Here is a 229205-nt window from a genome sequence, read left to right as displayed (position 1 = left end):
CCGGTTCCGCCGCGGGCACCCGGTTGGCGGTATCCGCCACGGCCGCGGGGCACAGGCGCGTGCCGGACCGGGAACGGGACACGGACCGGGAACGGGACACATGGTGGGCCCGGCCGCCGTGTTCACGGGGGAGTGACCCGGGCCCGATGGTGCGGGCGGCCGTCGCGCACTCCCGCGCCCCCGCTCCACCCGGACGAGGATGAGCGGCGCCGACCCCGCTCATCCCTGCGGCGATCTCCGTTCACCGCGAGCACACCGTAGGCGTCGGGCGCGTCCGGGACACTCCGCAATGCGTGGCCGTTGTCCGCACTCCGTACGGCGCCCATGACCCGTCTGCGGTGCTCCCCGAGTCCCCGGAGCCGGGCGCCGTTCAGAATGACCGCATGGCATGGATCTCCGGCGCGGCCGGGGCGCTGGTGCTCGCACTGGTCCTCAGCAGCATCCTGCGCACCCTGGTGGTGCCCCGCGGGCTGTACTCCGGGCTGGTGTTCCGCCTGTGGTGGGTGCTGCGCAGACTGCTGCGGCTCACCCAGCGAGGGGGCGGATACGAGGCCGTCGACCGCGCGCAGACCTGGCTCGCCCCGCTGATGCTGATCGGGATGCTCACCACCTGGCTCGGCGGGGCCCTGCTCGCGTTCGGGCTCCTGCTGTACGCGCTGTCCCCGCTGTCCTGGGCCTCGGCCTTCCGGGAGGCGGGCAGCAGCCTGTTCACCCTCGGCTTCGCCAGCGGGGCCCGGCTGAAGCTGTCGGCGCTCGACTTCGCCGCCGCGGCCACCGGACCCGTCGTCATCGCCCTGCAGATCGCCTACCTGCCGACGCTCTACAGCGCCTACAACCGGCGCGAACTGGAGGTCACCCTGCTCCAGTCCCGGGCCGGCGAGCCCGCCTGGGGCCCCGAGGTGCTGGCCCGGCAGTGGCTGGTCGACACCGAGGGCGCGCTGCCCGAGCTGTACCGCGCCTGGGAGCGGCTGGCCTCGGACATCGGGGAGAGCCACTCCACGTACCCGATCCTGCTGACCTTCCGCTCCCCGCGCCCGCACCGCAGCGCACTGGTCGGGCTCGTCGCCGTCATGGACGCGGCGGCCATGCAGCTCTCCCTGGCCCCGCGCGTCGCGCCGCCGGAGGCGCGGCTCGTGCTGCGCGCCGGGTTCACGGCCCTGCGCGACATCGCCCGCGCGCTGCGCATCCCCTTCGACGCCGACCCGGCACCGGACGCCTCGATCCTGCTCACGTTCGGGGAGTTCGAGGAGGCGGTGGCGAGAGTGGAGGCGGCCGGTTTCCTGGCCGAGCGGCCGGCCAAGGACGCCTGGCCGCACTTCCGGGGCTGGCGCGTCAACTACGAGGCGATCGTCTACGAGTTGTGCCGCCGCTGCGACGCGGTCCCGGCCCTGTGGACCGGCCCGCGCGACTTCGTGGCCGGTCCGATCCCGCCCCGGCGTCCGGTGGACCGGCGTCCCGGCGAAGGTCGGCCGGAACTGCCCCCCGCCGAGGGGTAGTCCACCGGCCTCCGGAGGGAAGATCCCAGCGGAGGGACCGGGAGAGCGAGAGGAGCGGATGGTCGTGAGGGTCGTCCTGCTGGGCACGGCCGCGGGCGGTGGCTTCCCGCAGTGGAACTGCGCCTGCGCGCTGTGCACGGCCGCCCGGGACGGCAAACTGCCTCCCCGCACCCAGGAATGCCTGGCCCTCACCGGCAACGGGCGCGACTGGTGGCTGCTCAACGCCTCGCCCGACATCGGCACCCAGCTCACCGCCACCCCGGCGCTGTGGCCGGGCCTCGGCCCCCGCGACACCCCGCTGCGGGGCGTGCTGCTGACCGATGCGGAGGCCGACCACGTCACCGGTCTGACGGTGCTGCGCGGCGCCGTGGACCTGAAGGTGTACGCGGCCCCGCCGGTGCGTGCCGTGCTCGCTCCGGCCCGCGCGGCACTGGACCGCTATGCCCCCTGGGAATGGGCCGACAGCCTGGCCGACGGCGGATTCGTGCTGGCCGGCGGCCTGGTCGTCACGGCCCACCCGGTGGGGGACAAGATCCCGAAGTATGTACCGGCCCCCGTGCGGGAGCCGGACGACCGCTGGGTGACGGCGTACCGCGTGGAGGACCTGGCCACCGGGGGAGTCCTGGTCTACGCGCCCTGCGTGGCCGCCTGGTCGCCCGTCCTGGACGAGCTGTGCGCGTCGGCGGACTGTGTGCTGTTCGACGGCACGTTCTTCGCCGCCGACGAGATGGGTGCGGCGGTGCGGTCGGGTGCCGGGCAGGGGGCCATGGGGCACCTTTCCGTCACGGGTCCGCGCGGCAGCCTCGCCGCCCTGGCCCGCCATCCCCGCCTGCGCCGGATCTACACCCACCTCAACAACACGAACCCGCTGCTCGACCCGGCCTCACGGGCCCGGTCGCGGGTGGCCGAAAAGGGCGTCGAAGTGCTGCCGGACGGTGCCGAGTTCGTGGTCTAGCCGGTGCTCTCCTCGGCGCCCTCCAGGGTGCGGGCCAGCGCGGCACGTTGCAGTGGCAGCACTTCGGTGTGCAGGTCACGGCCCTTGCGGGTGAGCGTGACCCAGACCCCGCGCCGGTCCTCGGCGCAGACGGAGCGCTCCACCAGGCCGTCCTTCTCCAGGCGGGCTATCAGCCGGGACAGCGCGCTCTGGCTGAGATGGACCCGTCCGACGATGTTCTGCACCCGGCACTGGTCGCCCTCGCGGGGCGCCTCGGAGGCCAGGATGTCGAGCACCTCGAAGTCGCTCGCGCCCAGGCCGTGCGGGTGCAGGGCCCGGTCGATCTCGCACATCGTGCGCGCGTGCACGGACAGGATGTCCCGCCAACGCTCTTCGAGCCGGGACTCGGCCGTTGTGACTGCCATACCCGCACGGTAACACCGATTCGGCCAATCGTTGAGTGTGCAACTAGTGCGGGTGCAAGCAGATTGTCCGACGGGCGCAAGCAGTCGTCCGACGCCCGGCCGGCCGTCCGGACTCAGGCGGCCGCGTCCTGCAGGAGCCCCACGAGGTTGCCGTCGGCGTCCTTCACCGAGGCGATCAGCCGGCCGCCACCGACGTCCTGCACGTCCTGCAGCAGCTCGGCGCCCGCCTCCAGCAGGCTCGCGAGCCGGGCCCGGATGTCGGAGACGTGCCAGTACGGCACGGGCCCGGTCATGCCCTTGGCGTGCCCGTTCGGGTCGAGACCGACGTCCTGCCCGGCGTCCTTGAAGCCGACGTAGTACGGCTCGTCCGCATAGGGCTCGACTTCGAGCAGGGCGCTGAACAGGGCCTTGGCCCGGGCGATGTCCTTGACGGGGTAGATGATCGTCTGGAGGCCGGCGGTCATGGTGAACTCACTCCTTCGTGGTGCGGGACCGACGTGATCCGTCGGTGGTCCCACGCTAGAGCCGGGGAGCGCGGGGCCGCTTCTCCGATCCTGACCGGTTCCCGCGTTCGCCCCTGACGGGCCGGGGCCGCTGGTGGACCGGATATCGTTCGCCGGACTGCCCGTCCGGGTCCGGGTCTCCGGCGACCCGCGCCCCCTCCCGCGGGGCGGCGACGGCGGCAGGGCGGAGGTGGGCGTGCGCTACGCCGACCACACCCTGCGCGTGGAGGTCCTCAGCACCGGCACCAGCGTGCGGACCGGCTGCGCTGCCGTGCGGCCGCCCGTGTCTGGACGCCACGAGGGCGCGGGGCGCGGCCGGTCGGGCCTGCGGGAGCGGGTCGCGGTGTACGGCGGCGACTTGGACGCCCGCCGACGCCTCGGCGGCTACCGCGTCCGGGCACGCATACCTCTGGACCGCCCATGACAGCCGCCGCGTAATCGGAGGGCCCGCCGGGCGGCCGGAGGCCGGGCCCGAGCGGGTGCCGCGTGTGCTGATCGTCGACGACCGGACGCTGATCGGGACCGGCTTCCGGCTGATTCTGACGGCCCGCAGCATCGACGTGGCGGCCGGACGTCGTCCCGATGGACATACGCATGCCGGCCATGGACGGCCTGGAGGCGATCCGGCGCATCCTCGAACAGGACCCGGACTGCCGGGCACCGATGTTGTGACGACCTTCGACCTGGACCGCTACGTGTACACGGCACTCTCGCTCGGGGCGAGCGGCTTCCTGCTGAAGGACGTGACCCCGGAACATCTGGCGGCGGCCGTACGGCTCGTCGCCACCGGCGACGCCCTGCCGGCCCCGTCCAGCACCCGGCGGCTCGTCGAGCGCCGTGCTGCGAAGGACGACCGCGGGCCCACCGTACCCACCGACCTCCGACACGGAACCCGCGCGTCAGGTCGACTCGCGGCGCACCAGTTCCGTCGGCAGGATCACCGCCGCCGGGTCCTCGCCCCCGATCTGGGCGAGCAGCACCCGGACCATCTCGTTGCTGATCCGGTCCCACGGTTGGCGGATCGTGGTGAGGGCCGGGTTGACCGCGGTGGCCGCCGGGGAGTCGTCGAAACCGCCGACGGCGATGTCGTCCGGCACCCGCCTGCCCGCCCGCTGCAGCACGCTGAGCACGCCCTGCGCCATCAGGTCGGACGCGACGAACACGGCGTCCATGTCCGGCGCCCGGTCGAGCAGCCGCTCCGCGCCCGCCGCACCGCTGGCCCGGCTGTAGTCCCCGGAGACGATGAGCCGCTCGTCGGTCTCGATGCCCGCCTCGGCGAGCACCTCCTTGTACCCGGCCAGGCGCTCGACACCGCCCGGGGTGTCCAGCGGGCCGGTGACCACGCCGATCCGGCGTCGGCCCAGCGACAGCAGATGGCGCACCATGTCACGGGCGCCGTCCCGGTCGTCGGCCGCCACATAACTCACCTTGGAGCCCAGCCCGATCGGCTTGCCGCAGGCGACCAGCGGCACCCCCGCCTCGCGCAACTCCTCCGCGACCGGGTCGCCGGAGTGGCTGGAGACCAGCAGCACACCGTCGACATGCCCGGCCGTGATGTACCGCGTGATGCGCCGCCGTTCGTCCTTCGTGCCCGCCAGCATCAGCAGCAGCGGGATGTCGTGCGCGGCCAGCGCCTGGGTGCAGCCGCTCAGCAGCACGTTGAAGTTCGGGTCCTCGAAGAACCGCTCCTGCGGCTCGGTCAGCAGGAAACCGACCGAGTCCGAGCGTCCGGTGATCAGGGAGCGGGCGTGCCGGTTCACGACGTACCCCGTCCTGCGTATGGCGGCGTTCACCGCCTCCTGCGCGGCGGGGCTGACGTAGTGCCCACCGTTGAGCACACGCGAGACGGTGCCCCGCGAGACGCCCGCCTCGCGCGCCACGTCGTGGATCGTCGGCGGTTTCCGCCGGCCCCCCGGATTGCCCATGGTCATGACTTTACGGCTCCGGACAGCAGATCCAGACTCCAGAACCGCTGAATGACCAGGAAGAGGCCGATCAGCGGGAGGACCGCCAGGAAGGCGCCCGTGATCACCAGCGTGTACAGGGCCGGGGTGTTGGAGCCCTGCTCCAGGAGCGTGTACAGACCGAGCGTCAGCGGGAACCGCTCGTCGTCGCTGAGCATGATGTACGGCAGCAGGAAGTTGTTCCACACGGCCACGAACTGGAACAGGAACACCGTGACCATGCCGGGGATCATCATCGGCAGCGCGACCCGGGTGAAGATCCGCCACTCGCTCGCTCCGTCCATCCGCCCCGCCTCGACCACATCGGCGGGCACCGCGGCGGCCGTGTAGATCCGCGAGAGGTAGACGCCGTACGGCGAGAGGATCTGCGGCAGCAGCACGGACAGGTAGGAGTCCGTGAGACCGGCCTTGGCCAGCAGCAGGTACTGCGGAACGGCGAGGATCACCGGCGGCATCAGCACGCCGGCGAGCAGCACGTTGAACATCGTCTCGCGGCCCCGGAAGCGGTAGGTCGCGAGCGCGTAGCCGCTGAACGCCGACACGGCGGTGGACAGCAGGGCGCCGAGCCCGGCGTACAGGGCGGAGTTGCCCATCCACTGCCAGTAGATGCCGTCGCGGTAGGCGTCGAGGTCCTTGATGTTGTCGGTGAAACCGGTGCCGGGCAGGAAGGTGAAGGTGGAGAACAGCTCGCGCCCGGACTTGGTGGACGCGATCACCACCCAGGCGACCGGCAGCAGCGTGTAGACGGCGCCGATCAGCAGGGTGACGGTCGGCACCAGCGCGATCCGGCGGCGCAGCGGCGGGCCCTGTGCGGTGCCGGGGGTGGTGCCGGCGGCCGGGGCCGCCTTGCGGACGGCAAGAGAGCTCATCGCGCTGCCTCCTGCTTGTTGCGACGGTTCGCGGCCCGAAGGAACCCGAAGGACAGCACCAGCGTGGCCAGCGCGATCAGGGTCGCCTCGGCGGCGGCGGAGTAGATGTCACCGCGGTGGAAGGCGTCCTGGTACACCTTCATCAGCGGACTCCAGCTCGTGTTGACGGAGTTGGTGAGCGGCTTGAGGGTGGTCGGCTCGTTGAACACCTGGAGCGTCGCGATGATCGAGAAGAAGAAGGTCAGCACCAGCGAGGGCGCCACCATCGGGATCTTGATCTTCAGCGCGATCTGCAGCGGGGTGGCGCCGTCCAGCTTCGCCGCCTCGTACACCTCGGCCGGGATGGCCTGCAGCGAGGTGTAGATGACGATCATGTTGAAGCCGGTGCCGCCCCAGACAGCGATGTTCGACAGGGCGAGATAGAGCGGACCGCCGTCGAGCAGGTCGGGCTGCGGCAGGCTCAGCCTGTCGAGCACGTAGTAGAACGGGCTGACGTCCGGCAGGTACAGGAAGCCCCACATCAGCGCGGCCACCACGCCGGGGATGGCGTACGGCAGGAAGATCGCGAGCCGGGTGAACGGGGCGAGCCGCACCTTGTCGGAGTCCAGCATCAGCGCGAACAGCAGCGCGAGGCCGAGCATCACCGGGACGACGATGCAGCCGTAGCCGAGCACGCGCAGCGCGCCGTGCAGCAGTTCGCTGTCGTGGAACGCCCCGGTGTAGTTCTCGAAGCCGGCCCAGATCTCGCTGCGGGCGTGCGCCCCGAGGCCGAGGCCGGAGACGTGCACCTTGCGGAAGCTGAGCCAGACCGCGTACCCGATGGGCAGCGCGAAGAACAGCGCGAAGAGGATCGTTGCGGGGAGGAGGAAGGCATACGGGGCCCCCTTGACCCCGTACGCCTTCCGGCTTGCGGCGCGTGTCACTGAGAGACCCCGAAGCCCTGCTTCTTCATGTCGGCGACCGTGGCGTCCTGCATCTTGTCCAGGGCGGCCACGAAGTCCGACTTGTCCTTGGCGGCGACACCGAACGCGTCGTTGAAGGTCGCGTAGGCGACGTTCACGTTCGGGCCCCATGCGGACGGCGCGGTGGTCTTCGCGATGTCGGCCGCCTTGGTGTAGAAGTCCGCCTGGTTGGAGAAGAACTCCGGCGGGCTGGAGAACGCACCGCTGAGCTGGGCGGAGGTGGAGGCCGGGTAGATGCCGCCCTCCTTGGCCAGGGCGTTGAGTGCCTCGCCGTCCGTGTTCAGCCAGGCGGCGAACTTGGCGGCGGCGGCCCGGTGCTCGGAGTCGGTGGTCACGGCCGTGGAGGAGCCGCCCCAGCTGCCCGTGACGTTCTCGGTCCCGGACCACTGGGGGAGCGGGGTCATGGCCCACTTGCCCTTGGTGTCCGGCGCGGCCGTGGTGAGCGTGCCCGGTGCCCACACGGCGCTGACCCAGCCGATCTCCTTGCCCGTGTTGAGCGCCTTGTTCCAGGCCGGCTGGTACATCGGCTGGTTGTCGATGACACCGTCCTTGACCAGCCCGCCCCAGAACGTGGCGACCTTCTGGGTGGCCGCGTCGTTGATGGCGACCTTCCACTTGTCGCCGGAGGTGGTCCACCACTTGGCGCCGGCCTGTTGGGCGAGCCCCGCGAAGAGGCCGGAGTCGTTGGCGGAGAAGGTGGTCAGGGCCTTGTCCGGGGCCTTCTTCTTCAGCGCGCGGGCCGTCTCGGCGAACTGCTCCCAGGTGGTGGGGACCTTGAGGCCGTACTTCTTGAACAGGTCCTCGCGGTAGTAGAACATCATCGGGCCGATGTCCTGCGGCACCGCGTAGACGGCGTCCGTGCCCAGTGTGGTCTGCTGCCAGACGCCGTCGGCGAACTTGCTCTTCGCGTCGCCGACGTCCTTGGAGATGTCCGCCAGCGCGTCATTGCTCACCAGGGTCGGCAGCGCCTGGTACTCGGCCTGCACCAGGTCGGGCGCCTTCTTCGCCTTGTGCGCGGTGAGGATCTTGGTGACCAGCGAGTCGCCGGAGGCCTGCTTCTTCACCGTGACCGTGATCCGGTCCTTCTTCCCCGGCCCCTTGTTCCACAGGTCCACGACCTTGTCCATGCCGGGCGTCCAGGTCCAGTACGTCAGTGAGACCGGACCGGACTCGGTCTTGCTGTCGCTGTCGGACGAGCCGCAGGCGGCGAGGGTGGTGGCGCCGAGCGAGACGGCGACGGCAGTTGTCACGAGGCGACGGCGCTTCGTGTGCGGCATGGATCTCTCCCCTGACCTGGGTCCCCGCCCGCTGCGGAGACCTGCCATGCAGATGTGAGCGTTCACATGAGACGGGTCCTCGCCTGCCGCGAGGCCCTGCCCTGCGTCTGTGAGCGTTCACAGTAGAGAAACATCCAAGACACTTGTCAATGGTTGTTGCTGTGCGGTTATGTTGGGCTCGCGCCGCCAACGATGTGTGTGCACGTTCCCAAATGATCGATTAAGCGGGAGAGATCCATGCCGGAGACCACCCCCAGGGGCCTCACCAGGCTCGCCTTCGGTGGGGACTACAACCCCGAGCAGTGGCCGGAGAGCGTCTGGCAGGAGGACGTCCGGCTGATGCGGGAGGCCGGCGTCACGATGGTGAGCGTCGGGATCTTCTCCTGGGCGCTGCTGGAGCCCTCACCCGGCGCGTACGACTTCGGCTGGCTGGACCGGATCCTCGGCCTGCTGCACGAGAACGGCATCCGCGTCGACCTCGGCACACCCACCGTGGTGCCCCCGGCGTGGTTCTACCGGGCCCACCCCGAGGCGCTGCCGGTGACCGCCGAGGGCGTGCGCTACGAGTTCGGCTCCCGCGGCGCCATCTGCCACAGCAACGCCGACTACCGCGCGGCCGCCGCGAGCATCACCACGAAGCTCGCCGAGCGCTACGGCGACCACCCCGCGCTCGCGCTGTGGCACGTGCACAATGAGTACGGCGTCCCCGTCTCGGCCTGCTACTGCGACTCCTGCGCCGCCCACTTCCGCCGCCGGCTGGCGGACACCTACGGGAGCGTCGAAGGCGTCAACGCGGCCTGGGGCACCGCCTTCTGGGGACAGCACTACACGGACCTGGAGCAGATCAACCCGCCGCGCGCGACCCCGACCGTCGGCAACCCCGCCCAGGCGCTGGACTACCGGCGGTTCGCCGACGCCACCGTCCGCGAGAACTTCCGCCGGGAGCGGGACATCCTGCACCGGCTCTCGCCCGGCATCCCGGTCACCACCAACTTCATGACCGCGCTCAGCCAGTGCGACTCCATGGACTACTGGGCCTGGGGCCGCGAGGTCGACCTCGTCACCAACGACCACTACCTGATCACCGACGGCCGTCGCACCCACGTCAACCTGGCGATGGCCGCCGACCTCACCCGTTCCGTCGCAGGCGGCGCACCCTGGCTGCTGCTCGAACACTCCACCTCGGGCGTCAACTGGCAGCCCCGCAACCCCGCCAAGGCCCCCGGCCAGATGGCCCGCAACTCCCTCGCCCATGTGGCGCGCGGCTCCGACGGCGCCATGTTCTTCCAGTGGCGGCAGTCGCGGCGCGGCGCCGAGAAGTTCCACTCCGCGATGCTGCCGCACGGCGGCACCGAGACGCGGGTGTGGCGCGAAGTGGTCGAACTCGGCGCCGCTCTGGACTCATTGGCGCCGGTCCGCGGTACCCGCACGCGGGCCGACGTCGCCGTCCTGTGGGACTGGCAGTCCTGGTGGGCGCAGAACCTCCAGTGGCGCCCCAGCGAGGACCACGACCCGCGCGAGCGCGCCGACGCCTTCTACGAGGCCCTCTACGACCGCCACCTCACGGTCGACTTCGCCCACCCGGAAGCCGATTTGTCGGCCTATCCCCTTGTCGTCGTTCCCGCGCTGTACCTGATGACGGAGGCGGCCGGGAACAACCTCCGGGAGTACGTCGAGAACGGCGGCACGCTCGTCGTCTCCTACTTCTCCGGCATCGTCGACGAGCACGACGCCGTGCACGCGGGCGCCTACCCGGGCGCGCTGCGCGAGGTCCTGGGCCTGACCGTGGAGGAGTTCTCGCCGCTGCTCCAGGACGAGCGGGTGCGGGTCACCGGACCCGACGGCTCCGAGCTCACGGCCGACGTGTGGACGGAGTTCGTGGTGCCGCGCGGCGCCGAGACGGTGTGGACGTACGCCGACGGGCTCGCCGCAGGTCACCCGGCCGTCACCCGGCACCGGCTCGGCGAGGGCACCGCCTGGTACGTGTCGACCCGACTCGACGCGCACGGCCTGGACGCCCTGATCGGCTGGGCCGCCGAGGACGCGTGCATCGCCCCGTGCGCCGATCTGCCCCGCGACGTCGAGGTCGTGCGCCGCGCCGGCGAGTCCGGCAGCTTCTTGTTCGCGATCAACCACACCGCCACCGACGCCAAGGTGCCGCTGGACGCGCACGGCACCGAACTGCTGACGGGCGAACGCGCCGCGGGCCGCCTCGCCGTTCCCGCGGGAGCCGTCCGGGTCGTACGCCTCGACGGCTGAGCCGGCTTCCCTCCGCCCGCGTGAGCCGTCGAGCCGCGGGCGGAGGGGCTTGTCCTCCGGCCCCCATCGGAGGACCGATCAAGGTGACCAACAACCAGTGCACCATCAGCGTCAACAGTGACGCGAACGCGGGCAACTGGATCAATGTTGACGATCTGACCTTCACGTCCGGTACGACGAGTACGTCGATCCACGGTGCCGACATCTCCTCCCTCGCCAAGAGCGAGGCCAAGGGCGGCGTCTACCGGACCGGTTCCGGCAGCACCGGGGACGCCCTCGCCGTCCTGAAGTCGTACGGCATGAACTACGCCCGGCTGAAGGTCTGGGTGAACCCGGCCGACGGCTACAACAACAAGACGCGCGTGCTGGCCATGGCCAAGCGCATCAAGGCCCAGGGCATGAAGCTCCTGGTCGACTTCCACTACTCCGACACCTGGGCCGACCCGGGCGCACAGACCAAGCCGGCCGCCTGGGCGAGCCACTCGTACAGTCAACTCAAGACAGACGTGTACAACCACACGTACGACGTGTTGAACGCCTTGAAGGCTCAAGGCACCACCGCCGACATGGTCCAGGTGGGCAATGAGATCAATGGCGGCATGTTGTGGTCCGAGGGGTCGACCGGCAACTGGACGCAGCTCGCCGGTCTGCTCAACTCCGGCTACGACGCGGTCAAGGCCGTCAACTCGTCCACGGTCGTCGCGCTGCACCTGGCCAAGGGCGGTGACAAGGCCGGCACCGAGTGGTGGTTCGACAACGCGGTCGCCAAGGGCGTGAAGTTCGACGCGATCGGCCTGTCCTACTACGGCTACTGGCACGGCCCGCTCTCCGACTTCCAGACCACCCTGGACGACGCCGCCGCCCGCTACGGCAAGCCGGTCTTCGTCGCCGAGACGGCCTACCCCTTCCGCCTCGACAGCGACGACTCGCTCACCAACCAGATCGACACCACCGGTGAGCTGGTCTCCGGCTACCCGGCGACCGTGGCCGGCCAGACCAGGTGGATGAACGACGTGGCGAGCATCGTGGAAGCCGTCCCGAACGGCCGCGGCCTCGGCGTCTTCTACTGGGAGGCCACCTGGACCGCCGTCACCGGCAACGGCTGGGACCCGACCGACGCCACCTCCGGCAACGGCTGGGAGAACCAGGCGCTGTTCGGCTACGACGACAAGGCGCTCTCCTCCATGACGTGGTTCGGCCACCGCTGAGCCATCGCCGGCCGGGCCCGGCCGTAATAGGGGACGGCCGGGCCCTTCGGTGCCCTCCCGGGTACCTGCGCCCGTCCTGGGTACCAGGACAGAACAGCTTTCTGTCGTACGACGGTTCGGTACCGGACAAGGGTCGCGCAGTCCCGGACACGGCGGACCCTGCTGCGGGACAGTGGGACAGGCGCGTACCAGGCCAGGACGGAGGCGACGAGTTGCTGAGGAATCCCGTCGGCGTAAGGCGCCTGGACATCCTTGAGTGGCTGAAGGACCCGGCCGCCCACTTCCCGCCGCAGCGCCACGGTGACCCCGTCGAGGACGGAGTCACCGCACGAGCCGTCGCCGTCAAGCTCGGCGTGCCCCGCCGCGTCGCCGTCACGCACCTCGGGCTCCTCACCCGCCTGGGCCTTCTGCGTACCAAGAGACTCCGGTACCGCACGTACTACCGCCGCGACGACGTCCGTGTCGCCGAGGTGGCCCGCATCTTCGAGAAGGGCTGGTAGCCGTCGGCCGCACGGATCGGCTGCCAGGATGGGCGGACTTCCTACCGTGAAGGGCAGGCGCACATGGGCCAGGACCGTCCCACCGCACTCGTCCCCCGCCACCATGTCGCGATCGGCGGCCACGGCCCCGAGGACGTGGTGGCCGATGCCCGCGGCCGCGTCCTCACCGGTGTCGAGGACGGCCGCATCCTGCGCCTCGACGGACTCACCGACCCGGCCACGGCCCGCGTCGAGGTGCTCGCCGAGACCGGTGGCCGTCCGCTGGGCCTCGAACTCCTCCCGGACGGAGACCTGTTGGTCTGCGACGCGGAACGCGGCCTGCTCCGCGTAGGCCTCGGCGACGGCGTCGTGCGCGTCCTCGCCGACTCGGTCGCGGGGGAGCGGCTGCGGTTCTGCAGCAACGCCGTCGCCCTCTCCGACGGCAGCGTGTACTTCACCGTCTCCAGCCGCCGTCACCCCCTGGAGCACTGGATCGGCGACGTCGTCGAGCACAGCGGCACCGGACGCCTGCTGCGGCTCCCGCCCGGTGGCAAGACCCCCGAAGTGGTGCTGGAGGGGCTTCAGTTCGCCAACGGCCTCGCGCCCGCCGCCGACGAGTCCTTCCTGGTCGTCGCCGAGACCAGCGCGTACCGCCTGACCCGTTACTGGCTCACCGGACCCCACGCCGGACGCGGCGAACCCTTCGCCGACGCCCTGCCGGGCATGCCCGACAACCTCTGGCGCGACCGGCGGGGCGGCCCGATCTGGGTGGCCCTCGCCGGACCGCGCGTACCCCCGCTGGACCTGCTGCACCGGACCCCGCCCGCCGTGCGCCGAGCCGCGGCCCGGGTCGCCGTACGCGCCCCGTACCGCCCGACCGGCACGATCGGCGTCCTGGCGCTCGACGACGAGGGCCGGGTCGTCCACCACCTCGCCCGCCGCCACTCCGGCTACCGCATGGTCACCAGCGTCTGCGAGACCGACGGACAGCTGATCCTGGGGAGCATCTGGGAACGCGGTGTGGCGGTGTGCGAGGGTCCCCTCGCGAAGTGACCCGGCGCAGGCCGGGCGGTACCCTGTTCACCCACCGTGATCACCCGGCAGTGGGGCCGAACAGGAGACGAACGACCATGACCGCCCCGGAAGCCGAGAGCCTCCGTGTCCGGCCGAGCCCCGCGAGGCGTTCGGCCCGGCGCGCCCAGGTCCCCGTCGTCGCGGTGGTCGCGCTCGGCGGCGCGCTCGGCGCGACGGCCCGTTACGCCCTGACGCTGTGGTGGCCCACGCAGTCCGGGGGCTTCCCCTGGGCGACGTTCGTGACCAATGTCGTCGGATGCGCCGTGATAGGCGTGTTCATGGTGATCATCACGGACGTCTGGGCCGCCCATCGGCTGGTGCGGCCCTTCTTCGGTACCGGAGTGCTCGGCGGCTTCACCACCTTCTCGACGTACGCCGTCGACATCCAGAAGCTTGTTGACAGCGGCCACTCCGCCACGGGGCTGGCCTATCTCGCCGCGACCCTGGTCGCGGCCCTCGCGGCGGTGTGGCTCGCGTCCGCCGCGGCCCGCCGTGTCCTGACCGGGAGGCAGCGATGACCAGGCTCACGGGCCGCGCCCTGCGCGTGACCGTCTACATCGGCGAGAACGACACCTGGCACCACCGGCCGCTCTACGCCGAGATCGTGCACCGCGCCCGCGCGGCCGGTCTCGCGGGCGCCAGCGTCTTCCGCGGCGTCGAGGGCTTCGGCGCCTCGTCCATGATCCACACGTCACGGCTGCTGTCGCTGAGCGAGGACCTGCCGGTCGCGGTCGTGATCGTGGACACCGAGGAGCGGGTGCGGGCGTTTCTGCCGCAGCTCGACGAACTCGTCGGCGAGGGGCTGGTCACCCTCGACGACTGCGAGGTCATCCGGTACGTCGGCCGTGCGGACAGTCCGGGCGAAACGGACTCGAAGGGTAAGAAGTAGTTGTGAACTGGCTGCTGGTCGCCCTCGGGGCCGTGGTCGGAGCTCCGCTCCGCTATCTCACCGACCGGGCCGTGCAGTCCCGGCACGACTCGGTCTTCCCCTGGGGCACTTTCGTGGTGAATGTCACGGGCTGTCTGATTCTGGGCCTGCTGACCGGCGCGGTCTCGGCGGGCGCCGCGGGCCCGCACCTGCAGCTGCTGCTGGGGACGGGGCTGTGCGGGGCCCTGACGACCTATTCGACCTTCTCCTACGAGACCCTCAGACTTTCCGAGGCGGGTGCGGGGCTCTACGCTGCCGCCAACGTCGTCGCGAGCGTGGTGGCGGGTCTCGGAGCGGCCTTCGCCGGAGTGTGGATCGCCGGAGTGCTGTGGGCGTAGGCATTTGTCATTCGCCCGCGCGCAGTGAGACTGTCTACAGCACTGTCGACCAACTCCTCAGAACTGGATCCCATGAGCGCCATCTCTGTCGGTCAGGCCGTCGTCCTCGGAGTCGTCGAGGGGGTGACCGAATTCCTTCCCGTGTCGTCCACCGGTCATCTCAAGATCACCGAGGGGCTCATGAACATCCCCGTCGACGACAAGTCCGTCGTCGGTTTCTCGGCGGTCATCCAGGTCGGTGCCATCGCCGCCGTGCTCGTGTACTTCTTCAAGGACATCGTGCGGATCGTCTCCGCCTGGGGCCGCGGTCTGCGCAATCCTCAGGAGCGCTACCACCACGACTACAAGTTCGCCTGGTGGGTGATCTACGCGACGATTCCGATCGTCCTGGTCGGCCTGGCGGCCAAGCCTCTCATCGAGGGTCCGCTCGCCTCGCTCTGGGTGGTCGCGGGCTCCCTGATCGTCGGCAGTGGTGTGATGTGGGCGGCGGACCAGATGGGCCGCCACAAGCGCGGTGAGGACGACACCTCGTTCAAGGACGCGATGCTGGTCGGCTGCTCGCAGATCCTCGCCCTGCTCTTCCCCGGCTTCTCCCGCTCCGGCGCCACCATGTCCACCGCGCTCATCCTGGACCTGGACCGGGTGGCCGCCACCCGGCTGTCCTTCTTCCTCGGCATCCCGGCCCTGACCGGCGCCGGCATCTACGAGCTGAAGGACGCCCTGGGCGCCGGCGTGGGCGCCGCTCCGCTGGTCGTCGGCACGGTCGTCTCCTTCGTCGTCGCCTACGCCTCCATCGCCTGGCTGCTGAAGTTCGTCGCCAAGCACTCCTTCAACGCCTTCGTGCTCTACCGCATCGTCGTCGGCGCGGCGCTGTTCGGCCTGCTCGCGGGCGGCGTCATCGACAGCTGATCCGCGGCCGCCGGATCCGGTCGGCCCCTGGGCCCTGTCGTCAAACTCCCGCCTGCCCCGCGAGGCCATGCACGCTCCCCCAAGCTCTTCGAGCAGGGGGGACCCCCACTCGCCGCACCGGCCCCTGACCCACGTACATCCAGTACGAGGGCCAGGACCCGGCACCCCGAGAGCACGCTCCCCCAAGCTCTCGGCTTCGCTCGAGCAGGGGGACCCCCATGACGCCGCAAGGCCCGCCCTTCGGGCGGACGACGCGAGTTTGACGACAGGACCCAGCCCCGGGCGTGAAGTCTGCTTACAGGCTTCACGCCCGTTGAATTTTTCCTTTCGGCTCCCTTGACATCAGCCGTCGCTCACCCGGAACATCTCTCTCGTGAACCTGTCAGACAGCCAGACAGGTGGAGCGGGGCCGCGGCGCGTCAGCGCCATGGAAGCGGTCCTCGCCCACCTCCGCGGTGCCATCGAGCGCGGCGACTACGCCATCGGAGACAAGCTCCCCTCGGAGGCGGAGCTCTGCCGCACCCTCGAGGTCTCCCGCCCCGTGCTCCGCGAGGCCCTGCGGGCCCTGCAGACGATGGGCCTGACGGTCTCCAGGACCGGCAAGGGCACCTTCGTGGTGGCGAGCGCCGTCGAAGACCCCACCTTCGGCGACTACGCGGCCAGCGACCTGCTGGAGGTGCGCCGCCACATCGAGGTCCCGGTCGCCGGGTACGCGGCCCTGCGCCGCACCCCCGAGAACCTGGACCACCTGGCCCACCTGCTGGACCGCATGGAGCGGGAGACGGACACCACCGCATGGGTCGCGATGGACACCCTCTTCCACCTGGCCGTGGCCGAGGCCGCCCAGAACCCGGTGTTCCGCCGGGTCATCGAGGAGATCCGGGACGCACTGGCGCGTCAGTCGGCCTTCCTCAACCAGCTGGGCGGCCGCCGCGAGCAGTCCAACCGGGAGCACCGGGCCATCGTCGAGGCGCTGACCGACGGTTCGGAACTCGACGCGGTGGAGGCCATGTCCCACCACCTCGACCGCGTCGAGACCACCCTGACCGACATCGTGCGCTCCGGGCGCACGGACACCCCCACGAAAGGCGGAGCCGAGGCGTGAGCGAGCAGCACCTCAAAGACGAGACGCGCCCGTCGTCCGGTCATGTCGACGCCGGAGACACCGGCTACAGCAAGTCCCTGAAGTCCCGGCACGTCAACATGATCGCCATCGGCGGGGCCATCGGCACCGGCCTCTTCCTCGGCGCGGGCGGCCGGCTCGCCGACGCGGGACCCTCCCTCTTCATCGCGTACGCGGTCTGCGGCATCTTCGCCTTCCTCGTCGTGCGGGCCCTCGGCGAACTCGTCCTGTACCGGCCCTCCTCCGGCGCCTTCGTGTCGTACGCCCGGGAGTTCCTGGGGGAGAAGGGCGCCTACACGGCGGGCTGGATGTACTTCCTCAACTGGGCCACCACCGGCATCGCCGACATCACCGCGGTGGCCACCTACACCCACTACTGGGGCATGTTCTCCGACATCCCGCAGTGGGTGATCGCGCTGATAGCCCTGGCCGTGGTGCTCACCGTGAATCTGATCTCGGTGAAGATCTTCGGCGAACTGGAGTTCTGGTTCGCCATCGTCAAGGTCGGCGCGCTCGTCGTCTTCATGGCCATCGGCATCTTCCTGCTGGTCACCCAGCACCCCGTCGACGGCGCCACCCCCGGCCCGTCCCTGATCACCGACAACGGCGGCGTCTTCCCCAACGGCCTGCTGCCCATGCTGCTGATCATCCAGGGCGTCGTCTTCGCCTACGCCTCCGTCGAGCTGGTCGGCATCGCGGCCGGTGAGACCGAGAACCCCGAGAAGATCATGCCTAAGGCGATCAACTCGATCATGTGGCGAGTCGGCCTCTTCTACGTCGGCTCGGTCGTCCTCCTCTCGATGCTGCTGCCCTGGAACAAGTACACGGCCGGCGAGAGCCCCTTCGTGACGGTCCTCTCCCACATCGGTGTCCCGGCGGCCGGCGGCGTGATGAACCTGGTCGTCCTGACCGCGGCGATGTCGTCCCTCAACTCCGGCCTCTACTCCACCGGTCGCATCCTGCGGTCGATGGCCGTCAACGGCTCCGCCCCGCGGTTCACGGCGCGGATGAGCCGCAGCCAGGTCCCGTACGGCGGCATCCTGCTCACCAGCGGCATCTGCGTCCTCGGTGTCGGCCTCAACTTCGTGGTCCCCGCCGACGCGTTCGAGATCGTGCTGAACCTCGCGGCGATCGGCATCCTCTCCACCTGGGGCATGATCATGCTCTGTCACCTGCTGTTCTGGCGGAAGACCCAGAACGGCGAGCTGACCCGGCCCGGCTACCGACTGCCGGGTTCCCCCTGGACCGAACTCGTGACGCTGGCCTTCCTCGCCTCCGTCCTGGTCCTCATGTACGCCGACGGCGGCGCCGGACGCACCACCGTGCTGTGCCTGCCGCTGATCGTCGGGGCGCTGGTCGCGGGCTGGTACGCCATCCGCGGCCGCACGGCGCGCAAGTCCGCCGGAACCGGCGCGTGAATCCACGCCGGTCCACTCCAACCCACCAGTGATCCGGGCAGTCATGTACAGCAGTTCACCCGCGGACGCACCCCTTGTCCGTGAGCCCCTCCACGCTCCCGTCGCCCACCTGATACGCGGCGGGGTCGTGGAGGGCATCCACTACGGTTCCGTCGTCGTCCTCGGCGCCGACGGCGAGGTCCAGTTCCAGCTCGGCGACATCGAGGCCGCCTTCTACCCGCGCTCGGCGCTCAAGCCCGTCCAGGCCGTGGCCATGCTGCGGGCGGGGCTGCCGCTCGACGGCGACCTGCTCTCGCTGGCGGCCGCGAGCCACTCCGGCGAGGAACTCCACCTCGCCGGTACCCGGCGGATGCTCGAACTGGCCGGCCTCGCCGAGGACGACCTGCGCAACGTGCCCGACATGCCCTACGACCCCGTCGTCCGGGACGCCTGGGTGCGCGAGGGCCGGCTGCCCTCCCGGCTCGCCCAGAACTGCTCCGGCAAGCACGCGGCGATGCTCTGGACGGCCAAGCTCAACGGCTGGTCCCTGGACGACTACCTCGACCCGGCCCACCCCCTCCAGCAGGCCATCGCCGAGATCGTCGAGGACCTCACCGGCCAGCGCATCGCCCGCGTGACGGTCGACGGCTGCGGCGCCCCGCTGTTCTCCGTCTCCCTGCACGGCCTGGCTCGCGCGCTCGCCCGTATCACCACCGCGCCGCCCGGCACCCCCGAGGCCCGGGTGGCCGACGCGATGCGCGAGCACGCCGAGATGGCCTCCGGGTCCGGCCGGGACGTGGCCGCGCTGATGCGGGCCGTGCCCGGGCTGCTCGCCAAGGACGGCTTCGAGGGCGTCCAGGTCGCGGCGCTGCCGGACGGCCGGGCCGTCGCCGTCAAGATCGCCGACGGCGCCAACCGCGCCCGCGTTCCCGTCGCCGCGGCCGCCCTCGCCCGCGCCGGGGTCGCCCCCGCGCTCCTCACCGAGTTCGCGGGCGAACCGCTGCTCGGCGGAGCGGAGCCGGTCGGCTGCGTACGACCGGTGCGGGCGCTGGATCCGGTCCAGCTGCCGGCCTGCGCGTAGCGCTCCGCCGGAAACGACAGCCACCTTCTCGACTGCGGGCCGTCCAGGGACGGTGTCCCTGGCCGGTCGCGCAGTACCCCGCGCCCCCTCCGGGGCGCTCGTTCCCACCCCTCAGAAAGAGGCCGCACCACCATGACGACCGTCGCCACCCGAAGCGAACACGACCTGCTCGGCGACCGTGACGTCCCCGCCGACGCGTACTGGGGCGTCCACACCCTGCGCGCGGCCGAGAACTTCCCCATCACCGGCACGCCGATCTCCGTCTACCCGCATCTGATCGACGCGCTGGCCGCGGTCAAGGAGGCCGCCGCCCTCGCCAACGAGGAACTCGGCCTGCTGGAGCCGAAGAAGGCGGCCGCGATCGTCGCCGCCTGCCGCGAGATCCGCGGCGGCAAGCTGCACGACCAGTTCGTCGTGGACGTCATCCAGGGCGGCGCCGGCACCTCGACCAACATGAACGCCAACGAGGTCGTCGCCAACCGGGCGCTGGAACTGCTCGGGCACGAGAAGGGCCAGTACCGCCACCTGCACCCCAACGAGGACGTCAACCTCGGCCAGTCGACGAACGACGTCTACCCGACCGCCGTCAAGATCGCGACCGTCTTCGCCGTCCGCGGACTGCTCAAGGCCATGGCCCTGCTGCAGGACTCCTTCGCCCGCAAGGCCGTCGAGTTCCGGGACGTCCTGAAGATGGGGCGTACCCAGCTCCAGGACGCGGTGCCCATGACGCTCGGGCAGGAGTTCTCGGCGTACGCCGTCATGCTCGACGAGGACCGCAGCCGGCTCGCGGAAGCGGTCGAGCTGATCCATGAGATCAACCTGGGCGCCACCGCGATCGGCACCGGGCTCAACGCCCCCGCCGGATACGCCGAGTCCGCCCGCCGGCACCTCGCCGACATCACCGGGCTGCCCCTGGTGACCGCCGCCAACCTGGTCGAGGCCACCCAGGACTGCGGCGCCTTCGTCCAGATGTCCGGCGTGCTCAAGCGGATCGCCGTCAAGCTCTCCAAGAGCTGCAACGACCTGCGTCTGCTGTCCTCCGGGCCGCGCGCGGGCCTCGGCGAGATCAACCTGCCCCCGGTGCAGGCCGGTTCGAGCATCATGCCCGGCAAGGTCAACCCGGTCGTTCCCGAGGTCGTCAACCAGGTCGCCTTCGAGGTGATCGGCAACGACGTCGCCATCACCATGGCCGCCGAGGCCGGCCAGCTCCAGCTGAACGCCTTCGAGCCGATCATCCTGCACTCCCTGTCGGAGAGCATCACCCACCTGCAGAGCGCGTGCGTCACGCTCGCGGAGCGCTGTGTGGACGGGATCACCGCCAACACCGAGGCGCTGCGCGCGAGCGTCGAGAACTCCATCGGCCTGGTCACCGCCCTCAACCCGTACATCGGGTACTCGGCGGCCACCGACATCGCCAAGGAGGCCCTCGTCACCGGCCGGGGCGTGGCCGAACTCGTCCTGGAGAAGGGACTGTTGCCCGCCGAGACCCTCGCGGACCTGCTGCGTCCCGAGATCGTCGCGGGTAGCGGCGCACCCCGCCCCTGACCTGCTGATTCACACCGGCGACTACGCGCCCGGACCGGCCCGGAGGCACAATAGTGATCATGACAACGACGTCGTCCCGCACCTTCCTGCCGGTCCTGGAGCGCATCGCCGAGGAGATGGAGCGGACGCCCGGCCGCGGGCGTCCCGCCGACTACATCCCGGTGCTCGCGGCCTGCGACCCACGCCGTTTCGGCATGGCCGTGGCCGAGCTGGACGGCATGGTCTACGGGGTGGGGGACTGGCGGCAGCCGTTCTCGGCGCAGTCCATCACCAAGGTCTTCACCCTCGCCCTGGGCCTGGCCCGAGAAGGTGACGAACTCTGGGAGCACGTGGGCCGCGAGCCCTCCGGCAACCCGTTCAACTCCCTGGTCCAGCTGGAGTACGAGAACGGCATCCCGCGCAATCCCTTCATCAACGCGGGCGCCCTGGTGGTCACCGACCGCCTCCAGACCCGTACCGGAGACGCGGCCGGTGAGCTTCTGGCCTTCCTGCGCGCGGAGAGCGGCAACCCCGCCCTGGACTTCGACAAGGAGGTCGCCGCCTCCGAGACGGCACACGGCGACCGCAACGCCGCCCTCGCCCACTTCATGGTGTCGTACCGCAACATCGACAACCCGGTGCCGGTCCTGCTCGACCAGTACTTCCGGCAGTGCTCCATCGCCGCTTCCTGCGCCGACCTCGCCCTGGCCACCGGCTTCCTGGCCCGCCACGGCATCCGCGCCGACGGCACCCGGCTGCTCACCCGCAGCCAGGCCAAGCAGGTCAACGCGGTGATGCTCACCTGCGGGACCTACGACGCCGCGGGCGAATTCGCCTACCGGGTCGGCCTGCCCGGCAAGAGCGGTGTCGGCGGCGGAATCATCGCGGTCGTACCGGGCCGGTGCACGCTGTGCGTATGGAGCCCGGGGCTCGACGAGCGCGGCAATTCGGTCGCGGGAGTGGCGGCCCTCGACCGCTTCACGACACTCACCGGACTGTCGGTGTTCTGATCCACGAGCGTTTCCGTTGCGGCGTTCCAGCCGTTTTCCGTCGCCGATCACGCTCCGGTCACGTGCAGGCCGCCCGCCGGAGGGTGGGGCGTCGCCTTCCCGCCATTCGGCGTTGACACGCTTCCCCAGTGTTGGCCATGGCTTTTCCCGTCGATCTCCGCCGCTGCCGGATACTCGGTCTGGCCGGCACGGCCTTCCTCGCGCTGGGGGGTGAGACCGCCGGCGCCCTGCCCGTCCGGGAACTGCTGGCCCCCGCCTCGGCGCAGGCGGCCCTGGGCCTGGTCGGGGTGTACTTCGGCGTCGTCCTGCTGATCGCGGCCTGGTTGCTGCTCGGCCGTCTCGTCCGCAGCCCCGAGCCGCCGGCCCCGCGCGCCCTGCTGCTCGTCCTGGCCGTCTGGGCGGCCCCGCTGCTGCTCGCACCGCCGTTGTTCAGCCGGGACGTGTACAGCTATCTCGCGCAGGGTGCCATGGTCGACGCGCACATGGACGTGTATGCGCACGGGCCCGCCGTGCTCGGCGGTCCGCTGGCCGACGAGGTCGCCCCCGTGTGGCGCAACACCGGGGCCCCGTACGGCCCCGCGTTCCTGGCCGTGGCCTCGGCCCTGTCCGGACTGACCCGCGGCGAACTGCCCGCCGGGCTCGTCGGGATGAGGCTCGTCGCCCTGCTCGGGGTGGCCCTGATGGCGGCCGCGCTGCCCCGTCTGGCCCGGCACAGCGGCGCCGACCCGGCCGCGGCCCTGTGGCTGGGCGCCCTCAACCCGCTGGTCCTGCTGCACCTGGTCGCGGGCGCCCACAACGACGCCATCATGCTGGGCCTGCTCGGGGTCGGCCTGGTCGCCGCGCTCGGCCGGTGGCCCGTCCTGGGCGCCGTGCTCGTCACCCTTGCCGCGCTGGTCAAGGCACCCGCCGCGCTCGGCCTGCTGGCGATCGTGGTCGTCCAGGTGCGGGCGGGCCGAAGTCCGGCGCGGGCGGTCCTGACGACGAGCGCCGCGGCCGGTGCCACCACGGTCGCCGCCACAGCCGTGGCCGGCACGGGCTACGGCTGGATAGGCGCCCTGGACACCCCGGTGTCCGCGCACAACTGGGCGCTCACCAGTCTGCTCGGCCGGGCCACCGGCGCCCTGCTCGACCACCTCGGCAGCGATCTGGCGCCGCTGGCCATTCCCGTCTGGCACACGCTCGGCCTCGTGGTCACCGCCGTCGCCGTCCTGTTCATCTGGCTTCGGCTGCGTCCGCGGCCGGTGTACGCGCTCGGGCTGAGCCTGCTGGCGGTGGCCGCCTTCGGTCCGGCGATCCGCCCCTGGTACGCCCTGTGGGGCCTGTTCCTGATCGCGGCCGCCGCGCCGAGTACGTCGGTACGGCACCGGGTGGCCGCCCTGGCAGGGGTGCTCGCGCTCGCCGTCCTGCCCAGCGGCGGGCCCGCGGACATCGGCCAACTGGTGCTCGCCGTCTCAGGCGGCGTGCTGGCGGTGGTCGTCCTGTGGCAGGCCCACCAGGCGGCGCAGGCCCCGGCGCTGGGACGTACGGCATGAGAGCGCCCCGGACCGAACGCGGCCGGCTGGTCCTGATCGTCGTCCTCGCCGCCGTCGTCACCGTGTTCACGGCGACCGTGCCGCTGCTGCGCGACTGGTTCGACCTGCGGGTCTACTACGGAACGGTGAACACGTGGGTCCACCACGGCGGCCGGATCTACGACTACCTGGTGCCCGGGACGGCCTACGGCTTCACCTACCCGCCGTTCGCCGCCCTCGTCATGCTGCCGATGGCCTTCGTGGGACTGCGCACGGCGATCGTCGCCTCCGTGCTGCTCAACCTGGCCGCGCTGGCCTTCGTGCTGCGCATCCTGGCCGGAACCGAGTGGCGGCGCTACGGCTGGTACGGCTGGGCGCTGGCCGCCTGCGGGCTCGCGCTGTACGAACCGCTCCGTGACACCTTCAGTTTCGGCCAGGTGAACCTCCTGCTGCTGGCACTCGTGCTGGGCGACGGACTGCTGCTGGCGACCGGCCGCAGCCGCTGGGCGGGTGCCGGGATCGGCCTCGCCGCCGCGATCAAACTCACGCCCGCCCTCTTCATCGGGCTGCTGCTGCTCGCCCGCCGGTGGCGGGCCGCGGGTCTGGCCTCCGGGGTCGCCGTGGCCGCGACCGCGCTCGCGGCCCTGGCCGATCCCGGGGCCTCGCGCTTCTACTGGACCGAGGCGCTGTGGGACACCGGCCGGGTGGGCCGCCTCGACTATGTGTCCAACCAGTCGCTGCAGGGCGTACTGGCCCGGCTGGGCGCCGCGGACCGCCCGTTGTGGGCGACGGCGGTCCTGCTCGTACTGTGCGTGTGGGCGTGGCGGACGCGCCGGGCCGTCGCGGCGGGGGACTGGACGGCCGCCTTCGCCCTCACCGGTCTCGCCGCCTGTCTGGTCAGCCCGATCACCTGGGTGCACCACCTGGTGTGGCTGCTGCCGTCCTTCGCCGTGCTGGTCCGGTCCGGGCACCCGCGGGTGGCGGGCGCCCTGTACGCGGTGCTGTGCACCAGCGTCGTGTGGCTGTGGTTCGAGGACGCCTCCGGCATCGACGGATTCCTCGGCAGCAACATCTATACGTGGATCACACTGGGCCTGCTCCTCGGGCTGCCGTCCGGTCAGCCGCGCGCGGACCGGCCGCCCTTGACCCGCAGCGCCAGCGCCAAGGCCCCGGCGCCGAGACCGGCGGCGCCGGCGATGACGCCGGTGCCGGGCCAGTCGGAATCGCCGTCGGGAACCGAGGACGCGGCCGCCGCCACCGCGCCCGTGGCCGAGAAGGACTTCGCCCGCAGCCCGTCCAGCGAGCCCACCGGATCGACCCGCCCGGCGGCCGCGAAACCCCAGTCCAGCAGTGCGCGCGCCTCCTCGTACACGGCGAACCCACCGCCCTCCTGAGGGTTCATCACCGTCACCACGAGCGTGCGGCCGCCCTGGTGGGCGGCGGCGACCAGAGTGTTGCCGGCGTTGCTGGTGTAGCCGTTCTTGACGCCGATCAGACCGGGGTAGCGCGCCACGCCGTCCTCGCCGGTGAGCAGCCGGTTGGTGTTCTCGATGTCGAAGGACCCCGCGCCGTCCGGGAACCGGGCGTCGACGGTGGAGCAGTACCGGGCGAAGTCGGCGTTGTGCAGTCCGGCCCGGCCGAAGACCGCCAGGTCGTAGGCCGAGGACACCTGGCCGGGCGCGTCGTAGCCGTCGGGCGAGACGACATGGGTGTCCAGGGCGCCCAGGGCGCGGGCCTTGGCCTGCATCCCGGCGACGGTGCCGCGCACGCCGCCGTTGAGCGAGGCCAGCACGTGCACGGCGTCATTGCCCGAGCTGAGGAAGACCCCGCGCCACAGGTCGGCCACCCGGTACGTCTGTCCCTCCACGACCCCGACCAGGCTGCTGCCCTCGCCGACGTCCGCCAGTTCCTCCGGCCGCACCGTGTGCTGGATGCCGCCGGGCAGGACGGGCAGCACGGTGAGGGCGAACAGCGTCTTCAGGGTGCTGGCGGGCGGCAGTTTGCGGTGCGCGTCGCTCGCGGCCAGCACCTCGCCGGTGCCGGCGTCGGCCACCAGCCACGACAGCGCGGAGACCGCCGGGACCTCGGGCACCCCGGGGTGCGCTCTGACCTGTGTGCCGGACCGGTACAGGACCGCCGGCTGCGGTACCACCGTTCCGGTGCGGGAGGCGGCCGCGGCAGGCGTGAGCGCCAGGACGCCCGCCACGCACAGGGCACAGGTCGACACGGCCACCCGGGATGAGAATCCGATAGTCATATGGTCAACGTAGAAACGGTACTGCTGTTCAGCGCGCTGCCAGGGCCGGACGGTGTCAGCGACAACCCGGATGCCGCACGGGCCGTACGGCGAACCCGCGCGCTAGCCCGCCGGCAGCGTCGGCTGGACGCGGCGCAGGAAGGTCGCGTTGTCCGGGGTCTCGCGCATTCGCTCCAGCAGGGTCTCCAGGTTCGCCGGACCGCCGTCCCGGGACTGCAGGGCCCGGCGCAGACCCCGTACGGCGGTCAACTCGGCGGGGGAGAGCAGGAGTTCCTCGCGGCGGGTGCCGGACGTGCCGAGTTCGACGGCCGGGAACACCCGCCGGGAGGCGAGCTCCCGGTCCAGGCGGAGCTCCATGTTGCCGGTGCTCTTGAGCTCCTCGAAGTAGTAGCCGTCGGCACGGGAGCCGGTGTCCACCAGGGCGGTGGCGAGGATGGTGAGCGAGCCGCCCTCCTCGGCCCGGCGCGCGGCGCCGAAGAACCGCTTGGGGCCGAGCAGCGCCGCCGCGTCGACGCCGCCGCTGAGGGTGCGGCCACCGGAGGCCGCCGCGTTGTTGTGGGCCCGGCACAGCCGGGTGAGGGAGTCGAGGAGGACGACGACGTCCTCGCCGTCCTCGACGAGCCGCTTGGCCCGTTCGATCACGAGTTCCGCGAGCGCGATGTGCTGCTTGGGTGCCCGGTCGAAGGTCGAGGCGTACACCTCGCCGCGCACGGAGCGCCGCATCTCGGTGACCTCCTCGGGGCGCTCGTCGAGCAGCACCACCATCAGGCGGCACTCGGGGTGATTGCCGGCGACGGCGGCCGCGATCTGCTGGAGCAGTACGGTCTTGCCGGTCTTCGGCGGGGCCACGACGAGCCCGCGCTGGCCCTTGCCGACGGGCGCGAACAGGTCGGTGACGCGTCCGGCCAGGCCGGAGGCCGGGTGTTCGAGGCGGATCCGCTCGCGCGGGTGCAGGGGAGTGAGGTCCCGGAAGTGCCGGCGGCCGCGCAGCTCCTCGGGCGTACGGCCGTTCACACGCCCGACCTCGGTGAGCGAGCGCTGCGCTCCACGGACGCCCTCGACGAGGTCGCCCTTGCGCAGACCGTGACGGCGGATCAGTGCGGCACCGACCTGGGGGTCGGAGGCCGAGGGCAGGCAGCTCTCGGCGCGCAGGTACCCCTTTCCGCCGGCGTCGATGTCGAGGACACCGGTGACGGTCCGGGGTGTCGCGGGCTGCTGCTGTACAGGGGGCTGTTCGAGTGTGGTGGTCATCGATGGTCCTTTCACGGACGGAAGACATGAGGAAAGGGGGGAGAGGGCCGCGAGCGGGAGGCGTACGCCCATGCCTCCGGGCGGCGGGAACAGCACCTCGGACGCGCTCGGACACGCTTGGCCACGAGAGACGCGAGGTGGCGCTGGGAAACCGATGCGCGCCGACCGGAATCGACGGACGGATCGGGGCGATGAAGGGAAACTGGCACCGGCGCCCCAAAGGGGGCGTACACAAGTGCTGACCGCAGAGTACCACTCGACGCGGCGGCGCGCCGGTCGGTTGTCTCAACGCGCTGTCGGCGCGAGCTGTTCCGCCGTCGGCCGGATGAGACAGGCGCAAGATCGCGCACGCAGCCGAAGCACTTGCGAACCGGCAGGTGACGGCGTGGCCGTCCTGAGCGCGAGTTGACGTGAATCCCGGTTCGGAAACAGGTCGGGTGAGCTTACGATCGGGCACGTCGCGTCCGGTCGTACGGCCCTCAGGAGAGCACCCGGTGGAGACCTCGCCCGCCATACCGCCGCACCGTATGAACCCCGGCGGCGGCTGCCCGCACGCCGACAACGCGCGGTTGCTGGCGCGCGGTGCCGTGGTGCCGGTCGTGCTGCCGGGAGACATCGAGGGGATGGCCGTACTCGGGCACGAGGCGCTCAAGGAGTTCCTTCAGCACCCCGATGTCGCCAAGGACGCACGGCACTTCACCGCACTGCGCGAGGGACGGATCACCGACGGTTGGCCGCTCGCGACCTTCGCCACCGTGCGGGGCATGACCACCGCCGACGGCGACGACCACCGCAGGCTGCGTTCGCTGGTGAGCCGGGCCTTCACGCCCCGCCGGGTCGAGGAACTGCGGCCCCGGATCGAGAAGTTGACGGCCTCGCTGCTCGACGACCTTGCGCGGGCCGCGGAGGCGGGTGACGGCGTCGCCGATCTCAGGCGGCACTTCGCGCTGCCGCTGCCGATGGGTGTCATCAGCGAACTCCTCGGCGTCGAAGCCGAGTTCCGGGACCGGCTGCACCAGCTGTGCAGCCAGGTCGTGGCCACCGACATCGGCCCTCGCGAGGCCGTCGCCGCCAACCGTGAACTCGTCGGCACCCTGGCCGCCATCGCCGCGGCCAAGGCCGAGCGGCCCGGCGACGACCTCACCAGCGCCCTGATCGCCGTCCGCGACGAGGACGGCGACCGGCTGGGCCAGGAGGAGCTCATCGGCACTCTGGTGCTGATGATCATCGCCGGGCACGAGACCACGCTGAACCTGATCACCAACGCCGTACGGGCCCTGTGCGGCCACCCCGGTCAGCTCGCGCTCGTCCGGAAGGGGGAGGCGAGCTGGCTGGACGTCGTCGAGGAGACGCTGCGCTGGGACGCTCCCGTCAGCTACTTCCCGTTCCGGTATCCCGTACGGGACCTGACCCTGGACGGCACCCTCATCCCCCGGGGCACGCCCGTGCTGGCCGGGTACTCCGCCGCAGGGCGCGACCGCGCCGCGCACGGGCCGGACGCCGACCGGTTCGACGTCACCCGCGCCGCCCGCCCGGACGCTGTACGGAACCTCTCGCTCGGGCACGGCGCCCACTACTGTCTGGGCGCGCCGCTGGCCCGGCTGGAGGCCACCGTCGCACTGGAGCGGTTGTTCAACCGCTTCCCCGGCCTGGACCTCGCCGTGCCCGAGCGCGAGCTCTCCCGTCACGCCAGTTTCGTCGGCAACAGTGTGCGGACCCTTCCTGTGCGCGTCCGGTGAGTATCCGAAGAGCACGCTGCCCTTACCAACTGTACGAACCCTCGATGGCCTCTTCCTGACGCATTTCTTGTTCCATCGCCTTCATCAGTGGCACGGGAGCCGGAATAGGCCGGGCCGTGGCCGAAACCGTTGAACTCGTGGAGAAGGCCGGGGGGAGTCATGCGCTCCCTCGCGCCCGTCGGCCTGTCCACCGATGCCGGCGCGCGGGAGTGGATCGAGGCCGGGATCCAGGCATTCGGCGGCATCGACTCCGAGGCGACGGGGGCCGACGCCCCAGTCTCCTGACTTTTCGCCCGGACGGAGTTTCCGGTGCCGCTCGGTCCTATGCGCCGGTATAGACGAAGGCCGCCCAGTGGCCGATGCCGGCGAAGGGCGTGACACGGGCCCACCGCGCGCGTGACCCGGGTGACATAGGTGTGCTGCCCAACTCCGGGAGACGCTCGACGAGCTGTTCGTTCGTGGCGTTCCGAAGGCGGAGTTGTGCCGAACGCAGCGCCTCGGCGGGGGAGTGGGACTTCCACTCCTCGTAGAAGAACGCGGTCAGGAGCCGGGCGACCCGGTTGCCCGGCTGCCACAGAGGTGCCACGCACCCCTTCGCCCCTGAGATGACGAGCGAATAGGACAGCGGAAGCGGGTTTGGTGGGGCCAACCCGCCGGAGGATCCGGCGTGACAGCTGTCGACGATGACCAAAGGGGAGCGGATCCCGTCGGCGAGCATGCCTCGGACGGTGACGCGCTCGTCGCCGAGGCTGATCCAACTGTCCAGAGGAGAAAGGGGATTGGCTGTACCGTGTCCGGTGAAATGGAGCGCGGTGGTCTCGCTGCCGAGAACCTCGGGCAGGGACGTCCGGTCGAACCTGTCGTCCCACAGATCGCCCAGGGGAATGCTCGGCCACCCGTGCACCTCGGTCTCCGGCCCACCGCCGTAGACACGCACTCCCGCCTGGGACCGGTCCGGCGACGCGGGTGCCGTGACACGCGAGGCGCTGGGAGCGTAACTCAGACGCCATTCGTCGAGGAGATAGCGGCGTGCTGCGGGTGTTTCCGGGTCTCGCCGGAAGGCGGAGTGCAGGGGAAGCAGGCGGAGTTGTCCGGTGGGCACCAGGACGACAGGGCGTCCCGGGTCCACCGCCGGCATCACGTGCCGCATGCACAGCTTCCACAGTTCGGCGCAGGTCTCCTCGAGAAGACTCGCCCCGGTCAGCGAGATCCGGTCTGCTCCGGTCGCGGTCTGGATCCTTCGGGACAGCTCGATGACGCGCTCCGTGGTGAGGGCGGGCAGCAGTACGTGGCGGACGCTCGTCGCGTCCGTGATCAGGGCCGCTCCGCCCTCGACGGTTGCCAGCAGATGGATGGTCTGCCGGTCGCCCAGCCGTTGCTGCACCTCGTCCATGGGCGCTGCCGCGACCAACTGTGCCTTGGTGCCCCAAGGAAGCGTCGCGCCGAGCGATTCCGGGCTGGAGCACAGCTCCTCCAGAGCCGCGAACGCCTCCGGCAGACGCTCCCGCCGCAGCAGGGAGTAGGCCGTCATGGTGCTGTCGAGGCGTCTCGCCTGATGCCGGAGCGCGGAAAGGTAAGGGTACGTCTGCGTGTGCTGTTCGTCGAGGGGCGGGGTATCCGCGGGGGCGCTGTCGAACAGGTCCGGGTTGAGCCCGTGCCCCAGATAGAACGCCACGTGCTGTTGTTCCGCCTCGCCTTCGACAGGGAGATCGGTGTCCGAGGAGGCCTGTGCGGTCTCGTGGTGTTGAAGTGTCGTCGGCGCGGTCCCCGGCAGGTGGGTCTCCACGAAGCGGCGCGCCTCTTCCAGGGCGTGGGCGTCGCCGCTGAACGCTCCGTAGTCCACGAGGCAGAAGAGCAGGTGGCGCAGCGCCGCCCGGCCCGCCTCGTGTTGCCCTTCGGCCCGGCGGAACGCCTCGTCGAAGGAGGCCAGCGCGGTATTCAGGTCCGCGGCCGTGTTCTCCCGTTTCGGCCCCTCCATCGCAGCGTTGATGCGGAGTCTCATCATGAGGGTGTCGGCGAGCGCCCGGAACGGCCTCGATGCGTCCGCCCGGCCTCTGACCGCCAGCATGGCGGCGTCCCGCCACAGGGCGATCGACCGGTCGATGTGGGTGCGCTCGGCGGTCCGTACCAGCAGCGCCGAACGCAGCTGTGCCACCCATTCGAGCGCCTCCGGATAGACCGTGCTTGTCAACGGAACCACGCCCAGGGCCAGTTCTCCGGCGGACAGCGCCCGGTCCAGGGCGCCGCGATCGCCACGGACGTCGTACTGCACGATGCTGACGTCGGCCAACAGCTGGAGCATGTTGCGGCGTTGCGTGGGCAGACAGTCGATCAATCCCGTCTGGAGGACACGGACCACCGAATCCAGGTCGGCGGACCGCCGGCTGCGCAGGGCCCGGTGGTACAGGGCCTCGGCGAGATTGAGACGCGTGTCGGGCACGACATCGCCCAGCAGGAGGAAGGGGGTCGGCTCGACGGAGCCGGAGTCGGCGGCCTCGGTGAGCACCCGGACCGCTTCGGCCAGGTCGTCCTCGCGGCCCTCGACATCGAATCCGATCAGTAGCATCCAGCCGTGGGTGTTGGCCAGTTGCCGCCACGGGGCCGAGGCCCTTGCCTCGTGGGCGCGGTAGCGGGCGAGCAGCGACAGGGCGTCGCGGAACTCTCGTGCCGCGCGACGCTCACCCTGCCGTGACCGGTACCGGAACGACTGGGCCACGGCGAGTAGCCGTACCAGGTCGGTCCTGCGCGTGAAGCGATTGAACCCCTGGCTGAGTGCGACGTCGAGCAGCCGGATGACCTCCTCCACGGAGGACTCCTCCGCCTTGCCCGCCTCGTACGCCGTCAACAGGGCGTGCGCGAGCGTGTAATACGTCAGACCGGTCTCGAACCCGGGCGCCACATCGCTCTTCGCATCACGCAGCCCCTCCAGCGCCCGGGACAGGTCGGTGATGTCCCGGCGGACTCGGAAGGCCTCCAGGAACGCGATCCCGTACCCGAGGGAGACATAGCGGTACAGCCGTCGGTCGGGAGACCTCTCCAGTGTCCGTTCCAGGATGCGCAGGGCCTCGTCGATGTCCCAGGAGGACTGCGCCGCGTGCAGCCTGTCCACGCAGATCCTGGTGATGTCCAGGACCAGACGCAGGACTTCCTCACCTGGGTCGTGGGCCCGGGAGTAGAGCTCCTCCACGAGCTCCTCCGGATCCCTGACGCTGCGCGGAACGTCCCGTGCCGCCCTCTCGGCCGTGTCGCCGCGCGGGGGTTCGTGACTGTTCGGGCTCACGCCGCATCCCCCTCGGTGCCGCAGAACTGACCGACGCGCTCCACCTGCATATGAGGATGCCCGAAGAACTGGTACGCCATGGCACTGAACGCGAGTTCGCCGTCGTCACGCGCCGCGGCCCGCAGCGACCGCATCACCTCGGCCGGCCTCTCGCCCTTCAGGACTCGTCGGTAGAAGGCCAGCGCCACACACCGCGCGTCCCGGTCGTCCAGCGCCCACAGCGGCGACACCACGGCGCTGGCTCCGATGCCGAGGAAGGCCTGCACGAGCCCCGCGTAGCCGCCGAACACACCTTGGACGGCGGCTGCCTTGCACGCGTTGAGGAAGACGAAGGTCTCGCCCGGGAAGTCGTATGCCTTGACGGTCGTCGGATCGAGCGTGTGTCCGTCGATCATCACCAGCCCGTTGTCCCAGCCGTCCGTACCGTGCTGCCCGTGGCCCGCGAAGTGGACGATCCCCGCGATCGGTCCGTCCTTGAGGTGGCTGACGACCTCGGTGAGGCGTGCCTCGATCTGGGTGGCGCCGTAGCTGTCGATCAGCGTCGCGGCCTCCAGCTCGGCGTCGACGAGCCGCTGCCAGCCGCCGCTCTCGTAGACACCGGAGATCACCTCCATGGAGGCGGCCCGGACGACCATCGGGGGCGGCACCATGATCCGGCGGTCGGCGAGCACCCAGCGGCCCAGGGCGACCTGACAGCCGAGGAACGCGGGCGCATCCGCGGGCAGCGTGTCGGGCGCGTCACCCAACAAGGGCTTCGGAAGGACGGCCAGTTCCCACGGCATGTACGCTTCGGCCGACTGGATGAGCACCGCGGGTACGCGCGGGGACACGGCCTCGGCGACCGCGTCGAGGACGGTCCACAGGCCGGTCGGCATGACATCGGTGATCTCCCGGCCCAGTCCCGTCATGAAGGCCATCAGGTCGGGGCGCTTTTGGCGGTCGGCCATCCGGCTGATCACGGAGAAGGCGTAGTCCGGTGCGTCCGCGCCCACGTCGCACTGCTCCTGCAAGCCGGGCCACCGTACGTGCGGCGACATGTAGGAGAACAGGAAACGCCCGGGACGGTCGGCCCGGACGATGGTGACGGTGAGGTCGGCAGGCTCGTCCCCGCGCGGCAGCAACAGCGCCCGGGACGTGCCGTCGGCCGTGTCGGGGCTCTCACCGAGCATTCTCGGGTCCTTCACGACGGCGATGGACCTGTAGCCCATCCCCACCACTTCCCCGTCGATGCTGTAGACCACCTGCAGCATGCCGGCCCGCACCGGGCGCCCGTCCGGGTCCGCACGGACCTTCAGCACGTGCAGGGGGTAGCGCTCCGTCTCGGTTACCCGCAGGTCGGCGACCCAGGAATCCCCGTCGACCAGCGTGAACCCGTCCGCGATGGTCTGCACGGTGACCGTGAGTGGACAACGGGAGTCCGCGCCCCGCACGGCACCGCCGGAGACGGAACCGATGATCTCGGGGGACAGGCCGACGACGACGTGGAAGGGCCATTCCGCGACGACTTCACCGGGGGCGTCGATCCGAGGGAAGCCGCAGCACTCCGACGGGCTGCCCGAGCCCGGTGGGGCCTGGGCCGAGACAGCCGGCACTCCCGCCAGCTCCGGGAGCGGTGCCGCGTGAAGCTCCTCCTGGGGCAGCAGCAGTTCCTCGAAGCGCGCCAGCGCCTCCGGATGGGCCAGCACCGCGGTCACGACATTGTCGGCAAGTGCCTCCTGGTCGACGCCCTCCCGGTCCTGCAGGATCTGGACGAGATCCGCGCGGAGCCCCGCCGTCTCACTCAGCTCGGTCAGCAGCACGTCCGCTGCGGCCAACACGTTCTCCGGCTCCATCGCACCCCACCGCGTGAACTCGTCCCCCCGGGGCAGCAACCCCGCCCACACGTGCGCCGGCGGCCGTCGCCGGCACGTGGTCCGTCGACCGTAGCAAGAGGGGAGGCCCGCGGTGTATCGGAAGCGCGCAACTCGTGTGAGGCTGCGAGGACATGACGGCAACTCCGGTGCCGGATTCGCCAACACCGTTCACACCAGCCACGGTTGTGGCACCCTGAGCCCGTGCGGTACGAGGATATTGCCCCTGACGCTCCGAACGTCCCGGATCCGGGAGTGGTCCTGGAGGCCGCGCGGGCGATCCGGCCCTATCTCCCCGAACTGTTCTCCCACGCTCCGGAACGGGCCGCGCGGCTGGACACTGAACTCGCCCGGCTGCTGGATCCGGGCGCCGGATCGGGGGCGGCGGAGAGCGTGCTCCGGGTGCTCGAAGGCAACCCGATCACTCAGGTGTGGGCGGCCCAGTTCATTGATTTCGGGGTACCGCCCGAGTTCGCCGGACCCGGCACGCGGGGCCCCGCCGGGCCGGTACCGTCCGGGGACGGCGAGGCCCTGCGCCCGGGACCCAAGTACGTGTGCCCGGTCGGCGGGGACGTCGTCTGGTGGCGTCGCCACATCGGACAGGAAGTGCCCCGCTGTGCCACGCACGGCCGCACGCTGGTCAAGGCCTGACGGGGGCCGGGCGTGCTGGGTAAGTTCTGGGAGAGCGTCGGCTCGAAACTCGGCGAGAAGTGGCTCGTGGCCGCCCTCCCCGCACTGCTGGTCTGGGCACTGGGCGCCGTCGCGTACTCCCACGCCCACGGCACCCGGTGGATCGCGGACAGGTCGGCATGGCTGCGGGGGCAGCCGGTCGTCGTCCAGGTCGCGGCGCTGGCGGCCGGGCTGCTTGCCGTCGGCACGTCGGGCCAGGCCGTCGAGCGGATCTCCGCCCCGGTGCTGCGTGGTCTGGCGGGCTACTGGTGGCCCTGGCTCGATCCCCTGCGCCGCCAACTGAGCGATCGGCAGACCGGACGCGTGAGCCGCCTCCAGAAGCGCTACGACGACCTGGCACCGCTGATCGACAACGGTGCGGCGGACGCGGACCAGGAACGGGAGTACCAGCGGCTCGACGCGGAACTGCGGCGCAACCCGCCGCGAAAGGCACAGCACATGCCCACACGCCTGGGGATGTGTCTGCGCGCGGCCGAGAGCGAGGCGAGGGACAAGTACGGCCTCGACGTGGTGAAGTGCTGGCCGCATTTGTGGGCGGTACTCCCGGAGCAGTCGCGGAACGACCTGACGGCCGCCCACACGGCACTGCGGCGTTCGGCCGAGTGCGTCGTGTGGACCGTGCTCGCCCTGGCCTGGGCGTGCTGGGCGCCCTGGCTCCTCGTGGGGCTGGTGCCTTTGATGTGGCTGGTGCACCGGTTCTGGGTGCTCTCGAACGCCATCGCCTACGGCGACCTGTTCCGGGCGTCCGTGGATCTGCACCGCCGTGCGCTGTACACCGCGTTGTCCTGGCCGCTGCCCGCGAACCCGGCTGCGGAACGCAGGGCGGGCGAGGAGCTCACGGAATACCTGTGGCGGGGCAGCGACCGCGACGACGTGCAGCTCGCTCCTTGACGCGGCAGATCACCGGCCGTTGTCCGGCGCGCGACCGCCTTCACCCCGTCGTGGGCCGTGTGTCCGCCGTCGACCGTGGTCTCCGCCCCGTTCACGTACGACGCCTCGTCGGGCAGCTGACAGACCACCAGCGGCGCCACCCCGCCCACGGTCCCCGCCCGGCCCTGCGGGGTCGGCGCGAGAGGGGCCCGGACGAAGGGGCATGAGGCGGGCCGCACGATCCGAGGCATCGGGTCCGGCATGCGCACACCACACGCCTATTCCCTTGTGCGCGCGGCTGATTCACTCCTTAGTGCGCACCACCGGCACGCGAATCATGGTCGCCTCTGGCGAGACGTACGAGCCTGGGACGGCTGCTCACCGCGACCGGCGGCACCGCGACCCTGATCCAGGCCGACACCTACCGCGGCGACGTCGTGCTCACCGTGGCCGCCGCGAACGAGGTCACCCACGAGACGCTCGGCTTCCCCTTCCGGCGCGTACACGCTGGTCCGGCCCGCCATCTCCCTGACCGGCAACGGCCGTTGCGACTTCGCCGGGTACGGAGCCGCCGTCGTCGGAGGCACGTCGCTCAGACGGCCCGCGCCTCAGCCTCCTCCGCCTCCTTGGCTATGCGGTCGAACTGCGCGCCCATGGCCTCCGCCAGGGCCTGGGCGCCCGACAGCGGGCGCACCATGACCATGAACTCGTCGATCAGGCCGTCCTCGTTCACATGGATGAAGTCGCAGCCGTTGATCTCCCGGTCGCCGACTCGGGTGGTGAACACCAGCGCGTGGTCGCGGCCGTCGGCGCCGGCGAGCTCACGGTCGTACCGGAAGTCCTCGAAGACCCGCAGGACCCCGCGCAGGATCGCCGCCGTGATGGCCTTGCCGGAGTACGGCTTGAACACGACCGGGCTGGTGAAGACGACGTCCTGCGCCAGCAGCGCCTCGACGGCATCGAGATCGCGGGCCTCGACCGCCTCACGGAACGCTCGCATCGGCTCACCTCATAGTCAATTAATTGATTAGATGTCGATGAGAATAGGCTGCGTCCGTTACCGTGTCCACAGGAACAGCACCGCTCCCCCTAGGCTGGCCGAATGTTCAGCCCCGAAGGACCCAGCCTCCGCGAGCTCGCCGTCCAGGCACTGTCGTCCGTCGAGCGCGGCTACGACCTGCTGGCGCCCAAGTTCGACCACACCCCCTTCCGTACGCCGGACTCGGTGCTGGAATCCGTCGCCGAGGCGCTCACCCGGCTCGGCCCCTTCGCGGACGGGCTCGACCTGTGCTGCGGCACCGGCGCCGGGACGGACGTGCTGGGGCGGGTGTGCCGGGAGAGCATCACGGGCGTCGACTTCAGCGCCGGGATGCTCGACGTCGCCCGGCGGCAGCCCCGTCCCGAGGAACCGCGGATCGCCTGGGTGCGCGGGGACGCCCGCGCCTTGCCGTTCGCGTCCGCCTTCGACCTGGTGGTGAGCTTCGGGGCCTTCGGTCACTTCCTGCCGCGCGAGCTGCCGGGGCTGTTCGCCCAGGTCCGCTCGGTCCTGCGGCCGGGTGGTCGTTTCGCGTTCCCCGTGCTCGCCCCGCCCCGTCCGTCCCGTCCGGGATTCTGGATCCTGCTCGGCTTCGACGCGGTCATGCGGGTGCGCAACGCGGTGTGGCGGCCGCCCTTCGTCATGTACTACCGGGCGTTCCGGTTCGGGAGTGTGCTGCGGGAGCTGGAACGCGCCGGCTTCGCGGTGGACCTGTACCCCCTGCCCGAGTTCGGACGGCGCGACGACGGCAGCCCCCGCGCCCGGCTCGTGGCGGCGCGACGGCTGCCCTAGCCTCCAGGGAGCCTGGCGCGGGCGTGGTCAGCCCGCCGCCGGCAGCGTGAACTCGTAGATCAGCGCGTCCTGTTGGGCGTCCACCACCAGGTCGGTGATCTCCAGCGGGCGGGCGTACTGGTCGTGCACGCGCCGGGTCACCCGGACCGAGGCGGCGTCGGTGGCCTGGGTGATGGAGTCCCGGTGGTGCAGGGCCAGGCCCGCCCTGCGCATCCAGTCGTAGGCCCGTCGCAGCTGCGCGGCGGCCGACCCGTCGGCGCGGTCGCGGTACCGGCCCAGCTCCTCCACCTCGGACAGCGCCACCGCCGAGAAGGACGTCACCGCGGCACGCAGGGTGCGTCCGTCGGGCGCGGCGGACTCGTAGCGGTGCACCAGGGTCGGCCGGTGCGGGGCGAGCCCCAGGGCCGCGGCATGCTCCGGCGGCGGGGCTTCCCAGGTCACGGTGGCCCGGTCGACCGCACACGGGTCCGCGCTCCGGACGCCCACCGGGAAGGCGAGGGACACCGGGTCCTCCACCGGGCGGCCGGGAAGCGTGGCGTGGCTGCCCCGGCGGTCGGTGGCGACCAGACCGTCCCGCCGCAGCACCTCCAGCGCCTGCCTGACGGTCTCCCTGCTGACCCCGAAGTGCTCGGCCAACTGCCGCTCGCCCGGCAGCCGTTCACCCGGCGGTACGGTTCCGTCGCGCAGCTCCGCCAGGAGCTTCGTCGCGATCCGCCAGTACAGGGGCTGGTCGTCGGTCTGCGGGTGGTCGTGAGGGGTGGTGCGGGCCATGCCGCGCCTCCTGTTGGTCACAAGACGTAGCCGTGCGGGCTCATTGCGCGACCACATCTAGCATTGGTCTAAACCATCAGGGAAGAGCGGCCCGGCGGTTCGGCCGAAACCGAACCGCGCGCGGTCGCGGGTCAGAGCGCTCGGTACAGGGCGTCGACCAGTGCCATCTTCCGTGGGTCGTCGGCGATATGAGGCCCCATCCGGTTCATCGTGTAGCCCATCGACACCCCGGCGTCCGGGTCGGCAAGACCGCAGGAGCCGCCGAAGCCGTCATGTCCGAAAGCCCGCGGATCGGGTCCGTACGAACCGTTCGGTCCGCTGAGCCACAGGCCGAGCCCGACCTCCGTCTCGTGCTCGAAACCGGCCCCGAGTACGAGGTCGCGGCAACTGCCCTGCCCCTCGCGCACCCGCTCGGCCGCCTCGGCGGACAGGATGCGCCGGCCGCCGTAGCTGCCCCGTCCGGCGAAGACGCCGTACAGCGCGGCCACGGCCCGCGCCGTGCCGTGGCCATTGGCGGCCGGGATCTCGGCCGCTCGCCACGCGGGCGTGTTGGCCTCGGCGGCGCCGGCGAGTGGATTGGTCAGCGCCGCGATCGCGGCCGGCGTCAACTGGCTGAAGATCGCGGCCTGTTCGCTGGAGCTCACGGCCCGTGGGTGCACCAGCTCGGCCGCCCGCCCGGACTCCCTCGGCGGCAGGCCGATGGTGAAGTCGATCCCGAGCGGCCCGGTCACCTCCCGCTCCAGGAAGGCCCCGGGACGCAGCCCCGAGACTCGCCGTACGACCTCGCCGACGAGGTGGCCGTAGGTCAGGGCGTGGTACCCGGACACGGTCCCCGGCTCCCACCAGGGCTCCGTCGCCGCGAGTCGCGCGGTCGTCAGCTCCCAGTCGTAGAGCTGCTCCAGCGAGTGCGGTTCACGCAGGCCGGCCAGCCCTGCCCGGTGCGACAGCAAATGCCGTACGAGGACCTTCTCCTTTCCTGCGGCGGCGAACTCGGGCCAGTACGCGGCCACCGGCGCGTCCAGGTCGACGAGTCCCCGGTCGGCGAGGATGTGCGCGCACAGCGCCGTCGGTCCCTTCGTGGTCGACCAGACGTTGACCACGGTGTCCCGCTCCCACGCGCGCGTGCGTGCCGCGTCCGCCCAGCCGCCCCACAGGTCGACCACCGTCTCGCCGTCGACCGTCACCGCCACCGCGGCACCCAGTTCGTCCCGGTCCCGGAAGTTCTCCTCGAACGCCAGCCGCACCGCCGCGAAGCGCGCGTCGCAGTGACCGTGAACGTCTGGCTCGTGCTCGGACATGGGCCCTCCGTCGTCGCAGGGGGAAACCCGGGCCGCGCTGCTGCGGTCCGGGCCCCCTGAACGTACCGACTGGTCGGACTGGAGGGAAGTCGTCGGCCGGTCAGAGGAACACCTGCTCCCCTGCCCGTCGGGCGCCGCTCAGGCGTGCGACCGCAGCCAGCGCATCTGCTCGGCCTGGTGGAAGGGGCCGCCGCCCTCGTGGTCGTTGAAGTCGTACACCTCGATCGCCTTGTCGTCGTGCGCCCAGGCGTTGAACGCCGCGAAGACCGTCGACGGCGGGCACGTCTGGTCCTCCAGTGCCGTCGAGAACAGCGCGGGGGTGCGGCCGCGGGACGCGAAGTGGACGCCGTCGAAGTAGGAGAGCGTACGCAGCACGTCGTCGAACCGGCCGCGGTGCGTCTTGAGGTAGAGGGCTATCTCCCGGTACGGGTGACGGTCCGTCAGCGTCGTCGCGCGCGGGTAGTCGCACAGGAACGGCACGTTCGGGGCGACCGCCACCAGGTCGGGGACCAGACCGCCCACCGCGAGGGTGATCCCGCCGCCCTGGCTCGAACCGAGCGCCACGGTGCGCGCGGCGTCCGTCAGGGGGTGCGAGCGGGCCGCCTCGACCGCGCGCACCGCGTCCGTGAACACCCGCCGGTAGTAGTAGTTCTCGGGCGCGTCGATGCCCCGCGTCATGAATCCGGGGTACGCCGGAGCGCCGCCCACCGGGTCGGCGGTGCCGCCCCCGCCGCCCCAGGCGCTGCCCTGGCCGCGGGTGTCCATCACGAAGTGCGCCCGGCCCGTCGACGCCCACAGCAGGTGCTCGTGCGGCAGCCCGCGCCCTCCGCCGTAGCCCACGAACTCCACCACCAGGGGCAGCGGCTCCTCGGCCCCGGCGGGCAGGAGCAGCCAGCCCTTGACCGGGTGGCCGCCGAACCCCGCGAACGTCACGTCGTACACCCGCACCGTGGCCAGACCGGCGTCGACCGGTTCGAAGCGGGCGTCCAGGTCGTGCTCGCGTGCCTCCTGGAGCGTCTTGGACCAGAAGGCGTCGAAGTCCTCGGGCTCCGTGGATTCGCTGCGGTACTCACGGAGCTCGTCGAGAGGAAGGTCGAACAGGGCCATCGGCAACCGCCTTTCAGGAGTGATCCTGCGGATGATCACACCGTACGTGGGTGGTCGGAGGAGCCGAAAGGCCCGGGTCGCCCGCGTCGGCGAGGGCCCCGGTTCCTCCGCCTCGGCTCATACGCCCCGGCTCATGCCGTCCAGCGGGTCCACTCCGGGCCCGTGCGCGCCCACTCGCGTTCCCACTCGGACATCCGGTGGCGGAGCGAGATCCGGCGTATGACGCCGTGGCCGACGAGGGTGACGGCCGCCGCGCCGCCGGCCGCGCACACGCCGACGGAGACGGTGTGCTGCCAGACCGCCACGTCGTTCGGCGGTGGCGCGACACCGCGCCCCCGGGAGTCGAACCACACGTCCACCACATCACCCTGGCGCGTGCCCGCCGGGACCCGCGCCACGGCCGTGCGGGCCGCCGCGCCCGGCTGTTCCGTCCAGCGCACCGTCGCCCGGTAGGGGTGGTGCCGGCCGGTCTGCACCGAGGGGAGCTGCCGGGGCGTGCCGCCGATCACCTCGGCACGGACGCGATGCCTCTCGGCCCGCTGCGCCGCGGCCACCGTCCGGGCCCCGTCGTGGGCCCACAGGCCCACCAGCGCACCGGCCAGGGGCGCACCGACCAGCAGCAGCACGGCGACGGTCAGCGCGGTCCACGCCTCCACGACGTCCGACCGGCGCCGCAGCGGGTTGTACCGCCAGCGCCAGCCGCGAACCCGGGTTCGCATGTCGACCTCCTCGCAGTCACCCATGCGAGCGTCCACACCGGAGTGGTACCCCGTACGGCGCAGTCGGCTCACCTCGCCGGAGGGACCGAGCGTGACAAGGCCGTCCACAGCGACGCTCGACACCCACTGGCATCCCGGCGTGCCGGCCTGCGGGTCTGCGGGTCTGCCGGAAACGGCGCGAGGTCAGCCGAAGCGTTCGATGCGGATGCGGTCCACGGGCTGGCCCGCCGCCACGAGCAGCCGTGACGCATGCTCGGCGAACCCGTTGGAGCCGCATACATAGGCCTCCCACCCACCGGGAGGCTGCTCGGCCAGGAGCGGCGCCACATGTGCGGCGGCCATACGTCCCACCGGCACACCGTCCGGCGCGCTACGGGTGAACACCGGTGTCGTCTCCGCGCCGAGCTCGCGCGCGTAGATCAGCTCCTCGGGGCCGCGCGCGGACACCAGCAGCCGCAGCGGCACGGTGAGGCCGCTCGTGCGGTGGTGCCGCACCATCGACATCAGCGGTACGACTCCGGAACCGGCGCCGATCAGCAGCGCGGGCCGGTCGCCGGGCCAGGCGAAGAAACCGCTCAGCGGGCCGCGCACCTCGACGGTGTCGCCCGGCCTGGCCACCGTGTGGAACCAGCCGGAGACCTCGCCGCCCTCGACATGATCCAGGGTCAGCTCGATGTGCCCGGAGTCGTCGGGTGCGGACGCGATCGAATAGTGGCGCTGCGCCACATAGCCGTCCTCGGCGGTGAGCCGCAGCATCAGATGCTGCCCGGGCAGATGCCCCGCCCAGTGCGGCACCGCGAACCGGAAGGTGGCGGCGTGCGGGGTCTCGCGCCGGATCTCCGTGAGGGTGGCCGGCTGCCATGCCGTCGCGGCCTGGCCGCTGACCGCGATGCGCCCCGGCACCGCGAAACGGGTGGGGGGAGTGAAGGTCTCAGTCACCGGAGTACCGCTGCTCCTCCCAGGGGTTGCCGCGCGCGTGGTAGCCGTGCTGCTCCCAGAAGCCCGGCGCGTCGTGGTCGAGCAGGGTGAGGCCCGCGATCCACTTGGCGCTCTTCCAGAAGTACAGGTGCGGCACCAGCAGCCGCGCCGGCCCGCCGTGCTCGGCCGCGAGCGGCCTGCCGTCGTACTCCCAGGCGATCCAGGCGTGCCCGCCGGTGAGGTCCGCGAGCGGGAGGCTGGATGTGTAGCCGGTGTGCGAATAAGCCACGGCATGTGTGGCGGACCCAAGGGGCCGCACCACACTGAGGAATGCGTCCAGCGAGACACCTCCGAACCGCACCCCGAACTTCGACCAGCTCGTCACGCAGTGGATGTCGCCCTCGTACGCCGACCCGGGCAGGGCGTGCGCCTCGTCCCAGTCCCAGGTCCGCGGCTCCGCGACCAGTCCGTCCACGCGGAAGGACCAGTCGGCGGGCGCGAGGTCGGGGGTGACCTCGGCGGACAGGACGGGCCAGTCGTCGCCCGCGTCGTACTGGCCGGGTGGCAGCCCGGCGTTGGCGACACGGGGGCGCCCGGTGAAGCCTCGGGTGACGTTCATGCTTCAACCGTACGCTGTCGCCGCCGCTGCTCCGTCCCTGGTCAGCGGCCCGCTCACGGCGGCTGTACGAAGTCTGCACGGGGCCGGGAATAGCCCTCGCGCGTTCGTCCTTGGCGCTGACTGCCGGGATCGACCGCCCCGGCGGCGGCGTGGGGAGAGTGAGGAAGCAGATGCCCGAGGCGTATGTGTGCACGCGGTACGGCGGACCGGAGACCGAGGCGGCCGACGGGGGCTCCGGTGCGGCCGGGGAGGTCGCCGCATGAGCGACCCCGGCTGCGGCGGCGGTGCCCCGCACGTCCTCGACAATCCCGCCCTCGCCTCCCTGACCGGCCCGCACGCGCAGTTCGCCGAGCGGCGCGGGCGTGTGCTGCGCTACCCGGTCGACGTGTCCCCGTGGCTCGCGCTGCCCGCCGAGCCCGACGCGGACGACTGGGCCGACCTCGCCGCGCTGGCCGGGCCGGGCGCCGAGGTACCGCTGCCGGGCTTCCGGGGGCGGGTCCCCGCCGACTGGGAGATCACCTTCCGGGTGGAGGGCGTACAGCTCGTGGACGACGGCGTGGTCGCCGCGCCGGACGCGGAGGCGGTCCGCCTCGGTGCCGCCGACGTGCCCGAGATGCTCGATCTGGTCGAGCGCACCCGGCCCGGACCGTTCCTGCCCCGCACCATCGAACTCGGCACCTACCTGGGCATACGCCGCAGCGGCGCGCTGGTCGCCATGGCGGGGGAGCGGCTCCGTCCGCCCGGCTGGACCGAGATCAGCGCGGTCTGCACCGACCCCGACTTCCGCGGCGAGGGCCTGGCGACCCGGCTGATCCTCGCCGTCGCGCACGGCATCCGGGAGCGCGGGGAGACGCCGTTCCTGCACACCGGTGCGCGCAGCACCCACGCCATCCGGCTCTACGAGTCCCTCGGCTTCCGGCTGCGCCGCCGCACGGCGTTCCTCGCGGCGCGGGCGCCGGAGCGGCTTGCGGGCGGTCGGGAAGCCGTACCGGTGTCGTAGGGCGGGCGTCCGCTCAGTCGGGGCCGGCGGCCGGCGCCGGCCCCGCGTTGTACCGCTCCAGATACCCGGCGAACCGGATCAGGTCCTCCGCGGGCCAGTGTGCGAGCCGCTCCCGGAAGGCGGCCCGGCGGCTCCGGGTGACCTGGGCGAGGATCTCCTCGCCTGCCTCCGTCAGATGCAGCACCTGGACGCGGTGGTCCTCCGGGTCCGTACGGCGCTCGATCAGCCCGGCCCGCTCCAGCGCGGCCACCTGGCGGCTGACCGTGGACTTGTCCAGGGCGTAGTGCGCGGCCAGGTCGGTGGCCCGGCAGCCGCCGCTCTCCTCCAGGTGCCCGAGCAGGGTGTACGACACCAGGGACAGCTCCGGGTGCAGGCGTCCCGCCGAGGCGCGGGCCCGGCGGGCGAAGATCGTCATCTCGCGCTGGATGGTCTCGACGGCCGTCTCCGCTGCTGTCACGCGAATACCTCCTCCACGTCCTGGTTGTATAGTACAACTTAAGGGGAAGGTTGTATAAGCCAACTAATGGAGGTCGCCCCCGATGAGGTCACCAGCGCTCCGCCATGTGCTCACCCACCTGATCACCCCCCTGCTGCTGTGCCTGGGTATGGGGCTGGCATACATGGGGGCGTTCGTGACCCCGGAGCCCCACCACTTGCCCGTCGCCGTGGTGGGCTCCGGGCCCGAGGTGAAGGTGTTCGCCCAGACGCTCAAGGACACCGCGGGGGACAAGCTCGACGTCCGCACCGTCGCCACCCGGACCGGGGCCGTCGACCTGCTCAAGTCCCGTGACATCACGGGTGCTTATGTGCCGGGCGGGAAGGCGCCGCAACTCCTGGTCGCCAGTGCCGCGTCCGACATGGACGCCACGGCGGCCGAGAAGGTCTTCATCCCTCTCGTCGCGAAGGAGGGCGCGCCGCTGAAGGTCACCGACGTGGCCGCGCCGGTCGCCGACGACCCCACCGGGCAGGGCCTGTTCTTCCTGCTGATCGCGCTGAGCATCGGCTCGTACGCCTCGGTCGCCGCGCTCGGTGCCGCGGGCTCAGCGCTGCCCATGCGGGTGCGGGCCCTGCTGGCGCTCGGCGTGTCCGTCGTCGTCGGCGGCATCGGCGCGCTGCTCGCCGGACCCGTGTTCCGCCTCGCCCACCACGACCTCGCCGGTCTGTGGGGGATCGCCTGGCTCTACTCCGCGGGCATCCTCTTCATCGGTGTCGGCCTGCACACCTTCCTGAAGCGGTGGACCACGCTGACCATGATGGTGCTGTTCGTGATGCTCAACTTCACCAGCTCCGGCGGTTTGTTCCGGCCCGAGCTGCAGAACGGCTTCTTCGGCACCCTGCACGCCTTCTGGAACGGCGCCGGGTTCGTGGAGGGCATCCGCGGCCTGCTGTACTTCGGCGGCGACGGCCTGGGCCGCACCGTGGGGACGCTGGCGGCCTGGCTGCTGGCCGGCCTTGCCCTGACCGCGATCGCGGCGGCGTACGAGCGGGCCGGGGCGTCCGCGCCGGCGCTCGCCGTGCCGGGGCCGGCGGCCGCGCAGCGGGCGGTCGTCCCGGACGAGGCCGAGGTGGAGGTCGAAGAGACCGTCGGCGTCTGACCGTTGGGGTAGGGTTGCGGTCGGCCGCGGACCGTCCCGGCCGTGCGCCGCGAGGAGGTGGGACCCATTACCGCTGTGTCAGCTCGGGTGCTCTCTCCTCGACGTATTGCGGGTCACCGGCAGTAGGTGACCACGAGAGCATCCTTCGGCCCCAGGTCTCCGAAAGGCTCTCGGCTCTCATGCCCCCGCATTCCCCTGCCACCGTCGTCTCCACGCTGCGCGCCGCCGGGTGTGTCTTCGCCGAGGACGAGGCGGAACTGATCCTCGCCACCGCCCGCACGCCCGACGAGCTCGCCGCGATGGTGGACCGGCGCGTCTCCGGACTGCCCCTCGAACACGTCCTCGGCTGGGCCGAGTTCCACGGACTGCGCATCTCGGTGGGACCGGGCGTCTTCGTCCCCCGCCGCCGCACCGAGTTCCTGGTCGACCAGGCCCTCGCCCAGGCCCCGCACGCGTCCGTCGTCGTGGACCTGTGCTGCGGTTCCGGAGCGGTCGGCGCGGCCCTGGCCGCCGCGCTCGGCCGGGTGGAGCTGCACGCCGCCGACGTGGATCCGGCCGCAGTGCGCTGCGCCCGACGCAATATCGCCGCCTTCGGCGGTCATGCCCATACGGGCGACCTGTTCGACGCGCTGCCCGGCGACCTGCGCGGCCGGGTCGGCATCCTCGCGGCGAACGTGCCGTACGTCCCCACCGACGAGGTGGACCTCCTGCCGGCGGAGGCCCGCGACCACGAACCCCTGGTCGCCCTCGACGGCGGCGCCGACGGCCTGGGCGTCCTGCGCCGGGTCGCCGCCGGGGCACCACAGTGGCTCGCCCCCGGCGGCTGCGTCCTGGTGGAGACGGGCGAACGCCAGGCGCCGGGCGCCGTCGAGGCGTTCACCGAGGCCGGCCTGAGCGCCCGCCTTGCGGTGTCCGAGGAGCTGTACGCCAACGTGGTGATCGCCGTCCGGCCGTAGGCGCCACCCCGGTCGAGCCGTGTCGGCTCAGGTCGTCGCCCCGCTGCCCGTCGGACTCGGTGACGCGGTGCGGTCCGGGTGGCCCCACCGCGGACCGCCGTGGCCGGGGAAGCCCCAGCGGCCGTCGTGCCGGCCCTCGCCCGGGCCCCCGCGGTCGAAGGTGCCCGCGATGGCGACCGCGGCGGTCCTCGTGCCGTTGTCGGAGCGCGTGCCGGCCAGGAACGCCTTGTCGCCCTTCTTCAGAGCGTCGGCGCCCTTGCCGGACGAGCCCTCGCGGTGCACCTTGGCGTCCGAGCCCACCGTCCAGGTCCACCGGGCGCCGTCGTCGCTCTTCACGGTGACCTGGTCGCCGTCCACCTTCTCGACCGTGCCCCGCTGCCAGGTCCGTACGACCCACTTCCCGGTGTTCCGGTCCTTGACCGTCGCCTCGCCGTGCACGCCGCCCCCGCCGAGGCCGAACCAGCCGAAGCCAGGGCCGTGTCCCTGGCCGTCCGGCGACGGTGACCCGGAAGGGGAGCCGGCGGCAGCGGGTACGACGCCGGCGCCCGGCCCGCCCGAGGTGGCGGCGTAGGCGACGGTGCCGCCGAGGGCCAGTGCCACGACCGTGGCCGCCACGGTCACCGCCCGGACCCGGGCCGACTGCCTGCGCCACCGTGCCCGCAGCGGCAGACCCGGCTCACGGTCCTGTCCCGGTCCGGCGATCACTTCCCATTCCCCGGCCGCCCGCGGCGGATGCGGGGGCATCGGCGGGATCGACTTCGCGGGCCCGTCGCCGGAGCCGTGCCCGTGATCCGGTTCGTGCGTCACTGCTCGCTCCCATCGGCCATGACACGCGGCATCCCGTGCGCATGCCTCCCAGTGATTGTCCGATGGCGCCGATAAGGACCTGGTAACGAGTTGCTGTGAATCGGGCGGTCGGGCCGGTGCCCGCGCAGCTCAGGGCAGTTCCTGCGCCCGCGCCATCAGGAGTGCCACGTCGTCGTGGTTGTCGGGGTGGTGCAGGGTGCGCAGCAGCAGGTCGCAGGCCTCCTCCAGGGGCCGGGCCGGGTCGTCGAGGAGGGAGAGGAGGAAGTCGAGGCGTTCGTCGAGCGAGTGGCTGCGCGTCTCGACCAGCCCGTCCGTGTAGAACACCAGCTCGTCGCCGGGGGCGAAGTCGACCGTGGTGGTGGAGAACGGGACCCCGCCCACCCCGAGCGGCACGCCCGTGGGCAGGTCGAGCAGCTCGGGCGGGTGGCCGACGCGGACGCGGGCCGGGGGCAGATGCCCCGCGTTGGCGATGCGGCACTGGCGCAGCCGGGGGTCGTGGACGGTGTACACACAGGTCGCGATGGAGTGGTCCAGGCCCGAGGCGATCTTGTCGAGATGCTCCAGGAGCACCGCGGGATCGAGGCCGAGCGAGGCCAGGGTGGTGGTCGCCGTGCGCAGCCGGCCCATGGTGGCGGCCGCGTTGATACCGCTGCCCATCACGTCGCCCACGACCAGCGCCGTCCTGCCGCCCTCCAGCGGGATGACGTCGAACCAGTCACCGCCGACCTCGGTGGTGGCTCCCGCGGGCTGGTAGCGCGAGGCGACCTCCAGGCCGGTCGTCACCGGCGGATGGCCGGGCAGCAGGCTGCGCTGCAGGGTGAGCGCGGTGTTGCGGGCGTTCTGGTACCAGCGCGCGTTGTCGATCTGCACGGCCGCGCGGGCGGCCAGCTCACGGGCGAGCACCAGGTCGTCCTCGCCGAAGGGCGCCGGATTGCGGGTGCGTTTGAGGTCGAGCGCGCCGAGCACCTCGCCGCGCGCGATCAGCGGGACGGCCAGGTAGGAGTGGACGCCTGCCCGGCCCAGCAGCACGGCCGACTCGGGGGAGCGGGCGATGCGGGGCAGGTGCTCGTCCTTCACCTGGGGTACCACCACCGGGCGGCCGGTCCGTACGCACTCGGTGATCAGGCGGTCGGGGGCGTACCGGACGAGCTGCCCGGGCGGGTCGGCGGCCTGGAGGGCGTCCTCGCCGTCCTCCGCCCGTACGGCGAGGGCGCGGATCACCGCGGGCTCGGACGGGCCGAGCGTGCTGCGGCGCCCCTCGACCACCGCGTCGAGCAGGTCGACGGCTGCCACGTCGGCAAGTTCGGGCACGGCGACGTCGGCCAGCTCGCGGGCCGTGCGGTCCAGCTCCAGGGTGGTGCCGATCCGGGTGGAGGCGTCGGCGATGACGGCGAGGCGGCGCCGCGCGGTTTCGGCCTCGACCTCGGCCCGGTGCTGCTCGGTGATGTCCACTATGGAGGCCGCGACGCCGAGGACCGTCCCCATGGCGTCCTCCAGCCGGTACAGCGACACCGACCAGGTGTGGTCCTCGTCCGGATCCGCCGGGGTCCGGCCGACGGTGGTCCTGTCGACGAACGGCTCTCCCGTCTCCAGGACCCGGCGGGCCGCCCCTTCCAGGGTGTCGGCGTCCACCAGCGGCAGCACCTCGGGGACCGTCCGTCCGACGTGGTCCCCGGCGGGAACTCCGTTGATCTTCGCCAGTGCCGGGTTGACCGAGACGTACCGCAGCTCGGTGTCCAGCACGGCCAGCCCGATCGGCGACTGGTTCACGATCCGCTCGGACAGCGCCACGTCCTGCTCGAGACGGCGCACCGTCGACCGGTCGGCCGCGAGACCCAGCGCGTACACATCGCCCTGGTCGTCCAGCAGGCGCATGTTGCGGAACTCCACCAGCCGGGTGCCGCCGTCCTTGATCCGGACGGGGAAGGCGCCGGCCCAGCTCTGCCCGGTGCGCATCACGTCGGCGAACAGCTTGCCGACCAGCTGGATGTGCTGCTCGTGCACCATCAAACGGGCGGCGTACTCGCCGAGCGCCTCCTGGGCCGAATAGCCGAACAGCTCCTCCGCCTGGGGGCTCCACAGCACGATGCGCCCTTCGGCGTCCAGCACCACCGAGGCCACGCCCAGCACGTCGAGCAGGCCGCTCGGCCGCACCGGCCCGCCGTCCTGGGCCACCGGAGCCTCGGCTGCATTCATTCCACGCACCGCCTTCGACGGACCGCACGGCACGCCGTCCCGTGTGCCGACTCCCCTTGTTCTACCGCGCTCACACCGAATCTCCGACGCCGCCGACGAGTGTCTCCACCATCCCTCAACACGACGGCGGGCGTCCGGAGAAGCCGCGAGGACGCGGCCACGCGGGCGTATGACCTGTGCCACGCCGCGGGGCGGGCAGGTCCGGCCTGTTCATCCGCCGTTCCGCTATTGGTCTGTACATGACTAGCAAGCGCCGCCAGACTGTCGGCCGAACGCGCCCCCACCCCCGGATCCGAGGAGCAGCCCCCCATGCCCGCGTCCGCCGTCCGGCAACGTTGTCACCGGGTCCTGACCGGACTCGTCACCCTCGCCACCGCCCTCGTCGTGTCCCTCACCGCACCCGCCACGCCCGCCTCCGCGGCCGACACCTGGACCGAGGCCGGCTCCGACCGCGCCGACCCGCTCACCGAGAGCCAGGGCCTGACCTCGGTGGAGGTCCCGGCCGGCAGCCCCAACCGGTACACCGGCATCGGCACCATCCCGTCCGGCGTGAGCGGCCGCGGCTGGAACCATGTGGGCGACCCCGACGCCTCCTACGACGGCTACTACGTCGAGCCGTACCAGCGGGACTCCGGCAGCACCAAGATGTTCCGCGCGCAGGCGCCGGGCGGTGCCTGGTCGGAGTACGTCCACACGCTCGGCGCCGGGGAGGCCCTGAACAACTCCTGGGTCGCCATTTCCCCCGACGGCCAGTGGATGCTGGCGGGCGAGTACGGCACGATGAGCCGGTTCCTGGTCTTCCCCACCCCCGGGGCGAACCCCGCCACCTCGCCCTCGGCGAACCTGCCGCAGGTGTCCACCGTCAACCTGGACCATGCCGTGCGCGACGTCCAGGGCTGCGACTTCTCGGGCCCGACGACCCTGCTGTGCTCCTCCGACGACCCCGCCGGCACCCTGTTCGGCATCACCAAGCCCCTCCTGCAGATCGACCTGTCCGGCCGGCCGAACGGCACGGCGGACGTCTCCGGCCATGTCACGGCCCTGCGCCAGCTCCCGCTGCGCAGCTCCTGCTCGGGCACCTTCGAGGCCGAAGGCATCGACTACGACCGCCGCACCGGCACCCTGCGGGTGATCGTGATGTCGCCGGGCTTCTGCGTGCTCACGGACAGCAGGACGTACCGGTTCACCCGCGGCTGAGTCCGCCGGCGGAGTGTCGCGACGGGTGGTGCGCGCCCGGAAAATGGTGGTTTTCTTGGGGTGTGGCGCGGTTCGCGGGGAACCCGCGGTACCGCGCCGTCGCCATGAGAGGAGCGATCACGATGGCCCCTGAGCGAACGCACGACGAGTCCGTCTCCGTCGAGATCAGCGGATGCAGCAAGGAAGACGCCCGGATCGTGTTCGACGCGCTGTGCACGTGCTTCGAGTCCGACCGGTGCGCCGAGGACGTGCCGCAGCAGCTCCATGAGACGCGTCCGATGGTGTGGCTCGGCACGTTCGAGGTCACGGACGCGCACGAGTGCGCGATTCCCGCACGGCTCTCGTCCACCGTCGAGGCCGACGCGCATGGCGGCTACTGGGCGATCGACCGGTTCCGCACGACCCTGGACTCCCTCTTCACGGTGAGCAACCTGTCCTCCGCCTCGGGCGACCAGGAGAAGGAGCTGCACGTCCTGCTCGGAAGCAGGTGACGCGGGCCCGGCCGCACCGCGTGCGCAGTCGCGGAGTGGCCGGGCTCACCTCCCTCCGTTTATGCAACTAGTTGCAAAAGGCGGCCGCCGTCCTCTACAACAGAGGCGACGACACCGCGCGCACGGAGGGCCCGATGAGCCGCTACCCGCACCTGCTGAACCCCCTCGACCTGGGCTTCACCACCCTGCCCAACCGTGTGCTCATGGGCTCCATGCACGTGGGCCTGGAAGAGGCCGAGCGCGGGTTCGAGCGCATGGCGGAGTTCTACGCCGCCCGCGCGCGCGGGGGAGTGGGACTGATCGTCACCGGCGGCATCGCACCCAACGACGAGGGGCGGCCGTACGAGGGCGGGGCCAAGCTCACCACCGAGGCGGAGGCCGAGCAGCACGCCGCGATCACCGAGGCGGTGCACCGCGAGGGCGGGAAGATCGCGATGCAGATCCTGCACTTCGGTCGGTACGCCTACCACCAGGACCTGGTCGCACCGAGCCCCGTCCAGGCGCCGATCAGCCCCTTCCCGCCGCGCGAGCTCACCGACGCCGACATCGAGCGGACGATCGAGGACTACGCCCGTGCCGCCCGCCTCGCCCGGCAGGCCGGCTACGACGGCGTCGAGATCATGGGCTCCGAGGGCTATCTGATCAACGAGTTCATCGCCGCGCAGACCAACCACCGCACCGACCGCTGGGGCGGATCGTACGAGAACCGGATGCGGTTCCCCGTCGAGATCGTCAAGCGTGTGCGCGAGGCGGTCGGCGAGGACTTCATCATCATCTACCGGCTGTCCATGCTCGACCTGGTCCCGGGCGGCTCCTCCTTCGACGAGGTGATCACGCTCGCCAAGGCCGTCGAGACGGCCGGGGCGACGATCATCAACACCGGCATCGGCTGGCACGAGGCCCGCATCCCCACCATCGCCACCTCCGTCCCGCGTGGCGCGTACACCTGGGTCACCAAGAAGCTCATGGGCGAGGTGTCCGTACCGCTGGTGACCACCAACCGCATCAACACCCCTGAAGTCGCCGAGGAGTTGCTCGCAGGCGGGGCCGCGGACATGGTGTCCATGGCCCGTCCGATGCTCGCCGACCCCGACTTCGTCAACAAGGCGGCCGAGGGCCGGCCCGAGGCCATCAACACCTGCATCGGCTGCAACCAGGCCTGTCTCGACCACACCTTCAGCGGCAAGATCACCTCCTGCCTGGTCAACCCGCGCGCCTGCCACGAGACCGAACTCGTCCTCTCCCCGACCCGGCTGCGCAAGCGCGTCGCCGTCGTCGGCGCGGGACCGGCCGGCCTGGCCTGCGCGGTGAGCGCCGCCGAACGCGGCCACGAGGTGACGCTGTTCGACGCCGCGAGCGAGATCGGCGGGCAGCTCAACGTGGCCCGCAAGGTCCCCGGCAAGCAGGAGTTCGACGAGACGCTGCGCTACTTCCGCCACCAACTCGACGCGCACGCGGTGGACGTACGCCTCGACACCTGGGTCACCTCCGCGGAGCTGACCGACTACGACGAGGTCGTCGTCGCCACCGGCGTCATCCCGCGCACCCCCGACATCCCCGGCATCGACCACCCGCGCGTCCTCGGCTACCTCGACGTGCTGCGCGACGGCGCCCCCGTCGGCGACCGGGTCGCGATCCTCGGTGCCGGCGGCATCGGCTTCGACGTAGCCGAGTACCTCACCGACGGCGGCGACAAGGCGAGCGAGGACCCGGCGACGTACTTCCGCAACTGGGGCGTCGACATGGACTACCGGGCACCCGGCGGCCTGGCGGCGCCGCAGCGGCCCGCCCCGCCGCGCACCGTCCACCTGCTCCAGCGCAAGCCCACCAAGGTCGGCGCCGGCCTCGGCAAGACCACCGGCTGGATCCACCGCACCGAGCTCAAGCACCGCGGCGTCAGCATGGTGCCGGGCGTCCGCTACGACCGGATCGACGACGCGGGTCTGCATGTCACCGTGGGCGAGGAGAGCACGGTCCTGGAGGTCGACACCATCGTCCTGTGCACCGGTCAGGAGCCGCGCCGCGGCCTGTACGAGGAACTGGTCGCCGCCGGGCGCAGCGCGCATCTGATCGGCGGCGCGGATGTGGCGGCCGAGCTGGACGCCAAGCGCGCCATCAAGCAGGGCACGGAACTGGCGGCGGCGCTGTAGGGGCCCGTGCGGCACGTCCGCGCGTCCCTAGGATGAGGCCATGTCACTCCCGCACGCGATCCTCACCGCCCTGCTTGAGAAGCCGTCGTCGGGGCTGGAGCTGACCCGCCGGTTCGACCGGTCGATCGGCTACTTCTGGTCGGCGACGCATCAGCAGATCTATCGCGAGCTGGGGAAGCTGGAGGCCGAGGGGTACATCCGCACCCTGCCGGCCGAGCAGCCGGCCCGTGGGCAGAAGAAGCGCTACGAGGTCCTGCCCGCGGGCCGCGCCGAACTGGCCCGCTGGACCGCAGCGTCCCAGGAGCCCAAGCCGCAGCGCGACGTCCTGCTGCTGCGGCTGCGCGCGGCGGCGGTCGTCGGCACGGCGGGCCTCGGGGCCGATCTACGCCGCCATCTCGACCTGCACCGGCGCCAGTTGGCCGAGTACGAGGAGATCGAGCGGCGCGACTTCCCGCCCGACCGCGACACCCCGCAGGACCGGCTGCGCCATCTCGTCCTGCGGGCGGGTATCGACCTGGAGACCTTCTGGACGCAGTGGCTCACCCACGCGCTGAAGGAGTTCGACGAACTCCCGGACACGGCCGGGGAACGGCCGGGCGACGGGGCCGCCGAGTAGGCGAACAGGGTTCGCAGCACTGCACGAGCCGCCCGCGGACCCCGTGCGGTCAGAGCCGGTACGGCTTCGAGCGGCGGCGCAGGTACCAGCCCGTGGCGATGACGCCGCCGCCCACGAGGGCCGCGCCCACACCGATGGCGACCGGGCCGTAGTCCCGGGCGGCGCCGCCGAGTCCGCCCGCGACACCGTGGGTCGGGGCGGAGGTCGAGGACGTCTTGGCGGTCGACGAGACGGTCGGGGCATTGGCGGGGGAGACGACGATGGACTGCGTGCCCGCGGTGCCGCCGTTCGAGCAGACGACCACGACGGTGTACGTCCCGGGGGTGATGCCCGACCAGGCGGCCGACTGGCTGACGGTCGTGCCCGCGAGCGCCGCCTGACGGCCCTGCGCGAAGTTCGCCTGATTGCTGCCCAGCAGGGACGCGTTGCCCCAGCTGCCGTTGATCTGGGTGCAGGCGCTGGTGACGACCGACACGGTCGACCCGATGGTGCTCACGGAGATCCCCGAGGCCGCGGCGGTCGGCCCGGCGAGCGTGGTCGGAAGGGCGGCGGTGGCCGCCAGGGTCAAGCCGGAGCGGAGGAGAAGTCGAGTAGTGCGCATTGGGCTGCCCTCCGGCGGCACGGTTGGCGGAACGTCCCATGCGCCGCCGAGGGTCGGGAAACGCCCGTGCTGCCTCGTCAGTAGCCAATGCGCCCCCGGCCTGTCCCGCATGCGGACCGCCCCCGACCGGGTGACGGATGCCTCCGTCCGGGGGCGGGCGCAGTGGCCGGGGACGCCGGGGGAGGGCCTCCCGCCGTCAGGACCCGGCGCCGCCGCGCGCCCCCGTCGTCACCGTCCGCTCCGCGGAGAACCCGCCCCATGTGCCGTCCGGCAGCCGCGCACGGATCCGCACCCGGTGGACGGCTCCGGCGTCCTGTCCCGCGTAGAAGCTGTACGTCGCCCGGCCACGTGGTGGTGTACCGCCCCAGACCAGGGACGTCGCCGGGCTGCCGTCGAGTTGGATCTGGTACTCCGTGATCACTCCGTCCGTGCGGGGCGGGAGCCAGGACAGGTCGATGTAGTACGCGCCGTCGGCGCGGTGGGTCGTCGCACCGAATCCGGTGGGTGCCGTGTTCCGGCCGTCGTCGGTGCCCGGTGTGGTGAGCCGGACCGGGGCGCTCGCCGGGGAGAGGTTGTCGGCGGCGTCGCGGGCGCGGACGGTGAAGGTGTAGCGGGTTGCGGGGCGCAGCCCGGTGACGACCGTCGCGGTCTGGCCGCCGCCGACGCTGTGGATCCTCGTCGAGCCCTGGTAGACGTCGTACGAGACCACCGCCCGGTCGTCCGCCGACGCCGCCCAGGACAGCTGGACCGCCCGGGCGGCGACCGTGCGGCCCGTCGCATTGCGCGGGAGGGTCGGCGGTGAGTGGTCCGCCGTGACGACGGCCGGGGTCCTCGCCCGGACCACCCGGCTGCCCGGTCCGAGGCGCCCGTCCTTGTCCCGGGCGCGCACGGTGAAGACATACACGGTGGACGGCCTGAGCCTGATGACGTCCACCATGTGTTCCGAACCGGGCACTTCCCGGACCTTTGTGGTGCCGCGATATACCTCGTACGCACGGATGCCGGGGCCGTCGGTCACCGCGTTCCACATGACGTGGACGCTGGTCGCACTTCCGGCCGTGGCGGTGACGCCCGTCGGCGCGCCGGGCATCCGCCCGCTCTCGCCGTCGGCCGCGCCGCCCCATCCACAGGACGCGACCAGCAGCAGGACGCCGGCGGCCACGAATGGCGGAACGTCAACGCGTCGCACCGCTCTGCCTCCCAAAGGACGGCATGATGACTGTGACAGCAAAGGTCCGGACCAATATGACCCCGTCGATGCGATCGCAGCAAGAGGGCGGCCGCATTGGTGACGACCCGGGAAAGTTACGTATGCTGAGGTTCCTCTCGGCTGAACTCCCCCAGAGGACAGGGGAGTTCATGCCTGTGGCGCGGAACGCTGTCGTCGCTGATCCCGCGCCGACGCGGGTGGCCGGGGTGGCCTGGGCCGACATCGGCTCAGCTCCCCGGCCCCTGTCGTCCATTGACAGGACGTCAGATCTTTTGGCGCCGGATCGGGCCGGGTGGCCGTCTACGTCCCCAGGAGAGGTTCCCGCATCGTGCGTGTCCAGTCGCTGACGCTGGCCGCGGCCGGCGCCGTCCTGCTCGTCCCGGCGACGCTTCCCGCCCCCGCCTCCGCCGGCCCGCGCCGGGAGCCGGCGGTGCGCGGCGAGGGCCGGGTCCGCGCCGCCGACCTGCTGGCCCGGGTCCGGCAGTGCACTCCCGTCTCGCGCGGCCGCTACCGCACCGACGAGGGGGCGTCCGCCACCGTCCGGGTCTGCGGCACCCGCGGTGCCGTGTTCTGGAAGGCCGACATGGACATCGACTGCGACGGGCGGACCACCGCCCGCTGCAACCGCCGCACCGATCCGATGTTCTTCGCGGCCACCGCCTTCCAGCAGTCCGACGGCCGCCATCTGAACGCCGAACGCCTGCCGTACATCGTGGTCCCGGCCCCGAGCGGTGTGTGGGACTTCCGTGCGCACGGCGTCCGCGGCGGTGCCGTCGTCGCCGTCGTCTACCGGGGCCGGGTCCAGTACGCCGTCGTCGGGGACACCGGCCCGCGCGGCATCATCGGCGAGGCCTCCTACGCCACGGCCCGGGGCCTCGGCATCAGCCCCGACCCGCGCCGGGGCGGGGTCCCCTCGGGCGTGACCTACATCGTGTTCAAGGGCTCCCGGGTCAGGCCCATCGAAAGCCATGCGGCGGCCGTGGCGACCGGCCAACGGCTGGCCGGGCGGTTCGTGCGGGGCGGCTGAACCGCCCCGGTCGCCCCGGTCCGGCGGACCCGTGTCGTCGGACGGCCGCCCGGCCGTTGTCCACGCGCAGGAGCACGCCGTTGACGGTGCTCGCCGGCATCACACCTTGCGGTAGCTGTAAGCCTCCGTGGCCGCCGCCTCAACCGCGTCGAGGCCGGCCCCGGTGGCCGCCGTGACGACCGCGGCCACCGCGCCCTCCACGAACGGGGCGTCCACCAGACGTGTGCCGTCGGGCAGTTCGCCGCCCTCCGCGATCAGTGCCTTCACGGTGAGCACCGCGCTGCCCAGATCGGTGAGCACGGCGATGCCGGCGCCCCGGTCGACCGCGGCGGCCGCGGCGGAGATCAGCTCGGCGCTGGTACCGAGCCCGCCGCCCTCGGTGCCGCCCGCCGTCGCGACGGGCACCGCCGCGGCGCCGCCCGCCAGGCCCTTCGCCAGTTCGGCGACGGACGAGGCCACTTCGGCGCTGTGCGACACCAGCACGATCCCGACCAGCTTCTCGTCACTCACCTGCGGCCTCCGCGAGCGCGGCGATGAGCAGCGCCGAGCTGGTGGCTCCCGGGTCCTGGTGTCCGATGCTGCGCTCGCCGAGATAGCTCGCCCGGCCCTTGCGGGCCTGCAGCGGGATCGTCGCCACGGCCCCCTCCTCGGCCGCGGCCCGCGCCGCGGCGAAACCGTCGCCGAGCGCGTCGACGGCCGGCACCAGCGCATCGATCATGGTCTTGTCGCCCGGCGCGGCGCCCCCGAGGGCCATGACCCCGTCCACGCCCGCCCGCAGCGCCTCGGCCAGCTGCCCGGCACTGACCTCGGAATCATCCCCGAGCGCCTTGCCCGTACGCCGCAGCAGCGTGCCGTACAGGGGCCCGGACGCGCCGCCCACCGTCGAGATCAGCAGGCGTCCGGCGAGGGTCAGCACGGCACCCGGCGTGTCCGGCGCCTCCTTCTCCAGCGACGCCTTCACGGCGGTGAACCCGCGCTGAAGGTTGCTGCCGTGGTCGGCGTCCCCGATGGGCGAGTCGAGAGCGGTGAGCCGTTCCGCCTCGCGGTCGACGGACGCGGCGGTCGCCACCATCCAACGGCGGAAGAAGTCGGCGTCGAGCACTGGGTCTCCTTGCGTGGTAGGAACTGGTCGCTGCTGCCGCCGTGTCACATGCCCCAGCGCAGGGCCGGGGTCTTCACCGGCGCGTCCCACAGCCGCAGCAGCTCCTCGTCGACCTGGCACAGGGTGACCGAGGCGCCCGCCATGTCCAGGGAGGTCACGTAGTTGCCGACGAGCGTGCGGGCGACGGTCACGCCGCGCTCGCCGAGCACCCGCTGCACCTCGGCGTTGAAGCCGTACAGCTCCAGCAGCGGGGTCGCGCCCATGCCGTTGACCAGGACGAGGACGGGGTTGCGCGGGGGCATGTCCTCCAGGATCGCGTTCAGCGCGAAGTCGGCGATCTCTCCGGAGGTCATCATCGCCCGCCGTTCCCGGCCCGGCTCACCGTGGATGCCGATGCCCAACTCCAGCTCGCCGGGCGGCAGATCGAAGGTGGGGGTGCCCTTCGCCGGGGTGGTGCAGGCGCTGAGGGCGACACCGAAGCTGCGGGAGTTCTCGTTGACCTGGCGCCCGACGGCCTCCACCCGCTCCAGCGGCTGCCCCTCGGCCGCGGCGGCGCCCGCGATCTTCTCGACGAACAGCGTCGCACCGGTGCCGCGGCGTCCGGCCGTGTAGAGACTGTCGGTGACCGCCACGTCGTCGTTGACGAGCACCTTGGCGACCTGGATCCCCTCGTCCTCGGCAAGCTCGGCCGCCATGTCGAAGTTGAGCACGTCGCCGGTGTAGTTCTTCACGACGAACAGCACGCCGGCCCCGCTGTCCACGGCCGCCGCCGCACGCGCCATCTGGTCCGGCACGGGGGACGTGAACACCTCGCCCGGACATGCGGCCGACAGCATGCCGTGACCCACGAACCCGCCGTGCAGCGGCTCGTGCCCGGAGCCGCCGCCCGAGACGAGTCCCACCTGCCCGGCCACGGGGGCGTCCCGTCGTACGATCACCCGGTTCTCGACGTCGACGGTCAGATCGGGATGTGCGGCCGCGATTCCCCGCAGCGCGTCTGCCACCACGGTTTCCGGAACGTTGATGAGCATCTTCATCGGTACCTCCTGGTGGGCCCGGCAGGTAGGACTCCGGCCCGTGTTCTAACAGGACCGATGCCGACCTGTTGCCTACTCTCGGAAGTATCGACCTTGTGCGGGTGATCGTCACCCGCCCTGGCGCGCCAGGACGCTCTTGAGGCTGAACCAGGTCGTCTTGCCCTCGTCCGTCGGGCGCACGCCCCAGTCGTCGGCGAGGGCCCGTACGAGGAGGAGTCCCCGGCCCGACTCCGCGTCCTCGGCCGCCGTGCGGGGCTGGGGCAGCTGAGGACTGCGATCACCGATCTCGACCGTCAGTTCGATGTCGGTCCGGCAGATGTGCAGTCCGATCGGCCCCTGGGCGTGCTGTACGGCATTGGTGAGCACCTCGGACAGCAGGAGGCACGCGTCGTCCGCCCGGTCCGTGAGGTCCCACTCGACGAGCACGCGGCCGAGGAAGTCCCGGCCCACCGACACGGACTGCGGCAGGGCGGGCAGGCCGGTGGTGGCCGTGGCCAGTGGGGCCGCCGGCAGCTGTGTCAGCAGCAGGGTGACGTCGTCGTGGCCGTCGGCGTCGGGCAGCAGGGTCGCCAGTACGTGGTCGGCGACGACCTCGAGGTCGGGAGAGCCGGTCGCGAGCTTGTCCAGCGTGTTGATCAGCTCGGTGAGCTGGTCCTCGATGTCACCACCGGGAGTCTCGATCAGACCGTCCGTGTAGAGCACGAGGGTGGCACCGCGCGCGAGCGTCGTACAGCACTGCTCGTAGACGACGTCGCCCACGCCGAGGGGCGCGTTCACCGGCGCGGGGAGCGTCTGTACGCCCTCGACCGGGACGGTGACCAGGACGGGCAGATGGCCCGCGGAGCAGACGGTCACCTCCCCGGTGTCGGCGGCGATGACCAGATAGCAGCAGGTGACCAGCTGGTCGGGGACGCCCAGGTCGGCGACGACGGTGTCGAGGGCCTGCATGAGCTGACGGGGCTGCATCCCGGTCTTGGCCAGCGCGTGCGCGGCGGACCGGAGCTGACCCATGACCGCGGCGGCCTCCAGGCCGCGGCCCATCACGTCGCCGATCAGCACGCCGACCCGGCCGGCCCCCAGCGGGATCAGGTCGAACCAGTCCCCGCCCACGCCGGCGCCCTGGGTGGCGGGCAGATAGCGGCTCGCGGTGGCGAGGCCGGGTATGGCGGGCGGGGTGCCCATGAGGCTGCGCTGCAGGGTCAGGGCGATGTGCCGCTGCTGCTCGTACAGCTCCGTCAGTTCCGCCTCGGCGCGCTTGCGGTCGCTGATGTCGCGGACGATGGCGCACGCCCCGATCACCGTGCCGTCCGGGGCCCGGGTGGGCCACAGGGTCACGTCGACGTCCAGCATCGCGTCCGAACGGGTGACGCGCAGGGTCTCGAAGTGCTCGACCTTCTCGCCCCGGCGCAGCCCCTCCAGGAGCTGACTGATCTCGTCCCCCTGGTCGGGCGGGGCGAGCATCGACACATGCCGACCGACCGCCTCCGCCGCGGTATAGCCGTACAGCCGCTGGGCGGCGGCGTTCCAGTACGTGATCCGGCCGTCCAGGGTCTTGGCGAGGATCGCGTCCTGGGAGGACTCGACCAGCGCGGCGAGTTCGTTGATGCGTTCCTCGGCGGCCTTGCGTTCGCTGACGTCGCGGACGGCGGCGGAGACGAGGAGGCCGTCGGCGGTTTCGAGGGGGCTGAGGCTGATCTCGACGGGGAACTCGGTGCCGTCCTTGCGCAGGCCGTAGAGGTCGAGTCCGGCGCCCATGGGGCGTACCTGCTGGTTGTGGGCGTAGTTGTTGCGGTGTTCGGTGTGGTGGGTGCGGAAGCGGCCGGGGACGAGGAGTTCGACGGGGCGGTCGAGGAGTTCTTCGCGCTGGTAGCCGAAGAGCGCTTCGGTCTGTGCGTTGACGAGTTTGATCGTTCCGGTGTCGTCGACGATCACCATCGCGTCCGGAGCCGCCTCCAGCAGTCCGCGGAAACGTTCCTCGGCGGCCTTGCGTTCGCTGACGTCGCGGACGGCGGCGGAGACGAGGAGGCCGTCGGCGGTTTCGAGGGGGCTGAGGCTGATCTCGACGGGGAACTCGGTGCCGTCCTTGCGCAGGCCGTAGAGGTCGAGTCCGGCGCCCATGGGGCGTACCTGCTGGTTGTGGGCGTAGTTGTTGCGGTGTTCGGTGTGGTGGGTGCGGAAGCGGCCGGGGACGAGGAGTTCGACGGGGCGGTCGAGGAGTTCTTCGCGCTGGTAGCCGAAGAGCGCTTCGGTCTGTGCGTTGACGAGTTTGATCGTTCCGGTGTCGTCGACGATCACCATCGCGTCCGGAGCCGCCTCCAGTAACCCGCGGAAGCGCTCCTCCGCCGCGCGCGGGCCGGTCGCCGCCTCGCCCGCGCCGCACCGGCACCCCGCCTCGACCACGTCGGTGCAACCGGGCGGCACCACTTCGGCCAAGTCGCTCATGTTCATCCTCGATCCGCGGCTCACGATGAGAGGGGCCATCTCAGCGCAACTCGGGCGCATCCGCACCGACATGTCGTCAAGTGGCCACAGCACGCTCGAACCTGCCCACCTGCGATGCCGTCCATGACAGCTCCGCCGCCAATGGGGCGCCGTCTGCGGGACCGGGTACGCGGGGGACCGGCCCGGGTCGTTCTCCGGCCCGGTGGGGACCGATGGCCCTCGTATCCGCTGTCGGCCGTGGCGAGGATGGAGTGAGGCAGTACCGCTGCACCAGGCGAGGGACGGGATGGCTGATGTACCCCAACGACGGATTCCGCGAGCTGGGCCGGGAGGAGTGCCTGCGGCTGCTGGCGAAGGCGCCCGTGGGCCGCATCGTGCACACCCGACGGGCCCTGCCCGCCGTGCTTCCGGTGAACTTCGCCCTGGACGCGGACGGCGCGGTCGTGCTGCGGACCTCCGCGGCGTCGGAGCTGGTGCGGGCGATCGAGGGGACCGTGGTCGCGTTCGAGGCCGACGAGGTCGACGCGGTCGCGCAGTCCGGCTGGAGCGTGGTCGTCACCGGCCCGGCCACGGTGGTCACCGACGCGGCGGAGCACGAGCGGCTGATGCGCGGCGGGCCGCGCTCCTGGGTGCCCGCGCCTCGGGAGGTCTTCGTCCGTATCGAGCCGGAGCTGGTCACCGGCCGGGAGCTGGTCGGCGGCCGCACCCTGTACGGAGTGGACCTGCCCCGTACCGGCCATGGAGTGGACCTGCCCCGTACCGGCTAACTCGCCCTCACACATCCTCCGGCCCCTCGTCGGGGACGAGCCGGATGCCCGTGACCAGGTCGGGGCGGATGCGGACCGCGTAGTCCATGGCCTGTTCCACCCAGGGGCGCAGCAGCGCCCGGTAGCGGACCAGCTCCCCCGGGTCGGTCACCAGCCGCGCGTAGCCCGTGACCACCACGCTCCAGCCGAGGTGGGTGTCCGGGTCGATGGCGTCGGCCTCGTAGGCGACGACGACCCCCGAGCCCTCGCCCTGCCGGGCGTGCGAGGTCAGGGCCGCTCCCTCATGGGTGCGGATGACGATGTCGCCGTCGGTCAGAACGTGGTTGACCGGGCGGACGGTCGGCAGCGCGTGCCGGGTGAACACGACCCTCCCCAGCGAGACACTGCCCAGCAGGCGCAGTGCCTCGGCACGGCCGATCTCGACGCTCCGGTGCGGCCTTCCGGCCGCCGACGGGGCGTGGTCGGCGGGAAGTACGGGGCTGGGTCGGGATGTGTCACTCACGTCTCTGCGTCTCCGGAAGCCACGGGCGGGCTCTGCCAGGTCATTGCAGCCGGACGGGCGGCCGTCGCGCTAGGGCCGTTCGGCCTCGGCGGACGTCCGGCCGGACCGGGCCGCCGCCGGGGAACGTGCGAGGGGCGCCGTACGGCACCCGCGCCCACCGGCCGACCGGGCGCATACGGGCGGAGCGACACCGCGGGGGATCGGTGCCGCTCCTGATCCCACTGTGCCTCGGTCCGCGCTCGAACGGGAGTGCCGATCGGTCCGCGGGAAGGGCCGAACGGCCCACGCAAGATCGGGAACCGCGGTACCGGGGACCTGCCGGAACCGGTGCAGGCCGCGGTCGTCGGCCATTACGGTGGCACATGACCGGACCGGACCATGTCCATGAGCAGAGGGGACCGGGAGGAGCGCAGGTGGGAAGCCCCGAGGAGGCGCGGATACGGCTGCCGCAGCTGAGGCTGGACGAGTTGCTGGAGGAGCTGCAGGCCCGTCTGGACGCGGCCCGCGGCACGCGCGACCGGGTGCACAGCCTGCTGGAGGCGGTCCTCTCGGTCGGCCGGGAACTGGACCTGGAACAGGCCCTGAAGAGCATCGTCGAGGCCGCCGCGGCCCTGGTCGACGCCCAGTACGCGGCGCTCGGGGTGATCGGGCCCGACGGCAGACGGCTGTCGGCCTTCTACACCGTCGGCGTCACCGAGGAGCAGATCGCGAGCATCGGCCCGTATCCGGAGGGCCACGGCATCCTGGGTGAGCTGATCCGCCACCCGGAGCCGCTGTGCCTGGCGAAGCTCTCGGAGCACCCGGCGTCGTACGGCTTCCCGCCCCACCACCCGGCGATGAACACCTTCCTCGGCGTCCCGATCCGCGTGCGCGACGAGGTCTTCGGCAATCTGTATCTGACCGAGAAGCGGGGCGGCGGCCAGTTCGACGAGGAGGACGTCTCGGTCACCCAGACCCTGGCCGTGGCGGCCGGTGTCGCGATCGACAACGCGCGGCTGTACGCGGAGTCGCGGTTGCGCGAGCGCTGGCTGCGGGCCAACGCGGAGATCACCAACAGCCTGATGTCCGGGGCCGGTCAGGCCGAGGCCCTCGCCCTGATCGCCGAACGCGCCAGGGAGATCACCGGCGCGGCCCTGGCCGTGGTCGCGACGCCCATGGCGGACACCGACCAGCTCGGCGTGGAACTGGCCGTCGGCCGGCAGGCGGAGGCCCTGCGGGGGCTGGTGCTGCCGCAGGGCGGCACCCTGATGGGCGAGGCGGTCACCGGCGCCGCCGCCGTCACCAGCGACGACGTCACCCACGACGCACGCGTCTCGGCCGGCCCGCTGCGGTTCACCGGGCTCGGCCCGGCCGTGGCGGTCCCCATCGGCACCGGCGAGGGCGGCGTCCGCGGCGTGGTCATGCTGGTCAGGGAGACCGGGCGGACCCTGTTCACGGGCAAGGAGACCGAGCCCCTGCAGGTCTTCGCGGCGCAGGCGGCGATCGCCATGGAGCTGGCGGAGCGCCGCCGGGACGCGGAGACGATCGCGGTGCTCAAGGACCGGGACCGGATCGCCCGGGACCTGCACGACCTGGCCATCCAGCGGCTGTTCGCGACCGGCATGACGCTGCAGAGCGCGGGCCGTTTCATCGAGCACGCGGGAGCCAACGAGCGGGTGCTGCGGGCCGTGGACGACCTGGACGAGACCATCAAGATCATCAGGTCGACGATCTTCGGCCTCCAGGCGCGCGAGGGCACCGCGGGGACCGGTCTGCGGGCCCGTGTCGTAGGGGTGGTGGGCGAGGCGACGCCCGTGCTGGGATTCGCCCCCAGCGTGCGGATGGAGGGCCTGGTGGACACCGACGTGCCGCGGGAGACCGCCGACCACGCGGTCGCCGTCCTCTCCGAGGCCCTGACCAACATCGCCCGGCACGCCCGTGCCGACCGCGCCGATGTGATCCTGAAGACCGACGGACGCGAGCTGTGCCTGACGGTCACCGACAACGGCGTGGGCATCTCGCCCGAGGGCCGGCGCAGCGGGCTGCGCAACATGCAGGAGCGGGCGCGGCAGCTCGGCGGCCGTCTGGAGTTGCGCAGCCCCGAGGACGGAGGTACCACGCTGGTGTGGCAGGTGCCGGTGGCCGGGCAGGAGGGCCACGACACCCCCGACCAGGAGGCGTAACCGTCGGGCGGCCGACCGACGGGGCCGTTCGGACTATGCGCTCGGCGGACTTCTGCTCCAAGCTGAAGATGAAGATGTCGTACGCGGGCACCTGAGCACCCTGGAGGTCGCCATGCACGACACTTGGTACGTCGTCGGCGCGCCTGCCGTGCCCGGCGGCGTCGTGACGGCGGCCGGTCCCTTCCGTGAGACCCCATGCACCGGACCGAACCGCCGCCGGGACCTCGACCCCGACCTTCCGGACACCGAAGGAGCCCGGCCCGTCTGACACACCGAGGACGGCCGGAGCGCGGGAAGGAGGCGACGGCCGATGGCGAGGACACGTCGCAGGAAAGCGATCGGGGTGTGGTTCCGGCGCTGGCGCTGGAGGTGGCGGAGCAATCCGCTCCACCGTCGCAGCGACACCGTCGAGGCCTGGGTCGTGCTCGCCACCTGGATCCTCGCCCTCCTGGGCGCGGTGTTCGGAGGCGTGGCGGCCGCGATGGTGGTGGACGGCAACCTCAGCGCACGCCGCGCGCAGGTCCACGCCGTCTCGGCCGAGCTGGCCGAGAACTCGGCGGACGCCGCACCCGCGGCCGGCGGATACGACGACAGCAGGGTGTGGGCGACGGTGCGCTGGAAGGCGGCGGACGGCTCCGTGCACACCGATCGGGCGAAGGTCGCCCCGGGCATCGCCGCCGGCTCCCGGGTCACCATGTGGACGGACGGTACGGGCCGGCTCGTCTCCAAGCCCCTCGACGCCACGGAGTCCTGGCTCCAAGCGGCCGTCACCGGTGCGCTCGTGGCACCGGCCGTCGGGTTCGCGGTGTGGGGCGGCGGCCGGCTGGTGTGCGTACATCTCCTGCGGCGACGCCTCGCGGAGTGGGACGAGGAGTGGAAGCGGATCGGTCCGCAGTGGCGGAACCTCAGCGGGGGGCGGGGCTGACCCTGTCGACACGCCGTCCTGACCGCCCCCGAACAGGCAGAACCCGTTGCCCTCGGGGTCGGCCAGGACGGTGTGGTCGGCATGGCGCACGAAAAAACGACGTGCCGAGCCCGATCAGCCGGTCGGTCTCGGCCGCGACGTCCGCGGCGCGCACGTCCGGATGCACCCGGTTTTTCACCCGCACGGGGCCACGGCGCAGCCGTCGAGGGCGGCCGCCCGGAAGCGGCCCGTGGCGGCGAGGCGGGCGGGGCCGAAGACGATGCCGTGAAGGCGGGCCATGGCGCCCAGGCCTACCGTGCGCGGGCGAGGAGGCGCGAGGCTCTGGACCTGGCGACGGTGCCGTGGATCGAGCGGGCGGAGGCAGCGGCGCCGAAGCGGCCCAGAGGCGCGCAGCCGGTACCTCCGGCCGTGCGGCGGCGGGGGAGTCGATGCGCGGCGTCGGCGACACGCGGCCACGCCGCGGACAGCCGGACGAGGTGCTCGCCCCCCATTCGTGGCAGGCGCCGCCGCACAGGCCGTAGGCTCCGGGAGTATGCGGATCTCCGTCTCCTCCGACATGGACGAACCCGTCGCCCGGCAGTTGGTCGGGGAGTTGCGTCGGCGCGGCCACGAGGTGCGTACGTACGGCGCGCTGGAGCCGGGGGCGGATCCGCAGTGGGCGGTCTGTTCCGAGGCGGCGGCCCGTGACGTGGCGGCGGGGAGGGCGGATCAGGCCGTCGTGTGCTGCTGGACCGGCACGGGCGCGTCGATCGCCGCCAATAAGGTGCCGGGTGTCCGGGCAGCGCTCTGCACGGACGCGTACACGGCGGACGGCGCGCGTCGCTGGAACGACGCCAACGTCCTCGCCCTCGGTCTGCGTCTGACCTCGGAGCCGGTCCTGAAGGAGATCCTGGACGCCTGGTTCACGGCCTCGCCCAGCGAGGATCCCGAGGACCGCGGCAACGTGGCCCACGTCGGACGTCTCGATGGCGACCGGACGGGTTCGCCCCGGGCCGGCCGCCCACCGGGGTCGTGACGGGGGTCAGGTCACCCGAGTCGTCACCGGGTCAGTGGGCGCCCAGCCCGCCGCCGCCGAACGAGCCGCTCGAACCCTTGCTCCAGCGCGGGCGGTCCTTCGACGCGCTCGGCCGGGTGTCCATGTTGCTCAGTTCGTACGGGGTCAGTGGGCGACCGCCCTCGGGCATCTTGGGTACCTCCTGGGACTCCCGGTTCTCCCGGACTTCGTGCACCGCGCCCTCGGGCGGCAGATGCGGCTGTTCTTCGGGACGGGGTCGGGGCGACTCCTGGTACTTGACCCGGGAGTTCAGCCAGAAACCGCCGGCGAGCAGCGCCAGGACGGCCAGGGCCACCAGGAAGAGCACAAGACTCATGAGGCCGCTCGCCGCGGCCAGCTGCATGGATGCGGTACTCATAGCACAGGAATACCCCGCCCAGAACGGGGTGAACCAGACACCTTCCGTGACCGTCGGTCGCCTATGGCGACATCGGGTCCGGGGTTTGATCCGACCGGTCCCGGTTACCCGCCGGGTGTGACACCGGCGAATTTCCGCCAGGAGCCCTACCGATTCCTGGAGGACCGTTTCGCGTGCGCGCAGGCGTGCACGGAGTGCGCGAGGGTGTGCGCACTGGGCGCGAGCGCCACGGTCCCCGACGGGACCGACGGGGAGGAGCGGATACGGCGGCAGGCCGTCATGTGCGCCGAGGTGTGCGACGCGACCTGCCGGGTGCTCGCCGAGAGCCAGGAGGAGAAGGCCATCCGCATCCAGCTGGAGTGGTGCCGCTCGGTCTGCCTCGAATGCGCGCGTGCCTTCGAGGGGCGCCTCGACGCCGCCGGGACCGCCGAGGCGTGCCGGGCCTGCGCCCGGGCCTGCGCGGACTTCATCGAGACGCTCGCCTGAGCCATCTGACCGGTGTGCGCCGGGTGCTGCCGGGTTTCCGGCTCGGCATTCCCTATTTCTGGAACACGTTCTACGGTGTGCGCCGTCAGGACCGGCCATCGCGAGCCTGGAGGCGCCGTGCATCTCGACCACACGCCCGAGCAGCAGCGACTGCGCACCGAACTGCGCGCCTACTTCGCCGATCTGGTGCCGGACAACGCCTACGCCCTCCCCCATGGCCCGAAAGGCATGGGAGGTGCCCCCATCGCCGACCCGGCCGCGCAGAAGCGGTTCTACCGCGACACCATCCGGCGGCTGGGCACGGACCGCTGGCTCGGTGTGGGCTGGCCCGAGGAGTACGGCGGGCGCGGCCTGACGCCCATCGAGCAGTTCATCTTCTTCGACGAGGCCGCGCAGGCCGGCGTACCACTGCCGCTGATGGCGCTGAACACCGTCGGCCCGACGATCATGCAGTTCGGCACCGACGAGCAAAAGGCCTACTTCCTGCCGAGGATCCTGTCCGGCGAGATCGACTTCGCCATCGGCTACAGCGAGCCCGACGCGGGCACGGACCTGGCCTCCCTGAAGACGCGGGCCGTACGGGACGGCGACGAGTACGTCGTCAACGGCCAGAAGATATGGACGACCAACGGCGACACCGCCGACTGGGTGTGGCTGGCGGTGCGCACCGACCCGGACGCCCCCGCGCACAAGGGCATCACCATGCTCCTCGTGCCGACCTCCGACCCCGGCTACTCCTGCACCGTCATCAACACCCTCGCCTCGCACGACACCACGGCCAGCTACTACGAGAACATCCGCGTCCCCGTCTCCCGCCGGGTCGGCGAGGAGAACCAGGGCTGGCGGCTGATCACCAACCAGCTCAACCACGAACGCGTCACCCTCGCCGCCCACGGCACCATGGCGATCCGCGCGCTGCAGGACGTCCAGCGCTGGGCGATGGAGACCAAACTCGCCGACGGCCGCCGGGTGATCGACCTGCCGTGGGTGCGCGTGCGGCTCGCCCGCACCCACACCCGGCTCGACGCGATGAAGCTCCTCAACTGGCGGATGGTCACCGCCGTCCAGGAGGGCACGCTCACCCCGCAGGACGCCTCCGCGGTCAAGGTGTACGGTTCCGAGACCCGTCGGGACGCGTATGCCTGGCTCATGGAGATCGTCGCCGCCGCCGGACCACTGAAGGAGGGCTCCGCGGGCGCCGTCCTCCACGGTGACCTGGAACGCGGCTACCGCTCGGCGGTGATCTTCACCTTCGGTGGCGGCAACAACGAGATCCAGCGCGAAATCATCTCCTGGATCGGTCTGGGGATGCCACGGGTACGGCGCTAGCCTGCGGGTATGTCCGCGGCAGGGGGAGACCTCCGGCCGGGTGACCCGGGGCTGTTCACCCCGCGGTCGGTGACCTGGCAGATGCACGGCGACCCGATGATGTGGGTCGCCGGGATACGCGCGCTCTATCTGCAGGCGCTGCACCCGCGCGCGGTGCGCGGTGTCATGCAGAACTCCGACTTCCGGCAGGACGCCTGGGGCCGGCTGATGCGCACCGCCAACTTCGTCGGCACGACGACGTACGGCACGACGGAGGCCGCCGAACGGGCGGGCGCCCGGGTGCGGAAGATCCACAGCAGGCTGGGGGCGACGGATCCGGACACCGGGGAGCGGTACGGCGTCGACGAACCCGAGCTGCTGCTGTGGGTGCACTGCGCCGAGATCGACTCCTATCTGCACGTGTTGCGCCGCTCCGGCTACCCGCTCACCGACGCGCAGGCCGACCGTTACATCGCCGAACACCGCATCAGCGCCCGGCTGGTGGGCCTCGACCCGGACGCCGTACCGGCCGACCGGGCCGAGATGGCCGCGTACTTCGAGAAGGTGCGGCCCGAACTCGCCGCGGGACCCGAGGCACGCGAGGTGGACGACTTCCTGCTCCGTCCGCCGACGCATCCCCTCCTGGTCCCGGCGCGCGAGGTGCTCTGGCGGCGCGTGGCCCATCTGGCGTACGCCTCCCTGCCGCCGTACGCCCACGAGCTGTACGGCAGACCGGCCCCCGCACCCGCCACGGTCACCCGCCGACTGCGCGCCACGGGCCGTCTGCTGCGCTGCATGCCCGCACGTCTGCGCTGGCAGCTGCCGCCCAAACACATCCTGCGCGCCATGGCCCGGCTCGGCCCCGACTCACGCCCGGCACCGTACAAAGTCGGACGATAAGCCGCCATACTGGACGAGCAGGGGGGTGTGTCACGGATCGGACCGACTTGGCGCGGCCGCACCTTGACGGCAACCCCAGGGGAGGGGCGGACGGCGACGGGGGCGACGGCGGACGATGGCGGACACCAGACTGGTCCAGGGCCGGTACCGGCTGCTCGATCTGATCGGGCGGGGCGGGATGGGCGAGGTGTGGCGGGCCCGGGACGAGTCCCTGGGGCGGCATGTCGCGGTGAAGTGCCTCAAGCCGCTCGGCCCGCACCACGACCACTCCTTCACCCGCGTCCTGCGGGAACGGTTCCGCCGTGAGGCCCGGGTGGCCGCCGCGCTCTCGCACCGCGGGGTGACCGTCGTCCACGATTTCGGCGAGTACGACGGCATCCTCTACCTCGTCATGGAGCTCCTGGAAGGCCGCAACCTCAGTCAGCTCCTGGAGGACAACGAACACCACCCGCTGACCGTCCCCGAGATCGTGGACATCGCCGACCAGGTCGCCGCCGCCCTCGCCTACACCCACCAACAGGGCATCGTGCACCGCGACCTGAAACCCGCGAACATCATGCGGCTCACCGACGGCACCGTGAAGATCTGCGACTTCGGCATCGCCCGCCTCGGCCACGACATCGGCTTCACCTCCCGGCTGACCGGCACCGGCATCGCGATGGGCACCCCGCACTACATGTCGCCCGAGCAGATCAGCGGTTCCGAGGTCGACCACCGCAGTGACCTGTACTCGCTCGGCTGTGTGCTCTACGAAATCGCCACCGGCGCACCGCCGTTCGACCTGGACGACGCCTGGGCCATCCTCATCGGCCACCGCGACACCCCGCCCCGCCCGCCACGCGGCCACCGCGCCGAGCTCCCCGAGTACCTGGAGAAGGTCATCCTCGACCTCCTGGCCAAACGGCCGGAGCAACGCCCGTACGACGCACGTGAGTTGGCGCGCCGTATCACCGCCGGCCGTACGACACCCGCGTATGTGCCGACCGTGGTGAGCCCCCAGCCCCGACTGCTGCCCGTCGAGCCCCTGTCCCGCGAGGCCCGCCTGCCCTCCTGGACCCGGGGCATGACCACCGGCCACAAGGCGACCGGCGCCGGGCTGCGCACCACGCCCCCGGACGCCGCGGCCGGGCTCACCGGCGAGTGGATCGCCCGGCCCGCTACCGGCCCGGCACCCCTGCCGGTGCCGTCCGCCCCGCCCCACGAGGCCGTCACCGCCCTCGCCGGACGGCACAACGCGGGCCTCAGCCTGGGGCGGCTCGGCCGCTGGGCCGAGGCGGGCGAGGTGCACCGCGCGGTCGCCGCCGAGCGCACCCGCCTGCTCGGCCCGGACCACCCCGACACGCTCGCCAGCCGCTACGAGATCGCCTTCACCCTCAGCCGCACCGGCCGCGCCGCCGACGCCCTGCGCGAGTACACCGAGGTCGCCCGCGCCAGAGAGCGGGTGCTGGGTGCCGACCACCCCGACACGCTCGCCGCCCGTCAGGAAATGGCCTATGTGCTCGGCCAGTTGGGCCGCCACTTCGACGCCCACCAGACATACACGTCGGTGCTGGCCGCCCGGGAGCGCACCATGGGCCCGGACCACCCCGACACCCTGCGCTGCCGCCACAACCTCGCCTTCAACCTCAGCAGACTCGGCCGCCTCGACGACTCGTACCGCATGGCCCACGAGGTGGCCGCCGCACGCGCCCGGGTGCTCGGCCCGGACCACCCCGACACCCTGGTGACCCGCTACGAAGTCGCCTACGCGCTCGGCCAGCTGGGCCGCTGGGAGGAAGCGCTGCGCACCTACCGCGAGGTCGCCGAGGCCCGCGCCCAGGCCCTCGGCCCCGACCACGCCGACACCCTCGCCGCCCGCTACGAGGTGGGCATCAGCCTCGGCCGCCTCGGCCGCAGCGCGGACGCCCTCGAGCTGTACCGCGAGCTGATCGACGACCGCACCCGTGTCCACGGCGCCGGGCACCCGGAGACCCTGCGCGCCCGCCACGGCCTCGGGGTCAACCTGGGCCGCCTCGGCCGCTGGGAGGAGGCGCTCGCCGAGTCCCGCGACGTCTGCGCCATCCGTGAGCGCGTCCTCGGCCCCGACCACCCCGACACCCTCGTCAGCCGCCGCGAGGTCGCCGTGAGCCTCGGCTGGCTCGGCCGCTGGCCGGACGCGCTCAGTGAGTACCGCCGGGTCGCCGGCGCCCGCGAACGCGTGCTGGGCCCCGACCACCCCGACACCCTGGCCAGCCGCAACGACGAGGCCCACTGCCTGGAGCAGCTCGGCCGCGGCGCCGAGGCCGTCGCGCTGTACCGCCAGGTGGCGGTGCTGCGCCAGCAGCGCGCGTCCGGCGGACGCTGAGCGGGGCAGGCACGGCATGCCTCTGGCAGCCGTAGATCATCACGTGTTACGAAGAACCATGCCTGCACACGAGGGATCCCGGACGTACGACGCCGTCATCGTCGGCGGCGGCCACAACGGCCTGGTCGCGGCCGCCTATCTGGCCCGGGCCGGCAAGTCCGTGCTCGTACTGGAGCGCCTGGACCACACCGGCGGCGCCGCCGTGTCGACCCGCCCCTTCGCCGGTGTCGACGCCCGTCTGTCGCGCTACTCCTACCTGGTCAGCCTGCTGCCCAAGAAGATCGTGCGGGACCTGGGCCTCGCCTTCCGGGTCCGTGGGCGCACCATCTCGTCGTACACCCCGGTCGAACGGGACGGACGGCCGACCGGACTGCTCGTCGGCGGCGGCGAACGGCGCACCCGCGAGGCCTTCGCCCGGCTGACGGGCGGCAGCCGCGAGTACGAGGCCTGGCAGCGCTTCTACGGCATGACCGGCCAGGTCGCCCAGCGGGTCTTCCCCACCCTGACCGAACCGCTGCCCACCCGTGACGAACTGCGCCGCCGCATCGACGACGAGGACGCCTGGCGGGCCCTGTTCGAGGAGCCGATCGGTGCCGCGATCGAGCGGAACTTCACCGACGACCTGGTGCGGGGCGTGGTCCTCACCGACGGCCTGATCGGCACCTTCGCCGACGCGCACGACCCCTCCCTGCGGCAGAACCGCTGCTTCCTGTACCACGTCATCGGGGGCGGCACCGGCGCCTGGGACGTGCCCGTCGGCGGCATGGGCGCCCTGACCGACGCGCTGGCCGCCGCCGCGCGCGCCGCGGGCGCGGTCATCGCGACCGGACACGAGGCGGTACGGATCGCGACGGACGGGCAGAGCGCCGAGGTCACCCACCGCACGGCCGACGGCGAGGGCATCGCCACCGCCCGGCACGTCCTCGTGGGCGCCTCGCCGCAGGAACTCGCCGCGCTGACCGGCGACCCGGCGCCGACGCCCGCCGAGGGCGCCCAGCTGAAGGTGAACATGCTGCTCAAGCGGCTGCCGAGGCTGCGTGACGGCTCCGTCGACCCGCGCGAGGCCTTCGCCGGCACCTTCCACATCGCGGAGGGCTACGAACAGCTGGCCGCCGCCCACGCCCAGGCCGCGTCCGGCGAGCTCCCGACGGCACCGCCGTCCGAGATCTACTGCCACTCCCTCACGGACCCCACGATCCTCGGCCGGAACCTGGTCGACGCGGGCTACCAGACCCTCACCCTCTTCGGCCTCCACACGCCCGCACGGCTCTTCGACCGGGACAACGACGCGGTACGCGACGAACTCCTCAAGTCCACGCTCGCGCAGCTCGACGCCCATCTCGCCGAACCGATCACCGACTGCCTCGCGACCGATGCCGAGGGCCGGCCCTGCATCGAGGCGAAGACCCCGCTCGACCTGGAGCGCGACCTGCGGCTGCCCGGCGGCAACATCTTCCACCGCGACCTGTCCTGGCCCTACGCCCAGGAGGAGACCGGACGCTGGGGCGTGGAGACCCGGCACGGCAACGTCCTGCTGTGCGGGGCGGGCGCGGTGCGCGGCGGAGGGGTGAGCGGGGTGCCGGGGCACAACGCGGCGATGGCAGTGCTGGAGCGGGAGTGACGGCACATGTCCGACACCCCCTCGCTCCCGCCCTCGGTCCGTGACTTCTACGACCGGCTCGCCCCCGACTACCACCTGATCTTCCCGGACTGGGACGCGAGCATGGCCCGTCAGGCCGCCGCGCTGGACGGTCTCGTCCGCGCGCGGCTGGGCCCGGGGCCGCACCGGATCCTGGACTGCGCCTGCGGGATCGGCACGCAGGCGATCGGGCTCGCCCGGCGCGGCCACCACGTCATCGGCACCGACCTGAGCCCGGTCGCCGTCTCCCGGGCCGCCGTCGAAGCCGCGGCCCGTGGCGCCGCGCTGCCGGCCGCGGCGGCCGACATGCGCGCCCTGCCGTTTTGCTCCGTCGCCTTCGACGTGGTCGTGTGCGCCGACAACTCGCTCCCGCACCTGCTCACCGACGAGGACCTCGACGCGGCCCTGGCGGGCATACGACGGGTGCTGCGCGACGAGGGACTCGTGGTGATCACCGTGCGGGACTACGACGAACTCCGCCGCGACCGCCCGGCCTCGACGCCGCCCCAGGTCTCCGGGACGGGTGACGACCGGGTGGTCACCTTCCAGCTGTGGCACTGGCACGACGACGGTGAGCGCTACGACCTGGAACACTTCCAGCTGCTGCCCGCCGGAACCGGCTGGGAGGTCCGGGTCCGGCGCACCGCCTACCGGGCCCTGACCCGCACCCGGCTGACGGAGGCGCTGACCGCCGCCGGCTTCACCGACGTCACCTGGCTCGAACCGCCCGTCACCGGCTTCTACCAGCCGGTGCTCACCGCCGTGTCCTAGTCGGCCGAGGGTGCCCACCCGGCCGCGGTGATGCGTGCCGCGTCCGCGGGGCGTGCCTCGTCGAACAGCACGGTTCCGGCGGCCTCCACGCGCAGGGTGTCGACGTACGCGCCGCGGCCGACGTAGAGCCGGTCGGTGGCGTAGCGCCAGCGCAGGACGAGCTGCCGGTCCGCCGGGAGGGGCGCGGTCAGCCGGTGCCAGACACGGCCGGACCAGCCCGTGGCCGTACCGGCGGGGTGGTCCTCGAGGTCCTCGCCGTGGCGGGTGGTGGTGAACGGGACCGGCTGCCAGGTGGCGCCGCCGTCCGTGGTGGACTCCAGCACGAGCACGTCCGAACCGGGCTCGGTGTCCCACCACAGCGCACAGCGCAGGCGGGCGGTGCCGCGGGAGGTGTCGAGCGCGGGGAGGGCGAGCGTCGCGGTCGCGTTGCTCGCCATGCCGGAGAACCATGCCGTACGGCCCTGCGCCGGGCGGACCGGGACGGCACGCGCCAGGTTGTTGCCGGCGGCCACCCGGGGAGCCGAGCCGGAGCGCCAACTGCGCACGGGGTGCACCGAGTTGCCGAGCACGACCAGGAAGGAGTCGGTCGTGGGGTCGAGGACCAGCGAGGTGCCGGTGAAGCCGGTGTGGCCGGCCGTGTGCGGGGTGGCCAGCGCGCCCATGTACCAGTGCTGGTAGAGCTCGAAGCCGAGCCCGTGCTCGTCGCCCGGGAAGGCCGAGTTGAAGTCGGTGAACATCAGGTCCACCGACTCGGGGGCGAGGATGCGCGTGCGCCCGTACACGCCGCGGTTCAGCAGCGTCCGGCCGAGGACCGCGAGGTCCCAGGCGCAGGAGAACACGCCCGCGTGGCCCGCGACACCGCCGAGGCTGTACGCGTTCTCGTCGTGCACCTCGCCCCACACCAGCCCCCGGTCGAGGCCGGACCAGGGCCTGCGGGCGTCCTCCGTCGCCGCGATCTGGGGCCTCCAGGAGGCGGGCGGGTTGTAGCGGGTGCGGTTCAGGCCCAGCGGGGCGGTGATCTCGTCGTCGAGGAGGACGTCGAGGGCGCGGCCCGTGACGCGTTCCAGCACCAGCTGGAGGGAGATCAGGTTCAGGTCCGAGTAGAGGTACTTGGTGCCGGGCGGGTTGAGCGGTGCCTCGTTCCAGATGAGCCGGAGCTGCTCCTCGTGGGTCGGCGCGTTGTAGAGCGGGATCCAGGCGCGGAAACCGGAGGTGTGGGTGAGGAGTTGACGGATCGTGATGTCCTGTTTGCCCGCCGCCCCGAACTCGGGGACGTACGAGGCGACCGTCGCCTCCAGCTCCAGCGTGCCCCGCTCCATCTGCTGCACGGCGAGGAGCGAGGTGAACAGCTTGGAGACGGAGGCCAGGTCGAAGATCGTGTCCTCGGTCATGGGGATCTGCTGTCCGGGCGGGAACTCGACGCCCGTGTCGGTCTTCTCGTCGTACGCCGCGTAGCGCACCGCCATGCCGATGGGCCGATGCAGGGCCACCGTGCCGCCGCGCCCGGCGAGCAGGACGGCGCCCGCGTACCAGGGGTGCTTGGGGGAGGGGCCGAGGAACGCCTCGGCGTCGGCGACCAGTTGACGCAGATGCTCCGGGAGCAGTCCGGCGCGCTCCGGCGATCCATGGCGCAGGGTGGGACGGTGGCCGCCGGACGCGGGGACGGCTTCGGCCGGACCGGCGGGTAAGGACGCGAGGGCGAGGGCGCCGCCGAGGGTCAGGGCGCCGAGTCGACGGCGGGTGAGTCTGTGGGCCACCTCATCGGTCATCGTGAAACCTTCCTGTCGGGGGCGGGATGTGTCAATGAGGCGTGCGTGTACCGCGGCAGCGCGGGAGCCGGAAGGAGAAATCTGACGGAGCATCAGAAAACCTCTTCCGTCGTCCGCAGGACTGCGGCATCCTGCGCCCATGCAGACGGAGCTGAGCAAGCAACTGGGAGTCGAGCACGCCGTCTTCGGCTTCACGCCGTTCCCCGCCGTCGCCGCGGCCATCAGCCGGGCCGGCGGCTTCGGAGTGCTCGGCGCGGTCCGCTACACGGCCCCCGACGACCTCAAACGCGATCTCGACTGGATCGAGGCGCACATCGACGGCCGGCCCTACGGCCTGGACGTCGTCATGCCCGCGAAGAAGGTCGAGGGCGTCACCGAGGCGGACGTCGAGGCGATGATCCCCGAGGGACACCGGCAGTTCGTCCGGGACACCCTCACCAAGTACGGCGTGCCCGAACTCGCCGAGGGCGAGGCCTCCGGGTGGCGCATCACCGGCTGGATGGAGCAGGTCGCCCGCACCCAGCTCGACGTCGCCTTCGACTACCCGATCGGACTGCTCGCCAACGCCCTCGGCTCCCCGCCCGCCGACGTGGTGGCCCGCGCCCACGACCGGGGTGTGCTCGTCGCCGCGCTCGCGGGCAGCGCCCGGCACGCCCGCAAACACCAGGAGGCGGGCATCGACATCGTCGTGGCCCAGGGCTACGAGGCGGGCGGCCACACCGGCGAGATCGCCTCCATGGTGCTGACTCCCGAGGTAGTCGACGCCGTCGACCCGCTGCCGGTGCTGGCCGCGGGCGGGATCGGCAGTGGACAACAGGTGGCGGCCGCCCTGAGCCTCGGCGCCCAGGGTGTGTGGCTGGGCTCCATATGGCTGACCACCACAGAAGCCGACCTCCACTCGCCCGCACTGACCCGTAAGCTCCTCGCCGCCGGGTCCGGCGACACCGTCCGCTCGCGCGCCCTGACCGGGAAGCCCGCACGTCAGCTCCGTACCGAATGGACCGACGCCTGGGACGACCCGGGCGGGCCCGGCACGTTGCCCATGCCCCTGCAGGGTCTGCTGGTCGCCGAGGCGGTCTCCCGCATCCAGAAGCACGAGGTCGAGCCACTGCTCGGCACACCCGTCGGCCAGATCGTCGGCCGGATGACGAGTCAGCGCAGCGTCCAGGCCGTCTTCGACGACCTCACCCGGGGCTTCGAGCAGGCCGTCGACCGCATCAACCGCATCGCCGGAAGGAGCGGCCGGTCGTGAGCACACCCCCCGTCGGCTTCTGGGCCCAGGCCGCCCAGGACCCCGACCGCATGATCCTGGTCGCCCCCGACGGCGAGCAGTGGACCGCCGGCCGGCTGCACGCCGCCGCCAACCGGCTGGTGCACGGCCTGCGTGCCGCGGGCCTGGAACACGGCGACGCCTTCGCGGTCGTGCTGCCCAACGGCGTCGAGTTCTTCATCGCCTACCTCGCCGCCAGTCAGGCCGGGTTCTATCTCGTCCCCGTCAACCACCACCTCGTCGGCCCGGAGATCGCCTGGATCGTCTCCGACTCCGGCGCGAAGGTGCTGATCGCCCACGAACGGTTCGCCGGACCCGCCCGGCACGCCGCCGACGAGGCCGGCCTCCCCGCCACCCACCGGTTCGCGGTCGGCGACGTGGAGGGTTTCCGGCCGTACGCCGAACTCCTCGACGGGCAGCCCGGGTCGGCGCCCGCGGACCGCACCCTCGGCTGGGTCATGAACTACACCTCGGGCACCACCGGCCGCCCGCGCGGCATCCGCCGCCCCCTGCCCGGCAAGACCCCCGAGGAGGCCTACCTCGGCGGCTTCCTCGGCATCTTCGGCATCAAGCCGTACGACGACAACGTGCACCTCGTCTGCTCACCGCTCTACCACACGGCCGTGCTCCAGTTCGCTGGCGCATCCCTGCACATCGGCCACCGGCTGGTGCTGATGGACAAGTGGACCCCCGAGGAGATGCTCCGTCTCATCGACGCCCACCGGTGCACGCACACACATATGGTCCCGACACAGTTCCACCGGCTCCTCGCACTCCCGGAACGCACCAGGCAGGCGTACGACGTCTCGTCCATGCGGCACGCCATCCACGGTGCCGCCCCCTGCCCCGACCATGTGAAACGGGCCATGATCGACTGGTGGGGGCACTGTGTGGAGGAGTACTACGCGGCCAGCGAGGGCGGCGGTGCCTTCGCGACCGCCGAGGACTGGCTGAAGAAGCCCGGCACCGTCGGCAAGGCCTGGCCGATCAGCGAGCTCGCGATCTTCGACGACGACGGCAACCGGCTCCCGCCCGGTGAACTCGGCACCGTCTACCTGAAGATGAACACCGGCGGCTTCTCGTACCACAAGGACGAGGCCAAGACGAGGAAGAACCGCATCGGTGACTTCTTCACCGTCGGCGACCTGGGCTGTCTCGACGAGGACGGCTATCTCTTCCTGCGCGACCGCAAGATCGACATGATCATCTCGGGTGGGGTCAACATCTATCCCGCCGAGATCGAGTCCGCGCTGCTCGCCCATCCCGCCGTCGCCGACGCCGCTGCCTTCGGCATCCCGCACGACGACTGGGGCGAGGAGGTCAAGGCCGTCGTGGAGCCCGCCCCGGGGCACGAGCCCGGACCGGATCTCGCCGCCGCCCTCCTCGGCCACTGCGCGCAGCGGCTCGCCGGCTACAAACGGCCCAGGAGCATCGACTTCATCGCCGAGATGCCGCGCGACCCCAACGGCAAGCTGTACAAGCGACGGCTGCGGGACCCGTACTGGGAGGGCCGCACACGACCCGTGTGAGCGGCACCAGCTGTCAGAAGAAAGGGTGTGGCCCCGCCCCATGGGGGCCGGGACCACACCCTCGGGGCCGTCAGTGGTCGGAAACCCTCACCACGTTCAGCGAGGGCGACGACAGGATGTCCTTCTCGCAGAACCGCGACGTCACCCACCGCTCCTGGGAGTACAGGCGGGTCTGGTCGCTGTAGTGGGACGACTTCGGGTTCGAGGACTGGGAGTACGTCAGCAGCGTGCGGGCCACCGGGCAGGGACCGCCGTCCCAGCCCACCGCCTGGATGTAGCTGGAGCCGAAGCTCACCTCGGTATAGGCCTCCTGGGCCGCGTCCCACACGGGCTCGACCTTGTTCCACACGCCGAGCGACTCGGTGCCGCCCGGCACCGGTATGTGCCGCCCGTCGCGCACGACGTACTGACGCTCGCTCAGCGGGGAGTCGAGGGCGACACCGGCCGCGCGCAGCTCGGCGACCGTGTCGGCGAGGGCCGTGGTGAAGCCCGGCGCGGCCGTGTTCAGGGTGTTCGGCGAGTGCACCGGGTCCGCCGTGGAGAACGGCACCTTCCACAGCTGCGCCGGCGGCACGTCCGCCGTCAGGTTCCTCCAGAACCGGTCGAACAACAGCGCGCCCCGGCTCCCGCTGTGCGCCGTGCGGTCCCAGGCCGCCAGCACCCCGCACGCCTCGCTCACGTCGACGGCCTTGCCGGAACTGCCCGTCGCCGTGCCGCCGGGCAGCGCGGCGCACGCCTTCGCCGTGTCGTTCGCGATCAGGTTCCCCGCGGTCACCCGGTTCGCGAACTCCTGCCGCTGCAGGTCGGCCACGGTCAGACGACCCCGTCGGGCCAGCGCGGCAACGTCGTCCAGCGCACCGCGCGTGCGCAGCGAGCGGGGCGTGCCGGTGTCGCCGAAGATCCGCTCGTACCCGGTCAGCGGCCGGTCCGGATTGGTCAGCCAGGCGCTGTTGTTCGAGTTCTCCGCGTACGGCGCGTCGCGGAGCGCGGGCATGCGCGCGGGCCCGAAGATCCCCGGCTGCACGGCGTCGGCGTCGCTGCCGAGCGCGCAGTCGCCGCGCGAGCCGTCGAGGACCGCGAGCCCGGACGAGGGGTAGGTGACCTTGCCGAGCGCCGTGGAACAGCGCCGCGCCAGCTCGTCGGTGATGCGCGGGAGCACCTGCGCCTGGGTGAACAGCGTGTGCCCCGCAAAGTCGGCGGCGAACGTGTTCACCCAGGGCAGGCCCTGCGTCCGCTCGACCGCCGCGAGGACGTCGGCCGTGCTGCGGGCCTTGCTGAAGCCGAGCCCCGTGTCGGGGAAACGCAGATTCTCGGCGTTCGGGTCGTTCAGCGCGTACGCCGTCGTGGACGTCCAGGGCAGGGGCACCGTGGGGCCGAGCGAGGTGACCACCGGGCCGTACCGCGTCCACCACTGGGTCCGGGTCACCGGCGCTCCGCCCGCGACCGGGACCGTGACGGTCCGCCGGGTCATGTGCTCCCGGGTGCCGTCGACGTGATAGACCGTCGGGTCGGACGGATCCAGGGTGAGCTGCTCCAGATCGAGCGGGACGCCCGTGGAGACGGTATGGCTCCAGGCCACATGGGAGTTGTGCCCGATGGAGATCGTGGCCGAGCCGAGCAGCGAGCCGCCCATGACGTTCAGCTTTCCGGGGATCGTCTGCTGCGACTGCCAGAAGCGGCGTCCGCCCTGCCACGGGTAGTGCGGGTTGCCCAGGAGCAGCCCACGGCCGTTCGCCGTGGTGGCTCCGTCGAAGACGACCGCGTTCGAGCCCATGTCGGCGTTGTCGGCGGACAGCAGCGCACGGGCGGCCCGGGCGGTGGCGGCCGCGTCCGGGGCGCCGGTCGTGGGCGTCGTGCCGGCCGGTGGCTGTGCGGCGGTGATCCCGTCCACGGCGCGTCCCCGGCCGCCGAGGACGGCGAGGGCGTAGCTGCGGGTGGCCACGTCGAGCGTGGTGACCGGTCTGACCCATGCGGCGCCCTTGCACGCCGGATCGCTGATCCGGTGCTTCTTCAGCCAGGCGTTGTAGCCCGCCGCGAAGCCGCGCATCAGGTCCTTCACCTCGCCGGTCGGGCCGAGCGGCGCCGGCTCGGCGAACAGCCTGGGTACCGTCCCGGCGTCCCGCACCCCGCGGAAGTAGAGGTCACTGGCGAGGTTCGTCGTGGCCGAGGAGAGGGAGAGATCGGTGGCCGCGTCCGGTCCGAAGTACCGGGAGCGTTCCCCGCGCAGGGTCACGAAACCGTCCGCCAGCGTGCACACCTGGTCGGCGGCCTGCGCCCAGCCGGTGCCGAAGCCCAGGCCGGCGTAGTTCTTCGCGAGGATGTGCGGGATGCCGTACTCGGTGTAGCGGATGACGGCGGACAGGCCGCCGTGCGACGGGTGTTCCTGTCGCTGCACCGGCTGCGCGGCCGCCGCCGGCAGGGCGGCGGTCGCGGTGAGCAGGGCGGCGGCCGTGACGGCGAGCCGTTTCAAGCGGATGCGCATCGTGCCTCCCAACGTCATTGAGGGAAGGAGCGGTTGAGCGTACCAACGGGTATGTGTCCGGGCTCCCGGGTTCTTGACCTCCTCGAGCGGGGGACAGAGGATCATGTGCCATGACGCAGGGACAGGGCAGCACGGTTGACGGGGTGCTGCGGCGCAGCGCCCGGCGCACCCCCGCGCGTATCGCGGTGGAGTACCGCGAGCGCAGATGGACGTACGAGGAACTGGACGACGCCGTCTCCCGCGCGGCGGGTGTGCTCCTCGCCCAGGGCCTCGCCCCCGGCGACCGGGTCGGCGCCTACGGCCACAACTCCGACGCCTACCTCATCGCCTTCCTCGCCTGCGCCCGGGCGGGCCTCGTGCACGTGCCGGTGAACCAGAACCTGACCGGCGACGACCTCGCGTACATCGTCGGCCAGTCGGGCAGCACGCTCGTGCTGGCCGACCCCGACCTCGCCGGCCGACTGCCCGAGGACGTATGGGTGTTGCCGTTGCGGGACGCCGACGACTCGCTCCTCGCGGGACTCGCGACGGCACAGCCGTACGACGGTCCCGAACCGCGCACCGAGGACCTCGTGCAGCTGCTGTACACCTCGGGCACCACCGCGCTCCCCAAGGGCGCGATGATGACCCACCGGTCCCTGGTGCACGAGTACCTGAGCGCCATCACCGCCCTCGACCTGAGCGCCGGCGACCGGCCCGTGCACGCGCTGCCGCTGTACCACTCGGCCCAGATGCATGTGTTCCTGCTGCCCTGCCTGGCGATCGGCGCGACCAACATCATCCTCGACGCACCGGACGGGGACACGCTCTTCGACCTGATCGAGGACGGGCGCGTGGACAGCCTGTTCGCGCCGCCCACCGTGTGGATCGCGCTGTCGAACCGGCCCGACTTCGCGACCCGGGACCTGAGCGGTCTGCGCAAGGCCTACTACGGGGCGTCGATCATGCCGGTGCCCGTGCTGGAGCGGCTGCGCGAACGGCTGCCCGCGCTCGCGTTCTACAACTGCTTCGGCCAGAGCGAGATCGGCCCCCTGGCCACGGTGCTCGCGCCCGACGAGCACAAGGGCAGGCTGGACTCCTGCGGCCGCACCGTGCTGTTCGTGGACGCGCGGGTGGTGGACGAGGACGGCGAGGAGGTGCCCGACGGCACGCCCGGTGAAATCGTCTACCGCTCACCGCAGTTGTGCGAGGGCTACTGGGACAAGCCCGAGGAGACCGCGGCCGCCTTCCGCGACGGCTGGTTCCACTCCGGCGACCTCGCGGTGCGGGACGCGCACGGCTACTTCACGATCGTCGACCGGGTGAAGGACGTCATCAACTCCGGTGGTGTGCTGATCGCTTCACGGCAGGTCGAGGACGCCCTGTACACCCACGAAGCAGTCGCCGAGGCCGCCGTGATCGGCCTCCCCGACGAGCGGTGGATCGAGGCCGTCACGGCGGTCGTCGTGCCGCGCGGCGAGGTCACCGAGACCGAGCTGATCGCCCACGCACGCGAGCGGCTCGCATCCTTCAAGGCGCCCAAACGGGTCCTGTTCGTGGACGCGTTGCCGCGCAACGCGAGCGGGAAGATCCTGAAGCGCGAGCTGCGCGACCGCTTCGGCGGCTGACCGCCGACCCGCGACGGCACCTACCGCGGACGCAGGTCCACGATCCGGCGGATCTTGCCCACCGAGCGCTCCAGCGACTCCGGTTCGACGATCTCGACGCCCACGGACACGCCGATCCCGTCCTTCACGGCCGCGGCGACGACCCGCGCGGCCTCCTTGCGCGCCTCGGGTGTGGCGCCGGGACGCGCCTCGGCCCGTACCGTGAGCGCGTCGAGGCGGCCCTCCCGGGTGAGGCGCAGCTGGAAGTGCGGCGCGACGCCCGGTGTGCGCAGCACGATCTCCTCGATCTGGGTCGGGAACAGGTTGACCCCGCGCACGATCACCATGTCGTCGCTGCGCCCGGTCACCTTCTGCATGCGCCGGAACACCCGCGCCGTGCCCGGCAGCAGCCGGGTCAGATCGCGGGTCCGGTAACGGACCACCGGCATGGCCTCCTTGGTGAGCGAGGTGAAGACCAGCTCGCCCTCCTCGCCGTCCGGGAGCACCTCGCCCGTGATCGGGTCCACGACCTCCGGGAAGAAGTGGTCCTCCCAGATGTGCAGTCCGTCCTTGGTCTCCACGCACTCCTGGGCGACACCCGGCCCGATCACCTCGGAGAGCCCGTAGAGGTCGACGGCGTCGATCGCGAACCGCTCCTCGATCTCGCGCCGCATCTCCTCCGTCCACGGCTCGGCACCGAACACGCCGACCCGCAGCGAGGTCCCGCGCGGGTCGACGCCCTGCCGTTCGAACTCGTCGAGCAGGGTGAGCATGTACGACGGGGTGACCATGATGATTCCGGGCCGGAGGTCCTGGATCAGCTGGACCTGGCGGGCCGTCATACCACCGGACGCGGGGACGACCGTACAGCCCAGTCGCTCGGCACCGTAGTGGGCGCCCAGACCGCCCGTGAACAACCCATAGCCGTAGGCCACATGCACCGTGTCGCCGGGGCGGCCGCCCGCCGCCCGGATCGAGCGCGCCACCATGTCCGCCCACATGGAAAGGTCGTTCTCCGTATAGCCGACCACCGTGGGGCGTCCCGTGGTGCCGCTCGACGCGTGGATCCGGCGAATACGGTCGCGGGGCACGGCGAACATCCCGTACGGATAGTTCTCCCGCAGGTCGGCCTTGGTGGTGAAGGGGAAGCGGGCCAGGTCGGCCAGGGATCGGCAGTCCTCCGGCCGGACTCCGGCCTTGTCGAAGGACTCCCGGTAGAAGGGCACGTGCTCGTAGGCGTGCCGCAGGGAGGCGCGCATCCGCTCCAGCTGCAGTGCCGCGAGTGCCTCCGCGTCGAGCCGTTCCCCCGCGTCGAGCAGCTCCGTCGCACCATCAGCCATGGGGCACCTCTCCCTCGCCGAGCACATCGATCCGGGCGACCGATCATTCGGTCGCCCCACCCGGGATCAGTAATCCAGGCCGCCGAAGCCGGGGCAAGAGCTCCACCAGGATTTTCCGCCCGGTCGGGCTCCGAGGGAACTCCGTTGCGACCGGTCCCGGTCCACCCCGATGATCGACGGCATGCCGACCTTCACCGCACCCGACGGGACCGAGCTCGCCCACCACCTGCGCGGCGAGGGCGAACCCCTCGTCGTCCTGCCCGGGGGACCGATGCGGGCCTCCGTCTACCTGGGAGACCTGGGGGGACTCACCGCCCACCGCCGACTGATCCTGCTCGACCTGCGGGGGACCGGCGACTCCGCGGTCCCGGCGGATCCGGCGACGTACCGCTGCGACCACATGGTCGACGACGTGGAGGCATTGCGCGCCCACATGGGGCTGGAGCGGATGGATCTGCTCGCGCACTCGGCGGCCGGGAGCCTGGCGATCCTGTACGCGGCACGGTATCCGGCACGGGTGCGGCGGCTCGCGCTGATCACTCCCAATCCGTCGGCCCTCGGTATGCGGACCACCGTCGACGACCGGCTGGCGGCGGCCCGGCTGCGCGCGCACGAGCCGTGGTTCGAGAAGGGGTTCCCGGCGCTGGAGGCCTGGCTGACGGGGCAGGCCGACTTCGACCCGGCGCTCGCCCCCTTCTACTTCGGCCGCTGGGACGATGCCGCCCGTGCCCTCGACGCGGCGACCGAGGAACAGACCAACGAGGAGGCGGAGGGCCGCTACTTCGCCGACGGCGCCTTCGACCCGGACGCGACCCGCGCCGCACTCACCGCCCTGACCGCCCCGGTCCTCGTGCACGCGGGCGAACTCGACGGCGGCCCCCGCCCCGACCTCGCCCGCCGCACCGCCGAGGCCTTTCCGAACGCCGAGCTCACCGTCCAGCCCGGCGCCGGGCACCACCCGTGGCTGGACGACCCGGAGTGGTTCGTACGCCGGGTCGTCGCCTTTCTGGACCGGTGAATGGTCGTTCCTGGACCGGTGAGCCGTCGCCTTCCTGAGCCGGTGAGGGGGATCAGCCGGCGTTCGGGCCGTACGCCGTCATGAAGCGGTCGCGGAACTTGTTCATCGCCCAGATGGGCGCGTCCTTCGCCGGCTTGAGCCCCTCGGTCCAGCCCCAGTCGGAGATCCGGTCCAGGACCTTCGGGTCATGGGCGACGATCGTGACCGGCACCTCGCGGCTGGTGCTGCCGGCGGTGACGGTGGGCACGGGCTGGTGGTCGCCGAGGAAGACCAGGACCGTGTTCTTGTCGCCGTACCGCTCCATGAACTCGGTCAGGCTGCGCAGCGAGTACTCGATGGCGCCCCGGTACTCGGTGCGCACGCTCTCCGCGTTCTTCCAGACCTCCTTGGGGTCCTTGCCCTCCTTCTTGATCTGCTCGAAGACCGAGCCGTCGCCGAGGTCGTTCCAGTCGATCATGTGGGCGACGGGCGCCCAGGGGTTGTGGCTGGAGGCGAGGATGATCTCCGCCATCAGCGGGCCCCGGTCCTTCTTGCCGAACTCCAGCCGCTGGAACGCCTCCAGGCTGAACTGATCGGGCACCGGGGTCCAGCTGAAGTACGGGCCGTGGTAGCCGAGGTGCTCGGAGTCGTAGATGTGGTCGAGGCCGAAGAACTTCCCCTCGGGCCAGGCCCGGCGCACTCCGGGCACGATGCCGACCGTGTTCCAGGCACCCGTCTTGCGGAAGTAGCGGGTGAGGGTCATGCGGTCGCTGGACGTCAGGTTCCGGTAGCGCTGCTGGTTCTTGATCCACAGGCCGGACAGGAACGTGGAGTGGGCGAGCCAGCTGCCGGCTCCCGTCACCGGCGACCTGAGCCAGCCGCTGCGCGACTCGAACCCGGCCGCCTTGAGGCCGGCGGTGCCCTCCTTGAGGACCTCGTCGATGCGCGGGGCCATCGCCGGGTCGTCGATCGCCGTACGGCCATAGCTCTCGATGAAGGTGAACAGCACATCCTTGCCGCGCAGTCCGGTGAGCAGCTGGTCGGGCGGTGTCTTCGCGAAGGCGTCGACGGCTGCCTGCCGCTGGAAGACACGGGCGTCCTGGAGACCCGCCTGCACCTGCTGGACGCGGTTGTCGATCAGCTCGGCGTCGATCTTGGCTGCGACCGGAGTGTCGCCGAACTGCAGGCCGACGGTGACGCAGGTGATCCATGCGGTGCCGAGGATCAGTGTGGTGCGGGCGGCCACCGGGCGGTGTCGGACCATCAGGTTCGACAGGCGCACCATCGCGAGCGTCGTGAGGACGAGGACGGCGACGACGAGGACGAGCACCGCGGCGATGGCGAACAGTTCGCCGGTGCGGCCGAAGGACTCCCTCATCCACTCCGCGGCGGCGTCGAGCAGGATCCAGTCGAGGACCAGGTCGAAGGGGCGCACCAATACCTCGTAGAAGCCCATGTCGATGCACTTCAGGATGGTGAGCAGGCCCAGCAGCACGCCCGCGGCCACCGCCGTGATCCGCCTCGGCCGCGGCGGCAGCGCGAGCAGCAGGCCGGCGAGGAGGATTCCTTCCGCGGGGATGCGCAGGAACGCGGAGACCGTGAGCCGGTCGAGCTGGTTCGGCAGCAGCAGCGCGCCGAGCACGAGGGCGGCGGCGAGCACCGTGGTCCCCATGTACACGCCGCGCGCGACCCGCGGGTACTTGCGGCGCCAGCCGAACCAGCCGGGGGATACGGGGTCGCTCTGCGGGGTTGTCGAGTCCTCCGGGCCTGCTGAGTCCTGCGAGGCGGGCTCGGCCTCCGGGGTGCCCCCGGTGTCCGGTGTGTCGCTCCCCTTGGCGTCCGTGCCCGTGTCCGCGTCCGGCTCCGATTCCGTATCGGCGTCCGGCAGTTGACGAGGAGGCGTGAGGTGCGACACCCGAAGGTCCTTCCGTGCGTGGCCCGGTGCTCGTGCGGTGGACCAGGCTCGGGATGCCGGGCCCGTCATCACCCGTACGGCCGACCGTCACCGTTTGTTCAACACCGGGTCGACCGCCCGCACAGAGTACGCTGCTCAGGCCCGCCGTACGCCGCCCTACCGGTCCGCGGCCACCGCCACCTCCCGCGCCCACCGGTAGTCCGCCTTGCCGCTCGGCGACCGCTGGATGGACTCGGTGATCACGAGCTGGCGCGGGATCTTGTAACCGGCCAGCTGCGCACGGCAGTGATTCTGGAGGTCGGTCAGGGACAGCCGGTCCGCGCCCTTGCGCAGTTGCACCACCGCCGCCACATGATTGCCCCACCTGGTGTCCGGCACCCCGGCCACGAGCGCGTCGTACACGTCCGGATGGGACTTGAGCGCCTGCTCGACCTCCTCCGGGTACACCTTCTCGCCGCCGGTGTTGATGCACTGGGAGCCACGGCCCAGCACGGTGACGACGCCCTCTGCGTCGACGGTCGCCATGTCGCCCAGCAGCACCCAGCGCCGGCCGTCCTTCTCGAAGAAGGTCTCCGCGGTTTTCCGGGGGTCGTTGTAGTAGCCGAGCGGTACGTGACCGCACTGGGCGACCCGGCCGACCTCGCCCACCGCGACCGGCTCGTACGTGGCCGGGTCCACCACCTGCGTACGGGAGTTGACGCGGATGCGGAAGCCGCGCTCGGGACCGGAGTCGTCCGTGGCCGTGCCGTTGAAGCCGGACTCGGAGGAGCCGAAGTTGTTCAGCAGCAGGGCGTTCGGGACCAGCTCCCGGAACTGCCTGCGCACCGTCTCCGACATGATCGCGCCCGACGAGGACACGCTGAACATGGAGGAGCAGTCGGTGCCCTTCATGGGCCCGCTCAGGGCGTCGATCAGCGGCCGCAGCATCGCGTCGCCCACCAGCGACATGCTGGTGACCTTCTCCCGCTCGACGGTCCGCAGCACCTCCTCCGGCACGAACTTGCGGTGGAGCACGATCCGTTGCCCGAAGTGGAAGCCGATGAACGCGGTGAGGGTGGAGGTGCCGTGCATCAGCGGGGGAGTGGGGAAGAAGGTGATCCCCGAACCGCCGGCCGCGACCCGCTCGGCCAGCTCCTCCGGCTTCTTCACCGGCTCACCGGTCGGCGCCCCGCCGCCCAGCCCCGCGAAGAACAGGTCCTCCTGGCGCCACATCACGCCCTTGGGCATCCCGGTCGTGCCGCCCGTGTAGATGATGAACTGGTCGTCCGCCGAGCGCGCGGGGAAGCCGCGCTCGGGCGACCCCGCCGCCTCGGCCTGTGTGAACGCCACGGCCGGCACCTCGCGAGCCCCCGGCGCCGGGCTCCCCACCCGCACCACGTGCCGCAGCTTCTCCGCCCGCGGCAGCGCCGCCGCCACCCGGTCGGTGAACTCGGCGTCGAAGACCAGGGCCGCCAGGTCCGCGTCGCGGTAGAGGTACACCAGCTCCTCTTCCACATAGCGGTAGTTGACGTTGACCGGGACGATCCGCGCCTTCAGGCAGGCGAGCACCGTCTGCAGGTACTCGATCCCGTTGTAGAGGTGGAGGCCGAGGTGCTCGCCGGGGCGTATCCCGCTGTCGATCAGATGGTGGCCGATGCGGTTGGCGGCGGTGTCCAGCTCCGCGTAGGTGAGCCGGCGCTCGGCGCCCGTGCCGGGGTGGTCGATGTACACGAGCGCCTCGCGGTCCGGGACCACGTCGACGACCGACTCGAACAGGTCGGCAAGGTTGTACTCCACCGCTCCTCCTGACCCTGTTGCAGCGCGCGGGCGTGCCTGGCATCCGACGGTTCGCCGGTCATCAGAGCAAAGGGCGCGGCAACTGGGAAGGGTCCGTGCCAAGAAATCTGACTGTCTGTCAGAAAACCCTTGAAGTGCCCACGCGCCTACTGCAACCTGTTCTCGTTCTTTCAGAGGGGAGACGGTCGATGGGTGGGACGGAACACCTCACCGTGCGGCGCGAGGGCGCCACACTGGTGCTCACGCTCAACAGGCCCGACGCCAAGAACGCGCTCTCGTTGCCCATGCTCGTCGGCCTGTACGACGGCTGGCTGGAGGCCGACGAGGACGACACGGTCCGCTCGATCGTGCTCACCGGCGCGGGGGGCGCCTTCTGCGCCGGGATGGACCTCAAGGCACTGGCCGGCCGGGGCATGGCGGGGGAGCACTACCGCGACCGGCTCAAGGCCGATCCCGACCTGCACTGGAAGGCGATGCTGCGCCACCATCGCCCGCGCAAACCCGTGATCGCCGCCGTCGAGGGGTACTGCGTCGCGGGCGGGACGGAGATCCTGCAGGGCACCGACATCCGGGTCGCGGGCGAGTCCGCGACCTTCGGCCTGTTCGAGGTCAGGCGCGGGCTCTTTCCGATCGGCGGCTCGACCGTCCGGCTGCAACGGCAGATCCCGCGCACCCACGCACTGGAGATGCTGCTCACCGGAAGGCCCTACAGCGCCCGCGAGGCGGCGGACATCGGGCTGATCGGCCATGTCGTCCCCGACGGCACCGCGCTCGACCGGGCCCTGGAGATCGCCGAACAGGTCAACGCCTGTGGCCCGCTGGCCGTCGAGGCCGTCAAGGCCTCGGTGTACGAGACCGCGGAGTTGACCGAGACCGAGGGGCTCGCCGCCGAACTGGGGCGTGGCTGGCCGGTCTTCGACACCGCGGACGCCAAGGAGGGCGCCCGTGCCTTCGCGGAGAAGCGATCCCCCGTCTACAAGCGTGCCTGACCCGCGAAGGAGAGAGCCTTCGATGCCCGAAGTCCTGAGCGCCCCCCTGGTCGTGGAGTTCCCCTTCACCCGTTCCCTCGGCCCGGTCCAGAGCGCCTTCCTCACCGGCCTGCGCGAGCGCGTCGTCCTCGGCGTGAGGACAGGCGACGGCCACGTCCTCGTGCCGCCCGTGGAGTACGACCCCATCACCGCGGAGGAGATACGCGACCTCGTCGAGGTCGCCCCGACGGGCACCGTCACCACCTGGGCCTGGAACCACGAACCGCGCCGCGGCCAGCCCCTCGGCACCCCCTTCGCCTGGGTCCTGGTCCGGCTCGACGGCGCCGACACCGCCCTCCTGCACGTCCTGGACGTGCCCGGCCCCGACTCCGTGCACACCGGCATGCGGGTGCGCGTGCGCTGGGCCGAGGAGCGCTCCGGCGCCATCACGGACATCGCCTGCTTCGAGCCGTACGAGGGTGATGCGGGACAGGTGACCGAGGCGTGCGAGAGCGCCGAAGCCGAGGCGCACAGCGGCGAGTTCGAGGACCCCGTCACCGGGATCGTCGCCCCCGCCCGCCTCGACTACACCTACTCGCCCGGCCGCGCACAGTCCGCCTACATCGCCGCCCTGTCCGGACGGCGGACCGTGGGCGAGCGCTGTCCGTCCTGCCGCAAGGTGTACGTCCCGCCCAGAGGTGCGTGCCCCACATGTGGTGTCGCCACAGCCGAACAGGTGGAAGTGGGTCCCCGCGGCACGGTCACCACCTTCTGCATCGTCAACATCAAGGCGCGGAACCTCGACATCGAGGTGCCCTACGTCTACGCGCACATCGCCCTCGACGGCGCCGGCCTCGCGCTGCACGGCCGTATCGGCGGCATTCCGTACGACCAGGTGCGGATGGGTCTGCGCGTCGAGCCGGTGTGGACGGACGGGGCCCGCCATCCCGACCACTACCGGCCCACCGGCGAACCCGACGCGGACTACGACGCCTACAAGGAGCTGCTGTGACGCAAGGAGCCGCCCTGACGCGGGACATCGCCGTCGTGGCCTTCGCGCAGACCGGGCACCGGCGCACCAGCGAGGAGCTCTCCGAGGTGGAGATGCTCATGCCGGTGCTGCACGAGGTCCTCGGCGAAACCGGCCTGAAGACCGCCGACATCGGCTTCACCTGCTCCGGCTCCAGCGACTATCTGGCCGGCCGGGCCTTCTCCTTCACCCTCGCCCTCGACGGTGTGGGGGCCTGGCCGCCCATCTCCGAGTCGCACGTGGAGATGGACGGCGCGTGGGCGCTGTACGAGGCGTGGACCAAGCTGCTCACCGGGGACGCGGACACCGCTCTCGTGTACGCGTACGGCAAGTCCTCGCCCGGCTCGGTCCGTGACGTGCTCTCCCGGCAGCTCGACCCGTACTACGTCGCCCCGCTGTGGCCGGACTCCGTGGCGCTGGCCGCGCTCCAGGCGCAGGCGCTCATCGACGCGGGGGACACCGACGAGCCCGCGCTCGCCGCCGTCGGGGCACGCGGCCGGGCGGCCGCCGCGGACAACCCCCATGCGCAGCTGCGTGGCCCGGTGCCCCGGGGCGACTACCTGGTACGGCCCCTGCGTACCGGCGACTGTCCGCCCATCGGTGACGGCGCCGCCGCCGTGATCCTCGCGGCCGGCGAGCGGGCCCGGGACCTGTGCGCGCGGCCCGCCTGGATCCGGGGCCTCGACCACCGCATCGAGGCGCACGCACTGGGCGTGCGCGACCTGACCGACTCACCCTCCACGCGTCTGGCCGCGGAGCGCGCGGGTGCCTTCGAACGGCCCGTCGACACCGCCGAGCTGCACGCGCCGTTCGCCTCCCAGGAGGTCGTCCTGCGCAAGGCGCTGCGGCTCGACGACGGCGTGTGCGTCAACCCGTCCGGCGGCGCCCTGGCCGCGAACCCGGTCATGGCCGCAGGTCTCGTCCGGATCGGCGAGGCGGCCGCCCGGATCCACCGTGGCGAGTCCGACCGGGCGCTCGCCCACGCCACGTCCGGCCCCTGTCTGCAGCAGAACCTGGTCGCCGTACTCGAAGGGGATCCACGATGAGCAAGGAGCCCGTGGCCGTCACAGGGATCGGCCAGACCAAGCACGTGGCGGCCCGCCGGGACGTGTCCATCGCCGGACTCGTCCGCGAGGCCGCCCGGCGGGCCCTGGACGACGCCGAGCTGACCTGGTCCGACATCGACGCCGTCGTCATCGGCAAGGCGCCCGACTTCTTCGAGGGCGTCATGATGCCGGAGCTGTACCTGGCCGACGCGCTCGGCGCGGTCGGCAAGCCCATGCTGCGGGTGCACACGGCCGGCTCGGTCGGCGGGTCCACCGCGCTGGTCGCCGCGGGCCTCGTCGCGGCACGCGTCCACGGTACGGTCCTCACCCTCGCCTTCGAAAAGCAATCCGAATCCAACGCCATGTGGGGCCTGTCCCTGCCGGTCCCCTTCCAGCAGCCGCTGCTCGCGGGCGCGGGCGGCTTCTTCGCGCCCCATGTGCGCGCGTACATGCGGCGCAGCGGCGCCCCCGACACGATCGGCTCGCTGGTCGCCTACAAGGACCGGCGCAACGCCCTGAAGAACCCCTACGCCCATCTCCACGAGCACGACATCACCCTGGAGAAGGTCCAGGCGTCCCCCATGTTGTGGGACCCCATCCGCTACTCGGAGACCTGCCCGTCCTCGGACGGCGCCTGCGCCATGGTCCTGACCGACCGGGCCGGGGCCGCCCGCGCGCCCCGGCCGCCCGCCTGGATGCTGGGCGGCGCGATGCGCAGCGAGCCCACGCTGTTCGCCGGGAAGGACTTCGTCTCGCCGCAGGCCGGCAAGGACTGCGCCGCCGACGTCTACCGGCAGGCCGGGATCGCCGACCCGCGCCGGGACATCGACGCCGTCGAGATGTACGTGCCCTTCTCCTGGTACGAGCCCATGTGGCTGGAGAACCTCGGCTTCGCCGAGGAGGGCGAGGGCTGGAAGCTCACCGAGTCCGGGGTGACGGAGCTCGACGGGGACCTGCCCGTCAACATGTCCGGCGGTGTGCTGTCCACCAACCCGATCGGCGCCTCGGGCATGATCCGCTTCGCCGAGGCGGCGCTCCAGGTCCGTGGACAGGCGGGAGAGCACCAGGTGGACGGGGTCCGCAGAGTGCTCGGGCACGCGTACGGCGGCGGCTCCCAGTTCTTCTCGATGTGGCTCGTGGGATCCGACGCGCCCGACACCTGAAAGGTCCTCCTCATGTGGCCTGTCGGCGGTCGGAGTCGATCGCTAGGCTGACCGCGGACGACGAATCGGGAGGAGCACGGACGTGGCCGAGAGCACCATCCAGCAGCAGCCGCTCGTGGGCTGGGACAAGCCGGAGCTGGACCTGAGCGGGGCCGAGTGGCAGTCCAGCAGCCGAGGCCTTGGGGATGTCCAGATCGCCTTCGTCGAGGGATTCATCGCGATGCGCAACAGCGGCCGGCCCCAGAGCCCTTCCCTGATCTTCACACCCGCGGAGTGGGGCGCTTTCGTGTCCGGGGCGAGGGAAGGGGAGTTCGACCTGACCTGAGCCCGGGGCGCCGCGAGCGGCGCCGACGAGCCGACCGGTGGGTGTTCCGTTCCCGTTTTCCGGACACGCGACCTGTAGTGCCCCTCCGGGGCGGCTGCCTCGGCGAGGCTGGCCCCGGACAGGGGAGGTCGCCTTCCGGAGGTGAGGAACGATGAACACTGCGCCGGTCGTCGCCGCGGTCGACGGTTCGGACGACAGCCTGCGTGCCCTGGACTGGGCCCTCGCGGCCGCCCGCAGACGCTCCGCCCCGCTGCGGGTGGCGCACGCGTGGCAGTACGCCGCCTGGGCCCAGCCCGACGTTCTGGTCGTGGGGCCGCCCGGACCGGACGACGACTCCGTCCTCGACCAGGCGCGCGACCATCTGGCGGGCCGCGGCGAGGGCCTCGACGTGGAGTACACCGCCCCGGTGGGGGCGCCCGCCGTCGTCCTGCCCGAACTCAGCGCCACCGCACAGCTGTTGGTGCTGGGCTCCCGGGGGCGCGGCGGCTTCGCCAGCCTGCTGCTCGGCTCCAACAGCCTTGCCGCCGCCCGGGACGCCGAGTGCCCCGTCGTCGTGGTGCCGCGGCCCGGCCGCGAGGTTCACGAGGGACTGCCGGCCGAGCCCGGCCCCCGGGTGGTCGTCGGCCTGCACGTGGACAGCCCCGACGAGGCCGCCCTGGCCTTCGCCTTCACCGAGGCCGCCCTGCTCGGCGCCCGCCTCCGGGTGATCGCCGCCTACCCGTGGCCGGTGACGAGCCTGGCGGCCCCCGGTGAACTGCTCCCGCCCGCCGTCGACCGGAGCGCCGTCGAGCACGAGACACGGATCCTGGCCGAGGGCTTCCTCGCCCCGCACCGCAAGGCGCGCCCGGACGTCCGCTGCGACGTCCACGCGCTGCCCGGCGACGCGGCCGGCCACCTCGTGGCCGCCTCCGGGGACGCCGTGCTGGTCGTCGTCGGGCGCCACCGCCGACGCCTCCTCGCGCCGGCCCGCATGATGGGCTCCGTCACCCAGGCGGTCCTGCTGCACGCGGCGAGCCCGATCGCGGTGGTACCTCCCGCACCCCCCGAGGAGTGAGCCGCGACCGCTCCGTACGGGGGGACCGGAAGCCCGCGCGGACCTGTTTCGAGCAGTACCCGCCGATCATGCTCACGCGGTCCCGGCGAGGCGTACGCTGGGGTGCCTGACAGCCACGCTGCGTGCCCGCTCTCCGCGCGGGTGCGACTGTGGCGGGGGGTAGTGATGGAACAACGGATCGTTCGGAACAGGCGAACGCTCCTCGAACGGGAAAGCGAACTCGCCGCGATCGACGAGGCGTTGGGCGAGCTCACCGGTCTGCGCGCGGACGGCGCCGAACAGCCCGCGCCGCCGCGCGGCGCGTTGCTGGCCTTCGCGGGCCGCGCCGGAATCGGCAAGACCACCCTCCTCGCCGAGGTCCGCCGCCGCGCCACCGCACAGGGCTGCACGGTGCTGTCCGCCCGCGGCGGCGACCAGGAACAGCGCGTCGCCTTCCACGTGGCCCGCCAGCTCCTGCAACCGCAGCTCGCGGGCGTGCCGGAGGCCGAACTGCGCTCGTCACTGGGCAGTTGGTACGACATCGTCGGCCCCGCCCTCGGCCTGTGCGCCCCCACCGAGGGCGCCCCGCCCGATCCGCAGGGCCTGGGCGACGGCCTCGACTGGGTGCTCACCCACCTCGCCGTGCGCCGCGCCCCGATGGTCCTGGTCCTCGACGACGCGCACTGGGCCGACCCCGAATCCCTGCGCTGGCTGGCCGCGTTCGCACCCCGGGCCGAGGAACTCCCGATGCTGGTCGTCGTCGCCTACCGGCCCGACGAACTGCCCGACCACGCCGAGTCGTTCCGCCGACTGCCCGGACGCGCGGGCGGACGCCCGCTCGGCCTGGAGCCGCTCAGCGTGGCCGCCGTGACCCGACTGGTGCGGGAGACCCTCGGCGCGCACGCCGACGACGCGTTCTGCCGCGAGTGCTGGGCCGTCACCGCGGGCAACCCGTTCGAGACCGTCGAGCTGACCGCCAAGGTGAGCGACCGCGGCCTCACCCCGACCGAGGCCGGGGCACCCCTGCTGCGCGACCTCGCCGCCGCCGTCAAGGGCAGCGGTCTGATCACCCGGCTCGAACGCCTCGGCACCTCCACCGTCCGCTTCGCCTGGGCCTGCGCCGTCCTGGGCACCGAGATCCATCCGGCGCTCGCCGCCGCCGTCGCCGGACTCGGCCCCGAGGAGGCCGCCGACGCCGCGGACGCGCTGCGCGGCGCCCGCATCCTCACCGGCGACGTGACCGCCGAGGGCACCCTGGAGTTCGTCCACCCGCTGATCGCCACCGCCGTCTACCGGGCCATCCCGACCGGCGTCCGGGTCGCCCTGCACGGACAGGCCGCCTGGTGCGTGATCAACGACGGACAGGGGCCGTCCGCCGCCGGCCGTCACCTCCTGGAGACCCACCCCGACGGCGACACCTGGGTCGTGCAGCAACTGCGCGCCGCCGCCGGCGAGACCCTCAGGGCCGGCGCCCCCGACGCCGCCCGCGGCTACCTCGCCCGAGCGCTGCGCGAACCCCCGCTCCCGGCCGACCGGGCCGCCGTCCTGTACGAGCTGGGCTCCGCCTCCCTGCTCACCGAACCGGCGACCACCGTCAACCATCTGCGCGCCGCCCTCGACGAGCCCATCGCCGACCCCGAGCTGCGGCACAACATCGTCTACCGCCTCTCCCAGGTCCTCGCCCACAGCGACCACCTCGCCGAGGCCTCCGACACCCTCGCCCGGGAGATACGGCTGACCGGCGACGCCCGGGTCAGGCTGCGCATGGCGGCCGAGCAGTTCATGTGGGACGCCTTCCGCGCCGACGAGCCCGACCATCCGGCCCGCTCCCGCCGCCTCGCCCGGCTCGCCGACCGGCTCAAGGGCCGCGACCTCACCGAGCGCTACGTCATCGGACTGCGCACCTGGGACGCGATCCTGCGCGGCGAACCCGCCCCCGTCGCCATCCGCCACGCCGAACGCGCCCTCTCGGGCGGCCTGCGCTGGGCCGAGCCCGACCGCGGATTCGAGGTCCCGGTCCTGGTGGCCCTGGCCTTCATGTACGCCGACCGGCCCGGCCGCACGGAGGAGCTCTTCGCCGCCGGGATCGCCGACTACGAACACCAGGGCTGGCGCGGCGCCCACCTCTCCTTCGCCTACACCCTGCTGGCCTACGTCCGCTATCGCCGCGGGCGGCTCGCCGAGGCCGAGGACTTCGTCCGCGCGGGCCTCAGGCTCGCCGAACGCGTCGGGCCCGGCACCCCCGCCCACTGGTACGCCATGGGCATCCTGATCGAGGTCCTGCTGGCCCGGGGCCGGGTCGCGGAGGCCGCCCAGACCGCCGACGCCTTCTGCTTCGGGGAACCCTTCCCGGCCGCCGTCGTCTTCCCCGACGCCCAGACCGTGCACGGCGAACTGCTCCTGGCCCGCGGCCTGCCCAAGGAAGCGGCCGCCGCGCTCACGGCCGCCGGACGCCGCCTCGACCCCCGGGGCATCCGCAATCCGGCCTGGTGCCCCTGGCAGGTGCACCTCGCCCGCGCACAGAGCCACGACGACCCCGAACGGGCCCTGGACACCGCGCTGGAGGCGGTCGGCCGCGCCCGCCAGTTCGGCGCCCCGTCCGCCATCGGACAGGCCCTGCGGACGGCCGCGGAGGTGTCCTCGGGCTCCGCCCGGGTCAAGTACCTGGAGGAGGCCGTCACCCATCTGGACCGCTCCCCGGCCGCCTACGAGCTCGCCTGCGCACTGGTCGCCCTGGGCACCGAATTGCGCCGCAACGGCCGCACCAGGGAAGCCGCCGACCATCTCTACCGAGGCCTCGACACGGCGGCCCAGTGCGGCGCCGACGGCCTCGCCGAGACGGCCCGCGACGAGCTCGCCGCCGCCGGACTGCGCCCCCGCCGTCTGCACAGCGCCGAGACCGACACCCTCACCACACACGAGCGCACGGCCGCCACGCTCACCGTCGCCGGCCGCACCGAGCCGGAGATCGCAGCGGAACTCCACACGGACGAGCAGACCGTCATATGCCTGCTGTCGGCGGTCTACCGGAAGCTGGGCACCGACCCCTCGGGGCTGGCGCCGGCCCTGGGGCGGGGGAGGGGATCCGGCACCCGTTGAGACGGCTCCCGCACATCACCGATCGCGTCCATGCACGTACCATGGCCGCATGTCGTTCCTCCGCCGCCGCAGCGCCACTCCCGCCGGGCCCGACTTCGACGTTCTGGCCATGGATCCGGGCGACTGGCCCGGCAATCTGGGCGCGGGTCTGCTGCCCGCCCCCGACGGCAGCTGCCAGGGCGTCTTCCTGCGCTACGACCTGTTCGGCGGCCGCGGACCCGCCATGATCATCGGCAATCTGCCCGAGGGCTCCCCGGCGCGCGAGGTGGCCGAGGGCGAGATCCCCTTCGAGGTGGCCCAGCTGCTGCTGGCGCTGGAGAACGACGAGGAGGTGACCGTCACCGATGCGGAGGACATGCCGGTGCTGCAGGGCGACAACCTCCTGATCGTGCGGCGCCTGAAGCTCTCCGAGGGCCGGATCTCCTGTGTCCAGTTCGACCGCAGCGACGGCGTCCTGGTCACCATCGCCGCCTGGGACCGCCCCATTACCGACGACCTGTACGCCCTGCTGAAGCCGCTCCCGGCAGAGCTTTTCCAGCAGGGCTGACGGCGGGCGGCTAGGGGGCCGAGGAGGCCTCGACGCGGACGTCCGCCGCACGGACGAACGCCACCCGGTGGCCGTACTGGATCTCGTAGTACAGGTCCTTGCCGACCACGACCTTGTGCGAGTCGGTGGTGAAGGTGACCGCGTAGTAGTACTCGCCCGGCACCTCGTCACCGACCACGTACTTCTGGTTCGCCGGCACGGTGTACGGCAGCGGTGCGACCGTCTGGGCGGGCACTCCCGTCGGATAGGCCTCCTTCTCCGGGTACGCACGGCCGTACACGGGGATACTCGTCAGTCCGTACTTCGGCGTGATCACCAGGCCGGAGGCGTTCACCGCCGTCGGCGCCTTCTGCGGGTTCCTGAACCACGCCTTCTGGCCCAGGTACCAGATGGCCGTCCAGTCGCCCCAGCGGTCGGCGACCGCGTACTGCTGGCCGGTGGAGACCCGCGAGGACAGATCGTTCACCCCGGTGGTCGGGGTCCTGCCCAGCCCGATGTCCTTGATCAGGGCCGAGTTCTCGTCGTGGTCGGAGTACAGCCGCACCTCACTGGAGCCGTGGGCCGCGCAGGGCTCGCCCTTGGTGGTGCAGTCCGTGTACTCCGGCCGGTTCGACGCGTAGTCCGGCCGGATCGTCACCAGGCCGCCCTTCTTGCCCGCGGTGCGCTTGAAGGGGCGGCCCAGCAGGTCGAAGTAGTGCCGCCAGTCCCAGTACGGGCCCGGGTCGGTGTGCATGCCGGGGATCGTCGACGTGGTCGGGCCCGGCACGTTGTCGTGGCCGAGGATGTGCTGCCGGTCCATGGGGATGCCGTACTTCTTGGCGAGGTACCTCACCAGCCGGGCCGACGACCGGTACATCGCCTCCGTGTACCAGGCGTCCGGCGCCGCCAGGAAGCCCTCGTGCTCGATGCCGACCGACTTCGCGTTGATGTACCAGTTGCCCGCGTGCCAGGCCACGTCCTTGGCCTTGACGTGCTGGGCGATCAGACCGTCCGTGGAGCGGATGGTGTAGTTCCACGACACATAGGTGGGGTCCTGCACCAGGTTCAGGACGCCGTCCCAGGTGCCCTCGGTGTCATGGACGACGATGTACTTGATGCTCTGCGACGCCGGCCGGTCACCGAGATCGTGGTTGCCGTAGTCGTTGTCGCCGAACTCCGCGTACGGCGCCGGGATCCACTCGCAGGACACCGACGCCGGGCACTCCGTCCCGTCGGCGGACACCGTGCGCAGACCCGTGCGCCGCAGCTGCGCGGTGTTCGCCCGCAGCCGCGGCTGCGCGGCCAGTGCGACCTGCTGCCCCTCGTCCGTGGTGCGCGCCTCGCCGGTGCGCAGCACGTCGTACACGTCGTTCGCGTACGCCGCGGCGGTCGCCGTGTCGTCCGCGCCGGAGAACCGGGCCACCGCGCCGTACCAGTCGGCCGGGTCGGAGCTGAGCGGCTCGCCCAGGGCCTTCTGGGCGGCGGCGAGCAGGGCGGCACCGCCGGACACATTGGCCGTGGGGTCGGTGCGCAGCTCCGCGGCCGGCAGTCCGGTCAGCCCGGCCGCTCTCGGCAGGGTCCTGAGGCGGGCCGGGAGCGCGGAGCTGTCCGGCACCGCGGTGTGCGGGTGCAGGGCCGCGCGCGCGTCGTCGCCGCGGGCGTCCTCGGTGCCGTCGGCGAAGTGCTCGGCCGTGGTCAGCGCGGTGCGCGCGTCGGTGAGGTGCATCGGGCCGTAGCCGCCGGTCACACTCGGCGCCCCGGCGTGGGTGTCCCAGCGGGACTGGAGATAGGAGACGGCCAGCAGAACGCTCTGCGGCACGTGGTACTCGGCGGCCGCGCCGGTGAAGGCACGCTGCAGCACACCGGTGGAGGACTCGGCATCGGAGCCCGGGGCGGGGGCCGCACCGAGCAGGGGGAGCAGCAGGGCCGCGGAGGCCACTGCGCCGGCCGTCCTCCGGGCGCGTCTGCTGCCGGGAGTCGAGGTGGGGTCGGTGGCGGATCCTCGCAATGCGGCCTCCTGTGACGGGCGGGCGTGGCGGGGCGTGCGGCGCCGAGCTGGGTCAGTGGTACCGGCTTGCCGACGATCCGTCAATGATGCCCGGAGGAGGGAGACTTCCCATGTCAAGAAGGTGTTCGGCGAGTTTCGTGGCGGCGGCTCGCGGGCCTGCGGGGCGTCAGTGGCGTACACCAATGGCCGCCCACCGACCGGCCCGCGCACATACGAAGATCCGCGGTGCGCCCGGCCTGGGCGCACCGCGGACCGACATCCCCGTCAGCGAGTGCCGACCGCCGCGCGTACCGCCCTGCGGGCCAGCTGGCAGTCGTCGTGCAGCCGCCTCAGCAGCAGCCGCTGTTCCTCGCCGGTCGACACCGCGGCCGGATGGGCCGCGCCCGGCGCCGCCGGGGCCGGGTCGTGCATCGAGCGCTGCACGGCCGTCTCGTAGGTACGGATCTCCCGGGTGAGGACGAGCATCAGGTTCACCAGGAAGGCGTCACGCGCGGCGGGACCCGCCGACTGGGCGATCTGGCTGATCTGCCGCCGTGCCACCGGCGCGTCGCCGAGGACCGACCACAGCGTGGCCAGGTCGTAGCCCGGCAGGTACCAGCCCGCGTGCTCCCAGTCCACCAGCACCGGACCGGCCGGTGAGAGCAGGATGTTCGAGAGCAGCGCGTCGCCGTGGCAGAACTGGCCCATCCCCTGCCGGCCCGCCGCATGCGCGATGCCGTGCAGCAGCTTCTGCAGGTCGCCCATGTCCCGGTCGGTGAGCAGCCCCAGGTCGTGGTAGCGGGAGATGCGGGCCGCGTAGTCCAGCGGGGCGTCGAAGGTGCCCGCCGGCGGCCGCCAGGCGTTCAGCCGGCAGATCGCGCCGAGCGCCGCCCGGATGTCCGCGCGCGGCGGGGCCTCGGCCGGGTGCCGCTGGAACGCCGCCACCCGGCCGGGCATGCGTTCCACCACCAGAGTGCAGTTGTCCGGGTCCGCCGCGATCAGCCTCGGCGCCCGGACCGGCGGCCGGTGCCGGACGAACGAGCGGTAAGCGGCTATTTCGTGCCGGTACCGCTCGGCCCACGCGGGGGAGTGGTCGAGCAGACACTTGGCGACGGCCGTGCTGCGCCCCGTCGTCCCGACGAGGAGCACGGACCGTCCGCTGCGGCGCAGCACCTGCACCGGAGCGAACTCCGGACAGATGCGGTGCACCGAGGCGATCGCGGTGCGCAGCTGGGCGCCCTGGGGGCCGGACAAGTCGAGTCTCCCGCTGAGCGGTTGGGTACCGGCCCCCGCGGCACGCCGGGGCCGGCCCACGACCGGCACGGGCGCCCCCGGACGCGCGGGGTCGAGGTAGGGGCCGCTGCCCGCCGGACGGGTGCGCAGCGACCGGGGCGGGGCGGACACGGAGGACGATGCTGCGTACATGGGCGATACCCATCCCTTCGTGTGCCTGCATGCCTGCCTGGTGAGTCCTCGCGCCCACCCGGCCCGGCCGCCCGGGCGCATCCTGGGGAATGTGCCCGTTGTGACGAGTGGCGACCGGGTCGGGGTGGCGCGTTCCTACCTTACACCCGATGCCCAGTGGCACACCATCTGGCGCACCCTGGCGAACCGTGGCGAATAGTCGCCCGGCAACTCTCACCGGGCTACTGTCAACTCAGCCGAGAACCTGGGGGCTTGACGTGAGCGGACAACCCAACACCCGGCTCGCGGATCTGTTCGGCCTGGCCGGCTGGTCCAAGGGCGAACTCGCGAGGCTGGTCAACAAGCAGGCGGCGGCCATGGGCCACCCCCAGCTGGCGACCGACACCTCCCGGGTGCGGCGGTGGATTGACATGGGAGAGATCCCGCGCGATCCGGTGCCGCGGGTGCTGGCGGCTCTGTTCACCGAGCGTCTCGGTCGTGTCGTGACCATCGAGGACCTCGGTCTGGTGCGGCACGGGCGTACGGGGAAACGGCCGGGCGGCGGGATTGCGGAACATCCCGACGGCGTGCCGTGGGCGCCCGAACGTACCGCCGCGGTCCTCACCGAATTCACGGGAATGGACCTCATGCTCAACCGACGCGGCTTGGTGGGCGCGGGTGCCGCGCTCGCCGCAGGATCCGCACTCAGCAGCGCCATGTACGACTGGCTGCACAACGACCCGACACTCAAGGCCGACGCCCCTGCCCTCGACGACCCCCTGCACGCCGAACCAGCCGGGTTCGACCGCTACGAGGCCGCCCCCATCGGCTCGCAGGAGATCGAGGAACTGGAGCGCTCGGTCGAGGTGTTCCGGGCCTGGGACGCGGCCCGCGGCGGCGGGCTGCAGCGCAAGGCTGTGGTGGGTCAGCTCAATGAGGTGGGCGGCATGCTCGCCTACCGTCACCCCGACCATCTCCAGCGGCGCCTGTGGGGCGTCGCGGCCAACCTCGCCGTCCTCGCGGGCTGGATGTCCCACGACGTCGGCCTGGAACCCACGGCCCAGAAGTACTTCGTCATCGCCGCCCATGCGGCCCGTGAGGGCGGTGACCGGCCCCGCGCCGGGGAGGCGCTCTCCAGAGCGGCTCGCCAGATGGTGCATCTGGGCCGGCCGGACGAAGCACTCGACCTGATGAAGCTCGCCCAGTCCGGCTCGGGCCACGAGGTGCTGCCGCGCACCCGGGCGATGTTCCACACCATCGAGGCCTGGGCACAGGCGTCGACGGGCAAGGGCCAGGCGATGCGCCGCACCCTCGGCCGGGCGGAGGACCTCTTCGTCTCCGACCGGGGCGACGTGCCGCCGCCGAGCTGGATGCAGATGTTCAACGAAGCGGATCTGTACGGCATGCAGGCCCTCGCCTACCGCACACTGGCCGAGCACGACCCGAGCGCGGCCGCGCACGCCCAGCACTACGCGGAGAAGGCCCTGACGCTCAGGGCCGGCAGCCGGCAGGAGCGGTCCCAGATCTTCGACTTCCTGTCCATGGCCTCCGCCTGCTTCATCGCGGACGACCCCGAACAGGCGGGCCACTACGCGCGGCTGGCCCTGGTGTCGATGGGATCGAACTCCTCCCACCGCACCTGGGACCGGCTGCGCCAGATGTACCGGCTGACCGCCGAGTACTCCAACTACCCGAAGATCCAGCAACTGCGGGAGGAGATCAGGCTCGCCCTGCCCAAGCCCAAGAGCAGGGGCGGCAACAGCGCACAGGCATAGGGGGCCCGCGCGCTCGCCCCGTCCTGAACCAGCCGTCCGTCTCGGCTGTCCTTATTCACTCACCTTGGCGACGAGCACGCAGGCCTCGTCCTCGCGCCCGCTCTCGCCGAACTCCTCGACCACCGCCCGTACGCAGTCCTGAGCGGTGCCCGCCGTCCCGAACCGCGGGGCCAGGCCGAGGAGACGGTCCAGGGAGTCCGCTCCTCCCCCACTCTCGGCTTCGCTCGAGCGGGGGGACCCCCACCGCCCGGGCACCAGTCCGTCGGTGTGCAGCAGAAGCAGGTCGCCCGGTTCCAGAGTCACTTCGGCTTGCCCATAACCGGCTCCCGAGGTGGCGCCGAGCAGCACGCCGTCCGGCGCGCTGAGCACGCACCCCGTCCCGTCGCGGAACAGCAGCGGGGCGGGGTGTCCTGCTTGCGCCCATACCAGGGTGCGGGTCGCGGGCCGGTAGCGGCAGCAGACGGCGCTGCCCAGGGCCGGCTGCACGGTGGCGTCCAGTAACTGGTTGAGCCAGACCATCAGCTGACCGGGCTGGGTGCCCGCCATCGCCATGCCGCGCAGGGCGCCCAGCAGCATCGCCATGCCCGAGGTGACGGTCACGCCGTGCCCCGTCAGATCGCCGACGCTGAGCAGTGTGTCGCCGTCGGACAGATCGATCGCGTCGTACCAGTTGCCGCCGATCAGCTTGCCCGTCTCGGACGGCAGACAGCGGGCCGCGAGGTCGAGGGTCTGCGGCCCCCGTCGCGGGAGCCGCAGGGAGCCGCGCCACGGCGGCAGCACGGCTTCCTGCAGCTCGACCGCAAGCCTGTGCTCGGTCTGGGCCTGGTGCCGGTGGCGCTGCAACGAGTCACGGGTCTCGCGCACCGTCCGCTGGCTGCGGCGCAGTTCACTGACGTCACGCAGCACGGCCCACATCGAGGCGGTGCTGCCGTCGGCGGCGAGCACGGGCTCGCCCATCATGTGCACGGTCCGCAGAAGTCCGTCGGGCCGTACCACGCGGAACTCCCCGTCGATCGGCTTGGCGTCGACCAGACAGTCCGTCACCATCGCGGTCAGCTGCGCCCGGTCGTCGTCGAGCACCAGGGACGGCAGTTCGTCGAGGGTGAGCGCGGGTGTGTCCGGGACGAGGCCGAGGATCTGGTAGAGCTCCCCGGACCAACTGGCCTCGTCCGTCAGCAGGTTCCACTCGGCGCTGCCGACGCGGCTCAGCAAGGAACCGCGGTCCGCTTCACCGGACGCCACGGGCACGGCGGCTGACGGTAACGCCTCGGCCGTGGCCGGCGCCACCGGCAGCGGTCCGTCCCGCAGCTGCGCCAAGTGCTGGTCCAGATCGTCGAGTTGGTGCAGCGCGAGGTCGTACAGCGCGCGCTGCCATCGCTCCTCGGGGTCCGGACCGTCGCTCTGCGCGTCCCGCCGTACGGCGTCCACATCGCCCTTGAGCCGCCGCGTCTGCGTGATCAGCGCCTCGACCGAGCCGCGCCCGGGTGGCTGGGCGGCTGGTCGGTCCGCGGAGAGATGGGACGGCATGACGCACTCCGATGCGGGGACGGGACGGCCAAGGGGGACGGAGGGACCGGTTACGACTGTTGCACAGCCCGCGACGCCCTGTAAGGGATTTGGCAACACACGATCCGGTGGTGCTTCTGGCATATGTCAGAGTCTTCAATGCGTGGTCGGCCGGTGCGAATGGCGTACTTGGCGTGGTGGACAAGTCGTAGACGGCATACGCGCGTTGACCGATCGGGAGCAGCCCGGATGTAGCGTTCAGGCGTCTGTTCGACGTGCCCGTGTTCTATGCCGCCTGCCATCTCGGCGGGCCATGGCGCGGTCCGCACCAACTATGTCCGAATTTCGCGCCATGCGAACGGCCGCTGCGGACTCGTAAAGGCATGGACACCACGTTCGAGCAGCCCGCCCGTGCCCGGCTCGTCACTCCCGAGGACCGCGAGGTCCCCGTGCCCGCCATGCTGCGGTACACCTCCGAGGATCCGCTGGCCCTGTTCTTCGACTTCCCGCCCGAGTCCACCCTCGACGGCGCCTGCGTCACCTGGACCTTCGCGCGCTCCCTCCTCGACGAGGGGGTGCACGCCCCGGCCGGACGCGGCGACGTGCACATCTGGCCGTGCGGGCGCACGCGTACGGTCCTTGAGTTCCACTCGCCGTACGGCATCGCCATGCTCCAGTTCGACACCGCGGTGCTGCGCCGCTTCCTGCTGCACACCTATGCCCTGGTGCCGGCCGGGCAGGAGGACGTCGGGGCGGTGGTCGAGCGCGGGCTGAGCGCCCTGTTCGGCGGCGTCTGACACCACCCCGCCACCCCGGCGGGGACTTTGACTTCTCTTCACCTCCGCCTCACCGCGCGGGTATGGACCTCGACGAACACCCCATGCACCCTTGCGCGCGGTGTGCCACCGGGGCACCCCTGTGACGAGGACGGGGCGAATGACACCGATCAGCCGAAGAGGCTTCGTTGGGCTCGGCGCTTCCGTGGCGGCGGGCATGGCGGTGGGCGCCGGTACCGGTACGGCGGCCGCGGCCCAGAGCGCGGCGACCGGCACGATCAAGGACGTGAAGCACGTGGTGATCCTCATGCAGGAGAACCGCAGCTTCGACCACTACTTCGGGCGCCTCAAGGGCGTCCGCGGGTTCGACGACCGCAGCGGCATCATGCTGAGCGGCGGCCGCTCGGTCTTCAACCAGCCGAACGGGCTGGGCCGGCAGTACCCCTGGAAGCTCAGCGCGACCCCGGCCGCGGGCGGCAAGGACGGCGAGACCCTCGCCCAGTGCAACGGCGACCTCCCGCACTCCTGGTCCTCGCAGCACTCCGCCTGGAACAAGGGCCGCCTCGACAACTGGGTCCTGGGCGTGGGCAACGTCCGCTCGCTGGGCTATCTGGACCGCTCCGACATCCCGTTCCACTACGCGCTGGCCGACAACTACACCATCTGCGACGCCTACGCCGAGGCACTGCAGGCCGCCGGGGTGACCTGGAAGGTCTACCAGAACGCGACGGACAACTACGGGGACAACGGCTGCGCCTACTTCAAGAACTTCGCCAACGCCAAGGCCGGCGACCCGCTCCACGACCGGGGCATGTCCTCCGTGCCGAAGGTGACCGGCTCGACCCCGGACGACATCGCCGCCGCAATCAAGGCCGACGTCCTCGCGGGCACGCTCCCGCAGGTCTCCTGGGTGGTCCCCAACCAGGCCTTCTCCGAGCACCCGTACGCCCCACCCGGTGACGGCGCCCACTTCGTGAACCTCGTCTACCAGGCCCTGGCGGCGGACCGCGACGTCTTCGACTCGACCGTCCTGTTCCTCAACTACGACGAGAACGACGGCTTCTTCGACCATGTCCCGCCGCCCGCCCCGCCCGCCGGAACGGCCGGAGAGTTCCTGAACGGCGTGCCGTACGGCTTCGGCTTCCGCGTCCCGATGCTCGTCGTCTCGCCCTGGACGCGCGGCGGCTGGGTCTCCTCGGAGGTCTTCGAGCACACCTCGGTGCTGCGCTTCCTGGAGACCTGGACCGCGGCCATCGGCAGGCCCGCGAACTGTCCCAACATCAGCGCCTGGCGGCGCTCGGTCAGCGGCGACCTGACCGGCGTCTTCGACTTCGCCAACCCGGTCTACGGCCCGGTGTCCCTGCCCGCGACCGGCGTCATCGGCATCAACACCTGCGGCCCGCTGCCCAACCCGGTGCCGACGAACAACGCCCTGCCCGCCCAGGAACCCGGAACCCGCCCGGCCCGCGCGCTGCCCTACCAGCCCAACGGATACCTGGACCGTCTGGAGTTCGGGTCGATGGGCCAGATCCTCGCCTGGTTCACCATGGCCAACCAGGGCGCCCCGGCGGCGCGGGCGGCCCACTTCTCCGTCCATCCGAACGCCTACCGCGACACCACGCCCTGGCAGTACACGGTCGACGCCGGCGGCACCGCCTCCGACTACTTCAACATCGGGCTCGGGTACGGCGGTGGCAAGTACGACCTCACCATGGCCGGTCCCAACCGCTTCCTGCGCCGCTTCCAGGGCGACGCGACGAAGGCGGGCAAGTCGGCGGAGGTGAGGACGCGTTACGCCGTGGAGCCCGGCACCGGCAAGCTCGCCGTCTACTTCAAAATGACCAACTCGGGTTCCTCGTCGGTGAAGTTCACCATCACCTCGAACCACTACCGCGGTGACGGTCCCTGGACGTACACGGTCGCCGCGGGCGCGTCGACGGAGGACTGGTTCAACGCGGTCGCCTTCCAGCAGGGCTGGTACGACTTCACGGTCACCGTCGACTCCGACACGACCTGGTCACGCCGGTTCACCGGGCACCTGGAGACCGGCGCGCCGAGCATCAGCGGTTGAGTCACGCGTACAGGTCCGGGCGCGGCGCGAGTTCGACGACCGCCCGGCGGCCGCTCTCCAGCGCCCGGACCCCCGCCTCGGCGACCACGGAGGCCGCGTACCCGTCCCAGACGCCGGGGCCGGTGACCGTTCCCCGCCGGGTGGCGTCGACCCACGCCTGCACCTCGCGGTCGTACGCGTCGGCGAACCGGACGAGATAGTCCTGCGCCACCTCCTCCCGCGCTCTGCCGTGCGCGGTCACGACCATGGTGTGTTCGTCGCCGATCCGGGCGCTGCCCGCCTCGCACACGGCCTCGCAGCGCACCTGGTAGCCGAAGCCGCAGTTGACGAAGACCTCGACGTCCACCAGGGCCCCCTGCTCCGTCTCGAACAGCACGAACTGCGGGTCGACCAGGCCCTTGGGGGCGCCGGGCGAGGACGCCGGACGCAGCACGGTCACGGCGCTCAGCTCCTGGCCGAGCAGCCAGCGAGCCGCGTCGATCTCGTGCGAGACCGAGCTGTTGACCAGCATGGCGCTGGTGAAGTCGGGCGGGGAGGAGACATTGCGGTGGGTGCAGTGCAGCATCAGCGGGCGCCCCAGGGTGCCGCCGTCCAGCAGGGCCTTGAGACGCCGGTACTCGCTGTCGTAGCGGCGCATGAACCCGATCTGCGCCAGCCGCCGCCCGAGCCTTGCCTCCGCCTCCATGACGCGGAGTGCTCCTGTGGAGTCCGGCACCATGGGCTTCTCGCACAGCACCGGCAGTCCGCGTGCGAACGCCGCGAGCAGTGCCTCCTCGTGCGCGGGGCCGGGCGAGGCGATCAGGACGGCCTGCACACCGGGCGCGTCCAGCGCGGCCACCGCGTCCGTGTGCACCGAGGCGCCGTCCAGTCCGGCGGCCGCCTCCTCGGCGCGTGCGGCGTCGGGGTCGGCGACCGCGGCGACCCTGGCTCCGCTCACCACGTGCTGGAGGCGTCGTATGTGATCGGCCCCCATGTGGCCGGCACCCAGTACGGCCACGCCCAGCAGGTCACCCACGTGCGCACTCCCTCTCAGCCGACGATCACGCCGTAGCGTACGCCGCCCAGAAGGCGTCCTCAGTAGCGCAGTACTCCGGCGATCCCGTCCTCGTCGCCCAGGGTGCCGTCCGGTACGAAGCGGACGTCGGCGCCGGTCTCCAGGCACTGCTCGACGATCTCGTCCACGATGTCCTCGCGGGCGTCGAGGTCGCCGCTCCTCGCCGGGATCAGATGGTCGCCGTCGTCACGCACGGTGATGCGGTAGTTCTCCTCGACGGCGAGCAGCCGGATGCGGCCCTCGCGGGCGCTCTGCCAGACCTCGTCGACCCCGGCGGCGAACTCTTTGCGTCCCCGGGCGGTGGACAGCTCCCGGGCCACGGCGTCGGTGTTCCTGCGGGCCTCCGCGGCGACGATCGGCCGGATGGCCTGCCACACCGCGTCGGGGGTGCCGTTCGCCAGTCCGCCGTGCGGGACGTGCACGGCTTCCCTGATCACCGTGCCGACCTCGTCCATCGCGGACAGGGCCGCCTGCTCGCCGGTGACGTAGAGCGGCCGCGGGTCGTTGCGCAGCACGGTGGTCAGCGCCGTGTCCGCGTCGCGCAGGAAGTGACGGGTGTCCTCGTCACGGAACGTGCTCGGTGTGTCGCCGATCTGTTCCCGGCGCTCCGCATCGAAGTTCTCGCGCGTCCTGGTCAGCGGGAAGCCGCCGGAGTGGTCCTCGGTGACGCGTTCGGGTCCGCCGTTCCACAGCGTGACGCGGTCCGTGGAGACCGAGAGCACCCAGAACGGCCGTTCGGCGGCCTGCGCGGAGACGAGGTTGCGGGTGAGGAAGGTGTCCGAGAGGACGACCCGCTCGGGCACGGTGCGGCCGAGGGACCACACCTGGTGCTCACCGGGTGCGGCGAAGATCACCAGGCCGTCCTCGGCGTGTGCCAGGTCCACCTCGGACAGGGCCCGGTCGAGCTGGTCGACGACGTCGACGCGCCGCTCCCGGGTGACCGAGGGATCGGACTCCAGCTGCTTCTTGGCCTCGGCCACGACATTGCGCAGCCGGACCGGATCCTGGGCGTTGTAAGGCTCTCGGCGATGCGTCGGCGTCAGCACGGACACCGCGGGATACGGGCGCGGACGCCGCAGCTCTGCGAGGGTCACGGGACTGAGTGCGTGCTCCATAACAGCACGATAGGGCCGATTCACCGATCGGGCATTTGGGGTATCGACGACGTTTCCGGTCGGATCTACGGTCGGCCATGGGCACAGATACGCCGAGGAGGTGGTCGCGGTGGCCCGGCTCGTCGTCGACGGGGAGGACGTGGTCCTCCGTCTCGCCCTGCCCGAGCGCCTGCTGGCCCGGCGCCGCGAGGTCCGCCTGCCGCTCGCGGCGGTCCGTGCGGTGAGCGTCGAGCCGGACTGGTGGCGCGGGCTGCGCGGGCTGCCGCACTCCGCCCGGTGGCTGCCCGACCGGTTTTGTCTGGGCGAGTGGCGGCACGCCGAGGGCCGGGACTTCGTCGCCGTGCGCGCGCACGGTCCCGTCGTGCTCGTCGATCTGCGGCCCTCCGCGCCCTTCGACCGCCTGACCGTGTCCACGCCCGATCCCGAAGGAGTCGTACGGGCCATCCGTCAGGTGGCTCAATCCCGTTGTCACGCCGGGCGCGTTCACCTGGCAGTCATGTACCGTCGGCCCACCGAGGCCCCGAGTACACAAGCAATTTACCCGCGTTCGGCATTTCGATCAGCTGAGAGTTGCTAGGGTGCTACTCGTCGGTAGCAAACCGAAGCGGGGATCACCTGGAGTCGCTCGACCCGCGACTCCGTCGACGGGGGTGCCGAGCCCGACGACCTGGCAAGGGGGCCTGGTCGGGCAGGGCTTGTGCGGTTACGCGAGACGCGTCCCTCGAGCGCAGTTCCCTGCTCACCAATTCAGACAGGTGAGACTCGTCAAAATGGCACGTTCCCTGGTCGATTTACTGACCACGCACGCCTCGACCCACCCTGAACGGACCGCTTACCGCTACCTCGTCACGGGCGACAGCGACGGACAGACGCAGGAGCTCACCTACGGGCACCTCGCCGACCGGTCGCGAGCGATCGCCGCCTGGCTGCAGGAGCGCGGACTCGCCGGGTCCCGCGCCATGCTGCTCCACCCGCCCGGTCTGGAATTCATCTGCGCCTACCTGGGCTGCCTCTCGGCCGCAGTGGCCGCCGTACCGGGCGTGCCCCCGCAGGGCCGGGCCCAGAACCACCGTGCGCTGACCCGTATGAAGCGCCTGATAGCCGACGCGGACGCCAAGGTCATCCTCGGCGGCCGCGAGGTGATCGCCGCCCTGGACGCCATGGCGGAACACCTCCCCGAACTGGACGGCATCGCCCGCGTCGCCACCGAGGACATCCCCGACGAGGCGGCCGCCGCCTGGCGCGAACCCGAACTCACCGCGGACTCCGTCGCGTTCCTCCAGTACACCTCCGGCTCGACCTCCGCCCCGCGCGGAGTGGTCGTGACCCACGGGAACCTGCTGGACAACGAACGGGTCATCACCGAGCGGATGGGCCACACCCCCGACACGCTCGCGGAGTACGACCACGAACTGATCGTCAGCTGGCTGCCCGTCTACCACGACATGGGCCTGATGGGCCCGGTCCTGAACACGATGTACCTCGGCGCCACCGCCACCCTCTTCTCACCGCTGCACTTCCTGCAGCAGCCCGCGCGCTGGCTGAAGGCCGTCAGCCGCTTCCGCCCGCACACCAGCGGCGGCCCCAACTTCGCCTACGAGATGTGCCTCAAGCACGCCGGCCCGGACCTGCTTGACGGCCTCGACCTCAGCTCCTGGAAGGTCGCCTTCAACGGCGCCGAACCGGTCCGCGCGGCCACCCTGCGGCGCTTCGCCGAGACCTTCGGCGAGGCCGGCTTCCGCCGCGAGGCCTTCTACCCCTGCTACGGCCTGGCCGAGGCCACCCTCATGGTCACCGGCGGCTCCGTGGACACCCCGCCCACGCTGCTGGAACCCGCCGGGAACGGGCCGCACGCCGGTGAGGCGGACGCCGCGGCCGTGAGCTGCGGACGTCCCGGCCCCGGTGTGACCGTGGTGATCGCCGACCCCGAACGGCGGGAGGAACTGCCCGAGGGAGAGGTCGGCGAGATCTGGGTCGGCGGCGCGAGCGTCGCCAAGGGCTACTGGCGCAACGCCCTCGCCACCCGTGAGACGTTCCGCGCCACACTCCCCGACGCCCTCACCGGCGAGGAGCGCCGCTTCCTGCGCACCGGTGACCTCGGATTCCTGCGCGACGGCGAACTGTTCGTCACCGGCCGCCTCAAGGACCTGATCGTCATCGACGGCCGCAACCACTACCCGCAGGACCTGGAGCTGTCCGCCGAGCTGTCCCACCCGGCGCTGCGGCCGGGCTGCACCGCCGCGTTCTCCGTGGACTCCGGGACGGAGGGCGAACAGGCCGTCGTCGTCGCCGAATTGTCCCCGGACGCGGTCGGCGAGGCCGAGAAGGTCATCGACCTCATCCGCAGCGCGATCGGCGAGGCCCACGGCCTGTCGGTGCGTGACGTCGTGCTGGTCCAGCCCGGCACCATCCCCAAGACTTCCAGCGGGAAGATCCAGCGCCGCGCCACCCGCGCGGCCCATCTCGACGGCACCCTCGCCGTGATCGGCGAGCCGTCCGCGGTGTGACACCGCCCGCCGCCGGCGCGCCCGTTCGCGCCGGCGGCACGGCCGGTCGTCGATGCCCGCCGCCAATCCGCTGACCGTCGTACGTCCCTCGTACGACGGTCAGCCCTGCCCCCATGCCGTCGCCTGCGCCGTAGCGCGCGGCCGTACGGCATCCGCCTGAGCCCGAGTTCACGAGGACACCTGCCCAGATGCCTGCGAACGAGTCCCCGAAGCAGTCCCCCGAGCCGTCCCCGACGACCTCCGAGGGCGTGCGGGCCTGGCTGGCGTCGGCCGTCGCCGAGGCGGCCGGGATCGACCCGCCGGCCGTCGACCCGGACCGGCCCATCGCCGAATTCGGCATCGGTTCACGCCAGTTGGTGACCCTTGCCGCCGAGCTCTCCAAGCGGATCGGCCGGCCCCTGGAACCGTCCCTGGTCTTCAATCACCCCACGATCTCCGCGATCGCCGAGGCTGTCCTCGAAGCGCAGGAACCATCCTTCGGCGCACAGGCGTCGACGCCCCCCGAGCCGGCCCGGGCCACCACGCGTCCGGACGACGACGTGGCCATCATCTCCATGGCCTGCCGCTTCCCCGGCGGTGCCGAGGACCCCGAGGCGCTGTGGCGGCTGCTGGCCACGGGCGAGGACGCCATCTCCGAAGTCCCCGCGGGCCGTTGGGACACCCGCGGGCTGTACGACCCGGACCCGGAGGCCGGCGGAAAGGCCTACACCCTGCGCGGCGGATTCCTGGACGGCATCGACCGCTTCGACGCGCCGTTCTTCGGGATCTCCCCGCGCGAGGCAGCGGCCATGGACCCGCAGCAGCGGCTGCTGCTGCAGACCGCCTGGGAGACACTGGAGCGCGCCGGCATCCTCCCGGACACGCTGAACGGCAGCTCCACCGGCGTCTATGTCGGCCTGTACGACAGCGGCTATCTGGCCGCCGCCTCGCTCGGCCAGCTCGACGGGCACGTCGGCACCGGCTCGGCGGCCAGCGTGGCCTCCGGGCGCATCGCCTACACCCTCGGCCTCCAGGGCCCCGCGGTGACCGTCGACACCGCCTGCTCGTCCTCCCTCGTCGCGCTGCATCTGGCGGCGCGGGCGCTGGCGAGCGGCGAGTGCGACCTGGCGCTCGCCGGTGGCGCGACACTTCTCGTCACGCCGCGCGGGCACGTCGAGTTCAGCAGGCTGCGCGGGCTGTCGCCGTCCGGGCGGTGCAGCCCGTTCTCGGCCGACGCCGACGGGGTGGTGTGGGGCGAGGGCTGCGGACTGGTCCTGCTCAAGCGGCTCTCGGACGCACGCCGGGACGGCGACCGCGTGCTGGCCGTCGTCAAGGGCTCGGCGATCAACCAGGACGGCCGCAGCCAGGGCCTGAGCGCGCCCAACGGCCCCGCCCAGGAGCGGGTGCTGCGCGCCGCGCTGGACGCCGCCGGACTGACCCCGCACGACCTGGACTACGTGGAGGCGCACGGCACGGGCACCCGTCTGGGCGACCCGATCGAGGGCCGGGCGCTGGCCAATGTGTTCGGGCCGGGCCGCCCCGCCGACCGGCCGCTCGGCGTCGGTTCCCTCAAGTCCAACATCGGCCACACCCAGGCCGCGGCGGGCATCGGCGGCGTCATCAAGACGGTGCTGGCCCTCGGCCACGAACACATTCCGGCCTCGCTGCACGCCGAGACCCTCACCGAGCACATCGACTGGACGGACAGCGGCCTGCGTGTCCTCGGCGACGCCGAGGCATGGCCGCGCGAGCCGGGCCGGGCACGCCGGGCCGGGGTGAGCGCCTTCGGCATCAGCGGCACCAACGCCCACGTGGTACTGGAGGAGGCGCCCGAGGAGCCGGCCCGGGACAGCAACGGGTCCGGCGCGAGCCCCCTCGTCGGCGAACCGCACGGCACCGGTCTCTTCCCGCTCTCCGCCCGCGGTCTTCTCGCCCTGCGAGGACAGGCCGCGCGCCTCCTCGAAGCACTGGAAGCGCGGCCGCAGTTGCCGCTGCCCGCCGTGGCGGCGACGCTCACCCACCACCGCACCCACTTCGACCACCGAGCTGTCGTCCGGGCGGGCCACCGCGACGAGTTGCTCACCGCTCTGCGCTCACTCGCCGAAGGACAGCCCGACCCCGACCTGACCGTCGGCCCCGAGCAGACCCGGCCCGTGGGCAAGGTGGCCTTCGTCTTCCCCGGCCAGGGCGCCCAGTGGACCGGCATGGCCCGCGACCTGCTCGACAGGGACCCGGTGTTCGCCGACGAACTCGACCGCTGCGACGCCGCCCTGCGCCCGTTCACCGAGTGGTCGGTGACCTCGGTGCTGCGCGGTGAGGCGGGCGCCCCGTCCCTGGACCGGGTGGACGTGGTCCAGCCGGTGCTGTTCGCCGTGATGGTGTCGCTGTCCGCCGTGTGGCGGGCCCGGGGCATCCGGCCCGACGCCGTGATCGGGCACAGCCAGGGCGAGGTCGCCGCGGCCTGTGTCGCGGGGGCGCTCAGTCTCAACGACGCGGCCGCCGTGGTCGCCCTGCGCAGCCAGGCCCTGACCGGGCTGTCCGGCACCGGCACCATGGCCGTCGTGGCCCTGCCCCACACCGAGGTGGAGACGCGGCTTCCCGACGGAGTGAGCGTCGCGGCCGTCAACAGCGGCCGGTCCACGGTGATCGCCGGCGACGTGGCCCCCCTGGAGGCCTTCCTCGCCGACCTCGAAGCGGAGCAGGTCTTCGTCCGCCGTCTGGAGGTCGACTACGCCTCCCACAGCGCCCAGGTCGAACCGGTCCGCGCGACGATCCTCGACGAACTCGACGGCGTCATCAGCAGCCCGACGTCCGTCGCCTGGTACTCCACCGTCACCGGCGAACCGGTCACCGAGGAGCTGGAAGCCGACTACTGGTACACCAACCTCCGGGAGACCGTGCGCTTCGCCCCCACCGTGGAGCGCATGGCCGCCGACGGCTACCGCCACTTCGTCGAGCTCAGCCCGCACCCCTCCCTGCTCACGGCCCTGCGCACCGTCGGCGAGGACTGCGGCCACGACCTGCTCGCTGTCGGCTCGCTGCGCCGCGACGAGGACGCCCGCGCGTGCCTGGACCGGGCCGCCGCCGAACTCCACGTCCACGGACGGCGGATCGACTGGCGCCGCCTGGTCGCCGGCACGGCGCCCGTGGACCTGCCGACGTACGCCTGGGATCCGCAGCGCCACTGGACCGAGCCCGAGTCCGGCACGGGCGGGCCCGGACTGTTCGACCGCGCCGCGCACCCGTTGCTCGGCATCCAGCTCCAGTCGGCCGACGAGACCCGCTGGACCTTCCGCAACGAGTGGTCCCCGGCCACCGCCGACTGGCTGCCCGACCACGCCGTGTTCGGCCGGACCGTGGTGTCCGGCACGACCCTGGCCGAACTGTGCCGCGCGGCCCTCGCCGCGGCCCGCCCGGACACCCCGGCCGACGTCACCGGACTGCTTCTGCTCAGCCCGCTGGTGCTGCCGGACTCCCACACGGTCGAGGTGTCCGTCGAGGTGGTCACCGCCGGTCCCGTACCGGAGATCACCGTGCACAGCCGCCCGCGCGGCCGGGACGCCACCGGCTGGACCCTGCACGCCACCGCGTCCGCGGCCGGGTCCGCCCCCGTAGCGGCCGGTCAGCCGCCGGTGTGGCCGGAGAGGGCCGAGGAGGTCTGGACCCCGAAGACCTACGAGCGGCTGGGCGCGCTCGGGCTCGGCTACGGTCCCGCCTTCCAGGGCGTGCGGTCGGTGGTCGCGACCGACGACGGCGCACTGCTGGCGCGCCTTTCGCTGCCGTCCGCCGCCCGTGACATGGCCGATCCCTACCCGCTCCACCCGGCGCTGTTGGACGCCGCACTGCAGGTCGCCGCGGCCTTCGACATGAACGGCGGGCGGGTGTTCCTCCCGGTCGCCGTGGGCCGCTGTGTGCTGCCGCCCGGCGGCGCCGGCGACCTGACCGCGTCCGTACGGCGCACGGGCGGCTCGGCCACGGACCTCACGCTGGACGTGGCGCTGTGGGACGCCGACGGACTCCCGGCCGGCCGCCTGGAGACCGTACGGCTGCGCGCCGCCGACCCGGCCGACCTGGGCGGCGGCTCGGAGAACGGACGGCACCTGTACGAGGTCGCGTGGACGGCCCTGCCCGAGGAGCCCCCCGCCGCACCGGGCACCGCGTGGGCGGTCGTCGGCGACCGGTCCGACCCACAGGTCGCGGCCGCCCGGCAGGGCCTCGGCGCGGCGGGGGCCGAGGTGCGCGACACGGGCGCCGACGTCGTCGTACGCATCTGGCCGCGTCCGGCGAGGGACGCCGAACCGGCGTCCGTGGCACAGGAGTTGGCCGCCGCGGCGCTGGAGGAGCTGCACGCTCGGATCGCGCTGCCCGGGGAGGAGGCCACGTCCCGGACCGTCTGGGTGACCCGCGGCGCGGTCGCCGCCGCCGACGGCGACCGGGTGACCGGCTTCGCCCAGTCGGTGCTGTGGGGCCTGGCGCGCAGTGCCCGCGCCGAGCACCCGGACCTCGGGCTGACCCTGCTCGACCTCGACGACCTCGAAGACCTGGAAGACATCGAAGACCGCGACGATCTCGGCGATCTCGGCCACGCGGCGGACATGGCAGTTGCTCTGCTCGCCGCCGCGGCCCGTCCCGACGAGCCCGAACTCGCCCTGCGCGCAGACACGTTGCTCGTTCCGAGGCTGGTGCGCGCCCGCCCCGCGGACACCTTGCGCGTGCCGCCCGGTGACCACTACGAGCTGGTCCTCGCCGACGATCCGGCCCTGCGCACCGCCGAGCCCCTGCCGCTGGGGCCCGGCCAGGTCCGGATCCAGGTGCACGCCCTCGCGCTCCCGGCCCCCGGAGCGGCATCCTTCGTGTGCGCCGGTGTGCTCACCGAGGTCGCGGCCGATGTCGAGGGACTCCTTCCCGGCCTGCGGGTGCTCGGCCCGGCCGACACCGCGCCGGGCTCCGAGGCGGTCACCGACGCGTCGCGGATCACGGTGGTCGCGGACGAAGTACCGTTCACCGCCGCGGTGGCGTCAGTCGAACACCCGCGTGTCCTCCATGTCACCGACGCCCGCGAGGCGATCCGCCACCGGGCCGTGTCCGACCGCCCCGTGGTCCTGGACCTGGCCGGCACCCCCTCCCCGGTCCCCACCGACGGCACCGTCCTGATCACCGGCGGTCTGGGAGCCGTCGGCCGGCACATCGCCCGCCTCCTCGCCGAACACGGCGTTCCCCGACTGCTCCTGACCTCCCGTCAGGGGCCTGACGATCCCCGCGCCGCCGAGGTCACCGCCGAACTGGCCACGCTGGGCACCGAGGTCGAGGTGGCGGCGTGCGACGTGGCGGACGCGGCGGCCTTGGCGGACGTACTCGCCGGGATCGGTGAGGAGTCGCCGCTGCGGGGCGTCGTGCACTGCGCGGGTGTCCTGGACGACGGCGTGGTCGCCGAGCTGACCCCCGAGCGGCTCGCACGGGTGCTCGGCCCGAAGGCCGACGGCGCCGCCCATCTGCACCGGCTCACCGCGGACGCGCCCCTCGACCTGTTCCTCCTGGTCTCCTCGGCCGCCGGTGTCGTCGGCAACCCGGGCCAGGGCGACTACGCGGCGGCCAACGTCTTCCTGGACCAACTCGCCCACCACCGGCGCGCCTTGGGCCTGCCCGGCGTTTCCGTCTCGTTCGGCGCGTGGGCGGGCGAGGGCCTCGCCGCCGCACACGCCGACCTGGACCGGATGGCGCGTCTCGGCCATCGCGCGCTCACCGCGGACCAGGGCCGCGACCTGGTCGAGCTGTCCCTGCGGCGGAACGCGCCGCACCTGGTCGCCTGGGTCCTGGACCTGCCCCGGCTGCGCGAGCACGCCGGCGGGTCCGCGCTGTGGCGCTCGCTGCTGCCCGCGCCCCGCGCCCCGCAGCACACCGGTGACGCCCTGGCCGACCGCCTGGCCCGGCTGCCGGAGCCGGAACGCGCCGAACGCGTCCTGGCCCTGGTCCGCGACGAGGTCTCCCGCGCCCTCGGCCTGCGCTCGGCGGAGTCCGTCCGCCCCGACCAGCCGCTGCGCGACCTCGGCATGGACTCGGTGACCGCGGTCGAACTCCGCAACCGCATCGGCACCCGCATCGGTGCCCGGCTCCCCGCGACCCTGCTGTTCGACCACCCCACCGCGGACCGGCTGGCCGCCCATCTGCTGTCCCACGTCCTCGTCACGGACGGCGACCGTGCCGCCCGGCGCACCGCGTCCGCCCCGGTACGCCTCGCCGCCCCGGCGACGGACGAGCCGATCGCCGTGGTCTCCATGGCCTGCCGGCTGCCCGGCCAGGTGAGCGACCCGGAGGGGCTGTGGCGCCTGGTCGCGGACGGCCGCGACGCGGTCGGCCCGTTCCCGGCGGGGCGCTGGGACGTGGAGTCGCTGTACGACCCCGATCCGGACGCCCTCGGCAAGACATACGCCCGTGAGGGCGGCTTCCTGGACGACATCGAGTCCTTCGACCCGGGCTTCTTCGGCATCACCCCGAAGGAGGCCGCCGCCATGGACCCGCAGCAGCGGCTGCTCCTGGAGACGTCCTGGGAGGCGCTGGAGCGCGCCGGGATCGTGCCCGCCGAACTGGCGGGCAGCACCACCGGTGTGTACGTCGGCATGTTCGGCAGTGACTATCTGTCCGGCTCCCGGCTGGACCAGCTGGACGGCTACGTCGGCACCGGGTCCGCGCTGAGCGTGGCCTCGGGCCGGCTCGCCTACGCCCTCGGTCTGCACGGCCCGGCGATGACCGTCGACACCGCCTGCTCCTCCTCCCTGGTGGCCACCCACCTCGCGACGCAGGCGCTGCGGACCGGAGAGTGCGATCTCGCGCTGGTCGGCGGAGTGACCCTGATGGTCACACCCCAGACCTTCGTGGAGTTCAGCCGGCTGCGCGGACTCTCCCCGACCGGCCGCTGCCGCTCCTTCTCCGACGACGCGGACGGCGCGATCTGGGCCGAGGGCGTCGGCATGCTCGTACTGAAGCGGCTGAGCGACGCCCGGCGCGACGGGGACGAGGTACTGGCCGTGCTGCGCGGCACGGCCGTCAACCAGGACGGCCGCAGCCAGGGCCTGTCCGCGCCCAACGGCCCCGCGCAGGAGCAGGTGATCCGGCGGGCGCTGGAAGTGTCCGGACTGGAACCCGCCGACATCGACTATGTGGAGGCCCACGGAACCGGAACGACGCTCGGCGACCCGATCGAGGCCAACGCGCTGGCCGAGGTCTTCGCCGACTCCCGCCCCCAGGACCGCCCGCTGTACCTGGGCTCCCTCAAGTCCAACATCGGTCATGTGCAGGCGGCTTCGGGCGTGGCCGGGCTGATCAAGGTGGTCCAGTCGCTGCGTCACCGGACCCTGCCGCGCACCCTGCACGCCGACACGCCCAGCCGGCACGTCGAGTGGGACGGCAGCGGGCTGCGACTGCTCCAGGAGGCCGTGGACTGGCCGTCGACGGGGGAGCGGGTCAGGCGCGCCGGGATCAGCGCCTTCGGCATCAGCGGCACCAACGCCCATGTGATCGTCGAGGAGGCCCCGCGCGTCGAGACCTCGGCCCCCGGTGAAACACCGCCGGAGAAGCGGCTGTTCGTGCTGTCCGGACGCGGCGAGACCGCGCTGCGCGGACAGGCCGCGCGGCTGGCCCAGTACGTCACCGACGACACCTCGCTGTCGGACGTCGCCCACACCCTGGCCCGGCACCGCAGCCACTTCGAATGGCGCACGACCCTCGTCGCGGGCGACCGCGAGGAACTGCTCTCCTCCCTCAAGGCGTTGAGCAGCGGGCGCAGGCCCCTGACACCGCCCCGCGAGGAGCAGACCGGCAAGGTGGCCTTCGTGTTCGCCGGGCACGGCGGCCAGTGGACCGGCATGGGCATGGAGCTGCTGGCCCATTCGGCGGCGTTCCGCGAGGAGCTGACCCGTATCGACGAGGCCGTACACCGGCAGGTCGGCTGGTCCGTGCTCAATGTGCTGCGCGCACCCGAGGAGTTCACCCCGCTCGACCGCACGGAGTACCTCCAGCCGGTTCTCTTCGCGGTCAACACGGCCCTGGCCGCCGCCTGGCGCGAGCTAGGCGTCACACCGGACGCGGTCGTCGGACACAGCCTGGGCGAGATCGCCGCCGCCTACACCGCGGGCGCCCTGACACTGGACGAGGCCGTGGCCGTGGTGACCGGGCGCGCCCAGGCGGTCGTCCCCCTGGTCGGACAGGGCGGCATGCTGGCCGTGGAACTGCCCCCCGCGGACATGGAGCAGCTGCTCAAACCGTATGCCGACCGGCTGTTCGTCGCGGCCCTCAACAGCGCCCGGAGCACGGCCGTTTCGGGCGACGCCGACGCACTGGCCGAGCTGCGCCGGAGCCTGGAGGAGCGGGAGATCCCCGCGCGCGTCCTGTCGACACCGTTCGCCTCGCACACCCCGCTGATGGAGCCGCTCCGCGACGAGCTGCTCGACCGCTTCTCCGCCGTCCGCGGCACGGGCACGCCCACCCCGTTCTACTCGTCGGTGCTGGCCGAACCGGTGCCCGGGGACCGGCTGGACGCCGCCTACTGGTTCGCCAACCTCCGGCAGCCCGTCCGCTTCGCGGACACCGTCCGGCGGATGCTCGACGACGGCTACCGCTACTTCGTCGAGCTCAGCCCGCACCCGTCGCTCACCTCGTCCGTCGAGGCGGTCGCGGCCGAGGCCGGGATCGACGCGGTCGGCGTCGGTTCGCTGCGCAGGCAGCGCGACGGGCGGGACCTACTGCTCGGCAGGGTGGGCGAGTTGTATACGGCCGGGCACACGCCCGACTGGGCCGCGCTGTTGCCCGAGGGCCGCAGGGCGGACCTGCCCACCTACGCCTTCGCCCGCGAACGGCACTGGCTCGCCCCGGTCCGGACCGGCGGCGCGGCCGGGGGTTCGCCGCTGCTCGGCACCCACGTCGAGGCCAGCGACGAGCCGGACAAGGACATCTTCCAGAGCGAGATCGACCTGCGCGACACCCGCTTCACCTATCTGACCGACCATCGGGTCACCGGTGAGGTGTGGCTGCCCGGTGCGGCCTTCCTCGACATGGCGCTCGAAGCCGCGACCGCGGTGACGGAGGGCGGCGAAGTGCGGCTGGCCGACGTCGCGTTCGTCCAGCCGCTGCGCCTGGACGAGGAACGGCCCGTACGGCTCCAGCTCGTGCTGCGGCCCGCCGAGAACGGCTTCCGGGACTTCACTGTCGCGTCCGCCGCGATCGGCGAGCGCTGGCAACGGCATGTCACCGGCCGGATCGCCGTTGCCGACGCCGTACCGGAGCCGGACCGGGGTGAGGACCTGGCCGCGCTGCGCGAGCGGTGTGCGGAGCGCGTCGACGTACCGGCCGTGTACGCCGGACTCGCCGCCCTCGGCATCGAGTACGGCCCCTTCTTCCGCGGCCTGGAGGAGGGCCACCGCAGCGATGCCGCCGCGGTCGGCCGGCTTGCCGCCAGGCCCGCCGCCGGTCATCTGCTGCACCCCGCCGTCCTCGACGCCGCCTTCCACTCGGCCGCGCTCCCCGAGAACGCCCCGCAGGGACGGGCGTTCGTGCCCGCCGGGGTCGGACGGCTGCGGTTCACCGGGCTGCGCACCACACCGGCCTGGGTGAGCTGTGCCCTGCGCGGCGTGGACGGCGACACCGCGACGCTCGACCTGCGGCTGTGGGACGAGGACGACCAACTCGTCCTGGAGGCATCGGAGTTCCGGCTTGCCGCGCTCTCGCCGCTGGACGGTGCGCTCTTCGAGACCCGCTGGCAGCCCCGCCCCGAGGCACAGGAGGCGCCCGACGGCGGCAGTTGGCTCATCCTCGCCGACGGGACCGGAGTGGCCGAGGAACTCGCCGACCGGCTAGGCGATTTGGTGCCGCACGTCATCGCCCGCAGGGGAGAGGCGTTCGGCGTCGAAGGGCCCGGACGCTATGTGCTCGACCCGGCCGATCCGGCCCAGCTGGCGCGTCTGCTGGACGAGGCCTACCCGGACGGGCCGCCCGGACGGGTGGTCCAGCTCTCCGCGCTCGACGCCCCGGCGATCGGCGACGCACGCACCGCCGAGGAGGCGGCCCGCCTGTGCTGCCTGAGCACCCTGCATCTGGTGCGGACCCTCGCCGACCGGCCGAGGGGACGCACGCCCCGCCTGTTCGTCGTCGCACGCGGCAGCCAGGCCGCCGGTGGCAGCGGCCGGGTGACGCACCCCCAGCAGGCGCTGGCCTGGGGCTTCGGACTCGCCGTGGCGCAGGAGTACCCCGAGCTGGCGACCACCCTCGTCGACCTGCCGCCGACGGGCGGCGCCGGGGAACTGTGGACCCAGCTGTGGCACGCGGACGACGAACGGCTGGTCGCGCTGCGCGAGTCGGGCCGCCTGGTGCCGCGCCTGGCCCGTACCCGCCCGGACGACGCCGCTGACGCCGGCACCGACGGCGTGCACTTGATCACCGGCGGTCTGGGCGGCCTCGGCCGGGTCGTCGCCGAGCGGCTGGTCCGGCGCGGCGCCCGACGGCTCGCCCTGATGAGCCGGGGAACGCCCGGCGCCGACACCGCCGCCTGGATCCGGGGACTGGAGGAGCGCGGTGTCACCGTGCACCTGCCCCGCGCCGACGTCGCCGACCGCGCCGGCCTCGCGGCCGCCCTGGACGCCGTACGCCACGATGCGGGCCCGATCACCACGGTCGTGCACGCGGCCGGTGTCCTCGACGACGCCACCGTGGCCAACCTGACCGACGAGCGCGCCCTGCGCGTCCTCGCCCCCAAGGTGCTCGGCACCGCCCTGCTCACCGAACTGATCCCGGAAGCCCGGAGCCTCGTGCTGTTCGCCTCGGCGGCCGGACTCCTCGGCTCGGCCGGTCAGAGCCCGTACTCCGCCGCCAATGCCTTCCTCGACGCCTGGGCGCATCACCTCTCCCACGCCGACCGGCGGGCGCTGAGCCTGGACTGGGGCGCCTGGGCCGGTGTCGGCATGGTCGCCGAGTCCGGCACCCGGGCTGCCGAAACCAGCCGCTCCGGACTGATCGCCTTCTCCCCGCAGGACGGCGGTGAACTGTTCGAGCGGGTGCTGAACACCGGCCGCCGTCAGCTCGCGCCCATCGCCCTCGACTGGGAACTGCTCGGGCTCGACCCCGACGCGGTGCGCAGCCGCCCGATCCTGGGCGACCTGATCACCCTTCCGACGGGCGGCGCCGACACCGACGACCTCGTCAGGAAGGTGTTCGCCGCCACCACGGAGCACGACCGCGCCGAGTGGCTGGAGGCGTACGTACGGGCCCGGGTCGGTGAGGTCTCCGGCGGTGCCGTGGACGTGTTCGCGACCACGGCCCTGAAGGAACTCGGCCTGGACTCCCTGATGCTGGTCCGGCTGCGCAACGCCTTCGCCCGTGAACTCGGGGTCGAACTCCCGGCCGCCGACGTGTTTTCCGCCGCCGACATCCGCGGCCTCGCCCGCGCCCTGGGCGCGGCCCTGCCCGAGCGGGAGACGGCGGCGCGCGAGGAGAAGCAGGAGCGGGCGGCGGACGTACCCGAGACCGAACTGCGGCCCGCCACCCGGGACGTCGTACGGCTCCTGCGCAGCGCCCAGCCGGGCATGCCCGACGCGGCCCACGGCGTCGGCCTCGCCGTACGCCTCACCGCGCCCGCCGGCCGCGAGACCCTCACGGACATCGTCGACCGGCTCGCCGCACGGCACGCCGCCCTGCGCACCGCGATCGTCACCGGGCCCGAGGGCGGTCGGCAGCTGCGCGTCGACCGCGCGTTGACGCAGCCGCTGCTGCGCTGGACCGCCGACCCGGACGCCGATCCCGCCGACCGGCTGCGCCGGCTGCTGGAGCCGCCGTTCGACCTGGCGAGCCCGTCGCTGTGGCGCTTCGAACTGCTCGACGGCGGCGCCGGCGGCCAGGTCCTGGTCTTCGGCGCGCACCACGCGGTCAGCGATCTGCAGTCCCTGCTGCTCGTGGCCGGGGAGATCGACGCCGAACTGTCCGGCACCCCGCTCGGCGGCACCGTCACCAACCGGGACATCGACCTGCTGATCGAGGCCCAGGAAGGCGGTGAGGGGGCCGCCGCCGAGTGGCGCGAGGCCTTCCACGGCAGCGAGCGGCTGGACCTGACGCTCACCCATGACCGGCCCGAGGACCGTTCGTACCGGGCCGGAAGCGTGACCGTCTCCCTCCCCGACTCACTCATGGAGCGCGTCTCGGCGGCCGCGAGCGGTCTGGCCGTCACCCCGGCCGCCTTCTGCCTCGGCACGCTGACCGTGCTGCTCGCCAGGAAGCGGGAGCGCGAGCGGTTCGTGTTCGCCGTGCCCGTCGACACCCGCATCCACGCCGACGCGTTCGGCGCCGTGGGCTTCTACGGCGTGCCCGTGCCGTTCCCGGCGCAGGCCGCCGCGGGCGAGACGGTCGAGGAGGTGCTGCGCCGGACCGACGGCCGGCTGGAGAAGATCCTCGCGAAGGGCGCCATGTTCTCGGACGTCCTGGCCACGCTCGCCAAGCAGGGGCTGTACCGGGCGAACGCGCCGCTCGTGGAGGTGTACTTCAACTTCGTCCGCTTCTCCGGCCGGCTGAACCGGCTGGAGGTGCTGCCCGCCGGGATCGGATACACCGACCTCGACCTGATGGTCACCATGACTCCGGACGCGGGCACGGTCCGGCTCGACCACAACCTGGACATCCTGGACGCGGCGACCGCCGCCGCGCTGGGGGAGGAGTTCGTACGGCTGCTGGAGGAGACGGCGCGGGACGCGACGGCGGTCGTGCGGGAGGGCAGTACGACCGCGACCGTGGCCCGGGAGGGCGATGCGACCGCGGTCGTGGCCCGTGAGCAAGGGCCCGTCGCAGTACGGCGGCCGTCCCTCGCCCTCGCCGCCACCTTCGCCCTCGGCAACCTCCCGCTGATGTGCGGGGCGGCACTGGAGGAGGACGGCGTCACGGTCGCGGAGGCCCCGTACCACCAGGTCCTGGCGAGCCTCCAGGACCCGTCCGGTGTCCTCGCCGACCCGGCCACCGCGGTGGGCGTGGTGCTGTTGCGGGCCGCGGACCTGGAACGGTTCGGCCCGGTGGACGACACGCTCCTCGCCGAGCTGCGCACCGCCTACCCGGCCGCTCTGAAGGCCCTGTCCGAACGGACCCGCAGGCCGCTCGTCGTCGGCTTCCTGCCCGCCACCCGCGAAGAGGAACGCTTCGTCGAATGGGAGCGCGGGATCGCCGCCGACCTGGCCGACCTGCCCGGCATCGCGGTCCTCGGCCCCGACGAGTGGACCCGCCACCACCCCGTCGACGAACGCTTCGACGCCCGCACCGAACGGCTGGCCCACCTCCCCTTCACCCCGCAGTTCCAGGCGGCCGTCGCCCTGCGCCTCGCCGAGGTCGTACGGGCCGTGCTGCGCCCGGCGCCCAAGGTCATCGCCGTCGACGGCGACGAGACCCTGTGGGGCGGCGTCGCCGGGGAGATCGGCCCGGAGGCGGTGGACCTCACCGGACCGCGTGCCCTGCTGGCGCGCAGGCTGCTCCAGTGGCGGGCGGCGGGCGCCCTGCTGGCGCTGGTCAGCAACAACGACGAGGCCACGGTCCGGGCCGTCCTGGACCGCCCCGACAGCCTGCTGAAGGCCGAGCACTTCAGCGTGCTCTCCGCCGCCTGGGGACCGAAGCCGGCCCGGGTCGCGGACGCGGCCCGCACGCTCAACCTCGGCGTGGACAGCTTCCTGTTCCTGGACGACAACCCGGCCGAGATCGCCAAGATGCGGGCGGCACTGCCGCGGGTGCTGTCCGTGACCTGCCCGCCGGCCGGCGAACTCGACGGCTTCCTGGGCCGTTTGTGGCCGCTGGTCCCGGCCGCGGCGACCGCCGAGGACGCGCTGCGGGCGCGGTTCTACGAGCAGGAGCGGGAGCGCGACGCCGTGCGCGAACAGGGCGGGTTCGAGGAGTTCCTGGCCCAGCTGGAACTGGCGGTCGACATCCGGGCCCTGGCCGAGGACGACGTGCAGCGCGCCGAGCAACTCGTCCGTCGCACCAACCAGTTCACCCTGCGGGCCCGCTCGTCCGACGGCGGCGATCTCGCCCGGTGGCGGGAGCGCGGCGAGGTGTGGACGGCGGCGGCCCGGGACCGGTTCGGCGACTACGGCCAGATCGCCCTGCTCGCCGTCCGCGCCGACGGCGGCCAACTCGACGTCCTGGCCTGGATGATGAGCTGCCGCGCACTCGGCCGGGGCGTCGAGGAACGCCTGCTGGCGTGGCTGGCCGACCGGGCCGACGCGCTGGACTGCGCCAAGGTCCGGCTGTCGGCGGAGCGCACCCCCCGCAACGTACCCGCGCGGCGGCTGCTGGCCGCGCTCGGCGGTGGCCACCAGGACGACGAGCGGCTGGACGTCGTCGTCACACCGGACCACCTGAGGGCGTTCCGGTCCTGGGAACAGCAGTGACGGACCCCATGGAGCAAGGAACAGCAGTGAGCGACAGGACAGTGCACAACGTGAAGGGCTCTCATGCGTGATCTGAACGACGACGACGGCGGCAGGCAGGCGACCGCCGAGTCCATCGAGCGGGGCGGCGGCGGGCTCGGCGTGACCGACCTGCTGGCCCGGCTGCAGACGGCGGCGGCCGGACCGGCGCCCGCGCCGCCGGTCCGGGACGTGGACGGCCTCGCGGCCACCATCGCCACCGCGGCGGGCCGCTTCCTGCCCTCCGGCCGGCTGGCCCCGGACGCCGACTTCTTCGACGCGGGCGGTACGTCCGTCCACGCGGTGGAGCTCATCGCGGAGCTGGAGGACGAGCTGGGCATCGAGGTCGACCTGGACGACGTCTTCGCCGACGCCCGGCCGATCAGCCTGGCCCGGCGCTGGCTGCCGGTGATCGCGGGCACGGCGCCGGCGGAGAACGGTTCCGGCTCCGCACCGGTCCCGGTGAGCGGCACCGCGGGTGCGGCGGCTCACGTCACACCGGCCGCCCTCCTGCTCTCCGCCGCCGGCACCCTCCCCGCCCCCGCTCCGGGCACCCTCCCCGTCCCGGCGCCCCGCACCCCACCCGTCGTACCCAGCACCCTCCGGTCCACCGGCGACCGCCACTCCAGGGCCCGCCAGGAGGACCTCGACCAGATCCTGGCCGATCTCGCACTCGCCGACCGGCTCCCCTTCACCGACGTCCCCGAACCGCTGCCGCCCCGCCGGATCCTGCTCACCGGCGCCACCGGTTTCCTCGGCGGCCATATGCTGCTCGACCTGCTGCGGCACAGCGACGCCCATGTGTACTGCCTGGTCCGCGCCGCCGACGAGAAGGCGGCCGAGGCCCGGCTGGCGGAACAGCTGCGCAGCTACCGGCTGCCCTGGTCGTCGGAGGTACGGCGCCGGGTGACCGTGCTGCCCGGCGACATCCGCCGCCCGCGTCTCGGTCTGTCCGACGAGCTGTGGCACAGCCTCGCCCAGGAACTCGACAGCGTCGTCGGCGTCGCCGCGGCCGTGGACTTCCTGCGCGGCTACCAGTCCCTGCGCGGCAGCAACGTCCTCGGCACGCTGACCCTGGCCGAACTCGCGGCGACCGGCCGCCCCAAGCCGCTGCACCACATCTCCTCGATCGCGGTGTTCAACGAGGTCGGCATCACCTCGATGGGCGAGGACGACCCCCTCGCCCACATCGACCGGCTCATCTCCGGCTACGACCAGTCCAAGTGGGCCGCCGAGGTCGCGCTGCGCCGGGCCCGCGACCACGGTCTGGTGGTCACGGCGCTGCGCCCCGGCGGCATCGGCGGCCACACCAGGACCGGCGCCTACAACCCGCTCGACCTCAGCAGCGGTCTGATCTCGGCCTTCGGCCGCTTCCGCACCGTACCGGCGTTCCGTTACCTCAACGCCGCCCCGGTCGACTGGGTGAGCCGGGTCGCGGTCGCCGCGATCTGCGAGCCGGACGCCTGGGGCTTCGACTACAACCTGACCGGCGTCCCCAACACCCTCGACGACGTCGTACAGGACATGGCGCTCGGCGGGATGCACGTCCGCGTCCAGGACTGGGACGAGTGGCGCACCGACGCCCTGGCCCGGCTCGAAGCCGAACCGATACCCGAACTGGCCTTCCTGGGCCGGGTGCTGCAGAGCGCCACCGCCCTCAAGCTGGTCGAGGCCACCCTGAAGGGCCCCGCGGCCGGGAGCGAGCGCACCGACTTCCTCGTCGCGGCCTTCGGCCTGCCGCCCGCGGCCCGCTACGACGCACGGGCCCAGATGAAGACCTTCGAGAAGCTCGCGGGCGACGGTCTGGCCCGGCTGCCGCACAAGGACGACCAGCCCTACCTGTGGTTCACCGAGACGACCGAGGGCACCGTCGGCCCGGTCGGCGCGACGGCCGGGACGCCCTGCTCGATGGCGCTCACCCTGTCCATCGCGAGCATGTACCAGCTCGTGAAGGAGCGCCGGATCGACGTCACCGGCGAGCTGACCTGCTCCGCGATCCACCCCCGCCCGCTGACCGTCGAGCGCGGCGACGTCTGGATCCGCCCCGAGGAGGGCATCCCGCAGCAGCACGGCCTCAGGCACCAACTCCTGCGCTACCGGCTGCGATTGCGCGACGCCGACGGCGGACAGTGGTGGCTGGAGGGCCGCAAGTACGCCCGCGCCCGCCGCGACCTGTGGCGGCAGACCCGCGCCCTGACCGTCGAGATCGGCCGCGAGGGCGAGGCCGCGAGCCTGCTCGGCGAGGTCGTCGTACCCGCCGACTCCTACGTCCGCGACCAGATCGACGGCATCAAGGTCGACCCGCGCCTGACCGGTCAGGAGAAGCGGGCCGCCAAGCTGACCTGGCTCGCCTGGTTCGGCCTGGAGATGGGCCGCGGACTGCTCGGCCCGTTCACCCGGGCCGCCGCGGACCTGCTCGACCTGCGCCGCACCCCGACTTTCACGGAGCCCAACCGATGATGTTCAAGGCCACGACCTCCCGCACCCGGCCGGCGCTCCGCAAGGTCCGGACCACCGCTGCCCCGCGCCCGCTGCGCCACCGTCTCGACCCCACCCGGGTCGAGGAGATCCCCTTCCGCACGAGCGACGGCGTCCGGCTCGGCCTGACCCGGGTCGGCCCCGCGGACACCGGCCGCCCCGCCGTCCTGCTCCTGCACGGGCACACCGCGTCCGCGGACATGTTCCTGCTGCCGGAGACCCGCAACCTGGCCGACGTCCTGATCGACGACGGCTACGAGCCCTGGCTGCTCGACTGGCGGGGCAGCTGCCGGCTGCCGTACAACGAGACCGGCCGCAGGTACACCTACGACGACGTGGCGTTGTACGACATCCCCGAGGCCGTCTCCCACATCCGCGAACGCATCGGCGACCGGCCGCTGTTCGTGGTCGCCCACTGCATCGGCTCCCTCTGCCTGTCCATGAGCATGGCGGCGGGTCTGGTGCCGGGTCTTGCCGGAGTCGTCTCCCAGGGCGTGTTCCTGACTCCGAAACTCGCGGGCCGTACCTCGCTGCGCATGTCGGTCGCGGGGGAGCTGCTGAAGACCCGGATCGACCACATCCCGGTCGACTTCCGCAAGGTGGGCCTGTGGTCCAAGTACACGCCCCTGTTCGCCCTGGCCTCCCGCAGGGCGGACTGCCCCGACCCGACCTGCCAGATCCTGCACAACTCGGCCTGGGGCACGGGCGCCTCGCTCTTCGTGCACGAGAACCTCGCCGAGGCCACCCACGACCGGCTCGCCGAGCTCCTCGGCCCCGCGCCCCTGTGGATCCTTCCGCATCTGCGCCGGATCGAGCTGGCCCGCAGCGTCGTGCGCTGGCACGAAACCGACCACCGCTACCGGGCGCTGCCGCCCAACGCGCTGGACGCGGCCGGCCGCATCGACACCCCGGTGCTGCTCCTCGCGGGCAGTGACAACGGGCTCTGGCTGGACTCGCAGCGACTCTGTCACGAGGTGCTGGCACACCGGCAGCCGCAGCTCGACGTGGCCTACACCGAGATCCCCGGATACGGCCATCTCGACCCGTTCATCGGCCGGGGCGCCGCCCTCGACGTGTTCGGGCACATCCTGGAATTCCTCGGCGAACGACGGTGACGGGGGAGGGGGCGGCCGGTTACCGTACCGGGCAGTAACCGGACCGCACCCAGGAGGGCCCTCACATGCCGCAGCTCGAAGTCGACGGCGCCGCGTTGACGTACGACGACGAGGGCCCCCACGACGGCGACGGGGTGCCCCTGGTGTTCGTCCACGGCTGGACGGCCAACCGGCACCGCTGGGACCACCAGGTGGCGTACTTCGCCGAGAAGCGGCGGGTGATCCGGCTGGACCTGCGCGGGCACGGTGACAGCAGCGGGGCGGGAGTGCGCACGATCGAGGAGCTGGCGAAGGACGTCCTCGCCCTCCTCGACCACCTGAAGGTCGAGCGCTTCGTGTTGATCGGTCACTCCATGGGCGGGATGATCTCCCAGACCATCGCCCTGTCCCACCCCGAGCGCGTCGAGCGCATGGTCCTGGTCGACTCCATCAGCCGGATGACCTACAACCGGGGCAGGGGCCTGCTGATGGGCGTGTCCACCCTCGTGCCCTTCAAGCTGTTCGTCGCCGCCAACATCCAGCGGGCCTTCGCCCCGGGCTACCCGCGCGAGAAGATCCAGGAGTACGTCCGCGCCTCCGCCGACACCCCGCGCGAGGTGGTCATGACGCTGTACGGCGCCATGCGCGCCTTCGACGTTCTCGACCGGGTCGGCGAGATCCGCACGCCCACCCTGCTGATCCACGGCTACCACGACATCCAGCTGCCGGTGAAGCAGATGCTCCGGATGGCGAAGGCCTACCCGGACGCCGTCGTCCGGATCATCGACGCGGGCCACGAGCTGCCGGTGGAGAAGCCGGAGGAGCTGACGGCGGCGGTGGACTCGTTCGTGACCGCCCGCGCCTGACCCGGCCCCGCCGCACCTGACCCCGTCCCGCTGTTTGGGGAAGTCTTTACCCATGGCCGGTTCCCGGCGGGACCGGCCCCGTGCGGCGGCGATCCGTCCCCCTCGCACGGGTAAAACGCGGCCGAAAGGGTCATGAAGTTCGGCCGTTCAGGTGACGGCCGCGTTGACCGGCCCTCGTGTCTGGCACACGCTCGACATATAGGTGCTGGATGCATCCGGTTCGGCGGTGCGCCGCGGGACCGGAGGCTGGAGGTAGGGCATGTGCGGCATCACCGGCTGGGTCTCCTTCGACCGTGACCTGCGCGGTGAGGCCGCCACCGTGGACGCGATGACCGAGACCATGGCCTGCCGCGGCCCGGACGACCGCGGCACCTGGGCCGAAGGGCCCGCCGCCCTCGGGCACCGCAGACTCGCGATCATCGACCTGCCCGGCGGCCGCCAGCCCATGACCGCCGGCACACCGGACGGAACCGTCGCGCTGGTCTACTCGGGAGAGACGTACAACTTCACCGAACTGCGCCGCGAACTCACCGGCCACGGCCACCGTTTCACCACCGACTCCGACACCGAGGCCGTCCTGCGCGGCTACCTCGAATGGGGCGACGCCGTCGCCGAGCGCCTCAACGGCATGTACGCCTTCGCGGTCTGGGACGGCCGGCACGACAAGCTCGTCATGATCCGCGACCGCATGGGCATCAAGCCCTTCTACTGCTTCCCCACCTCCGACGGCGTCCTGTTCGGCTCCGAACCCAAGGCCATCCTCGCCAACCCGCTGGCCGGGGCCCGCGTCGGCCTCGACGGCCTGCGCGAGCTGTTCACCCTGGTCAAGACCCCCGGCCACGCGGTCTGGGAGGGCATGCGCGAGGTCGAACCCGGCACCGTGGTCACCGTCGACCGCACGGGACTGCGCACCCGGACCTACTGGAGCCTGGAGACCCGGGCGCACCCCGACGACCGCGACACCACCATCGCCACCGTCCGTTCGCTCCTCGACGACATCGTGCGCCGCCAACTGGTGGCCGACGTCCCGCGCTGCACCCTGCTCTCCGGCGGCCTCGACTCCTCGGCCCTCACCGCGATCGCCGCCCTGCAACTCGCCGAACAGGGCGAGAAGGTCCGCAGCTTCTCCGTGGACTTCGTCGGCCAGAGCGACCACTTCGTCGCCGACGAACTGCGCGCCACCCCGGACACCCCGTTCGTGCACGACGTGGCACGCCTTTCCCGGACCGACCACCAGGACATCGTCCTCGACGCACAGACCCTGGCCGATCCCGGCGTACGCGCCAAGGTCATCAGGGCCCGGGACCTGCCCATGGGCTTCGGCGACATGGACGCCTCGCTCCTGCTGCTGTTCAGGGCCGTCCGCGACCAGTCCACGGTCGCCCTGTCCGGGGAGTCCGCCGACGAGGTCTTCGGCGGCTACCTCCAGTTCTTCGACGAGGAGGCCCGGGCCGCCGACACCTTCCCCTGGCTGGCGATGGCCGCCCGGCACTTCGGGGACGACAGCAACGTTCTGCGGCCCGATCTCGCCAAGACCCTGGACCTGGAGGCGTACATCGCCGACGGCTACCGCACCGCCGTGTCCGCCGTCCGCCGCCTCGACGGCGAGAGCGACTTCGAGTACCGGATGCGGCAGATCTGCCATCTCCACCTGACCCGCTTCGTCCGTCTCCTGCTCGACCGCAAGGACCGGATGAGCATGGCCGTCGGGCTGGAGGTCCGCGTGCCGTACTGCGACCACCGACTCGTCGAGTACGTCTACAACACGCCCTGGTCCCTCAAGTCCTTCGACGGACGTGAGAAGAGCCTGCTCAGGGAGGCCGCGGCGGACGTCGTCCCGCGCTCCGTGTACGACCGGGTCAAGAGCCCCTACCCGTCCACCCAGGACCCCCGTTACGGCCTTGCTCTCCAGCAGCAGGTCAAGGACCTCCTCGCCCGCCCCGGCCACCGCGTCTTCGACCTGGTGGACCGCGAGAAGCTCCACCGGGCCGCCCACCGCGACACACCCGTGAGCACCCAGTCGGCCCGGCACGGCCTGGAAGGCGCCCTCGACCTGGCCATGTGGCTGGACCTCTACACGCCCGAACTGTCCTTCGGCTGACCGCCCGACCAGGGAGACTCCGTTCGGCCCCGCTCCAGCGCGCGGTCCGCGTCCGCCGCCGACGGCTGCCACCACGTCGTCACCGGTTCCCACACCCGGATCGTGTCCCCCGCGCCCACTTCGGCCGCGGTGAAGGAGCGCCCCCAGTGGGACGGGTCCCCGGCCACGGTCAGCGTGCCCACCCGGCGGGCCTCGGGGTCGGCCGGGTCGGCGATCGTCCGTACGGCCGCGCAGGCGGTCCTGCCGACGCCGAGCCGGTACGTTCCGCCGGCGCGCGCGGGCACCGGCAGGGCCGCGCCGTCGAGGTCACCGAAGGTGACCGTGGGGACGGGGTCGAGCGTGCAGGTGCGGCCGCCCCGGTTGGTGACGCTGATCCGCACCACGGCCGGATCGGCGGCCGAAGCCTGCGCCCGGACCGTCAGGTATTTCTCCGGACAGGTCCCGGCCCTGGCCTGCGGGGCGGCCCCGACCTGCGGTGCGGCCAGCAGCAGGGCAGCGGCGGTGGCCGCGACGGCCGGGACGGCGACGGTGGCGCGAAGACGCATGAAGGGTTCCCTTGTTCGGTCAGGTTCGGGTGTCCGGCCCGCAGGAGCTCCCGCTGGGCGGCAGAGAGCCGTACAGCAGGAAGTCGTCGATCCTGCGGTGCACACACTTCGAGGAGGAGTACCCGGTGTGCCCCTCGCCCCTGTTGTCCAGCACCACGGCCGACGGGCCGAGCCGCCGGGCCGTCTGCTCGGTCCAGCGGTACGGCGTGGCGGGGTCGCCGCGCGTGCCCACCAGGAGCATCTTCGCCGTGTCGACGTTCTTCACCTCGTGCCGGAGGAAGTCGGTGCCCTTGGCACGGCCGAAGCACATCAGCACCTCGGTGAGCCGGTGCCGGCCGAACACCGGCGAGGCCTGCTCGTACTCGGCGCGCAGCCGCTCCAGATCCTTGGTGATCCGTGCGGGCGTGGGGCGGTCCGGGTCGTCGGCACAGTTGATCGCCAGCAGCGCGGCCATCGTGTTGTCGGCCGGGACGTCCGCGGCGTCGACCAGCCCGCCGCCGCGCCCGCGGGGGACCGTCATGCCGCCATAGGCGAAGTTCTCCACCCCCCGGGTGTCCCCGTCGTCGACCAGCGAGGCCACGGCCCGCTCCAGCGAGGGCCACAGGTCCTTGCTGTACAGGGCCTGCCCGATGGCGCTCACCAGGTCCTGGCCGGTGAACTGCCCGCCGAAGTCCGAGGGCACCGGGTTCTCGTCGAGCGAGCGCACCAGCTTGACGACCCCGCTCCCGGCCAGACGCCGGTCCCGCCCGAACGGGCAGGCGATGTCCGCAACGCACCAGTCCAGGAAGTCGTCCAGGGCCGTCTGCTGCCCCTGGGCGGTCGTCACCCCCTGCTCGGCCAGGGAATCCGTCAGCGTGTCCACGCCGTCCAGCGCCATCCGGCCCACCTTGTCGGGGAACTGGGCCGCGTACACCGCGCCGAGCTTGGTGCCGTAGGAGAAACCGAGGTAGTTGAGCTTCCTGTCGCCGAGGGCCTGGCGTATGACGTCGAGGTCCCGGGCGGCGTTCACGGTGCCTATGTGGGGCAGGACGGGGCCGGAGTGGGCGGTGCACCGCAGGGCCACCTTGCGCAGCCAGGACAGCGTCGCCTGCGGGTCCGTGAGATCCGCGTGCCGCTCCGCCGTCCCCGAGCCCGTGCCGTCGGCGTCGCCGCAGCTGACGGGCGAGGACCGGCCGACGCCGCGCGGATCGAAGCCGACCACGTCGTAGCCGTTGGTCAGCTCCATGAAGTCCTTGCCGTCGGTGGCGAGTTGATCGACGGCGGGGACGCCCGGACCGCCGAAGTTGAGGAGGACGGAGCCGCGTGACTTCCCGGTCGCCACATAGCGGGCCAGCGCCAGGTCGAGCGTGCCCGTGGCGGGCTTCTCGTAGTCGAGCGGGACCGTGACCTTTCCGCACTCCAGGTCCTTGGCCCTGTCGTCGCCGCTGCAGGCCGTCCAGATGATCTTCTGGCGGTAGAAACGGGACAGGTCGGGCCGGGGCGGGGTGTCGGACGCCGCCGCGGGCAGCCCGGCCCCGATCAGGGCCAGGGCAACCGCTCCGGCGCCCGCGCAGCGCCGGAGAACGGGCCGCGGGGACAGTGTGGCCGGCATCGATGCCTCCAGGGACGTCATGCTGCGGACCGGGGGACAGCGCCCTCGCTCACGATATGCGGGCCCCGGAACGCCCGCCTCCGGGCCAGCGGGCGGACACGGAGTGTCGTATCATCCGCACGCACGGTGAGCATTCGATGGTTTTACGACTGGTTCGAAGGCCGTGTCACTCGATCGGGCCGAAAGGCCGATAAGCCATAACTCGGATGGTTCGTCTGCGTTCAACCGGGGGCGGGTGAGTGCCCGCAACCATGTCTGGAAGGCAGGGAACCTATGAGAAGGGTTGCCCGAAACGGTGTGATCGCCGTCGCCGTCGCGTCCGGCGCGATGGCTGTGACAATGCCGGCTTTCGCCGATTCCGGCGCGGACGGCTCCGCGGCCGACTCGCCCGGGCTGATCTCCGGCAACACCATCCAGCTCCCCTTGCACGTCCCGGTGAACGTGTGCGGGAACACCGTGAACGTGGGGGGACTCCTCGACCCCGCCGCGGGCAACACCTGCGCCAACGCGGGCGGCGGGGGCGGCGGGGGCGGCGCCGGGACCACGTCCTCGGGCGGTGCGACCGCGCACGGCGGCGGCAAGGATGCGCCGGGCGTGGTCTCCGGCAACACCATCCAGCTCCCGGTCCATGTGCCGGTGAACGTCAGCGGCAACAGCGTGAACGTGGTCGGCGTGGGCAACCCGGGGACGGGCAACGAGTCCGTGAACACCCCGGGCGAGCAGCCCGATCAGCCGGCGGCCCCGGTCCCGCCGCGGGCCCACCCCCGCACGCCGCCGCCCCACCGGGCCCGGCCGCAGACCCCCGTCGCCCTCGCCCACACGGGTACGGATCTGACCGCGCCCGCCCTCGGCGGCAGCGCCGCCTTCCTCATCACGGGCGTCGCTCTGTACCGACGGTTCCGCCCGCGGCCGGAGCGCTGACGCGGGCGGCCGCCGGAGGTCCCACCGGACGCGATCGGTGGGACCTCCGGCGGCCGACGCCGCGCCACCGCCGTGGGTCTGGCGACCGACCTCAACGGCCTTGTCGGTACGTGCTGTTGAACCTCCAACGGCTCGAACCCGGCGTGACGCGTCCCCGGGTGATCGGGAAGGATGCTGCGGGCGCGGCCGACCACCGCGCACCCCGCTACGGAATGGAGCGCACCCATGACCTCTCCGGCCCCCCAGGATCTCGTCGTCACCCGGGCCACCCTCCGGGACTGGCCGGTGATCAGCGGGTGGGCGGCGGACGAGGGGTGGAATCCCGGGCTGTCCGACGGCCCAGCCTTCTTCGCCCAGGACCCCGAGGGTTTCTTCCTCGGCCGGATCGACGGTGAGCCGGTCTCGGCCATCTCCGTCGTCAACTACGGCACCGACTACGCCTTCCTGGGCTGCTATCTGGTCCGCCCGGACCTGCGGGGACGCGGCCACGGCAGCACCACCTGGAAGACCGCGCTCGCGCACGCCGGAAACCGCACTGTCGGCCTGGACGGCGTCGTGGCCCAGCAGGACAACTACCGCCAGTCCGGCTTCGAACTCGCCTACCGCACCGTCCGGTTCGCCGCAACCGCGGCGGAGGCGGAGACTCCCGCGGATGTCCGTCCCGCCCGCCCGGCCGACCTTCGGGCCATCACCGCGTACGACAGCGCCTGCTACCCGGCCGAGCGGCCCCGCTTCCTGGCCGAGTGGCTGACCGGCACCGACCACCGGACCTTCGTCCGCCACGACGGCGGACGTCTCACCGGCTACGGCGTCCTGCGGCCCGGCCGCGACAGCCTGCGCATCGGCCCGCTGTTCGCGGACGGCCCCGACGACGCCCGGGCCCTGTTCGCCGCCCTCACCGCCGACGCCGTCGGCCACGAGGTCGCCATCGACGTCCCCGAGACGAACGCGGCGGGCATCGCCCTGGCCGAGGCGGCCGGATTCACCCCCTCCTTCGAGACCGCCCGCATGTACACGGGCCCTGTGCGCGACTACGCCCAGGACCGCGTGTTCGGCGTCACCACACTCGAACTCGGCTGACCGGCCCGGTCATGCGTAATCCCCGCTCCGCTTCCCGGGCGGGCGGCCCGTCGGCCGGTCAGGTCTCCGCCCCGTGGAAGCGCCGGTGCAGGGCACGTACGTCCTCGACGAGTTCCGGCACCGGTCCCTCGACGAGCACCCCGGGCGCGACCTCACGGATGGGCAGCGCCCGGACCGGCGGTGCGGGAACCGCCAACTCCGCCAGCCAGAAGGTGAGTTGCTCCGAGGACGCCACATACACGATCCGCCCGAGCCCCACCCAGGCGTGCGCCGCGGCGCACATCGGGCAGTGCTCACCGGAGGTGTAGACGGTCGCCGAGGCCCGCTCCGCGGGGGTCAGATGCTCCGCCGCCCAGCGGGCCAGCTCGAACTCCGGATGCCGCGTACGGTCCCCGGAGGCCACCCGGTTGTGGTCCTCGGCGAGCACGTCGCCGTCGGCGGACACCAGCACCGACCCGAACGGCTCGTCGCCCGCCGCGAGCGCCTCGGCCGCCAGCTCCACGCAGCGACGCGCAAACGGCAGTTCGCTGTCCATCACCATGACGCACAACCCCTCTCACCGCATGACTCCGGGGCGCACGGTACGGGCAGCAGGGCCACTCCGGCCAGGGCTTTCCACGGCCGGACCCGAGGGGCGTACGGCCGGGAAAGCGTACCGCCGGCCCACGGTGACCACGGCGAGCGACACCGCCACCAGCGGGAGCGCCGTCCACGGCAGGGCACCGGGACCCATACCGTCCAGCGCCAGGCCCCCGGCCAGGGAACCCGCCGCGATGCCCGCGTTGTACACCGTCGCCTGCAGGGAGGTGGCCACGTCGGCGTCGGCGGGGCCCGAGGCGTCGACGAGCGCGGTCTGGATCAGTGTCGGTGCCCCGCCGAAGGCCACCCCCCACACGGCGACGGCCCCGATGAGCACGGCGGGCGTACCGGCCGACAGGCCGAGCACGACCAGCACGGCCGCGAGCGACGACAGTGCGGTCAGCAGGGTGGTGCGCAGATGCCGGTCGATCAGCACGCCGGTGATCCAGATGCCGACGACGGTGGCGCTCCCAAACACCGCGAGCAGCAGCCCTGTGTGCGCGAAGCCCATGTGTGCCGCGAACGGCGCGACATAGGTGTACATCACCTGGTGCCCCAGCAGCAGGAACAGGGTCACGGAGAGCACCGGGCGGATCCCCGGCCGGGCGGCGACCCGGATCAACGGCACGCGCGCGTGCGGGGGTTCGCCGGGGAAGTCGGGCACCCACCACCGCGTGAAGACCGCCAGCAGTACGGCGAGTCCGGCCAGCGCTCCGAACGCCGTACGCCAGCCGAGCGCCCCGGCCGGCGCGGTTCCGGCGGGCACGCCCAGCGCCAGCGCGAGGGTGATCCCGGCCAGCACGATCGCGATCGCCCGGCCGCGCCGCCCGGCGGGCACCATCCGGGCCGCGTATCCGACGAGCATCGCCCACAGCGTGCCGCCCATGGCACCGGCCAGCAGGCGGGCCATGAAGGTGAGGGCGTACGAGGACGAGACGGCGACCAGCGCGTCGGCGCAGGCGAGGCCCAGCAGCGTGCCCATGAGCACCGGCCGCCGGGGCAGCCCGCGCAGGACCGCCGTGAGCGGGATCGCGGCCAGGAAGGAGGCCGCCGCGTACCCGGTGACCAGGAAGCCGACACGGGCCTCGGAGACACCGAGCGCCGGTGCCATGACCGACAGCAGGCCGGCCGGGAGCAGTTCGGTCACGACGGCGGTGAAGGCCGCCGCGGACAGGGCCAGGAGCCCGGGCCAGGGCAGCGGTCCGGGCAGGGGAGTGCCCTCGATGGGGGAAACGGTGGACATGCGACCATGGTCGGACCCTCACATCAGTGTGAAGGCAAGCGCTGCCCGGAGGGAGCCATGAGGATCGGCGAGCTGTCCCGCCGCACCGGCGTCCCCACCCGGCTGCTGCGCTACTACGAGGAACAGGACCTGCTCCACCCCGAACGCGCCGACAACGGCTACCGCTCCTACGGCGAGTCCGCGGTCCAGGACGTCCAGCAGATCCGCGGCCTGCTGGACTCGGGCCTCACCACGGAGATGATCCGGGCGATCCTGCCCTACCTCTCCGGTCCGGAGCAGATCCATCCGCCCGCCGAGTGCGTGACCGAGCAGACCGCGGCCCTCCTCACCGGTCACATCGACCGTATCCAGGCCCGCATCGACTGCCTGGCCCGCAACCGCGACCGGCTCAGGGCATATCTGGCCGCGGTGCGTCCGGACGCCGCGGGAACCGCCGACCGGTAATCCCGTTGCCCGGGCCCGCCCCGGATGCTGGAGTGAACCCATGGATCACGCCTCGGTGCTCGCCCTGTACGACCGGGACATGCGCGAGGGCGCACGGCCCGACCCCGGCGCCCGGATCGAACGCACCGGGAACGTGGTGCGCCAGGTCGCGGACGCCCCCGGCTGGAACGGCGTCGTCTGGTCCGGCCTGGACGCCACGAGCGCGGACCGGGCGATCGCCGACCAGATCGCCTACTTCACCGGCCTCGGCCGCGACTTCGAATGGAAGCTGTACGGCCACGACCGCCCGCACGACCTCGGGTCACGGCTCGTCGCGGCCGGGTTCACCCCGGAGCCCGAGGAGACCCTGATGGTCGCCGAGGTCGCCGCCCTGACCGCCGACACGCGGCCACCCGACGGGATCCGCATCCTGCCCGTCACCGACCCGGCCGGCGTCGACCTCGTGGTGGACGTGCACGAGCAGGCCTTCGGCACGGACGGGACACGGCTGCGGCACCGGCTGCTCGACCGGCTGGCCGCCGACCCGGAGACGGTGGTCGCCGTGGTGGCGCTCGCGGGGGACGAGCCGGTCAGCGCGGCCCGCCTGGAGCCGGTGCCCGGCACGCGGTTCGCCGGGCTGTGGGGCGGTGGCACGGTCGAGGCCTGGCGCGGCCGGGGCATCTACCGTGCCCTGGTGGCCCATCGCGCCCATGCTGCAGCGGCCCTCGGCTACCGCTATCTCCAGGTCGACGCGGTGGCGCGGAGCCGCCCCATCCTGGAACGCCTCGGCTTCGCTCCACTGAGCACGACCACGCCGTACGTGTACACGACCTGAGCAACGCCGTTCCCCCGGAGTGGTGCGACTGCGCACCGGCCGGGCCGAACGGGCCGGTGCGCAGAGCCGATCGGCCCCATGCGTCGGCTCGGCCGCACCGCGAGTCTTAGGCATGGGGGTCCGCCTCCCTCAGCGCCCGACGTCGACGGTCCCGGGCGCCCGGTCGAGGCGGCAGGCCCGCCGGACGCCGAGGGGAGCAGCGTCGGCGGGCCTGTGCGCGTGCGCCCCCACGATTCCGACGATCGTTCGTAAATGTCCCCCCTGCCCCCGGAATTCGGAGGCGGTCCGCCACGGTTATTGCCGGGACTTTCTGTTCACCTCACAGTCATGCCATGTACCTTTCAACCGATCGACGCGTGTAGAACCCTCAATCTGGTTCTACGCGCGCAGACTTGGCGCCCGCACCGCCTCTACCCCACCGCTCACGGAGGTTCGCCGGATGCTCGGATCCAGAAGATCCCGCCGCAGACTCACCACGGCCCTGGCCGGCTTCGGGCTGCTCGTCACGGGAGCCGCCCTCCAGGTCGGCACCACCGCCACCCCCGCCCAAGCGGCCACCACGCACCGCATCCTGTTCGACAACGCCCACGCCGAGACGGCGGGCAACGCGGACTGGATCATCTCCACCAGCCAGCCCGACCCGCTCGGCCAGGACTCCTCCCCGTCCGCCGAGACGGACTGGACCGGCGCGTTGTCCTCCTGGGGCGTCGCCCTCCAGAAGACCGGCAGTTACAGCCTGAAGACGCTGCCTTCGGGCTCCAGCCTCAGCTACGGCGGCTCCTCGGCCACCGATCTGTCGAACTTCGACACGCTGGTCCTGCCCGAGCCGAACACGCTGTTCACGACCGCCGAGAAGACGGCGATCATGAACTTCGTGAAGAACGGCGGCGGTCTGTTCATGATCTCCGACCACACCGGCGCCGACCGCAACAACGACGGCGAGGACGCGGTCGAGATCCTCAACGACCTGATGACCAACAACAGCGTCGACTCGACCGACCCGTTCGGCTTCTCCATCGACTCGCTGAACATCAGCTCCGGCTACCCGGCCGCCATCAGCGACAGCACGGACCCGGTCCTGCACGGCGATTTCGGCACCGTCACCAAGAGCCTCATCGCCAACGGCACCACCGCCACGCTCAAGCCCGCCGACAACTCCGCCGTCAAGGGCCTGGTCTACCGCAGCGGTTACTCCGGCAACACCGGCGCCTTCTTCCTGACCAGCACCTTCGGCAGCGGACGTGTCGCCTTCTGGGGCGACAGCTCACCCATCGACGACGGTACCGGCCAGTCCGGCAACACCCTGTACGACGGCTGGAACGACTCCGGCGCCACCAACGCGGCCCTCGCCCTCAACGCCACCGCCTGGCTGGCCGGTTCGGGCACCAGCGGCGGGGGCGGAGGCGGTGGCGGCACCTGCACCGCCGCCCAGCTGCTCGGCAACAACGGCTTCGAGTCGGGCAACAGCACCTGGAGCGCCAGCAGCGGTGTCATCACCAACTCCAGCGGCGAGTCGGCGCGCACGGGCTCGTACTACGCCTGGCTGGACGGCTACGGCAGCGCCACCACCGACACCCTCTCCCAGTCGGTGACCATCCCGTCCGGCTGCACCGCCGCCGCCCTGAGCTTCTATCTGCACATCGACACGGCGGAGACCACCACCAGCACGGCGTACGACACGCTCAAGGTCCAGGTCCTCAACAGCTCCGGAACTGTCCTGAGCACCCTTGCGACCTACTCGAACCTGAACGCGGCGAGTGGCTACACCAAGCGCAGCTTCAGTCTGGCGAGCTACGCCGGCCAGACCGTCACGCTCAAGTTCACCGGCACCGAGGGCAACACCCTGCAGACGTCCTTCGTCCTCGACGACACGGCGCTCGACGTCAGCTGACGCGCCGGGGCCCGGCGGGACGCCCCCGCCGGGCCCCGCCGGGTCAGCCCGCTGGAACCGTCCGCTCTGCCGTGTTCCAGCCGGAGACCCGCACCCGTGGCTCGGACCCGTGCAGATCCGCCGTCCGGTAGGTGGCGGTCAGCGTCATCGATTCGCCCGGCCACAGGCTGACCTGGTTGTCCGACCACCGCACCGGCAGCACCGGCTTCCCCTTCGCGTCGACCAGATGGATGTCCGTCAGCAGCGACGGGGTCCTGCCCTTCCCCGTGTTGCGCACGGTCACCGTGGTGGTCGAGGTGCCGTCCGCCGACTCGGTCGAGGCCGTTGCCGACACCGGCACCTGGGCCATCGAAGCCAGCCCCTTGAGGTCGGCGTAGCTCGTCGTCGGCGTGTAGTACCAGTCGGTGTTGGCCCAGTCGAGCGTGTCCGCCTTGCTGGAGAGCCAGTACACGTTCCGGCTCACCTCCTTGCCGGAGGAGTCGGTCAGGGTGAGCCGCACCAGATACGTCGTCGACAGTCCGCTCACCGACGCGGGCAGCGTGAGCGCGTCGGCGTGCGCGCCGTCGCCCTTCACCGTCATCCCGGTGGCTGTCTTGTCGTACTTCTGCGTGCCGTCGGGGTTGAACAGCGTGGCCCGCGCGGTGAGTCCGGTGGCCGAGGCGTGCCGGTTGTTGACCACGACGACGGAACGGTTGTCGTAGGAGTACTGGATGTGCAGCGGCTCGTTGGCCTTCTTGGCCCCGAAGTAGGCGCCGCCCTGGTCGAGGTAACGGTCCAGCAGCTGCCAGTGCAGGGACGTCCAGCCGCTGTTGAACATCCAGTAGATCACCCCGGTGGACGGCTTCGAGGAGTCCGTCGCATTGCGTCCGTACGCCTCGTACTGGGCGCGCACGTTCTCGTACTGCGCGAGCTGCGCCTTGCGGACGTAGTCGGTGAGGCCCTCCGGGGAGCCGTAGCGGCCGGCGAGGGCGGCGTCGTAGATCTTCAGCGTGCCGAAGACCGGCGACGGGGAGCGGTGGTACTGCTTCATGCCCGGGTTCTTCCAGAGCGTGTCCAGCTCGGCGGGCGTCATCATCCGGCGCAGGGTGTCGAGGGTGGGGATGTCGGGTCCCGCGCTGGTCTCGGAGTTGAAGCCGGTGGCGCCGCCCTCGCGCTTGGCGTACCAGTAGTTCGGCGGGATCCAGTCGTAGGGGCCGGTCATCTTCATGCCCGAACTACCCGACTGCGGCGAGGACTTGGCGGACGCGGCGGAGACCACCGGGGTCGGCCAGTCGGCCGCCTTCAGGGCGTCCAGATAGTTCTTCTCGATCGTCCTGTCGGGCGCGAAGTCGCTGCCGATCAGGAAGGAGATGACACTCGGGTGATCGCGCAGCCGGGCCGCCTCGGCGGCCATCGAGGCCTTGGCGACGGGGTAGTCGGCGGCCGTCCACGGGTCGCCGGACTCGCCGCTCCCGTTGACCTGGCCCTCCCACTTGTCGCAGCACTCCCAGCCGGGCAGCGTGAGCACGCCGTAGCGGTCGGCGAGGTCGAAGAACTCGTCGGGCTCGATGTGGCCTTCCAGGCGGATGGTGTTCAGGCCCAGGTCGAGGGCGTACTTCAGCCGGTCCTCGACATAGGTCCGGTCCCAGCGCAGGAACTCGTCCGGTGACCAGCCGCCGCCCTTGATCAGCAGCTTGCGGCCGTTGATCCGGTACTGGCGGGCGCCGTCGGAGTTCAGCGGTGCCTGGACGTCGCGGATGCCGAAGGTCTCGTGCGCGGTGTCGGACCGGGTGCCGGAGACGGTGGCGGTGAGGTCGAGGTCGTACAGGGGCTGTCCGCCCATGGCCGCCGGCCACCACACCCTCGGCTCGGTGAGGTGCAGGCCGGGGAAGTCGGCCGGGGTGAAGGTGACCGTCTTCGTCTCATGGGCGGCGAGCGGGACGGTCCTCGTGAACGACGTTCCGCCGACGCTCCCGGAGACCTCGGCCGTGACGGCCGCGTCGGAGTCGTTGCGGGCCTGGGCCTTGACCGTCAGGTCGGCCGTGGCGAGCGAGGGCACGTCCAGCCGGGTCGTCACATGCGCGTCCCGCAGCGCCACCGGGCCGCCCCGGCGGACCAGGACGTCCCGGACGATGCCCATGTTCTCGTCCGGCGGCGGCTGGAGCCAGTCGATCCAGCCCATGGTGAGCTTCTTGTTGGGCACGTTCGGCTGGATCCGGAAGGCCACCGTGTTCGTGCCGGGACGGACCAGCGAGGTGACGTCCAGTTCGTGGCGGGTGTAGGCGCCGGAGACGTCCGCGGCCCCGGCGACCCGGTGGCCGTTGACATAGACGTCGGCCGCCGAGATCACCCCGCTGAAGTCGAGGTGGGTGCGCTCGGCGGTGTCGGCGACCCGGAAGTCGCTGCGGTACCACCACGGGACCTGGAAGTCGGCCTTGGGGATCTTCTGCTGGTTGGTGGAGTAGAACGGGTCCGCGTAGACGCCGTCGGCGAGCAGTGCCGCGAGGACGGTGGAGCGGGGGCCCGCCCGATACCAGCCGGCAGCCGGGTAGCCGGGGGAGGAGACGTCCGACGCGGAGTCGCTCACCTTGGCCGTCGACTGGATCGTGTAGCCCGAGAGCGGGGTGCCGGTGCCCGCGGCGGAGGGCACATGGGTGACCGGGGTGTGCCCGTGCGCCGGGGCCGGATGCCGGGACCCGGCCCAGGCACTGGTGGACAGCGAGCCGATCAGGCCCAGGGCCACGGCGGCTCCGGCGATGCGGTGTCGGGGGGCGGGGCGAGGGAACACGGCGGTCTCCAGCCTCGTAAAGTTAGGAAACTTTACTAACCCGCCTCAAGTTAGGGCTCCGCGGGGGCCGTGTCAATCACCGTGGCCCCTGCGGGAATTGGTCGTCACCCGGCCGACCTGCGCTCGAACACCATCTCCCGTGCCGTCCCCAGAGCCGTCGCCACCGCGCCGAGGAGCACCGCGTCCTCACCCAGTCGGCTCGGTGCGATCTTCGGGCGCAGCGGGGTGAGCGTGCGCAGATGGTCCCGGACCGGCCGCAGCAGCAGGTCCACGCTGTGGCCCACCCCGCCGCCGAGCACCACCAGATCCGGATCGAGCACGGCCGCCGCGGCGGCCACCGTGTGCGCTATCCGCTCGCCCTCCAGGTGAACCGCCCTGACCGCGGCGGTGTTTCCGTGCCGGGCCGCGTCGAACACGGCCTTGGCGGTCAGCTGCCCGCTCATCCCGAACCGGCGCGCCGCCTCGACGACGGCCACCCCCGACACCGCGTCCTCCAGCCGCTCCGGCTTCTGCTGCCCCGGCCAGGGCAGGAACCCGATCTCCCCGGCCAGCCCGTGCGCCCCGGTGAACAGCCGTCCCTCGCTGACGACCCCCATGCCGAGGCCGGTGCCGATCAGGATGTACGCGAACAGCCGGCTGCCCGCGCCGACCCCGTACGTGTACTCGCCCAGCGCCGCCAGGTTGGCGTCGTTGTGCACCTCCAGCGGTACGCCCAGCTCCTCGCGCAGCCGGTCGAGCAGTCCGGCGCGGCCCCACCCCGGCAGATGCATCGCGTACCGCACCCGCCGCGTCTTCTCGTCGTACACACCGGGCGTGCCCACCACACCGTGCACCACCTCGTCCGGGTCCACGCCGGAGTTGGCCACGACCTGGCGGGCGGTGGAGACGACCAGGTCGGCCAGGGCGCCCGAGCCGCGGGCGCGGTTGCGCACGTCGGACCGGGCCACCACCGTGCCGTCCAGGTCGGCGACCGCGACCCGCAGCCAGCTGCGGCCGATGTCCACGCCGAGCGCGTGACCGGCGGCCGGGTCGGGGGCGTACAGGACCGCGATCCGGCCGCGCTCGGGGGCATGGGTGCCGACCTCGTGGACGAGTCCGGCGGACTCCAGCGAGGCGAGCGCGCTGGACACGGTCGGCTTGGACAGTCCGGTCTCGCGTGCCAGCTGGGCGCGCGAGGCGGAACCGACGGCGCGCAGCCGGTCGAGGAGCAGCCGCTCGTTGGTGCTGCGCAGCCGCCGGCGGCTCCAGGGCTGTTCGTGCTGCTCTATGACGTCGCTGGCGGGCATCGCACCATTCTCACGCATTCCTCACGCATACTTGACGCATCTAGTAAGGCTCCTTAACTTTATCGGCCATCAGCCCCGCCGGATCGGCTCCAGCCCCGCCGGGCGAGCCTCTCCGTCCGCCGCGTCAGGAGTCCCCATGTCCGGTAGTCCGCCACCCACGGGTGGATTCGTCCGTCGCGTAGGCCTGTTCCAGGCCACCGCCATCAACATGAGCCAGATGTGCGGGATCGGTCCGTTCGTGACGATCCCGCTGATGGTCGCCGCATTCGGCGGCCCCCAGGCGGTGATCGGTTTTGTGGCGGGCGCGGTGCTGGCGCTCTGCGACGGACTGGTCTGGGCCGAGCTGGGCGCGGCGATGCCCGGCTCCGGCGGCAGTTACGTCTATCTCCGCCAGGCCTTCCAGTACCGCACGGGCCGGCTGATGCCGTTCCTGTTCGTCTGGACGGCGATGCTCTTCATCCCGCTGATCATGTCCACGGGTGTGGTCGGCTTCGTCCAGTACCTCGGCTATCTCGCCCCCGACCTCGGCAGGACCTCGGGCGATCTGATCGGTCTCGGCATCATCGCCCTGGTCGTGCTCCTGCTCTGGCGCGGCATCGAGCACATCGCCCGCATCACCGCCGTGATGTGGACCGTGATGATCGCCTCGGTGCTCCTGGTGATCGTCGCCGCAGCCACCGACTTCAGCCCCCACCTGGCCTTCACCTACCCGGCGCACGCCCTCGACCTCACCTCGAACCACTTCTGGCTCGGCTTCGCCGCGGGCCTGACCATCGGCATCTACGACTACCTCGGCTACAACACGACCGCCTACATGGGCGCCGAGATCAAGGACCCCGGCCGTACCCTGCCGCGCTCCATCCTCTTCTCGATCCTCGGCATCATGGTGATCTATCTGCTCCTGCAGATCGGCACGCTCGGTGTCATCGACTGGCACCGGATGACCGACCCCGCCGACATCGCCTCCACCTCGGTGGCCTCGGCCGTACTGGAGAAGACCTGGGGCAAGGGGGCCGCCGACACGGTGACCGTCCTGATCCTGATCACGGCGTTCGCCTCGGTCTTCACCGGCCTGCTCGGCGGCTCGCGGGTGCCCTACGACGCCGCCCGCGACCGCGTCTTCTTCCGCCCGTACGCGAAGCTGCACCCCGAGCATCGCTTCCCGATGCTCGGCCTGGCGACGATGGGCGTGATCACCGCGATCGGCTTCCTGATCGGCCGGCACACGGATCTGGCCACCCTGATCCAGCTCCTCACCACGGTGATGGTCCTCGTCCAGGCGCTGGCCCAGATCGTCGCCCTGACGGTGCTGCGCAGGCGCCGGCCGACGATGCCACGCCCCTACCGCATGTGGCTCTACCCCCTGCCGAGCATCGTCGCCTTCGTCGGCTGGTGCGTGATCTACGGCTACGCGGACAAGAACTCCCCGGGGCGCCACCCCATCGAGTGGTCCCTGGCCTGGGTCGTCCTCGGCTGCGTGGCGTTCCTGATCTGGGCGCGGCTGGAGAAGGTGTGGCCGTTCGGGGAGAAGGAGGTCTCCGAGGAGTACGCCGCCCCGCAGGCGCAGGACACGGAGCCCGCCGGCACCTGACGGCCGGCCCTCGGCAGCCGGAGGCCGGTCCGCCCCTGCGGACCGGCCTCGATTCCTATCCTTTCCTCTGTGTTCTCTTCGTGGCTCGGGTGCGCTACGGCATGGGAGCGGGTGCGCTCTTCGCCGCCGTACCGGCGCACATCAGCCCGAGGACGATGGCCAGGGCGCCGATGATGATGTTGTTCAGCACGACGCCGGTGTCCGGGCTGCTGCCGACGATCCAGGGCGCGATGATCATCCATATGCCCAGGGCGCACATGGCCCAGCTCAGGCCGTACATGCGCTCCGGGGCCGAGGTGAATCCGAGGGCCAGCAGGCCTATCGCGATGCCCACGATCAGGTTGTGGGTGGCGAGTGCGGGCTGGCTCGCCGAGTAGTGGAGGATCCACGGGGATGCCGCGCAGTACAGACCGAGCAGGAACACCGGTCCGTCGACCAGCGCCACATCCCGGCCACCGAGCATACGGGCGTAGCGTGCCCGCATTTCGTGGACATCGGGGTGGCTGGTTATGTCACCTCTGTGCGAGACGTTGGCCATGACTCGTCTCCTTTGACTTGCAGGCCTGACCGCGTCTGGTGCGGTGCGGTGAGCGCCGCGTAGGTACATTCTGCGCTTATTCCGCCTTTATATGTAGGGGTGGGACGGTTCCGGCAGTGGCTTCGACCCCGGCGACCCCGACCGGCGTAATGACATGTCCGCAGCGATCCGGGGCAGGTGGAGGGAAGGGGCGGCGCAGGGGTCCGTCGCTGGTCGAGGCCGGAGGTGAACCGCCGCTATGGGCGCGAAGGTGTTGAAGCGTTTTCCCGCCGGGGCTCCGCGTGGATCGTGGCCGGCGGAGGAGTACGCGGCCGCGCGCCGCGCCGAGGGCGAGCCCGCGACCGTCGTCATGGACCTGAAGTCCGACGCGTTCCTCGTGGTGGTGTTCACCTGTGAGGAGGAGGCCGCCTAGGTGTGTTGTCCGGAGGTCGGCCCTGCGGCGTCGGGAGCGTGCTCTCGGCGTGCCGGGTCTCGGCCCTCGTACTGGATGTACTTGGGTCGGGGCCCGGTGCGGCGAGTGGGGGTCCCCCCTGCTCGAAGAGCTTGGGGGAGCGTGCATGGTGTCGCGGGGCAGACGGGAACGTGACGACAGGGCCTAGCGCCGCGGGGAGGCCAGTGCGTCGAGGTGGGCCCTGCGTACCTTCGCCGTCTGCCCCTGCACCAGCAGGAACATCCCCTCGCGGGCCAGCCGCTGGGCGGGGCTGGACAGGGCCATGGTGCGTCCGCCGCCGGCCACGACCGCCGCGGTGGTGGCCGTGCGCATGAGGTCGTACGCCCGGGTCTTGAGAGCAAGGCGTTCCTCGATGTGCTCGTGCGGCACGGGGTGGTCGGCCAGCGCGTACGCCTGTCGCCGCACCTCGTCGAGGCGGACCCGCAGTGCCCCGGCCGTCTCGGCGCCGTCCGCGGCGCTCTCCAGCACGCGCAGCGCGGCATACGCCACGCCGAAGACCGCGGGGGAGGTGTTGGTGCTGCGCGGGATGTCGATCAGGGCGAACTTCTCCCTCGGGGTGCGCAGCACCACGGACTCCCCGGGCAGCCACAGGCCGTCCAGTTCGAGCGACACCGTCCGGGCCGCGGTCAGCGCCGCGAGCCGCATCGGCGGCGAGGGACGCAGCCCCGGCTGCTCGCGCGCGTCGGCGAACGCGAACACCACGTCGTCCCGCGCGGAGACGCCGGCGAGGAGCATCACGTCGTTCAGACCCCAGCCCGTGTACCAGGGCACGGTGCCGTCGAAGCGCCAGCCGCCCCGCTCGGCCGTGGCGCGCACGGGAACCCGGGGGAAGGAGCGGACGTGGGCGTAGGCGATCCCGGCCAGCCGCGCGCCCGTCGCCAGCGGACGCAACAGTCGCTCCCGCACGGGGAGTTCGGACCTCGCGAGCAGCTTCACCGGGGTGTGGTGCTGCGTCTGCACGAACCAGGTGGAGCAGCATGCCCCGGCCAGGATCTCCGCGATCTCCCGGGCCACCGCGTCGGGGGCGCCCGCTCCGCCGTACTCGCGCGGCGCGCTCACACCGAGCAGCCCGGAGCGCCTGACCGCCTCGATGTGGCTCACCGGTACGCCCTCCCGGTCGACGTGCTCGGCCCGCGGGGCGAGCAGATCGTCCGCGAGCAGGCGGGCACCGGCGACGAGTGGATGTGCTGCCGTGGTCATGGAAAAGATTCTCCCGAAGGGGTGAGGCGAGGTGTCGATCCGGGTGACCGTCATTCGTGTAGGAGGTGACGGACACCCCACGACGCCAAGGAGGACGTCATGAAGCACTACCTGCTCAGCGTGGTCCAGCCGGCCGGCGGCACGCCTCCCGCCCCCGACGAGCTCGCCGCGATCATGCGCGACGTCGAGGCCTTCAACCAGGAGCTGCGCGACGCCGGAGCCTGGGTGTTCGCGGGCGGGCTGCACGGCCCGGAGACGGCCACCGTGCTGCGCCCCAAGGACGGCGACGTGCTGATCACCGACGGGCCGTACGCCGAGGGCAAGGAGTATCTGGGCGGCCTGTGCCTGATCAGGGCCGCCGACCTGGACGAGGCCCTGGCGTGGGGCAGGAAGGCCGCGCTGGCCACCACCCTCCCCATCGAGGTACGGCCCTTCGTCGACCAGCACTGATGCCCGACGCCACCGACGTCGAGGCCGTCTTCCGCGCCGAGTACGGGCGCGCGGTCTCCGTCCTCGTCCGCTTCCTCGGCGACATCGACCTCGCCGAGGAAGCGGTCCAGGACGCCTTCACCACGGCCGTCCGGAAGTGGCCGCACACCGGGGTGCCTGCCAGCCCGGCCGGCTGGATCATCACCACCGCGCGCAACAGCGCGATCGACCGTCTGCGCCGCGAGTCCTCCCGGGACGCCCGGCAGGCCGAGGCCGCCCGGCTGTACGCGCCCGACGCACCGGCCGAGGAGGGCCCTGTGCGCGACGACCGGCTCCGGCTGATCTTCACCTGCTGTTATCCCGCGCTCGCCCTCCAGGCCCGCGTCGCGCTCACCCTGCGGCTGCTCGGCGGACTCGGCACCGCGCAGATCGCCCGCGCCTTCCTGGTGCCCGAGCCCACCCTGGCCCAGCGCATCGTGCGGGCCAAGGCGAAGATCCGTGACGCGGGCATCCCGTACCGGGTGCCCCGCGACGCCGACCTCCCCGACCGGCTGAACGGTGTGCTGGCCGTCGTGTACCTGATCTTCAACGAGGGCTACACCGGCGATCCCGGCCTGTGCGCCGAAGCCGTACGCCTCGGCCGGCTGCTCGCCGAGCTCATGCCGGACGAGCCCGAGGCCATCGGGCTCCTCGCGCTGATGCTGCTGATCGAGGCACGCCGGCCCGCCCGGCAGGACGAGCAGGGTGCGCTGGTGCCGCTGCCCGAGCAGGACCGTGCCCTGTGGGACCGCGACCTGATCGCGGAGGGCCAGGACCTCGTCCGCCGCTGCCTGCGCCGCAACCGGCCGGGCCCGTACCAGATCCAGGCCGCGATCAACGCCGTGCACAGCGACGCGCCGACGGCCGCGGCCACCGACTGGGGGCAGGTCCTGCGCCTGTACGACCAGCTGATGGCCATCGCCCCGAGCCCGGTGGTCGCCCTGAACCGGGCGGTCGCGGTGGCCGAGGTCGTGGGCCCGCACACCGCCCTCGACCTGGTGGACGCGCTGGACCTCGACACGTACCACGTGCTCCACGCCGTCCGCGCCGACCTGCTGCGCCGCCTCGGCCGCCACACCGAGGCGGTACGGGAGTACGAAGCCGCCGTCGAGCTCACCGAGAGCCCCGCGGAACGCGCCCACCTCGAACGCCGGCGGCGCGACCTCACGCGCTGAGCGCTTCCCGCGGCACGGGTTCCGCCTGACGCCCACGGCCCGGGAATGTATTTCGGTGACTGAAAGGTTGCCATTTACATCTGACCGATCGAGACCGTACTCTCGGGCCGCAAGACCCGAGCACACCAGCGAGGCATCGTGAACCACTCCACCCCCGAGCAGCCCGCCGACATCGTGGCCCGACTGCGCGCCACCTTCCGTACCGGCCGTACCAAGCCCGTCGAATGGCGCACGGGTCAGCTGCACCGCCTGCGCGAGATGCTCACGGAGAAGGGCCCCGAACTGGCCGCCGCGCTCCACGCGGACCTGGGCAAGAGTTCCACCGAGGCCTATCGCACCGAGATCGACTTCACCGTCCGCGAGATCGACCACACCCTGGGGCACCTCACGCAGTGGCTGCGTCCCGAGTCCGCACCCGTCCCGGCGCACCTCGGCGACGACGCGCGGGCCTGGACGCAGTACGACCCCCTCGGCGTCGTCCTTGTCATCGCCCCCTGGAACTACCCGGCCCAGCTCCTGCTCGCCCCGATGGTCGGCGCGCTGGCGGCCGGAAACGCGGTGGTGGCCAAGCCGAGCGAACTGGCCCCGGCCACCTCGGCCGCGCTGGCCGAGCTGATCCCCGAGTACCTCGACACCGAGGCGGTCGCGGTGGTCGAGGGCGGCGTGCCCGAGACCACCGCCCTGCTGGCCGAGCGCTTCGACCACATCTTCTACACCGGCAACGGCACGGTCGGCCGCATCGTGATGCGCGCCGCCGCCGAGCACCTCACCCCGGTCACCCTCGAACTCGGCGGCAAGTCACCGGTGTTCGTCGACCGCGACGCCGACATCGAGGTGGTCGCGGACCGGCTGGCGCGCGGCAAGTTCCTCAACGCCGGCCAGACCTGCGTGGCCCCGGACTACGTCCTGACCGACCCTCGGACCGCCGCGGCCCTGGAGCCCGCGCTGGTGCGCGCCGTCGAGGAGGTGTACGGCGCGGACCCCGCGGCCTCGGCCGAATACGGCCGGATCGTCAACGAGCGCCACTTCGACCGGCTCGGCCAACTGCTCGGCTCGGGCCGCGTGGTGCTCGGCGGCGGCAGCGACCGCGGGACCAAGTACCTCGCGCCGACCGTGCTGGCCGACGTCGACCCGAAGTCCCCGGTCATGCAGGAGGAGATCTTCGGCCCGATCCTGCCGATCGTCACCGTGGCCGACCTCGACGAGGCCATCGGCTTCATCAACGACCGCGACAAGCCCCTCGCGCTGTACGTCTTCACCGAGTCCGACGGCACGCGGGCGCGGATCGCCGCCGAGACCTCCTCCGGCGGCCTCGGCTACGGCCTGCCGCTCGCCCATCTCACCGTCTCCGACCTGCCGTTCGGCGGTGTCGGCGAGAGCGGGATGGGCAGCTACCACGGCCGCTACTCGATCGAGACGTTCAGCCACCGCAAGGCGGTGCTGGAGAAGCCGCTGAGCTGACCCCGTCAGCCCTTCGGGGCCCGGCCGTTCGGGCGGCCGGGCCCGACCCCTACTCCTGACGCCCCTTCACAGGGCATGGTGTCATGCACCTGACTGCCTCCTCCGAGGAAAGGCACCCGCATGCGCACCCCCCACGCCCTTCTCGCCACGACCGCCGCGCTGGCCGCCGCGGTCGTGGCACCTCCTTCCCATGCCGCCACCGCGGTCCCGGCCCCCGGCGCCTACTACGTCCAGAGCGCCGTGACCGGCCTCGACGCGGCGGACAACGGCGGAGCGGTGGAACAGCACAGACCCAAGGGCAACGAGGACCACCAGCAGTGGAATCTCCGGACGAGCGGATCCTCGTACGTCCTGGAGAGCACCGACACGGCCGGCAGCTGCCTCGGCCGCTCCGGCGACCAGGCCCGGACCGTGTCCTGCGCGAGCGCCGACGCGGCCTGGGAGATCGGCACGGCCGACGCCGACCGCTACACGCTCAAGGAGCCGGGCACCGACCGCCATCTGACCGTGGCGCCCCAGCCCTCCGGCGCCAACTACCCCGCCCAGCTGGCCATCGGCACCTCGGACACCCTCGCCGCCTGGTACCTCACCCCGGTCGCCCCCGCCACCGGCCCCATGCCGCCGCAGGACCGGCGCACCCTCGACCAGGTCACGTTCCTCACCGCGCACAACGCCTACGCCAACGGAGTCGACGGCGGCTTCGCCCCGCCGTTCGTGAACTTCTTCCCCAACCAGGCCCGCGGCATCGACCGGCAACTCGCCGATGGCGTCCGCGGATTCATGCTGGACATCCACCAGACCCCGGACGGCGCGATCCTGTGCCACAACAGCTGCACGCTGGTCAGCAGGCCGGTCGCGCTGTGGGTGGACGTGCAGCGGATGGTGAACTTCCTCAAGGCCAACCCCGACCAGTTCATCACCATCTTCCTGGAGGACTATGTCGATCCCGGCGTCCTGCGCTCCGAACTCGCCCGCGTCAGCGGCCTGTCGGACCTGCTCTACCGTCCCGACCGGACGGGTGTGCGGCAGAACGGCTGGCCCCGGCTCGCCGACCTGATCGCCGCGAACCAGCGGCTGCTGATCTTCACCGACCACAGCCGCTCCGCCGACGAGTCCGCGGGACTGACCCGGGACAGCTTCGGTGTGATGTACCAGCGGGAGTGGACCGTCGAGAACTACTGGTCCATGGGATCGGGCCTGGGCTCCTCGGACTGGTCCTGCTACAGCCGCTGGTACGACCCGGGCACCAACATCCCGCTCACCCGCACCGAGACGGGCTTCAGACCGCTGTTCGTCATGAACCACTTCCGTGACGCCACCATCGCCTCCACCGCCGGCACGGACAACACCAAACTCGCCGACCGCGCCCGGCGCTTCTGCGAGCCCGCGGCCCGCAAGAAGCCCAACTTCCTTGCCGTGGACCGCTATGACCTCGGCGACCCGGCGTCGGCCGTCGCGGCCCTGAACACCTACACCTATCCGTAAACCGCTCGCGGCGGGGCCCGGGGCCCGTGCGGGACTCCGCCGATGACCTCCTGAACGATCACCGCGGACGCCGCGGGCACCCAGACCCTCGGTGACCTCCCCGTCAGCCGCGTCGGCTCCGGCGCCATGCGGCTGACGGGCAGCGCGGCCTTCCGTCTGGGCACGCCCAGCGACCGTGAACGGTCCATCGCCGTGCTGCGCAGGGCCGTCGAGCTCGGCGTGAACCACATCGACACGGCCGCCTTCTACTTCTCGTCCCTGCGCTCCGCCAACGAACTCATCATCAGCGCGCTCGGCCCGTACCCCGACGACCTGGTCGTCGTCACCAGGGTCGGCCCCTGGCGCGACCACCACGGGGAGTGGGCCAGCCCGGCCCGGCCCGACCAACTGCGCGGACACGTCGAGGAGAACCTGCGCCGGCTGGGGCGCGACCACCTGGATGTCGTCAACTTCCGCCGGACCGCTCACCAGTGGTGTGTCCAGAACCGGTACGCGCTCGACCGGCCCGACCCCGTGGACGACGAGGTGCTGCGCGGCTGCGCCGAGCGGGACATCGCCTTCGTGCCGTTCTACGCGGTCGCCGGAGACAGCGGACCACGCGGTGCGACGGAGAACCACGACGAAGCGGTGCTCGTCGTCGCCCGGGAGCACGGAGCGAGTCCCGCCCAGGTCCGCATCGCCTGGACCCTGCACCAGGGCCCGCACGTGCTCGCCGTCCCCGGCACCGGCAACCCCGACCACCTGGCCGATCACGTCGCCGCGGGCGCGCTGCGACGCACCGAGGCCGAGCCGGCGCGACTGAGCGGGGGCCGTACGGCAGCGGCGGGCACGCAGTGATGCCACCCCTACGGACCGACTACAATCACGTAGACGATCTAGCGCATCGTGGACGAGGACGGAGTGAGGAACGTTCCCATGGCCGACTCGAAGGATGAACGGGCCGACGTGAAGGACGAGCGTCGGCCGTCCGGCGAGCTCGAGGCGAGCGTCATGGCCGCCCTCTGGGCCGCCGCCGCGCCCCAGACGCCCGGCCAGGTGCAGCTCAGCCTCGGCTCCGGCCTGGCGCGCACCACGGTGACGACGATCCTCTCCCGCCTGCACGACAAGGGTGTCGTCGACCGGCGGCGTCAGGGCCGCGGCTATGCCTACTTCCCGGTCCAGGACGCCCAGGGCCTCACCGCCCGCCGTATGCACACCGAACTCGACCGCGACAGCGACCGCGAAACGGTGCTCGCCCGCTTCGTCGCCCAGCTCAGCGCCGACGACGAGCGCGTCCTGCGCGACCTGCTCGAACCCGGAGAGCGATGACAGTCCTGCTGCTGGTGCCGCTGCTGCTGCCGTGCGCCCTGCCGGTCCTGGCCCGGCGGGCCCTCGACCGGCTCGTGCCCGCCGCCGCGCTGTGGCTGATCACGGTCTCGGCCGTGGTCCTCGCGGGCTGTTCGGTGGCCGCGCTGGGCGCGTTCGTGCTCATCGGGCTGCTCAAGCTGCCGCTGTTCGCCGCGCTCGGTGAGCTCGTGCATCCGCTGAGCACCGCCTCCGACGTCTTCGTCGTCCCGGCGGCGGCGACCTCCGTGGGAGCCCTGGCCGTGTGCGCCTGGACCCTCGTCCGCTCGGTGCTCCACCAGACCCGTGCCTTCCGCGCGGCGCGCTCGGCGGCCGGCCGCGGACCGGCGGCGGGTGATCTGTGCGTGGTCGACTCGCCGCGCCCCGACGCCTACGCCCTGCCCGGGCGCCCGCACCGCATCGTCGTCACCACCGCGATGCTGCGCAGCCTGGACGCCGCCGAGCGGGAGGCGCTGTTCGCGCACGAGCGGGCGCACAACGAGGGCGGCCACCACTACTTCCTCGCGGCGGCCGAGCTCGCCGCCCACTGCCATCCCGCGCTGCGGCCGGTCCGCGACACCATCCGGCTCGCCGTCGAACGCGCCGCCGACGAGGCCGCGGCGACCGCCGTGGGCGACCGGCGCCTGACCGCCCGTGCCATCGCCCGTGCGGCCCTGGCCGGCCACGACGCCGCCCTGGAACGTCCGGACTTCGCCCCCGCCGCGACCACCGGCCCCGTCCCGCGGCGCGTCCAGGCCCTGCTGGCCGCCCCGCCCGCCCCGCGTCGCGCCGCCCGCTCGATCGCCGTCCTCCTGGCCGCCTGCACGGCCGTCTCCTGCGTCGCCTCGGCCACCGGCATGATCGATTTCCATCACCGGGTGGAGGTCGCGCAGGGCGACGCGAGCCGCTGAGCGAGCCTCCGCCGCGCGGCTGTCCGGGGGAGAAGCAGGCACCGTTCTGCCTACCTCCCGGGGCGACTGGCGTCCGCGACGTTTTACGTATAACCTCACCCGCTAACCACCCTCACCGAGAGGTCCCGATGAGACGCGTCGCCCTGGTCACCCTCGTCGTCGACGACTACGACGAGGCGATCCGCTTCTACACCGAGGCCCTCGGATTCAGGCTCGCCGAGGACACGCCGCGCCCGGACGGCTCCCGCTGGGTCGTCGTCGAACCGGGGGCTGAGGAGGGCGGCACCGGACTGCTGCTCGCCCGCGCCAAGGGGGAGGACCAGCGGGCCCGAGTCGGCGACCAGACCGGCGGACGCGTCGGGTTCTTCCTGCACACCGACGACTTCGCCCGCGACCACGCCCGGATGACCGCCGCCGGCGTGACCTTCCTGGAGGAGCCGCGCCACGAGCCGTACGGAAGCGTCGCCGTCTTCCAGGACCTGTACGGCAACCGCTGGGACCTGCTCCAGCCCGCCGGCTGAGCTTCCTTTCGCCGCAGGCTCCTCCCGCCGCACGCACCTTCCTCGGCACGCACCTCCCGCCACACGCTCCCATCGCCGCTTCGAACCTCACGCTCAAGGAAAGACCCGCCATGACTGCTACGCGCGTAGACGCCGAAGTGATCCGCCGCCTCCCCAAGGCCGTCCTGCACGACCACCTCGATGGCGGGCTGCGCCCCGCCACTGTCGTCGAGCTCGCGGCCGCGGTCGGCCACACCCTGCCCACCACCGACCCGGACGAGCTCGCCGCCTGGTACTTCGAGGCTGCCAACTCCGGCGATCTGGTGCGCTACATAGCCACCTTCGAGCACACCCTCGCCGTCATGCAGAACCGCGAGGGCCTGCTGCGCGTCGCCGAGGAGTACGTCCTGGACCTGGCCGCCGACGGTGTCGTCTACGCCGAGGTGCGCTACGCCCCCGAGCTGAACACCCGGGGCGGGCTGTCGCTGAGCGAGGTCGTGGAGACCGTCCAGGAGGGCCTCGCCGCCGGTATGGCCAAGGCGGCCGCCGCCGGCACCCCCGTCCGGGTCGGCACCCTGCTCTGCGGCATGCGGATGTTCGACCGCGTCCGCGAGGCCGCCGACCTGGCCGTCGCCTACCGTGACGCCGGCGTCGTCGGCTTCGACATCGCCGGCGCCGAGGACGGCTTCCCGCCCGCCGACCACCTGGACGCCTTCGAGCACCTGCGCCGCGAGAGCGTGCCCTTCACCATCCACGCCGGTGAGGCGCACGGCCTGCCCAGCATCCACCAGGCCCTCCAGGTGTGCGGCGCCCAGCGCATCGGCCACGGCGTGCGCCTGACCGAGGACATCGTCGACGGCAAGCTCGGCCGCCTCGCCGGCTGGGTGCGCGACCGCCGCATCGCCCTGGAGATGTGCCCGACCTCCAACCTCCAGACGGGCTGCGCCACCTCCATCGCCGAGCACCCCATCACGGCCCTGAAGGACCTCGGCTTCCGGGTCACCGTCAACACCGACAACCGGCTGGTGTCCGGTACGACCATGACCCGGGAGTTGTCCCTGCTGGTCGAGGAGGCGGGCTGGACGGTCGAGGACCTGCGCACGGTCACCGTGAACGCCCTCAAGAGCGCGTTCATCCCGTTCGACGAGCGCAACGCCCTCATCGAGGACGTGGTCCTGCCGGGTTACGCTGCCGCGCTCTGAAGCAGCCCCCGCAGATAGGCGGCCTGTCCGATGTGCTGCAGATCGTCGGACAGGACGCTGACCAGCCGTACGCCTAGGCTCACCGGCGGATCCCAGCGCTCGTCCACGATGCGCTCCAGATCCTTGGCAGGCAGTTCGCGCAGCACCCCCAGGGTCTGCTCGTGCACGGCGTCGTAGTACCCGGTCAGCAGCCCGGCGGACTCGACGCGCACCTTGGCGACCTTCGCCGCGCCGTGGCCGTATCCCGTGTCCCGGCGCGGCAGGTCGAGTCCGAAGCGCTTCTCCCAGCCCTGTGAGAGCCACACCTGTTCGAGGTCGAAGGCGTCGGCGACATGGTCGTCCTGGACCCGGGTGAGATGCCAGACGAGCCAGGCGACGGAGTTGGCGTCGGGCGCCGGGCGGGCGTGCAGCGTGTCCGGTCCGAGGCCGTCGAGGGTGGCATGGACTTCTTCCTGGATGCGGCTGTAGCCGTCGATGAGGATGTCCCTTGCATGCATAGGTCCACCATCGCGCATCGCACGCCCTCACGCGTCCGGAATCCAGCTCCCGTGGAAGCCCAGCGGCACCCGTCCCGGCAGCCGGATCCGGGCCACCGGCTCGCCCGTGAAGTCCTGGGCCGCGAGAATCAACAGGTCCGCCGCACCCCGGTCCGGGTTGTGGACGTACGCGATCGCGTATCCGTCGTCCTCGGCGGACTTCGGGTCCGTGGGGTCCCGCGGCACGAACACGGCCTCGCCGGCCGCCGCGCCCTTCGGCAGCCGGTGCACCCGGGCCGTGCCGCGCAACAGGTCGTGCTTGATGAGCGCGTTGGAGAAGGCGCGGTCGGGCGGGTTCCCGTCGGGGGCGAGGTAGGCCAGCGTCAGGTCGGCGGCGGCCGCCGAGTAGCCGTAGCGATGGCGGCGGGACACCAACGCCTCGTTCACGCGCGGGAATTCCTGCGGCCGGTCGTCGAGCGTCCGCTGCCGCACGCGTCCGTGGCGCAGATCGATCGTCCAGCGCTCGAGCCTCGCGGTCCCCGCCGCGTAGGGCCCGTCCGAGCCGCGCCCGGCGACGTAGAACGGTGCCGGATACGTCGTCAGGTCGACGACCACGGACGACCCCTCGTCGTAGGCGTTGAGGGTGTGCGAGAAGAAGACCGGCTCGATGCGGAACCAGCGCACGGCGCCGCCCGTCCGCGGCATGACACCCACGCGCGTGGGGTGCTTCCGGTTCCAGCGGTACGGCACCGGAGCGCCGCGCTCGGCCGCCGCCGGGTCGAAGGTGACCGGGATGTCGAAGACGACCACGTGCTTCTCGGTGAGCGCGAAGTCGTGCATCATCGGCGCCTCCGACACCGGGATCCGCGTCGTGCGCGCGACCCGGCCGGCCGGGTCCACGACCAGGTGCCGGACGTGGTCCCAGGTCGGGTAGTAGGCGACGGCGTGCAACTCGCCCGCGCACGCGTCGTACTTGGTGTGCGCGGTGAACGCGCCCTCCAGAGTGCCCCGGAAGTCGTGGGTGCCGACCGTGCTGAGCTCGCCGTCGAGTTCGTACGGCAGCGGCCCGCTCTCCTGGAGCGCGAGGATCCGCCCCCGGTACGGGATCACATGCGTGTTGCACGCGAAGTCGTCCGGCGGGATTGGGCCCGGGTAGGGCTCGCCCAGCTTCCTCGTCACCTGGGAGGAGCGAACCCAGCGGTTGCGGTACCACTCCGCCCGGCCGTCGCGCAGCCGGACGCCGTGCACCATGCCCTCGCCGAGCATCCAGTGGTGGGCGCGCGGATCCTCCAGGCCCAGGACGTTGGGGCCGTTGCGCAGGAAGCGGCCGTTCAGTTCGCGGGGGATGCGGCCGGTGACCGGGAGGTCGAAGGCCGTCAACTCCTCGGTGACGGGAGTGAACGCGCCTTCCAGGAAGGGGTGGTGACGGTCCGTCGCCCTTCCTGGACGGGCCGCGGCCCGAGGCCCGGCCGCCCCGACGAGTGCGCCCGCCGCCGCCATTCCGGCAGCGCCGCGCAGCACGCCCCGCCGTGTGTGTTCCGCCATGTCCGGTTCTCCTGACCGTAGTTGCCGTGAGGAACGGTCATGAGTCTGCGGTGGCGGGACGCCGAGGTCAGGAGGGGTGGGCCCCGTCTTGGGGTGTCGCCAGACCCCCTGTTTCGAGCAGGGCGACCAGCGCGCGGGCCGCCGGGCTGGTGGCCGTCTCGGGCGGCAGCAGGGCGACCGTCTCGTACTCCGCCTCGCCCGTGCCCTTGAGGGGGAGCGCCAGCAGAGAGGTCCGCTTGTGCCGGAAGTGCCGCGGTACGACGGCGATCCCGAGGTTCTCGTCGACCAGGTCCAGGAGACTGTGCACGTCGTTGACCTCCAGCGCCACCGTACGGCGGACGCCGGCCGCGGTGAAGGCGGCGTCGGTGGTGCGGCGCGGGCCCCAGTCCGGGTGGAAGTCGACGAAGACCTCGCCGCCGAGGTCGTCCGCCGTGAGGGCCGCTCCGCCCCTGGCGAGGCGGTGGTGCGGGTGGCAGAGCACGGTCATCGGCTCGCTCGTCAGCGGCACCGAGCGCAGCTGGTCCGTGTCGTCCTGCGTGCGGTAGGCGAAGGCCAGGTCGAGCCGCCCGGCCGCGACCTCCTCGGCCAGCGCGCCGGAGCCCGCCTGCCGCAGCCTGATCTCCACGTCCGGGTGCCGGCGCCGGAACGCGGCCAGCAGCCGCGCCACATGCACCCCGGCGATGCACTGCTCGGTGCCGAGCGCCAGCGTCCCGCGCAGCACGCCCTGCACCGCGGCCACCGCCTCGTGCGCCGCCCGGACCTGTGCCAGGATCCGCTCGGCCTCGGCGAGGAGCGCCCGCCCGGCCTCGGTCAGCGTCACCCGGCGGGTGGTGCGCACGAACAGCGGAGCCCTGAGCTCCCGCTCCAGCGCCCGGATCGAGGCCGACAGACCCGACTGGGACACCATCAGCCGCTCGGCGGCCCGGGTGAAGTGCTGGTCCTCGGCGACCGCGACGAAGTGCTGGAGGTGGCGCAATTCCATGATTGAGAAGCCTAGCCGCACAATTCCATCGGATTCTTCTGTTGGACCGCTGTACCCGGCCCGGGGAAGAGTGGAAGAGGTAGATCCTGTGCCCACCCCTCTGGAGTCGCGTTGTACACCGCACACCCCGACCGCTACGCCGACATGCCCTACCGGCGCACCGGACGCAGTGGTCTGAAGCTTCCCGCGCTGTCGCTCGGCCTGTGGCACAACTTCGGCCCCGACCGTCCGGTGCAGACCCAGCGCGCCATCCTGCGCCGCGCCTTCGACCTCGGCGTCACCCACTTCGACCTGGCCAACAACTACGGCCCGCCGCCCGGCGCCGCCGAGTCCGCCCTCGGCGAGGCGCTGAAGGCGGACTTCGCTTCGTACCGTGACGAGCTGGTCATCTCCACCAAGGCCGGGTACCTGATGTGGCCCGGTCCGTACGGCGAGTGGGGCTCGCGCAAGTACGTGCTGTCCTCGCTCGACCAGAGCCTCACCCGGATGGGTCTGGATCACGTCGACATCTTCTACTCGCACCGCCCCGACCCTCAGACTCCGCTGGAGGAGACGATGGGCGCCCTGCACTCGGCGGTCCAGCAGGGCAAGGCACTCTACGTCGGCGTCTCCAACTATTCGGCGGAGCAGACCCGCGAGGCCGCGCGCATCCTCGGCGAGCTGGGTACCCCGCTCCTCATCCACCAGCCGCGCTACTCGATGCTCGACCGCCGCCCCGAGGACGAGGGCCTGCTGGACGCCCTGGACGAACTCCAGGTCGGCTCCATCGTCTACTCCCCGCTGGAGCAGGGCCTGCTCACCGGGCGCTACCTCGACGGCATCCCGGAGGACTCCCGCGCCGCGAGCGACAGCCCCTTCCTGAACTCGGACGCGGTCACCGAGGACCTGGTCGGCCGGCTGCGCGCACTCGACGAGATCGCCAAGTCCCGCGGCCAGACCCTGGCCCAGCTGGCCCTCGCCTGGGTGCTGCGCGGCGGACGGGTGACCTCCGCCCTGGTCGGCGCGAGCAGCCCGCAGCAGATCGAGGACAGCGTCGGCACCATCCGCAACCTGGACTTCGACGCCGAGGAACTGGCGCGGATCGAGGCGATCGTCAAGCCGTAGGGCGCACGCCCACACCCCGGAGGCGGACCGCCGCCTCCGGGCCGAGCGCACGGCAGCACGCCGGGCAGACCCTAGGAGCCGAGCCGTTCCAGCAGGTGCACGGTCACCGTCTCGCCCTCCTCCTTGCCGATGATCTTGCGGACCTCGGCCTTCACCGGCAGCTTGTGGGTGCCGTCGCCCAGGGCCATGAAGGAGCTTCGGAACGGCTCCCCGTCGATCGTGCCGCGCACCTTGACGAGTCCGCGGGTGCCGAAGAACTCCACGGAGTCGGGCCACACGACATACGTCCACCCGCCCTGTTGGGGACTCTTGCGCAGGACCGCGGTGAATCGCGCGTCCAGGTCTCCCGCCTTGGTCATGTCGTCCTCCGCTCGCGGTGCTCTCCTTGGGCCTTGCCACCTCAAGAGACCACCGCGAGCGGGAAAACTCATCGCGGACCTCGCGGGTCACACCCCGGCGGGTACCCGGTCCAGGAAGCCGAGCACCTGCCTGATCCGGCCCTCGGCGTCCAGCGTGATCACGTCGAAGCCGGCCACCGGCGCAGAGCCGTCCGCGTCGTTCACCAGCTCCCAGGCGAAGCGCGCCGTGTCGTGGTGCCCGTCCACGGCGCCGAGGGGACGGAAGGAGAAACCGGGGAACTGCTGGTGCGCCGCCGCGATCACGGCCGTGATCTGCTCGTGCCCGCGGACGTCGGCGAGCGGGTCGGTGTAGCCGCCGTCCGCGCTCCAGGCCTCGGCGACCGCCTTCGCCAGGGCCTCGGGCTCGGTGGCGTTCCAGGCCTCGAAGTAGCGGGCGACGGCACTCTCGTAACGGTCGGTGTTCACGGACATGGCGAATCAGCCTCCATCGGTGTTGTTCTTGCTGGTCAGGAACCGGATCCTCGGTTTGTCGAGCCGGTACGACCACCATGCCCGGGTCCACGGGACGGGTCGATTACCCCCGGGGTAATCACCGCGGGACGGAGCGGGAACCGCATTTCGGCCAAAAGGTGCGGTGAATATGCCAAGAGACTGGCCGGAAAGTCATGGTGACAGTGTTTCGGGAGTGAAGATACTCAAACGCCAGGGGCACTTCACCGCACAGGAGCCGCACGGAAAGCGAGGACCGGCCGGCACACGAGGAAACGCGACGGGGGAGTGATCGTGCACGACGAATTCCTGTGCCATGTCACGGCGTACGGCACGTGCGAGGGGCGGCGCATCGGCGTCCCCCTCGGCACCTATCGCGCGCCCACGCTGGCCCTGGCGCTGTGGTGGCTGCGGGACCGCGCCTCCTGGATCGCCGAGCGACTCGACCCCTTACCCGAGAACCCGCGCTTCCCCACCGGCGCCCTCGTCCCGGTCGCGCAGAGCGTGGCCGACGTGCCCGGCGTGCTGCGCGCCTGGTGTGCCGACAGTGCCCAACAGGAACTGGTGGCCGACGAGTTGGCGGGCGGCCGGCTGGTGCGGATCGCGGCCAGCGACGACACCACCGAGTACGAGCTGCTCGCCGAGTCGGTCGACGCCCTGCGTATGCAGCGCACCATCCCGGCGCTCGTCGTTCCCGTCGCCTGACACGTGACAGCGGCCCGGGGCGGGGTGGTGGCGGCCCGGCGGACGACCGCGACCGCCGGAGGTCCGGGGCCGACCCGTGGCCAGGCGCACATGTGAGCGAATCGGTAGAATTCAGGCCATGGCGGAGCGGCAGGTCGCCCCGACTGCGCCCGAGCTCGTGCTGGAGACCGACGCGGGCTCCACGGTGATGAGTCCGGAGCGCGACTACCACGTGGGACGGGATCCGTTGTGCGACGTCTTCATCGACGACGCCCGGGTCTCGTGGCACCACGCGGTGCTGCGCCCCGAGGACGGCCACTGGACGCTGGAGGACGAACACAGCACCAACGGCACCTACGCCGACGGCCGCCGTATCCAGGAGTCGGGCGTCGGGCCGGGCAGCGTCATCCGCTTCGGCAGCCCGTCCGACGGGCCCCGCGCGGTCCTGGTCGGCCGCCCCGAGCCCGCCCCGGACCGTCCCTCCGCCGTGTCGATGCCCGCGCTGACGGGCACCTTCCGGCAGCCCACCACCGTACGGCCGCTGCCCACGCGCACCGTCCGCATCGGCCGCGCCGCCGACAACGACCTCGTCGTCGACGACCTGATCGTCTCCCGCCGGCACGCCGAACTGCGCGCCCTCGCCGACGGCACGTACGAGATCGCCGACGTCGGCAGCCACAACGGCACCTACCTCAACGGCCAGCCCGTCACCCGCGCCCGGATCCGCCCCGGCGACATCGTCGGCATCGGCCACTCCACGTTCAGCCTCGTGGGCGACACCCTGCAGGAGTACATCGACACCGGTGAGGTCTCCCTCGACGTGCAGGACCTCACGGTTGCCGTCGACCGCGGCCACAAGATCCTCCTCGACCGCGTCTCCTTCCCGGTGGGGGAGAAGTGCCTGCTGGCGGTCGTCGGACCCAGCGGCGCGGGCAAGTCCACGCTGCTCAACGCCCTCACCGGACAGCGCCCCGCCGACCACGGCACCGTCCTGTACGACGGCCGCGACCTCTACCGCGACTACGCCGAGCTGCGCCAGCGCATCGGCCTGGTCCCGCAGGACGACATCCTGCACGCCCAGCTGACCGTGCACGCCGCCCTGTCCTACTCCGCCGAGCTGCGCTTCCCGCAGGACACGGCCCCCGAAGAGCGCCGGACCCGGGTCGACGAGGTGATCCGGGAACTGGGCCTGGAACAGCGCACCGGCCAGCCCGTGCACAGCCTCTCGGGCGGCCAGCGCAAACGGGTCAGCGTGGCCCTCGAGCTGCTGACCAAGCCGTCGCTGCTCTTCCTCGACGAGCCGACCTCCGGACTCGACCCCGGCATGGACCGGTCGGTGATGCACATGCTGCGCGGGCTCGCCGACGACGGCCGTACCGTCATCGTCGTCACCCACAGCGTCCTCAGCCTCGACGTCTGCGACCGCCTCCTGGTGCTCGCGCCGGGCGGCAAGGTGGCGTACTACGGGCAGCCCGACGACGCCCTCGCCTTCTTCGGCTTCGAGCACTGGCCGGAGGCCTTCGAGGCCTTCGAACGCGACCGGGAGCGCGACTGGGCGCGGGAGTACCGCGAATCGCCCTTCCACCGGCACTACATCGCCGAGGCGACCGCACAGCCCCGCCGCCCCGGCGCGGGACCGGTCGCCCCGGCCCCGCCGCCCCGCCCCCGCAGCTGGGGCGCCCAGCTCGGCACCCTGGTGCGCCGCTACACGGCCGCGCTCGCCGCCGACCGCATCTTCGTGGTCACGATGATCGCGCTGCCCTTCGTGATGGGCGTGATGGCCCGCGCCCTGTCGGGACCGAAACTGACCCTGGACACCGCGATGAACGCGCTGCTCATCCTGTGCGTCGGCGGCGTGTTCATGGGCGCGGCCAACGCCGTGCGCGAACTCGTCAAGGAACGCGTGATCTACCAGCGTGAGCGTGCTGTCGGCCTGTCCAGATCGGCGTACCTGGTCTCCAAGGTCGTCGTCCTGGGCACGATCACCGTGCTCCAGGCCGTGGTGCTCACCCTCGTCGGGCTGCTCGGGGTCGATCTCAACGCGCCCGGCGGCAGGGGCGTACTGACGGCGCCGCTGCTCGAAATCACCGTCACGGTCGCCCTGCTCTCCTTCACCGCGATGATGCTCGGCCTGGTGGTCTCGGCGGTGGTGCGCAAGGAGGACGTGACGATGCCGCTGCTGGTGCTGATCTCCATCGTCCAGCTGGTCTTCTGCGGTGCCCTGCTGAAGCTGTACGGCGTGCCCGGTCTGGAACAGATCGCCTGGCTGGTACCCGCCCGGTGGGCCCTCGGCGCGATGGCCGGCACCATCGAGGTGTCCCGGATCGTCCCCGGCCGGCTGACCGCCGACCCGCTGTTCCGGCATGCGGCGGATGTGTGGCTGGTCAACATGGCGATGCTGGTGGTGCTCTCGGTGGTCTTCGGCGTCCTGGTCTCCTGGCTGCTGCGCCGGTACGAACCCGTGGTGATGCGGAAGTAGGCGGCACGATGACGGCCCCCGGCTTCCGGCCCACCCACGTCGTCCCCCCGGACGGGATGCCCGCCTGGGAGGCGCCGGACCCTGCCCGGTCCACCCTGCCCCTCGACCCGCTGCTGCCCGTGCAGCTCGTGGAGCGGCGCGGCGACTGGGGACACATCCGGTGCGCCAACGGCTGGTCCGCCTGGGTCGACGGCCGCTATCTGGTCGCCGTGCCCGAGGACCCGCCCGCGGCCGGCACACCCGGCGACAGTGCCGATCCGCGCCCGCTGCTGGCCCGCGCCGAGGAGGCGCTGGCCGACTACGGGGCCGCGGTGAAGGAACTGGCGGACGGCCGCCTCGACGGAGAGTCCTTCCGCGGGCGCACCCGGGGACTGCGGATCGGCGTCGTGGTCGACGGGGAGGCCATGTGGCTGTACGACCCCGACGAGGGGCGGTGGATGTACGGCGACGGGAGGAGGCTGAGCACCTACGCCACGGACACGGACACACCCGGCACCAGCGTCCCGGGTCACCCCCCGACCCGCGTCGTGACCCATGAGGGCGAGCCGTGACGGCGCGCGAGGCGAGCGTGTTCTCCGGGCGGCCGTCCGAGCTGGTCGGGAAGCAGATCGCGGGCTACCGCATCGAGGACGAGATCGGCCGGGGCGGCATGGCCGTCGTCTTCCGGGCCCATGACGTGCGGCTGGACCGCACGGTGGCGCTCAAGCTGCTCGCCCCGGAGCTCGCCCGCAACGACACCTTCCGCCGGCGCTTCACCCATGAGTCCCGGGTGGCCGCCGCGATCGACCACCCCAACATCGTGCCGGTCTTCGAGGCCGGGGAGACGGCCGGTGTCCTGTACATCGCCATGCGGTTCGTCTCCGGCAGCGATCTGCGCCATCTGCTGGACCGGGAGGGCCCGTTGCCCTTCCCGGCCGCGGTGCGGATCGCCGCGCAGGTGGCGTCCGCGCTCGACGCGGCCCACGAGAACGGGCTGGTCCACCGGGACGTCAAGCCCGGCAACATCCTCGTCGGCCGGGGTACCGACAGCGATCACCCCGAGCATGTGTACCTCACCGACTTCGGGCTGACGAAGAAGTCGCTGTCCCTGACCGGCTTCACGACGGTCGGCCAGTTCGTCGGCACACTGGACTACGTGGCCCCGGAGCAGATATCCGGCCGCCCCGTGGACGGCCGCTGCGACGTCTACGGCCTCGCCTGCGTCGTCCACGAAACCCTGGCCGGCCATCCGCCCTTCCAGCGCGACGACGACATGGCCCTGCTGTGGGCCCACCAGTACGACGAGCCGCCACCGCTGTCCGAGGCCCGCCCCGACCTGCCCCCGGCCGTAGACCAGGTCTTCGCCAAGGCCATGGCCAAGAGCCCCGACGACCGGTACGACTCCTGCCTCGCCTTCGTCGCCGCCCTGCGCGCGGTCATGACGGGCGGACCGCAGCCGGAGGCCGGCCACCCGGTGACCGAGGCGGACCTCCCCGCGACCGGAGGCCCGGAGCCGTCGGCCGAGGTCTCCGCGCCGGGAGGCCGGGGGCCGGCGGCCGAGCTCCCCGCGACCGAAGGTCCGGAGCCGGCCGCCGAGGTCTCCGCGACGGGAGGTGCGGACTCGGCGGCAGAGTTCCCGGCGGCCGAAGGTCCGGAGCCGGCGGCGGAGCTCCCGCCGTGGGCCGAGCCGGTCTTCCGGGGCCGGCGGCCCTGACCCGGACCGGTCAGCCGGGGCGCGCCGGCACCTCGCCCCGGCGGTGCACCGGCCGGGCCAGCAGACCGCCCAGGAAGCCGGCCACCAGCCCCCACAGGACCGCGAGGCCCACCGCCGACCACACGTCGGGGTTCAGATACAGCTCGCCGGAGAGCCCACCGCTCAGGTTGCCGATGCCGAGCAGGGAGAGGCCGTAGTGCGCGGAGATCCGGCCGAGCAGGCAGATCATGAGCACCGCGAGGGCGAGCGCGACGGCCAGGCGCAGGGCGTGCTGCCACAGTCGTATCCGGGCCGGTGAGCGCACCGCCATCAGGAACGCGGCGGCCAGGACGAGCACGACGTCCACCACCAGGAGCCACCACATCCTGCCGTCCTGCTCGGCGAGCGTGCGCAGGTTCAGCGTGGAGACGTCCGGGGTGCGCAGCACCTCGTCGAGGACATGGGGCATGGGCAGCCCGAAGGGGCCGTCCACCCGGCCGTGCCAGGTGGCGCCCAGGCCGATGGTGAGGGCCGGCCAGGCCAGGTTCGGCAGGCCCAACAGGACGACCGCGAACGTGTCCGCGGGGTGCCCGCGCGTGGCCGCCGCGACCAGTGCGACGACGACGGCCAGCGCCACGTACGCCAGCAGCAGCGCGACCACGGCGTACGCCGCCGGACGCACCGACTCCTGGAACCGCAGCAGCCGCGCCGGCAGGGGCGCCCCGCGTGACACCAGGAGCGCCAGTACGAGCACACCGGCCAGCCACAGCAGCCCGTACACCACCGTCAGCAGGGAGTTCGTGGTGAACCCGACCGTCGGGGTGGCGTCGAAGAGTTCGCCGATGTCACTGAGCACTCCGTTGCCGAGGTCGACTCTGAAGGTCTGACGGGCCGCCAGGGCCAGGCCGATCAGCGCGAACAGCCACAGCACCGCGAGTCGGGCGGCCCACCCGGCCAGTTCCCCGGCCCCGGCGACCGCCCGGTGCCGCAGCGGCCGCAGGGATCCGGCGGCGATCACCAGGGCGCCGGTCAGCGTGACCGACAGCGGGATCACGGTCAGCTCCGCCCGTGTCCTGGCGAGCGATCCGGCGTTCCCCGAGAACTCGACCGTGCCTCCGACGGCCGCCACGACGGTCGCCGCGACCACCCGCGGGAAGGCGCCGTCCGGCAGCTCGCCGGCGCCCGCCGCCCACAGTCCCAGGGCGGCGACCACGACCATGGCGGCCAGTCCGGCCAGCACCACGGCCAGGGCCTGTACCCAGCCGTGGCGCGCGACGGGCCGGTCGGGGTCGGTCCGGGGGCTCACGCTGCCACGCTAAGCAGCCCCCGGCAGGGTCGCCCGCCGGGTGGGCCGTCCGCGTCGGCTTGCGGGCCGCGTGGGACGGGAGCACACAATGGGTTAGTTGTGACGCGAGCGGCAATTGGGTGAAACCAGACGCTCGGCGCAACCGATCGCGTGCGGGAGGAGACCTCGTGAGCGTCGAACCTCCGTCATCCGGCCGTCCGACAGGGCCGCCCTCCGGCCCCCTGTCGGGGGCCCAGCCGCCCTCCGAGCCACCGCCGCAGCCACCCGCGGGCGGCGGTGGCGGGGCGCCGGAACCGCACCATCCGTGGTGGAGGTCCGCACCGCGCATCGCGTTGCTCACCACGGCCGTCGTGGTCGCCGTGATCGTCGCTGTCGTCCTGTCCAACGCGGGCGGCGGCGGTACGGCCAAGGCGAGCGAGGTCTTTCTGCAGGCCGCGAACTCGACGGGGCAGGACCCCTTCACCCAGTCGACGGCGAAGAGCGGCTCCGTCACGCCGATCACCCCCTCCGCGACCATGACGGCGGCCACGGGCAACGAACTGCACAGCGTGCGCGGCGGGGACCCCGGCCTGTACGCCGGTACCCGCAACACCCCCAGCTGCGACGTGGCGAAGCAGATCAGGGAGCTGCAGGCCAGCCCGGCCAAGAACAACGCGTTCGCCTCGGTCGTCGGCATCCGGCCGTCGGCGGTTCCCGCGTATCTGCGCTCGCTCACCCCGGTGCAACTCCGCGTGGACACCCGGGTCACCGACCATGGGTACCGCAACGGCGCGGCCACCAACTACCAGGCCGTCCTGCAGACGGGTACCGCCGTGCTGGTCGACGGGCGCGGGGTGCCCCGGGTGCGCTGCGCCAGCGGCAACCCGCTGACCCCGCCGGTCGCCCAGCGGACCCCGCCGAAGCCGGTGGGGGACCACTGGGCGTCGTACCGGCCCTCGGCGGTCGTGGTGGTCCGGCCCGCGCCGCAGATCATCAACATCTTCATCATCTTCGACGGCCACAACGACGAGTGGATCCAGCGGCACCGCGGTGACCACTCGGGCGACCAGGACCACAGGACCAGTCCGCCGGAGCATCAGGTGAACCCCTGGGCCACGCCGTACACACCGCCGACCGCCCCGACGTCGCCGACCTCGACCGGCCCGTCGTCGCCGTCCACGTCCTCCCCGACCTCGGAATCGCCGTCGTCCGAGTCGCCGTCCTCGCAGGCCCCGTCCTCCGAGTCCTCGTCGTCGGAGTCCCCGAAGTCGGAGTCGCCGTCCTCGGAGTCCCCGTCCTCGGAATCCCCGTCGTCCGAGTCCCCGTCCTCGCAGGCGCCCTCCTCGGAGGCTCCGTCCTCCGAGTCGACCTCGACCTACGGGTCTCCCGCCTCCGAGCAGGGGACGGTCACCGAGTCCCTCGCCCCCGAGCCCCCGGCCACCCCCGAAACGCAGCAGCAGCCCGGGGTGACCTCGAACGCGCCGCAGCAGGAAACGGGGAACGTTCCGGCACCGCAGGACACCGGTGGCCAGCCCAGCTAGGACCTGTCCGGCCGATGTGCGCGGTCGGCGAACACCCTCTGGGACTGTGGCGCCCCGCTCGGGGTACGAGCACTGGTGCAGCAGAGACCGGCCGGACCGGCTTCCGAGAGAGAAACGCATGACCGAGCATCTGGACGGGGCAGTGATACCAACTGGTTTCGACGTGCCCGTGGAACCGCTCCGACGGGCGGCGCACTACACCGGCGAACCGGGATGCATCGCCGCGGCACGCACCTTCGCCGCGCTCTTCCTCGACCAGCTCAGGACCGAGTGGTGCGCCGGCATCGACGACCGGACCGACGGTGAACTGCTCCTTGTGGTCAGCGAGTTGGTGACCAACGCGGACCGGCACAGCAACGGCCCGTACATCCTGGAACTGGAGGGCACGGACAACGCGGTCACGGTGTGTGTCTACGACAGCAGCGCCGCGCTGCCCCGGCGATTCCCGCGGGACCCCGAACGCGTCGGACGGCACGGTCTGGAGATCGTGCACGCCCTGGCCACGGAGGTGACCGCCGAACGCGTCCCGGTCGGAAAGCGGGTGCGCGCGCTGGTGAACCTCGCCCACTGAGGACCGTGCGGTCAGGCGCAGCCCAGCTCGCCCAGCATGCCCTCGCGCAGCCGCATGATGATGCGCTTGATCAGCCGGGAGACATGCATCTGCGAGCACCCGAGCCGTTCGCCTATCTCCGCCTGGGTGGCCTCCTCCACGAACCGCAGATGGATGATCTCGCGGTCGCGGTCGCTGAGTTCGGCCATGAGCGGGGCGAGCGACTGGAAGTCCTCGACGAGCCGCAGCCCCTCCTCCTCCATGCCGATGAAGTCGGCCAGCACGGCCTCGCCGTCCTCGGGCCCGTCACCGGTCAGCGCGGCGTCCAGCGAAGCGGAGTTGTACCCGTTGGAGGCGAGCTGCGCCTCGACCACCTCGTTCTCGGTGATGTTCATCAGGGTGGCCAGCTCGGCGACCGTAGGCTCGCGGTCCAGCAGGCAGGAGAGCTCCTCGCGCGCCTTCGCGAGCTCCACGCGCAGCTCCTGCAGCCGCCGCGGGACATGCACGGCCCAGGTGGTGTCGCGGAAGAACCGCTTGATCTCGCCGACGATGTACGGGAGCGCGAACGACGTGAACTCCACCTCGCGCGAGAGCTCGAACCGGTCGATCGCCTTGATCAGGCCGATCATTCCGGTCTGGACGATGTCCTCCATGTCGTCGCCGCGGTTGCGGAACCGTCCGGCCGCGAACCGCACCAGCGACATGTTCATCTCGATGAGGGTGTTGCGTGCGTACTGGTACTCGTGCGTGCCCTCGTCCAGCTCGGTCAGACGCTGGAAGAACTGACGTGACAGCTCCCGCGCGTCACGCGGGGCGATGCTCCTCGGGTCCGCTATTTCCGGCAGCGATCCCTCGTCCGTCGCGCTCTCGGCGGTCTGCTCGATGACCACTGCTTCCGACCGGATCCCGGCGGTGTTCATTGCCTCTCCCACGAAAGTCACGGTCCGACGTCTGCCTCTTCGGCCTCTGCTGTTCCGGGCACCTTGCTCGCGTTGCGTGACGGGCCGTGTACCCGGAACCGGGCGTCCCATGCGTGCTTCCTGGTGCGGGTACCCGCAGTCACCCGCCGCATGCGTGGTGTGGACGGGCCTGGCGCAAATTGGGTGGCGGTGGCGGTCGGCCACGACCGATCCTCGGTCGTATGGCCGACATCACAGAGCCGCAGCAGGCGCAGCCCGGCCGGAGCTTCGGCTGGTGGGACATGTTCGTCAGCCCCGAGGACGATCCGCGCAGCGACGGCGGTTTCGTCGGGGAGCTCGACACGCTCGTCGGATTTCTGCGGGACCAGCGGCTGACGCTGGAGATGAAGTGCGCGGGGCTGGACGCCGAGGCCATGGCCCGCCGCTCGGTGCCGCCGTCCGACCTGTCGCTCCTCGGACTTCTCCGCCATCTGGCCGAGGTGGAGCGGCACTGGTTCCGGCGGGTCATGGCCGGGCAGGACGCACCCCGGCTCTACCGCACCGCCGACGATCCCCACGCGGACTTCGACGGCGCGGCGCCCGACCCCGGCCTGGTGGCCGAGGCCTGGCGGACCTGGCGCGCCGAGGTCGCCTTCGCGGAACGCCTCGTCGCCGAGGCGCCCAGCCTCGACATCACCGGCTTCGACGCCGACGAACCGGTCGCGCTGCGCGAGGTGCTGGTCCACATGATCGAGGAGTACGCCCGCCACAACGGCCACGCCGACTTCTTGCGGGAGCGGATCGACGGGCGGGTGGGGCAGTAGCTCACTCCCCGATGCGTACCGCGGTGATCAGCTCGTGCCAGTAGCGCTTGGTGACGACACCGTCGTACCGCGACTCGATGAGTTCCCGGATGTCCGCCAGCAGCCCGTTCCGGGCGGGCTCGGGGAGTGCGCGGTGGTTCGAGTACGTGAGGAGTACGTCCAGGTACGCGTCGGTCGTGTACGTGATCTCCTGGGCGTGGCCGTGCACGGAGACGTCCCCGAAGTGCGGGGAGACGGTGAACTCGGTGGTGTCGGCGACGATGTCGGACTCGGGGGTCTGTCGCAGCCCGGGCGGAGTCGCCGGGTCCCAGCGTTCGTAGCGCTCCTGGACCTCGGCGAAGAAGTCCTCGGTGCCGCCCGCCACATGGTGGGTGGTGACGACCGCGAGCAGTCCGCCGGGGCGCAGGGCGCGGGCCGGTTTCGCCACCCGGAGCGCCGGGTCGATCCAGTGGAACGCGGTCGCGCACACCACCGCGTCGAACGGTTGCGGCGGCAGCTCCCACTCCTCGAAGTCCGCGGTGACGACGTCCACGTCGGGGAACGCGGCCAGTTGCCGTCGGGCCACGGCGGCCATGGACGGGCCGAGTTCCACTGCGGTGATCGCACAGCCGAACCGGGCCAGATCGACGGTGAGTTTGCCGGTGCCCGGAGCGATCTCCAGCACGCGGGCACCAGGGGCGGCGTCGGTGACCCGGCCCAACTCCTCGACGAGAGGAGGGGGATAGCGAGGTCGCGCGCGCTCGTACAACTCGGCGTCCCGGTCGAAGGTGACGCGCAGCTCCGGGCGTTTTCCGGTGAACTCGTATGCTTCCACGCAGGGCAGAATGCCGATCTTGCTCTGCTGCGGGCCACTGCTTTTAGGCTGAGGGGATGAGCAGCCAACCGCCGAACCACGCCCGCGTCATCCCCTTGCGCCCTCAGGAGCCGCCCGCCGAGCCCAGGGAGCCCCTGTGGCGCGACCTCGTCGGTGATGTGCTGCGTCGTGAGCGTCAGGCGCAGGAGCGCACGCTCAAGGATGTGGCCGATGCGGCCCGGATCTCGATGCCGTACCTCTCGGAGGTCGAGCGTGGCCGAAAGGAGGCCTCCTCGGAGGTCCTCGCGGCGGCCGCCCACGCCCTTGGACTGGGGCTGGGCGATCTGCTGTCCCGGGCGCAGGGTGAGCTGGCCCGCCAGGCCGTCGCCGGGCATCGCGCGGGCCGTCGTGCGTCCGGTTCGCCGTACCAGGGGCTGTGCCTGGCCGCTTGACGGGGATTCAGCCGGAGGTGTGCTCCCGTAGTTGCCGGAAGAAGGCCCGGACATCGCCTACCAGTAGGTCCGGTTCCTCCATGGCCGCGAAGTGGCCGCCCCTGTCGAACTCCGTCCAGCGGACGAGGTTCTCGGTGCGCTCGGCCCTGTGCCGCAGCGGAAGCTGGATCTCGGCGGGGAACACCGCCAGAGCGGTCGGTGCGGTGGACGGCTCGGCGGGGGCGGCCGCGCGACCCGTGGCGTGTGCACGCTCGTAGTAGATCCGGGCGGACGAACCGGCGGTCCCGGTCAGCCAGTACAGCATCACGTTGGTCAGCAGCAGGTCCCGGTCGACCGCCTCCTCGGGGAGTTCCCCGGAGTCCGTCCACTCCCGGAACTTCTCGATGATCCAGGCGAGTTGACCGACGGGCGAGTCCGTGAGCGCGTAGGCCAGGGTCTGCGGGCGGGTGGAGTGCAGCAGGGCGTACGCCGATCCGTCGCCCGACCAGGCGGACCAGCGGCGCCACGAGGCGAGCGTGCGCTCCAGCTCCTCGGGGCCGAGCGCGGCCAGCTCCTCCTCGTTGGGCTCGCTGGTCGCCTGCGCGCCCGGCAGCAGATTGAGATGGACGCCGATCACCCGGTCGGGATGGGCGCGGCCCAGCTCGCGGGAGATCATCGCGCCCCAGTCGCCGCCCTGCGCGCCGAACCGCTCGTAGCCGAGGCGCCCCATCAGTTCGGCCCATGCGTCGGCGACCCGGCCCGCCTCCCAGCCGGTGTCGGTCGTGGGCCCGGACAGTCCGAACCCGGGGATGCTCGGCACCACGACGTGGAAGGCGTCGGCCGGGTCGCCGCCGTGCGCGGCCGGATCGGTGAGCGGTCCGACGACGTCGAGGAACTCGACGATCGAGCCCGGCCAGCCATGGGTGATGATCAGCGGGGTGGCGCCGGGCACCGGGGAGCGGACGTGCGCGAAGTGGACGCTCGCCCCGTCGATCGTGGTGGTGAACTGTGGCCAGGTGTTCAGCCGTGCCTCGGCGGCACGCCAGTCGTAGGTGTGCCGCCAGTACCGTACGAGCTCGCGCAGGTAGCCGGCCGGCACGCCGTACGCCCACCCCACCCCGGGCAGTTCGTCGGGCCATCGGGTGCGGTCTAGTCGTTCGTGCAGGTCGTCCAGGTCGCTTTCGGGGATCGCGAGGCGGTAGGGCCGGATGGTCTCTGCGGACGAAGACGTCATGATCCGGATGCTAGGCCCTGTCCGGGAGGGACCCGCGTCCATCCGGAGGAGTCGGCCTGCCGGCCGATGAGTTTCGCGGTGACGATCGGTCGACACTGGTGACCGCGCTCCACGCCCCAGGAGGTAGCTCATGGCCACCGACGGATTCACCACGTGCCTCTGGTTCGACGACCAGGCCGAGGAAGCCGCCCACTACTACGTCTCGATCTTCAAGAACTCCACCGTCGGCAGGGTCGCCCGCTACCCCGAGGGAGCCCCCCGTCCCGCCGGCACCGTCCTGACCGTCGAGTTCACGGCCAACGGCCACAAGTTCGTCGCGCTGAACGGGGGACCGGAGTTCAAGTTCAACGAGGCGATCTCGTTCCAGATCTTCTGCGAGAACCAGGAGGAGATCGACCACTACTGGACCAAGCTCACCGAGAACGGCGGCGAGCCCGGCCCCTGCGGCTGGCTCAAGGACAAGTTCGGGATGTCGTGGCAGGTCATCCCGGAGCGGCTCGACGACATGATCAGCGATTCCGACCCGGCGAAGGCGGCCCGCGCCACCCAGGCCATGCTGTCGATGCACAAGCTCGACATCGCCGCCCTGGAGAAGGCGTACGCGGGCGAGTGAGCCTTGCAGTTGGACGCACCAGGCCCCGCTCACCTGGGCTGCTTCGGCGCCGCTGCTTTCCTGCGACTTGATCCGCCGGACAGACCTTAGGCGGATTCGGCGAGGATCTCGCGGATCACATGCCGTGAGTTCTCCGCCAGCGGCGGGTTGGTGTCCCAGTAGTACGGCAGCTGGATGAGCGAGATCGACAGCGCCCAGCCCCGGCCCCGCGCCCACTCGGCGTCGTCGGCGCCGACGGCACGGCGGAAGGCGTCCCGGGCGGTCGCGGGCAGCAGGTTCCAGGCCACGATCAGATCGACCGCCGGATCGCCCACCCCCACGGTGCCGAAGTCGATCACGGCGCTGAGCCGGCCGTCGGCGATCAGCACGTTCCCCGGCGACAGATCGCCATGCGCCCAGACGGGCGGGCCGGTGTGCTCCGGCGCGCGCAGGGCCTCCTCCCACCGGGCGGTGACCGCCGCGGTGTCGACCCTGCCCGCCAGTCGGTCAACGGCGTCGCGGGTGGCCGCGTCCCGGGTGGCCAGTGGGACGCCCCGGTGGCAGGCCGGCCCGCCGTTCGCGTCGATCCGGCGCAGGGCGCCGACGAACGAGGCGAGGTCCTCGGCGAGCGGTCCGGGTTCCTCGACGGCCCCGGCGACGGGATTGAGTCCGTCCAGCCAGCGGTACACGGTCCAGGGCCAGGCGAAGCCCGCGCCGGGCCCGCCCCGCCCCAGCGGCTCGGGCGTGGCAACCGGCAGCATCGGCCCGAGCCGGGGCAGCCAGTGCTGCTCGCGCGTCACGTCCGCCACGGCACCGGGATGCCGGGGCAGCCGTACCACCAGGTCCGTGCCCAGCCGGAACATGGCGTTCTCGGTCCCGGAGGACTTCAGACGCCGTGCGGGCAGGGAGGCCCAGTCGGGGAACTGCCCGGCGATCAGCCGACGGACGACCGAGGCATCGAGATCCACCTCGTCCTCATGCATTTTCACGGCACACACGCGGGCCATTCCAGCCGCCGACGGGCCTGCTGTCGACCGATATTCGAGGGCGACGGTCCCGCACGGGCCGGGGGCGGTGTCCCGCGACACCGCCCCCGGCACAGCGCCGGCCTCGGAGCGACGGCCTCAGATCCGGTCGGCCACGATCAGCAGGTACTGGAAGCTGCCGTTGCGGTAGGCGGACAGGAAGGTGTCCTCGATGCCCGTCACCAGGTGGTCGGCGTCCTTGCGCAGTTCCCAGTAGGGGATCGTGGCCTCGGTCAGGTCCTCCACATGGACCGGCACCAGCCGGTTGCGGGCCATGGCCCGGAAGTACTCCGACCTCGGGTGGATGTCGCAGATGTAGTGCGCGTTGATGAGGGACACCTCGCGCGAGGCCCGGCCGTAGGTGTCGTTGTAGCAGCCGGTGATCACCACATAGCGTCCGCCGCGCCGCAGCAGCCGGGCGTGCTCGGCGAACAGCTGGTCCAGCTCGACGTACATCGTGGACTCGTTGTTCCACGAGGCCGCGTACGCGCCGGACTCGAAGCCGGTGTCGAGCATGTTGCGGTGGTGGTAGCGCACCTTGTCGTCGATGTCCCGCCGGCGGGCCGTCTCATTGGCGAAGTCGGCCTGCTTGGCGGAGATGGTGACGCCGTCGGCGTGGCAGCCGTACCGCAGATTGGCCACCACACTGCCGCCGCCCCGTCCGCAGCCGGCGTCGAAGACGCGGTCGGCCGGGGTGAGCGGGCCGAGCCGGGAGGCGAGGAACTCGGCCTGGGCGTGCTCCAGGCGGTGCAGTTCGGCGGTGATCCGCTCCCGGCGCAGGTCGGGGTCGGGCTCGTCGAGCACGGTCCAGTCGACGTTACCGATGCCGTAGTGATGGTGGTACAGGTCGTCGATCTTGCCGAGTTCGAGGTTGACCGGATTTTCCTCGGCGTTCCAGTAGTCCGCGACGCGGCTTTGGTACGTGGACTGGGTCGGCACAGCTGCGGCCGTGGTCCGGGCGACGGGGGCGGTGGTCAACAGTGACTCCTCTGACGCGTCTGACGCTGTTTCAGATACTGCTCTGTGGTGCGGAATTGGCGCTGTTACCAGTAGTCGGGCAGGTGGTATCGATGGGTGTTGGTGGCATGCCACTCGTGGTTGCCGGACACCCAGGCGGCAAGCCCCCGGGCATAGCGCTCCACAAGGGGCGAGGTGGCGGACAGAAGGGCGGACTCCTCCTCGAAGGCCTCCATGATCCGGTTGTGGATCTCGACGGACTTCAGATAGGCGGCCTTCAGCCCGCACCGTTCGTCGGCCGCGACGACCTGCGGCAGGTTGAGGTGATCCGGATCGCTCTCCAGCTCCTTGGTGAAGGAGTAGAGGTCGTTCATGACGGTGGTGGCGTTGCACGCGAGGGCGGTGATCCGCTGGATCTCGGGGCGGGCGTAGACCTGCTCGGGCAGTTCGTAGCCGTCCACCGCGTCGACGAGCGACAGACAGGGGCGGAAGTTGTTGAACTGCCGCATCACCAGGTACTCCCACACCCGCGGCTTGTACCGGGTCTCCATCCAGGCGGCCTCGCCCAGATAGCCCATGTGCAGCCGGGCCATGTCGTGCACGAACCTGCCGGTCTGGCTGGGAGTGGCGAAGGCGGCGTAGTCCGCGAGGGCGGACCGGTACGAGCGCAGCGGTCCGTCGACCGACAGGCCCTGGCGCCACTCCTCCTCCAGTTCCGGGGTGCCGTGGAAGGGGTCGAGCGCCGACTGGGCGATGATCAGCGGGCCGCCCAGGCCGCGCCGCGAACCGCCCCGGCCCTCGTCCTCCTCGCAGTAGCAGGAGTCCACGATGTTCTCCGCGAGCAGCAGCTTGCCGGCCGTGGTGAGGCGGTCCAGGTCCAGGGCGCCCGGATGCTGGAGCGTGACGGCCCGGCCGAACTGGAAGCCCGCGAAGTCCCCCTTCCAGGCCTGCGGGAACAGATCGAGGTCATGGGCCCAGGCCTCCAGCCTGCGGTCGATCTCGGCGGCCTTGTCCGGATCGGCGGGAGCGGCCGGCCGGTGGTGCAGTCCGGGGATCACCCCGGTGCGCCGGGTGGTGCGCAGGCTCTGGGCGATGTTCGGCGGCCCGGGCAGCGCATAGGAGTGGGTGGGTGTGCTCATGGTGTGCTCCACGTCGTCAGTCGGCGGTCCGGCCGAGCTGGACGTTCTCCAGGATCCCCGCCGCGTCGGGGACGAGGATGGCCAGCGAGTAGTAGGCGGTGACGAGATAGCTGATGATCGCGGCGGTGTCGATCCCCATGAACCGCACATTGAGGCCGGGCCGGTACTCCTCGGGGATACCGGACTGGTGGAGGCCGACGACACCCTGGTCGGCCTCGCCGGTGCGCAGCGCGATGATGCTGCTGGTGTGGTCGTCGGTGATGGGGATCTTGCCGCAGGGGAAGATCGGGACACCGCGCCAGGCGGGGATCTCGTGCCCGTCGACGCTCGCGGTGCCGGGCACCAGGCCGCGCCGGTTGCACTGCCGGAAGAACGCCGCGATCGCCTTCGGATGGGCGAGGAGCACCTTGGTCCTGCGGCGCATCGAGAGCAGTTCGTCCAGGTCGTCCGGGGTCGGCGGGCCCGTGCAGGTGCTGATGCGCTGCCCGTAGTCGACGTTGTGCAGCAGCCCGAACTCCCGGTTGTTGACCAGCTCCCACTCCTGGCGCTCGCGGATCTCCTCGACGGTCAGCCGGATCTGCTGCTCGGTCTGGTCCATCGGGTTGTTGTAGAGGTCGGCGACCCTGGTGTGCACCCGCAGCACGGTCTGGGTGAGCGACAACTCGTACTCGCGCGGGGCGAGTTCGTAGTCGACGAAGCCGCCGGGCAGCGTCGGCTCGCCCACGTGGCCGGCCTGCAGCGGAACGTCCGCCTCACCCTTGCGGTTCACGGGCTTGCGCTGCCGCTCGACGTACGCCCGCAGATGCGCGGCGAGCGACGGTGCCCGTTCGGTGAACTCCTCGACGACCGCCCAGGACAGTGCCAGCACCACGCCCGCGGTCTCGGCCCGCACCGAGCTCAGCCACAGCGGGTCCACCTGGCCGACGGCCTCGTCGCCCATCTGGTCGCCGTCGGTGACGACCCCGAGCACCTCTTCCTCGCCGTACTTGCCGGCGGTGTAGCGGGTGAACCGGCCGTGGACCACGAGGTAGGCCTCCGTGACCGGCTGTCCGGCCTCGAACAGCACCTGCCCCGGCCGCACCTCACGGGCCTGGAAACGGGCGGCGATCTCCCGCAGCACGTCCGTGTCGGGGTAGCCGCGCAGGACCGGCAGTTCGGTCAGCGTCTCGGGGACGACCCGGATGTCGTCGGCGCCGTTCTGCTCGAAGTGCACCCGGCCGCGGCCGGTGCGCAGCGTCAGACGCCGGTTGACCCGGTAGGCGCCGCCCTTCACATCCACCCAGGGCAGCGTCTTCAGCAGCCATCGGGAGGTGATGGCCTGCATCTGCGGTTCGGACTTGGTGGTCGTGGCCAGCTGGCGCGCCGCGCGGGTGCCGAGGCTGGTGGGCTGCCCGTCCACGGCGGGGTCGGGGGCGGGCTCGTCGATGGCGGAACCGGTGGCACTGTCCGGTGTGGACACATTCCCTCCCGGGAGGTGAACGGGGTGACCGGATCGGTCGGTGGTGTGCGAGTTGATGGTGCGCTCGGACAAGCCAAACAGCCGTGGTGATCTTCCGGTACGGCGCGAAAGGGGCGGTTTCATTCCTTGGTGGTGCAAACCTGTCGTTCGGGGTGTACGGCACAGGGGAGCGTGATCGCGCGCGCAGGTTCCGCCCCCGCACCCCCGGGGGCTTGTGGATCATCCGGGGTTTGGGATCAGGAGAGATCGTTCACCAGGATCGCCGCCCCGTCGAAGCGGCCGGCCTTGAGGTCCCTGAGAGCCTGCGGCGCCTGCGACAGCGGATAGGTGTGGGTCGTGGCGTGGATCCCGTGCAGCGCTGCCTTGGCGAGGAACTCGCGGGCGTCCGCACGGGTGTTGGAGGTGACGCTGCGCAGTTCCTTCTCGTAGAACAGATCGGTCTCGTAGTGCAGCGGCGGTACGTCGCTCAGATGGATGCCGGCGACGGCCAGGACCCCGCCCCGGTCCAGGGCCCGCAGCGCGACCGGGACCAGGTCGCCGACCGGGGCGAACAGGATGGCGGCGTCCAGGGGCTCCGGGGGCAGCTCGTACGCGTCGCGCGCCGAGGCGGCGCCCAGTTCGAGGGCCAGCCGACGGGCGTCCGCGCCCCGTGTCAGGACGTGCACGGTGGCCTCCTCGGCGAGCGCCACCTGCGCGCACAGATGGGCGCTGCCCCCGAACCCGTACAGCCCGAGCCGGCCGCGGTGCGGCAGCGAGGTGCGGCGCAGCGCGCGGTAGCCGATGATCCCCGCGCACAGGAGGGGGGCCAGAGCCACGTCGTCCAGTTCGCCCGGCAGCCGGTGGGCGAAACCGGCCGGGACGGTCGTGTACTCCGCGTAGCCGCCGTCCGCGTCCCAGCCGGTGTACCGCGACCGGGGACACAGGTTCTCCGAGCCCCGCAGGCAGTATCGGCACTCGCCGTCGGTCCACCGCAGCCAGGCCACGCCCACCCGGTCGCCCACGGCGAAGTCCGCCACGGCCGCCCCCTTCCCGGCCACCACGCCGACCACCTCGTGCCCGGGTGTCACCCCCGGCCGGCGCACGGGCAGGTCCCCCTCGGTGACATGCAGGTCGGTGCGGCAGACCCCGCAGGCGCGCACCTGGACCAGGAGCTCGTCGTCCCCGGGCACGGGCACCGGCCGCTCGACGAGCCGGAGCGGGTCCTCCTCGACCGGTCCGGGCCGGGTCACCGACCACGCCCGCATCGTGCCTGCGACCACCGAGTCCGTCATGCCGCGCCCCGTCCTGCCGACGCCCGCCGTCTCCGCATTCCAGTGTCCGGCAGACCGGTCGGTTCGGCGCGCGGGCCGACCGGGTGATGGCTAGCGTGTGGAGCGTGACGATCCAGACAGTCCGTCCATGACGATCCAGGCAGCCCGTCTATCCGGAGAGGTCCTGCACCATGGCCGTACAACCTGAAGGAACCCCCTGCTGGGCCGACGCGATGTTCAGCGATGTCGAGGGAGCCAAGAGTTTCTACGGTGACGTCCTCGGCTGGACCTTCGGCGAGGCGTCGTCGGAGTACGGCAACTACACACAGGCCTATGCGGACGGCAAGGCGGTGGCGGCCGTCGTACCGCCCATGCCCGGTCAGGAGGGCCAGTCGCAGTGGTGCCTCTACTTCGCCTCGCCGGACGCCGCGGCCACCGCCGAGAAGATCCGGGAGAACGGCGGCGAGGTGCTGATGGAGCCGATGCAGGTCGGCGACTTCGGCACGATGTGCCTGGCCCGTGAGCCCAGCGGCGCCGTGTTCGGCGTCTGGCAGGGGGGCACCCACGAGGGCTTCGAGGCGACGGCCGTGCCCGGCGCCTACTGCTGGGCCGAGGTGTTCACCCGCGAGCCCGAGCAGGCCGACACGTTCTTCTCCGCGGTGTTCCCGTACACGGCCAAGCAGATCGACGACGCCTCCGTCGACTTCCGGATGTTCAACCTGGCGGAGAACACGGTCCTGGGCCGGATGACGATGACCGACGACTTCCCGCCCGAGGTGCCGTCGTACATCAATGTCTACTTCACCGTCGGCGACTGCGACGAGGCCGTGGCCAAGGCCACCAAGCTCGGTGCCATCCTCCGGTTCGGGCCCATGAGCAGCCCGTTCGGCCGGTTCGCGGCCCTCAGCGACCCGCAGGGCGCGAACTTCTCGGTGATCGACATCACGACCACCGAGGGCGAGATGCCCAAGACCATGGACGTCTGACCGGCCCGTTCGGGGGGTCCTGGCGGCCGTGGCATGATCGTGCCCATGCGTGAACGTGTTGTGGCCGCGTGCGACGGGGCTTCGAAGGGAAACCCCGGACCGGCGGGCTGGGCCTGGGTGGTGTCCGACGACTCCGGGACCCCGGCCCGCTGGGAGGCGGGGCCGCTCGGCAGGGCGACCAACAACGTCGCCGAACTGACGGCGCTGGAGCGGCTGCTGGCGGCGACCGACCCCGGCCTGCCGCTGGAGGTCCGGATGGACTCGCAGTACGCGATGAACGCCGTCACCACCTGGCTGCCGGGCTGGAAGCGCAACGGCTGGAAGACGTCCGCCGGAAAGCCGGTCGCCAACCAGGACCTGGTGGTGCGCATCGACGAGCTGCTCGACGGGCGCTCCGTCGAGTTCCGGTATGTCGCCGCGCACCAGGTGGACGGCGACGCGCTGAACGACTTCGCCGACCGCGCCGCCAGCCAGGCGGCCTCGGCCCAGGAGTCCGCGGGCAGCGCGCTCGGCTCGCCCGAGCCGCCGCCCTCGTCCGTCACCGGGGCGTCCGCCGCCCCGCGCCGCAAGACGGCACCCCGCAAGCAGGGCGGCGGTTCGTCCTCCCGCACGATCAAGGCGAAGTTCCCCGGCCGCTGTGTGTGCGGCGGCTCCTACGCGGCCGGCGAGTCCATCGCGAAGAACGCGCAGGGCTGGGGTCATCCGAAGTGCCGGACGGCGGAGGCCTGATCCGAACGTCCGGCCCCTGATCCGGACTCCTTGCCCCTGATCAGACGTCGAACGTGTAGAACTTCGTGTGGTCCAGCAGATCCGCCGGCCGCACGTCGTTCCAGGGCTTCATCGTGTCGTTCAGGTCGACCACATCCGGAGTCCCGCCGGTCGGCGCGTAACCCGCCCCCGGGTGCCGGCGCTGCCAGTCGGCCCACAGCTTGTCGATGAAGGCGTGGTGCAGCCAGAACACCGGGTCGTTGGGGGAGACGCCGGTGCCCATCTGCCCGCCGACCCAGACGTGGACCCGGTTGTGCAGGTTGACCCCGCGCCAGCCCTCCAGATGGTTGCGGAAGCCGTCCGAGGCGCTGTTCCAGGGCGCCATGTCGTACGTCGTCAGCGCCAGCACGGAGTCGACCTCGGCGCGGGTCGGCAGCTCGCGGACACTGGCCCCGAGCGACCTGCGCAGATAAGTACGGCCGTCCACCCGCACGTTGAGCGGCCAGTTCCCGGCGCCCGCGGCGAACGGCCCGTCCATCACCCGGCCGTCCGAGCTGCGTCCCGTGCCGCCGAGGAAGTCCGGCGCCCACAGCGAGGCGCGCACCGTGCGGTCGGCGGTCCAGTCCCAGTACGGCAGCGCCACCGACGCGTCCACCGACTGCAGCGCCCGTTCGAAGTCGAGCAGGAATCTGCGGTGCCAGGGCAAGAAGGACGGTGAACGGTGGCCGGTCCGCTCGGAATTGTCCATGTCGGACATGATGAAGCCGTTGTGCGTCGTGACGAACGCGTCGTAGCGTCCGCTGCGCTTGAGTTCGAGGACGGCGGCGACGAACCGCCGCTTCTCGTCGGCGGTCAGGCTGGCCTGGTTCTTGCGTACGGTCATGTGCGGGTGACTCCGGATTTCCTTGCGGGGGCGGTCAGTTGGCGGGGAAGGGGAGGAGCTTGGCGCCCTGGAGCTCGTCGACCGCGGCGCGGGCGGCGGCACGCGGCGTGGGCACCGGGTCGTAGTGGCTGACGACGCTGATCCAGCTGCCGTCCGCGTTCTGCATCACATGCAGCTCCACCCCGTCCACGAACACCCCGTAACCGGCGCCGTGCTTGTGGTGGTGACCGCCCCCGCTCATCGGACGGCCCTGTATCCGGCGGCCCTTGTAGACCTCGTCGAAGGAATCGGGGGAACCGTGCTGATGCCCGGCGGCAGAGGCGGCGGGCGCGACGAGCGTCTGGGCTCCGGCGGCCGCGGCGAGGGCGGCCGCGGCGGTGAGCGCGCGGCGACGGGTGAGTTCCGGCATGCGGGACCTCCTGGTGCGTTCGGGTGATGTCCCCGCATGCCTATCGGTCCCGTCGAGAGCGGGAGAAATCATCCGGAGTCGGTTGGCTGCGATCAGGACAATTGGCCATATGCCGTACGGGATTGAACGAAGATGATCTTGCTGTGGACTACCCCTCCCGGCCTCCGGAAGGGGAAATTCCTTGCCGTCGCGGGGGTGTTCGAGGAGATCTTTCGCGGTCGACGGCATCCCGAGTGGCGCGGCTCACCCCGGCAGACTGACGCGATTCGAAAGCCCGGCCACATGCGCCCCTCGTGCCGCCCTGTGGCGCCGCTCGGTCGCGTTGCATGACGCCGGCCGACGTGCGGCGCTCGGCGGGCGGGAGGGGCAGGCATAGGTGAATGACCATTCACCGAGTAAGGTGAATTGATATTCACCTCATATTCCTGACGTCAGCTGGAGTGCCGATGGACCAGCCCGCTCCGATGTCCTCCCCGCCCGGAGCGAGCGCCGGGGCCACCCGAGTCCGGGACCGGCTCACCATTCCCGTACTGGCATCGGGTGGCATCCTCATGGCCGTCATGCAGACCGTGGTCGTCCCGCTGCTGCCGGACCTGCCGCGACTGACCGGCGCCTCGGCGGGCACGGTCTCCTGGATGGTCACCGCGACCCTGCTCTCCGGAGCGGTCCTCACCCCGGTCCTCGGCCGCGCCGGCGACATGTACGGCAAGCGGCGGGTGCTGACGGCGGCCCTGTCCCTGATGACCGTGGGCTCGGTGATGTGCGCCCTGTCCTCCGACATCGGCGTGCTCATCGCCGCCCGCGCCCTCCAGGGCGCCGCCGCCTCCGTCGTCCCGCTGTCGATCAGCATCCTGCGCGACGAACTGCCGCCCGAGCGACGCGGTTCGGCGGTCGCGCTGATGAGCTCCACCGTCGGCATCGGTGCCGCCCTCGGCCTGCCGCTGGCCGCGGTGGTCGTGCAGTACGCCGACTGGCACACCATGTTCTGGCTGACCAGCCTGCTCGGTGCGCTGGGCGTGACGGCCGTGTGGTGGGCGGTCAAGGAGTCACCCGTGCGCGAGCCGGGCCGGTTCGACGTGCTCGGCGCCCTCATGCTGGCCGTCGGGCTGACCTGTCTGCTGCTCGGGGTGTCCCAGGGCGGGCAGTGGGGCTGGGGCAGCCCCCGTGTACTGGGCCTCTTCCTCGGCGCGGCCGTCGTCCTCGCCCTGTGGTGGTGGCAGCAGCTGCACACCGCGCAGCCCCTGGTCGACCTGCGGCTGGTGACCCGGCCCCGGGTGGGCCTGTCCCATGTGGCGGCCCTGTTGACGGGATTCGCCTTCTACGCCAACTCACTGGTCACCGCCCAGCTGGTACAGGCACCCGAGGCCACCGGCTACGGGCTCGGACTCTCGATCGTCGCCACCGGCCTGTGCCTGCTGCCCGGCGGTGTCACGATGCTGCTCTTCTCGCCCGTCTCCGCCCGTATCTCGGAGAAACGCGGCCCCCGCATCACCCTCGCCCTCGGCGCCGCCGTCATCGCCTGCGGCTACGCGGTCCGCATCGCCGACAGCCGTGACCTGTGGATGATCATCCTGGGGGCCACCGTGGTGGCCACCGGCACCACGCTCGCCTACTCGGCGCTGCCCACCCTGATCCTGCGCGCCGTCCCGGCCGTGCAGACCGCGTCCGCCAACGGCGTCAACGTCCTGATGCGCACCATCGGCCAGGCCACGTCCAGCGCCGCCGTCGCCGCCGTCCTCGTGCACCACACCAGCCTCGTCGGCGGCGCCCCCGTACCCACGCTGCACGGCTATCTGCTGGCCTTCGCCATGGCCGGCGCGATCGCCCTCGCCGCGAGCGCGGCCGCGCTGACCATCCCGGGCGACAGCCGCCCCGACGGCACACGACGGGCCCGAGGCGGCACCCGGGGCGCCCGCGACGAGGCGATGGAGGGAGCATGAGTCCGTGAGCACTCCATCCGGCGCGCCCGCCGTCACCCCCGCCCGCCGGGACGCCGAGACGACCAAGGCGGCCATCCTCAAGGCGGCCCGGTACCTCCTCGCCCGGCACGCCCACGCCGACATCACCCTCAAGGCCGTCGCCGAACGCGCCGGTGTCAGCCCGCCGCTGATCCTCAAGTACTTCGGCAACAAGGACGCCCTCTTCGCCCGCGTCATGTCCTTCGAGGCCGACGCGGACGCCCTGCTGGACGCGCCCCTGGCGGACCTCGGCCGGCACATGACCGAGCACGTCCTGCGCAGCCAGCGCGAACGGGGCGCCGACCCCCTGCTGCGCATCGCCTTCGCGCCCCTGCACGGCGACCACGGCGACATCCTGCGCGCCAACTTCCGCGCCCAGGTGACCGAACGCCTCGCCGACCGGATCGGCGGCCCCGACGCGGGCCTGCGCGCCGAGCTGGCCGTCGCTACGCTCATCGGCCTGGGCGTGATGTACGGCATCGCGCGCGGGGAGCGGCTGCGCGCGTCCGCGATCGACACCATCGCCGACCGTTACGGGCCAGTCGTCCAGGCACAGTTGACACCCTGACCCACCGCCGGGCGACCGGACCGGCGCCCCTTACGGCCCGGGAAGTGGTAGGCGGTCAAGGGACGATCCGGCCACCGGCGGATGACAGACTGGCGGCATGGACGAACACGTAATCGGCAGGTCGGGTCAGCGGGCATCGGTCGTCGGCCTCGGCACATGGCAGCTGGGCGCCGACTGGGGCGAGGTGGACGACAAGCAGGCCCTCGCCGTGCTGGAGACGGCGGCCGAGTCGGGGGTGACCTTCTTCGACACGGCCGACGTGTACGGCGACGGCCGCAGCGAGCAGACCATCGCCGCCTTCCTCGGCGGCAGGCCGGATCTGCATGTGCTGGTGGCCACGAAGATGGGCCGCCGGGTCGACCAGATCCCCGAGAACTACGTCCTCGACAACTTCCGCGCCTGGAACGACCGCTCCCGCCGCAACCTCGGCGTCGACCGCATCGACCTGGTGCAGCTGCACTGCCCGCCCACGCCCGTCTACTCCTCGGACGAGGTGTTCGACGCCCTGGACACCCTGGTCGAGGAGGAGCGCGTCGCGGCCTACGGCGTCAGCGTGGAGACCTGCGCCGAGGCGCTGACCGCGATCGCCCGGCCGGGTGTGGCGAGCGTGCAGATCATCCTCAACCCGTTCCGGATGAAGCCCCTGCGCGAGGTGCTCCCGGCCGCCCGCGAGGCCGGCGTCGGCATCATCGCCCGCGTGCCGCTGGCCTCCGGTCTGCTGTCGGGCAAATACACCAAGGACACGGTCTTCGCCGCCGACGACCACCGCACCTACAACCGGCACGGCGAGGCCTTCGACCAGGGCGAGACGTTCTCCGGCGTCGACTTCGGGACCGGTGTGGAGGCGGCCGCCGAGTTCGCCGCGCTCGCTCCCGAGGGATACACCCCGGCCCAGCTGGCGCTGCGCTGGATCATCGAGCAGCCCGGTGTCACCACCGTGATCCCGGGCGCCCGCTCCGCGGAGCAGGCCCGTGCCAACGCGGCCGCCGCGAAGCTGCCGGCGCCGCCGGAGGAGACGTTCACGGCGATCCGGGAGCTCTACGACCGCCGGATCAAGGACCAGGTCGAGAACCGTTGGTAGTCCGTGTGCCGCCGGGAGCGCACGCCCCGGCGCTCCCGGCGGCCCCGTTCGTTTGGGCGATCGGCGCCGCGGTTACTCGCAGGGCATGACGCAGGAAGTGAGACGGAAGGGGCGCGACGAGACCGAGGAGGAGCGGGCCGACCGGATGTGGAGCGACCTCATCCAGGAGGTCCGCGTCGCCCAGACCGGCGTGCAGATCCTGTTCGGCTTCCTGCTCACCGTCGTCTTCACCCCGAAGTACGACGGCCTGGCCCACACCGACCAGGTCATCTACATCGTGACCGTCGTCCTCGGCGCGTCCGCCACGGGCGCGCTCATCGGGCCCGTGTCCCTGCACCGCCTCGTGACCGGGCGGCGCGTGAAGCCCCGGGCGGTGCGGCTGGCGTCCCGGCTGACCTTCGTCGGCCTGCTCCTGCTGCTGGCCACCATGACCGCGTCGCTGCTGCTGATCCTGCGGGTGGCGACCCACGACGGCCTCGTGCCCTGGCTGGTCGCCCCCGTGGTCGCCTGGTACCTGATGTGCTGGTTCGGGCTGCCGCTGTGGGTGCGACGCCGTCACACGACCCGCTGAGGCCTGTCCCGGAGCGCCGCCAGCTGCCGGTCGTGCACCCGGCTGAGCACCAGCACGGAGAGCGTGGCCCCGATCAGGGCGCAGAACATGTCCCACTGTGTGTCCCACACATCGCCCTGGGTGGCGAGGAAGGCGTCCGCGCCGTGTCCGCCGATCTCGGCCGCCGCCCACTCCAGCAGCTCGAAGCACGCGCTGAAGGCCAGGCAGGCGCACACGGTCAGCGGGGCCAGCCAGCGGCTGCCGCGCAGCGGCGAGGTGCGGCTGAGCAGCTCCCGTACCAGGACGGCCGGGACGAAGCCCTGCATGAGGTGGCCGAAGCGGTCGTACGGATTGCGGTCCAGGCCGAAGGTGTCGCGCACCCAGTCGCCCAGCGGCACCTGCGCATAGGTGTAGTGGCCGCCCACCGCGAGCACCACCGCGTGCGCGGCGAGCAGGGCGCACAGCAGGCCGGTGAGCGGGAACCGCCGCCAGGTCAGCACCACCAGCGGAAGTCCGATCAGCACCCACACCGTCTCCAGGAACCAGGTCGTGCCCTCGCGCGCACCCCATGCCGACAGCGCCATGGCGGCGACGACCGACGCGGCCAGAACGACGGGCAGGGTGACTCGGGTGGCGCGGCGTGGGGCCTGGTGCACTGCGGTCATGGCGGGCTCCTTGTCGTGGAGGCCCCATCGTGGTGCCGGGGGACCGGTCAGGGCATGAGTACGGCTACTCAGCCCGCGGCCAGGATCTCCGCCAGGACGTCGTCGACCCGGACCTCCTCCTGCCCCGGCGGCACCACCTCCCGGGTCTCCCGCACGAAGGCCGCGACCGCGGGCGCCCAGGCGAACGCCACCGCGCGGTGGCGGCCGCCGTCGGGCCGGACGGCGCCGAGGAACTCCATGCGCAGCTCCTGCCACATACCGGTGGCCACCGGGCGCAGTCTCACGTCCCCGACGCCGACCGGCCCGCGCAGGCCGTCGGCGAGCATCTGCCGGTCCAGCCGCCAACGGGCCAGCACATGGCCGTCGTGGGCGAACACCGCCGTGACGGCGAACGGGTCGTCGGCGTCGTACGTCAGGTGGGCGAGCACGGAAAAACGGTCCGTGCCGCCCGCCTGGATCTGCACCACCAGGGTCTTGCGCACGAAGGGGTTCACGTGGGGGCCTCCGAGAACAATCGACGTAGGGCCCTCTAGTACCCGTCCCGCGGCGCATTTGCTCATTAGCCGGGCTGATTTCCTCCCGCGCCCCGCAGTGCGGTGAGGCAGGTGCCGATCGCCTGCTGCAGCTCTTCGAGGCGCTGGACCATGTCGTCCTCGTAGAAGTCCTGCGCGTCGTCGAAGGTGAGCTCCTCGAACGCCCTGGTGGCCTTCTGCAGGCTGTTGTAGAACTTCGTCCGGCGTTCCTGGACGCGCAGTTCGGGGTCGGCCTCGACCGCCTCGGCCACGAGGGACTTCATGGTGTCGTAGGCCTCGGTGGCCCACTCGCCGCTGTCCTCGCCCTCGTCCAGCTCGTCGATGAGCGACAGCTGCCGCTCGGCCTCCTGGCGCACGTCGGCGGGCGCGTCCACGGTCTGCCCGGCGGGCGTCCTGATCTGCCCCGACTCGGCGATCTGCCGCACATATCCGATCCGGTCCGCCGACCGGCTCTCGCTGGCCACCGCCTTCTTCAGATCGTCCGTGCGGACCACGTCACGGGCCAACTCGGCCTGGAGATCCGGGTCTTCCCGCACCCGGTCCAGCAGGGCCGTGCGCGCCGCGCGGGCCGTGGAGGGGTCGGCGAGGATCGCGGCGCGCAACGCGGTGGGGTTCTCCGCGACCTCCAGGGCCTTGGTGGGCCGGATGCCCTCGGCCTCGGCGGCCTCGGCGATGGCGGTGCCGCGCTCGGAGGCGGCGCTGGAGCGGGAGACGTAGTAGCCCAGCCACACGTCCGCGTCCGGCAGTTCGACCTCCTGGCCCGGTGCCAGCGCCTCGAAGTGGGGGACGAGACCGTCGTCCGCGGCCCGGTCCCAGGCCTTGTAGTAGCGCATGACCCGCTCGGCGGAGCAGCCGGCGAGCTCCGCGAACTCCTTGGCCGGCACCTTGGGCGTCTCGTCCGCGCCCTGTCCGCCGGGCCGCACGCTGCGCGCCACCATCAGTCCGAAGGCCCACCCTCCGGTCCGCGCGTAGACCCCGAACTCCCGCGCGTCCCGCGCCACGAGGTCGGACAGGGGTGCCGGGGATGAGGGGGACGTCTCGGACGGGACGGTCGCTACGGTCACGGATGACTCTCCTGGGAGCGCGGCTGGTCGGACTGCACTGTGCAGACCGACCACCCTATATGGACCGTTTTCACCTCCGGAACGTGCCCAGGATCGTCTTCAGCGCCAGCCGGTCGGCGGTGGTGTTCCAGGCGGAGGCCGGAGCCGTGAAGCGCAGTGAGTAGCTGTGCCCGCCGCCGATCAGGAAGCCGCGGCCGAAGGTGCGCACCCGGTCGCTGCCGGATCCCGAGAACCATTCCATGTCGGCGCCCTTGTAGCCCTGGTACGTCGTCGCCTCGATGTCCCCGATCCGCTGGAATCCGTCCGTGCGCCGCAGGGCGGGCTGGACCTCGTCCCGCCAGATGGCGACCGGGTCCGGGCCGACCTGCGAGCTGTAGGTGACCGCCAGGGTGCGGGGATCGCCGCCGCCGGGTCCGAACGTGACGCGGTAGGCGAGCGCGCCCTCGCGTGCGGTGGTCTGCCGTTTCCAGCCGGCGGGGAGGGCGACCGAGAAGCCCTCGGGGGCGGTGTAGCGGCGGTAGCCGGCCGGCAGGGCGTCGGCGGTGGCCGAGGGGGACGGCGAGGCCGTCGCGCTGGGGGTGGTGGCGCTGGGCGTGGGTGTCGGCGTGGGGGTGCGGGAGCCGTTGCCGTCGGTGCGGTTGCCGGTCGGGACGGCCGCGGCGGACGGCCGGCTCGCCGATCCCGCCGTGTCGGAGGCGTCGGTGCCGGGGAGCCCGTGGGTCGCGGCGAGCACGGCGGCGGACACGGTGAGGACGGCCAGCGCGGTGCCGACGGCCATGGTCCTTCTGCTCCATCCCTGACCGGCGCGCAGGGCGGTCAGATAGGCGCCGCGCAGCCGGGGGACGGGGACGGGTTCACGGTCAGCGTCGGCGTCCTCGGCGAGGATGCGGATGAGGGCCTCGCGCACCACGGTCACGGTGAGCCGTTCCCGGTGGTCCTTGCGCAGCAGTCCCTGGACGACCTGGGCCAGCGGACCGGCGCGCAGCGGGGTGCGCAGGGGCAGCCGGTCCACCGCTCTGAGGGTGGCGTCGGGCCGGCCCCGGTCGCGGAACGGCGGGCGTCCCTCGACCATCGTGTAGAGGATCGCGCCCAGGGCCCACAGGTCCGCGGCAGGGCCGAGGCGCTCGTCACGGGCCTGTTCGGGAGCGGCGTACGACGGTGCCGTGACCCGCGGGGCCAGGGTCGCGCCCGCCAGTCCGAAGCCCGTCACCACGACCGGACCCTGGTCGCGCACGAACACCTGGCCGGGGCTGAGTTCGCCGTGCGTGAAACCCTCGGCGTGCGCGGTCTCCAGCACATCGAGCAGTTCCAGACCGATCCGGGCCGCCCGCACATAGTTCAACGCGCCCTGCTGGGACAGGAGTTCACCCAGCGGCGTGCCGTCGATCCACTCGATGACCGTCCACAGCGTGCCGGAGTCCTCGATCGCGTCGATCACCGTGGCCACCCGGCCGGGCCGGAGCATGCCCATGAGCTCGGTGGTGCGCAGGACACGGGCGGTGGTGCGGCGCGCGGTCTCCTCGGCCGGCTGGTCCGGCAGTTCGGTCTGTGTCACCAGACGGGGCCGCTGCGCCTCCAGGTCCTCGGCGTACCAGCAGATCCCGTTCGTCTCGCGGTGGACCACCTCAAGAAGCCGATACCTCCCGGCGACCAGTTCCTGTCCGGAGACGTGCGCCTTGACCATGGTCATCCCTCGCTGAAACCCCTGCCTCGTCTTGCCCAGAGGTACGCGGGGCGCGCTGGTGAGTGTTCAAAGGATCTGCAACTCCGGGCTGCTTCCTGCCTTTTATTCAACCGGCCCAGGGCGCGTACGACTTGTGGAAAACGGCGAATTTCCCTGCCTCGACCTGCGGGTAACCAAGGGTAAACATTCCGGTGCGGTGCTGCCTCAGCACAGGCCGAATTGTTCGCTCCACTTCTTGACGTCCCCGGGGCGCGTGTTGCCCCCGCAGACCACCAGCCCGAGCCGGGCGCCGTCGCCCGCCCGGTCCAGCACCTGCCGGGCCGCGGGCAGCAGACAGCCGGCGGCCGGTTCCGCCCACACCTTGGCGTGCTCGGCGAGGTCGAGGCAGCCCCGGACGGCCTCCCGGTCGGGGACCACCAGGACCTCGGTGACCAGGGCGGAGACATGGTCGTACGTCAGCTGCGACACGCTCGGCGCGCTGAGCGTGGTCACGATCGACGACAGCGCGACCGGCACCGGTCCGCCCGCCGCCAGCGCCTCGGACATGGCCTGGGCGCCCTCCGTCTCCACGCCCCAGATCCGGACGCCGGGGCGCAGGGCGCGCAGCGCGGCCGCCACACCGGCGATCAGACCCCCACCGCCGATGCTGACCAGCACGTCCGTCAGCTCACCCGCGTCCGTGGCGAACTCCAGGCCGACGGTGCCCTGTCCGGCGACCACGACCGGGTCGTCGAAGGGGTGGACCAGGGTCAGCCCCTCGTCCCGCAGCCGGTCCATCAGCTCGAACGCGCTGTCCATCCCGTCGGTCAGCCGTACCGACGCCCCCGCGTCCCGCGCGATCGCGACGGACCGCGCGGGCGCCGTGCGCGGCATGACGACCGTCGCCTTCACATCGAGAGCGGCGGCCATCACCGCGAGGGCGATGCCGTGGTTGCCGCCGCTGACCGCCACCACGCCCGCGGCCCGCTCGGCCTCGCTCAGCGACAGCAGCTTCGCGGTCGCGCCGCGCGCCTTGAACGAGCCGGTGCGCTGCAGGAGTTCGAGCTTCGTGGTGACCGGGACGCCGAGCAGTGCGGACAGGCCGGGGCTCGGCACGGTCGGGGTGTGGACGACGTGTCCGGCGATCAGCCCGGCGGCGGCTTCGATGTCCGCGATGTCGATCAAGGAAGTTCACCCTCTCGGCGCGGGGTGAGGGATCGCGCCATCTGCACCCTGACCCGGTGACACGGTGCAGGTCAACACGGTTTCACAGGTCGCGGCGCAGCAGGTGGTCCAGCAGGCGGCGCAGCTGAGCGGCGGCCCCGGGAGCGAGCGGCGCACCGGCGAGCGCCGACTCGGCGGCGGCCGTGTGCCGGCGGGCTTCGGCGAGCGCCGCCACGCGGCCGCCCGCCTCCTCGATCAGCGCGGCCGCCGCGACCGTCTCCCCGGTGTCGAGCAGCACGGCCAGGCGCTCGGCGGCGGGGGAGGAGAGCGCGGCCAGCACCGGGAACGTCTTCTTCCGCTCGCGCAGATCGCCGTGCACGGGCTTGCCGGTGACGGCCGGGTCGCCCCAGATCCCCAGGACGTCGTCGATCATCTGGAAGGCGATCCCCAGATGCCGCCCGGCCCGGTCCAGCGCGGCGACCATGGTCTCGGGAGCGCCGCCGAGCGTGGCACCCAGCGCGGCAGCGCAGCCCAGCAGGGCACCGGTCTTGTGCTCCGCCATCGCCCGGTACTCCTGCGGGCGGACCCGCTCCGGACCGGTCCAGGGCCGGGTGCTGAACAGCAGGTCGTCGGCCTGCCCCCGCACCAGGTCGGCCAGGGCCGCGGACAGCAGCCGCAGGGCCGGCGCAGCGCCGGGGCCGGCGGCGAGGGTCTCGACGGCCAGCGCGAACAGGGCGTCCCCGGCCAGTACCGCGGGGCCGGTGCCGTAGGCCTTCCAGACGGTGGGGCGGCGGCGCCGGGCGGTGTCGCCGTCCATGATGTCGTCGTGCAGCAGCGAGAAGGTGTGCACCAGTTCCACGGCGACCGCCGCGCCGACCCCGGCTCGCCCGGGCGCGCCCGCCGCCTCGGCCCCGAGCACGGCCAGGGCCTGTCGCACGCCCTTGCCGCCCGGCGCCACGGCGGGTGCGCCGCCGATCTCGCACCAGCCGAAGGAGTAGGCCGCCATCTCACCCACCCATGGGTGCAGGCGCCCCAGGGCGTCGGCCAGCGCGGGCCGCACCAGCTCCCGGCAGCGGTCGAGGACCTGGGACGCGGAGGGCGGTGCCTGCACCGCCGAGTCCAGCGCCGTCACCGTACGGCCTCTGCTCCGACGAGACCGAACTCCTCCTGGGCGCGGGCCACCATCTCCCGTGCGTGCCGCAGCCCGCTGCCCTCCAGCGTCCGGGCCAGATCCGCCAGTTCGGCGACCGTCTCGGCACGGTCGCGGCCGAGGCGGGCGAGCGACTTGGCCAGGCCGAGCCGGGCCAGCGCCTCGCCGCGCGGCTCGCGCATCGCGCGGAACTCCTTCAGCGCCTGCTCGTACAGTTCCCGGGCCTCGCCGTAACGACCGGCGCGGTAGAAGACGTTGCCGCGCATCTTGTGGTTGTAGGCCAGTGCGCTGGTGAGGTTCATCGCGCGGCACGTGGCCTCCGCCTCCGACAGCAGCTCCAGCGCCCGGTCGGTGTTCCGGTCGCGCACCGAGAGGATGTCGGCGAGTCCGCGCAGGGCCCAGGCGTGACCGCGCCGGTCCTCGGCCTTCGCGGCTATCTCCGCCGCCTCCTCGAACATCGCGTACGCCGTGTCGTAGGAGCCGGTGTTGCGGTGCATCTGCGCGATGCCCTCCAGCGCCCACACCGTGTGCCGTGCCTCGCCGCGCCTGCGGGCCTCGGCCAGGAGCTGCTCGTGCAGCCGGCCCACGGCCTCGTAGTCACCCTGGATACGCCCGGTCTCCGCGAGTCCGGCCAGCGAGTAGCCCCGTACGACGATGTCGCCGCCGCGCTCGCCGAGTTCGGCCGCCAGCCCCAGCAGCCGCCAGGCCAGCGGGAACGCGCCGCGCTGCCGGGCCAGCGTGCCGCCGCTCCACAGCGCCCAGGCCATCGCCGCCGTGTCCCCGGCCTCCCGGGCGGCGCGGTAACTCGCCTTCCACGCCCGGTCCGCGTCGCCCACCTGGCCGAGCCGCCGGTGCGCCTCGGCGACGGCGAGTCCGCAGCGCGCCTCCTCGTCGCGCCGTCCGGCCCGCTCGGCCTCCCGCAGCTGCTCGGTGCCCGCGGCGAGCACGTCGACCAGGGAGGAGTTCACGGACAGGGTGGTCAGGGCGCCCTGGTACTCCGGGGCGGATGCCTTGCCGTACATGGATGCCTTTCTCTGTGCGGGGTGTATGCACGGCGTGTATGCACTATATGTATACGCACCGTGTATAGTCCGCCGGAAATGTGCCCTGGCCACCCGGGCCAGGGCATCACCTTGTTGTCGATCAAGACGCCGGCAGGAACGGAGGGGTTGCCTCCGAGACGCAGATCACTTTGCCGTGGGTCAGTGCTGCTGCGCCTTCTGCGGTGTCGCCTCGCTCGGGCGGACCACGACGTATCCCTCGCCCTGCAGCATCAGCTGGACGGCTTCCCCGGAACCGCCGCGCAGCATCGACCCGATGGACTGCGCGCGGTGCAACGACGTCTGCAGGTGCGCCGTCCAGCCCACCACCGCGTCCGTGTCGACGTACACCGGGTGCTGCGCCGAGACCGGTATGACCAGCGGGTTGCCCTCGCAGACCAGGCCGAGTCTGCCCTGGCCGGTGAAGACGCTGTTGAACAGGCCGCCCCCGGCGATGCCCGAGCCCTTGACCGTCTTGATCTCGTACGACAACGAGGCGTCGAAACACAGGACGTTGCGGCCGTTGACGGTGAACTCGTCGCCGGGCTCCACCTCGACGATGAAACAGTTCTGCGCCTCGTGCGCGAACCACGCCTCGCCCTGGCCGCGCACCGCCATCAGCGGCAGCCCCTCACCGGTGACCGCGCGCTTGAGCATGCCGCCCACGCCCTGCCCCTTGCGTTCGAACTTGAGGCTGCCGCGATAGGCGACCATCGCGCCCTGGCGAGCGAGCATCTCGCCGTTCACCGCATACTTGAGGCACTTGGCGTTCTCGACGGTCATGCCCGGTTCGACGGCCGGCTGCACCATGTGCGTACTGGAAAAGAGATCACCCTTCATGCGGGCATGGTGTCCCGGAGGGGACCGTTCCGCCAAGATCGCGGACAGCGCCGGCTCAGGCACCGAAGAGCTGGGTCCAGTACGTGCCCGCACGGCCGCCGCCGGCGAAGCCGACACCGATGTGCGTGAAGCCGGGTTTCAGGATGTTGGCGCGGTGGCCGGGGCTGTTCATCCAGCCGTCCACCACCTCGGCCGGGGAGCGCTGACCGCAGGCGATGTTCTCGCCGATCGTGCGCCGGGCCGAGCCCGCGGCGGCGGCCCGGTCCCACGGCTGGGAACCTTCGGGCGCGGTGTGGGAGTAGAAGTCGCGCGCCACCATGTCCGCGCTGTGCGCCTGGGCGGCGGCCGTGAGCAGCGGATCGACGGCCAGCGGCGGCAACCCGGCCCGGCGGCGCTGACCGTTGGTGAGCTCGACGACCTCGGCGCAGGTCCGGTCCAGGTCGCCCGCGGCGAGGGGCCGGGCCCACAGGGCGGTCCAGTACGTGTCGCGCGTGCGGCCGCCGGTGGCGTACGCAAGGCCGGCCTGGGTGAAGGCGGGGTCCTGGAGCGTGCGCCGGGCCTCCTCGGTGCGCAGGCAGTACGCGATGAACTCGGCGGGGGTGCGCGGTCCGGAGACCAGGTGCTCGCCGACGGTGACGTAGGCGTATCCGGTGGCCGTGATCCGCTGGTGGACCGAGGTGCCGTCCCGGCTCTCGCCGCCCAGGCGTTTGTCGGCGGCCATCGAGGCGGCATGGGCCCGGGCGGCCGAGACGAGACGCGCGTCGAGGGTGACCGGCCGGGAACCGGACCGGGCGCGGGCGGAGTTGACGAGGCCCAGGAAGCCTTCGGGATCGGAGGCCGGGACGGCGGCCGGCGCCGGAGGCCGCGGTGAAGAGAGCCGCGGTGAAGGGAGCCGCTGTGAAGCGGGTCGTGGTGAAGCGGGCCGTGCGGAAGGAGGCCGTGCGGAAGGGGGTGCCGATCGCTGCTCCGGCACGCTCGGACGGTGCGCGGGTGCCGTCGGCCCGGGCCGGTCCTCGGCCACGTCCACCCCGAAGTCCCGGGCCAGCCCGGCCAGTCCGTCGGCGTACCCCTGCCCGATCGCGCGCAGCTTCCAGCCGGTGCCCCGGCGGTATATCTCGGCGAGCAGCAGCACGGTCTCGCGCTGCGGGCGGGGCGGGGCGAAGCGGGCGAGCATACGGCCCCGCGGATCGGTGACCCGGAGTTCGGACGCGGGCAGCCGGCAAAGGGGCGTGTCCGGCTCGGTGGCGCTGACGGCCACGGTGACGCGCACGGCGCCCGGGCGCAGCAGCGCCGGTTCGACGGTCAGCGTGTCGCCGCGCAGCCGGACACCGGGGGCGGCCGGCTGGTTGTAGAACACGAAGTCGGCGTCGCTGCCGACCCTGCCCTCGCCCCCGGTGATGAGCGCCGACACGTCGAAGGGACCGGGCACCCGCAGGATCAGCGAGCCGCCCGGAAGGGGCAGATTGCCCCCGGGAACCAGCTCGCTCATCGTGCCGCCCAGGAGTGGTGGGACCTCGGCCCCGGTGGGGAGCCGTCCGTACAACGTCCGGGCGCGGCGAGCTGGTTCCCGCTCTGCCTCAGTTGCGTGCCGCCGCCGGCGCGGCGTCGCCGTTCCGCCCGGCGACCGCGGCGCGCGGTGCCTTCTTCGGCTTGCCGCAGAACGCCGACTCCAGCGTGCCCGCCATCGTGTCGAGCACGGTGCCGTTGTTGGAGGTGGTGGCGACCGCGGCGAGGCTGCGCCGGCCGTCCTTGGTGGTGAAGGCGTAGGTGTAGTAGCCCTGGACGACGCCCGTGTGGCCGTACACCGAGATCCCGCACGACAGGGTGCGGCGCCGCAGCCCGAGTCCGTATGCCGTCGTGCTGTTGACCGGTGTCCAGCGTTCCATCTCGGCCAGGCGTGCGGACGAGGTCAGCCGGCCGCGGACCAGGGCCGAGTAGAACGTGTTCAGATCCCGTGTGGTGGAGATGATGGCGCCCGCGCTCTGTGCCCAGGACAGCGTCTGCTCGGTCGCGTCCACCAGAGGGGCGCCGGCCGTGTCGGGGGTGAGGTAGCCGCGGGTGTAGCGGCCGGGGAGCTTCTTGTCGGGGTGGACGTAGAAGGTGTCCTTGAGACGCAGCGGCTTGAAGATGCGGTTCTCGTACTCGGTCCGCACGGGGTGGCCGGTGAGCTTCTCGATCAGCATCCCGGCGACGACGAAGTTGGTGTTGGAGTACGAGTAGGCGGCCCCGGGCGCGTTGGTGCGCGGCTTCGCGAGGGACAGCTTCACCAACTGGCGGTAGGTGAAGACCTTGTTGCGCACCGACTCGAAGCCGGAGACGGAGCGGGCGAACATGTCGTTCGTGTAGTCGTACAGCCCGCTGCGATGGCTCAGCACGTGCCGCACCGTGATCCGGTCGTCGGGCAGCAGGCCCGGCAGATAGCGGTTGACCGGGGCGTCCAGGGTGAGCCGGTGCTCGTCGGCCAGTTGCAGCAGGACGACGGCGGAGAAGGTCTTGGTGACGCTGCCGACGCGGAAGCGGTCGTCACCGCCGATGGCCCGCCGGGTACCGCGGTCGGCGAAGCCGTAGGTCGCCCGGTACATCGACCCGTTGTCGTCGATCCGCGCCATCGCGCCGGGCGCGCCCTGCGCGACCGCCGACCGCAGCACGCTCCGCAGACCCGCGGTGTCGGGTGCCGGCAGCCCGGCCGCCGCACCTGTGCGCGCCTGGCCGGCCGCCGTCCCCGCGTGCGCCTGGCCGGTCGCCGCCTGTGCCGGCACCGCGAGGAGCGCCACCACGACCGCTCCGAGCACCGCGCCCTTGCCCACCGTTGCCGAGACCATCCGTTGCCTCTCCCATCTCCGCGGTTTTCAGTGCGAGATCGGTCACATTCCGCCGAGGGAACCTACTCGCAGCGGGTCACATCTCCACGGTTGACACACAGTTGGTCAGCTGTTGATCACTCTGCGGCAGGCTTTTGCAAAGGATTGCCATAGAACGCCGCGAAAGCGATCATTCCGGCTTTACGTGGACATGACTTATCCGTAAGGGTTTCGTCCGGGGCCCGACCAGCTCCCATGGTGCTCAACAATGCCATGCCGCAAGGCGGTTGGTGATCCCGGCCGTCTTCGAACGAAGGAACCCTGATCAGTGCGTAGACCGCACATACGCAGCGTGGCGGTTGCCGTCGCCGTGACGACGGCCGCCACGGGCCTCGCCGGTACTGCATTCGCGGGTCCCTCCACGGGGGTGGAGCACGGCGTGACGTCGCAGGCCTCGGCGGCCGCGTCGGTGGTGTCGGCGGCGCGTGCCGCCGCCTTCGCCCACGCGTCGGCGACCGGCGTCTCCCAGGGCGACCAGCTCCACGCCCAGGACGTGATGATCGACCCCGAGGGCGCCCGGCACGTCCGGTTCGTCCGGACGCACAACGGAATGCCGGTGCTCGGTGGCGACCTCGTCGTCCACCTCTCCCGGCAGCTGGCCTACGCGGGTGTCACCCGCGCGGCCGACCATGCCGTCGAGCCCGCCGCCGCACAGGCCAAGCTGAGCGCCGAGCAGGCGGAGCGCAAGGCCGCCGCGGCCGCCAAGGGTGACGCGGGCACCGCCCAGCTCGTGGTGGACGCCCGCGAGGGCGCCTCGGCCCTCGCCTACCAGGTGACGGTGACCGACAGCGGCACCACCGAGGGCAACGGCGCCCGGACGGTCGTCGTCGACGCCGTCACCGGCAAGGTGCGCAGCAACGCGCCCGTCAGCGACGAGTTCCTGTCGCCGAAGCTGCTCGACACCCTTCAGAAGCGGGGCGAGACGATCGACCCGGCCACCGGCCTCGGTACGCAGGGCGCCGGCCTCGCCGGGTCGTCGCTGTCGTCGGCGGCCGGTGCCACCGGCTACCCGAAGACGGTGGCGGGCACCGGCAAGTCGCTGTTCGTCGGCACGGTCGGGCTGACCGTCCAGCAGACGGCCCGTACGACCTTCCTGCTGAAGGACCCGAACCGCTATGGCACCGAGACCCGGGACGCCAAGGGGACGCAGACCGAGAGCTTCGGCGCCGGCAAGAAGATCACCAGCTCCAGCAAGACCTTCGGCAACGGCACGACATCCAGCCGTGCCAGCGCCGCGGTCGACGCCCAGTACGGCATCACCAAGACCCTGGACTTCTACAAGAAGACCTTCAACCGCAAGGGCATTGCGAACAACAGCAAGCCCGCCAAGGGCATGGTGCACTGGGGCAAGAAGGTCGCCAACGCCTTCTGGGACCCGACGTGCGGCTGCATGCTGTACGGCGACGGTGACGGCACCATGTTCAAGAAGCCGCTCGTCGTCCTCGACGTCACCGGTCACGAGCTGACCCACGGCGTGGTGGACGCGACCGCGAAGCTGGAGCCGACCTTCGAAGACGAGCAGGGCAACCAGTACGGCGAGCCCGGCTCGCTGAACGAGTCGCTGGCCGACATCTTCGGCTCGAACGTCGAGTTCTTCACGAAGAACACGAAGGACACGCCGGACTACCTGATCGGCGAGAAGCTGGGCCTCCAGCAGAAGTTCCTGCGCCGCCTCGACAAGCCGTCGCTGGACCGGCTGGAGGGCACGATCGACTACTGGAAGCCCGAGGTGTACTACACCGAGGTGCACGCCGGTTCCGGTGTCTCGTCGCACGCGTACTACCTCCTCGCGGAGGGCAGCGGCCAGAAGACGATCAACGGCGTCAAGTACGACTCGCCGACCTACGACGGCGGGAGCGTCAAGGGCATCGGCCGCACCAAGGCCACGGCGATCTTCTACCGTGCCCTGACCCGCTACATGGTCTCCTCGACCGACTTCCACGACGCGCGTGTCGCGACGCTGAAGGCGGCCAAGGACCTGTACGGCGCGTCCAGCGTCGAGTACAAGACGGTCGACCGGGCCTGGGCCGCGGTCAACGTCACCGCCGCGAACACGCCGGCCGCCCGTCACTGACGGCAGGCCGGTCGCACGGCAGACCAGGGTGCCCCGCCATGCGCGGGGCACCCGCATGTCGGCCCCCGGTACAACTGCCGTTCCAGCAACCGCTGTTTCTTTTATTGACAGCGGAAAATAATGGCCCTAGGTTCCCGGCCATGCGCTCGACCTCCCGCACCGAGACGTTCCCCGCGCACACCCCGGCCGCCTCGCAGGTCTTCACCACGCTCCTGTCCCACGGCCCCCTCGCCCGGCTGGACGTGGCCCGGCTGGCCGGACTGTCACCGGCCGCCGTCACCAAGGCCGTCCGCCCGCTCATCGAGGCCGGATATCTGGTGGAGGACGCGGGCGAGGAACCCAGGGCCGCCCTCGGACGCCCCGCCAATCCGGTCCGCGTCGACGGCGGACGGGCGCTGTTCCTCGGCGTCAAGATCACCGGCGGCGAGATCATCGCCGTACTGACCGACCTCCGCTGCCGCATCCGTCTCGCCCGGCGCGTCCCGCTGACCGACCGCGCCACCAAGGCGGTGCTCGCCCAGGTGGTGGAGCTGGTGCGGCAACTGCGCCTCGACGCGGACGACTTCGGCGCGCCGGTACTCGGCCTCGGGATCGCCGTCTCCGGTGACGTCGACCGTGCCGAGGGCGTCGTACGCTATTCGCCCTTCCTGGAGTGGCGGGACGTACCGCTCGCCGAACTCGCCGCCATGACCACCGGTTTGCCGGTCACCGTCGACAACGACGTCCGGGCCCTGACCGTCGCCGAGCAGTGGTTCGGTGCCGGAGTGGGGCTGTCCGACTTCGCCGTCGTCACGGTCGGCGCGGGCATCGGATGCGGTCTCGTGGTGCACGGCCGGGTGGTTGCGGGCGCGCACGGCGTGGCCGGCGAGATCGGCCACGTGGCCATCGATCCCTCCGGGCCGCTCTGCCATTGCGGCAACCGCGGCTGCGTGGAGGCGATCGCCGGTGACGCCGCGATCGTCGCGCGGATGCACGAAGTGACAGGGCGTCAAGTGGCCGATGCCGCCGAGGCGGTGGCCCTCGCCCACCAGGGCGTCGCCGGGGCCCGTGAGGTCTATGCGAGAGCGGGCGAGGCCATCGGCCGCGGGATCGCGACCGTGGCCAACCTGCTCGGACCCGAACGCGTGATCATCTCCGGGGAGGGGCTGGCCGCCTACGACCTGTTCGCCGAGCAGATCCGTGACGCGTTCACCGCCGCCGCCTTCGGCTCCGCCGCGCAGTGCGACGTACAGACCCGCCCGCTCCCGTTCGAGGAGTGGGCGCGCGGGGCCGCGGCCGCCGCGATCCAGTCGTTCATCACCTCGACCCCCGTCAACGGATCGGGCAAGGACTGAGCCGGCCCGACCCTTGAGACCCCAGGAGGTACGGCCCATGCGGTCACCCTCGTACTTCGTCCTGCCCGCACGCGCGCTGAGAGCCGCGGTCGTCCTGGCCCTCACCGCAGGCCTCGCGACCGCCGTTCCGGCGGCACACGCCGGGACACCCGCGCCCGTCGCGGCCAAGCCGTACATGGGCTGGTCCAGTTGGAGCATGCAGTCGTCGAAGTACCCGGGCCTCAACCCCGACGGCGACTACAGCTATCTCACCGAGGCGAACGTCCTCAAGCAGACCGACGCCCTCGCCACGAAGCTGAAGAGGTTCGGCTACGAGTACGTCAACATCGACGCCGGCTGGTGGCGCGACCGGGCGTGGCGGCCCGAGTTCGACCAGTACGGGCGGCAGCAGGCCGACCCGGTCCGCTTCCCGCACGGCATGAAGCCGGTCGCCGACCACATCCACGCCAAGGGCCTCAAGGCCGGCATCTATCTGCCCGTCGGCCTGGAGAAGGAGGCCTACGGCGGCGGAAGGACCCCCGTCCGGAACGCGGACGGCTGCACCACCGCCGACATCGTGTACGGCGACCTGCGCACCACCAACGGCTGGGACAGCGCCTACAAGCTCGACTTCTCCCGCCCCTGCACACAGAAGTACGTCGATTCCCAGGCGCAGTTGCTCGCCGACTGGGGCTACGACTTCCTCAAGCTCGACGGTGTCGGCCCCGGCTCCTTCAAGAGCGGTGCCCAGTACGACAACGTTGCCGACGTGGCTGCCTGGCAGAAGGCGATAGCCGCCACCGGCCGCCCCATCCACCTGGAGGTCTCCTGGTCCCTGGACATCGGACACGCCGCCGACTGGAAGAAGTACACCAACGGCTGGCGCATCGGCACCGACGTCGAGTGCTACTGCAACACCCTTGTGAGCTGGGAGAACTCCGTCGACGACCGCTGGGACGACGCCCCCGGCTGGACCCGGCACGCGGGCCCCGGCGGCTGGAACGACCTCGACTCCCTCGACGTCGGCAACGGCGCCATGGACGGCCTCACCCAGGCCGAGCGGCAGAGCTACGCCACCCTGTGGGCTATCGCCAAGTCCCCGCTCTACACCGGCGACGACCTCACCCGCCTCGACGACTACGGCCTCTCCCTGCTCACCAACCGCGAGGTGATCGCCGTCAATCAGGGCGACACCCCGCCCGCACGACCGGTCACTCCCTCCGACGCCCAGCAGGTGTGGGCCGCGAAGAACCCCGACGGCACCTACACCGTCGCCCTGTTCAACCTCGCCGACGCCCCCGCCGCCGTCACCGCCGACTGGCCGGCCCTCGGCTTCACCGGCAAGGCGACCGTACGGGACCTCTGGAACCACGAGAACCTCGGCACCCGTAAAAACAGGATCACCGAGGCCCTGCCCGCCCACGGCTCCCGGCTGTTCACCGTCACCCCGCACAGCAACGCCCTGACCGCCACCGCCTACGAGGCCGAGTCGGCCACCAGCACCCTCGGCGGCAACGCCTCCGTCACCGGCTGCTCCGCCTGCTCCGGCGAGAAGAAGGTCGGCAACCTCTACCTCGGCGGGAAGCTCCGCTTCAACGACATCGTCGTCGACCGGCCCGGCATCTACCTGGTGAAGGTCGCCTACATCAGCGGCGACGCCCGGTCGGCCGACATCTCGGCGAACTCGGGCGGCGCCGTCCGCCACAAGTTCCCGTCCACCGGCGACTGGGGGACCGTCGAGACGGTGAGCGTGCCCGTGACGCTGAAGGCGGGCGCCAACACCCTGACCTTCGACAGCGGTTCGGGCTACGCGCCGGACATCGACCGGATCGACGTCCCCAGGTCCCCGCGATAAGAGGATTCGGAGCCCGCCATGGACACTCGCCCCAGCAGACGCGACCTCCTCGCCCTCGCGGCCGCGACCGGAGCCCTCGCCGCACTGCCCGCCTTCACCGCCTCCGCCGCACCACAACGCCCCGTCGACCCCGCCGGCACCGCGGCGGCCGCACCCGGCCACATGCTGTGGTGGCAGGCCCCGGCCGACGAGCGCTCGATGATCGAACAGGGCCTGCCCGTCGGCAACGGCCGCCTCGGCGCCCTCGCGAGCAACGACTCCGGCCGTGAACTCCTGCTGATCACCGACGCCACCCTGTGGACCGGCGGCCTCAACGACACCCTCGACGCCGACGGTCAATTTCCCTACGGGCGGGATGACTTCGGCTCCCTCACCCTCCTCGCCCGGCTCACCGTCGACCTCCCCGACCATGACCTGTCCGCCGTCTCCGGGTACCGCCGCACCCTCGACCTCGCCCAGGGCGTGGTCACGACGTCGTATGTCCGGTCCGGAGTGACGTACCGGCGGCAACTGTTCGCCAGCCGCCCCGACGACGTGATCGTGCTGCACCTCAGCCAGAGCGGCGGCGGGCACCACACCGGCACCGTCACCCTTGAGGGCACCCACGGCGAGCACGCCTCGCCGGTCGGCTCGTTCGCCGGTGCCCTCCCGAACGGACTGCGGTACGCCGCCGCGGTGACCGCTCACGGCAACGGCGGAAGCGTCCGGGTGAGCGGCTCGGGCATCGCCTTCTCCGGGTGCCGTGAACTGACCCTGGTGGTGAGCGGCGGCACCAACTACGCGCCGGACGCCTTTGCCCACTACCGCAACCCGTCCCTCGACCCGGAGGCCCTGGCCCGCACCAAGGTCCGCGACGCCGCACGCCACACGGCGAACACCCTGCTGCGCACCCATGTCGCCGACCACAGCGCCCTGTTCGGACGGTTCGACGTCTCGCTCGGCACCTCGTCCGCCCAGCAGCGTTCCCTCGACACCTGGGAGCGGATCAGGGCCCGCGCCCGGGACGGCGTCCCCGACCCCGAACTGGAGGCCGCCTACCTGCAGTTCGGCCGCTATCTGATGATCTCCGGATCCCGGGGCGGCCTGCCGCTCGGCCTTCAGGGGCCCTGGCTGGACGGCAACGACCCCGACTGGATGGGGGACTACCACACCGACATCAACATCCAGATGAACTACTGGATGGCCGACCGGGCGGGCCTGTCCCCGTGCTTCGACGCCCTGACCGACTACTGCCTCGCCCAGCTGCCGTCATGGACGGCGCTCACCCGGGACCACTTCGACGACCGGCGCAACCGCTACCGCAACTCCACCGGGAAGACGGCCGGCTGGACCATCGCCATCTCCACCAACATCCACGGCGGAATGGGCTGGTGGTGGCATCCGGCGGGCAACGCCTGGCTCGCCAACACCCTCTGGGAGCACTACGAGTTCACCCGCTCCCGTGCCCACCTGGAGAAGATCTACCCGCTGCTCAAGGGCGCCTGTGAGTTCTGGGAGGCCCGGCTGCTCACCACGACCTTACCGGGCAGCTCGCGCGAAGTGCTCATCGCCGACAGCGACTGGTCCCCGGAACACGGCCCGCTCGACGCGAAGGGCATCACCTACGCACAGGAACTGGTGTGGGCGCTGTTCGGCAACTACCGTACCGCAGCGGCCGAGTTGAAGAAGGACGCCGGATACGCCGACACCATCGGCGCGCTGCGCGAGCGGCTGTACCTGCCGCGGGTGAGCCCCACGACGGGCCGGCTGGAGGAATGGATGTCGCCCGACAACCTCGGCGAGACCACCCACCGCCACCTGTCACCGCTGGTCGGGCTCTTCCCCGGCGACCGCATCCGCCCCGACGGCTCCACCCCCGCCGACCTCGTGGCCGGTGCCACCGCCCTGCTCACCGCCCGCGGCATGGAGAGCTTCGGCTGGGCCAACGCCTGGCGCGGCCTGTGCTGGGCCCGGCTCAAGAACGCCGAGAACGCCTACCGACTGGTCGTCAACAACCTCCGCCCGTCCACCGGCGGCAGCAACGGCACGGCACCCAACCTCTTCGACATCTACCAGGTCGAACAGGGCCGCGGCATCTTCCAGATCGACGCCAACTTCGGCACCCCGACCGCGATGATCGAGATGCTGCTGTACTCCCGCCCCGGCCATCTGGAGCTCCTCCCCGCCCTCCCGGACGCCTGGGCCGCCACCGGCTCCCTCACCGGAGCGGCCGCCCGCGGCGGCTTCGTCGTCGACCTGCGATGGCGCAACGGGAAGCCGACCGAGGCCCGGATCCACAGCGTCGGGGGCCGGACCACCACCGTGGCGTACGCCGGCGCGTCCCGGACGGTCGCGCTCAAGCCGGGCGAGTCCGTCACGCTGAAGGACCTGGCCCGGTGAACGGCCGGTCCACCCGCGCCGGCTGTGTCGTCGCGGCCCTGCTGACCGCCGTCGTCTGCCAGTCCGCGCCCGCCCACCCGGCCGACGCCCGGCACGACGTCGTCACCTGGGCGGCGAGCGCCGACCGGACGGGCGACGGCGTCGCCGACCGCGGCTACCGGCTGGTCGTCCACACCAGCGTCGCCGGCAGCGATATGCGGATCCGGCTGTCCAACGCCTTCGGGGACCGGCCGCTGACCCTCGACAGTGTCTACGCCGGAATCCGCGGCCGGGGCGCCGACCTCAGGCCGGGCACCAACCGGCGGCTGACCTTCGGCGGCGCCCGCACGGTCACCGTGCCCACGGGCGGCACCGTCTGGAGCGACCCGCTGCCCGGCCGGCTCCCCGCCGGCACCGACCTGGCCGTCAGCCTGCACAGTCCCGACGCGGCGGGCCCGGCCACCGGTCACGGGATGGCCCTGCAGACGTCGTACCTCACCCAGGGCGACCACACCGCCGAGGAGAGCGCCGCCCACTGGACCGGCACCACCGGCTCCTGGTTCTACCTCGACGCCGTGTCCGTACGCACGCCGAGCACCGCCACCGCAGCCGTGGCCGCGCTCGGCGACTCCATCACCGACGGCTGGCAGTCCACCGCCGACCTCGACCGCCGCTGGCCCGACTATCTGGCCCGGCGGCTGCGGTCGGCCGACGGCACCGTCAAGGGCGTGGCCAACGAAGGGATATCCGGCAACAAGGTCCTGGCGGACGGCGCCGGGCAGAGCGCCCTGCACCGTCTGGACCGCGACGTCCTGTCCCTGCCCGGCGTCCGTACCGTCTTCCTCTTCGAGGGCGTCAACGACCTCAAGGCCCACAGCGGTGTCACCGCGCAGGACCTGATCGCCGGGTACCGCGAGATCGCCGACCGGGCACACGCGGCCGGGAAGTGCGTCGTCGGCGCGAGCGTCGGCCCGTTCAAGGGCTGGTCCGAATGGGATCCCGCCGCCGAAGCCGTACGTCAGGAGGTGAACCGGTTCATCAGGAGCGGTGGGGAGTTCGACGCGGTCACCGACTTCGACCGGATCCTGCGCAGCCCCTACGACCCCGAGCGGATCCTGCCCTTCTTCGACGGGGGCGATCATCTGCATCCCAACGACAAGGGCATGCAGGCCATGGCGGACGCCGTCGACCCGGACCGGCTCGACTGTCACCCGGAGGCGGTCGGCTCCGGGGTGATCAGGCCCTCGCGGTAGGCGATCGCCACCGCCTCCGTGCGGCTCGCGGCGCCCAGCTTGGCGAGGATGTGGGAGACATGGACGCTCGCCGTCTTGCCGGTGATGAACAGCTCCTCACCGATCTGACGGTTGCTGCGGCCCCGCGCGAGGAGCCGCAGCACGTCCTGCTCGCGGGCGGTGAGCGGTGCGATGCGCTCCTCGCCCGCCGGGGTGTCCGCGAGGCGGCCGCGGCGGATCAGGGCGTCGATCCGCTCGATCAGCGGCGCGGCGCCCAGCCGGGCGGCCGTCTTCCGTGCCTCCAGCGCAGGGGCGGCCGCCTCAGCCCGCCGGTCGGCTGCCAACAAGGCCTCGGCCAGCCGTATCTGACACCGCGCCCGCTCGTACACCTCGACGTCCTCGAACGCCGTGACCGCCTTCTGCCAGGCCGCCGGGTCCGGCCCGGACCCGGCCCGCGCCCACTCCGCCTCGGCGCGGGCCAGCCACGCCAGGCCCTCGGGACCCTGCGTACCGCCGTCACCGCCCCGCTCGGCCGTGGTCCGCGCCAGCTCCACGAGCTCGGCCGCGGTGTCCGTCCAGCGCCGGAGCCCGGCCTGGTCACCGGCGCGGCGCAGCTCGGCGGCCCGGTCGGCCACGGCGGCCAGACAGAGCGCGGCCAGCCGGACCGTGGCGTCGGGGCGACGGCCCGCGTCGTCGGTGAGCGCCGTGACCGTCGCCCGCATCCGCTCCACGGCCGCCTCGGCATCACCGTCCAGCGCCGCGGCGTCCGTGAGCGCGATGCCCGCGACCAGCGTCCCCATCCAGTCGAACGGCCCTTCCAGCAGGGCGCGGGCCCCCTCGACAGCTGCCCGGTCGCCGCGCGCCAGCGCCACGTACAGCACGGGACCGGCCGCGTAGCCGTCCGCCGCCGTGGCTTCCGCGTGCGCCGCGCGCACGCACTCGTCCCAGCGGCCCAGCGTGTACAGCACCAGCAGCCGCAGGTAGCGCATCTCGCGCGGATACGGCGAGGACAGCAGCCCGGCACGACGGGCCCGCTCCAGCCCCTCGTCCAGCCACGGCAGACACTCCTGGAGGTCGCCGGACTCGAAGCTGCCCACGGCGAGGTTGAACAGCGCCCGCATCTCCACGGGCGCATGCCCGGCGCTCCTGGCCAGTTCCCGCGCTTCCCGCAGCCGCTCACGGCCCTGCGGGGTGCGGCGGCCGCCCCCTTCGAGACCGGCCAGGGAGATCAGCAGATCGGCCCGGGCGTCGGTCACCCCCAGCTCTTCCGCGACGCGCAGCGCCCGGCGGGCGACCCGGAGCGCGGTCCCGTCCTCGCCGACCTGACGCGCCGCCATGACATGCGTCGCGGCCGCCCACACCCACGTCCGCGACGGCGGCTCTGCCGGGATCATGGCGAGCGCCTCGCTGCTGTACTCGAAGGCGGCCGTCAGACTGTCGACGCTCAGCAGATTCCCGGCGAGCATGTAACGGACCCGGGCGGCGAGCTCGGAGTCGGCGTCCTGGCCGACGCCGGCCAGCGCGGCCCGGGTGAGGGACACCGCCCGGTGCGAGTCCCCGGCGTGCGCGGCGGCCCCCGAGGCGCGCAGCGTCAGCGTCACCCGGTCGGGACCGGCGCCCGCGGGCCGCGCGGCGGGCTCCACCGAGGGCCACAGTTCCAGCGCGGTCTCCAGGTGCCGCAGCTCCTCGGCGGGCGCGCCCACCCGCTGGGCGTGGTCGGCGGCCTCCAGCGACGCGGCGAGCGCCTCCGGCAGATCGTGGCTCTCGCGGTAGTGATGGGCGCGCTCCGCCGCGCTCTCGGCCGTCCGGCCGCTCGCGGCGAGCAGCCGGGCGAACGCGCCGTGCAGCCGGGACCGTTCGCCGGGCAGTAGATCGGTGTACACCGCCTCGCGCGCGAGGGCGTGACGGAAGGAGTACGTGTCCGCGTCACCGGGAACGAGCAGCTGCCGACCGACGGCCTCGCGCAGCGCCGACTCCAGCTCGTTCTCCGGCAGTCCGACCGCGTCGCGCAGCAGGTCGTGGCCGACGCGCCGCCCGGCGACGGCGGCGGTGCGCAGCACCTGCTGGGCCGTGTCGGACAGTTGCTCGACGCGGATGAGCAGCAGGTCGGCGAGTCCGCTGGGCACCCCGTCGGCTTCCGCGCCGGTCGCCGCGACCAGCTCCTCCACGTAGAAGGCGTTGCCCTCGGCGCGCCGCACGATCCGGTGGACGGTGGCCTCCGGCAGCGGACGGTCCTGCAGCGCCCGGATCAGCCGGGCCACCTCGGGGTCGGCCAGGGGCCGCAGTTCCAGGCGCTCGACCGAGGGCAGCCGGACGAGTTCGGCCAGCAGGGGGCGCAGGGGGTGGCGGCGGTGCAGGTCGTCCGCGCGGTACGACGCGAACACCGTGAGCCGGTGCGCGGGCGCGCCGCCCGCCGACCGCTGCAGGATGCCGCGGCTGAGCAGGAATCTGAGCAGATCCCGCGAGGACTGGTCGGCCCAGTGGAGGTCCTCCAGGACGACGAGCAGGGGAGCGAGGTCCGCGAGGTCGGCCAGCAGTCCCGCCACGCCCTCGAAGAGCCGCAGCCGGCCGTCCGCGTCCCGCGCCGTGTCGGTCCCGCCGCCCAGCAGCCGGTCCACCACCGGATGCGCGGCGACAGCGGCGGCGAACCGCTCGTCGGCGGCGAGCGCACCGAGGATCTCGGTGAACGGCAGATACGGCAGACCGACGTCACCGAGGTCGACACAGTGTCCGGTGACCACCGTCGTCCCGGTCCGTGCCGCCCGCTCCGCGGCCTCGTCCAGCACCCGCGTCTTGCCGACCCCCGCGTCCCCGGCGATCAGCACGGCGCGCGCCTCGCCGCGCCGGGCACGCTCCAGCACCCCCGTGAGACGGTCGAGTTCCTCGTCCCGGCCGATCAGCGGTGGTGTGGTGAAGGCGGTCTGCGGCACGGACCCATCCTGGCACGCGGCGCCGACAGCGCGTCCCGCGGCCCGTCACCGCGGGCGTTCAGCGCAGGGTCTGCGCCCAGTTCTCGGGCACCCGTCCGGCCGGGCCCGGCGCGGGCTGGTCGGCGGGGTGGGCGACCGGGGGAACGAGCTCGGGACCGGATGCGTACAACTCGTTGGTGTCGTAATTCCAGAACCAGTCCTCGCCGGGCTCGAAGCTGCGGATGACGGGGTGCCCGGTGGTCCGGTAGTGGGCCGTGGCGTGCTTGGCGGGGGAGTCGTCGCAACAGCCGATGTGCCCGCACTGCGTACAGCGGCGCAGATGGAACCACCAGCCGCCGGCCTCGTCGCACTCGACGCAGCCGGTGCCGCTGGGCGCGACGCTCGGGTCGATCGCGGGATCGGTGCTCATGCTGTCTCCTCGGGCGTCTCGGCGGTCAGCGGCAGCAGGACCTGGAAGCGGGTGTCGCCGGGCGCCGACTCGACCTGGAGGCTGCCGTGGTGCTTGTTGACGACGATCCGCCAGGAGATGTCCAGGCCCAGGCCGGTGCCCTGGCCGACCGGCTTGGTGGTGAAGAACGGGTCGAAGATCCGGCTTCTGATCTCCGGCGCGATACCCGGCCCGGTGTCACGGAACTCCACCAGCACCCGCTCGTGGTCGAGCGCCGTCCGCACGGTCAACGTGCCTTCTCCACCGGCGTCGTTCATGGCGCAGACCGCGTTGTCGATCAGGTTGGTCCACACCTGGTTGAGTTCGGCCGGGTAGCCCGGGACCGGCGGGAGCGTGCGGTCGTACTCCTTGACGACCTCGATGCGCTGCCCGATCTTGCCGGACAGCATCAGCAGGGTGCTGTCGAGGAGTTCGTGCACGTCCACCATCCGGTAGGGCGCCCGGTCCAGTTGGGAGTACTGCTTGGCCGCGTCGACCAGATGCGAGATACGGGTCGTGGAATCCTCGATCTCGTTCATCAGCAGCTCGGTCTCGATGGTGTAGTTGAGCCAGCCGACCGCCCCGGGCAGGATCTCCTCGTCGACGGCCGCCGCGACCTGCTCCAGCCAGTCGACGTCGAGTCCGGCCTGGACGAAGGTGGGCGCCAGCTGCCAGCCCTGGTCGATGCCGTGGTCCTCCAGCCAGTCGGTGAGCGCGTCCTCCCGGTCCGAGGCCTCCAGCGGGCTGAGCGCCGGTGCCTTGGAGACCCGCTCCGCGGTGCGCTCCTGGATCTCGATCAGGCTTGCCAACGCGTCCCGGGAGAAGGGCCCTTCGGCGATCACGGCGAGCTTGTGCCGCATCTTCGCGACCCGCTCCCGCAGCGTCGAGGTGGCCCGGACGGCCGCCGCCGCGGGGTTGTTGAGCTCGTGCGTGAGCCCGGCCGACAGCGAGCCGAGCGCCAGCAGCCGCTCCCGCTGACCGATGGCGGCCTGCATGCTCTTCGAACCGAAGAACAGGCCCTCCAGCAGGTGCACCGCCATCGGGAACCACTCGCTCATGATGTCCGCGAAGGCGTCCCCGGGCAGGACGAAGAACCTGGTCGGCTCCGTCACCCGCATCGAGTTGTTGTACACCTGGCGCACCCGGTCACCGAGATAGGCCTGCATGGCGCCCGCGTACACCCCGCGCTGCGAGGTCCGGGTGACCTCCACGTCGTCACCGCCGACCCGGCGCGAGAGCACGACGGTGCCCTCGATCATCACGTAGAAGCAGGTGGCCGGATCACCTTCGGTGTAGACCGGGCCCGGCTGGAACAGCTCCACCCGCCCCGCGCCGCACAACCGCCCGAGCTGCTCCGGAGCCAGCTTCTCGAACAGGAACAGCGAGCCGATCTCCTGCGGGCTGCACGGCATCGACTGCCCGCTCATGACTGCTCCAGATACCGGTGGACGAGCATCACGGCCATGGCTCCCTCTCCGACGGCGGACGCGACCCGCTTGGCGGACTCGGCGCGGGCGTCGCCCGCCACGAACACGCCCGGAACGCTGGTCTCCAGGTGGTACGGCGGCCGGTCCAGCTCCCAGCCCGCCGGCGGCCGGCCGTCGGGGGTCAGATCGGGTCCGGCGAGGATGAAACCGCGCTCGTCGCGCAGCACGGTCTCGCCCAGCCAGTCGGTCAGCGGGGCCGCGCCGATGAACACGAACATCCACTGGGCGTCGACCAGTTCGCTCTCACCGCTCGCCACATGACGCAGCGTCAGCCGCTCCAGACGGTCGGTGCCGTGTGCGGCGTCGACCACCGTGTGACTGCGCACCGAGATGTTCGGTGCCTCGTTGATCTGCTGGATCAGGTAGTACGACATCGACGCCGACAGATCGGCGCCGCGCACCAGCAGGGTCACCGACTTGGCGAACCTGGACAGGTACATCGCCGCCTGCCCCGCCGAGTTGGCGCCGCCGACGATGTACACGTCGTGCCCCTGGCAGGAGGCCGCCTCGGTCAGTGCGGAGCCGTAGAACACCCCGCAGCCGGTGAGATCGACACAGCCCTGCGCCTCCAGCTGCCGGTACTGCACGCCCGTCGCCAGGATCACGCTGTGCGCCGCGATCGCGGAACCGTCCGCGAACCGTACGACGCGCGCCGCCCCGTTGGCCTCCAGTCCCGTCACCTCGCGCGCGGTGAGGATCTCGGCACCGAACTTGGCGGCCTGCCGCCGGGCACGCTCGGTGAGCTGGCCGCCCGAGACGCCGTCGGGGAAGCCGAGGTAGTTCTCGATCCGTGAACTCTGCCCGGCCTGCCCGCCGGTGGCCGACCGCTCCACCAGCACGGTCCGCAGCCCCTCCGACGCCCCGTACACCGCCGCGCCGAGCCCGGCCGGGCCGCCGCCGATGACGACGAGGTCGTAGAAGTCGGCCGTCGGCGTGGTCGCCAGCCCCACCCGGGCGGCCAGTTCCGGAGCCTCGGGCTCCACCAGGGGTGTGCCGTCCGGTGTGATCACCAGGGGCAGCCGCTGCCCGTCCTGTCCGGCCGCGGCGAGCAGCCGCTGTCCCTCCGGCTCCTCGACGGAGTACCAGCGGTACGGCACCTGGTTGCGGGCCAGGAACTCGCGCACGTCCGACGAACGCGCCGACCAGCGGTGCCCGACGACCTTGGTGCTGGGCACGCAGTGGAAGTCGCTGTGCCGCCATGCCTCCAGCAGGTCGTCCAGCACCGGATAGAGCTTCTCCTCCGGCGGGTCCCACGGCTTGAGCAGATAGTGGTCCAGGTCCACGACGTTGATCGCGTCGATCGCCGCGTTCGTGTCCGCGTAGGCGGTCAGCAGCACCCGCCGGGCGCCCGGGTACACGTCCAGGGCCTGTTCCAGGAACTCGATGCCGTTCATCTGCGGCATCCGGTAGTCGGCCAGGATGACCGCCACCAGGTCGCCGCGCAGCTTCAGCTCGCGCAGCGCCTCCAGCGCGGACTCGCCGGACTCCGCGCGCACGATCCGGTGCGACTCGCCGTAGCGCCGTCGCAGGTCCCGGGCGACGGCTCGGGACACTCCCGGGTCGTCGTCCACGGTCATGATGACGGTCCGCGCTGTGTCGGCGGCCTGTGCCATACGTCTCCCACCCCGAGAGGTCGTTTCACGGGACGGTGTCGCCGTTGTCACCGCACCGGTTCCCGCCCATCGTATGTTCGATCGCCCGGATTCGCTCCGGTACGCGGAACCGGGCGGCCACGCGCCCCGGCGCCACCGGGTCGGCCGCGTCGGCGTTCACCTGTGCCCACTGCATCGCCATGGTCGCGGCGTGGTGAAGACTGGCCCCTCACAAGGCGGATCACGAGGAGGCCGGAGCATGACACGCCCGATCACGGCAGGGGTCGACGGTACGGAGGAGAGTCTCGCCGCGCTGGCGTGGGCGGGGCGGGAGGCCGTACGCCGGGAGCTGCCGCTGCGCGTGGTGCATGCGTGGCGGTTCCACCCGCACGAGGCGGAGGGCGCCGGGGACCGGGACACACAGCACCGATGGGTGTCGGACGGCGTCACGGAGGCCGTGCGCGCCGTCACCGGGCGCCACCCGGAGCTGACGGTGAGCATCGACGTGGTCGAGGGGCACGCCGCCGAGGCACTGGTGGGGGCCGCGGCAGAGGCGGAGATGCTGGTGCTCGGCTCGCGCGGGCACGGGGCCGTCGTGGGGTTCCTGCTCGGCTCGGTCGGACAGCAGGTGATCGCCGAGGCCGCGCGGCCCGTGGTCCTGGTGCGCGCCGGGGACCGGCCGGCCGCGGAGGCGGCCGGGCGGGAGGTGGTCGTGGGTCAGCAGGGCGGCCCGGAGGACAGCGCGGCCGTCCTTCGGTTCGCGTTCGAGACGGCGGCCGCCCGCGGGGCCACGGTCCGGGCGGTACGCGCCTGGACGCTGCCGCCCGTCTTCGCCTACAGCCCGGCTTCGCTGAAGCTCCTCGACGAGGCCGGCGGCCTGGAGCCGTACGAGAAGAAGGCCCTGGCCGACGCGCTGAAGCCGTGGCGGGAGCGCTTTCCCGCGGTCCGTGTGGCCGAGCAGGTGGAGATGGGCAGCGCGGGCCAGGTGCTGCTGGCGGTGGCCGGACAGGCCCAGCTGATGGTGGTCGGGCGCCGCGCGCACTACACAGCGGTGGGCGCCCGGATCGGCTCGGTGGCGCACGGGGTGCTGCACCACGCCGACTGCCCGGTGGCCGTGGTCCCGCACGACTGACCTACTCGGGCGTGGTCGGCTCCAGCGTCTCGCGTGCCTTGGGGAGGACGTTCTCGATGTAGTCCCGGACCGCCGTGTCCAGGCCCATGTCCTGCTGCGCCCGCTCGGACAGGTACCAGCGGTGTTCGAGCAGTTCGTGGTAGATCTCGGCCGGGTCCATGGAGCCGCGCAGATCGAGCGGTACGGCGCGCACGGTGGGGCGGAACACGTCCCGTACCCACCGGTGGGCCAGTACTTCCGGGCGCGCGGCGAGGGGGTCGCCGGGCCCGTAGTCGTCCTGAGTGGCCATCCAGCTCTCCAGGTCGTTCAGCAGCCTGCGGGCCTGGTTCTCCTCGGTGTCCAGACCGGTCAGGCGCAGCAGCTGGCGCTGGTGGTGGCCGGCGTCGACGACCTTCGGCACGAAGGTCACGGTGTCGCCGTCGGCGGAGCGCTCGATCTGCATCTCGGCGACGTCGAAGCCGAGGTCGTTGAGCCGCCGTATCCGGCGTTCTATGTAGTGGTACTTGCCCACCGGGTACACGGACGTGCGGGTCAGCTCCTGCCACAGGCCCTGGTAGCGGGCGCAGATCTCCGTGCCGAACTCGATCGGGTCGACGGACGGGTGCAGCGCCCCGGACGCCTCCAGGTCCAGCAGCTCGCCGCTGATGTTCACGCGTGCCAGATCGAGGTCGTAGTCCCGCTGCCCAGCGCTGAGCCGCGGGTGCAGGTCGCCGGTCTCCGCGTCCACCAGATAGGCCGCATACGCGCCCGCGTCCCGCCGGAACAGCGTGTTGGACAGCGAGCAGTCGCCCCAGGCGAACCCGGCCAGATGCAGCCGGACCAGCAGCACGGCGAGGGCGTCCATCAGCCGGTGCATGGTCGCCGGGCGCATGGTCGTCTCGAACATCGAGCGGTACGGCATCGAGCCGCCCAGGTGCCGGGTGACCAGCACCGACTCCAGCGGGGCGCCCGCGCCGTCGGTGCGTCCGGTGATGACGGCCAGCGGGTCCACCGCGGGGATGCCCAGCCGGTCCAGGTCGCGCAGCAGCTCGTACTCGCGCAGCGCGGGCCGCTCGGCGAGCTCCTTGACGGCGATCACCTCGTCGCCGGCCCGCGCATAGCGCACGACGTGCCGGGAGATGCCCCGGGGCAGTGGCACGAGAAGCTCCTCGGGCCACTCCTCCAGGGGCACGTCCCAGGGGAGTTCGAGCAGGAGCGCGGGGTGCTCCGGGTTGGTCGCGCTGATCTGCAGTGCCATGGGACGAACCCTAAGGCCGCGTACCGGGCTTCAGTGCGCCGGTCGGTGCGCCCGTTCCCGAGCCTCCTGGGCGGCCTTGCTCACCGAACCGTGGTGGACCGGGCCGTGGCCGGGCAGCAGGGTGTCGCCGTCCAGTGCCTCGATCAGGTCCAGCGAGGCCAGCGCGCGGGCGCGCTCGTGGTGGAACATGTCGGGCAGCAGCTGCGGGCCCTTTGCCCGTGCGGTGGCATGGCCGGTGGCCAGGGCGTCGCCGGACAGCACGATCCCGGCCTGCGGCAGGTGGTAGACGCAGTGGCCGTCCGTGTGGCCGGGGGTGTGCACCGGGACGGGCCGGCCCGGCAGGTCGAGGGCTCCCTCGCGGGGAAAGGCCTCGGGAGCGGTCACGGGGTGCTGTTCCGCCCCGCCGACGCGCAGCACGTGCACCAGCCACGGCACGACGCCCGGACGCCAGGCGTTGCGCACCACCTGGCCGGGGGTCACCTGCTGGAGGAAGTCCCGGCGGGCGTGCGGGACTTCGGCCTCGTGGAGGTAGACCGGAGTGCCGTAGGTGCTGCGCAGGTACTCGGCCGAGCCGAGGTGGTCGTTGTGGGCGTGGGTGATCAGGACGGCCGCCAGCGCCTGTGGTGAACTGCCCACGGCGGCGAGCGAGTCGAGGAGCCGCTGCCGGTCCCCGGGGTAGCCGGTGTCCACCAGGGTCGCGGCGTCCCCGTCGGTCAGGATCACCCAGTTGGTGTTGCTGCCGTGCACCAGGTAGGTGCCGTCCGCCACTTGGTGTACGTCTGCTCGCATGGTCTTCCCGAGGTGTGAGCGCGCCGTTCGACGGGGGACAGCCAACCAGACGGCGGGGGGTCCGCGGCGGGCGGGGTCGCGGACTCTCATTGCACGCCGCGCGGGCGGTACTGGACGCTGATGCGCGGACCGGTGGCGCGTGCCGTCTTGGGTACGCAGTGCTCCCAGGTGCGTTGGCAGGAGCCGCCCATCACGATGAGATCGCCGTGGCCGAGCGGGCGCCGGAGCGTGTCACCGCCGCCCACCGGGCGCAGCAGCAGGTCCCTGGGCGCGCCCACCGAGAGGATGGCGACCATCGTGTCCTCGCGTGCGCCGCGTCCGATCCGGTCGCCGTGCCAGGCGACGCTGTCCCGGCCGTCCCGGTAGTAGCACAGCCCGGCGGTGGTGAAGGGCTCGCCGAGCTCGTCGGCATAGTGCCGGCAGAGCGCCTCGCGGGCCTCGGCCAGCACCGGGTGCGGCAGCGGGTCGTCCGCGCCGTAGAAGGCGAGCAGCCGCGGTACGTCCACGACGTTGTCGTACATCGTGCGGCGCTCCGCGCGCCAGGGCACGTCCGCGGCCAGCTGTTCGAACAGGGCGTCGCCGCCGCTCAGCCAGCCGGGCAGCACGTCGATCCAGGCGCCGGAGCCGAGCCGGGTCCGGCGTGTCCCGTCGAGGGTGCCGAGCCGCAGCTCGTCGGTCTGGTCGAACAGGGAGCCCTGGAGGTGCGTGGCCATGGGAGCAGCGTACCCCTTAATCGAAAATATGTTCCCTTAGATCTTGGTGGGGGATCCCGGCGGAGGCCTTTCGATACATTGGTGTATCCGATACATTCGCGTATCGAACGGAGGTCGGACATGGCGGTGGAGGGCACGGCCAAGCGCGTGACCAGGCGCCGGGTCCGCACCCGGGCCCGACTGCTGGAGGCCGCATTCGGCGTGTTCGCCGCGAAGGGCTTCGGGCGGGTCTCCATCGAGGAGGTCTGCGAGGCCGCCGGATTCAGCCGGGGAGCCTTCTACTCGAACTTCGCCACCCTCGACGAGCTGTTCTTCGCCCTGTACCAGGAGCGCGCGGACCTCATCGCGCAGCAGGTGACCCAGGCGCTGGCCGGTGACGGTCCCGATCTGGACGTGCCCGCTTCCGTGGACCGGGTCACCGAGGTGCTGCTGCTCGACGTGGACTGGCTGCTCGTCAAGACCGACTTCCTGGTGCACGCCGCGCGTGACCCCGAGGTCGCCCAGACCCTCCTCGACCACCGGGCCCGCCTGAGGAGCGCCATCGCCGACCGGCTCTCACGGGCCAAGGGCCACACCGAACTGCCCGCCGTGCTCGGCGATGTCGACGGAGCGGCGCACGCCGTGGTCGCCGCGTACGACGGGGTCACCACCCAACTGCTGCTGGACCGGGACGTCGAGACCGCCCGCGCCTGGCTCAGGCAACTGCTCACCGCGCTGCTGACCGATGCCGGCAGCGCCCCCGAACGAGTCGTATAGGGAAGGGAAACGGTCGCCATGGACGCGGACGTCATCGTCGTCGGAGCGGGCCTCGCGGGCCTGGTCGCGGCGCACGAACTCACCAGCCGGGGCAGGCGCGTCGCCCTGGTCGACCAGGAGAACGCCGCCAACCTCGGCGGTCAGGCGTTCTGGTCCTTCGGCGGGCTCTTCCTCGTCGACTCCCCGGAGCAGCGCCGCCTCGGCATCAAGGACTCCTTCGACCTCGCCTGGAACGACTGGCAGGGCAGTGCCCAGTTCGACCGCGTCGAGGACGAGGACTCCTGGGCGGTGCGCTGGGCCCGCGCCTATGTCGAGTTCGCGGCGGGGGAGAAGCGGTCCTGGCTGGCGGGCCACGGCATCTCGCTGCTGCCCACGGTCGGCTGGGCCGAGCGCGGCGACCTGCGCGCGGACGGCCACGGCAACTCCGTACCGCGCTTCCACATCTCCTGGGGCACCGGTACGGGCGTGGTCGAGCCGTTCGCGCGGTACGCCCGGCAGGCAGCGCGCGACGGGCTGCTCACCTTCCACCACCGCCACCAGGTGGACGAGCTGATCATCGAGGAGGGGGCGGCGCGCGGGGTGCGCGGCACGGTGCTCGCCGACGACGACTCGCCGCGGGGAGTGGCCTCCAACCGCGACCGGACCGGCGAGTTCGAACTCACCGCCCAGGCCGTGGTCGTCACCACCGGCGGCATCGGCGCCAACCACGACATCGTCCGCCGCCACTGGCCCGAGCGGCTCGGCACGCCCCCCGCCGAGATGGTCACCGGCGTCCCCGCCTATGTCGACGGCCGGATGCTCGACATCAGCGCGGACGCGGGCGTACGGCTGGTCAACCGGGACCGCATGTGGCACTACACCGAGGGCCTGCAGAACTGGAACCCCATCTGGCCCGGCCACGGCATCCGCATCCTGCCCGGCCCGTCCTCCATCTGGCTCGACGCCCTCGGCCGCCGCCTGCCCGACCCGTGCCTGCCCGGCTACGACACCCTCGGCACGCTCAGGCATCTGCGCACCACCGAGGACATCGCGGGCCACGACCACTCCTGGTTCATCCTCACCCGGAAGATCATCGAGAAGGAGTTCGCGCTGTCGGGCTCCGAGCAGAACCCCGACATCACCGCCAAGGACCGCAAGGCGGTGCTGCGCGACCGGCTGCTCGGCAAGGGAGCGCCCGGACCGGTGCAGGCCTTCCTGCGCAACGGCGCGGACTTCGTGACCGCGGACACCCTCGAAAAGCTCGTCGAGAAGATGAACGGCCTCGCGGACAAGGCGCTGCTCGACGCGGCCGAGGTGCGCCGCCAGATCGAGGCGCGCGACCTGCAGATCGCCAATCCCTACAGCAAGGACTCCCAGGTCCAGGGCATCCGTAATGCCCGCCGCTACATCGGTGACCGCCTCGGGCGGGTCGCGACCCCGCACCGCATCCTCGACCCGGCGGCCGGCCCGCTGATCGGCGTCAAGCTGCACGTGCTCACCCGCAAGACCCTCGGTGGCATCCAGACCGACCTGGACTCCCGCGCCCTGGGCGCCGACGGGCAGCCCATCGGCGGGCTGTACGCGGCGGGCGAGGTCGCCGGCTTCGGCGGCGGCGGCGTCCACGGCTACAACGCCCTGGAGGGCACCTTCCTCGGCGGCTGCCTGTTCTCCGGGCGCGCGGCCGGGCGGGCCGCGGCGAAGCAGACGGCGTGAGTCAGTCCGTCAGGAGCCGCGCCAGCACCGAGGCGTGACTCTCGTCCGGGGTCTTGGAGGAGGTCAGCAGCGTCACCGGGCCCTTGCGGGCCGCCTCCCGGAGGCCGTCGAGCAGTTCGGCGGCCTCCGGCGCGGCGAGCTCCGCCTCGTACCGCCTGCGGAACTCCTCGAAGGAGCCCTCGCCCGCGTGATACCAGTGGCGCAGCTCCGTGGACGGGGTGAGGGCCTTGGGCCACTCGTCCACCTCGGCCGCGTCCTTGGACACACCGCGCGGCCAGAGGCGGTCGGCCAGGACGCGCAAGCCGTCCTCGGGCTCGGGCGGTTCATAGATCCGGCGCACGCGGACGCTCATGCACGGGCCTCCGTCGTAAGGAAGGGGGAAGCCTGAAGCGTACTGTTTCCACTCGCGTCGGCGACCGATTCTGATCGGCGATGCGTTGTAACTTGACCTGAACGAGGGGGATTTTGGTGAGCTTGGCCGCCTAGTCTGTGGTGCGTTTGATCATCCGCCACCCCACAGGGAGCGCACGTGACGCCACTTCGCAGGCAGGCCGACAGACGACGCACCGCAGTCCTCCGCCGCGAGGCGGTCCTCGCCACCGTCCCCGTCGCCGTGGCGGCACTGCTCGCCGCCGCCGGACCGGCCGCGGCCCGGACCACCGGCTCCTCCGGCGTCGGCGACCCGTACTTCCCGCTCCAGGGCAACGGCGGCTACCACGTCCAGCACTACGGCCTGACGCTGCGCTACGACACCGCCTCCCGCCACCTCGACGGCACGGCGGTCCTCAGCGCCCGCGCCACCCAGAAACTGACCCGCTTCGACCTCGACCTCAAGGGCCTCAAGGTCACACGCCTCACCGTCGACGGCACCACGGCGGACTTCCGCCGCGACGGACAGGAACTCGTGGTCACCCCGCGCCGGGCGCTGCACAAGGGCCGGCACTTCTGCGTCGAGGTCGCCTACCACGGCACCCCCAAGCCGGTCACCGACCCGGACGGCTCCCCCGACGGATGGATCCCCACCGACGACGGAGCCTTCGTCGCCGGTGAGCCCCAGGGCGCGATGACCTGGTTCCCGGCGAACAGCCACCCCAAGGACAAGTCCTCGTACGACTTCAGGATCACCGTCCCCCAGGGTCGCACCGCGGTCGCCAATGGCGTCTTCCTGGGACAGCGCACCGCGCACGGGCAGACCACCTACCGCTGGCGCCAGACCGCACCCATGGCCGCCTATCTCGCCACGGCGACCATCGGCACGTTCAAGGTCGAGCGGTACACCACCCGCGACGGCATCCAGGTGTACAACGCCGTCGACCCGCGCGAGGCGAACGCAGCGGCGCCCGTCCTGAAGAAGCTGCCGTCCGTCCTGGAGTGGGAGAGCAGGCTCTTCGGCCCCTACCCGTACCGGGCCGCCGGCTCGATCGTCGACCGGGCGCCGGACGTCGGTTTCGCCCTGGAGACCCAGACCCGGCCCGTGTACGACTCGGCGCCCGATCTGAGCACCCTCGTCCACGAGAACGCCCACCAGTGGTTCGGCGACTCCGTCTCCCTCACCACGTGGAAGGACATCTGGCTCAACGAGGGCTTCGCCACCTACGCCGAGTGGCTCTACCAGGAGCAGCACGGCGGCGACAGCGCCCAGAAGACCTTCGACAAGCTGTACGCCACCCGCGCGAGCGACGACCTGTGGGCGTATCCGCCCGGCAACCCCGGCAGCGGCGCGAACATCTTCGGCACGCCGGTCTACGCCCGCGGCGCCATGGCCCTGCACGAACTGCGCAAGGCCGTCGGCGACCAGGTGTTCTTCCGCATCCTGCGCGCGTGGGCCGCCGAGCACCGGGGCGGGCACGGGACGACGGCGCAGTTCGTGAAGCTGTCCGAGCGGGAGTCCGGCAAGCGGCTGGACGGACTGTTCCGGACCTGGCTGTACACCCAGGGCAAGCCGGGCAGGGCGTAGGGCGAGCACCGGTTCCTCCGGTGCGCCCAGCGCGGCGCACCGGAGGAACGGGCCGTGGAACCTGACGAGTTCCTCACAAGTCTCGGTCAGGGTCGGAGCATGATCGATCGCAGAACCGCCGTCGCGCTCCTCGCGTCCCCCCTCCTGCTCACGGGATGCGGCGGCGGCGCCGAGGCGACTGAGCGCCCGGAGACGCCCCCGAGCCCCAGCCGGAGGCCGGCGGCGAGGCGGGCACCGGCACCGGAGCCGTCCGTCGAGGCGGCCCCGCAGCGGATCCCCGGTCTCGGCCCCAAGATCCGCAACGCGATACCCGGCCGTGCGCGGCAGGTGGTCGTGGCGACCGGCCACGCCAAGGACTCGCCGGAATCGACCGTCGTCCTGCACGAGCGCACCGAAGCGGGCTGGCAGGCGGGAGCCGGCTGGCCCGCGCACAACGCGCTGCGCGGCTGGAGCGACCACCACACGGCCGAGGACCTGCGCTCGCCGCTCGGCGTCTACACCCTCACCGACGCCGGGGGCCTGCTCCGCGACCCCGGCACCCGGCTGCCGTACCACCGCTCGACCGGATTCGTCTCACCCGGCACCGGTTTCACGGGCGAGCCGCTGGCCGGCTCGTTCGACTATGTGATCGCCATCGACTACAACCGCAGGCCCGGCACCTCACCCCTCGACTGGACCCGCCCACTCGGCGCGGGCCGGGGCGGCGGCATCTGGTTCCACGTCGACCACGGCGGACCCACCCACGGCTGCATCGGCATCGCGGAGGCGCACATGAAGGAACTGCTCCGCGCCCTCGATCCCGGCCGGCATCCCGTCGTCGTGATGGGATACACCGACTGGCTCGCCCTCTGAACCCCCTAGGATCCGCCCCGTGTGCGCACATGTGCTGGTCGCCGAGGACGACGAGATGCAGGCCGAACTCATACGCCGCTCGCTGCTGGCGGAGGGCCACACCGCCACCGTGGTCCACGACGGCTCGGCCGCCCTGGACGCGGCCCACAGGCTGCGGCCCGACCTCGTGGTCCTCGACCTGATGCTGCCGGTGATCGACGGCTTCGGCGTGTGCCGGGTGCTGCGCGGCGCGCGGGAGAACGCCGAGATCCCCGTACTGATGCTCACCGCCCGCTCGGCGGAGGACGACGTCCTGCTCGGCCTGGAACTGGGTGCCGACGACTACATGACCAAGCCGTACAGCCCGCGCGAACTGATGGCCCGCATCCGCACGGTCCTGCGGCGCAGCGGGCGCGGCGTTGGGGTGCGGGAGGATCCCGGCGTCCGCGCGGGCGGCATCCGCATCGACCCGGTACGGCACGAAGTGCGCTGCGACGGCCGGCCGGTGGAGTGCACCCCGGCCGAGTTCCAGATCCTGCTGGCCATGGCGGCCGAACCGGACCGGGTGTTCTCGCGACGGCAACTGCTCCAGTGCACCCGCGGCTTCGACCGCTCCTCCACCGAACGGGCCGTCGACGTCCACATCATGAACCTGCGCCGGAAGATAGAGGCCGATCCGCGCCGGCCGGTACGGCTGGTGACCGTGTTCGGGGTCGGCTACAAGCTGAGCGGCGGCCGCCCGTGAGGCCCCGGATACCGTGGCGCAAACGGCTGCTCGTCCGGCTGCTGTTCGCCTCGGTGCTGATCGCCGTCTGCTCCGTGGCCGCCACCGCCTGGCTCGCGGTCACGACCACCACCAGCGCCCTGGAGGAGGAACAGGGCCAGGACCTCGCCGCCGACAACAACATCCTCGCCCGGCTCAGCGGATACGCCGCGACCCACCCCGACTGGACCGGCGTACGGCACACGGTCAGGGCGCTGGCCGCGAAGACCGGCCGCCGGATCGCGCTCACCACCGCCGACCGCACCCTCGTCGCCGACTCCGCGCCGCACGGCACGCCGCTGCCGCCCCGGCCCGCCGCCTCCGTCGACCCCCTGCACACCGACACCTACAGCGAGTCCGGCGCCCAGCTCAGCGGCATCGACCCGCGCGCCGTCGGCCCGTACCGGCTGCCGGCCAAGGAACGCTCGCAACTGGACGCCGTGGCACGGAAGCAGCGGATCTGCTACGACCGCTACGGCATCCGCGTCATCGTCGCGCACACCCCCGGCGGCCGGCCCTACCTGACCGACGAGAACGGCACGGCCGCGGGCGACTACGGGGGGACCGTCCCATGCGGCTACGGACTGAACGAGCCGACCCGCACCGAGGACAAGGCCCGCGTGTCCCTGGAACAGGGCGCCCGGACCTGCCTGGCGGACAAGGGCATCGACCTCGGCTCCCCGCTGTTCGTCGCCTTCGACCCCGGGGGCAACACCTCCGCGACGCGGCTCTTCCCGACCAAGTTCGCCAGGATGGACGACGCGAGGACGACCCGCAGCGTCCAGGGCTGCGTCGACAGCGCCCGCCGCGCCCAACTCGACCCCTATGTCGCTCCGGTGGCCGAGCTGTTCCTCGGCATCGGGGACCAGAGCGTGCCCCGCTTCGACATGTCCCCGGCCAACAAGGCCAAGATCGTCGGAGCGGCCGGCCTGGTCCTTGCCGTCACGGTCGCCGTCACCGCGGTGGTCGCCACCCGTCTCGTACGACCGCTGCGCGCGCTGACGGTGGCCGCGCAACAGCCACCCGAGCTGCACGTGCGGGCGCGGGTGCGCACACGGGACGAGACCGGGCTGCTGGCCGCCGCGTTCAACGACCTCACCGAGCGCCGGGAACGTCTTGAGGCCCAGCGCAGGGCCATGGTCAGCGACATCGCCCATGAACTGCGCAGCCCGCTCACCAACATCCGCGGCTGGCTGGAGGTCACCCGGGACGGACTCGTGGACCCCGATCCCGCGCTGCTCGGCGCCCTGCACGAGGAGGCCCTCGTCCTCCAGCGCATCATCGACGACCTCCAGGACCTGGCGGCCGCCGACGCGGGCACCCTGCGCCTGCACCGCGAGCCGGTCCGTGCCGCAGAACTGCTCGACCAGGTGGCCGCCGCACACCGCGTCGCGGCCGACGCCGCCGGGGTCACCCTGCGCACCGGGACCGACGGCGACCCCTGGCTGGACGCCGACCCCGTACGGATGCGGCAGGCCCTCGGCAACCTGGTCTCCAACGCGCTGCGCCACACGCCCACCGACGGCACGGTCACCCTCGCCGCCCGCCGCGACGGCGACCGGGTCGTCTTCACCGTCACCGACACCGGCACCGGCATCGCGCCGGAGGATCTGCCGCATGTCTTCGACCGGTTCTGGCGCGCCGAGAAGTCCCGCTCCCGCCGGACCGGCGGCAGCGGTCTGGGCCTGCCCATCGTCCGCCACCTGGTCGCCGCCCACGGCGGTACGGCCGAGGCGGCGGGCGAGCCCGGGAAGGGCTCCGAGTTCACCCTGCGGCTACCGGGCACGGCGGCGCCGCAGGACGGGTGAGGAACGGCCCGCGCCCCTCAGGGGCGCCGCCGTACGCCGACGCGCCGGTTCAGCGCGCGCCGTTCCATCTCCGTCGTGCCGCCCCAGATGCCGACGCACTGACCCGTCTCCAGCGCCCACTCCAGGCACCGCTCCCGGACCCGGCACCGTCCGCAGACCGCCTTGGCCCGCTGTGTCTGCAGCATCGCCGGTCCTGTGGTGCCGATCGGAAAGAAGAGGTCGGGGTCCTTGTGGCGGCATGAGGCCTGTTCTCGCCAGTCGCCCATGGGAAGTCACCTGCGATCGATGTCGTCCGCGCCCTTGCACATGTTTAACGCGAGTTCGGGTCACCGTCGAGCCGGTTGTGAAACACATGAGTTCCCAGGAGGGCGACCGGGGCGGGATCACTGCTCCCGCATGCCCCAGGGCGAGCCGTAGGCGGTCAGCAGATCCAGGAACGGGCGGGCCGGGAACGCCTCCGGGCCGAGGACCCCCGAGCCCGACCAGGCACCGGTGGCGAGGAGTTCGAGGGCGACGACCGGGTTGACCGCCGTCTGCCACACCACGGCCTGGCAGCCGTACTCCGCCATGGACCACTGGTTGTCGACCACGTGGTACAGATACACCTCGCGCGGCGCGCCGTCCTTGGTGCCGCGCACCCAGGTACCCGCACAGGTCTTGCCGTGCATGCTCTCGCCCAGCGTCGCCGGGTCGGGCAGACAGGCGGCGACCACGTCCCGGGGCGACACCGCGACCGGTCCGTCGGCGCCCGGCACGGTCACCCGGCCGGTGCGGTCCAGGCCCAGCAGGTGCAGCGTCTTGAGGGTCTCGATGAACTCCCGGCCCAGCCCGTACTTGAAGGTGACCCGCCGGGTGTCGACCCAGCGCGGCACCAGCAGCACCTCCTCGTGCTCGACGTTCACGCACTCCACCGGACCGATCCCCTCGGGGAAGTCGAACACCTCCGGCTCGCTGAACGGCGCGGTGGTGAACCAGCCGCGCTCCGCCTCGTACACCACCGGCGGGTTCAGACACTCCTCGATGGTGGTCCAGATGCTGAACGACGGAGCGAAGTCATGGCCGTCCACGGTGAGGTTCGCGCCGTCACGGATGCCGATCTCGTCGATCTCGTCGAAGAGTTCGTCGGCGGCGTACCGGGCGAACACGTCCGACAGGCCGGGCTCCACACCCATGCCGACGAGCGCCAGCGCGCCCGCCTTCTCCCAGTCGGCGGCCAGCTCGAACTGCTCGTCGCCCAGCTTGACCCCGCACTGTTCGTACGGGCGCTCGGCGTGCGGCCGCGACAGGGACATCGCCATGTCGAGGTAGGTGGCGCCGGCCGACCGCGCCGCCCGGAACAGGGGCATGACGAAGCGCGGGTCGGTGGCGTTGAGGAGCGCGTCGCAGCCGTGGCGCGCCAGCAGTTCCGCCACGGCGGACTCGTCGCCCGCGTCCACGCGCTCGGCGCGGAACCGCGCGGCGTCGGCGCCGAGCGCCGCGACCGCCGCCTCGGCCCGCGCGAGGTCGTAGTCGGCGACGACCATCAGGTCGAAGAACGGACGCCGGGCGGCGATCCGGGTGATGGCGGTGCCGACACCGCCTGCTCCCACGAGCAGCACACGCATGGCGAAATCCCTCACGATCGAAAGTCGAAGTCGAAGCCGAAGTCGAAGACAGGCGCGCCCTGGCCCGAGATACAACGCCCCGGGCTCACGTAAGGTCAATGGCGTGACTCTGCTGGTGATGTTGGGTGGGTCATGCGGTGGCTGAACACAGAGTGCGGAAGTGTGTGGCCCGGCGTTGTGTTCGGGGTGCGGTGTCGAT

General features: G+C 72.0%; 189 protein-coding genes and 3 pseudogenes. 109 read left to right on the top strand and 83 right to left on the bottom strand.

Annotated features, from left to right (window positions below; all coding sequences use genetic code 11):
- Positions 1–383 precede the first annotated feature (383 nt).
- Positions 384–1496, top strand: coding sequence for a hypothetical protein (locus ACZ4EG_RS12045; RefSeq protein ID WP_467790552.1), 1113 nt, complete (start codon positions 384–386; stop codon positions 1494–1496).
- A gap of 64 nt (positions 1497–1560) precedes the next feature.
- Entirely contained in the window at positions 1561–2451 is an 891-nt protein-coding gene (gene pqqB, locus ACZ4EG_RS12040) for a pyrroloquinoline quinone biosynthesis protein PqqB (protein ID WP_467790551.1), read from the top strand.
- Here pqqB and ACZ4EG_RS12035 read toward each other — a convergent pair.
- Positions 2448–2855 carry a MarR family winged helix-turn-helix transcriptional regulator gene (locus ACZ4EG_RS12035; protein WP_453550581.1) on the bottom strand — a complete coding sequence of 136 codons (408 nt, stop codon included), beginning with the start codon at positions 2853–2855 and terminating at the stop codon, positions 2448–2450. The genes pqqB and ACZ4EG_RS12035 overlap by 4 nt on opposite strands.
- 113 nt (positions 2856–2968) lie before the next feature.
- Positions 2969–3319 carry a VOC family protein gene (locus ACZ4EG_RS12030; RefSeq protein WP_316751470.1) on the bottom strand — a complete coding sequence of 117 codons (351 nt, stop codon included), beginning with the start codon at positions 3317–3319 and terminating at the stop codon, positions 2969–2971.
- Positions 3320–3452: 133 nt separating this feature from the next.
- On the opposite strand from ACZ4EG_RS12030, the gene ACZ4EG_RS12025 reads away from it, so the two are divergent.
- Both ACZ4EG_RS12025 and ACZ4EG_RS12020 read left to right on the top strand, forming a co-directional pair.
- Positions 3453–3782 (top strand): sensor histidine kinase, encoded by a 330-nt coding sequence (locus tag ACZ4EG_RS12025; RefSeq protein WP_453550577.1) that lies wholly within the window; start codon positions 3453–3455, stop codon positions 3780–3782.
- A gap of 64 nt (positions 3783–3846) precedes the next feature.
- Positions 3847–4239, top strand: a pseudogene (locus ACZ4EG_RS12020) (response regulator); the annotation flags it as partial.
- 18 nt (positions 4240–4257) lie between these two features.
- Here the strand turns inward: ACZ4EG_RS12020 and ACZ4EG_RS12015 are convergent.
- The 4 genes from ACZ4EG_RS12015 to ACZ4EG_RS12000 are packed head-to-tail and all read right to left on the bottom strand — an operon-like array spanning position 4258 to position 8430.
- Positions 4258–5289 carry a LacI family DNA-binding transcriptional regulator gene (locus ACZ4EG_RS12015; RefSeq protein ID WP_453550575.1) on the bottom strand — a complete coding sequence of 344 codons (1032 nt, stop codon included), beginning with the start codon at positions 5287–5289 and terminating at the stop codon, positions 4258–4260.
- Positions 5286–6191 carry a carbohydrate ABC transporter permease gene (locus ACZ4EG_RS12010; RefSeq protein WP_467790550.1) on the bottom strand — a complete coding sequence of 302 codons (906 nt, stop codon included), beginning with the start codon at positions 6189–6191 and terminating at the stop codon, positions 5286–5288. The genes ACZ4EG_RS12015 and ACZ4EG_RS12010 overlap by 4 nt, the downstream gene beginning before the upstream one ends.
- The gene (locus ACZ4EG_RS12005) at positions 6188–7114 is read right to left on the bottom strand and encodes a carbohydrate ABC transporter permease (RefSeq protein WP_467790549.1); all 927 of its coding nucleotides are present in this window, start codon (positions 7112–7114) and stop codon (positions 6188–6190) included. Before ACZ4EG_RS12005 ends, ACZ4EG_RS12010 begins: the two co-directional genes overlap by 4 nt.
- On the bottom strand, positions 7111–8430 hold the full coding sequence (locus ACZ4EG_RS12000; protein ID WP_467790548.1) for an ABC transporter substrate-binding protein: 1320 nt from the start codon (positions 8428–8430) through the stop codon (positions 7111–7113). Before ACZ4EG_RS12000 ends, ACZ4EG_RS12005 begins: the two co-directional genes overlap by 4 nt.
- Positions 8431–8667: 237 nt before the next feature.
- Here ACZ4EG_RS12000 and ACZ4EG_RS11995 point away from each other — a divergent pair, with 237 nt between their 5' ends.
- The 15 genes and pseudogenes from ACZ4EG_RS11995 (at position 8668) to ACZ4EG_RS11925 (ending at position 24665) form a co-directional block, all read left to right on the top strand.
- On the top strand, positions 8668–10689 hold the full coding sequence (locus ACZ4EG_RS11995; protein ID WP_467790547.1) for a beta-galactosidase: 2022 nt from the start codon (positions 8668–8670) through the stop codon (positions 10687–10689).
- A gap of 77 nt (positions 10690–10766) precedes the next feature.
- A pseudogene (locus ACZ4EG_RS11990) lies at positions 10767–11897 on the top strand (glycoside hydrolase family 53 protein); the annotation flags it as partial.
- A 212-nt stretch (positions 11898–12109) separates the two neighbouring features.
- Complete coding sequence (locus tag ACZ4EG_RS11985) at positions 12110–12397, top strand: ArsR family transcriptional regulator (RefSeq protein WP_453550560.1); 288 nt, start codon at positions 12110–12112, stop codon at positions 12395–12397.
- A gap of 63 nt (positions 12398–12460) precedes the next feature.
- Positions 12461–13429 carry an SMP-30/gluconolactonase/LRE family protein gene (locus ACZ4EG_RS11980; protein WP_467790546.1) on the top strand — a complete coding sequence of 323 codons (969 nt, stop codon included), beginning with the start codon at positions 12461–12463 and terminating at the stop codon, positions 13427–13429.
- Between the two features lie 77 nt (positions 13430–13506).
- On the top strand, positions 13507–13968 hold the full coding sequence (crcB, locus tag ACZ4EG_RS11975; RefSeq protein ID WP_453550554.1) for a fluoride efflux transporter CrcB: 462 nt from the start codon (positions 13507–13509) through the stop codon (positions 13966–13968).
- Positions 13965–14339: a DUF190 domain-containing protein gene (locus tag ACZ4EG_RS11970; RefSeq protein WP_453550552.1), complete on the top strand. Its 375-nt coding sequence runs from the start codon at positions 13965–13967 to the stop codon at positions 14337–14339. Before crcB (ACZ4EG_RS11975) ends, ACZ4EG_RS11970 begins: the two co-directional genes overlap by 4 nt.
- A gap of 2 nt (positions 14340–14341) precedes the next feature.
- A complete protein-coding gene (crcB, locus tag ACZ4EG_RS11965; protein WP_453550550.1) occupies positions 14342–14716 on the top strand; it encodes a fluoride efflux transporter CrcB in 375 nt (124 codons plus the stop codon).
- A 72-nt stretch (positions 14717–14788) separates the two neighbouring features.
- Entirely contained in the window at positions 14789–15625 is an 837-nt protein-coding gene (locus ACZ4EG_RS11960) for an undecaprenyl-diphosphate phosphatase (protein ID WP_453550547.1), read from the top strand.
- Between the two features lie 427 nt (positions 15626–16052).
- Positions 16053–16730 carry a FadR/GntR family transcriptional regulator gene (locus tag ACZ4EG_RS11955; RefSeq protein WP_363299158.1) on the top strand — a complete coding sequence of 226 codons (678 nt, stop codon included), beginning with the start codon at positions 16053–16055 and terminating at the stop codon, positions 16728–16730.
- A complete protein-coding gene (locus ACZ4EG_RS11950) occupies positions 16727–18166 on the top strand; it encodes an amino acid permease (protein ID WP_453550541.1) in 1440 nt (479 codons plus the stop codon). Before ACZ4EG_RS11955 ends, ACZ4EG_RS11950 begins: the two co-directional genes overlap by 4 nt.
- 43 nt (positions 18167–18209) lie before the next feature.
- Complete coding sequence (locus tag ACZ4EG_RS11945; protein ID WP_467790545.1) at positions 18210–19226, top strand: asparaginase; 1017 nt, start codon at positions 18210–18212, stop codon at positions 19224–19226.
- Positions 19227–19358: 132 nt separating this feature from the next.
- Complete coding sequence (gene aspA / locus ACZ4EG_RS11940) at positions 19359–20771, top strand: aspartate ammonia-lyase (protein ID WP_467790544.1); 1413 nt, start codon at positions 19359–19361, stop codon at positions 20769–20771.
- A 59-nt stretch (positions 20772–20830) separates the two neighbouring features.
- Complete coding sequence (locus ACZ4EG_RS11935) at positions 20831–21760, top strand: glutaminase (RefSeq protein WP_467790543.1); 930 nt, start codon at positions 20831–20833, stop codon at positions 21758–21760.
- A gap of 137 nt (positions 21761–21897) precedes the next feature.
- Positions 21898–23292 (top strand): polyprenol phosphomannose-dependent alpha 1,6 mannosyltransferase MptB, encoded by a 1395-nt coding sequence (gene mptB / locus ACZ4EG_RS11930; protein ID WP_467790542.1) that lies wholly within the window; start codon positions 21898–21900, stop codon positions 23290–23292.
- Entirely contained in the window at positions 23289–24665 is a 1377-nt protein-coding gene (locus tag ACZ4EG_RS11925) for a glycosyltransferase 87 family protein (RefSeq protein ID WP_467790541.1), read from the top strand. Before mptB ends, ACZ4EG_RS11925 begins: the two co-directional genes overlap by 4 nt.
- 59 nt (positions 24666–24724) lie before the next feature.
- Here the strand turns inward: ACZ4EG_RS11925 and ACZ4EG_RS11920 are convergent.
- Positions 24725–25528 (bottom strand): annotated as a pseudogene (locus tag ACZ4EG_RS11920) (D-alanyl-D-alanine carboxypeptidase family protein); the annotation flags it as partial.
- 102 nt (positions 25529–25630) lie between these two features.
- Complete coding sequence (rho, locus tag ACZ4EG_RS11915; RefSeq protein ID WP_467790540.1) at positions 25631–26779, bottom strand: transcription termination factor Rho; 1149 nt, start codon at positions 26777–26779, stop codon at positions 25631–25633.
- A gap of 494 nt (positions 26780–27273) precedes the next feature.
- Between rho and ACZ4EG_RS11910 the strand changes: the two genes are divergently transcribed.
- Together ACZ4EG_RS11910 and ACZ4EG_RS11905 are read left to right on the top strand one after the other, a co-directional pair.
- Positions 27274–28518: a cytochrome P450 family protein gene (locus ACZ4EG_RS11910; RefSeq protein WP_467790539.1), complete on the top strand. Its 1245-nt coding sequence runs from the start codon at positions 27274–27276 to the stop codon at positions 28516–28518.
- A 159-nt stretch (positions 28519–28677) separates the two neighbouring features.
- Entirely contained in the window at positions 28678–28803 is a 126-nt protein-coding gene (locus ACZ4EG_RS11905) for a hypothetical protein (protein WP_467790538.1), read from the top strand.
- Positions 28804–28840: 37 nt separating this feature from the next.
- On the opposite strand, the gene ACZ4EG_RS11900 is transcribed toward ACZ4EG_RS11905, so the two are convergent.
- Together ACZ4EG_RS11900 and ACZ4EG_RS11895 are read right to left on the bottom strand one after the other, a co-directional pair.
- Positions 28841–31798 (bottom strand): CHAT domain-containing protein, encoded by a 2958-nt coding sequence (locus tag ACZ4EG_RS11900; RefSeq protein ID WP_467790537.1) that lies wholly within the window; start codon positions 31796–31798, stop codon positions 28841–28843.
- Positions 31795–33615, bottom strand: a complete 1821-nt coding sequence (locus tag ACZ4EG_RS11895; protein WP_467790536.1) for a CHAT domain-containing protein — start codon at positions 33613–33615, stop codon at positions 31795–31797. The genes ACZ4EG_RS11900 and ACZ4EG_RS11895 overlap by 4 nt, the downstream gene beginning before the upstream one ends.
- Before the next feature lie 237 nt (positions 33616–33852).
- Between ACZ4EG_RS11895 and ACZ4EG_RS11890 the strand changes: the two genes are divergently transcribed.
- Complete coding sequence (locus ACZ4EG_RS11890; RefSeq protein ID WP_467790535.1) at positions 33853–34299, top strand: hypothetical protein; 447 nt, start codon at positions 33853–33855, stop codon at positions 34297–34299.
- Positions 34300–34311: 12 nt separating this feature from the next.
- A complete protein-coding gene (locus ACZ4EG_RS11885; protein ID WP_453550515.1) occupies positions 34312–35229 on the top strand; it encodes a hypothetical protein in 918 nt (305 codons plus the stop codon).
- Positions 35230–35800: 571 nt separating this feature from the next.
- On the opposite strand, the gene ACZ4EG_RS11880 is transcribed toward ACZ4EG_RS11885, so the two are convergent.
- The gene (locus ACZ4EG_RS11880; protein ID WP_467790534.1) at positions 35801–36208 is read right to left on the bottom strand and encodes a nuclear transport factor 2 family protein; all 408 of its coding nucleotides are present in this window, start codon (positions 36206–36208) and stop codon (positions 35801–35803) included.
- 102 nt (positions 36209–36310) lie between these two features.
- Here ACZ4EG_RS11880 and ACZ4EG_RS11875 point away from each other — a divergent pair, with 102 nt between their 5' ends.
- Positions 36311–37036 carry a class I SAM-dependent methyltransferase gene (locus ACZ4EG_RS11875; protein WP_467790533.1) on the top strand — a complete coding sequence of 242 codons (726 nt, stop codon included), beginning with the start codon at positions 36311–36313 and terminating at the stop codon, positions 37034–37036.
- 27 nt (positions 37037–37063) lie between these two features.
- Here ACZ4EG_RS11875 and ACZ4EG_RS11870 read toward each other — a convergent pair whose 3' ends face one another.
- The 6 genes from ACZ4EG_RS11870 to ACZ4EG_RS11845 all read right to left on the bottom strand — a co-directional run bounded on the left by ACZ4EG_RS11870 (position 37064) and on the right by ACZ4EG_RS11845 (position 42468).
- Positions 37064–37807: a GntR family transcriptional regulator gene (locus ACZ4EG_RS11870; RefSeq protein WP_453550507.1), complete on the bottom strand. Its 744-nt coding sequence runs from the start codon at positions 37805–37807 to the stop codon at positions 37064–37066.
- Positions 37808–37938: 131 nt separating this feature from the next.
- The gene (locus tag ACZ4EG_RS11865) at positions 37939–39105 is read right to left on the bottom strand and encodes a serine hydrolase domain-containing protein (protein ID WP_453550504.1); all 1167 of its coding nucleotides are present in this window, start codon (positions 39103–39105) and stop codon (positions 37939–37941) included.
- 138 nt (positions 39106–39243) lie between these two features.
- Positions 39244–40212: an acetylxylan esterase gene (locus ACZ4EG_RS11860; protein ID WP_453550502.1), complete on the bottom strand. Its 969-nt coding sequence runs from the start codon at positions 40210–40212 to the stop codon at positions 39244–39246.
- A gap of 131 nt (positions 40213–40343) precedes the next feature.
- The gene (locus ACZ4EG_RS11855) at positions 40344–40931 is read right to left on the bottom strand and encodes an Rv1733c family protein (protein ID WP_453550499.1); all 588 of its coding nucleotides are present in this window, start codon (positions 40929–40931) and stop codon (positions 40344–40346) included.
- Positions 40932–41114: 183 nt separating this feature from the next.
- Positions 41115–41870: a ferredoxin reductase gene (locus ACZ4EG_RS11850; protein WP_467790532.1), complete on the bottom strand. Its 756-nt coding sequence runs from the start codon at positions 41868–41870 to the stop codon at positions 41115–41117.
- Entirely contained in the window at positions 41863–42468 is a 606-nt protein-coding gene (locus ACZ4EG_RS11845; RefSeq protein WP_467790531.1) for a sulfite oxidase-like oxidoreductase, read from the bottom strand. The genes ACZ4EG_RS11850 and ACZ4EG_RS11845 overlap by 8 nt, the downstream gene beginning before the upstream one ends.
- A gap of 259 nt (positions 42469–42727) precedes the next feature.
- Between ACZ4EG_RS11845 and ACZ4EG_RS11840 the strand changes: the two genes are divergently transcribed.
- Positions 42728–43468, top strand: a complete 741-nt coding sequence (locus ACZ4EG_RS11840) for a GNAT family N-acetyltransferase (RefSeq protein ID WP_467790530.1) — start codon at positions 42728–42730, stop codon at positions 43466–43468.
- A 13-nt stretch (positions 43469–43481) separates the two neighbouring features.
- On the opposite strand, the gene ACZ4EG_RS11835 is transcribed toward ACZ4EG_RS11840, so the two are convergent.
- Positions 43482–43883, bottom strand: coding sequence for a MarR family winged helix-turn-helix transcriptional regulator (locus ACZ4EG_RS11835; protein WP_467790810.1), 402 nt, complete (start codon positions 43881–43883; stop codon positions 43482–43484).
- Positions 43884–44007: 124 nt separating this feature from the next.
- Between ACZ4EG_RS11835 and ACZ4EG_RS11830 the strand changes: the two genes are divergently transcribed.
- Together ACZ4EG_RS11830 and ACZ4EG_RS11825 are read left to right on the top strand one after the other, a co-directional pair.
- Positions 44008–45063, top strand: a complete 1056-nt coding sequence (locus tag ACZ4EG_RS11830) for an ABC-2 transporter permease (protein WP_467790529.1) — start codon at positions 44008–44010, stop codon at positions 45061–45063.
- Positions 45064–45242: 179 nt separating this feature from the next.
- Positions 45243–46019 (top strand): putative protein N(5)-glutamine methyltransferase, encoded by a 777-nt coding sequence (locus ACZ4EG_RS11825; RefSeq protein WP_467790528.1) that lies wholly within the window; start codon positions 45243–45245, stop codon positions 46017–46019.
- 27 nt (positions 46020–46046) lie between these two features.
- Here ACZ4EG_RS11825 and ACZ4EG_RS11820 read toward each other — a convergent pair whose 3' ends face one another.
- Both ACZ4EG_RS11820 and ACZ4EG_RS11815 read right to left on the bottom strand, forming a co-directional pair.
- A complete protein-coding gene (locus tag ACZ4EG_RS11820) occupies positions 46047–46826 on the bottom strand; it encodes a hypothetical protein (RefSeq protein WP_467790527.1) in 780 nt (259 codons plus the stop codon).
- A gap of 129 nt (positions 46827–46955) precedes the next feature.
- A complete protein-coding gene (locus ACZ4EG_RS11815) occupies positions 46956–49022 on the bottom strand; it encodes a SpoIIE family protein phosphatase (protein ID WP_467790526.1) in 2067 nt (688 codons plus the stop codon).
- A gap of 309 nt (positions 49023–49331) precedes the next feature.
- On the opposite strand from ACZ4EG_RS11815, the gene ACZ4EG_RS11810 reads away from it, so the two are divergent.
- The 4 genes from ACZ4EG_RS11810 to ACZ4EG_RS11795 all read left to right on the top strand — a co-directional run bounded on the left by ACZ4EG_RS11810 (position 49332) and on the right by ACZ4EG_RS11795 (position 53476).
- On the top strand, positions 49332–50219 hold the full coding sequence (locus ACZ4EG_RS11810) for a hypothetical protein (RefSeq protein WP_453550477.1): 888 nt from the start codon (positions 49332–49334) through the stop codon (positions 50217–50219).
- A 122-nt stretch (positions 50220–50341) separates the two neighbouring features.
- Positions 50342–50710 carry a hypothetical protein gene (locus ACZ4EG_RS11805; protein ID WP_467790525.1) on the top strand — a complete coding sequence of 123 codons (369 nt, stop codon included), beginning with the start codon at positions 50342–50344 and terminating at the stop codon, positions 50708–50710.
- 134 nt (positions 50711–50844) lie between these two features.
- Positions 50845–52860 carry an FAD-dependent oxidoreductase gene (locus ACZ4EG_RS11800; RefSeq protein ID WP_467790524.1) on the top strand — a complete coding sequence of 672 codons (2016 nt, stop codon included), beginning with the start codon at positions 50845–50847 and terminating at the stop codon, positions 52858–52860.
- 40 nt (positions 52861–52900) lie between these two features.
- The gene (locus ACZ4EG_RS11795; protein WP_453550469.1) at positions 52901–53476 is read left to right on the top strand and encodes a PadR family transcriptional regulator; all 576 of its coding nucleotides are present in this window, start codon (positions 52901–52903) and stop codon (positions 53474–53476) included.
- A 49-nt stretch (positions 53477–53525) separates the two neighbouring features.
- On the opposite strand, the gene ACZ4EG_RS11790 is transcribed toward ACZ4EG_RS11795, so the two are convergent.
- Both ACZ4EG_RS11790 and ACZ4EG_RS11785 read right to left on the bottom strand, forming a co-directional pair.
- On the bottom strand, positions 53526–54077 hold the full coding sequence (locus tag ACZ4EG_RS11790; protein WP_453550467.1) for a hypothetical protein: 552 nt from the start codon (positions 54075–54077) through the stop codon (positions 53526–53528).
- Between the two features lie 196 nt (positions 54078–54273).
- Entirely contained in the window at positions 54274–55266 is a 993-nt protein-coding gene (locus ACZ4EG_RS11785) for a fibronectin type III domain-containing protein (protein ID WP_467790523.1), read from the bottom strand.
- A gap of 349 nt (positions 55267–55615) precedes the next feature.
- On the opposite strand from ACZ4EG_RS11785, the gene ACZ4EG_RS11780 reads away from it, so the two are divergent.
- On the top strand, positions 55616–56314 hold the full coding sequence (locus tag ACZ4EG_RS11780) for a glycoside hydrolase family 75 protein (RefSeq protein WP_453550461.1): 699 nt from the start codon (positions 55616–55618) through the stop codon (positions 56312–56314).
- Between the two features lie 99 nt (positions 56315–56413).
- Here the strand turns inward: ACZ4EG_RS11780 and ACZ4EG_RS11775 are convergent, their stop codons facing one another.
- From ACZ4EG_RS11775 to ACZ4EG_RS11760, 4 genes are all read right to left on the bottom strand, one after another.
- Positions 56414–56824, bottom strand: coding sequence for a PTS sugar transporter subunit IIA domain-containing protein (locus ACZ4EG_RS11775; protein ID WP_467790522.1), 411 nt, complete (start codon positions 56822–56824; stop codon positions 56414–56416).
- Positions 56817–57416 (bottom strand): dihydroxyacetone kinase subunit DhaL, encoded by a 600-nt coding sequence (gene dhaL / locus ACZ4EG_RS11770; RefSeq protein WP_467790521.1) that lies wholly within the window; start codon positions 57414–57416, stop codon positions 56817–56819. The genes ACZ4EG_RS11775 and dhaL overlap by 8 nt, the downstream gene beginning before the upstream one ends.
- Positions 57417–57460: 44 nt before the next feature.
- The gene (dhaK, locus tag ACZ4EG_RS11765) at positions 57461–58453 is read right to left on the bottom strand and encodes a dihydroxyacetone kinase subunit DhaK (protein WP_467790520.1); all 993 of its coding nucleotides are present in this window, start codon (positions 58451–58453) and stop codon (positions 57461–57463) included.
- Positions 58454–58561: 108 nt separating this feature from the next.
- The gene (locus ACZ4EG_RS11760) at positions 58562–60895 is read right to left on the bottom strand and encodes a SpoIIE family protein phosphatase (protein WP_467790519.1); all 2334 of its coding nucleotides are present in this window, start codon (positions 60893–60895) and stop codon (positions 58562–58564) included.
- 293 nt (positions 60896–61188) lie between these two features.
- Here ACZ4EG_RS11760 and ACZ4EG_RS11755 point away from each other — a divergent pair, with 293 nt between their 5' ends.
- Entirely contained in the window at positions 61189–61662 is a 474-nt protein-coding gene (locus ACZ4EG_RS11755) for a pyridoxamine 5'-phosphate oxidase family protein (RefSeq protein WP_453550449.1), read from the top strand.
- A 7-nt stretch (positions 61663–61669) separates the two neighbouring features.
- Here ACZ4EG_RS11755 and ACZ4EG_RS11750 read toward each other — a convergent pair whose 3' ends face one another.
- Positions 61670–62080 (bottom strand): pyridoxamine 5'-phosphate oxidase family protein, encoded by a 411-nt coding sequence (locus tag ACZ4EG_RS11750; RefSeq protein ID WP_453550868.1) that lies wholly within the window; start codon positions 62078–62080, stop codon positions 61670–61672.
- 497 nt (positions 62081–62577) lie between these two features.
- Here ACZ4EG_RS11750 and ACZ4EG_RS11745 point away from each other — a divergent pair, with 497 nt between their 5' ends.
- From ACZ4EG_RS11745 to ACZ4EG_RS11730, 4 genes are all read left to right on the top strand, one after another.
- On the top strand, positions 62578–64326 hold the full coding sequence (locus tag ACZ4EG_RS11745; protein WP_467790518.1) for a sensor histidine kinase: 1749 nt from the start codon (positions 62578–62580) through the stop codon (positions 64324–64326).
- A gap of 112 nt (positions 64327–64438) precedes the next feature.
- Positions 64439–64594 (top strand): hypothetical protein, encoded by a 156-nt coding sequence (locus tag ACZ4EG_RS11740; RefSeq protein WP_453550444.1) that lies wholly within the window; start codon positions 64439–64441, stop codon positions 64592–64594.
- 42 nt (positions 64595–64636) lie between these two features.
- Positions 64637–65251, top strand: a complete 615-nt coding sequence (locus tag ACZ4EG_RS11735) for an Rv1733c family protein (protein WP_467790517.1) — start codon at positions 64637–64639, stop codon at positions 65249–65251.
- 532 nt (positions 65252–65783) lie between these two features.
- Positions 65784–66266: an RpiB/LacA/LacB family sugar-phosphate isomerase gene (locus ACZ4EG_RS11730; protein WP_453550437.1), complete on the top strand. Its 483-nt coding sequence runs from the start codon at positions 65784–65786 to the stop codon at positions 66264–66266.
- A 31-nt stretch (positions 66267–66297) separates the two neighbouring features.
- Here the strand turns inward: ACZ4EG_RS11730 and ACZ4EG_RS11725 are convergent, their stop codons facing one another.
- Positions 66298–66663 (bottom strand): DUF6479 family protein, encoded by a 366-nt coding sequence (locus ACZ4EG_RS11725; RefSeq protein WP_390710688.1) that lies wholly within the window; start codon positions 66661–66663, stop codon positions 66298–66300.
- 117 nt (positions 66664–66780) lie between these two features.
- On the opposite strand from ACZ4EG_RS11725, the gene ACZ4EG_RS11720 reads away from it, so the two are divergent.
- The 6 genes from ACZ4EG_RS11720 (at position 66781) to ACZ4EG_RS11695 (ending at position 74111) form a co-directional block, all read left to right on the top strand.
- Positions 66781–67149 carry a four-helix bundle copper-binding protein gene (locus tag ACZ4EG_RS11720; RefSeq protein ID WP_467790516.1) on the top strand — a complete coding sequence of 123 codons (369 nt, stop codon included), beginning with the start codon at positions 66781–66783 and terminating at the stop codon, positions 67147–67149.
- A 117-nt stretch (positions 67150–67266) separates the two neighbouring features.
- Positions 67267–68478, top strand: coding sequence for an acyl-CoA dehydrogenase family protein (locus ACZ4EG_RS11715; protein ID WP_467790515.1), 1212 nt, complete (start codon positions 67267–67269; stop codon positions 68476–68478).
- Between the two features lie 9 nt (positions 68479–68487).
- Entirely contained in the window at positions 68488–69357 is an 870-nt protein-coding gene (locus ACZ4EG_RS11710) for an oxygenase MpaB family protein (RefSeq protein ID WP_467790514.1), read from the top strand.
- Between the two features lie 115 nt (positions 69358–69472).
- On the top strand, positions 69473–71701 hold the full coding sequence (locus tag ACZ4EG_RS11705; RefSeq protein WP_467790513.1) for a serine/threonine-protein kinase: 2229 nt from the start codon (positions 69473–69475) through the stop codon (positions 71699–71701).
- Positions 71702–71759: 58 nt separating this feature from the next.
- On the top strand, positions 71760–73322 hold the full coding sequence (locus ACZ4EG_RS11700; RefSeq protein ID WP_467790512.1) for a phytoene desaturase family protein: 1563 nt from the start codon (positions 71760–71762) through the stop codon (positions 73320–73322).
- Between the two features lie 6 nt (positions 73323–73328).
- Positions 73329–74111 carry a class I SAM-dependent methyltransferase gene (locus tag ACZ4EG_RS11695; protein WP_467790511.1) on the top strand — a complete coding sequence of 261 codons (783 nt, stop codon included), beginning with the start codon at positions 73329–73331 and terminating at the stop codon, positions 74109–74111.
- On the opposite strand, the gene ACZ4EG_RS11690 is transcribed toward ACZ4EG_RS11695, so the two are convergent.
- The gene (locus ACZ4EG_RS11690) at positions 74108–75880 is read right to left on the bottom strand and encodes a serine hydrolase domain-containing protein (RefSeq protein ID WP_467790510.1); all 1773 of its coding nucleotides are present in this window, start codon (positions 75878–75880) and stop codon (positions 74108–74110) included. The genes ACZ4EG_RS11695 and ACZ4EG_RS11690 overlap by 4 nt on opposite strands.
- Before the next feature lie 139 nt (positions 75881–76019).
- Here ACZ4EG_RS11690 and ACZ4EG_RS11685 point away from each other — a divergent pair, with 139 nt between their 5' ends.
- A complete protein-coding gene (locus ACZ4EG_RS11685; protein WP_453550420.1) occupies positions 76020–77132 on the top strand; it encodes an NAD(P)H-dependent flavin oxidoreductase in 1113 nt (370 codons plus the stop codon).
- Positions 77129–78679 (top strand): acyl-CoA synthetase, encoded by a 1551-nt coding sequence (locus tag ACZ4EG_RS11680; protein ID WP_467790509.1) that lies wholly within the window; start codon positions 77129–77131, stop codon positions 78677–78679. Before ACZ4EG_RS11685 ends, ACZ4EG_RS11680 begins: the two co-directional genes overlap by 4 nt.
- Positions 78680–78749: 70 nt before the next feature.
- Here the strand turns inward: ACZ4EG_RS11680 and ACZ4EG_RS11675 are convergent, their stop codons facing one another.
- Positions 78750–81161, bottom strand: a complete 2412-nt coding sequence (locus ACZ4EG_RS11675) for a penicillin acylase family protein (protein WP_467790508.1) — start codon at positions 81159–81161, stop codon at positions 78750–78752.
- A 110-nt stretch (positions 81162–81271) separates the two neighbouring features.
- On the opposite strand from ACZ4EG_RS11675, the gene ACZ4EG_RS11670 reads away from it, so the two are divergent.
- The gene (locus ACZ4EG_RS11670; protein ID WP_467790507.1) at positions 81272–82768 is read left to right on the top strand and encodes an acyl-CoA synthetase; all 1497 of its coding nucleotides are present in this window, start codon (positions 81272–81274) and stop codon (positions 82766–82768) included.
- A 20-nt stretch (positions 82769–82788) separates the two neighbouring features.
- On the opposite strand, the gene paaK is transcribed toward ACZ4EG_RS11670, so the two are convergent.
- Positions 82789–84087, bottom strand: a complete 1299-nt coding sequence (paaK, locus tag ACZ4EG_RS11665) for a phenylacetate--CoA ligase PaaK (protein WP_467790506.1) — start codon at positions 84085–84087, stop codon at positions 82789–82791.
- A gap of 181 nt (positions 84088–84268) precedes the next feature.
- Here paaK and ACZ4EG_RS11660 point away from each other — a divergent pair, with 181 nt between their 5' ends.
- Complete coding sequence (locus tag ACZ4EG_RS11660; protein WP_453550408.1) at positions 84269–85105, top strand: alpha/beta fold hydrolase; 837 nt, start codon at positions 84269–84271, stop codon at positions 85103–85105.
- 52 nt (positions 85106–85157) lie between these two features.
- Here ACZ4EG_RS11660 and ACZ4EG_RS11655 read toward each other — a convergent pair whose 3' ends face one another.
- Both ACZ4EG_RS11655 and ACZ4EG_RS11650 read right to left on the bottom strand, forming a co-directional pair.
- Positions 85158–86999: an alkaline phosphatase family protein gene (locus tag ACZ4EG_RS11655; protein WP_467790505.1), complete on the bottom strand. Its 1842-nt coding sequence runs from the start codon at positions 86997–86999 to the stop codon at positions 85158–85160.
- A 156-nt stretch (positions 87000–87155) separates the two neighbouring features.
- The gene (locus ACZ4EG_RS11650; RefSeq protein ID WP_467790504.1) at positions 87156–88775 is read right to left on the bottom strand and encodes an acyl-CoA synthetase; all 1620 of its coding nucleotides are present in this window, start codon (positions 88773–88775) and stop codon (positions 87156–87158) included.
- A 188-nt stretch (positions 88776–88963) separates the two neighbouring features.
- On the opposite strand from ACZ4EG_RS11650, the gene ACZ4EG_RS11645 reads away from it, so the two are divergent.
- The 8 genes from ACZ4EG_RS11645 to ACZ4EG_RS11610 all read left to right on the top strand — a co-directional run bounded on the left by ACZ4EG_RS11645 (position 88964) and on the right by ACZ4EG_RS11610 (position 97986).
- Positions 88964–89764 carry a crotonase/enoyl-CoA hydratase family protein gene (locus ACZ4EG_RS11645; RefSeq protein WP_453550400.1) on the top strand — a complete coding sequence of 267 codons (801 nt, stop codon included), beginning with the start codon at positions 88964–88966 and terminating at the stop codon, positions 89762–89764.
- A 22-nt stretch (positions 89765–89786) separates the two neighbouring features.
- A complete protein-coding gene (locus ACZ4EG_RS11640) occupies positions 89787–90755 on the top strand; it encodes a Zn-ribbon domain-containing OB-fold protein (RefSeq protein ID WP_467790503.1) in 969 nt (322 codons plus the stop codon).
- Between the two features lie 14 nt (positions 90756–90769).
- Positions 90770–91819: a thiolase domain-containing protein gene (locus ACZ4EG_RS11635; RefSeq protein WP_467790809.1), complete on the top strand. Its 1050-nt coding sequence runs from the start codon at positions 90770–90772 to the stop codon at positions 91817–91819.
- Positions 91816–92982 (top strand): thiolase domain-containing protein, encoded by a 1167-nt coding sequence (locus tag ACZ4EG_RS11630; protein WP_453550395.1) that lies wholly within the window; start codon positions 91816–91818, stop codon positions 92980–92982. Before ACZ4EG_RS11635 ends, ACZ4EG_RS11630 begins: the two co-directional genes overlap by 4 nt.
- An 82-nt stretch (positions 92983–93064) precedes the next feature.
- Complete coding sequence (locus tag ACZ4EG_RS11625) at positions 93065–93307, top strand: DUF397 domain-containing protein (protein WP_363299132.1); 243 nt, start codon at positions 93065–93067, stop codon at positions 93305–93307.
- 151 nt (positions 93308–93458) lie between these two features.
- Positions 93459–94361, top strand: a complete 903-nt coding sequence (locus ACZ4EG_RS11620; RefSeq protein WP_467790502.1) for a universal stress protein — start codon at positions 93459–93461, stop codon at positions 94359–94361.
- 165 nt (positions 94362–94526) lie between these two features.
- Positions 94527–97439, top strand: a complete 2913-nt coding sequence (locus ACZ4EG_RS11615; protein WP_467790501.1) for an ATP-binding protein — start codon at positions 94527–94529, stop codon at positions 97437–97439.
- A 49-nt stretch (positions 97440–97488) separates the two neighbouring features.
- Positions 97489–97986: a hypothetical protein gene (locus ACZ4EG_RS11610; RefSeq protein WP_363299135.1), complete on the top strand. Its 498-nt coding sequence runs from the start codon at positions 97489–97491 to the stop codon at positions 97984–97986.
- Between the two features lie 10 nt (positions 97987–97996).
- Here ACZ4EG_RS11610 and ACZ4EG_RS11605 read toward each other — a convergent pair whose 3' ends face one another.
- Together ACZ4EG_RS11605 and ACZ4EG_RS11600 are read right to left on the bottom strand one after the other, a co-directional pair.
- On the bottom strand, positions 97997–99973 hold the full coding sequence (locus ACZ4EG_RS11605) for an N-acetylmuramoyl-L-alanine amidase (RefSeq protein WP_467790500.1): 1977 nt from the start codon (positions 99971–99973) through the stop codon (positions 97997–97999).
- Between the two features lie 264 nt (positions 99974–100237).
- The gene (locus ACZ4EG_RS11600; protein WP_467790499.1) at positions 100238–101377 is read right to left on the bottom strand and encodes an aminoglycoside phosphotransferase family protein; all 1140 of its coding nucleotides are present in this window, start codon (positions 101375–101377) and stop codon (positions 100238–100240) included.
- A gap of 257 nt (positions 101378–101634) precedes the next feature.
- Between ACZ4EG_RS11600 and ACZ4EG_RS11595 the strand changes: the two genes are divergently transcribed.
- Complete coding sequence (locus ACZ4EG_RS11595) at positions 101635–103131, top strand: DNA-binding protein NsdB (RefSeq protein ID WP_467790498.1); 1497 nt, start codon at positions 101635–101637, stop codon at positions 103129–103131.
- Between the two features lie 51 nt (positions 103132–103182).
- Here ACZ4EG_RS11595 and ACZ4EG_RS11590 read toward each other — a convergent pair whose 3' ends face one another.
- A complete protein-coding gene (locus tag ACZ4EG_RS11590) occupies positions 103183–104658 on the bottom strand; it encodes a PP2C family protein-serine/threonine phosphatase (protein WP_467790497.1) in 1476 nt (491 codons plus the stop codon).
- Positions 104659–105020: 362 nt separating this feature from the next.
- On the opposite strand from ACZ4EG_RS11590, the gene ACZ4EG_RS11585 reads away from it, so the two are divergent.
- The gene (locus ACZ4EG_RS11585) at positions 105021–105434 is read left to right on the top strand and encodes an SsgA family sporulation/cell division regulator (protein ID WP_467790496.1); all 414 of its coding nucleotides are present in this window, start codon (positions 105021–105023) and stop codon (positions 105432–105434) included.
- Between the two features lie 139 nt (positions 105435–105573).
- Positions 105574–107484: an alkaline phosphatase family protein gene (locus ACZ4EG_RS11580; protein WP_467790495.1), complete on the top strand. Its 1911-nt coding sequence runs from the start codon at positions 105574–105576 to the stop codon at positions 107482–107484.
- A gap of 1 nt (position 107485) precedes the next feature.
- Here the strand turns inward: ACZ4EG_RS11580 and ACZ4EG_RS11575 are convergent, their stop codons facing one another.
- Both ACZ4EG_RS11575 and ACZ4EG_RS11570 read right to left on the bottom strand, forming a co-directional pair.
- Positions 107486–108499 (bottom strand): Gfo/Idh/MocA family protein, encoded by a 1014-nt coding sequence (locus tag ACZ4EG_RS11575; protein WP_467790494.1) that lies wholly within the window; start codon positions 108497–108499, stop codon positions 107486–107488.
- A 59-nt stretch (positions 108500–108558) separates the two neighbouring features.
- Complete coding sequence (locus ACZ4EG_RS11570; protein ID WP_467790493.1) at positions 108559–109653, bottom strand: baeRF3 domain-containing protein; 1095 nt, start codon at positions 109651–109653, stop codon at positions 108559–108561.
- 109 nt (positions 109654–109762) lie between these two features.
- Between ACZ4EG_RS11570 and ACZ4EG_RS11565 the strand changes: the two genes are divergently transcribed.
- The 7 genes from ACZ4EG_RS11565 to asnB all read left to right on the top strand — a co-directional run bounded on the left by ACZ4EG_RS11565 (position 109763) and on the right by asnB (position 133098).
- A complete protein-coding gene (locus ACZ4EG_RS11565) occupies positions 109763–110230 on the top strand; it encodes a hypothetical protein (RefSeq protein WP_467790492.1) in 468 nt (155 codons plus the stop codon).
- A 193-nt stretch (positions 110231–110423) separates the two neighbouring features.
- Positions 110424–112160, top strand: a complete 1737-nt coding sequence (locus ACZ4EG_RS11560; protein WP_467790491.1) for a fatty acyl-AMP ligase — start codon at positions 110424–110426, stop codon at positions 112158–112160.
- A 188-nt stretch (positions 112161–112348) separates the two neighbouring features.
- Positions 112349–126541, top strand: coding sequence for an SDR family NAD(P)-dependent oxidoreductase (locus ACZ4EG_RS11555; protein WP_467790490.1), 14193 nt, complete (start codon positions 112349–112351; stop codon positions 126539–126541).
- 63 nt (positions 126542–126604) lie between these two features.
- A complete protein-coding gene (locus ACZ4EG_RS11550) occupies positions 126605–129019 on the top strand; it encodes a thioester reductase domain-containing protein (RefSeq protein ID WP_467790489.1) in 2415 nt (804 codons plus the stop codon).
- Positions 129016–130152 carry an alpha/beta hydrolase gene (locus tag ACZ4EG_RS11545; protein ID WP_467790488.1) on the top strand — a complete coding sequence of 379 codons (1137 nt, stop codon included), beginning with the start codon at positions 129016–129018 and terminating at the stop codon, positions 130150–130152. The genes ACZ4EG_RS11550 and ACZ4EG_RS11545 overlap by 4 nt, the downstream gene beginning before the upstream one ends.
- A gap of 65 nt (positions 130153–130217) precedes the next feature.
- Positions 130218–130997: an alpha/beta fold hydrolase gene (locus ACZ4EG_RS11540; RefSeq protein ID WP_467790487.1), complete on the top strand. Its 780-nt coding sequence runs from the start codon at positions 130218–130220 to the stop codon at positions 130995–130997.
- Positions 130998–131256: 259 nt separating this feature from the next.
- Entirely contained in the window at positions 131257–133098 is a 1842-nt protein-coding gene (gene asnB / locus ACZ4EG_RS11535) for an asparagine synthase (glutamine-hydrolyzing) (protein WP_453550357.1), read from the top strand.
- On the opposite strand, the gene ACZ4EG_RS11530 is transcribed toward asnB, so the two are convergent.
- Positions 133071–133643, bottom strand: a complete 573-nt coding sequence (locus ACZ4EG_RS11530; RefSeq protein WP_467790486.1) for a DUF4232 domain-containing protein — start codon at positions 133641–133643, stop codon at positions 133071–133073. The two genes, asnB and ACZ4EG_RS11530, sit on opposite strands and share 28 nt — an antisense overlap.
- A gap of 19 nt (positions 133644–133662) precedes the next feature.
- The gene (locus tag ACZ4EG_RS11525) at positions 133663–135234 is read right to left on the bottom strand and encodes an alpha/beta hydrolase (protein ID WP_467790485.1); all 1572 of its coding nucleotides are present in this window, start codon (positions 135232–135234) and stop codon (positions 133663–133665) included.
- Between the two features lie 327 nt (positions 135235–135561).
- Here ACZ4EG_RS11525 and ACZ4EG_RS11520 point away from each other — a divergent pair, with 327 nt between their 5' ends.
- Complete coding sequence (locus tag ACZ4EG_RS11520; protein ID WP_467790484.1) at positions 135562–136155, top strand: chaplin; 594 nt, start codon at positions 135562–135564, stop codon at positions 136153–136155.
- A 225-nt stretch (positions 136156–136380) separates the two neighbouring features.
- Positions 136381–137235 (top strand): GNAT family N-acetyltransferase, encoded by an 855-nt coding sequence (locus tag ACZ4EG_RS11515; protein ID WP_467790483.1) that lies wholly within the window; start codon positions 136381–136383, stop codon positions 137233–137235.
- 58 nt (positions 137236–137293) lie between these two features.
- On the opposite strand, the gene ACZ4EG_RS11510 is transcribed toward ACZ4EG_RS11515, so the two are convergent.
- Positions 137294–137776, bottom strand: coding sequence for a nucleoside deaminase (locus tag ACZ4EG_RS11510; RefSeq protein ID WP_467790482.1), 483 nt, complete (start codon positions 137774–137776; stop codon positions 137294–137296).
- A 15-nt stretch (positions 137777–137791) separates the two neighbouring features.
- Positions 137792–139057: an MFS transporter gene (locus tag ACZ4EG_RS11505; RefSeq protein ID WP_467790481.1), complete on the bottom strand. Its 1266-nt coding sequence runs from the start codon at positions 139055–139057 to the stop codon at positions 137792–137794.
- A 57-nt stretch (positions 139058–139114) separates the two neighbouring features.
- Here ACZ4EG_RS11505 and ACZ4EG_RS11500 point away from each other — a divergent pair, with 57 nt between their 5' ends.
- From ACZ4EG_RS11500 to ACZ4EG_RS11490, 3 genes are all read left to right on the top strand, one after another.
- A complete protein-coding gene (locus ACZ4EG_RS11500) occupies positions 139115–139501 on the top strand; it encodes a MerR family transcriptional regulator (protein ID WP_453550340.1) in 387 nt (128 codons plus the stop codon).
- A 40-nt stretch (positions 139502–139541) separates the two neighbouring features.
- On the top strand, positions 139542–140315 hold the full coding sequence (locus ACZ4EG_RS11495) for a GNAT family N-acetyltransferase (protein ID WP_467790480.1): 774 nt from the start codon (positions 139542–139544) through the stop codon (positions 140313–140315).
- Positions 140316–140754: 439 nt separating this feature from the next.
- Entirely contained in the window at positions 140755–142206 is a 1452-nt protein-coding gene (locus ACZ4EG_RS11490) for a hydrolase (protein ID WP_453550335.1), read from the top strand.
- Between the two features lie 43 nt (positions 142207–142249).
- Here the strand turns inward: ACZ4EG_RS11490 and ACZ4EG_RS11485 are convergent, their stop codons facing one another.
- Together ACZ4EG_RS11485 and ACZ4EG_RS11480 are read right to left on the bottom strand one after the other, a co-directional pair.
- A complete protein-coding gene (locus ACZ4EG_RS11485) occupies positions 142250–144973 on the bottom strand; it encodes a glycoside hydrolase family 2 protein (RefSeq protein WP_467790479.1) in 2724 nt (907 codons plus the stop codon).
- 104 nt (positions 144974–145077) lie between these two features.
- Positions 145078–146259 (bottom strand): ROK family transcriptional regulator, encoded by a 1182-nt coding sequence (locus ACZ4EG_RS11480; RefSeq protein ID WP_453550331.1) that lies wholly within the window; start codon positions 146257–146259, stop codon positions 145078–145080.
- Between the two features lie 136 nt (positions 146260–146395).
- On the opposite strand from ACZ4EG_RS11480, the gene ACZ4EG_RS11475 reads away from it, so the two are divergent.
- Entirely contained in the window at positions 146396–147850 is a 1455-nt protein-coding gene (locus tag ACZ4EG_RS11475; protein WP_467790478.1) for an APC family permease, read from the top strand.
- A 94-nt stretch (positions 147851–147944) separates the two neighbouring features.
- Here ACZ4EG_RS11475 and ACZ4EG_RS11470 read toward each other — a convergent pair whose 3' ends face one another.
- Positions 147945–148388: an SPW repeat protein gene (locus tag ACZ4EG_RS11470; protein WP_453550327.1), complete on the bottom strand. Its 444-nt coding sequence runs from the start codon at positions 148386–148388 to the stop codon at positions 147945–147947.
- Between the two features lie 238 nt (positions 148389–148626).
- Here ACZ4EG_RS11470 and ACZ4EG_RS11465 point away from each other — a divergent pair, with 238 nt between their 5' ends.
- On the top strand, positions 148627–148800 hold the full coding sequence (locus ACZ4EG_RS11465) for a hypothetical protein (protein WP_467790477.1): 174 nt from the start codon (positions 148627–148629) through the stop codon (positions 148798–148800).
- A gap of 183 nt (positions 148801–148983) precedes the next feature.
- Here the strand turns inward: ACZ4EG_RS11465 and ACZ4EG_RS11460 are convergent, their stop codons facing one another.
- Complete coding sequence (locus ACZ4EG_RS11460; RefSeq protein ID WP_467790476.1) at positions 148984–150039, bottom strand: acyl-CoA dehydrogenase family protein; 1056 nt, start codon at positions 150037–150039, stop codon at positions 148984–148986.
- Positions 150040–150138: 99 nt separating this feature from the next.
- Here ACZ4EG_RS11460 and ACZ4EG_RS11455 point away from each other — a divergent pair, with 99 nt between their 5' ends.
- The 9 genes from ACZ4EG_RS11455 to ACZ4EG_RS11415 all read left to right on the top strand — a co-directional run bounded on the left by ACZ4EG_RS11455 (position 150139) and on the right by ACZ4EG_RS11415 (position 158564).
- Positions 150139–150489 (top strand): YciI family protein, encoded by a 351-nt coding sequence (locus ACZ4EG_RS11455; RefSeq protein WP_467790475.1) that lies wholly within the window; start codon positions 150139–150141, stop codon positions 150487–150489.
- Positions 150489–151682 (top strand): RNA polymerase sigma factor, encoded by a 1194-nt coding sequence (locus ACZ4EG_RS11450; RefSeq protein ID WP_467790474.1) that lies wholly within the window; start codon positions 150489–150491, stop codon positions 151680–151682. Before ACZ4EG_RS11455 ends, ACZ4EG_RS11450 begins: the two co-directional genes overlap by 1 nt.
- Positions 151683–151820: 138 nt before the next feature.
- The gene (locus ACZ4EG_RS11445) at positions 151821–153143 is read left to right on the top strand and encodes an aldehyde dehydrogenase family protein (RefSeq protein WP_467790473.1); all 1323 of its coding nucleotides are present in this window, start codon (positions 151821–151823) and stop codon (positions 153141–153143) included.
- A gap of 120 nt (positions 153144–153263) precedes the next feature.
- Positions 153264–154628 carry a phospholipase gene (locus ACZ4EG_RS11440; protein WP_467790472.1) on the top strand — a complete coding sequence of 455 codons (1365 nt, stop codon included), beginning with the start codon at positions 153264–153266 and terminating at the stop codon, positions 154626–154628.
- A 57-nt stretch (positions 154629–154685) separates the two neighbouring features.
- The gene (locus tag ACZ4EG_RS11435; protein ID WP_467790808.1) at positions 154686–155465 is read left to right on the top strand and encodes an aldo/keto reductase; all 780 of its coding nucleotides are present in this window, start codon (positions 154686–154688) and stop codon (positions 155463–155465) included.
- Positions 155466–155543: 78 nt separating this feature from the next.
- Positions 155544–155936, top strand: coding sequence for a BlaI/MecI/CopY family transcriptional regulator (locus ACZ4EG_RS11430; protein WP_453550310.1), 393 nt, complete (start codon positions 155544–155546; stop codon positions 155934–155936).
- Complete coding sequence (locus tag ACZ4EG_RS11425; RefSeq protein WP_453550308.1) at positions 155933–156862, top strand: M48 family metalloprotease; 930 nt, start codon at positions 155933–155935, stop codon at positions 156860–156862. The genes ACZ4EG_RS11430 and ACZ4EG_RS11425 overlap by 4 nt, the downstream gene beginning before the upstream one ends.
- A 128-nt stretch (positions 156863–156990) precedes the next feature.
- Positions 156991–157383, top strand: a complete 393-nt coding sequence (locus tag ACZ4EG_RS11420; protein WP_467790471.1) for a VOC family protein — start codon at positions 156991–156993, stop codon at positions 157381–157383.
- A 110-nt stretch (positions 157384–157493) separates the two neighbouring features.
- On the top strand, positions 157494–158564 hold the full coding sequence (locus tag ACZ4EG_RS11415) for an adenosine deaminase (protein WP_467790470.1): 1071 nt from the start codon (positions 157494–157496) through the stop codon (positions 158562–158564).
- Here the strand turns inward: ACZ4EG_RS11415 and ACZ4EG_RS11410 are convergent.
- From ACZ4EG_RS11410 to ACZ4EG_RS11400, 3 genes are all read right to left on the bottom strand, one after another.
- Positions 158546–159061, bottom strand: coding sequence for a mycothiol transferase (locus tag ACZ4EG_RS11410; RefSeq protein ID WP_467790469.1), 516 nt, complete (start codon positions 159059–159061; stop codon positions 158546–158548). The genes ACZ4EG_RS11415 and ACZ4EG_RS11410 overlap by 19 nt on opposite strands.
- A gap of 27 nt (positions 159062–159088) precedes the next feature.
- Positions 159089–160585 carry a carotenoid oxygenase family protein gene (locus tag ACZ4EG_RS11405; RefSeq protein ID WP_467790468.1) on the bottom strand — a complete coding sequence of 499 codons (1497 nt, stop codon included), beginning with the start codon at positions 160583–160585 and terminating at the stop codon, positions 159089–159091.
- A gap of 67 nt (positions 160586–160652) precedes the next feature.
- A complete protein-coding gene (locus tag ACZ4EG_RS11400; RefSeq protein WP_467790467.1) occupies positions 160653–161567 on the bottom strand; it encodes a LysR family transcriptional regulator in 915 nt (304 codons plus the stop codon).
- 111 nt (positions 161568–161678) lie between these two features.
- Between ACZ4EG_RS11400 and mgrA the strand changes: the two genes are divergently transcribed.
- A complete protein-coding gene (gene mgrA, locus ACZ4EG_RS11395) occupies positions 161679–162671 on the top strand; it encodes an L-glyceraldehyde 3-phosphate reductase (protein WP_467790466.1) in 993 nt (330 codons plus the stop codon).
- 71 nt (positions 162672–162742) lie between these two features.
- On the opposite strand, the gene ACZ4EG_RS11390 is transcribed toward mgrA, so the two are convergent.
- A complete protein-coding gene (locus ACZ4EG_RS11390; RefSeq protein WP_467790465.1) occupies positions 162743–163030 on the bottom strand; it encodes a DUF1905 domain-containing protein in 288 nt (95 codons plus the stop codon).
- An 87-nt stretch (positions 163031–163117) separates the two neighbouring features.
- Positions 163118–163501, bottom strand: coding sequence for a nuclear transport factor 2 family protein (locus tag ACZ4EG_RS11385; protein WP_467790464.1), 384 nt, complete (start codon positions 163499–163501; stop codon positions 163118–163120).
- A gap of 312 nt (positions 163502–163813) precedes the next feature.
- Between ACZ4EG_RS11385 and ACZ4EG_RS11380 the strand changes: the two genes are divergently transcribed.
- From ACZ4EG_RS11380 to ACZ4EG_RS11365, 4 genes are all read left to right on the top strand, one after another.
- Positions 163814–164224 (top strand): hypothetical protein, encoded by a 411-nt coding sequence (locus ACZ4EG_RS11380; protein ID WP_390710754.1) that lies wholly within the window; start codon positions 163814–163816, stop codon positions 164222–164224.
- 118 nt (positions 164225–164342) lie between these two features.
- The gene (locus ACZ4EG_RS11375; protein WP_467790463.1) at positions 164343–166682 is read left to right on the top strand and encodes an ABC transporter ATP-binding protein/permease; all 2340 of its coding nucleotides are present in this window, start codon (positions 164343–164345) and stop codon (positions 166680–166682) included.
- 8 nt (positions 166683–166690) lie between these two features.
- Positions 166691–167233 (top strand): hypothetical protein, encoded by a 543-nt coding sequence (locus ACZ4EG_RS11370; protein ID WP_467790462.1) that lies wholly within the window; start codon positions 166691–166693, stop codon positions 167231–167233.
- Positions 167230–168375, top strand: a complete 1146-nt coding sequence (locus tag ACZ4EG_RS11365) for a serine/threonine-protein kinase (RefSeq protein WP_467790461.1) — start codon at positions 167230–167232, stop codon at positions 168373–168375. Before ACZ4EG_RS11370 ends, ACZ4EG_RS11365 begins: the two co-directional genes overlap by 4 nt.
- A 10-nt stretch (positions 168376–168385) precedes the next feature.
- On the opposite strand, the gene ACZ4EG_RS11360 is transcribed toward ACZ4EG_RS11365, so the two are convergent.
- On the bottom strand, positions 168386–169573 hold the full coding sequence (locus ACZ4EG_RS11360; RefSeq protein ID WP_453550863.1) for a streptophobe family protein: 1188 nt from the start codon (positions 169571–169573) through the stop codon (positions 168386–168388).
- Positions 169574–169827: 254 nt separating this feature from the next.
- On the opposite strand from ACZ4EG_RS11360, the gene ACZ4EG_RS11355 reads away from it, so the two are divergent.
- Both ACZ4EG_RS11355 and ACZ4EG_RS11350 read left to right on the top strand, forming a co-directional pair.
- Complete coding sequence (locus ACZ4EG_RS11355; protein WP_467790460.1) at positions 169828–171180, top strand: DUF6777 domain-containing protein; 1353 nt, start codon at positions 169828–169830, stop codon at positions 171178–171180.
- A 118-nt stretch (positions 171181–171298) separates the two neighbouring features.
- Positions 171299–171751, top strand: coding sequence for an ATP-binding protein (locus tag ACZ4EG_RS11350; protein ID WP_453550278.1), 453 nt, complete (start codon positions 171299–171301; stop codon positions 171749–171751).
- 11 nt (positions 171752–171762) lie between these two features.
- On the opposite strand, the gene ACZ4EG_RS11345 is transcribed toward ACZ4EG_RS11350, so the two are convergent.
- A complete protein-coding gene (locus tag ACZ4EG_RS11345) occupies positions 171763–172650 on the bottom strand; it encodes an RNA polymerase sigma factor SigF (protein WP_467790807.1) in 888 nt (295 codons plus the stop codon).
- 221 nt (positions 172651–172871) lie between these two features.
- On the opposite strand from ACZ4EG_RS11345, the gene ACZ4EG_RS11340 reads away from it, so the two are divergent.
- The gene (locus ACZ4EG_RS11340) at positions 172872–173453 is read left to right on the top strand and encodes a DinB family protein (RefSeq protein ID WP_467790459.1); all 582 of its coding nucleotides are present in this window, start codon (positions 172872–172874) and stop codon (positions 173451–173453) included.
- A gap of 1 nt (position 173454) precedes the next feature.
- On the opposite strand, the gene ACZ4EG_RS11335 is transcribed toward ACZ4EG_RS11340, so the two are convergent.
- Complete coding sequence (locus ACZ4EG_RS11335; protein ID WP_467790806.1) at positions 173455–174276, bottom strand: class I SAM-dependent methyltransferase; 822 nt, start codon at positions 174274–174276, stop codon at positions 173455–173457.
- Between the two features lie 47 nt (positions 174277–174323).
- Between ACZ4EG_RS11335 and ACZ4EG_RS11330 the strand changes: the two genes are divergently transcribed.
- The gene (locus ACZ4EG_RS11330; protein ID WP_453550274.1) at positions 174324–174698 is read left to right on the top strand and encodes a helix-turn-helix domain-containing protein; all 375 of its coding nucleotides are present in this window, start codon (positions 174324–174326) and stop codon (positions 174696–174698) included.
- A 7-nt stretch (positions 174699–174705) separates the two neighbouring features.
- Here the strand turns inward: ACZ4EG_RS11330 and ACZ4EG_RS11325 are convergent, their stop codons facing one another.
- Positions 174706–175911: an epoxide hydrolase family protein gene (locus tag ACZ4EG_RS11325; RefSeq protein ID WP_467790458.1), complete on the bottom strand. Its 1206-nt coding sequence runs from the start codon at positions 175909–175911 to the stop codon at positions 174706–174708.
- 130 nt (positions 175912–176041) lie between these two features.
- Here ACZ4EG_RS11325 and ACZ4EG_RS11320 point away from each other — a divergent pair, with 130 nt between their 5' ends.
- Entirely contained in the window at positions 176042–176524 is a 483-nt protein-coding gene (locus tag ACZ4EG_RS11320; protein ID WP_453550270.1) for a VOC family protein, read from the top strand.
- 86 nt (positions 176525–176610) lie between these two features.
- Here the strand turns inward: ACZ4EG_RS11320 and ACZ4EG_RS11315 are convergent, their stop codons facing one another.
- The 5 genes from ACZ4EG_RS11315 to ACZ4EG_RS11295 form a co-directional block, all read right to left on the bottom strand.
- Positions 176611–177486 (bottom strand): aminoglycoside phosphotransferase family protein, encoded by an 876-nt coding sequence (locus tag ACZ4EG_RS11315; protein WP_467790805.1) that lies wholly within the window; start codon positions 177484–177486, stop codon positions 176611–176613.
- Positions 177487–177627: 141 nt separating this feature from the next.
- Entirely contained in the window at positions 177628–178506 is an 879-nt protein-coding gene (locus ACZ4EG_RS11310; protein WP_453550267.1) for a geranyl diphosphate 2-C-methyltransferase, read from the bottom strand.
- A gap of 65 nt (positions 178507–178571) precedes the next feature.
- Positions 178572–179624, bottom strand: a complete 1053-nt coding sequence (locus ACZ4EG_RS11305) for a family 2 encapsulin nanocompartment cargo protein terpene cyclase (protein ID WP_467790457.1) — start codon at positions 179622–179624, stop codon at positions 178572–178574.
- Positions 179625–179640: 16 nt separating this feature from the next.
- Positions 179641–181083 carry a family 2B encapsulin nanocompartment shell protein gene (locus tag ACZ4EG_RS11300; protein WP_467790456.1) on the bottom strand — a complete coding sequence of 481 codons (1443 nt, stop codon included), beginning with the start codon at positions 181081–181083 and terminating at the stop codon, positions 179641–179643.
- Positions 181084–181319: 236 nt separating this feature from the next.
- The gene (locus tag ACZ4EG_RS11295; RefSeq protein ID WP_467790804.1) at positions 181320–182327 is read right to left on the bottom strand and encodes a zinc-binding alcohol dehydrogenase family protein; all 1008 of its coding nucleotides are present in this window, start codon (positions 182325–182327) and stop codon (positions 181320–181322) included.
- 197 nt (positions 182328–182524) lie between these two features.
- Between ACZ4EG_RS11295 and ACZ4EG_RS11290 the strand changes: the two genes are divergently transcribed.
- Both ACZ4EG_RS11290 and ACZ4EG_RS11285 read left to right on the top strand, forming a co-directional pair.
- Positions 182525–183319 (top strand): VOC family protein, encoded by a 795-nt coding sequence (locus ACZ4EG_RS11290; protein WP_467790455.1) that lies wholly within the window; start codon positions 182525–182527, stop codon positions 183317–183319.
- A 33-nt stretch (positions 183320–183352) separates the two neighbouring features.
- On the top strand, positions 183353–184048 hold the full coding sequence (locus ACZ4EG_RS11285; protein ID WP_467790454.1) for a ribonuclease H family protein: 696 nt from the start codon (positions 183353–183355) through the stop codon (positions 184046–184048).
- Positions 184049–184088: 40 nt separating this feature from the next.
- On the opposite strand, the gene melC2 is transcribed toward ACZ4EG_RS11285, so the two are convergent.
- Together melC2 and melC1 are read right to left on the bottom strand one after the other, a co-directional pair.
- A complete protein-coding gene (melC2, locus tag ACZ4EG_RS11280; RefSeq protein ID WP_453550254.1) occupies positions 184089–184910 on the bottom strand; it encodes a tyrosinase MelC2 in 822 nt (273 codons plus the stop codon).
- A gap of 34 nt (positions 184911–184944) precedes the next feature.
- Positions 184945–185319, bottom strand: a complete 375-nt coding sequence (melC1, locus tag ACZ4EG_RS11275) for an apotyrosinase chaperone MelC1 (protein ID WP_467790453.1) — start codon at positions 185317–185319, stop codon at positions 184945–184947.
- Positions 185320–185765: 446 nt separating this feature from the next.
- On the opposite strand from melC1, the gene ACZ4EG_RS11270 reads away from it, so the two are divergent.
- The 4 genes from ACZ4EG_RS11270 to ACZ4EG_RS11255 all read left to right on the top strand — a co-directional run bounded on the left by ACZ4EG_RS11270 (position 185766) and on the right by ACZ4EG_RS11255 (position 189497).
- Positions 185766–187259, top strand: coding sequence for an MFS transporter (locus ACZ4EG_RS11270; protein ID WP_467790452.1), 1494 nt, complete (start codon positions 185766–185768; stop codon positions 187257–187259).
- Positions 187260–187263: 4 nt separating this feature from the next.
- A complete protein-coding gene (locus ACZ4EG_RS11265; protein WP_453550246.1) occupies positions 187264–187845 on the top strand; it encodes a TetR/AcrR family transcriptional regulator in 582 nt (193 codons plus the stop codon).
- A gap of 97 nt (positions 187846–187942) precedes the next feature.
- Entirely contained in the window at positions 187943–188926 is a 984-nt protein-coding gene (locus ACZ4EG_RS11260; protein WP_453550244.1) for an aldo/keto reductase, read from the top strand.
- A gap of 85 nt (positions 188927–189011) precedes the next feature.
- On the top strand, positions 189012–189497 hold the full coding sequence (locus tag ACZ4EG_RS11255; protein ID WP_390710775.1) for a DUF6328 family protein: 486 nt from the start codon (positions 189012–189014) through the stop codon (positions 189495–189497).
- On the opposite strand, the gene ACZ4EG_RS11250 is transcribed toward ACZ4EG_RS11255, so the two are convergent.
- The 10 genes from ACZ4EG_RS11250 to ACZ4EG_RS11205 all read right to left on the bottom strand — a co-directional run bounded on the left by ACZ4EG_RS11250 (position 189482) and on the right by ACZ4EG_RS11205 (position 200417).
- A complete protein-coding gene (locus ACZ4EG_RS11250; protein WP_467790451.1) occupies positions 189482–190141 on the bottom strand; it encodes a DUF2238 domain-containing protein in 660 nt (219 codons plus the stop codon). The genes ACZ4EG_RS11255 and ACZ4EG_RS11250 overlap by 16 nt on opposite strands.
- A 68-nt stretch (positions 190142–190209) precedes the next feature.
- Positions 190210–190635, bottom strand: coding sequence for an SsgA family sporulation/cell division regulator (locus ACZ4EG_RS11245; protein ID WP_467790450.1), 426 nt, complete (start codon positions 190633–190635; stop codon positions 190210–190212).
- Positions 190636–190700: 65 nt separating this feature from the next.
- On the bottom strand, positions 190701–191738 hold the full coding sequence (locus tag ACZ4EG_RS11240) for a hypothetical protein (protein ID WP_467790449.1): 1038 nt from the start codon (positions 191736–191738) through the stop codon (positions 190701–190703).
- A gap of 70 nt (positions 191739–191808) precedes the next feature.
- Positions 191809–193428: a serine/threonine protein kinase gene (locus ACZ4EG_RS11235; protein WP_467790448.1), complete on the bottom strand. Its 1620-nt coding sequence runs from the start codon at positions 193426–193428 to the stop codon at positions 191809–191811.
- A 198-nt stretch (positions 193429–193626) separates the two neighbouring features.
- A complete protein-coding gene (locus ACZ4EG_RS11230; protein ID WP_467790447.1) occupies positions 193627–194586 on the bottom strand; it encodes a threonine/serine dehydratase in 960 nt (319 codons plus the stop codon).
- Positions 194587–194668: 82 nt separating this feature from the next.
- Positions 194669–195697, bottom strand: coding sequence for a polyprenyl synthetase family protein (locus tag ACZ4EG_RS11225; protein ID WP_453550230.1), 1029 nt, complete (start codon positions 195695–195697; stop codon positions 194669–194671).
- Positions 195694–196737 (bottom strand): tetratricopeptide repeat protein, encoded by a 1044-nt coding sequence (locus ACZ4EG_RS11220; RefSeq protein ID WP_467790446.1) that lies wholly within the window; start codon positions 196735–196737, stop codon positions 195694–195696. The genes ACZ4EG_RS11225 and ACZ4EG_RS11220 overlap by 4 nt, the downstream gene beginning before the upstream one ends.
- A 180-nt stretch (positions 196738–196917) precedes the next feature.
- A complete protein-coding gene (locus ACZ4EG_RS11215) occupies positions 196918–197595 on the bottom strand; it encodes an AIM24 family protein (protein WP_467790445.1) in 678 nt (225 codons plus the stop codon).
- Between the two features lie 55 nt (positions 197596–197650).
- Complete coding sequence (locus tag ACZ4EG_RS11210) at positions 197651–199084, bottom strand: CAP domain-containing protein (protein WP_467790444.1); 1434 nt, start codon at positions 199082–199084, stop codon at positions 197651–197653.
- Positions 199085–199172: 88 nt separating this feature from the next.
- Positions 199173–200417, bottom strand: coding sequence for a serine hydrolase domain-containing protein (locus ACZ4EG_RS11205; protein ID WP_467790443.1), 1245 nt, complete (start codon positions 200415–200417; stop codon positions 199173–199175).
- 307 nt (positions 200418–200724) lie between these two features.
- Between ACZ4EG_RS11205 and ACZ4EG_RS11200 the strand changes: the two genes are divergently transcribed.
- From ACZ4EG_RS11200 to ACZ4EG_RS11180, 5 genes are all read left to right on the top strand, one after another.
- Positions 200725–202530 (top strand): M4 family metallopeptidase, encoded by a 1806-nt coding sequence (locus tag ACZ4EG_RS11200; protein WP_467790442.1) that lies wholly within the window; start codon positions 200725–200727, stop codon positions 202528–202530.
- Between the two features lie 140 nt (positions 202531–202670).
- Positions 202671–203864 (top strand): ROK family transcriptional regulator, encoded by a 1194-nt coding sequence (locus ACZ4EG_RS11195; protein ID WP_467790441.1) that lies wholly within the window; start codon positions 202671–202673, stop codon positions 203862–203864.
- 37 nt (positions 203865–203901) lie between these two features.
- Entirely contained in the window at positions 203902–205698 is a 1797-nt protein-coding gene (locus ACZ4EG_RS11190) for an alpha-galactosidase D (protein ID WP_467790440.1), read from the top strand.
- A gap of 18 nt (positions 205699–205716) precedes the next feature.
- Positions 205717–208077 carry a glycosyl hydrolase family 95 catalytic domain-containing protein gene (locus ACZ4EG_RS11185; protein WP_467790439.1) on the top strand — a complete coding sequence of 787 codons (2361 nt, stop codon included), beginning with the start codon at positions 205717–205719 and terminating at the stop codon, positions 208075–208077.
- Positions 208074–209309, top strand: coding sequence for an SGNH/GDSL hydrolase family protein (locus ACZ4EG_RS11180; protein ID WP_467790438.1), 1236 nt, complete (start codon positions 208074–208076; stop codon positions 209307–209309). The genes ACZ4EG_RS11185 and ACZ4EG_RS11180 overlap by 4 nt, the downstream gene beginning before the upstream one ends.
- Here ACZ4EG_RS11180 and ACZ4EG_RS11175 read toward each other — a convergent pair.
- From ACZ4EG_RS11175 to ACZ4EG_RS11155, 5 genes are read right to left on the bottom strand one after another with little or no spacing between them, the layout of a single operon-like run.
- The gene (locus ACZ4EG_RS11175; RefSeq protein ID WP_467790437.1) at positions 209264–212218 is read right to left on the bottom strand and encodes a helix-turn-helix transcriptional regulator; all 2955 of its coding nucleotides are present in this window, start codon (positions 212216–212218) and stop codon (positions 209264–209266) included. The two genes, ACZ4EG_RS11180 and ACZ4EG_RS11175, sit on opposite strands and share 46 nt — an antisense overlap.
- A gap of 58 nt (positions 212219–212276) precedes the next feature.
- Positions 212277–212627, bottom strand: a complete 351-nt coding sequence (locus tag ACZ4EG_RS11170) for a UBP-type zinc finger domain-containing protein (RefSeq protein ID WP_453550206.1) — start codon at positions 212625–212627, stop codon at positions 212277–212279.
- The gene (locus ACZ4EG_RS11165) at positions 212624–214072 is read right to left on the bottom strand and encodes an ATP-binding protein (RefSeq protein ID WP_467790436.1); all 1449 of its coding nucleotides are present in this window, start codon (positions 214070–214072) and stop codon (positions 212624–212626) included. Before ACZ4EG_RS11165 ends, ACZ4EG_RS11170 begins: the two co-directional genes overlap by 4 nt.
- The gene (locus tag ACZ4EG_RS11160) at positions 214069–215745 is read right to left on the bottom strand and encodes an NAD(P)/FAD-dependent oxidoreductase (protein ID WP_453550200.1); all 1677 of its coding nucleotides are present in this window, start codon (positions 215743–215745) and stop codon (positions 214069–214071) included. The genes ACZ4EG_RS11165 and ACZ4EG_RS11160 overlap by 4 nt, the downstream gene beginning before the upstream one ends.
- Positions 215746–215770: 25 nt before the next feature.
- Positions 215771–215926: a hypothetical protein gene (locus ACZ4EG_RS11155; protein WP_453550198.1), complete on the bottom strand. Its 156-nt coding sequence runs from the start codon at positions 215924–215926 to the stop codon at positions 215771–215773.
- Positions 215927–215983: 57 nt separating this feature from the next.
- On the opposite strand from ACZ4EG_RS11155, the gene ACZ4EG_RS11150 reads away from it, so the two are divergent.
- Positions 215984–216856, top strand: a complete 873-nt coding sequence (locus ACZ4EG_RS11150) for a universal stress protein (protein WP_467790435.1) — start codon at positions 215984–215986, stop codon at positions 216854–216856.
- Position 216857: 1 nt separating this feature from the next.
- On the opposite strand, the gene ACZ4EG_RS11145 is transcribed toward ACZ4EG_RS11150, so the two are convergent.
- The 3 genes from ACZ4EG_RS11145 to ACZ4EG_RS11135 all read right to left on the bottom strand — a co-directional run bounded on the left by ACZ4EG_RS11145 (position 216858) and on the right by ACZ4EG_RS11135 (position 219595).
- On the bottom strand, positions 216858–218093 hold the full coding sequence (locus ACZ4EG_RS11145; RefSeq protein ID WP_453550194.1) for a DUF4032 domain-containing protein: 1236 nt from the start codon (positions 218091–218093) through the stop codon (positions 216858–216860).
- Positions 218094–218123: 30 nt separating this feature from the next.
- Positions 218124–218882 carry an MBL fold metallo-hydrolase gene (locus ACZ4EG_RS11140; protein ID WP_453550192.1) on the bottom strand — a complete coding sequence of 253 codons (759 nt, stop codon included), beginning with the start codon at positions 218880–218882 and terminating at the stop codon, positions 218124–218126.
- Between the two features lie 86 nt (positions 218883–218968).
- Positions 218969–219595, bottom strand: coding sequence for an alpha-ketoglutarate-dependent dioxygenase AlkB (locus ACZ4EG_RS11135; RefSeq protein WP_453550190.1), 627 nt, complete (start codon positions 219593–219595; stop codon positions 218969–218971).
- A 120-nt stretch (positions 219596–219715) separates the two neighbouring features.
- Between ACZ4EG_RS11135 and ACZ4EG_RS11130 the strand changes: the two genes are divergently transcribed.
- Together ACZ4EG_RS11130 and ACZ4EG_RS11125 are read left to right on the top strand one after the other, a co-directional pair.
- Positions 219716–220351 (top strand): TetR/AcrR family transcriptional regulator, encoded by a 636-nt coding sequence (locus ACZ4EG_RS11130; protein ID WP_467790434.1) that lies wholly within the window; start codon positions 219716–219718, stop codon positions 220349–220351.
- Positions 220352–220369: 18 nt separating this feature from the next.
- Complete coding sequence (locus ACZ4EG_RS11125; RefSeq protein ID WP_467790433.1) at positions 220370–222043, top strand: FAD-binding dehydrogenase; 1674 nt, start codon at positions 220370–220372, stop codon at positions 222041–222043.
- Position 222044: 1 nt separating this feature from the next.
- On the opposite strand, the gene ACZ4EG_RS11120 is transcribed toward ACZ4EG_RS11125, so the two are convergent.
- Positions 222045–222395, bottom strand: coding sequence for a DUF488 domain-containing protein (locus ACZ4EG_RS11120; RefSeq protein ID WP_363300861.1), 351 nt, complete (start codon positions 222393–222395; stop codon positions 222045–222047).
- Between the two features lie 177 nt (positions 222396–222572).
- Between ACZ4EG_RS11120 and ACZ4EG_RS11115 the strand changes: the two genes are divergently transcribed.
- From ACZ4EG_RS11115 to ACZ4EG_RS11100, 4 genes are all read left to right on the top strand, one after another.
- Entirely contained in the window at positions 222573–224000 is a 1428-nt protein-coding gene (locus ACZ4EG_RS11115; RefSeq protein WP_467790432.1) for a M1 family metallopeptidase, read from the top strand.
- 99 nt (positions 224001–224099) lie between these two features.
- Entirely contained in the window at positions 224100–224852 is a 753-nt protein-coding gene (locus tag ACZ4EG_RS11110) for a L,D-transpeptidase family protein (RefSeq protein ID WP_467790431.1), read from the top strand.
- 19 nt (positions 224853–224871) lie between these two features.
- Positions 224872–225576 carry a response regulator transcription factor gene (locus tag ACZ4EG_RS11105; RefSeq protein WP_453550175.1) on the top strand — a complete coding sequence of 235 codons (705 nt, stop codon included), beginning with the start codon at positions 224872–224874 and terminating at the stop codon, positions 225574–225576.
- Positions 225573–227402 (top strand): sensor histidine kinase, encoded by a 1830-nt coding sequence (locus tag ACZ4EG_RS11100; RefSeq protein ID WP_467790430.1) that lies wholly within the window; start codon positions 225573–225575, stop codon positions 227400–227402. Before ACZ4EG_RS11105 ends, ACZ4EG_RS11100 begins: the two co-directional genes overlap by 4 nt.
- Positions 227403–227419: 17 nt before the next feature.
- Here the strand turns inward: ACZ4EG_RS11100 and ACZ4EG_RS11095 are convergent, their stop codons facing one another.
- The gene (locus ACZ4EG_RS11095) at positions 227420–227668 is read right to left on the bottom strand and encodes a WhiB family transcriptional regulator (RefSeq protein ID WP_453550171.1); all 249 of its coding nucleotides are present in this window, start codon (positions 227666–227668) and stop codon (positions 227420–227422) included.
- 117 nt (positions 227669–227785) lie between these two features.
- On the bottom strand, positions 227786–229006 hold the full coding sequence (locus ACZ4EG_RS11090) for a saccharopine dehydrogenase family protein (protein ID WP_467790429.1): 1221 nt from the start codon (positions 229004–229006) through the stop codon (positions 227786–227788).
- Positions 229007–229205 lie beyond the last annotated feature (199 nt).

This window comes from Streptomyces sp. NPDC025638 (assembly GCF_055558775.1).
The sequence above is the reverse complement of the archived record's forward strand: the minus strand, read 5'-3'. Positions and strand labels throughout refer to the sequence as shown.

Excerpts from the sequence above, each read along its gene's own strand:
- ACZ4EG_RS11840 (WP_467790530.1), top strand. The coding sequence starts at position 42,728 with ATGAGCGACCCCGGCTGCGGCGGCGGTGCCCCGCACGTCCTCGACAAT.
- ACZ4EG_RS11490 (WP_453550335.1), top strand. The coding sequence starts at position 140,755 with ATGCTCGGATCCAGAAGATCCCGCCGCAGACTCACCACGGCCCTGGCC.
- ACZ4EG_RS11475 (WP_467790478.1), top strand. The coding sequence starts at position 146,396 with ATGTCCGGTAGTCCGCCACCCACGGGTGGATTCGTCCGTCGCGTAGGC.
- ACZ4EG_RS11370 (WP_467790462.1), top strand. The coding sequence starts at position 166,691 with ATGACGGCCCCCGGCTTCCGGCCCACCCACGTCGTCCCCCCGGACGGG.
- ACZ4EG_RS11880 (WP_467790534.1), bottom strand. The coding sequence starts at position 36,208 with ATGCGAGCGTTCCGTGAGGCGGTCGAGGCCCGCGATCTCGATGCCGTC.
- ACZ4EG_RS11505 (WP_467790481.1), bottom strand. The coding sequence starts at position 139,057 with ATGTCCACCGTTTCCCCCATCGAGGGCACTCCCCTGCCCGGACCGCTG.
- ACZ4EG_RS11340 (WP_467790459.1), top strand. The coding sequence starts at position 172,872 with ATGGCCGACATCACAGAGCCGCAGCAGGCGCAGCCCGGCCGGAGCTTC.
- ACZ4EG_RS12010 (WP_467790550.1), bottom strand. The coding sequence starts at position 6,191 with ATGAGCTCTCTTGCCGTCCGCAAGGCGGCCCCGGCCGCCGGCACCACC.
- dhaK (WP_467790520.1), bottom strand. The coding sequence starts at position 58,453 with ATGAAGATGCTCATCAACGTTCCGGAAACCGTGGTGGCAGACGCGCTG.
- ACZ4EG_RS11195 (WP_467790441.1), top strand. The coding sequence starts at position 202,671 with ATGCGCTCGACCTCCCGCACCGAGACGTTCCCCGCGCACACCCCGGCC.
- ACZ4EG_RS11165 (WP_467790436.1), bottom strand. The coding sequence starts at position 214,072 with ATGAGCGGGCAGTCGATGCCGTGCAGCCCGCAGGAGATCGGCTCGCTG.
- ACZ4EG_RS11835 (WP_467790810.1), bottom strand. The coding sequence starts at position 43,883 with ATGACGATCTTCGCCCGCCGGGCCCGCGCCTCGGCGGGACGCCTGCAC.
- ACZ4EG_RS11285 (WP_467790454.1), top strand. The coding sequence starts at position 183,353 with ATGATCGTGCCCATGCGTGAACGTGTTGTGGCCGCGTGCGACGGGGCT.
- ACZ4EG_RS11305 (WP_467790457.1), bottom strand. The coding sequence starts at position 179,624 with ATGAGCACACCCACCCACTCCTATGCGCTGCCCGGGCCGCCGAACATC.
- ACZ4EG_RS11620 (WP_467790502.1), top strand. The coding sequence starts at position 93,459 with ATGAACACTGCGCCGGTCGTCGCCGCGGTCGACGGTTCGGACGACAGC.
- ACZ4EG_RS11510 (WP_467790482.1), bottom strand. The coding sequence starts at position 137,776 with ATGGTGATGGACAGCGAACTGCCGTTTGCGCGTCGCTGCGTGGAGCTG.
- ACZ4EG_RS11345 (WP_467790807.1), bottom strand. The coding sequence starts at position 172,650 with ATGAACACCGCCGGGATCCGGTCGGAAGCAGTGGTCATCGAGCAGACC.
- aspA (WP_467790544.1), top strand. The coding sequence starts at position 19,359 with ATGACGACCGTCGCCACCCGAAGCGAACACGACCTGCTCGGCGACCGT.
- ACZ4EG_RS11550 (WP_467790489.1), top strand. The coding sequence starts at position 126,605 with ATGCGTGATCTGAACGACGACGACGGCGGCAGGCAGGCGACCGCCGAG.
- ACZ4EG_RS11400 (WP_467790467.1), bottom strand. The coding sequence starts at position 161,567 with ATGGAATTGCGCCACCTCCAGCACTTCGTCGCGGTCGCCGAGGACCAG.
- ACZ4EG_RS11140 (WP_453550192.1), bottom strand. The coding sequence starts at position 218,882 with ATGCGAGCAGACGTACACCAAGTGGCGGACGGCACCTACCTGGTGCAC.
- ACZ4EG_RS11150 (WP_467790435.1), top strand. The coding sequence starts at position 215,984 with ATGACACGCCCGATCACGGCAGGGGTCGACGGTACGGAGGAGAGTCTC.
- ACZ4EG_RS11905 (WP_467790538.1), top strand. The coding sequence starts at position 28,678 with ATGCGCTCCCTCGCGCCCGTCGGCCTGTCCACCGATGCCGGCGCGCGG.
- ACZ4EG_RS12045 (WP_467790552.1), top strand. The coding sequence starts at position 384 with ATGGCATGGATCTCCGGCGCGGCCGGGGCGCTGGTGCTCGCACTGGTC.
- ACZ4EG_RS11420 (WP_467790471.1), top strand. The coding sequence starts at position 156,991 with ATGAGACGCGTCGCCCTGGTCACCCTCGTCGTCGACGACTACGACGAG.
- ACZ4EG_RS11675 (WP_467790508.1), bottom strand. The coding sequence starts at position 81,161 with ATGCGCATCCGCTTGAAACGGCTCGCCGTCACGGCCGCCGCCCTGCTC.
- ACZ4EG_RS11480 (WP_453550331.1), bottom strand. The coding sequence starts at position 146,259 with ATGCCCGCCAGCGACGTCATAGAGCAGCACGAACAGCCCTGGAGCCGC.
- ACZ4EG_RS11570 (WP_467790493.1), bottom strand. The coding sequence starts at position 109,653 with ATGGAGCACGCACTCAGTCCCGTGACCCTCGCAGAGCTGCGGCGTCCG.
- ACZ4EG_RS11155 (WP_453550198.1), bottom strand. The coding sequence starts at position 215,926 with ATGGCGATGCAGTGGGCACAGGTGAACGCCGACGCGGCCGACCCGGTG.
- ACZ4EG_RS11450 (WP_467790474.1), top strand. The coding sequence starts at position 150,489 with ATGCCCGACGCCACCGACGTCGAGGCCGTCTTCCGCGCCGAGTACGGG.
- ACZ4EG_RS11525 (WP_467790485.1), bottom strand. The coding sequence starts at position 135,234 with ATGCCGGCCACACTGTCCCCGCGGCCCGTTCTCCGGCGCTGCGCGGGC.
- ACZ4EG_RS11495 (WP_467790480.1), top strand. The coding sequence starts at position 139,542 with ATGGATCACGCCTCGGTGCTCGCCCTGTACGACCGGGACATGCGCGAG.
- ACZ4EG_RS11270 (WP_467790452.1), top strand. The coding sequence starts at position 185,766 with ATGGACCAGCCCGCTCCGATGTCCTCCCCGCCCGGAGCGAGCGCCGGG.
- ACZ4EG_RS11555 (WP_467790490.1), top strand. The coding sequence starts at position 112,349 with ATGCCTGCGAACGAGTCCCCGAAGCAGTCCCCCGAGCCGTCCCCGACG.
- ACZ4EG_RS11095 (WP_453550171.1), bottom strand. The coding sequence starts at position 227,668 with ATGGGCGACTGGCGAGAACAGGCCTCATGCCGCCACAAGGACCCCGAC.
- ACZ4EG_RS11585 (WP_467790496.1), top strand. The coding sequence starts at position 105,021 with ATGGACACCACGTTCGAGCAGCCCGCCCGTGCCCGGCTCGTCACTCCC.
- ACZ4EG_RS11125 (WP_467790433.1), top strand. The coding sequence starts at position 220,370 with ATGGACGCGGACGTCATCGTCGTCGGAGCGGGCCTCGCGGGCCTGGTC.
- ACZ4EG_RS11135 (WP_453550190.1), bottom strand. The coding sequence starts at position 219,595 with ATGGCCACGCACCTCCAGGGCTCCCTGTTCGACCAGACCGACGAGCTG.
- ACZ4EG_RS11925 (WP_467790541.1), top strand. The coding sequence starts at position 23,289 with ATGAGAGCGCCCCGGACCGAACGCGGCCGGCTGGTCCTGATCGTCGTC.
- ACZ4EG_RS12030 (WP_316751470.1), bottom strand. The coding sequence starts at position 3,319 with ATGACCGCCGGCCTCCAGACGATCATCTACCCCGTCAAGGACATCGCC.
- ACZ4EG_RS11760 (WP_467790519.1), bottom strand. The coding sequence starts at position 60,895 with ATGAGCGACTTGGCCGAAGTGGTGCCGCCCGGTTGCACCGACGTGGTC.
- ACZ4EG_RS11610 (WP_363299135.1), top strand. The coding sequence starts at position 97,489 with ATGTCGTTCCTCCGCCGCCGCAGCGCCACTCCCGCCGGGCCCGACTTC.
- ACZ4EG_RS11250 (WP_467790451.1), bottom strand. The coding sequence starts at position 190,141 with ATGACCGCAGTGCACCAGGCCCCACGCCGCGCCACCCGAGTCACCCTG.
- melC2 (WP_453550254.1), bottom strand. The coding sequence starts at position 184,910 with ATGACCGTACGCAAGAACCAGGCCAGCCTGACCGCCGACGAGAAGCGG.
- ACZ4EG_RS11120 (WP_363300861.1), bottom strand. The coding sequence starts at position 222,395 with ATGAGCGTCCGCGTGCGCCGGATCTATGAACCGCCCGAGCCCGAGGAC.
- ACZ4EG_RS11330 (WP_453550274.1), top strand. The coding sequence starts at position 174,324 with ATGAGCAGCCAACCGCCGAACCACGCCCGCGTCATCCCCTTGCGCCCT.
- ACZ4EG_RS11405 (WP_467790468.1), bottom strand. The coding sequence starts at position 160,585 with ATGGCGGAACACACACGGCGGGGCGTGCTGCGCGGCGCTGCCGGAATG.
- ACZ4EG_RS11865 (WP_453550504.1), bottom strand. The coding sequence starts at position 39,105 with ATGTCCGAGCACGAGCCAGACGTTCACGGTCACTGCGACGCGCGCTTC.
- crcB (WP_453550554.1), top strand. The coding sequence starts at position 13,507 with ATGACCGCCCCGGAAGCCGAGAGCCTCCGTGTCCGGCCGAGCCCCGCG.
- ACZ4EG_RS11540 (WP_467790487.1), top strand. The coding sequence starts at position 130,218 with ATGCCGCAGCTCGAAGTCGACGGCGCCGCGTTGACGTACGACGACGAG.
- ACZ4EG_RS11740 (WP_453550444.1), top strand. The coding sequence starts at position 64,439 with ATGCACGACACTTGGTACGTCGTCGGCGCGCCTGCCGTGCCCGGCGGC.
- ACZ4EG_RS11430 (WP_453550310.1), top strand. The coding sequence starts at position 155,544 with ATGGCCGACTCGAAGGATGAACGGGCCGACGTGAAGGACGAGCGTCGG.
- ACZ4EG_RS11500 (WP_453550340.1), top strand. The coding sequence starts at position 139,115 with ATGAGGATCGGCGAGCTGTCCCGCCGCACCGGCGTCCCCACCCGGCTG.
- ACZ4EG_RS11205 (WP_467790443.1), bottom strand. The coding sequence starts at position 200,417 with ATGGTCTCGGCAACGGTGGGCAAGGGCGCGGTGCTCGGAGCGGTCGTG.
- ACZ4EG_RS11645 (WP_453550400.1), top strand. The coding sequence starts at position 88,964 with ATGGGTGGGACGGAACACCTCACCGTGCGGCGCGAGGGCGCCACACTG.
- ACZ4EG_RS11875 (WP_467790533.1), top strand. The coding sequence starts at position 36,311 with ATGTTCAGCCCCGAAGGACCCAGCCTCCGCGAGCTCGCCGTCCAGGCA.
- ACZ4EG_RS11350 (WP_453550278.1), top strand. The coding sequence starts at position 171,299 with ATGACCGAGCATCTGGACGGGGCAGTGATACCAACTGGTTTCGACGTG.
- ACZ4EG_RS11515 (WP_467790483.1), top strand. The coding sequence starts at position 136,381 with ATGACCTCTCCGGCCCCCCAGGATCTCGTCGTCACCCGGGCCACCCTC.
- ACZ4EG_RS12035 (WP_453550581.1), bottom strand. The coding sequence starts at position 2,855 with ATGGCAGTCACAACGGCCGAGTCCCGGCTCGAAGAGCGTTGGCGGGAC.
- ACZ4EG_RS11980 (WP_467790546.1), top strand. The coding sequence starts at position 12,461 with ATGGGCCAGGACCGTCCCACCGCACTCGTCCCCCGCCACCATGTCGCG.
- ACZ4EG_RS11995 (WP_467790547.1), top strand. The coding sequence starts at position 8,668 with ATGCCGGAGACCACCCCCAGGGGCCTCACCAGGCTCGCCTTCGGTGGG.
- ACZ4EG_RS11545 (WP_467790488.1), top strand. The coding sequence starts at position 129,016 with ATGATGTTCAAGGCCACGACCTCCCGCACCCGGCCGGCGCTCCGCAAG.
- ACZ4EG_RS11160 (WP_453550200.1), bottom strand. The coding sequence starts at position 215,745 with ATGGCACAGGCCGCCGACACAGCGCGGACCGTCATCATGACCGTGGAC.
- ACZ4EG_RS11810 (WP_453550477.1), top strand. The coding sequence starts at position 49,332 with ATGCCCGCGTCCGCCGTCCGGCAACGTTGTCACCGGGTCCTGACCGGA.
- ACZ4EG_RS11630 (WP_453550395.1), top strand. The coding sequence starts at position 91,816 with ATGAGCAAGGAGCCCGTGGCCGTCACAGGGATCGGCCAGACCAAGCAC.
- ACZ4EG_RS12015 (WP_453550575.1), bottom strand. The coding sequence starts at position 5,289 with ATGACCATGGGCAATCCGGGGGGCCGGCGGAAACCGCCGACGATCCAC.
- ACZ4EG_RS11730 (WP_453550437.1), top strand. The coding sequence starts at position 65,784 with ATGCGGATCTCCGTCTCCTCCGACATGGACGAACCCGTCGCCCGGCAG.
- ACZ4EG_RS12000 (WP_467790548.1), bottom strand. The coding sequence starts at position 8,430 with ATGCCGCACACGAAGCGCCGTCGCCTCGTGACAACTGCCGTCGCCGTC.
- ACZ4EG_RS11700 (WP_467790512.1), top strand. The coding sequence starts at position 71,760 with ATGCCTGCACACGAGGGATCCCGGACGTACGACGCCGTCATCGTCGGC.
- ACZ4EG_RS11530 (WP_467790486.1), bottom strand. The coding sequence starts at position 133,643 with ATGCGTCTTCGCGCCACCGTCGCCGTCCCGGCCGTCGCGGCCACCGCC.
- ACZ4EG_RS11460 (WP_467790476.1), bottom strand. The coding sequence starts at position 150,039 with ATGACCACGGCAGCACATCCACTCGTCGCCGGTGCCCGCCTGCTCGCG.
- ACZ4EG_RS11465 (WP_467790477.1), top strand. The coding sequence starts at position 148,627 with ATGGGCGCGAAGGTGTTGAAGCGTTTTCCCGCCGGGGCTCCGCGTGGA.
- ACZ4EG_RS11860 (WP_453550502.1), bottom strand. The coding sequence starts at position 40,212 with ATGGCCCTGTTCGACCTTCCTCTCGACGAGCTCCGTGAGTACCGCAGC.
- ACZ4EG_RS11600 (WP_467790499.1), bottom strand. The coding sequence starts at position 101,377 with ATGTACGCAGCATCGTCCTCCGTGTCCGCCCCGCCCCGGTCGCTGCGC.
- ACZ4EG_RS11825 (WP_467790528.1), top strand. The coding sequence starts at position 45,243 with ATGCCCCCGCATTCCCCTGCCACCGTCGTCTCCACGCTGCGCGCCGCC.
- ACZ4EG_RS11235 (WP_467790448.1), bottom strand. The coding sequence starts at position 193,428 with ATGACCATGGTCAAGGCGCACGTCTCCGGACAGGAACTGGTCGCCGGG.
- ACZ4EG_RS11170 (WP_453550206.1), bottom strand. The coding sequence starts at position 212,627 with ATGAGCACCGATCCCGCGATCGACCCGAGCGTCGCGCCCAGCGGCACC.
- ACZ4EG_RS11710 (WP_467790514.1), top strand. The coding sequence starts at position 68,488 with ATGTCCGCGGCAGGGGGAGACCTCCGGCCGGGTGACCCGGGGCTGTTC.
- ACZ4EG_RS11755 (WP_453550449.1), top strand. The coding sequence starts at position 61,189 with ATGTACCCCAACGACGGATTCCGCGAGCTGGGCCGGGAGGAGTGCCTG.
- ACZ4EG_RS11795 (WP_453550469.1), top strand. The coding sequence starts at position 52,901 with ATGTCACTCCCGCACGCGATCCTCACCGCCCTGCTTGAGAAGCCGTCG.
- ACZ4EG_RS11295 (WP_467790804.1), bottom strand. The coding sequence starts at position 182,327 with ATGCGGGCGTGGTCGGTGACCCGGCCCGGACCGGTCGAGGAGGACCCG.
- ACZ4EG_RS11695 (WP_467790511.1), top strand. The coding sequence starts at position 73,329 with ATGTCCGACACCCCCTCGCTCCCGCCCTCGGTCCGTGACTTCTACGAC.
- ACZ4EG_RS11660 (WP_453550408.1), top strand. The coding sequence starts at position 84,269 with ATGCCGACCTTCACCGCACCCGACGGGACCGAGCTCGCCCACCACCTG.
- ACZ4EG_RS11315 (WP_467790805.1), bottom strand. The coding sequence starts at position 177,486 with ATGCATGAGGACGAGGTGGATCTCGATGCCTCGGTCGTCCGTCGGCTG.
- ACZ4EG_RS11090 (WP_467790429.1), bottom strand. The coding sequence starts at position 229,006 with ATGCGTGTGCTGCTCGTGGGAGCAGGCGGTGTCGGCACCGCCATCACC.
- ACZ4EG_RS11855 (WP_453550499.1), bottom strand. The coding sequence starts at position 40,931 with ATGCGAACCCGGGTTCGCGGCTGGCGCTGGCGGTACAACCCGCTGCGG.
- ACZ4EG_RS11255 (WP_390710775.1), top strand. The coding sequence starts at position 189,012 with ATGACGCAGGAAGTGAGACGGAAGGGGCGCGACGAGACCGAGGAGGAG.
- ACZ4EG_RS11260 (WP_453550244.1), top strand. The coding sequence starts at position 187,943 with ATGGACGAACACGTAATCGGCAGGTCGGGTCAGCGGGCATCGGTCGTC.
- ACZ4EG_RS11815 (WP_467790526.1), bottom strand. The coding sequence starts at position 49,022 with ATGAATGCAGCCGAGGCTCCGGTGGCCCAGGACGGCGGGCCGGTGCGG.
- ACZ4EG_RS11685 (WP_453550420.1), top strand. The coding sequence starts at position 76,020 with ATGCAGACGGAGCTGAGCAAGCAACTGGGAGTCGAGCACGCCGTCTTC.
- ACZ4EG_RS11290 (WP_467790455.1), top strand. The coding sequence starts at position 182,525 with ATGGCCGTACAACCTGAAGGAACCCCCTGCTGGGCCGACGCGATGTTC.
- ACZ4EG_RS11410 (WP_467790469.1), bottom strand. The coding sequence starts at position 159,061 with ATGCATGCAAGGGACATCCTCATCGACGGCTACAGCCGCATCCAGGAA.
- rho (WP_467790540.1), bottom strand. The coding sequence starts at position 26,779 with ATGACCACCACACTCGAACAGCCCCCTGTACAGCAGCAGCCCGCGACA.
- ACZ4EG_RS11670 (WP_467790507.1), top strand. The coding sequence starts at position 81,272 with ATGACGCAGGGACAGGGCAGCACGGTTGACGGGGTGCTGCGGCGCAGC.
- ACZ4EG_RS11790 (WP_453550467.1), bottom strand. The coding sequence starts at position 54,077 with ATGCGCACTACTCGACTTCTCCTCCGCTCCGGCTTGACCCTGGCGGCC.
- asnB (WP_453550357.1), top strand. The coding sequence starts at position 131,257 with ATGTGCGGCATCACCGGCTGGGTCTCCTTCGACCGTGACCTGCGCGGT.
- ACZ4EG_RS11375 (WP_467790463.1), top strand. The coding sequence starts at position 164,343 with ATGGCGGAGCGGCAGGTCGCCCCGACTGCGCCCGAGCTCGTGCTGGAG.
- ACZ4EG_RS11390 (WP_467790465.1), bottom strand. The coding sequence starts at position 163,030 with ATGACCAAGGCGGGAGACCTGGACGCGCGATTCACCGCGGTCCTGCGC.
- ACZ4EG_RS11415 (WP_467790470.1), top strand. The coding sequence starts at position 157,494 with ATGACTGCTACGCGCGTAGACGCCGAAGTGATCCGCCGCCTCCCCAAG.
- ACZ4EG_RS11130 (WP_467790434.1), top strand. The coding sequence starts at position 219,716 with ATGGCGGTGGAGGGCACGGCCAAGCGCGTGACCAGGCGCCGGGTCCGC.
- ACZ4EG_RS11190 (WP_467790440.1), top strand. The coding sequence starts at position 203,902 with ATGCGGTCACCCTCGTACTTCGTCCTGCCCGCACGCGCGCTGAGAGCC.
- ACZ4EG_RS11705 (WP_467790513.1), top strand. The coding sequence starts at position 69,473 with ATGGCGGACACCAGACTGGTCCAGGGCCGGTACCGGCTGCTCGATCTG.
- ACZ4EG_RS11325 (WP_467790458.1), bottom strand. The coding sequence starts at position 175,911 with ATGACGTCTTCGTCCGCAGAGACCATCCGGCCCTACCGCCTCGCGATC.
- ACZ4EG_RS11470 (WP_453550327.1), bottom strand. The coding sequence starts at position 148,388 with ATGGCCAACGTCTCGCACAGAGGTGACATAACCAGCCACCCCGATGTC.
- ACZ4EG_RS11360 (WP_453550863.1), bottom strand. The coding sequence starts at position 169,573 with ATGGTCGTGGTCGCCGCCCTGGGACTGTGGGCGGCGGGCGCCGGCGAG.
- ACZ4EG_RS11220 (WP_467790446.1), bottom strand. The coding sequence starts at position 196,737 with ATGTACGGCAAGGCATCCGCCCCGGAGTACCAGGGCGCCCTGACCACC.
- ACZ4EG_RS11110 (WP_467790431.1), top strand. The coding sequence starts at position 224,100 with ATGATCGATCGCAGAACCGCCGTCGCGCTCCTCGCGTCCCCCCTCCTG.
- ACZ4EG_RS11970 (WP_453550552.1), top strand. The coding sequence starts at position 13,965 with ATGACCAGGCTCACGGGCCGCGCCCTGCGCGTGACCGTCTACATCGGC.
- ACZ4EG_RS11945 (WP_467790545.1), top strand. The coding sequence starts at position 18,210 with ATGTACAGCAGTTCACCCGCGGACGCACCCCTTGTCCGTGAGCCCCTC.
- ACZ4EG_RS11590 (WP_467790497.1), bottom strand. The coding sequence starts at position 104,658 with ATGCCGTCCCATCTCTCCGCGGACCGACCAGCCGCCCAGCCACCCGGG.
- ACZ4EG_RS11210 (WP_467790444.1), bottom strand. The coding sequence starts at position 199,084 with ATGAGCGAGCTGGTTCCCGGGGGCAATCTGCCCCTTCCGGGCGGCTCG.
- ACZ4EG_RS11800 (WP_467790524.1), top strand. The coding sequence starts at position 50,845 with ATGAGCCGCTACCCGCACCTGCTGAACCCCCTCGACCTGGGCTTCACC.
- ACZ4EG_RS11725 (WP_390710688.1), bottom strand. The coding sequence starts at position 66,663 with ATGAGTACCGCATCCATGCAGCTGGCCGCGGCGAGCGGCCTCATGAGT.
- ACZ4EG_RS11385 (WP_467790464.1), bottom strand. The coding sequence starts at position 163,501 with ATGTCCGTGAACACCGACCGTTACGAGAGTGCCGTCGCCCGCTACTTC.
- melC1 (WP_467790453.1), bottom strand. The coding sequence starts at position 185,319 with ATGCCGGAACTCACCCGTCGCCGCGCGCTCACCGCCGCGGCCGCCCTC.
- ACZ4EG_RS11145 (WP_453550194.1), bottom strand. The coding sequence starts at position 218,093 with ATGGCACTGCAGATCAGCGCGACCAACCCGGAGCACCCCGCGCTCCTG.
- ACZ4EG_RS11520 (WP_467790484.1), top strand. The coding sequence starts at position 135,562 with ATGGCTGTGACAATGCCGGCTTTCGCCGATTCCGGCGCGGACGGCTCC.
- ACZ4EG_RS11960 (WP_453550547.1), top strand. The coding sequence starts at position 14,789 with ATGAGCGCCATCTCTGTCGGTCAGGCCGTCGTCCTCGGAGTCGTCGAG.
- ACZ4EG_RS11185 (WP_467790439.1), top strand. The coding sequence starts at position 205,717 with ATGGACACTCGCCCCAGCAGACGCGACCTCCTCGCCCTCGCGGCCGCG.
- ACZ4EG_RS11215 (WP_467790445.1), bottom strand. The coding sequence starts at position 197,595 with ATGAAGGGTGATCTCTTTTCCAGTACGCACATGGTGCAGCCGGCCGTC.
- ACZ4EG_RS11935 (WP_467790543.1), top strand. The coding sequence starts at position 20,831 with ATGACAACGACGTCGTCCCGCACCTTCCTGCCGGTCCTGGAGCGCATC.
- ACZ4EG_RS11560 (WP_467790491.1), top strand. The coding sequence starts at position 110,424 with ATGGCACGTTCCCTGGTCGATTTACTGACCACGCACGCCTCGACCCAC.
- ACZ4EG_RS11690 (WP_467790510.1), bottom strand. The coding sequence starts at position 75,880 with ATGACCGATGAGGTGGCCCACAGACTCACCCGCCGTCGACTCGGCGCC.
- ACZ4EG_RS11830 (WP_467790529.1), top strand. The coding sequence starts at position 44,008 with ATGAGGTCACCAGCGCTCCGCCATGTGCTCACCCACCTGATCACCCCC.
- mptB (WP_467790542.1), top strand. The coding sequence starts at position 21,898 with ATGGCTTTTCCCGTCGATCTCCGCCGCTGCCGGATACTCGGTCTGGCC.
- paaK (WP_467790506.1), bottom strand. The coding sequence starts at position 84,087 with ATGGCTGATGGTGCGACGGAGCTGCTCGACGCGGGGGAACGGCTCGAC.
- ACZ4EG_RS11735 (WP_467790517.1), top strand. The coding sequence starts at position 64,637 with ATGGCGAGGACACGTCGCAGGAAAGCGATCGGGGTGTGGTTCCGGCGC.
- ACZ4EG_RS11425 (WP_453550308.1), top strand. The coding sequence starts at position 155,933 with ATGACAGTCCTGCTGCTGGTGCCGCTGCTGCTGCCGTGCGCCCTGCCG.
- ACZ4EG_RS11580 (WP_467790495.1), top strand. The coding sequence starts at position 105,574 with ATGACACCGATCAGCCGAAGAGGCTTCGTTGGGCTCGGCGCTTCCGTG.
- ACZ4EG_RS11870 (WP_453550507.1), bottom strand. The coding sequence starts at position 37,807 with ATGGCCCGCACCACCCCTCACGACCACCCGCAGACCGACGACCAGCCC.
- ACZ4EG_RS11615 (WP_467790501.1), top strand. The coding sequence starts at position 94,527 with ATGGAACAACGGATCGTTCGGAACAGGCGAACGCTCCTCGAACGGGAA.
- ACZ4EG_RS11640 (WP_467790503.1), top strand. The coding sequence starts at position 89,787 with ATGCCCGAAGTCCTGAGCGCCCCCCTGGTCGTGGAGTTCCCCTTCACC.
- ACZ4EG_RS11440 (WP_467790472.1), top strand. The coding sequence starts at position 153,264 with ATGCGCACCCCCCACGCCCTTCTCGCCACGACCGCCGCGCTGGCCGCC.
- ACZ4EG_RS11320 (WP_453550270.1), top strand. The coding sequence starts at position 176,042 with ATGGCCACCGACGGATTCACCACGTGCCTCTGGTTCGACGACCAGGCC.
- ACZ4EG_RS11455 (WP_467790475.1), top strand. The coding sequence starts at position 150,139 with ATGAAGCACTACCTGCTCAGCGTGGTCCAGCCGGCCGGCGGCACGCCT.
- ACZ4EG_RS11955 (WP_363299158.1), top strand. The coding sequence starts at position 16,053 with ATGGAAGCGGTCCTCGCCCACCTCCGCGGTGCCATCGAGCGCGGCGAC.
- ACZ4EG_RS11845 (WP_467790531.1), bottom strand. The coding sequence starts at position 42,468 with ATGAACGTCACCCGAGGCTTCACCGGGCGCCCCCGTGTCGCCAACGCC.
- ACZ4EG_RS11805 (WP_467790525.1), top strand. The coding sequence starts at position 50,342 with ATGGCCCCTGAGCGAACGCACGACGAGTCCGTCTCCGTCGAGATCAGC.